193 protein-coding genes, 1 tRNA gene and 2 pseudogenes (1 of these 196 cut by a window edge) are annotated in these 230,686 nt (G+C 45.1%); 96 read left to right on the top strand and 100 right to left on the bottom strand.

Going from position 1 to position 230,686, the window contains the following annotated elements; translation table 11 throughout:
* On the bottom strand, positions 1-474 hold the 5' portion of the coding sequence (locus tag BLV62_RS11170; RefSeq protein ID WP_089761610.1) for a helix-turn-helix domain-containing protein. The gene continues 462 nt to the left of window position 1, outside the view; only the first 474 of its 936 coding nucleotides appear in the window; it begins with the start codon at positions 472-474; its stop codon lies off the left edge, out of view.
* Between the two features lie 134 nt (positions 475-608).
* Between BLV62_RS11170 and BLV62_RS11165 the strand changes: the two genes are divergently transcribed.
* The gene (locus tag BLV62_RS11165; RefSeq protein ID WP_139170110.1) at positions 609-1,238 is read left to right on the top strand and encodes a hypothetical protein; all 630 of its coding nucleotides are present in this window, start codon (positions 609-611) and stop codon (positions 1,236-1,238) included.
* A gap of 106 nt (positions 1,239-1,344) precedes the next feature.
* Here BLV62_RS11165 and BLV62_RS11160 read toward each other — a convergent pair whose 3' ends face one another.
* A complete protein-coding gene (locus BLV62_RS11160) occupies positions 1,345-6,120 on the bottom strand; it encodes a RecQ family ATP-dependent DNA helicase (RefSeq protein WP_089761606.1) in 4,776 nt (1,591 codons plus the stop codon).
* A gap of 240 nt (positions 6,121-6,360) precedes the next feature.
* Positions 6,361-6,786, bottom strand: coding sequence for an acyl-CoA thioesterase (locus BLV62_RS11155; RefSeq protein ID WP_089761604.1), 426 nt, complete (start codon positions 6,784-6,786; stop codon positions 6,361-6,363).
* Between the two features lie 260 nt (positions 6,787-7,046).
* Between BLV62_RS11155 and BLV62_RS11150 the strand changes: the two genes are divergently transcribed.
* The 6 genes from BLV62_RS11150 (at position 7,047) to BLV62_RS11125 (ending at position 15,701) form a co-directional block, all read left to right on the top strand.
* Positions 7,047-7,844, top strand: a complete 798-nt coding sequence (locus BLV62_RS11150) for an immunity 22 family protein (protein WP_089761602.1) — start codon at positions 7,047-7,049, stop codon at positions 7,842-7,844.
* A 173-nt stretch (positions 7,845-8,017) separates the two neighbouring features.
* Positions 8,018-9,658, top strand: coding sequence for a peptide MFS transporter (locus BLV62_RS11145; protein WP_089761600.1), 1,641 nt, complete (start codon positions 8,018-8,020; stop codon positions 9,656-9,658).
* A gap of 240 nt (positions 9,659-9,898) precedes the next feature.
* Positions 9,899-13,072 carry a SusC/RagA family TonB-linked outer membrane protein gene (locus BLV62_RS11140; protein WP_089761598.1) on the top strand — a complete coding sequence of 1,058 codons (3,174 nt, stop codon included), beginning with the start codon at positions 9,899-9,901 and terminating at the stop codon, positions 13,070-13,072.
* A gap of 11 nt (positions 13,073-13,083) precedes the next feature.
* Entirely contained in the window at positions 13,084-14,517 is a 1,434-nt protein-coding gene (locus BLV62_RS11135) for a SusD/RagB family nutrient-binding outer membrane lipoprotein (RefSeq protein WP_089761596.1), read from the top strand.
* A 183-nt stretch (positions 14,518-14,700) separates the two neighbouring features.
* Positions 14,701-15,288, top strand: coding sequence for a TetR/AcrR family transcriptional regulator (locus BLV62_RS11130; RefSeq protein WP_089761595.1), 588 nt, complete (start codon positions 14,701-14,703; stop codon positions 15,286-15,288).
* A 53-nt stretch (positions 15,289-15,341) separates the two neighbouring features.
* Positions 15,342-15,701, top strand: a complete 360-nt coding sequence (locus tag BLV62_RS11125) for a VOC family protein (RefSeq protein WP_089761593.1) — start codon at positions 15,342-15,344, stop codon at positions 15,699-15,701.
* 56 nt (positions 15,702-15,757) lie between these two features.
* Here the strand turns inward: BLV62_RS11125 and BLV62_RS11120 are convergent, their stop codons facing one another.
* Positions 15,758-16,819: an NADH:flavin oxidoreductase gene (locus BLV62_RS11120; protein ID WP_089761592.1), complete on the bottom strand. Its 1,062-nt coding sequence runs from the start codon at positions 16,817-16,819 to the stop codon at positions 15,758-15,760.
* Between the two features lie 117 nt (positions 16,820-16,936).
* On the opposite strand from BLV62_RS11120, the gene BLV62_RS11115 reads away from it, so the two are divergent.
* Entirely contained in the window at positions 16,937-17,269 is a 333-nt protein-coding gene (locus BLV62_RS11115) for a winged helix-turn-helix transcriptional regulator (RefSeq protein WP_089761591.1), read from the top strand.
* Here the strand turns inward: BLV62_RS11115 and BLV62_RS11110 are convergent.
* Positions 17,247-18,713, bottom strand: a complete 1,467-nt coding sequence (locus tag BLV62_RS11110; RefSeq protein ID WP_089761589.1) for an MFS transporter — start codon at positions 18,711-18,713, stop codon at positions 17,247-17,249. The genes BLV62_RS11115 and BLV62_RS11110 overlap by 23 nt on opposite strands.
* A gap of 200 nt (positions 18,714-18,913) precedes the next feature.
* Here BLV62_RS11110 and BLV62_RS11105 point away from each other — a divergent pair, with 200 nt between their 5' ends.
* The gene (locus BLV62_RS11105) at positions 18,914-19,120 is read left to right on the top strand and encodes a hypothetical protein (RefSeq protein ID WP_089761587.1); all 207 of its coding nucleotides are present in this window, start codon (positions 18,914-18,916) and stop codon (positions 19,118-19,120) included.
* Between the two features lie 274 nt (positions 19,121-19,394).
* Here BLV62_RS11105 and BLV62_RS11100 read toward each other — a convergent pair whose 3' ends face one another.
* Complete coding sequence (locus BLV62_RS11100; protein WP_089761585.1) at positions 19,395-20,069, bottom strand: YceI family protein; 675 nt, start codon at positions 20,067-20,069, stop codon at positions 19,395-19,397.
* A gap of 212 nt (positions 20,070-20,281) precedes the next feature.
* Here BLV62_RS11100 and BLV62_RS11095 point away from each other — a divergent pair, with 212 nt between their 5' ends.
* Positions 20,282-21,460 carry a TlpA disulfide reductase family protein gene (locus tag BLV62_RS11095; RefSeq protein WP_089761583.1) on the top strand — a complete coding sequence of 393 codons (1,179 nt, stop codon included), beginning with the start codon at positions 20,282-20,284 and terminating at the stop codon, positions 21,458-21,460.
* A gap of 2 nt (positions 21,461-21,462) precedes the next feature.
* Here BLV62_RS11095 and BLV62_RS28970 read toward each other — a convergent pair.
* Together BLV62_RS28970 and BLV62_RS11085 are read right to left on the bottom strand one after the other, a co-directional pair.
* Positions 21,463-21,561 (bottom strand): annotated as a pseudogene (locus tag BLV62_RS28970) (BBE domain-containing protein); the annotation flags it as partial.
* A gap of 12 nt (positions 21,562-21,573) precedes the next feature.
* Positions 21,574-22,101 (bottom strand): hypothetical protein, encoded by a 528-nt coding sequence (locus BLV62_RS11085; protein ID WP_211117708.1) that lies wholly within the window; start codon positions 22,099-22,101, stop codon positions 21,574-21,576.
* A 144-nt stretch (positions 22,102-22,245) separates the two neighbouring features.
* Between BLV62_RS11085 and BLV62_RS11080 the strand changes: the two genes are divergently transcribed.
* Positions 22,246-22,962 carry a dienelactone hydrolase family protein gene (locus tag BLV62_RS11080; protein WP_211118325.1) on the top strand — a complete coding sequence of 239 codons (717 nt, stop codon included), beginning with the start codon at positions 22,246-22,248 and terminating at the stop codon, positions 22,960-22,962.
* A 55-nt stretch (positions 22,963-23,017) separates the two neighbouring features.
* On the opposite strand, the gene BLV62_RS11075 is transcribed toward BLV62_RS11080, so the two are convergent.
* The gene (locus BLV62_RS11075) at positions 23,018-24,424 is read right to left on the bottom strand and encodes an alpha-L-fucosidase (protein ID WP_089761672.1); all 1,407 of its coding nucleotides are present in this window, start codon (positions 24,422-24,424) and stop codon (positions 23,018-23,020) included.
* 158 nt (positions 24,425-24,582) lie between these two features.
* Between BLV62_RS11075 and BLV62_RS11070 the strand changes: the two genes are divergently transcribed.
* Positions 24,583-26,004, top strand: coding sequence for a sensor histidine kinase (locus tag BLV62_RS11070; RefSeq protein ID WP_089761579.1), 1,422 nt, complete (start codon positions 24,583-24,585; stop codon positions 26,002-26,004).
* Positions 26,004-26,714, top strand: a complete 711-nt coding sequence (locus BLV62_RS11065; RefSeq protein WP_089761577.1) for a response regulator transcription factor — start codon at positions 26,004-26,006, stop codon at positions 26,712-26,714. Before BLV62_RS11070 ends, BLV62_RS11065 begins: the two co-directional genes overlap by 1 nt.
* 147 nt (positions 26,715-26,861) lie before the next feature.
* Here the strand turns inward: BLV62_RS11065 and BLV62_RS11060 are convergent, their stop codons facing one another.
* Entirely contained in the window at positions 26,862-29,018 is a 2,157-nt protein-coding gene (locus BLV62_RS11060) for a TonB-dependent receptor (protein ID WP_089761575.1), read from the bottom strand.
* A gap of 293 nt (positions 29,019-29,311) precedes the next feature.
* Here BLV62_RS11060 and BLV62_RS11055 point away from each other — a divergent pair, with 293 nt between their 5' ends.
* A complete protein-coding gene (locus BLV62_RS11055) occupies positions 29,312-29,896 on the top strand; it encodes a hypothetical protein (RefSeq protein WP_089761573.1) in 585 nt (194 codons plus the stop codon).
* A gap of 93 nt (positions 29,897-29,989) precedes the next feature.
* Positions 29,990-30,460: a DUF1572 domain-containing protein gene (locus tag BLV62_RS11050; protein WP_089761571.1), complete on the top strand. Its 471-nt coding sequence runs from the start codon at positions 29,990-29,992 to the stop codon at positions 30,458-30,460.
* A 64-nt stretch (positions 30,461-30,524) separates the two neighbouring features.
* Here the strand turns inward: BLV62_RS11050 and BLV62_RS11045 are convergent, their stop codons facing one another.
* Positions 30,525-31,124 (bottom strand): RNA polymerase sigma-70 factor, encoded by a 600-nt coding sequence (locus BLV62_RS11045; RefSeq protein ID WP_089761569.1) that lies wholly within the window; start codon positions 31,122-31,124, stop codon positions 30,525-30,527.
* A 469-nt stretch (positions 31,125-31,593) separates the two neighbouring features.
* Here BLV62_RS11045 and BLV62_RS11040 point away from each other — a divergent pair, with 469 nt between their 5' ends.
* The 4 genes from BLV62_RS11040 (at position 31,594) to BLV62_RS11025 (ending at position 40,441) form a co-directional block, all read left to right on the top strand.
* Positions 31,594-32,820: a FecR family protein gene (locus BLV62_RS11040; RefSeq protein ID WP_168927803.1), complete on the top strand. Its 1,227-nt coding sequence runs from the start codon at positions 31,594-31,596 to the stop codon at positions 32,818-32,820.
* A gap of 20 nt (positions 32,821-32,840) precedes the next feature.
* The gene (locus BLV62_RS11035) at positions 32,841-36,230 is read left to right on the top strand and encodes a SusC/RagA family TonB-linked outer membrane protein (protein WP_089761565.1); all 3,390 of its coding nucleotides are present in this window, start codon (positions 32,841-32,843) and stop codon (positions 36,228-36,230) included.
* Positions 36,231-36,253: 23 nt separating this feature from the next.
* Positions 36,254-37,774 carry a RagB/SusD family nutrient uptake outer membrane protein gene (locus tag BLV62_RS11030; RefSeq protein WP_089761563.1) on the top strand — a complete coding sequence of 507 codons (1,521 nt, stop codon included), beginning with the start codon at positions 36,254-36,256 and terminating at the stop codon, positions 37,772-37,774.
* 171 nt (positions 37,775-37,945) lie between these two features.
* Positions 37,946-40,441 (top strand): phosphocholine-specific phospholipase C, encoded by a 2,496-nt coding sequence (locus tag BLV62_RS11025; protein WP_089761670.1) that lies wholly within the window; start codon positions 37,946-37,948, stop codon positions 40,439-40,441.
* Between the two features lie 121 nt (positions 40,442-40,562).
* On the opposite strand, the gene BLV62_RS11020 is transcribed toward BLV62_RS11025, so the two are convergent.
* The 6 genes from BLV62_RS11020 to BLV62_RS10995 form a co-directional block, all read right to left on the bottom strand.
* Positions 40,563-42,152, bottom strand: a complete 1,590-nt coding sequence (locus BLV62_RS11020) for a RagB/SusD family nutrient uptake outer membrane protein (protein WP_089761668.1) — start codon at positions 42,150-42,152, stop codon at positions 40,563-40,565.
* A gap of 11 nt (positions 42,153-42,163) precedes the next feature.
* Positions 42,164-45,220, bottom strand: coding sequence for a SusC/RagA family TonB-linked outer membrane protein (locus BLV62_RS11015; RefSeq protein ID WP_089761561.1), 3,057 nt, complete (start codon positions 45,218-45,220; stop codon positions 42,164-42,166).
* A gap of 35 nt (positions 45,221-45,255) precedes the next feature.
* Complete coding sequence (locus BLV62_RS11010) at positions 45,256-46,185, bottom strand: glycerophosphodiester phosphodiesterase family protein (RefSeq protein ID WP_089761560.1); 930 nt, start codon at positions 46,183-46,185, stop codon at positions 45,256-45,258.
* A gap of 168 nt (positions 46,186-46,353) precedes the next feature.
* Complete coding sequence (locus BLV62_RS11005; protein WP_089761558.1) at positions 46,354-47,094, bottom strand: MIP/aquaporin family protein; 741 nt, start codon at positions 47,092-47,094, stop codon at positions 46,354-46,356.
* A 23-nt stretch (positions 47,095-47,117) separates the two neighbouring features.
* On the bottom strand, positions 47,118-48,611 hold the full coding sequence (gene glpK, locus BLV62_RS11000; protein ID WP_089761556.1) for a glycerol kinase GlpK: 1,494 nt from the start codon (positions 48,609-48,611) through the stop codon (positions 47,118-47,120).
* Between the two features lie 81 nt (positions 48,612-48,692).
* Positions 48,693-50,291, bottom strand: a complete 1,599-nt coding sequence (locus BLV62_RS10995) for a glycerol-3-phosphate dehydrogenase/oxidase (protein ID WP_089761554.1) — start codon at positions 50,289-50,291, stop codon at positions 48,693-48,695.
* 392 nt (positions 50,292-50,683) lie between these two features.
* On the opposite strand from BLV62_RS10995, the gene BLV62_RS10990 reads away from it, so the two are divergent.
* Together BLV62_RS10990 and BLV62_RS10985 are read left to right on the top strand one after the other, a co-directional pair.
* On the top strand, positions 50,684-51,460 hold the full coding sequence (locus BLV62_RS10990) for a DeoR/GlpR family DNA-binding transcription regulator (protein WP_307381815.1): 777 nt from the start codon (positions 50,684-50,686) through the stop codon (positions 51,458-51,460).
* 50 nt (positions 51,461-51,510) lie between these two features.
* Positions 51,511-51,972, top strand: a complete 462-nt coding sequence (locus tag BLV62_RS10985) for a hypothetical protein (RefSeq protein WP_139170108.1) — start codon at positions 51,511-51,513, stop codon at positions 51,970-51,972.
* Positions 51,973-52,063: 91 nt separating this feature from the next.
* Here the strand turns inward: BLV62_RS10985 and BLV62_RS10980 are convergent, their stop codons facing one another.
* From BLV62_RS10980 to BLV62_RS10950, 7 genes are all read right to left on the bottom strand, one after another.
* The gene (locus BLV62_RS10980) at positions 52,064-52,909 is read right to left on the bottom strand and encodes a zinc-binding metallopeptidase (protein ID WP_089761549.1); all 846 of its coding nucleotides are present in this window, start codon (positions 52,907-52,909) and stop codon (positions 52,064-52,066) included.
* A 19-nt stretch (positions 52,910-52,928) separates the two neighbouring features.
* Positions 52,929-54,401, bottom strand: a complete 1,473-nt coding sequence (locus tag BLV62_RS10975) for a RagB/SusD family nutrient uptake outer membrane protein (RefSeq protein WP_089761547.1) — start codon at positions 54,399-54,401, stop codon at positions 52,929-52,931.
* A gap of 10 nt (positions 54,402-54,411) precedes the next feature.
* Complete coding sequence (locus BLV62_RS10970; protein ID WP_089761545.1) at positions 54,412-57,972, bottom strand: SusC/RagA family TonB-linked outer membrane protein; 3,561 nt, start codon at positions 57,970-57,972, stop codon at positions 54,412-54,414.
* A gap of 57 nt (positions 57,973-58,029) precedes the next feature.
* Complete coding sequence (locus tag BLV62_RS10965; protein ID WP_089761543.1) at positions 58,030-59,163, bottom strand: FecR family protein; 1,134 nt, start codon at positions 59,161-59,163, stop codon at positions 58,030-58,032.
* A gap of 52 nt (positions 59,164-59,215) precedes the next feature.
* The gene (locus tag BLV62_RS10960; RefSeq protein WP_089761541.1) at positions 59,216-59,764 is read right to left on the bottom strand and encodes an RNA polymerase sigma-70 factor; all 549 of its coding nucleotides are present in this window, start codon (positions 59,762-59,764) and stop codon (positions 59,216-59,218) included.
* A 147-nt stretch (positions 59,765-59,911) separates the two neighbouring features.
* Positions 59,912-61,312, bottom strand: a complete 1,401-nt coding sequence (locus BLV62_RS10955) for a peroxiredoxin family protein (RefSeq protein ID WP_139170106.1) — start codon at positions 61,310-61,312, stop codon at positions 59,912-59,914.
* Between the two features lie 157 nt (positions 61,313-61,469).
* Complete coding sequence (locus BLV62_RS10950; protein WP_089761537.1) at positions 61,470-61,871, bottom strand: DUF5856 family protein; 402 nt, start codon at positions 61,869-61,871, stop codon at positions 61,470-61,472.
* A gap of 14 nt (positions 61,872-61,885) precedes the next feature.
* Here BLV62_RS10950 and BLV62_RS10945 point away from each other — a divergent pair, with 14 nt between their 5' ends.
* A complete protein-coding gene (locus tag BLV62_RS10945) occupies positions 61,886-62,752 on the top strand; it encodes a phytanoyl-CoA dioxygenase family protein (RefSeq protein WP_225889562.1) in 867 nt (288 codons plus the stop codon).
* Positions 62,753-62,772: 20 nt separating this feature from the next.
* Here the strand turns inward: BLV62_RS10945 and BLV62_RS10940 are convergent, their stop codons facing one another.
* A complete protein-coding gene (locus BLV62_RS10940) occupies positions 62,773-64,185 on the bottom strand; it encodes an arabinose isomerase (RefSeq protein WP_089761535.1) in 1,413 nt (470 codons plus the stop codon).
* Between the two features lie 123 nt (positions 64,186-64,308).
* On the opposite strand from BLV62_RS10940, the gene BLV62_RS10935 reads away from it, so the two are divergent.
* The gene (locus BLV62_RS10935) at positions 64,309-65,193 is read left to right on the top strand and encodes an AraC family transcriptional regulator (protein WP_168927802.1); all 885 of its coding nucleotides are present in this window, start codon (positions 64,309-64,311) and stop codon (positions 65,191-65,193) included.
* 57 nt (positions 65,194-65,250) lie between these two features.
* Here BLV62_RS10935 and BLV62_RS10930 read toward each other — a convergent pair whose 3' ends face one another.
* Positions 65,251-65,658 (bottom strand): VOC family protein, encoded by a 408-nt coding sequence (locus tag BLV62_RS10930; protein ID WP_089761531.1) that lies wholly within the window; start codon positions 65,656-65,658, stop codon positions 65,251-65,253.
* 10 nt (positions 65,659-65,668) lie between these two features.
* Positions 65,669-66,076, bottom strand: coding sequence for a DoxX family protein (locus tag BLV62_RS10925; protein ID WP_089761665.1), 408 nt, complete (start codon positions 66,074-66,076; stop codon positions 65,669-65,671).
* Between the two features lie 117 nt (positions 66,077-66,193).
* Here BLV62_RS10925 and BLV62_RS10920 point away from each other — a divergent pair, with 117 nt between their 5' ends.
* The 3 genes from BLV62_RS10920 to BLV62_RS10910 all read left to right on the top strand — a co-directional run bounded on the left by BLV62_RS10920 (position 66,194) and on the right by BLV62_RS10910 (position 69,915).
* On the top strand, positions 66,194-68,092 hold the full coding sequence (locus BLV62_RS10920; RefSeq protein ID WP_089761529.1) for an AAA domain-containing protein: 1,899 nt from the start codon (positions 66,194-66,196) through the stop codon (positions 68,090-68,092).
* An 11-nt stretch (positions 68,093-68,103) separates the two neighbouring features.
* Complete coding sequence (locus tag BLV62_RS10915) at positions 68,104-68,739, top strand: LysE family translocator (RefSeq protein ID WP_089761527.1); 636 nt, start codon at positions 68,104-68,106, stop codon at positions 68,737-68,739.
* A 75-nt stretch (positions 68,740-68,814) separates the two neighbouring features.
* Entirely contained in the window at positions 68,815-69,915 is a 1,101-nt protein-coding gene (locus tag BLV62_RS10910; RefSeq protein ID WP_089761525.1) for a T9SS type B sorting domain-containing protein, read from the top strand.
* A gap of 4 nt (positions 69,916-69,919) precedes the next feature.
* Here BLV62_RS10910 and BLV62_RS10905 read toward each other — a convergent pair whose 3' ends face one another.
* Positions 69,920-70,657 (bottom strand): sensor histidine kinase, encoded by a 738-nt coding sequence (locus BLV62_RS10905; protein WP_089761524.1) that lies wholly within the window; start codon positions 70,655-70,657, stop codon positions 69,920-69,922.
* Between the two features lie 391 nt (positions 70,658-71,048).
* On the opposite strand from BLV62_RS10905, the gene BLV62_RS10900 reads away from it, so the two are divergent.
* The 23 genes from BLV62_RS10900 to BLV62_RS10790 all read left to right on the top strand — a co-directional run bounded on the left by BLV62_RS10900 (position 71,049) and on the right by BLV62_RS10790 (position 97,101).
* Entirely contained in the window at positions 71,049-71,771 is a 723-nt protein-coding gene (locus tag BLV62_RS10900; protein WP_089761522.1) for a response regulator, read from the top strand.
* Positions 71,772-71,895: 124 nt separating this feature from the next.
* A complete protein-coding gene (locus BLV62_RS10895; RefSeq protein WP_089761521.1) occupies positions 71,896-72,702 on the top strand; it encodes a polysaccharide biosynthesis/export family protein in 807 nt (268 codons plus the stop codon).
* Positions 72,703-72,705: 3 nt separating this feature from the next.
* Entirely contained in the window at positions 72,706-75,063 is a 2,358-nt protein-coding gene (locus BLV62_RS10890) for a GumC family protein (RefSeq protein ID WP_089761519.1), read from the top strand.
* 107 nt (positions 75,064-75,170) lie between these two features.
* A complete protein-coding gene (locus tag BLV62_RS10885; RefSeq protein WP_089761517.1) occupies positions 75,171-75,677 on the top strand; it encodes a transcription termination/antitermination NusG family protein in 507 nt (168 codons plus the stop codon).
* A gap of 18 nt (positions 75,678-75,695) precedes the next feature.
* Complete coding sequence (locus tag BLV62_RS10880; protein WP_089761515.1) at positions 75,696-76,718, top strand: mannose-1-phosphate guanylyltransferase; 1,023 nt, start codon at positions 75,696-75,698, stop codon at positions 76,716-76,718.
* Positions 76,719-76,734: 16 nt separating this feature from the next.
* On the top strand, positions 76,735-77,679 hold the full coding sequence (gene fcl / locus BLV62_RS10875) for a GDP-L-fucose synthase (RefSeq protein ID WP_089761514.1): 945 nt from the start codon (positions 76,735-76,737) through the stop codon (positions 77,677-77,679).
* Between the two features lie 10 nt (positions 77,680-77,689).
* The gene (locus tag BLV62_RS10870) at positions 77,690-79,033 is read left to right on the top strand and encodes a UDP-glucose dehydrogenase family protein (RefSeq protein ID WP_089761512.1); all 1,344 of its coding nucleotides are present in this window, start codon (positions 77,690-77,692) and stop codon (positions 79,031-79,033) included.
* A 51-nt stretch (positions 79,034-79,084) separates the two neighbouring features.
* Positions 79,085-80,182: a GDP-mannose 4,6-dehydratase gene (gene gmd, locus BLV62_RS10865; RefSeq protein ID WP_089761510.1), complete on the top strand. Its 1,098-nt coding sequence runs from the start codon at positions 79,085-79,087 to the stop codon at positions 80,180-80,182.
* Between the two features lie 10 nt (positions 80,183-80,192).
* Entirely contained in the window at positions 80,193-81,746 is a 1,554-nt protein-coding gene (locus tag BLV62_RS10860; protein WP_139170103.1) for a lipopolysaccharide biosynthesis protein, read from the top strand.
* 1 nt (position 81,747) lies between these two features.
* Entirely contained in the window at positions 81,748-82,911 is a 1,164-nt protein-coding gene (locus BLV62_RS10855; RefSeq protein ID WP_089761506.1) for a glycosyltransferase family 4 protein, read from the top strand.
* Positions 82,895-84,160: an O-antigen ligase family protein gene (locus BLV62_RS10850; RefSeq protein WP_089761504.1), complete on the top strand. Its 1,266-nt coding sequence runs from the start codon at positions 82,895-82,897 to the stop codon at positions 84,158-84,160. Before BLV62_RS10855 ends, BLV62_RS10850 begins: the two co-directional genes overlap by 17 nt.
* 18 nt (positions 84,161-84,178) lie before the next feature.
* Complete coding sequence (locus BLV62_RS10845) at positions 84,179-85,324, top strand: glycosyltransferase family 4 protein (RefSeq protein WP_089761502.1); 1,146 nt, start codon at positions 84,179-84,181, stop codon at positions 85,322-85,324.
* An 11-nt stretch (positions 85,325-85,335) separates the two neighbouring features.
* Positions 85,336-86,262, top strand: coding sequence for a polysaccharide pyruvyl transferase family protein (locus BLV62_RS10840; RefSeq protein WP_089761500.1), 927 nt, complete (start codon positions 85,336-85,338; stop codon positions 86,260-86,262).
* A 2-nt stretch (positions 86,263-86,264) separates the two neighbouring features.
* Complete coding sequence (locus BLV62_RS10835) at positions 86,265-87,623, top strand: hypothetical protein (protein WP_089761499.1); 1,359 nt, start codon at positions 86,265-86,267, stop codon at positions 87,621-87,623.
* Positions 87,620-88,696, top strand: coding sequence for a glycosyltransferase (locus BLV62_RS10830; protein WP_089761497.1), 1,077 nt, complete (start codon positions 87,620-87,622; stop codon positions 88,694-88,696). The genes BLV62_RS10835 and BLV62_RS10830 overlap by 4 nt, the downstream gene beginning before the upstream one ends.
* Before the next feature lie 10 nt (positions 88,697-88,706).
* The gene (locus BLV62_RS10825; RefSeq protein WP_089761496.1) at positions 88,707-89,837 is read left to right on the top strand and encodes an XrtY-associated glycosyltransferase XYAG1; all 1,131 of its coding nucleotides are present in this window, start codon (positions 88,707-88,709) and stop codon (positions 89,835-89,837) included.
* Positions 89,838-90,743 (top strand): glycosyltransferase family 2 protein, encoded by a 906-nt coding sequence (locus BLV62_RS10820; RefSeq protein WP_089761494.1) that lies wholly within the window; start codon positions 89,838-89,840, stop codon positions 90,741-90,743.
* Positions 90,744-90,749: 6 nt separating this feature from the next.
* Complete coding sequence (locus tag BLV62_RS10815) at positions 90,750-91,331, top strand: WcaF family extracellular polysaccharide biosynthesis acetyltransferase (RefSeq protein WP_089761493.1); 582 nt, start codon at positions 90,750-90,752, stop codon at positions 91,329-91,331.
* Positions 91,328-92,767: a capsule assembly Wzi family protein gene (locus tag BLV62_RS10810; RefSeq protein ID WP_089761491.1), complete on the top strand. Its 1,440-nt coding sequence runs from the start codon at positions 91,328-91,330 to the stop codon at positions 92,765-92,767. Before BLV62_RS10815 ends, BLV62_RS10810 begins: the two co-directional genes overlap by 4 nt.
* An 11-nt stretch (positions 92,768-92,778) precedes the next feature.
* Positions 92,779-94,002 (top strand): WcaI family glycosyltransferase, encoded by a 1,224-nt coding sequence (locus tag BLV62_RS10805; protein WP_089761489.1) that lies wholly within the window; start codon positions 92,779-92,781, stop codon positions 94,000-94,002.
* 27 nt (positions 94,003-94,029) lie between these two features.
* Complete coding sequence (locus BLV62_RS10800) at positions 94,030-95,415, top strand: undecaprenyl-phosphate glucose phosphotransferase (protein ID WP_089761488.1); 1,386 nt, start codon at positions 94,030-94,032, stop codon at positions 95,413-95,415.
* Positions 95,416-95,548: 133 nt separating this feature from the next.
* A tRNA-Leu gene (locus BLV62_RS10795) sits at positions 95,549-95,632 on the top strand.
* Positions 95,633-95,997: 365 nt separating this feature from the next.
* On the top strand, positions 95,998-97,101 hold the full coding sequence (locus BLV62_RS10790; protein ID WP_089761486.1) for a site-specific integrase: 1,104 nt from the start codon (positions 95,998-96,000) through the stop codon (positions 97,099-97,101).
* Here BLV62_RS10790 and BLV62_RS10785 read toward each other — a convergent pair.
* From BLV62_RS10785 to BLV62_RS10760, 6 genes are all read right to left on the bottom strand, one after another.
* Positions 97,078-97,329 (bottom strand): hypothetical protein, encoded by a 252-nt coding sequence (locus tag BLV62_RS10785; RefSeq protein WP_089761484.1) that lies wholly within the window; start codon positions 97,327-97,329, stop codon positions 97,078-97,080. The two genes, BLV62_RS10790 and BLV62_RS10785, sit on opposite strands and share 24 nt — an antisense overlap.
* A 365-nt stretch (positions 97,330-97,694) precedes the next feature.
* The gene (locus tag BLV62_RS10780) at positions 97,695-98,480 is read right to left on the bottom strand and encodes a DUF3560 domain-containing protein (protein WP_089761482.1); all 786 of its coding nucleotides are present in this window, start codon (positions 98,478-98,480) and stop codon (positions 97,695-97,697) included.
* Positions 98,481-98,562: 82 nt separating this feature from the next.
* Positions 98,563-98,871, bottom strand: a complete 309-nt coding sequence (locus BLV62_RS10775) for a J domain-containing protein (protein ID WP_089761481.1) — start codon at positions 98,869-98,871, stop codon at positions 98,563-98,565.
* 222 nt (positions 98,872-99,093) lie between these two features.
* A complete protein-coding gene (locus BLV62_RS10770) occupies positions 99,094-99,435 on the bottom strand; it encodes a phosphoadenosine phosphosulfate reductase domain-containing protein (RefSeq protein ID WP_089761479.1) in 342 nt (113 codons plus the stop codon).
* Positions 99,436-99,511: 76 nt separating this feature from the next.
* The gene (locus tag BLV62_RS10765; protein WP_089761477.1) at positions 99,512-100,024 is read right to left on the bottom strand and encodes a hypothetical protein; all 513 of its coding nucleotides are present in this window, start codon (positions 100,022-100,024) and stop codon (positions 99,512-99,514) included.
* A gap of 502 nt (positions 100,025-100,526) precedes the next feature.
* The gene (locus BLV62_RS10760) at positions 100,527-101,240 is read right to left on the bottom strand and encodes a Crp/Fnr family transcriptional regulator (RefSeq protein WP_089761475.1); all 714 of its coding nucleotides are present in this window, start codon (positions 101,238-101,240) and stop codon (positions 100,527-100,529) included.
* A gap of 95 nt (positions 101,241-101,335) precedes the next feature.
* Between BLV62_RS10760 and BLV62_RS10755 the strand changes: the two genes are divergently transcribed.
* The 7 genes from BLV62_RS10755 to BLV62_RS10725 all read left to right on the top strand — a co-directional run bounded on the left by BLV62_RS10755 (position 101,336) and on the right by BLV62_RS10725 (position 106,974).
* Entirely contained in the window at positions 101,336-101,740 is a 405-nt protein-coding gene (locus tag BLV62_RS10755) for a biotin/lipoyl attachment domain-containing protein (protein ID WP_089761473.1), read from the top strand.
* Between the two features lie 42 nt (positions 101,741-101,782).
* Positions 101,783-102,346, top strand: a complete 564-nt coding sequence (locus BLV62_RS10750) for a methyltransferase domain-containing protein (RefSeq protein WP_225889561.1) — start codon at positions 101,783-101,785, stop codon at positions 102,344-102,346.
* Positions 102,343-103,026: a carbonic anhydrase gene (locus BLV62_RS10745; protein ID WP_089761469.1), complete on the top strand. Its 684-nt coding sequence runs from the start codon at positions 102,343-102,345 to the stop codon at positions 103,024-103,026. The genes BLV62_RS10750 and BLV62_RS10745 overlap by 4 nt, the downstream gene beginning before the upstream one ends.
* Positions 103,027-103,082: 56 nt before the next feature.
* Positions 103,083-103,307, top strand: coding sequence for a hypothetical protein (locus tag BLV62_RS10740; protein ID WP_139170100.1), 225 nt, complete (start codon positions 103,083-103,085; stop codon positions 103,305-103,307).
* A gap of 17 nt (positions 103,308-103,324) precedes the next feature.
* Positions 103,325-103,768: a DUF983 domain-containing protein gene (locus BLV62_RS10735; RefSeq protein WP_139170097.1), complete on the top strand. Its 444-nt coding sequence runs from the start codon at positions 103,325-103,327 to the stop codon at positions 103,766-103,768.
* 54 nt (positions 103,769-103,822) lie between these two features.
* The gene (locus tag BLV62_RS10730; protein ID WP_089761465.1) at positions 103,823-105,493 is read left to right on the top strand and encodes a SulP family inorganic anion transporter; all 1,671 of its coding nucleotides are present in this window, start codon (positions 103,823-103,825) and stop codon (positions 105,491-105,493) included.
* A gap of 239 nt (positions 105,494-105,732) precedes the next feature.
* The gene (locus tag BLV62_RS10725) at positions 105,733-106,974 is read left to right on the top strand and encodes an aminotransferase class I/II-fold pyridoxal phosphate-dependent enzyme (RefSeq protein WP_089761464.1); all 1,242 of its coding nucleotides are present in this window, start codon (positions 105,733-105,735) and stop codon (positions 106,972-106,974) included.
* A 287-nt stretch (positions 106,975-107,261) separates the two neighbouring features.
* Here BLV62_RS10725 and gcvP read toward each other — a convergent pair whose 3' ends face one another.
* The 6 genes and pseudogenes from gcvP to BLV62_RS10695 form a co-directional block, all read right to left on the bottom strand.
* Positions 107,262-110,135, bottom strand: coding sequence for an aminomethyl-transferring glycine dehydrogenase (gene gcvP / locus BLV62_RS10720; protein ID WP_089761462.1), 2,874 nt, complete (start codon positions 110,133-110,135; stop codon positions 107,262-107,264).
* Positions 110,136-110,161: 26 nt separating this feature from the next.
* Positions 110,162-111,253 (bottom strand): glycine cleavage system aminomethyltransferase GcvT, encoded by a 1,092-nt coding sequence (gcvT, locus tag BLV62_RS10715; protein ID WP_089761460.1) that lies wholly within the window; start codon positions 111,251-111,253, stop codon positions 110,162-110,164.
* 60 nt (positions 111,254-111,313) lie between these two features.
* Positions 111,314-111,688, bottom strand: coding sequence for a glycine cleavage system protein GcvH (gene gcvH, locus BLV62_RS10710; RefSeq protein ID WP_089761459.1), 375 nt, complete (start codon positions 111,686-111,688; stop codon positions 111,314-111,316).
* A gap of 32 nt (positions 111,689-111,720) precedes the next feature.
* Positions 111,721-113,311, bottom strand: a pseudogene (pckA, locus tag BLV62_RS28805) (phosphoenolpyruvate carboxykinase (ATP)).
* A 128-nt stretch (positions 113,312-113,439) separates the two neighbouring features.
* Entirely contained in the window at positions 113,440-114,054 is a 615-nt protein-coding gene (locus BLV62_RS10700; RefSeq protein ID WP_089761457.1) for a methyltransferase domain-containing protein, read from the bottom strand.
* 2 nt (positions 114,055-114,056) lie between these two features.
* Positions 114,057-114,458, bottom strand: a complete 402-nt coding sequence (locus BLV62_RS10695; protein ID WP_139170094.1) for a glycine cleavage system protein H — start codon at positions 114,456-114,458, stop codon at positions 114,057-114,059.
* Between the two features lie 97 nt (positions 114,459-114,555).
* On the opposite strand from BLV62_RS10695, the gene BLV62_RS10690 reads away from it, so the two are divergent.
* Entirely contained in the window at positions 114,556-115,263 is a 708-nt protein-coding gene (locus BLV62_RS10690; RefSeq protein ID WP_089761454.1) for a Crp/Fnr family transcriptional regulator, read from the top strand.
* 95 nt (positions 115,264-115,358) lie between these two features.
* On the opposite strand, the gene BLV62_RS28965 is transcribed toward BLV62_RS10690, so the two are convergent.
* The 14 genes from BLV62_RS28965 to BLV62_RS10620 all read right to left on the bottom strand — a co-directional run bounded on the left by BLV62_RS28965 (position 115,359) and on the right by BLV62_RS10620 (position 129,886).
* On the bottom strand, positions 115,359-115,448 hold the full coding sequence (locus BLV62_RS28965) for a hypothetical protein (RefSeq protein WP_211117713.1): 90 nt from the start codon (positions 115,446-115,448) through the stop codon (positions 115,359-115,361).
* A gap of 91 nt (positions 115,449-115,539) precedes the next feature.
* On the bottom strand, positions 115,540-116,292 hold the full coding sequence (locus BLV62_RS10685) for a YoaK family protein (RefSeq protein ID WP_089761452.1): 753 nt from the start codon (positions 116,290-116,292) through the stop codon (positions 115,540-115,542).
* Positions 116,293-116,350: 58 nt separating this feature from the next.
* Positions 116,351-116,623, bottom strand: coding sequence for a hypothetical protein (locus BLV62_RS10680; protein WP_089761450.1), 273 nt, complete (start codon positions 116,621-116,623; stop codon positions 116,351-116,353).
* Between the two features lie 27 nt (positions 116,624-116,650).
* Positions 116,651-117,247, bottom strand: coding sequence for a class I SAM-dependent methyltransferase (locus BLV62_RS10675; protein WP_089761448.1), 597 nt, complete (start codon positions 117,245-117,247; stop codon positions 116,651-116,653).
* Positions 117,248-117,600: 353 nt separating this feature from the next.
* Complete coding sequence (locus tag BLV62_RS10670; RefSeq protein WP_139170091.1) at positions 117,601-118,347, bottom strand: argonaute/piwi family protein; 747 nt, start codon at positions 118,345-118,347, stop codon at positions 117,601-117,603.
* A 146-nt stretch (positions 118,348-118,493) separates the two neighbouring features.
* Positions 118,494-118,814: a hypothetical protein gene (locus BLV62_RS10665; RefSeq protein ID WP_089761445.1), complete on the bottom strand. Its 321-nt coding sequence runs from the start codon at positions 118,812-118,814 to the stop codon at positions 118,494-118,496.
* A 107-nt stretch (positions 118,815-118,921) separates the two neighbouring features.
* A complete protein-coding gene (locus BLV62_RS10660; protein ID WP_089761443.1) occupies positions 118,922-120,481 on the bottom strand; it encodes an SIR2 family protein in 1,560 nt (519 codons plus the stop codon).
* A gap of 1,104 nt (positions 120,482-121,585) precedes the next feature.
* A complete protein-coding gene (locus BLV62_RS10650; RefSeq protein WP_139170088.1) occupies positions 121,586-122,641 on the bottom strand; it encodes a hypothetical protein in 1,056 nt (351 codons plus the stop codon).
* Positions 122,642-122,698: 57 nt separating this feature from the next.
* Complete coding sequence (locus BLV62_RS10645) at positions 122,699-123,814, bottom strand: CARDB domain-containing protein (protein WP_089761439.1); 1,116 nt, start codon at positions 123,812-123,814, stop codon at positions 122,699-122,701.
* Positions 123,815-123,962: 148 nt separating this feature from the next.
* Positions 123,963-124,280: a hypothetical protein gene (locus BLV62_RS10640; protein WP_089761438.1), complete on the bottom strand. Its 318-nt coding sequence runs from the start codon at positions 124,278-124,280 to the stop codon at positions 123,963-123,965.
* Between the two features lie 105 nt (positions 124,281-124,385).
* Positions 124,386-124,955: a hypothetical protein gene (locus tag BLV62_RS10635; protein ID WP_089761436.1), complete on the bottom strand. Its 570-nt coding sequence runs from the start codon at positions 124,953-124,955 to the stop codon at positions 124,386-124,388.
* 73 nt (positions 124,956-125,028) lie between these two features.
* Positions 125,029-126,342: a hypothetical protein gene (locus BLV62_RS10630; protein WP_089761434.1), complete on the bottom strand. Its 1,314-nt coding sequence runs from the start codon at positions 126,340-126,342 to the stop codon at positions 125,029-125,031.
* Positions 126,343-126,353: 11 nt separating this feature from the next.
* Complete coding sequence (locus BLV62_RS10625) at positions 126,354-128,549, bottom strand: tetratricopeptide repeat protein (RefSeq protein ID WP_089761432.1); 2,196 nt, start codon at positions 128,547-128,549, stop codon at positions 126,354-126,356.
* 83 nt (positions 128,550-128,632) lie between these two features.
* Entirely contained in the window at positions 128,633-129,886 is a 1,254-nt protein-coding gene (locus BLV62_RS10620) for a hypothetical protein (protein WP_139170085.1), read from the bottom strand.
* A gap of 193 nt (positions 129,887-130,079) precedes the next feature.
* Here BLV62_RS10620 and BLV62_RS10615 point away from each other — a divergent pair, with 193 nt between their 5' ends.
* Positions 130,080-132,026 carry a tetratricopeptide repeat-containing sensor histidine kinase gene (locus tag BLV62_RS10615; protein ID WP_089761429.1) on the top strand — a complete coding sequence of 649 codons (1,947 nt, stop codon included), beginning with the start codon at positions 130,080-130,082 and terminating at the stop codon, positions 132,024-132,026.
* A gap of 9 nt (positions 132,027-132,035) precedes the next feature.
* Positions 132,036-132,650 (top strand): response regulator, encoded by a 615-nt coding sequence (locus tag BLV62_RS10610; RefSeq protein WP_089761427.1) that lies wholly within the window; start codon positions 132,036-132,038, stop codon positions 132,648-132,650.
* Between the two features lie 29 nt (positions 132,651-132,679).
* On the opposite strand, the gene BLV62_RS10605 is transcribed toward BLV62_RS10610, so the two are convergent.
* From BLV62_RS10605 to BLV62_RS10590, 4 genes are all read right to left on the bottom strand, one after another.
* Positions 132,680-133,237 (bottom strand): hypothetical protein, encoded by a 558-nt coding sequence (locus BLV62_RS10605; protein WP_089761426.1) that lies wholly within the window; start codon positions 133,235-133,237, stop codon positions 132,680-132,682.
* Between the two features lie 115 nt (positions 133,238-133,352).
* Positions 133,353-134,726, bottom strand: a complete 1,374-nt coding sequence (locus tag BLV62_RS10600) for an aspartate kinase (RefSeq protein WP_089761424.1) — start codon at positions 134,724-134,726, stop codon at positions 133,353-133,355.
* A gap of 93 nt (positions 134,727-134,819) precedes the next feature.
* Positions 134,820-135,608: a DUF4382 domain-containing protein gene (locus tag BLV62_RS10595; RefSeq protein WP_089761423.1), complete on the bottom strand. Its 789-nt coding sequence runs from the start codon at positions 135,606-135,608 to the stop codon at positions 134,820-134,822.
* Between the two features lie 217 nt (positions 135,609-135,825).
* Positions 135,826-137,022 (bottom strand): winged helix-turn-helix domain-containing protein, encoded by a 1,197-nt coding sequence (locus BLV62_RS10590; protein WP_089761421.1) that lies wholly within the window; start codon positions 137,020-137,022, stop codon positions 135,826-135,828.
* 306 nt (positions 137,023-137,328) lie between these two features.
* Between BLV62_RS10590 and BLV62_RS10585 the strand changes: the two genes are divergently transcribed.
* Positions 137,329-137,709 (top strand): LytR/AlgR family response regulator transcription factor, encoded by a 381-nt coding sequence (locus tag BLV62_RS10585; RefSeq protein WP_168927801.1) that lies wholly within the window; start codon positions 137,329-137,331, stop codon positions 137,707-137,709.
* Between the two features lie 287 nt (positions 137,710-137,996).
* On the opposite strand, the gene BLV62_RS10580 is transcribed toward BLV62_RS10585, so the two are convergent.
* The 3 genes from BLV62_RS10580 to BLV62_RS10570 form a co-directional block, all read right to left on the bottom strand.
* Positions 137,997-138,725, bottom strand: a complete 729-nt coding sequence (locus tag BLV62_RS10580) for a hypothetical protein (protein ID WP_089761418.1) — start codon at positions 138,723-138,725, stop codon at positions 137,997-137,999.
* Positions 138,726-139,074: 349 nt separating this feature from the next.
* Positions 139,075-139,341, bottom strand: coding sequence for a hypothetical protein (locus BLV62_RS28090; RefSeq protein WP_139170082.1), 267 nt, complete (start codon positions 139,339-139,341; stop codon positions 139,075-139,077).
* A gap of 178 nt (positions 139,342-139,519) precedes the next feature.
* Entirely contained in the window at positions 139,520-139,903 is a 384-nt protein-coding gene (locus tag BLV62_RS10570; protein WP_089761415.1) for a winged helix-turn-helix transcriptional regulator, read from the bottom strand.
* 104 nt (positions 139,904-140,007) lie between these two features.
* Here BLV62_RS10570 and BLV62_RS10565 point away from each other — a divergent pair, with 104 nt between their 5' ends.
* On the top strand, positions 140,008-140,610 hold the full coding sequence (locus tag BLV62_RS10565; protein ID WP_089761413.1) for an FMN-dependent NADH-azoreductase: 603 nt from the start codon (positions 140,008-140,010) through the stop codon (positions 140,608-140,610).
* A gap of 25 nt (positions 140,611-140,635) precedes the next feature.
* On the opposite strand, the gene BLV62_RS10560 is transcribed toward BLV62_RS10565, so the two are convergent.
* Positions 140,636-142,156 carry a serine hydrolase domain-containing protein gene (locus BLV62_RS10560; RefSeq protein WP_089761412.1) on the bottom strand — a complete coding sequence of 507 codons (1,521 nt, stop codon included), beginning with the start codon at positions 142,154-142,156 and terminating at the stop codon, positions 140,636-140,638.
* Between the two features lie 135 nt (positions 142,157-142,291).
* Between BLV62_RS10560 and BLV62_RS10555 the strand changes: the two genes are divergently transcribed.
* From BLV62_RS10555 to BLV62_RS10535, 5 genes are all read left to right on the top strand, one after another.
* Complete coding sequence (locus BLV62_RS10555) at positions 142,292-142,882, top strand: TetR/AcrR family transcriptional regulator (protein WP_089761410.1); 591 nt, start codon at positions 142,292-142,294, stop codon at positions 142,880-142,882.
* Positions 142,883-143,053: 171 nt separating this feature from the next.
* A complete protein-coding gene (locus BLV62_RS10550; RefSeq protein ID WP_089761408.1) occupies positions 143,054-143,512 on the top strand; it encodes a hypothetical protein in 459 nt (152 codons plus the stop codon).
* Positions 143,513-143,515: 3 nt separating this feature from the next.
* Positions 143,516-143,818 (top strand): DUF3817 domain-containing protein, encoded by a 303-nt coding sequence (locus BLV62_RS10545; RefSeq protein ID WP_089761406.1) that lies wholly within the window; start codon positions 143,516-143,518, stop codon positions 143,816-143,818.
* Positions 143,815-144,180 carry a rhodanese-like domain-containing protein gene (locus tag BLV62_RS10540; protein WP_089761404.1) on the top strand — a complete coding sequence of 122 codons (366 nt, stop codon included), beginning with the start codon at positions 143,815-143,817 and terminating at the stop codon, positions 144,178-144,180. The genes BLV62_RS10545 and BLV62_RS10540 overlap by 4 nt, the downstream gene beginning before the upstream one ends.
* A gap of 174 nt (positions 144,181-144,354) precedes the next feature.
* A complete protein-coding gene (locus BLV62_RS10535) occupies positions 144,355-146,154 on the top strand; it encodes a hypothetical protein (RefSeq protein WP_089761402.1) in 1,800 nt (599 codons plus the stop codon).
* A gap of 77 nt (positions 146,155-146,231) precedes the next feature.
* Here the strand turns inward: BLV62_RS10535 and BLV62_RS10530 are convergent, their stop codons facing one another.
* The 4 genes from BLV62_RS10530 to BLV62_RS10515 all read right to left on the bottom strand — a co-directional run bounded on the left by BLV62_RS10530 (position 146,232) and on the right by BLV62_RS10515 (position 153,648).
* Positions 146,232-147,671, bottom strand: a complete 1,440-nt coding sequence (locus BLV62_RS10530; protein WP_089761401.1) for a RagB/SusD family nutrient uptake outer membrane protein — start codon at positions 147,669-147,671, stop codon at positions 146,232-146,234.
* Between the two features lie 12 nt (positions 147,672-147,683).
* Positions 147,684-150,785 carry a SusC/RagA family TonB-linked outer membrane protein gene (locus tag BLV62_RS10525; RefSeq protein WP_168927800.1) on the bottom strand — a complete coding sequence of 1,034 codons (3,102 nt, stop codon included), beginning with the start codon at positions 150,783-150,785 and terminating at the stop codon, positions 147,684-147,686.
* 571 nt (positions 150,786-151,356) lie between these two features.
* Entirely contained in the window at positions 151,357-152,817 is a 1,461-nt protein-coding gene (locus tag BLV62_RS10520) for a S41 family peptidase (protein WP_089761397.1), read from the bottom strand.
* Between the two features lie 66 nt (positions 152,818-152,883).
* A complete protein-coding gene (locus BLV62_RS10515; RefSeq protein ID WP_139170079.1) occupies positions 152,884-153,648 on the bottom strand; it encodes an AraC family ligand binding domain-containing protein in 765 nt (254 codons plus the stop codon).
* Between the two features lie 115 nt (positions 153,649-153,763).
* Here BLV62_RS10515 and BLV62_RS10510 point away from each other — a divergent pair, with 115 nt between their 5' ends.
* Positions 153,764-154,279 (top strand): hypothetical protein, encoded by a 516-nt coding sequence (locus tag BLV62_RS10510; RefSeq protein WP_089761394.1) that lies wholly within the window; start codon positions 153,764-153,766, stop codon positions 154,277-154,279.
* A 77-nt stretch (positions 154,280-154,356) separates the two neighbouring features.
* Here BLV62_RS10510 and BLV62_RS28295 read toward each other — a convergent pair whose 3' ends face one another.
* The 9 genes from BLV62_RS28295 to BLV62_RS10470 form a co-directional block, all read right to left on the bottom strand.
* Positions 154,357-154,500, bottom strand: coding sequence for a hypothetical protein (locus tag BLV62_RS28295; protein ID WP_168927799.1), 144 nt, complete (start codon positions 154,498-154,500; stop codon positions 154,357-154,359).
* Between the two features lie 117 nt (positions 154,501-154,617).
* Positions 154,618-155,478, bottom strand: coding sequence for a helix-turn-helix domain-containing protein (locus BLV62_RS10505; RefSeq protein WP_168927798.1), 861 nt, complete (start codon positions 155,476-155,478; stop codon positions 154,618-154,620).
* A 19-nt stretch (positions 155,479-155,497) separates the two neighbouring features.
* A complete protein-coding gene (locus tag BLV62_RS10500) occupies positions 155,498-156,421 on the bottom strand; it encodes a transporter (RefSeq protein ID WP_089761390.1) in 924 nt (307 codons plus the stop codon).
* Between the two features lie 6 nt (positions 156,422-156,427).
* The gene (locus BLV62_RS10495) at positions 156,428-157,465 is read right to left on the bottom strand and encodes a cytochrome-c peroxidase (protein WP_089761388.1); all 1,038 of its coding nucleotides are present in this window, start codon (positions 157,463-157,465) and stop codon (positions 156,428-156,430) included.
* An 8-nt stretch (positions 157,466-157,473) separates the two neighbouring features.
* A complete protein-coding gene (locus tag BLV62_RS10490; protein ID WP_225889560.1) occupies positions 157,474-158,283 on the bottom strand; it encodes an MbnP family protein in 810 nt (269 codons plus the stop codon).
* A gap of 219 nt (positions 158,284-158,502) precedes the next feature.
* Positions 158,503-158,880, bottom strand: a complete 378-nt coding sequence (locus BLV62_RS10485; RefSeq protein WP_139170076.1) for a hypothetical protein — start codon at positions 158,878-158,880, stop codon at positions 158,503-158,505.
* A gap of 155 nt (positions 158,881-159,035) precedes the next feature.
* Positions 159,036-161,729: a GH116 family glycosyl-hydrolase gene (locus tag BLV62_RS10480; protein WP_089761383.1), complete on the bottom strand. Its 2,694-nt coding sequence runs from the start codon at positions 161,727-161,729 to the stop codon at positions 159,036-159,038.
* Positions 161,730-161,856: 127 nt separating this feature from the next.
* Positions 161,857-163,479: a serine hydrolase gene (locus BLV62_RS10475; RefSeq protein WP_089761382.1), complete on the bottom strand. Its 1,623-nt coding sequence runs from the start codon at positions 163,477-163,479 to the stop codon at positions 161,857-161,859.
* Between the two features lie 5 nt (positions 163,480-163,484).
* A complete protein-coding gene (locus BLV62_RS10470) occupies positions 163,485-163,823 on the bottom strand; it encodes a hypothetical protein (RefSeq protein ID WP_089761380.1) in 339 nt (112 codons plus the stop codon).
* A 151-nt stretch (positions 163,824-163,974) separates the two neighbouring features.
* On the opposite strand from BLV62_RS10470, the gene BLV62_RS10465 reads away from it, so the two are divergent.
* From BLV62_RS10465 to BLV62_RS10455, 3 genes are all read left to right on the top strand, one after another.
* Positions 163,975-165,546 (top strand): IS1182 family transposase, encoded by a 1,572-nt coding sequence (locus tag BLV62_RS10465; protein WP_089761378.1) that lies wholly within the window; start codon positions 163,975-163,977, stop codon positions 165,544-165,546.
* Between the two features lie 147 nt (positions 165,547-165,693).
* Positions 165,694-166,278, top strand: a complete 585-nt coding sequence (locus tag BLV62_RS10460) for an RNA polymerase sigma factor (protein ID WP_089761376.1) — start codon at positions 165,694-165,696, stop codon at positions 166,276-166,278.
* Positions 166,275-166,598 carry a hypothetical protein gene (locus BLV62_RS10455; RefSeq protein WP_089761374.1) on the top strand — a complete coding sequence of 108 codons (324 nt, stop codon included), beginning with the start codon at positions 166,275-166,277 and terminating at the stop codon, positions 166,596-166,598. Before BLV62_RS10460 ends, BLV62_RS10455 begins: the two co-directional genes overlap by 4 nt.
* A 552-nt stretch (positions 166,599-167,150) precedes the next feature.
* Here the strand turns inward: BLV62_RS10455 and BLV62_RS10450 are convergent.
* Positions 167,151-168,842: a sodium:solute symporter family transporter gene (locus BLV62_RS10450; protein WP_089761372.1), complete on the bottom strand. Its 1,692-nt coding sequence runs from the start codon at positions 168,840-168,842 to the stop codon at positions 167,151-167,153.
* A gap of 98 nt (positions 168,843-168,940) precedes the next feature.
* On the bottom strand, positions 168,941-169,810 hold the full coding sequence (locus BLV62_RS10445) for an inositol oxygenase family protein (protein WP_089761371.1): 870 nt from the start codon (positions 169,808-169,810) through the stop codon (positions 168,941-168,943).
* A gap of 125 nt (positions 169,811-169,935) precedes the next feature.
* On the opposite strand from BLV62_RS10445, the gene BLV62_RS10440 reads away from it, so the two are divergent.
* On the top strand, positions 169,936-170,946 hold the full coding sequence (locus tag BLV62_RS10440; protein ID WP_089761369.1) for a LacI family DNA-binding transcriptional regulator: 1,011 nt from the start codon (positions 169,936-169,938) through the stop codon (positions 170,944-170,946).
* A 72-nt stretch (positions 170,947-171,018) separates the two neighbouring features.
* On the opposite strand, the gene BLV62_RS10435 is transcribed toward BLV62_RS10440, so the two are convergent.
* The 8 genes from BLV62_RS10435 to BLV62_RS10400 are packed head-to-tail and all read right to left on the bottom strand — an operon-like array spanning position 171,019 to position 184,865.
* Positions 171,019-172,641, bottom strand: a complete 1,623-nt coding sequence (locus tag BLV62_RS10435; protein WP_089761367.1) for an IPT/TIG domain-containing protein — start codon at positions 172,639-172,641, stop codon at positions 171,019-171,021.
* A 20-nt stretch (positions 172,642-172,661) separates the two neighbouring features.
* Entirely contained in the window at positions 172,662-173,357 is a 696-nt protein-coding gene (locus BLV62_RS10430) for a fasciclin domain-containing protein (protein ID WP_168927797.1), read from the bottom strand.
* 17 nt (positions 173,358-173,374) lie between these two features.
* A complete protein-coding gene (locus BLV62_RS10425; protein ID WP_089761363.1) occupies positions 173,375-174,859 on the bottom strand; it encodes a RagB/SusD family nutrient uptake outer membrane protein in 1,485 nt (494 codons plus the stop codon).
* A gap of 21 nt (positions 174,860-174,880) precedes the next feature.
* Positions 174,881-178,111: a SusC/RagA family TonB-linked outer membrane protein gene (locus BLV62_RS10420; protein ID WP_089761362.1), complete on the bottom strand. Its 3,231-nt coding sequence runs from the start codon at positions 178,109-178,111 to the stop codon at positions 174,881-174,883.
* A 37-nt stretch (positions 178,112-178,148) separates the two neighbouring features.
* The gene (locus BLV62_RS10415) at positions 178,149-179,195 is read right to left on the bottom strand and encodes a DUF5007 domain-containing protein (protein ID WP_089761360.1); all 1,047 of its coding nucleotides are present in this window, start codon (positions 179,193-179,195) and stop codon (positions 178,149-178,151) included.
* A gap of 10 nt (positions 179,196-179,205) precedes the next feature.
* Positions 179,206-180,348 carry a carbohydrate-binding protein gene (locus BLV62_RS10410; protein WP_089761359.1) on the bottom strand — a complete coding sequence of 381 codons (1,143 nt, stop codon included), beginning with the start codon at positions 180,346-180,348 and terminating at the stop codon, positions 179,206-179,208.
* Between the two features lie 9 nt (positions 180,349-180,357).
* Positions 180,358-181,845 carry a RagB/SusD family nutrient uptake outer membrane protein gene (locus BLV62_RS10405; protein ID WP_168927796.1) on the bottom strand — a complete coding sequence of 496 codons (1,488 nt, stop codon included), beginning with the start codon at positions 181,843-181,845 and terminating at the stop codon, positions 180,358-180,360.
* A gap of 17 nt (positions 181,846-181,862) precedes the next feature.
* A complete protein-coding gene (locus BLV62_RS10400; protein ID WP_089761356.1) occupies positions 181,863-184,865 on the bottom strand; it encodes a SusC/RagA family TonB-linked outer membrane protein in 3,003 nt (1,000 codons plus the stop codon).
* Positions 184,866-186,034: 1,169 nt separating this feature from the next.
* Between BLV62_RS10400 and BLV62_RS10395 the strand changes: the two genes are divergently transcribed.
* Positions 186,035-186,757, top strand: a complete 723-nt coding sequence (locus tag BLV62_RS10395; RefSeq protein ID WP_089761354.1) for a hypothetical protein — start codon at positions 186,035-186,037, stop codon at positions 186,755-186,757.
* Here the strand turns inward: BLV62_RS10395 and BLV62_RS10390 are convergent, their stop codons facing one another.
* Positions 186,758-187,741, bottom strand: coding sequence for a LuxE/PaaK family acyltransferase (locus BLV62_RS10390; RefSeq protein WP_139170073.1), 984 nt, complete (start codon positions 187,739-187,741; stop codon positions 186,758-186,760).
* Positions 187,742-187,889: 148 nt separating this feature from the next.
* Here BLV62_RS10390 and BLV62_RS10385 point away from each other — a divergent pair, with 148 nt between their 5' ends.
* The 4 genes from BLV62_RS10385 to BLV62_RS10370 all read left to right on the top strand — a co-directional run bounded on the left by BLV62_RS10385 (position 187,890) and on the right by BLV62_RS10370 (position 192,213).
* A complete protein-coding gene (locus tag BLV62_RS10385) occupies positions 187,890-188,351 on the top strand; it encodes a hypothetical protein (protein WP_089761352.1) in 462 nt (153 codons plus the stop codon).
* A gap of 97 nt (positions 188,352-188,448) precedes the next feature.
* Positions 188,449-189,987, top strand: coding sequence for an acyl-CoA carboxylase subunit beta (locus BLV62_RS10380; protein ID WP_089761350.1), 1,539 nt, complete (start codon positions 188,449-188,451; stop codon positions 189,985-189,987).
* Between the two features lie 221 nt (positions 189,988-190,208).
* Positions 190,209-191,048, top strand: coding sequence for a UbiA family prenyltransferase (locus BLV62_RS10375; protein WP_139170070.1), 840 nt, complete (start codon positions 190,209-190,211; stop codon positions 191,046-191,048).
* A gap of 64 nt (positions 191,049-191,112) precedes the next feature.
* Positions 191,113-192,213, top strand: a complete 1,101-nt coding sequence (locus tag BLV62_RS10370) for a M42 family metallopeptidase (protein ID WP_089761347.1) — start codon at positions 191,113-191,115, stop codon at positions 192,211-192,213.
* Between the two features lie 210 nt (positions 192,214-192,423).
* Here the strand turns inward: BLV62_RS10370 and BLV62_RS10365 are convergent, their stop codons facing one another.
* The 4 genes from BLV62_RS10365 to ytxJ form a co-directional block, all read right to left on the bottom strand.
* Positions 192,424-193,239, bottom strand: a complete 816-nt coding sequence (locus tag BLV62_RS10365; RefSeq protein WP_089761345.1) for an HAD-IIA family hydrolase — start codon at positions 193,237-193,239, stop codon at positions 192,424-192,426.
* Positions 193,240-193,611: 372 nt separating this feature from the next.
* Positions 193,612-194,037 carry a type II 3-dehydroquinate dehydratase gene (gene aroQ, locus BLV62_RS10360; protein WP_089761344.1) on the bottom strand — a complete coding sequence of 142 codons (426 nt, stop codon included), beginning with the start codon at positions 194,035-194,037 and terminating at the stop codon, positions 193,612-193,614.
* Between the two features lie 32 nt (positions 194,038-194,069).
* Complete coding sequence (locus BLV62_RS10355; RefSeq protein ID WP_089761342.1) at positions 194,070-194,648, bottom strand: UbiX family flavin prenyltransferase; 579 nt, start codon at positions 194,646-194,648, stop codon at positions 194,070-194,072.
* A 194-nt stretch (positions 194,649-194,842) separates the two neighbouring features.
* A complete protein-coding gene (gene ytxJ, locus BLV62_RS10350; RefSeq protein WP_089761340.1) occupies positions 194,843-195,175 on the bottom strand; it encodes a bacillithiol system redox-active protein YtxJ in 333 nt (110 codons plus the stop codon).
* Between the two features lie 339 nt (positions 195,176-195,514).
* Between ytxJ and BLV62_RS10345 the strand changes: the two genes are divergently transcribed.
* From BLV62_RS10345 to BLV62_RS10305, 9 genes are all read left to right on the top strand, one after another.
* The gene (locus BLV62_RS10345; protein ID WP_225889559.1) at positions 195,515-196,915 is read left to right on the top strand and encodes a UDP-N-acetylmuramate--L-alanine ligase; all 1,401 of its coding nucleotides are present in this window, start codon (positions 195,515-195,517) and stop codon (positions 196,913-196,915) included.
* Between the two features lie 7 nt (positions 196,916-196,922).
* Positions 196,923-197,696, top strand: coding sequence for a 3'-5' exonuclease (locus BLV62_RS10340; protein ID WP_089761339.1), 774 nt, complete (start codon positions 196,923-196,925; stop codon positions 197,694-197,696).
* Between the two features lie 71 nt (positions 197,697-197,767).
* On the top strand, positions 197,768-198,508 hold the full coding sequence (locus BLV62_RS10335) for a polyprenol monophosphomannose synthase (RefSeq protein ID WP_089761337.1): 741 nt from the start codon (positions 197,768-197,770) through the stop codon (positions 198,506-198,508).
* Positions 198,509-198,702: 194 nt separating this feature from the next.
* Positions 198,703-199,593: a DMT family transporter gene (locus tag BLV62_RS10330; protein WP_089761335.1), complete on the top strand. Its 891-nt coding sequence runs from the start codon at positions 198,703-198,705 to the stop codon at positions 199,591-199,593.
* A 62-nt stretch (positions 199,594-199,655) separates the two neighbouring features.
* Positions 199,656-202,511, top strand: coding sequence for a S9 family peptidase (locus tag BLV62_RS10325; protein WP_168927795.1), 2,856 nt, complete (start codon positions 199,656-199,658; stop codon positions 202,509-202,511).
* Positions 202,512-202,766: 255 nt separating this feature from the next.
* Positions 202,767-203,603 (top strand): DUF6597 domain-containing transcriptional factor, encoded by an 837-nt coding sequence (locus BLV62_RS10320; RefSeq protein ID WP_089761333.1) that lies wholly within the window; start codon positions 202,767-202,769, stop codon positions 203,601-203,603.
* A 39-nt stretch (positions 203,604-203,642) separates the two neighbouring features.
* A complete protein-coding gene (locus BLV62_RS10315; protein ID WP_089761331.1) occupies positions 203,643-204,092 on the top strand; it encodes a GNAT family N-acetyltransferase in 450 nt (149 codons plus the stop codon).
* A gap of 46 nt (positions 204,093-204,138) precedes the next feature.
* On the top strand, positions 204,139-204,642 hold the full coding sequence (locus tag BLV62_RS10310) for a cupin domain-containing protein (protein ID WP_089761329.1): 504 nt from the start codon (positions 204,139-204,141) through the stop codon (positions 204,640-204,642).
* A gap of 40 nt (positions 204,643-204,682) precedes the next feature.
* Entirely contained in the window at positions 204,683-205,300 is a 618-nt protein-coding gene (locus tag BLV62_RS10305) for a DUF4230 domain-containing protein (protein ID WP_089761328.1), read from the top strand.
* On the opposite strand, the gene BLV62_RS10300 is transcribed toward BLV62_RS10305, so the two are convergent.
* Entirely contained in the window at positions 205,297-206,016 is a 720-nt protein-coding gene (locus BLV62_RS10300) for a hypothetical protein (RefSeq protein WP_089761326.1), read from the bottom strand. The two genes, BLV62_RS10305 and BLV62_RS10300, sit on opposite strands and share 4 nt — an antisense overlap.
* 248 nt (positions 206,017-206,264) lie before the next feature.
* On the opposite strand from BLV62_RS10300, the gene BLV62_RS10295 reads away from it, so the two are divergent.
* Entirely contained in the window at positions 206,265-206,582 is a 318-nt protein-coding gene (locus BLV62_RS10295) for an RNA recognition motif domain-containing protein (protein ID WP_089761324.1), read from the top strand.
* Between the two features lie 90 nt (positions 206,583-206,672).
* Here the strand turns inward: BLV62_RS10295 and BLV62_RS10290 are convergent, their stop codons facing one another.
* From BLV62_RS10290 to BLV62_RS10270, 5 genes are all read right to left on the bottom strand, one after another.
* Complete coding sequence (locus BLV62_RS10290) at positions 206,673-207,761, bottom strand: pyocin knob domain-containing protein (RefSeq protein ID WP_089761322.1); 1,089 nt, start codon at positions 207,759-207,761, stop codon at positions 206,673-206,675.
* Positions 207,762-207,915: 154 nt separating this feature from the next.
* Complete coding sequence (locus tag BLV62_RS10285; RefSeq protein ID WP_089761320.1) at positions 207,916-209,247, bottom strand: dihydrolipoamide acetyltransferase family protein; 1,332 nt, start codon at positions 209,245-209,247, stop codon at positions 207,916-207,918.
* Positions 209,248-209,307: 60 nt separating this feature from the next.
* On the bottom strand, positions 209,308-210,555 hold the full coding sequence (locus tag BLV62_RS10280) for a CinA family nicotinamide mononucleotide deamidase-related protein (RefSeq protein WP_225889558.1): 1,248 nt from the start codon (positions 210,553-210,555) through the stop codon (positions 209,308-209,310).
* A 29-nt stretch (positions 210,556-210,584) separates the two neighbouring features.
* Entirely contained in the window at positions 210,585-211,010 is a 426-nt protein-coding gene (locus BLV62_RS10275; protein WP_089761318.1) for an acyl-CoA thioesterase, read from the bottom strand.
* A gap of 42 nt (positions 211,011-211,052) precedes the next feature.
* Positions 211,053-211,460: a DoxX family protein gene (locus BLV62_RS10270; RefSeq protein ID WP_089761656.1), complete on the bottom strand. Its 408-nt coding sequence runs from the start codon at positions 211,458-211,460 to the stop codon at positions 211,053-211,055.
* Positions 211,461-211,704: 244 nt separating this feature from the next.
* Here BLV62_RS10270 and BLV62_RS10265 point away from each other — a divergent pair, with 244 nt between their 5' ends.
* The 3 genes from BLV62_RS10265 to BLV62_RS10255 all read left to right on the top strand — a co-directional run bounded on the left by BLV62_RS10265 (position 211,705) and on the right by BLV62_RS10255 (position 217,544).
* Positions 211,705-214,782, top strand: coding sequence for a tetratricopeptide repeat protein (locus BLV62_RS10265; RefSeq protein WP_089761317.1), 3,078 nt, complete (start codon positions 211,705-211,707; stop codon positions 214,780-214,782).
* A gap of 43 nt (positions 214,783-214,825) precedes the next feature.
* Positions 214,826-216,475, top strand: coding sequence for a TonB-dependent receptor (locus BLV62_RS10260; RefSeq protein WP_089761315.1), 1,650 nt, complete (start codon positions 214,826-214,828; stop codon positions 216,473-216,475).
* A gap of 130 nt (positions 216,476-216,605) precedes the next feature.
* Entirely contained in the window at positions 216,606-217,544 is a 939-nt protein-coding gene (locus BLV62_RS10255) for an HU domain-containing protein (protein ID WP_139170068.1), read from the top strand.
* On the opposite strand, the gene BLV62_RS10250 is transcribed toward BLV62_RS10255, so the two are convergent.
* A complete protein-coding gene (locus BLV62_RS10250; protein WP_089761655.1) occupies positions 217,545-218,447 on the bottom strand; it encodes an SDR family oxidoreductase in 903 nt (300 codons plus the stop codon).
* 108 nt (positions 218,448-218,555) lie between these two features.
* Positions 218,556-220,682, bottom strand: a complete 2,127-nt coding sequence (locus BLV62_RS10245) for a prolyl oligopeptidase family serine peptidase (protein ID WP_089761311.1) — start codon at positions 220,680-220,682, stop codon at positions 218,556-218,558.
* 147 nt (positions 220,683-220,829) lie between these two features.
* Between BLV62_RS10245 and pfkA the strand changes: the two genes are divergently transcribed.
* Positions 220,830-221,801 (top strand): 6-phosphofructokinase, encoded by a 972-nt coding sequence (gene pfkA, locus BLV62_RS10240; RefSeq protein ID WP_258522421.1) that lies wholly within the window; start codon positions 220,830-220,832, stop codon positions 221,799-221,801.
* An 11-nt stretch (positions 221,802-221,812) separates the two neighbouring features.
* The gene (gene pyk / locus BLV62_RS10235; RefSeq protein ID WP_089761308.1) at positions 221,813-223,300 is read left to right on the top strand and encodes a pyruvate kinase; all 1,488 of its coding nucleotides are present in this window, start codon (positions 221,813-221,815) and stop codon (positions 223,298-223,300) included.
* A gap of 67 nt (positions 223,301-223,367) precedes the next feature.
* Here the strand turns inward: pyk and BLV62_RS10230 are convergent, their stop codons facing one another.
* The gene (locus BLV62_RS10230) at positions 223,368-224,534 is read right to left on the bottom strand and encodes an MFS transporter (RefSeq protein WP_089761306.1); all 1,167 of its coding nucleotides are present in this window, start codon (positions 224,532-224,534) and stop codon (positions 223,368-223,370) included.
* A gap of 127 nt (positions 224,535-224,661) precedes the next feature.
* Here BLV62_RS10230 and BLV62_RS10225 point away from each other — a divergent pair, with 127 nt between their 5' ends.
* The 5 genes from BLV62_RS10225 to BLV62_RS10210 all read left to right on the top strand — a co-directional run bounded on the left by BLV62_RS10225 (position 224,662) and on the right by BLV62_RS10210 (position 230,264).
* On the top strand, positions 224,662-226,017 hold the full coding sequence (locus BLV62_RS10225; RefSeq protein WP_089761304.1) for an NAD-dependent succinate-semialdehyde dehydrogenase: 1,356 nt from the start codon (positions 224,662-224,664) through the stop codon (positions 226,015-226,017).
* Positions 226,018-226,132: 115 nt separating this feature from the next.
* Complete coding sequence (coaA, locus tag BLV62_RS10220) at positions 226,133-227,089, top strand: type I pantothenate kinase (RefSeq protein ID WP_089761302.1); 957 nt, start codon at positions 226,133-226,135, stop codon at positions 227,087-227,089.
* A gap of 288 nt (positions 227,090-227,377) precedes the next feature.
* Positions 227,378-228,010 carry a phage integrase SAM-like domain and Arm DNA-binding domain-containing protein gene (locus BLV62_RS28800; RefSeq protein ID WP_225889557.1) on the top strand — a complete coding sequence of 211 codons (633 nt, stop codon included), beginning with the start codon at positions 227,378-227,380 and terminating at the stop codon, positions 228,008-228,010.
* Between the two features lie 11 nt (positions 228,011-228,021).
* Positions 228,022-228,357: a tyrosine-type recombinase/integrase gene (locus BLV62_RS28795; protein ID WP_258522420.1), complete on the top strand. Its 336-nt coding sequence runs from the start codon at positions 228,022-228,024 to the stop codon at positions 228,355-228,357.
* Between the two features lie 116 nt (positions 228,358-228,473).
* Positions 228,474-230,264 (top strand): DUF262 domain-containing protein, encoded by a 1,791-nt coding sequence (locus BLV62_RS10210; RefSeq protein ID WP_089761300.1) that lies wholly within the window; start codon positions 228,474-228,476, stop codon positions 230,262-230,264.
* Positions 230,265-230,334: 70 nt separating this feature from the next.
* Here the strand turns inward: BLV62_RS10210 and BLV62_RS10205 are convergent, their stop codons facing one another.
* Complete coding sequence (locus tag BLV62_RS10205) at positions 230,335-230,586, bottom strand: helix-turn-helix domain-containing protein (RefSeq protein WP_089761654.1); 252 nt, start codon at positions 230,584-230,586, stop codon at positions 230,335-230,337.
* Between the last annotated feature and the right edge of the window lie 100 nt (positions 230,587-230,686).

Raw genomic sequence — 230,686 nt, 5'->3', positions numbered from 1 at the left:
TCCTGCTACCTCTGTAATTTCAGCAACGTCCAGTTGTATGAACAGCTGTCCTTCAATATTAAAAAAGGGAAATTCATCCTGGAAGCTGTCGGGTGCGATCAGTTCTTCCATAAACGTATCTTCAAACAAAGCATAGTAACCGAAAGTGCCGGGTTGAATATTGCATTTCGTGAATACCTGGCCAGGGTAGGTAAAGCTGATGGTACCGGGGCGATGCCTGAATTCTTCCACGCCCAGGATTACGTCCACTCCGCCGCTGAGGGTGATGCTCATACGATAGAAGTTGGATTTCAACGGGCCTACTCCCGCAACCAGTCCTTCGCTGGAATACAGCTCAAATCCCCTGATCCGGTGACCCGCCGGCAGGTTGTTGTAGCCGAAAGTAGAAGTATCGTTTTTATCCCGGTGCAGGTGGCGGAAATCGCCCAGCGTATATTCCGGTATCTTTCCCTGGGTTAATGTACGTTTTGCCATACAGTATAAAGATACGATCCTTGCACCTTTCCTGCAAAGCGATCACCTGGCGCGGGCGCTGAAACATAATTCACCAACCGTTTTGCAGGTGACCGTATTTTTGTGCATTTTTGCCAGGCAGTAAACCCAGCATCATGCAATTCAATAAACGACCGGCGCCGGATCTATATAAGCCATATGCATTCGAAGGCAACCCCGCATATTTTAAAAACCTGCACGAGGTAGAATGGCGTGGCCAGTTGCGGTCATCTACCGGCGGCGCCCAATTCAGGATCAGGTATTACGGTGAGTTGTATACCTGGCAGGTAAAGCAGAAACCGGCCCACCTGGAAGCGCATTACCGCAACTACGGCAGGCATTTCAATGGCCTGATAGCCGCAACCAATGAGGCCCCGGAGCTGGTATACGCTGAAGATGCCGTTACAGGTGAAAGGATCTTATTATTTGACTACTCTCTTCATGGTTACGACAACCTGTTTTGCAATGAATGGGATTTCAGCAAAATACCCCAACGCCAGGCCGATAAAATATACAGGGATGCCGCAGGAAACGAGGTTTTTGAAGTGGTAGTATGTACTTTCAACAACATCGACTATGAAGATGAAGATGAGCACTTCCTGGGTCCCGAAGGTAAAGCAACGTTACTTAACGGCAGCAAAGTGGATATAAGTTTCCTTCAGCGCAACGGCTTCGACGGTATTTCAATATTGTTGTATGATAAAGATGGAGAAAAGGTGATGGTACATCAGCGGGAATTGGCGTAAGGATGTATGGCTGTTGTGCGGTTTAACTTCCTGATAACGCGTGCAGCTGCCTGTTAAAAACAGGCAATTTATTGTACTTATAATAATGAAATTTATTTTCTAAAGCTTACTTATTTCTCTCCAATAACAACTCAGGTAATAAAATAAGGAACATTTCTTCCTCCTTCTTCCAATAGACCATAAAATTCACCCTTGCATGTTTGAGAGTGTATCCTTTGCTATACAATTCTGCTAATCGTTCCCGGCATTTATTTGAAAAACGCAATACCTGCCGGCCGCCCGGAACCCGGCAGCCGCCGTCGCATATCTCCAGTTCATCTCCGCTTACCAATGCTGAAAGCGCCCGTTGTTCAGAAATAAAAAAATCGAGGTGCACATCTTTATAGGTTAAATTCCATACAACTTCCGGGGGCGAAAGGTAGGATCGGTCATCATCGCAAAATAACGGCGAGCCTGCGGTAATTCCATTAAAAACATCGCTATTTGTATGAATGCTCAGAAAACGCCGCGACCTGGTTAGTCCAACGAACAACTGGCGTCGTACGTCTTCTGTCACTGTCCTGATGCCATCTACCAGCAGGAAGGTATTATCGAATTCTTTGCCTTTAGCTTTGTGGATAGTCGACACGAGGATCAACTCTCCTTCTTTATAAAAATCGCCCAGTGCAGATTCTTTCAGGAATACCTCCAGGTCTGACCGGTATTTCTCGCGCGGATGGGCCATCTCAAAACTCCGGATCACTGACAGGCATATCTCGCAATGCATGCTTCGGCCATAATGCTCTACCAATGCCTGCTTGGCAGTTACCCAGGCTACTTCAGAAATGGTATAATCCGTTCCTGCTTCCGGCAGGCAGCTCATAAAGAAGCGGATCTCCGCCAGGTTGGGCAAACCGAATCCTTCGTTTTCCTGGATCAGGCGGGCAGGCATGTTATTTTTCAGTAAAAGTCCGGTAACCTGCATGGCTTCCTCGTTGGTGCTGGTAAGCACGCAGGTGGTGCCGCTCAGACCAGCCGTCAGTATATCATTAACCAGGGGCACAATCAGATCCTGGTCTTTATACCTGGTAATGCGAAGCACCCCTTCATCCTGGCTGTGCGCTTTCAAATCATGTTTTTTAAGCCGGTCTTTCATTGTTCCTGCAAAGGCATTGGCAAATGCCACCAGGTTACTGCGGCTGCGGTAATTATCAAGCAACTCATATTTTGCAGCGCCTGGCCTTTCGCCCAACTGCTTCATGTACCGGGGGCTGGAACCCCGGAAAGCATATATATTCTGGTCATCATCCCCTACGGCGATCACGCGCATATCTTCGTTCCGTTCCAGCAAAGCCTCTATCAGCGCAAACTCGTCCTTATCCATATCCTGTGCTTCATCTATTACCAATACAGCTTTGGTAATCCGGCTTGCCTCCACTTCCCCGCTTTTTATTTTCTCTACAGTCTCAGAAATAACCTGCCCGGCTTTTTCAAGCGTACCTACTTTACCCAGCAGGTCGAAACAGTAAGAATGAAAAGTTTTGATCTCTATAAACCTTGCAGCGCCGTAGAGCAAGGTTGTGAGCCGTTGTTTGAATTCTGTAGCCGCAGCCCGGGAAAACGTCACCATCAGCAGTTGATCGTGCTTGACGTCTTCCATTAAAACCAGGGACGCCAGTTTGTGCACCAGTAATTTCGTTTTGCCGCTGCCCGGCCCCGCGGCTACTACAATACAGGAAGACTTGCTGTCATCCAGTATTTCAAGCTGCGCAGGCGAAAGTGTTCCGATCAGCTGACGGTACCTGGCAGGAGTCAGGCTTCGTTTTATCTCCTCCTGCCGGCTGCCTTTGAAATAATTCTGCAGGAAGGAAGCATAATTCATATTGAAATAGTCTTCCACGAACTGTTGAGCGCCGGTGGGATCTTCCATCATCCGGCGGGCATATTCTCCAACAATATGTATCTGCTGCCGCTTGCCCTCATAAAACTGGTTCAGCTTCTTATAATCGTCTTGCTTATAGCGTTGCCTGTTATCTTTCAACCGTTCGATGCTAAGCCGGTTATAGAGCACCAGGAAGCCCCCCTCTATTTTAAGAGATTCGATCCTCGACAGGTAAAACAACACGTTTTCGATATCCTGTACAGATAACGCTGCGGCAAAGAGGTTTGACTGATTGTAAGCAGTTTTCAATTCATGAACTGAGAATTCTACCGGCAACTCCTCCCCTGTTACAGGTTGGGTCAATGTTGCTGCGGCCTTTTCGAACAGGTACCGGACAATAAATACTGACAGGTCATATTGCTGATCCAGTTTCTGCATCAGCATTTCACGAGGCAGCATACATTGCACAAGGAACTGGTGTCCCTGATGTCCTTGCACCTGCCTTTTAACCCAACCGCGTATAGACCATAGATTGAGCAATGTTTTGATCCTCCCCGGCCCAACTTCTTCAACGCCTGCTGCCGTCGCCTCCTCGCTCAGTTTTTTCATGTGAAAAAGCTGCTCTTCTTCACTAAATAAAGGCAGGAGGAATTTTTCGAGTGCGGCATATGATTCGACTATGGACAATGACCGGTTCTTATTTTCGCGGTTGCGTATAAACACCGTCAGGTCTTTGAAATCGGCCAGTATCTTTTCTTCACGCAACAGGTTTACCACCCGTATCACATCTTCTTTTTTTATCCCCAGGCGGTCCGACAGGTAGTCTATACGTGATTCGGCTTCCTCGCTATTACTGCTTTGCCGGCGTTTGCTGGAAAAAAGGTTGCGCAATATGCGGGCGGCCCATTCTCTTTCCTTGTCATTAAACCTTGAGGAACTGTTTACCTGTTCGATGGCTTCCTGTGCTGACCGCAACATGAGGCTGTTAGCAAACACCCGTGGCATGTTCTGTTTTCGCTCCAGGTACCCGGCTGTTTCCAGCGCCGCTACTCCGGTGAGCACCCGCGTCTCAGCGTCGCGTACATTTTCATCCCATCCTGCTTTGCGCGCAAGTTCCAATGGAGAAGTAAAAACAGTTGGCCTGTAGTTAGTAAGCTCCTTTATAGCCTTCCATAGCTGGCCAATTTCACGCAGATGCAGTTTGGTCTGGTTCAGCATTATAAAATGTTTATCCAGGTCGCCCTCCGAGAACAACACATGACATTCGGCCATCAGGTTTTCGTCGCGGCCTGCTCTTCCTGCTTCCTGCACATAATTCTCAAGGGAATCAGAGATCTCGTAGTGGATAACCATTTCCACATCCTTTTTATCGACGCCCATCCCGAATGCAGAGGTAGCGACCATCACTTTTACCTGGCCGTTCATAAACGCATCCTGGTTCGCGATCTTTTCCCGCTGTTCCATCTGGCCATGATAGTTTAAGGCAGGGATATTGTCTTTCCTCAACCGCTCTGCAAGCTGGGCGGTTGTTTTAGTCCTGGACGCATACACAATGGTGGAACATTGTTTATCCATTATCAGGTTGCGAAGCAACTGGTATTTTTCATTCTCTCCTTCTTCATACCATACTTTGAAATGCAGGTTCTTTCTGCCGCTGCCTGCACGGAACAACTGCAGGTCCAACCCCAGTTTTTCTTTAAAATAGTTACGGATATCGGCTATTACATTCTGTTTAGCGGTAGCGGTAAAGCAGGAAACAGGGATCGGCTCTTCCATGCCTTTCAGCTCTTGCAGCCGGCGGATGAAATTGCCGATGTAGAGATAGTCGACCCGGAAATCCTGTCCCCATGCCGAAAAACAATGTGCTTCATCAATTACGAAACGATCTATTTTCCGGCCCAGCAACAACCGCTCAATGGTTTTTGAACGCAGCGATTCAGGCGATATATACAGCATCGAGGCGCTGCCATCTTCTACCCGTTCAAATGATTTAGCCCTTTCTACCGGGTCCAGCAACCCATTGATCGTAACTGCGTCTGTAATGCTATTCTTTTCAAGATTATCTACCTGGTCTTTCATCAGCGACTGCAGGGGCGATATTATAACTGTCAGTCCCTTCACGCTTTCGCCTGCCATCAGCGCAGGCAGCTGGAAGGTGATGGACTTGCCTCCGCCTGTGGGGAAAACGGCCAGTAATGAAGCCCTGTTGATTGCTGCCCTTACAGCGTTTTCCTGCAGCGGTACGCCGTCGTACAATCTGAAGGTTTGGTGATGGAAGTGCTGTTGAAGGCCCAGGTGCGGATCAAGCGCCTTATTGCAGTAGGCGCAGCCTTTCAGGCATGGCTGGCCACGCAGCAGGTACATAGTCCTGGCCACAGCAGGAAAATTATATAAGACCCACGGAGGAGTTATCGAATAACGGCTGTTTGCGTGAACAAGCGATAATGTATAGGCCAATTCTACAGGTTGGTCCTTTATCAACTGTTGCAAATCCGCAGCCGAACAAATATTGCCTTCAAATATTTCCTGTATCAACTTATCTACATGCCGGTCGGCGGGGGCGATATAATCAATAAACTGAAAAAAGGCGGCAAATTCTTCCCTGTTCTTCAACAGGTGATAGAATACCTGCTGCAAATTTTTGTCAAGGCCTTGAAACGCATGTATCTCATCGTAGAACAGATCCTTTGCCTTGATTGCATCCGTCAACGGGTTATTCACTTCTCCATCTTTCAGTTTCTCATCTTTTAATAAATGGTGATAAGGCTTCGCAGGGAACAAGAGGGGCGACCAGTATAAAGTATCTATTATAGCAGCGTTGCCTACCGCTGTTCGGATATACCGGAGATCGTGCCTGTAAATGTTATGTCCTGCCACGTAGCGGGCATCCTGTATAAAATGGGCAAACTCCGTTAATGAGCCTGCATGAAACTTCGCACCATTGTCTTTAATGGCTCCAATGTCGGTTACCTTGCGGGTAGCGGGATTTACTTCGGTATCGATGAATACGATTGATCTCATGGAGTGGTCTGATACAATGGTTATGCTTCTGCTGCGGTGATGCAAAGGTTTGCAACCAGTACTATCCAAATATAATAAAAAAACAGATAGTGTACCTATTCCCTAATCCCCTTATAACCATCTCTCTTTAAAAATCACTCCCGAAAATCATCCATCTAAAAGTTAAGGCAATCGTAGCGCTTACATCCCGAAGAGCCGCCTTTATCAGCAAAGCGGCCCTTCGGGGAAACAGCATGTTGATTAAAGATCCGCTCCTTCCAATACCGGAGCGTCAACTGTTTTCTCTATCATTTCTGCCGGCAGGTAAGGCCTTCCGCCGGTAGCGGGTACACAGGTACCTGTAAACACCGCCTTTGTCATTACCTTGCCGTTTAAGATGATAGATTGTTTGAAATATATTTTTGGCTGCCCCGCAGGATCTTTATACAAAGTGCAGGTTACTTTGAATTGATCTCCCTTTTTCAACGATCTCAAAAACTGGATCTTGTAGCCGGATAATACCATATGAACGCCTTTCTTCGCCTGGTCTTCAAAATCGAATACTAATACCTCGCGGATATAATCATGACGGCAGTATTCCATATAAAATGGGTAATATAACCCATCCATGATCTGCTGCACATCTATGTGTTCGTCTTTAACAGTGTATTCTTTTGTGTATTCCATTTTTTGTTGTGGTTGTAAGTAAACTGTAATAATCTGGCACAATATTAATTCCTGCAACTGCTAAGACCAAATAAATTGAAAATTAACCGGTTTTGGATTGAGGGTTGCCGGACAAACCTGTAACAGCGGTGCACCTAACGGGAAAGGATATGTTGAGCCGGCTTGCGAATGCCTGTTACTGAATTTTTAAGGCAACCAGCTTTTCAGGCCCTTGTTTTGAATTATCTTTAAATTGAAGAAGCATCATAAAAAACAATATCATGAGTAAATTCCATATCTGGGCAGGCAACTTTAAATCTAAAAAATCTTTCCGGCAATACCTGGATCAGAAATCCTATCTGAAAGCCTGGGATGTATACAACAACGAACCTCCTACCGGTAACGAAGAGGAGGATGCGGAACCAGACCCGGCATTGCGATGCGACTTCTGCAAGGAAGTGAACCTGGATACCTATGACGAAGATTTCATGATCATCAAATACTACAGCAAAGCGGTTGATATCGATACCATCGCCGAAGATACCCTTACGGATGCTGACGAGCTCAAAAAACTATGGAAAAAACATAAACTGAAAGATGTTAATGCGGTAATTGTGTATGAAGATGATGACCTGAGTACAAAAAGCGCCGCTAAATCCACAGGGCTGAAATACCTGGGGAAAGTAACCAACACTTCGGAGAGCGAAGACGAAACAGGCGTACACTACCTGTGGGTAGGAGAAAAAGAAACCTTATCTAAAAAATTCATCAAACATATTGCTGATGAAGAAAAGTTGCTGGAATTACTTATAAAGGAAATGAGGATTGAAGATGAAGAAGAAGCAGATATCAACTTCTATTATAACCCTAAAAAAGAAAAGCTGGATGAAATGCTGATCAACCAGGTAGAAGATTATAATATAGCTGAAAAAATGATCCTGAAAGCAGACGAAATGAAAGTGACCACTACAGCCAACTGCATTCTCGACATCAGTATGGATGCCAGCGTTCTAATCGATGAAACCAGAATTGCCGCTGCTTTAGGGATGAAATATATAGGCCGGTTCACCGCTAAGTGAACTGGTTAACGCGTTATTCGATATGCCGGTATGGGCAATGAAGCTAAAATTTTTATTTGTACGGCATCCCCGGTTACTATCTTTCCCTTATTTTCGCTGTTTGGCAGACTGCAAAAAAACCGCCTGCCGCCGATACTGTAGCGTAGCCTATACAACAAAAGACCTGAACTGACATGTTAGAAAATCGTAAACATCCTGTAGCATTGCCATTTCTTTTTCTTTCTGAAATGTGGGAAAGATTTGGATTTTATCTCATTCTCGGCATCTTCCAGTTATACCTTACAGATACAGCCAGGGGAGGCTGGGGAATGGACAGGGCCACAGCGGCCGATATCTTTGGCACCTTCATCGCTTTTGTATACCTGACGCCTTTTCTTGGGGGCCTGATCGCCGATCGCAAACTGGGTTACAGTAAATCTATTATCATCGGCGGCATATTGATGGGTATAGGATATATAGGCCTGGCAGTTCATAACCTTACCGTCTTTTACCTGTCGCTGGCCCTGATCTGTATCGGGAATGGTTTCTTTAAGCCTAATATTTCAACCCTGCTGGGTAATGTATACAACGATGATAAATACAGGAGCCGTAAAGATATCGGGTATAATATCTTTTATATGGGTATTAACATCGGCGCGCTTATCTGTAATTTCTTTGCAGCTTTTTTACGGAATTCCATCGGCTGGGGCGCAGCCTTTATTGCGGCCGGTATAGGCATGTTCCTGGGAGTGATCATTTTTGCAATAGGACTAAAACATTATAAACATGCAGACGTACGCAAGCCCGAACAGGAAGGAGATATGCCATTGAGCAGGATCTTTTCGGTTGTATTTCTCCCGGCTATAATAGTAGGAGTAGGCGCCTGGTTCATCCCCGGCAATGTTTTCGGCTCCGATTCTACAGACGCATTCATCTTTGCCTGCATCCCGGTGCTGTTCTTCTTTGTATCCCTGCTGGTTAAAGCCAACGCGAACGACCGCAAGCCCATATCCGCGCTGCTGGCTATTTTCGCGGTATCCATCGTTTTCTGGGCGGTGTTCAAACAGAATGGAACGGCGCTGACCACCTGGGCGCAGTATTATACCGACAGGGAAATTCCCGCCGCCATCGAACAACCGGCCAAAAGCCTGTACCTCGTGGAAACCGTCCAAAACAAACCCGATTCTGTGACCGCCTACGACAGCGAATTTCGTGTAATAAGGGATGCAGCAGGCAAGCCGGAGAAGGTATGGGGAAAAGTACCTTATTTCCAGAACCTCTCGCCCGACCAGATGCCGGCAGAAGGCAGCAGCATCAGTTTATTTAATACAGAATTGTTCCAGTCTATCAATCCATTTTTTGTACTCACCCTTACCCCGCTGCTGGTTGCATTTTTTGCATTGCTGCGGAAGCGGAACAGGGAACCTTCTACCCCATCGAAAATAGCCTGGGGGCTGCTGATATCGGCTATCTCCACGCTTACAATGGTAGGCGCAGTGTATGTATGCAGCAATGGCGCAATAAAAGCATCGCCATGGTGGCTGATTGGCTGTTATGGCATTATTACAGTAGGAGAATTATTCCTCAGTCCTATGGGCTTGTCGCTGGTCTCTAAACTCAGTCCTGCGCGTATTACCTCGCTGATGATGGGAGGCTGGTTCCTGGCTACTTCTATCGGTAATAAACTCTCCGGTATCCTGGCTACGTTGTGGGATAACTACGACAATAAAGCCAACTATTTCCTGGTGAATTTCCTGTTGCTGGGAAGCGCCGCCGCCGTGATCTTTTTGATGCTACGCTGGCTGAACAGGATATTTAAAGCGTATGTGAAGTAAGACGATCCCTCTGTCGTCAAACCCGCTGTCCACTTTTTAAAAAAATTTATCTATTTAGTCTATAAGACTTGTAGATTAAATATTTCATCTTAAATTTGCACCGATATCAACGGAAATTATGTAGCTATAATTTATTGCCAAAATCAACGGGAGCGAATCGGATAAACCATGCGCACAAGCGTCGGATAAACCATGCCTAATAAGCGGAGATTTACGCCCACACAAAATTAGAGATCAAGTATGAACTACTTTAGAAGGCTGTTATGCCTGCTGCCAGGGTTACTCTGGTTGCAGCAAAGTATTGCCCAGGAAGTACGGGTAAGCGGAGTGGTTACTTCCCGTGCAGACGCCCAGCGCGTGCCAGGCGCTATTGTACGGGTGAAGGGAACCAACATCGGTACGCAGACCGACCCCGATGGAAAATACAGTATTAATGCACACGAAAAGGATACGCTGCAGGTAACCTCGCTGGGCTTCGAACCTACCTTTGTTGTAGTTGGAAGCAATCGCGTGATCAATATCTTCCTGGATAACAGCAACCGCAAACTGGATGAAGTGGTAGTAACGGCGCTGGGAATTTCGAGGGAGAAAAAATCGCTCGGCTATGCCGTACAGGAACTGAAATCAAAAGATATATCAGAAGCCAAGGAAACCAACCTGGTGAATGCGCTGGCAGGTAAAATTGCCGGCGTGCAGGTCACCAACAGCCAGGGAAACCTGGGATCTTCCCGTATAGTGATCCGCGGAGAAACTTCCATCGCGGGAAATAACCAGCCGCTCTTCGTGCTGGACGGAGTACCGGTAGATAACAGCCAGCTGGGAGTTGGTACAGGCCGGGATTTTGCCAACGCCATATCCGATCTGAACCCCGACGATATTGCTGCCATCAGCGTACTGAAAGGACCTAACGCGGCAGCGTTGTACGGCTCCCGTGCTTCCGGCGGCGTTATCGTTATCAAAACCAAAACAGGTAAAGATACTAAAGGCGGTATGGGCGTAACCGTTAACTCGGGCGTGACCATGGATAAACTGCTGATCCTCCCGGATTTCCAGAACTCTTACGGCCAGGGAACCGGCGGACAATTCTCCTATAAAGACGGGAAAGGCGGCGGTTTGAACGACGGAGTGGACGAAAGCTGGGGTCCTAAAATGGACGGACGTCTTATCCCCCAGTTCTTCTCCAATGGCGAAGCAGTGCCATTTGTTCCTCATCCCAACAACGTGAAAGATTTTTATGTAACCGGCTACACCATGAACAACGGCTTGTCTGTTGGCGGTACTTCCGAAAAGATCGATTACCGTTTCTCTTACAACAATACCAAGCAACAAGGTATCCTGCCCAACACCGGCATCAGCAGGAATACTTTTGCGGCAAGCAATACATTCCGTCTTACGCCTAAACTTACCCTCAGTACTTACGCCAACTATGTACGCAGCGCAGCAGACAACCTGCCGGGGGTAGATGGCAGACGCGGAAACAGTGTTACCCTCCAGTTTATATGGTTTGGCCGCCAGGTTGATGTTGAAAAACTGAAGAACTATAAAAATCCCGATGGTACCGATTTCAACTGGAACCACAGCTACTACAGCAACCCTTACTGGATCCAGAATGAGAACACAGTGGGCCTGCAACGCAACCGTTTCCTGGGAAATGCACGGTTATCGTACGAGATCAATTCCTGGTTAACCGCTGCCTTCCGCATCGGCACCGACTATTACCAGGATCGTCGTAAATACCGCGTAGCCTATTACACCAACGGTACTCCGTTTGGTTCGTATACCGAAGATGCTTATGCGGTAAGTGAAACCAACGGTGAATTCACGCTGAATGCCAAAAAGAAACTGGGCAGCGATTTCGATATCGATGTACTGGCCGGAGGAAACCTCCGCACCAATCAATATGAACAAAACTACCAGCAGGCGCCGCGGCTGGCTATAAAAGGCGTGTATACGCTGAATAACTCACGCGACCCGCTGGTGTCTTACAATATCCTGAACAGGCAGAAAGTATACAGTGGTTTCGCCTCTGCCCAGGTAGGGTTCCGCAACTATGCGTTCCTGAACCTGACGGCGCGTAACGACTGGTCTTCTACCCTGCCGGTGTCTTACTTCTACCCTTCTGTAAACGCCAGCCTGGTGCTGTCGGAAGCGCTGCATATCCAGGGCGATGCGCTTTCCCTGCTGAAAGTCCGCGGCGGTTGGGCGCAGGTAGGTAAAGATACCGACCCTTACCAGCAGGTGAACACTTACCCGTTCAATACTCCTTTCGGCTCACAGCCATTGATGACAGTATCAGACAAGTACCTCAATAAAAACATCAAACCCGAGATCACCACTTCTACAGAAGTAGGTATAGAAGCAGGTTTCTTCCATAACAGGGCAAGAGTGGATGTAACCTATTACAATACGCTTAGCCGCAACCAGATCCTGTTAGCCGATGTAAGCGCGAGCACCGGTTACCTGAAAAAACTGCTGAACAGCGGCGAGTTGAAAAACCACGGTATCGAAGTGCAGTTAGGCGGTACCCCGTACATCTCCCGTTCCGGTTTCCGCTGGGATGTAAATGTGAACTATGCAAGGAATGTGAGCGAAGTATTATCGCTGGATGCTGATGGATTCCTGAACAACTACGTATTGGGCAGTTCAGGTAACATACAGGTGATCGCTACCAAAGGTCAGCGCTACGGCGCCTTGTTTGGCGGCGCATATGCCCGCGACAGCGAAGGCCATATCCTGGTAAATGCGAGCGGTCGCCCGCAGATCGATCCGAATAAAAAAGTATTGGGCTATTTCACACCAAAATGGACAGGAAGCATCAACAACAGCCTTTCTTTCAAAGGCTTCAGCCTGGGCTTCCTGATAGATACCAAACAGGGAGGTTCTATCTGGTCGGGCACCAACTCAACCGGTATGGGAACCGGCGTATTAGCAGCCACTATGCCTGGAAGAGATGCTGAAAACGGCGGCTTGCCTTACTATTACGACGGTACGAAAAACGTGCAGCTGCCGTCTCACGATGCTACCGCACCTAACGGCGCAGTGGTGAAACACGACGGTATCATCTTCGATGGCTATACCGCCGATGGCAAGAAGAATACAGCTATCCTCTCGGCGCAGGACTACTATAAAGCAGTATACAGCAGCAGTTTGAATGAAAGCGCCGTTTACGATGCTTCATTCATCAAACTGAGGGAAATAAAGATCGGTTATATGCTCCCGCAGTCGCTGGTGCAGAAATGGGGATTGCAGGCGGTGAATATCGCATTGGTAGGAAGGAACCTTGGTTACCTGAGCAAACATACTCCGAACATCGACCCTGAAACTGCTTTCAACACGGGCAACGGGCAAGGACTTGAAACGCTGCAGATCCCTACTACCCGCAGTTTTGGATTTAACCTGAATGTATCATTTTAATCTGGACGAACATGAAAAAGTGGTTAATACCTTTTTATATACTTGTGGCAGCAGTGATCTTCACCGGTTGCCGTAAAGAACTGGACCGCATCAATATCAATCCCAACGAACCTACTGTGCCTGAGCCGGAATACCTGCTGGCCAACGGTATCAAATCCAATGTTGATACTTACTGGGGTTCTGATGCAACCATGGAAACAAGCCTCTTATATGTACAATACTGGGCGAAGATCCAATACCCGGACCCTGACCGTTATATCCCGGCCAGCACGAATATCCAGAATGTATGGAATAATTTCTATGCACAGGGGATCACCGACTTCACTACGCTCATACAGCTTGGCGACAGCCTGAAACAACCGGGATACAAAGCTACGGGCATCATCATGCGTTCCTGGATCTTCCAGGTGCTGACAGACCTGTATGGCGATATTCCTTACACCCAGGCGGGAAAGATCGAAACTTACCTGACCCCGAAATACGACAGCCAGAAAGTGGTTTACAATGGTTTGCTGGCCGAGTTGAAGGAGGCAGTAGCAATTATTGATGCCAATCCTACTGCTTCAGTGGCAGGCGACTCGCTCCTTTTAGGCAATATGCAGGGCTGGAAGAAATTCGCTAACGGGTTGCGTTCCCGTATCGCGTTACGTATAGCCGATCGCGATGCCATTACCGCTAAAAAAGTATTTGATGAACTGGCAGCGGAAGGAAATATTTTCTTTAAAGAAGGAGACAGAGACGCCCGTTTGAATTACCTTACCTCGCCCAGCCAGAACCCTGTAGGAAAGAACCGCGAAACCCGTAACGATTACCGCATCAGTAAAACGGTGATAGATTACCTGCAGGCATACAACGATCCCCGTTTGCCTGTGTATGCAGCCAAACCGGCAGATGGCGGGCCTTACCTGGGCGTAACCAATGGCTTGACCGCCGATTCGGCTTCCCGCCTGGGCTTCTCCAAAACATCCGATGTGGGGTCAGTGTTTACCGTATCACAGGCGCCGGCGCCGCTCTTTACTTACCCTGAGCAATTGTTCATTCTTGCTGAAGCAGCGCAAAGAGGGCTCTATAACGGCGATGCAGCAGAATTATATAAAGCCGCTATCCGCGCTTCCTTCAAGCAGTATGGCATTACCGGCAACCCGGTAGATGATTACCTGAACCAGGGCAGCGTGAAATACGATCCGGCAAACTATAAGAAATTGATAGGCGAGCAGAAATGGCTTGCGCTTTTCAGTGAAGGTATTGAAGCCTTTACAGAATGGAGGCGACTGGATTATCCGCAGCTGAAACCGGCTTATACCGGCGTGTTATCCGGGAAGATCCCTGTGCGTTTTACTTATCCATCCAGCGAGCAGGCTTTGAATGGAGTGAATTATAAGGCCGCAGTAGCCCGGCAGGGAGCGGATCTGCTGACAACGAAGGTTTGGTTTGATGTGTATTAAGAAGAGATAGATTTGATTTTACAGGAAGCGCCGCATCCGGATGGATGCGGCGCTTTTGTTTTGATAACGGTGAGGGGAAGCGGAAAAATATTCGTCTGTCAAAGCAAGACCGTCGATCAAATGCGCACATCTTCCCTGAAAAATTATTTTTTAATCGAATGATCATTTCATTATATTTGCACCATGAGACCGAAAGACGAAAATAAAGAACTCGACATCCGCCGGCAAGCCGTTGAAATGATCGTAAAAACAGGCTTCGATGGACTTAGCATGCAAAAGCTGGCTAAGAAAGTGGGTATTTCGCCGTCGACCATTTACGTCTATTTCGAAAGCCGGGAAGACCTTCTGAATAAACTGTACCTCGAAATACAGAACAGGTTTGAAAAAGACGCCCTGGATAATTTCTCCGCCGACCTGAGTTTCGAGGAAGGATTGTGGCTGCAATGGAAGAACCGGTTGAGGAATATGATCAAAGCGCCGATGGATTACCAGTTCTACGAACAATTCAGGACTTCTCCCCTTATCAATCACCAGGCTATCAAACCTGTTATTTTCAGGAAAGTGATGAACGATTTTGTGGCGAATGCCGTAAAGAAAAAAGAAATTAAGGACCTGCCGCTGGAAGTATTCTGGGCAATGGCGTATGGCCCTTTTTATACACTGGTGAAGTTCCATCTCGACCAGGCGAATATAGCGGGGAAACCATTTTCGTTGACTGAACAAAAGCTGAAGCAGGCATTTGACCTTGTGATATCTGCGCTGAAGCGATAAATTTTTTTTACCAAATAATCGAATGATTATTCGATTATTATAAAACAAAACATATGACAATTAATCACTTAAATCTCGTCGTACCTGATGTCAGTAAAGCGGCGACATTCTTTGAAACCTATTTCAATTTCCATTGCGATATCGTGAAGGGAGATAACCAGATAGCGGTTCTAACCAACAAAGAGAAATTCAGTCTTGTTATTATGGGAAGCAAAACGGGAGATATCAACTATCCTGCTGCCTTTCATACCGGTTTTATATTAGATAGTCCTGAAGCCGTAGATGCGCTTCATAAAAAGCTGGCCGACGGTAACATCAGCGTGCCTGAGGTACCAAAGAAAATCAGGAACAGCTATGGTTTTTATTTCTATTTCGATAACCTGTTTATCGAAGTGGGGCATTATTTAAATTAATGTGATGTTGCAGTATAAAAAGAAGCCTGCAGGCGGGGCGCCTACAGGCTTTATATTTAATACAGGACTTGCATGCTGGCGGCAGAGAAATCTGCCAGCTCTCCTGTTTTTCCTTCTTTGATCTTTTTCACCCACTGGTGATCGCTCAACAGCGCACGGCCTACAGCAACCAGGTCGAAATCTTCCCTATCTAATCTTCTCAGCAATTCGGACAGGTCATCTTTTTGTGACCCTTCTCCTTTAAATGCAGAAAGGAAGTCGCCTTTCAGTCCAACAGATCCAACGGTGATCGTAGGTTGCCCGGTGATCTTCTTGGCCCAGCCGGCAAAGTTCAGGTCAGAACCCTCGAACTCAGGTTCCCAGAAGCGGCGTTGCGAACAGTGGAAGATATCTACACCGGCTTCTTTCAGCGGCAACAGCCAGCCTTCCATTTCAGCGGGGGTCAATGCCATTTTTGCTGTATAGTCCTGGCCTTTCCATTGTGAGAGACGAAGAATGATAGTGAAGTCGTCGCCTACCGCGGCTCTCATTGCCTTGATAACATCTGCTGCGAACTTAGTTCTCGCATTCAGGGTTTTACCTCCGTATTCATCCGTACGGGTATTGGTCACGTCCCAGAAAAACTGGTCTATCAGGTAACCGTGTGCGCCGTGGATTTCCAGGGCGTCGAAGCCCAGGTCTTTCGCTGATTTTGCCGATGCGGCAAATGCAGCAATGGTAGCCTCAATATCTGCAAGGGTCATTTTAGAGGGGCTCTCCATTGGTTCCGCAGGGTAGTTTTCGCTCATCCGGGAATCTCCCACATGCCATATTTGTGGCGCCATTTTACCACCCTGTCGATGCACTTCATCAATTACTTTCTTCCATTCTCTCAACGCCGCTTCCCCATAGAAATTAGGAATATCTTTCAGGTTCTTGGAGGCAGGCCTTTCTATCACCGTACCTTCGGAGAGGATCAATCCTACTTCTGAAGCAGCCCTTCTGCTATAATAATCAACCACTTCCTGGGTTGGTACGCCATCCGGGGATTTTGCCCTGGTCATAGGCGCCATTACAATTCTATTCTTAAGTGTCAGGTTTTTGTAAGTGAACGGAGTAAACAATCTGTCGGCACTCATAATTTCAATTTTTATATTTGTTACACAAAGTAACTAATAATAGTTCAGTTTTGTAACAATAAATAAAAAATAGTGGTAACTTAGCTGTAACAACTAATAGTAACCAGGAGGTAACCAATGAAAAATGAAACAGCAGAGCATAGCTGCCCGCTCACTAAAGCTATGGCTAACATCGGCAATAAGTGGAAGCCAATAATTGTATGCGTAATGCACGAACGCAACCTGCGTTTCGGTGAAATTGCCGCCCGCATTCCCGTGATCTCAAGGAAAGTGCTGACAGACCAGTTGAAAGAAATGGAGCTGGATGGTTTATTGACCCGGCAGGAGTTTAAAGAGATTCCTCCGCGGGTAGAGTACGGACTGACAGAAAAAGGTAAGGCTCTCTTGCCTATCCTGAAATTGCTGCAGGAATGGGAAACAAAATTTATCAACCAGGTTTCCGTCGTATAATAAATCCCTTGAACTGATCGTGTAGGTTGATCAGGTTGCCTATGAGGAAAGCGTCTTTCAGGTTACCACGAATACTGGTTCGCATGATACGAACAACTGTATTCCTGTTCACCTCGCCCTTTTCCTGTACTATAAAGAGAAGCTCCAGTGAAAGCAGCGTTAGTATGGCGCTGATGAGGAACAGGAAATTCCACTGGTGAAGGTCTAACAAATGCAGCACCTTGTTATAATGCGGTCCGGCGAAAGTAGCATCAATGGTGACGCGCCTGGATTCGAAATAGTCGGCTATATAACCGCCGCACAACGGTGCGATCGCCGAAAACACAGCGCTGATTATATTTCTCGAGGTAAGATATACCACCGCATCCATAGAAGGCGCCAGTTTCAATCCTATATTCGTTGTTGAGAGCGTAATTCCCGCATTGGCGATACCTGTTACTATATGTATCAACACCAGCAACGCCAGGTTTGCATATAAACTGGAATAGATCCCTACAAAGCACCAGCATAATAACGTCAATACATACATAGGGCCGCTGATGGCGAGAATTGTTTTGTTGCTGTACCTGTCAGCAAACACTCCCCATACCCGGAAGGTGAAAACACCGGTAAGCTGGCTGATCATCAGCAATACCGTGATGTAGGAAAGGGATAATCCCATTCCTTTCATCATAAATACGGTAAAGAAAGGTGTGGCAATATTCACCGCAAATACCCAGGCAGAACTGAACCAAAGCAGGCGTAAGAAATTCTGGTCGCGGAACGGCTTCTGCAGGAGTTTGAAGAGATTGTCTTTCTTCGCTTCCATGGCCGGCTCCGGCGCACCCGCCAGGATAAAAGCGCCCACGATCCCTGCTATCCCTGCAAGCACAAACATCCAGTAATATGCCGTGAGTTCCTGGTTCGGGGAACGTTGACGGATATAGTCGATCCCGAAAGCAGCCGCAAGGCTGAGCACCACATTCAGCGCCTGTGTATAACTGCTTCTGCGGGCGAAGTATACGCCCATCTGCGCTTCCGGAATAAGGTCTTTCATCCAGGCGTTCCAGCTTGGACCAGCCAGCGATCCGAAGAAGTAAAACAGTGAAAGGAAGATCAGGAGAAAATGAATGTTACCGGCCCGGGGCCAGATGAGTGGAATAAGTCCAATCAATAAAAGCGGGATACGCGCCAGCAGGTTGCAGTATACAGCAACGGCCCGGCGATTGTTTGTTCGCCGGACCAGCCATACAGATATCAACTGGAAAACATTGGTAAACGTAGGTAATGCCGCCAACAAACCTATCTGCAGGTTATTGGCTCCCATCAATAAGGCCATTGCTACAAGGAAGGCGCCACCGGTAAGAGTGATCATCATTTCAGCAGCCAGGCCATCGCCTATCACCAGCCGCATCCCTCGTTTTACCGCCGCTTCAGATAAGGTTTTTTCAGGAGTAAGCAGCATAAGAACGAATTTTCAGGCTTGTCGTGTACCCGTTTGCGGCAATGATAGTGCCATTAGATAACGATGTCTGACATAGCAGCTGATGTCTTTGTTGCTTTGGGTATCGCCAATATTAGCCAGCACTTACTATATTAATAGAAAAGCTCTGGAAGATATGTCTCATATTTAAATTACCTATCTTTATTTTAAAATTATTGGGAATGAAAGAGTTTAAGTTAGATCGTACAGCATTTAAAGCCCAAACGTTTGCAGAAGCCGATGCGGAGAATGTCTTTGACAAAAATGTATCTTACACTGAACGTTTACGCCAGGCTTATTATCTCATCGCTCAAGCCTATGGTTTTTCGATGACAGATCAACCGAAATTGGACAGGAAATATTTTAAAAGCAGGAAATTAAATCCGTAACGGCCGTCATAAGGATTTGGATGACATTGAAAAGTTAACCTTAAACCAGAAAAGCTGAGCCTCTCCCCCGCATATCAACCTGCCAATACGCATCCAGGTATGGCGATAAGGAAGAATGAGGTTGCTGCTCCGTATATCTCATAACGTTAGCCTTTACGGTTATAAAAATACTAAAGAATTTCAACCCCGCAGATAATGACAAAAGCCCGTCTCTACAGGGCAGAGACGGGCTTTTGTTTAAGCAGGTATCTTTTGGATACGAGATAAGATGCAATTACTTCTTTGCAGCTTTCAGGCTGAATCCAATTTCAACATCTTTGCTGATTAACCAATCTTCCGGGCTACCATCAGTTTTGTAGCTGATACCCCAGGCAGATCTGTCGATCACGAATTTTGCGTTGGCAACAACATCATTTCCGTTAACCGCAATTTGCGCAGGGAAAGTAATGTTCAGGGTGCTGTCTTTCAGGGTCAGGTTACCGCTGATCAGGTTAGTAGCACCTGGCAACAAACTTTTTTGTTTAGTACTGTCGAATGGAGCAACACCAGTGATCACGAACTTTGCTGTAGGATATTTCGCTACATCAAAGAAGTCAGCACTTTTCAGGTGACCATCCAGGTCAGTGGATTTTTTGTCTTTCTCCGTAACAGATGCAGGGTCTGTAGTCAGCGAGTTCATGTTAACGTCGAAGCTTCCGCCGGTAACTGCACCATTGTCAACTGTCAGACTTCCATCAGTAACTTTGATAACACCAAAACGGGGGGCAAATCCGCCTTTGTGAGTTGCGCGCCACTGTACAGTTGTAGTTGTTGTGTCAATAGCGAAGGCTGCACCTGTTGTGGCAGCTACTTCCTGTTTTGCTTCAGTTTTAGCCTGGTCGGTAGAAGCGCCGCCGCCGCAGGCCGCGAGAGCGAGGAGCATTGCAAATGCTGGTACTGTGTGTTTCATGAATTTGGTAATTTACTATATAATAGTTTGGCAAAACTAAGGGATTAATGACTAATGTAGATACAACATATCGAAATACATCAATCTTTTAACAATTTGATTACAATTGTACCGCCTGCTCACCGGAAAACAGCTAATCTCATCTAGCCCGACATTTATCGTTGTCTTAACATTGTTTCGAATAAATTCACTATCCCAAACCGCCATCAAATATGCGAATCCCATTCCTTGTAATTACCATGTCGCTGCTGGGCCTTTGCGCCCGGGGCCAGCAAACCTTCACCATCCGCGGCCAGATAACTCAACTGCCCGACGGGGAAGTGATAGGCCTCCTCCAGGATCACGGCACTATCATGACCCTGGCACACAAAGACACCATTCGTAATGGTAGTTTTACCTTCAGCGATACCTGTTCCGTTCCCACCCGCTATATGATCACAGGAGTGGGCGATAAATTCCCGCCCATGACCCGCGCCATCTGGGTAAGTCCTGGCAGCACGGTCAGGATTACCGGTAAAGACTACCTGTTCAAAACCTGGGAAATAAAAAGCCCGGTTCCTCTACAGCAGGAAGCCGACAGGTACATCTTCGCCTCCCGCAAGGCCTGGGATGCCATGCAAAGGTCTGATATGGAGCAGGAAGCCCTCTCTGTCAAAGCCCGGCAGGCAACAGAAGAGGAAAAGAAACTGCTCCGCAAAACACGCGATTCCCTGAGAGATGTTTATAATGAAGAATATGCGAAAGTGCAGCAAACTAACATGACATTGTTGCAAAAGTTGCCTGTAACAGATTCCTGGATCGAAATACTGGCCGGATTTGCTTTGGACATTAAACTGGACCCCAAAAACCGTTACCGTAATCAAACCCTGGAACTTTATAAACGGCTTAGTCCCCAACAACAGCAAAGCAGGAACGGTGTGCTGATCAAAAATAGCCTCTTTCCTCCTCCCGTTGTTAAAACCGGCGAACCTATGGCAGATACGGTGCTGGCAGATGCATCCAACAACATGCACCGTTTATCCGAATACCAGGGCAAATACCTCTTGCTGGATTTCTGGAGCGTAGGTTGTGGTCCCTGTATCATGGCAATGCCCGAGCTCAGATCGTTATCCGACAGCCTGGCCAATCAACTGACCGTGATCAGCATCAACATGGATAGCGACAAAGAGATATGGCAGAAGATATCTAAAAACGAAAATATCAATTGGGTGAACCTGAACGATAAATATGGCATGGGCGGGTTAGCCGCCAGGTATGGCGTTACAGGTATTCCTCATTATGTAATAGTGTCTCCCGACGGGAAGATGATAGATGCCTGGACGGGATATGAACAGGGAATATTTACAAAGAAAGTAGGACCGTTCCTGCAAACAACTCCCGCTGGTAAGTAACGCTACTCTGCTACCCGGATCGACATCGCATGGTTGAAAATATTCAGCGGGTCCCATTTGGCTTTTACCTGTTGAAGTCGGAGGTCATTCTCTTTATAAAAAAACGCCGGCCATTATTTAAAATTGCCGTCGTTCCACAGCGCCGCCACTTTTTCCTCATCTGTCAGCCAGCCTGGTTTATGGTCCCTGCTTCGCTGCGGTCCGAATATTTTCTGGTAGTTATATGTTTTGAAGTTCAGCTTTAAAAGCTCATGGTAGTAATCGACCAGGTATATACGAAAATTTTCTTCAAAGGTTTGTTCTTCCCAGCCGGCTTCCGGCTGCCGGTAACTTCCCATTCGCCGGATCACTTCCGTGAGCTCAATTTTAGAAAAATCGTTCACCTGTTTCGGGGCTGGCAGGCTGATCCTGAAAGCAAGTACTTCCGCTCCTTCTTCCTCCCACCATTCCCAGAGATTATAGGTTGATATATCCTTCCCTGTTAGCTGTTGCAGCCTTTCAGTTAATTTGGTATATTCACTTCTGTCTTCATCATCATTGGTAGAGAGATAGGCATCATAATCCATGATGCATTGCAACACTTTAGGATAACGGAATTCAGCAACGTGTATCTGCGGTTCTATTTCTTTCCTTAATTTCATAGTATGTAACAAATGTTAAGTTATTATGGCCAATGCCCGAACTGCTAACTCAATATCCTAATTTAAGTAAAAGAAAACGTATAATTCGTTTCAAATTATTCACAACCTTATTATAACAGCAACAATATGTACAAATTACTTCTTATGACGGCTTTACTTGGCGGCCTCGCCGCTTCTGCCCAAAACCTGAAGCCTGTAAGCTACGCCGATGGCAGCCAGAAGCTCAACGGGCTGGTAACATCCAATACAGGCAAAAAACTGCCGGGCGTTTTGATCCTCCCCGCCTGGAAAGGGATCGACGATGAAGCGAAAGATGCTGCCATTGCACTCGAAAAAGAAGGATATATCGCTTTTGTAGCGGATATATACGGGGAAGGAAATATACCCGCCGACAACGGCGCTGCAGCTAAACTCTCCAGCCAGTACAAGCAGGATTACAAAGCATACCAGCAACGCATTGCAGCCGCCCTGGAACAATTGAAGAAAGCCGGCGCCGAAAAAGTTGTGGTAATAGGATATTGCTTCGGCGGATCCGGAGCGCTGGAAGCCGCCAGGGGACAACTTCCGGTGAAAGGCGTGGTATCTATCCACGGCGGACTTGCAAAAGCGGCCGACAGGCCCAATGGCCCGCTGAATATGGCTATGCTGATAGAAAACCCGGCAGATGACGCCAGCGTAAAACCTGAAGATCTTACTAACCTGGTAAAGGAAATGAACGAAGGAAAAGCCGACTGGCAGATCATCACTTATGCGCACAGCAAGCATACTTTCACCAATCCTACTTCTCCTGATTACAATGAAGTAATGGCAAAAAGAGCATGGCAACACACGCTGATGTTCCTGGAAGAAATACTGAAGTAAAAAAGAGAGCCTGCCAGGAAGCTGGCAGGCCGTTCTCTTAAGATGAATTTAGTTATTATCTGCGTTCATTATATACTCCCACTTCCTGTATCACCACTTGCTCTTTTCCTGGCGTGATCTCCAATTTCAGGCGTTCGGCCCATACCCTGTCGAAGCGGAAGATCTTCACCCTGCCGGAGGTATTTTTCTGCTCAGCAGGTATCTTTTTCCATTCCCCATTTGCAAAGTATTGCAATATATACTTCGCACCCGCATTTCTTCCTTCTGTTATAACCACCATGTTAATACCTTTGGCCCTTCCGAAATCCAGCTCATACCAGGGCTCTTTTACCGTGTAGTTAGATACCCAAGCAGAACCGAAGTTATCGTCGTTCGCCAGGTCCATGATATTCATGTCATCTCCCCAGCTACTGTTGCTCTTAACATGTTTAGCCAGGTTGCTGGAAATGATGGGCGCATCATGAGCCGGGATCTGCGCAAATTTTACCGGAGCCTTGTAAATAGTTCCTATCTTTTTTAATGCCTCCAATGCATTGTCGTCTATCAACCCATCGCTGTTAGGCGCTACATTCAGGATGAAGTTGCAATACGCATTATTGTAAGGAATAACGAATTTATTCACCAGTTCATTTACATCCTTTACAGGAGTGGTTGGAAAACCTGTTTTCCAGAACCAGTTCTGTTGCAATGGCAAACATGCCAGGGCAGGCAGTTTGTTATGTTCTTTGGAAATGAACTGGCCCGCACCCTGTTCATAGGATTTAATGTCTGTATAGAAAAGTGCATCGCTCGGGTACTTCGCAGCGTTAAGATCCATCAACAGGCAGTTCGGTTGCAGTTTTTTAACCAGGTTGTAAATATCCTCGAACGGTACATCATCGTACGAAATACGCGACCATGGCGCATCCCAACCGTCAATGATCAGCGCCGTGATCTCCCCGTAATTGGTCAGCAATTCTGTTAACTGGTCCTTTATCATTTTGATATGCTCAGGCGTTATCTGGTTAGGCCTGATGCCATGATGAGTATCAAGAATGGAATAATATAACATTACTTTCAGTCCATGCCGGCGAAATGCATCCGCGTATTCTTTCACCACATCCCTTCCAAAAGGCGTGTGCATTACGTTATAGTCGGTTGTTTTCGTATTCCATATAGGGAATCCGCTATGGTGTTTAGTAGTGAGGCAACCATAGGTCATATTGGCCGATTTCGCGGCTTTAGCCCACTGGTCTGCATCAAATTTGGGAGATTTGAAAAGCGACAGCGGCGCATTCGGATCAGACCAATCCTGGTCCATAAAGGTTGGCATACCGTAGTGGATAAACATACCAAAGCCCAGGTTCACAAACTCCTGCTGCAGATCCGGCAAAGACCTGCCTTTAGCTGATTGCGCCTGCGTGTTCACCTGCCATATGGCTATACAAAACAGCAGCAGCAGGACAGCTTTTTTTCTAATCATTACTTTTTCCATTATTGGATTTTGATTTATAGTGTACAAATCTACTTTCTTCCCTGTTTGCCTTCGGCTAACAGAAGCATAATGAATACCTAACGAAAGCTTAACGGCAGTAAAAGTTGAAGGAAATCCTTTACTTTTATAAGCTATGACCCGGAGCGATGATCAGTAAAAATTATAAGATAGCCGTTATCCTTTCATTCGTGATACTGGTGTTTGTTCATTTAATACTAATTTACAACACCTTTACACTGAAAGACCGCGATTATAATATTAGTGAAAGAGGACTGCTGGAAGCGGAATATGGCAAAAGCATTCCTGATGATAAAGTATATAGCGGCGGCGGTATTATTATCGACTCTATTCTCCGGCATTACATGCCGGCCCTTAAAGCAGCCTGGTATACAAACCCGGCAGACTTTAATGAACTTAGCGGCAAAGTATCGCTCGCGCTTTGTGAGCGGCTCAGATCCGGAAGTACGATGGACAGTGTTTTTCACAGCATCGTGCAGCGAAACAAGCTCGACACCAATATCCGGTACCTGTTAACGGTGCAGCGCATTGAATTGAATTTCCACAGGGATTCCGGCAACATCTGGCTGTACGACAGCAGGCAACAGCAAGGCAATATCCCGGCGGCTTACTCCACACCTTTTGGTTTTATCGTAGACGGGCAACTGGAACATCCGCAACAGGAAAATATGGTTACCAGCGTGGCGGTAAGCGGAATGCTGGATTACAGCTACCGCATCACGTTCGACCTGTTTGCCGACCGGCCTAACCGTTTATTCCGCGTCGCATTGCAGATGCTCCCGACTTTTATACTGGCGCTGATATGTATCGCGGTAATGGTATCCATCAATTACTATACTGCCAGGAATTGGATGAAGCAGAAGAAAGATGCAGAAATGAAAACGGACTTTATCCATAGCATCAAACATGAATTCAACACGCCTATATCAACCATCCTGGTTGCCGGGAAGAGCCTGAGAGACGCAGATGTACAAAAAGATAAAGACAGGATCAGCGCATTGGCCGACATCCTGGAACGGCAGGCCCGCAGGCTGCAATCGCATGTCAACCAATTGCTGGATGTTTCGATGATAAAAGAAAAACTGGAACTGGAAGCAACAGAACTGAACTATTTCATAATGGTATTGGTTAATGATTATTCGCTGAAGCTCTCTGAAAATGAAAAACTTACTTTTGATCCGGCCCCTGTAGAACTGTTCGCAGATATAGACAGGTTTGCCTTTACTACCATGCTCACGAACCTGTTGGATAATGCCTTCAGGCATAACAGCAAAGCCCAGAAACGTACATCGGTTGCCATAGCGGTAAAAGGATCCGAAATAGTGATCAGCGTACAGGATAATGGCAATGGCATAGATAATGAGATGAAACAGCATATCTTTGAAAAATTCCGCCGGGGTACAAATAAACAAGGGTTAGGCTTAGGGCTTTACTATGTAAAAGAATGTACAGCAGCTCATGGCTGGAAGATCACAGTAACATCAGCAACAGAACAGGGAAGCGAGTTTGCCATACATATTCCCAAACCTGAACTTAAATCTTTTAGTTAATGTTAGCGACCTATGATATTGTTTTAGTGGAAGATGATGTTGACCTGGGGAATGTAGTATCTGAGTACCTGAAACTAAAGACTTTCAATTTGCGCTGGTTCACCACTGCCGCTGAAACGCTCAACTTCTTTGCAACGCATACGAAGGCGGTGAAATTATTTATTATAGATGTGGGCTTGCCGGATAGCAACGGGTTTGAGCTTGCCCAACAGATCGGTAAGCAAAATCCGGGGCAGGTATTCCTGTTCCTGACGGCCAGGAATGAGAAGCAAGATCGTTTACAAGGGCTTGGCCTGGGCGCCATCGACTATATCGGGAAACCCTTTGAGATCGAAGAACTGGTGCTAAGGGCGAATAACATCATATCAAGGATTTCCGAACATCCAACAAAACCGGTAGCAATTCCTGAATCCTCTATCCTGATAGGAGACATCACTTATCTCAAAAACCAGCTTTGCGTTATACTTCCCGGTAATGTGCAAAAGATGCTCACCCTGCGCGAGTCGGAATTGCTGGAATACTTATACAGGCAGGCCAATTCTGTGGTCCGCAAAAACGAGATCCTCCTGCAACTCTGGGGAGCCGACGATTATTTCAATGGCAAAAGTCTTGAAGTCTTTATTTCACGGCTTCGCCGGATGTTCAAGGTTTCCAGGCGGGTGTCTATCGAAAATGTGTATAAGGTTGGATATATGCTGAAGGTCAGTTAAGTTATTGTTCTTTTCGCTGGGCAAATAGCCAGTCGAAAAAAGGCCGGATATAAATCCAGCCTCTTACTTTTACTACCATGCTTTTGCGATGGAATAAGGAGCATATTTGCTCCAATTCTTTCCGACAAAAGTATTTTATATGCAAGATCAGTAAGTCACAGCAATACCCAGGTTAAATGAAGCGCCTCTTCCCTTCGCATAAAAGCCAGGTTGCATAAACCATTGGGAGCGGGCAGGGAAATAATCTTCATTGAACAGGTTTTCTATACCCAGCGTAAACATAGTTTTAGGATTCAATTTATAGCTGGCGTTCAGGTTGAACAAGTTATATGCTTTCACTGCACCCTCGTTTCCGTTATACACGCCTTTTGAGTTTTTTGCGAACCTGTCGCGACCCTGTACACCCAAATACTGCAACCTTACTTCCAGGTCTTTAACCGGGCGATAGGTAACCGCGCCTGTAACTTTTGGCGGCGCAATTCTGCGGCCATTCAGGTACACGTTATAACTGCCGCCGGTTTTGGCAGTGTCGGCCTTCCCTTCCAGGTAGCTGTAGGAAGCGCTCAGGTCTAAGTTCTTTGTTGCGGCATAGGAAAGCGCTGCTTCGAAACCGTAGATCCTTTCAGGCGTACGGCTAACATTGAATAAGCCGGTAGCAGGATCAAAGATCATATCTGCACCCAGTTTGCTTGTGCTGATAAAACCGCTTAATTCGAAACGCAAACCTTTGTATTCGTTTACAAAACCAAGTTCGTAATTGTTAACCAGCACCGCTTCCGTGTTTATCTTCTTAATATCATTCACTTTAGAATCACGCAATGCCAGACCAACGTCCGATACCGAAAAGCCCTGCGAGAAGCTGAAATAAGGCATGAACAACGGGTTCCTGTTGTAGCGGATACCCGCATTAAAAAGCGTTGCTGTATAATCCAGTTTGCCGCCTTTTACATCAATAGCCGGGGTGATGGTGCTGCCATCGGTATTGGTTAAACGAAGCGTGGTATAATCTTTTACTTTAACGCCAACTTTTTCCACGCGGATACCTGCTTTCAGGATCAGGTCATTCCACAAAGCAAACTGTGTTTCAGCAAAAGGCGCCACGTTCAGCATATTCATTTCAGGCACCCAGATCCGGCCGTCCACTAATGGTTGAGAGGTAATATCGTTCAGGAGGTCGGCCCCATAAGAAAGGTTGCCTGTAAAACTGCCACTATTCAGTAACGGTGAATTCAGCATTAACCGGAGGCCCTTTTTCTTGTCGAGCGTATGAGATTGCCCGTCGCCACCTTCGAAGCGGCCGAAGGAAACATAGAAGATATCGTCGCGCGACTCGTAGTACGCATCCGCTGCCAGGGATGTTCCGCCCACCAGGCTATCGGCCTGGTAAACCAGGTGAACGTTATGGTTGCCTTTGGAGCCTGTAGGAACTCCCGACATTTTACCCAGGATGCCGGTAGCGGCAATGCCTTTGCTGATATCGCCGTTTACCAGCGTATAATTGCTGTTTTGCTGGCTGCGGAAATAGTTGTACATCAACTGGAGTTTCTGGCGGCTGTTGATATGGTACCCTACTTTGGCAAAACCGTTCCAGGTTTCTGTTTCGCCAAGGCTGTAGTTAGGACCTACCAGTTTGCCCTTTGCATCTTTATACTCGCCTGTTTGTTCGTATACGCCACTCGCCATGTATTCCCATTTTCCTGCCCGGCCTTGCAGCATCTGGCTAAACCGGCCGCCTACACTGTTTTTGAGGCCAACCAGCCCGCCTGTCATATTAACGGAAGTTCTGCCGCTAATAGGTTTATCGCCTTTAGGGCTGGCGGTAATATAGTTGATCAATCCCCCGGTTGCGCCGTTGCCATAAATGGCAGTCGCTCCTTTCAGCACTTCCACTCTTTCAAGCACGGCGGGGTCTATAGACCGCAGGTCTACCTCCCCGTTCCGCAGGGGGGAAGACTGGGGGATACCATCTATCATGATCAGTACAGACCGGCCCCTGAGCCCTTGCCCTACATTGCTGTTGGTTTGCGCTCCAGGCGCCATGCCTGGTACTTCCCTGGCCAGGATGTCTGTTACGTCGGTTGTTACCGCCATATCATTCTCCAGCATCTTTTTGGTAACTACGGTTACGGAAGAAGGAACATTGTCTAAAGTGACGGGCCTCCTGCTGGCAGAAACTACTACCTCGCCAAGGTGTTTCCTGGAAAGGGTGTCTTTTTGCCGGCCGGCTTTATCCTGTGCCGCAATATGATGAAATGGCCATGCAGCCAGTAATAGTAATGGGAATGTACCTAAAGGTCTGTACATATTCGGTAAGCGGTTGATCTGTTATAAAAAGCGGACAATAGTAAATCCGCGCAAAGTTAAAGGCGGTGATCCCCCTGGGCTTACGCAATCGGGAATTTTTCTTTTACTAATATTTTTCCTTTTTCGATGCGGATATATGGCAGCCGGCGCACTTGAAATGATTACTGCAATGTTTTTCCCTTCTCCTTCCGCTCATAAGCCGCCAGGAATAAGGGCTTGAGTTTTTTTAACATTTATAACGATTGCGCTGCATCTCCTTTTTTTTACATTCATATCATCATCAATCTATATTCATGAAACAGATCTTCGTTATAGCATACCTGTTAGGAAACACCCTGCTGTCTGACGCCCAGACTACCTTATACCAGGCTTCCGATAAATTCAACAGGTATTATATTGAACTGCAGCCGGATCAGGCCAGGATCTATAAAATTGCCAGGTACCTCGATAAAGCAGGAACCGGCTACCTGATGCAGGATGAAGACACGCTGACCAAACAGGCCGATGGAAGTTACACTGGTCATAGATCCGCTATCCGGCCTGGAAAAGACATGGGTACAATGACCTTCAATCCATCCAGGAAAAGCGGGTATAAACTGGAGACGCCAAAAACAGCCGATGTTAACTACATCCTGAACAACGCTTATTACCTGGACCAATATTTTGATATGAGCAGGGAGCTGCAAACCCAATACCCATCTACCGGGCATAGCTTCCGCAGCGGTTTTGCACAGTGGGATGCCATACCTGATAAGAACATGGAGCACCAAAAGTTCAGGACACTCGCCGACCGGCAAATAAAAGCAATGAAAGACAGCCTTCTGCAATATGAGCAAAAGGCTATCGATGATCAGCGATCAATTATTGAAAAACATTAAAACCATCGACTGCGGAACCTGCAAAGGAAGTTACTGGCAAAAGATTAGGAGGTATGCGGTTTATGGTTTATATTTTGACATCAAAGCAGTACTATGACACTTATTCCACATCTTGCCAAACACTTTAAAGATGTACATTTCGGCGGCAACTGGACCAGCGTGAACCTCCGCGATACCTTGTCTGATATCACCTTTGAAGAAGCGACTGCGAGGGTGCAGGATCTTAATACCATTGCGGTATTGGTTTTCCATATCAACTACTATGTAGGAGCCATTACCAGGGTGCTGCAGGGAAAGCCCCTGACAGCCAGTGATAAGTTCAGCTTCGACCTCCCTCCTCTTCACTCCGAAGAAGAATGGAAAGCGCTGGTAGACAAAGTGCTTGCAGAAGCGGAAATATTGGGAAAGGAAATTGAATTACTGGAAGAAAGACAGCTTTATGAAAATTTCACAGATGCGAAATATGGCAATTACCTGCGGAATCTAATGGGAGTAACAGAGCATACGCATTACCACCTCGGCCAGATATCCATCCTTAAAAAACTTATCAGGAATAAAAAATAATGGCTGCATCAAAAGTAGACTAATCCTCTGTTTACTTTTGATGCAGGTTTCCAACTGCGCTGCATTACCGCTGCACCACTGAACGACCGATAGCGCAAAAGGCGAAGAACAGCAACAGTTGCTGATCCGAGAATTTGAGCCGGAGCTGCGCCAGCGCCCTTGCCCGCTGTTCTTTCACTGTAAAGATGGAAATGCCCAGTTTTTCCGCCACTTCTTCATTTTTCAGGCCTTCAAAAAAAAGCATCCTGAACACCTGTTGCCTTTTCTCCGGCAGGCGGGCAATCTCTTCATATATGGCATGCAGTAATTCTGTTTGTATCATTTTTTGCAGCACCATGCCATCATCTACCTGTTTATCCAGGTATTCCATTTCCTTCTGGAAAGTACCTACCACTTTAGAATGTCGTAAAGTATTCAGGCAGGCGTTGCGGGTAGTCAGGTACAGGAATTTTTTCACGCCTTTGGCGAATTCAAAATCTCCGTGTTTCGACCATAATTTGTAAAAGCTTTCTTTTACCACATCCTCTGATTCAGGTATGTCGTTCAGCAGCTTATCAGCGAAATAGACTAATGGTTTGTAATACGTTCTAAAAAAAGCCATATATGCATCGGCATCCCCACGTCTAAATGCCGGCATTATATCATCCAGCTCATGACTCTCCATTGTTAGCAGGTTTAGTGGCAGTAAAAACTGCCTCGCAAGCGGGCTAAGCTAAATAATATTCCTGATTCCTGCAACCGGATATCAACTAACGGTTATTTTTTGATTTTTTTTCCTCTTCCCGGTAGTTCGATCTAATTCGCAAGGTGTTTTAATGGGAATTACGAAACATCTTTAACCAGGAATTATGTTATTCAATTCTCTAACGTGGTTCCCTGTCGGGAACCGGGGCTGGCCCCTGCTTTTCTATGATAGTAATTATAAAAATGTGAGATATCGTCGTATTTTGCAGCCCGAAAAATAAGTGCTCCATCAACCATGCCAGTCAGGCAGTGAACTGAAACACCGGAATCGCATTTATCTACAGGCTGCAGCAGCCATTTTCACATTGCTTACTATCTGACCCGGATCTCTGCATCACATGCAGGCCAAACCCGCTTTGAGTGAACAATATATGCCAAATGAACAGGATATGACATCAACAGACGAACAGGACTTTCGGGACATGGAACAGATCGCAGATCTGTTATTGCGTCGTTTACAGGAAACTCTTTCTGCCGAAGAAGAAGCGTTTTTAGACAAATGGCTGTCCGAGCAATCGCCCGCCAGCAGGGAGTTCTACACCCAGGCAACCACCTGGCCGGTAATAGAGCAGGAATTGCAGCGCTTCAACGCCATAGACGATGCAACAGCTGGGATTATGATGCAGGAATGGCTGAAAGTAAAACAACCGGCAAGAAGGGTCCTGTGGCCGTACTGGGCTGCTGCTGCAGCGGTTATCCTGTTTATAGGCGCCGGCATCTGGTACATGAACCGCCCGGCAGGCGATCAGCCTCCTGCTATGCCGATGGCCGAAAGGTACAGAAACGAGATATTGCCGGGAGGCGATAAGGCGCTCCTGCAACTGGCCGATGGCAGCACTATTGTATTGGATAGTACAAAGAGCGGCAGCCTTGCTTTACAGGGCAACACCCGGATCCTGAAAAACGACCAGGGAGAGATCGTGTACAAAGCGGGGCGGGATGTTCAACCGGTATATAATAAGATCAGTACTCCCCGCGGCGGGCAATATACCATCACCCTGCCCGATGGCACCCGGGTATGGCTGAACGCTTCTACCACCTTGCGGTATCCCACTGCCTTTACAGGTAATGAAAGGATAGTGGAACTTTCGGGGGAAGCTTACTTCGAGGTAGCGCAGGACGCCAACCGTCATTTCCGTGTACAAACCAATACCAGCGGGCATCAGCCGCTGAACATAACTGTCCTGGGCACCAGCTTTAACGTACAGGCATATACCGACGAACCGGCCCAGACCACTACCCTGCTCACAGGTAAAGTAAGCGTAGGCGCCGGCAGCCAGGCCGTAGTATTGCAGCCAGGCAGGAAAGCCGTACTGGATAAAACCGCTGCCGGTTTCAACGTGCAGGCTGCCGATACAGCCGCCGCGCTGGCATGGAAAGAAGGATTTATTTATATGCAGGATGCAGACCTGGCGGAGATCATGCGCCAGATATCGAGATGGTATGACGTAGACATTGTTTTTGAAGGCAATGTAACCAAACAGTTCGACGGGAAAATTCCCCGGGATACCAAACTCACAACAGTCCTGAAAGCATTGGAATCAACGGGCTGGGTTCAATTTAAAGTTGTTGGAAAAACAGTTACTGTTTATCCAACCGACCAAACAACTAATTAAAATAAGAAACTGCTATCAACATGAATCAACCAAAATATGGGACGCGTCTCTATCGGCGTATCGGGAAAGCTGTGTTCGGCCTTTTACTCATGAATGGCCTGCAACTTCCCGCAAATGCACAGTTGGTAAATCTTTCAGTCTCTAACCAACCTTTAACAAAGGTTTGTAAAGAAATAGAAAAACAAACAGGGTATTACTTCATCTATGCCAACGACCTGAAAGATAAATCGTACCCGGTAAGCGTGAATATAAAGAACCAACCGGTTAAAGAAGCCCTGGCAAAAGTATTCCAGGGTTCTCCTTATGCTTATGAAGTAAATGATAAACTGGTTTCTGTCAACACCGCCCGCCCAACAACTAAAAACAACAAGGCTGAAACAGCGGAACCTACAGATACGCTGACCGTTACCGGGCAGATCTTCGACGGCAAAGGAAGAGGACCGCTCGAAAACGCTTCTGTAACAACCAGTATCACCAAACGGTCGGCCATGACAGATCCCATGGGCCGGTTTAAGCTTAAAGGAGTGAAACAGGGAGAACTGATACAGGTAACCTACATAGGTTATCAACAGAATAAAACCCTGATCACCGACCAGCGGGAATATTTCATGTCATTAACGCCCGCCACCAACGAACTGGATAACGTAGTGGTAAAAGCTTATGGTAAAACAACCCAGCGATACAATACCGGCAGCATTGTCACCATCTCAGGGAAGGAAATAGAGAACCAACCTACCATGAACCCGCTGCTCGCCTTGCAGGGACGAGTGCCCGGACTGGTTATCACACCTACAGACGGCAATCCCGCGGCTCCCGTTAAAATTGAGATCCGGGGAAGAAATACGCTCAATCCCAATATGACGGGAGAGCCTTTATACGTGATCGACGGTATTCCTTACAATGTCACGAATGCAGGGCCGCAAGCCCCCAGGCAGGACATGAGCATTGTGTCTTCCGGTCTTGACCAGGCCGGGATCACCGCAGGTTTTACCAATGGCATCAGTCCTCTCTATGGAATGAATGTTAACGATATTGCCTCCATTTCTGTTTTAAAAGATGCTGATGCTACCGCCATCTACGGAAGCCGGGGGGCCAATGGCGTGATCATCATCAAAACGAAAAGGGGTGAAGGCGGCCGTCCACAGATCAATGTGAATTTGTCGAGAGGCCAGAAAAGCATTACCCGGCATTATGATTTTCTAAAGACCCAGGATTACCTGGCGCTCAGGCGGGAAGCATTTGCCAACGATGGGATTACTCCCAGCAACATCCTCACAGATATTGGTTTTGCACCTGACCTCACCCTATGGGATACCACCAGGTATGTAGACTGGCAGAAAGAACTCTGGGGGCATTCTGCCGCTGCAACTTCCGCAAACGCCAGCATCTCAGGCGGTTCGGGAACAACCAACTACCGGCTCAGCGGCGGTTACAACAGGCAAAATGATATTGCCGGGAGGAATAGCAGCAACCAGTCAGGTAATGTAAGCATCAGTTTAGACAACTCTTTTTTCATGAATAAACTGAAGATAAGTTTTGAAGGAACACTCACAGGTACGTCGCTTGATAAGACAGGTATGTATCCGTCTTCGCTGGTAACGCTGCCTCCCAATGCGCCTTCCCTTATCAATCCTGATGGTACCGGCAACTTTGCGGCGTACAGGGCTGCAGGTTATAAAATTCCTCCTTTCACCAGTTTTTTCAATACCCTTAGTTCCAAAGGTAACAGCGTACGGGGCAGCGCTACCATTACCTACAATATAGCCAGCGGTTTGAATTTTACGGGAAGAGTAGGCATGACGAAAGATATCAATAACAGCATTTCAAAAATCCCCATCAAAGGCCAGGATCCATTTGCGGCTCCCAACACTCCTGTGACCGGTAAAACCAACTTTGGATATAGCCGGTTAAACAGCATGATCATAGAACCGCAATTAAGCTATTCGAAAAATATAAAGAACAACCCCATACAGGCTATAGTCGGATTTACTTATCAGACCAACAAAACCGCTTCCACCAATGTAAATGCCGATGGATATACCTCCGATGATTTCATGGGTTCCATGGCCTATGCAACAAATGTAAAGGCAAAGGATTATTTCGCTGAGTATAAGTATGCGGGCATCTTTGGAGGCCTTACCTATACTGTGAACGATCGTTATGTCGTTTCGCTGAACGGAAGAAGAGATGGCAGCAGCCGTTTCGGACCCGGTAAAGAATATGGCAATTTCGGCTCCGTTGGTGCGAGCTGGTTAGCCAGTGAAGAAGCTTTTGCAAAGAAGATTCTACCGGCATTTGTCAGCTTCCTGAAATTCCAGGGCAGCTTCGGCCTGACGGGCGATGATGCGGTAGGCGAATACCAATACCTGCCTCAATGGGGCAATGAGCTGGATCTGCCGGATTACAACGGGGTTACTTCCGTTTACCCGCTGTTAATGGCGAACAGCGACTACCACTGGCAAAGCACCAAGAAATTCCAGGTATCAGCAGAACTGGGCTTATTTGAAGATCGCATCAACCTGAATGGCGCCTATTATTTAAACCGTTGCGATAATCAACTGATCAGCTTTCCTACAGGCTCTTTTACCGGCTACACCAGCTATACGGCCAACTCGCCGGCCAATGTTCAGAACTCCGGCTGGGAGATCAGCGCATCAGGCCAGGTTGTTAAAACCAAAGACTTCCGCTGGAACCTTTCTGTAAATATCTCCAGGAATTCCAACAAACTTATCTCCTATCCTTTCTTTGAATATTCGCCATTCTATGGCATCTATGCAATAGGCCAGTCGCTCAGCGCCCAGTTCAAGTATAAATACCTGGGAATAGATCCGCAAACCGGCAAGCCCAGGTATGAAGATCATAACAAAGACGGAAAGATCGATTACGATTATACCAAACCTGCAGGTACAGGCAAAGACGACAGGATTTCGATAGTAGACGCTACACCTAAATTATCGGGCGGTCTGACCACTTCCTTTTCTTATAAGAACTGGAGTTTATATACCACCTTCAGCTATAAGCGTTACAACCAGATGAACAACCTGACAGATAATCTCGGGGCGATGAGAAACTATTCGTACACCCAACTGGAAGGCCACTGGCGATATCCAGGCCAGGACGCCACAGCCCCAAGAGCTACGGTCTTGCCGCTCCCCGACAGTCACTTCGCCGACTCGGATGCACTGTACGATATGATCAATGTATTCAGGTTAACCAATGCATCTGTCGGCTGGACAGCGCCTAACAGCTGGGCCAGCGCCGTAAAAATGCAACGATTGAATATTTCCATCAATGCAGATAACCTGCTGCTGATCACCAACTATAAAGGGATTGATCCTGATCTGAATGTAAGGAACGGGGGCAATCCGCCAACCCGTACGGTAACGGTTACACTGGGTGCAACCTTCTAACATTAATACAGAAAAATTAGCTTATGTCATTTTATCATTCATATAAAAGATCTGTTGCAACGCTGCTGGTAGCAGGCAGCTTTATTGCGCTGGCCGGCTGTAAGAAAATGATAGCGATAGACGCGCCTATCAACTCCACCGGTAACGAAACTACCTTTAAAACCGATGCCGGCGCCACTTCTGCACTGATGTCTGTTTATGCAAAGCTGATGCAGAATACAGATATGACCTGGAGCAATGGCGGGATGACCGTTTACTCAGGTTTATTATCTGATGAACTGAAGCCTGTATTGCTGATGACCGGCGATCCCAACTACCAGTATTACAGTACCCGTATCACTGTAGATAACGGGATATCCGACCTTTTCTGGGCGGATATGTATAAAACCATATTCTTTGCCAATTCTGTAATGGAAGGCGCCGCCGCCTCTACAGGCGAGCATTTCACCGACAGCGTACGAACGCTCATTGCAGGTGAAACAAGGGCGGCACGAGCCTTTTGTTATTATTACCTGGTAAATATGTTTGGAGATGTGCCAATGCCTTTGACAAGCGATATAACAAAGATATCGCGGCTTAAACGCAGCTCTGTTGCTGAAGTGAAAGAACAGATCATCTCCGACCTGTCTGCAGCTGCAGACCTGTTGCCCAATAACTATTCAGCATCCGGAGGCGAAAAATTAAGGATCAATAAACTGGTTGCAACTGCGCTGCTTTCACGAGCTTACCTCTTCAATGAAAAATGGGGAGAAGCTATTGCCAGCGCCGATAAGGTGATTAATAGCGGGCAATACAGTCTTGCAACCCTCGATAATACCTTTAAACCAAATAGCTCTGAAGCTATCTGGCAGTTGAAGATGACGGTAAAACCAGCCCAACAGGTATTGTTTGAGCCGGAAGCCATCTGCGCCAATGCCAGGTCCCAATACCTGCCTCCCGAAGCGCTGGAGCCATTATTCAGCGACCCCGAATTATACGGCCAGGTCGTAAGCGTTTACTTTTTAGGCGCCTATGTTTGCGCTCCATCGCTGATCGAATCTTTTGAGCCTGGCGACCAGCGCAAACTAAAGTGGCTGGACAGCCTGGCAACGCCTCCGGCTGCCCCGTATTACAGCAAGCCTTATTATTTCAGCGTAAAACACGAAAAATTTACAGATCCTGGAGCCAGCATCCCTGCGCCTCCTTACTATAATGTAATCCGGCTGGCGGAATTATACCTGATACGCGCCGAAGCCAAAGCGCAACTGGGAGATATCAACGGCGCAGCAGCGGATCTGAATATGATCCGCAAACGGGCAGGGCTGCCTAACACTACCGCCAATACGAAAACGGCCATGCTGGCAGCCATACAACACGAACGGCAAACAGAAATGTTCTGCGAATGGGGCGCCAGGTTCATTGACCTGAAACGTTATAATAAAGCAACAGAAGTGTTAGGGAAACTGGATTATAAACAACCATGGTCTCCTGACTACCTCTTGCTCCCTATCCCGAAAGCAGACCTGATCTCCAATTCCGCCCTTACTCAAAACCCGGGCTACTGATAATCTTCGCCATACGAATTGCCTCGCCGGGTAATTCGTATGGCTGCTGTTTGTTACCTCAATATTAAGTTTGAATTATCCCCTGCCGTCCATCACAAAAAGAACAGGCTTCCCTTTTTACTTTACTATCTTAAAGCCACCACACTTATTGCAGCTTATTTTATTTACACCATGGATACAAGAAGAGAATTTCTTAAGAAATCAGCATTACTATCCGGAGCAGTGAGCATATCAAGTATTTTGCCTCCGTCTATTCAAAAAGCACTCGCTATCAACCCAGCGCCAGGCAGTACCTTCCTGGATGCAGAACACATTGTTATTCTCATGCAGGAGAACAGGTCGTTTGATCACTGCTTTGGCTCCCTGCAAGGCGTTCGGGGGTTCAACGACCCCAGGGCTGTTCGCCTTCCCAACGGCAACCCGGTATGGTGCCAGACCGACCAGGAAGGAAAAACATATTCGCCTTTCCGGCTCGATATTAAAGACTCCCGTATTGCCTGGATGGGCGACCTGCCTCACTCCCGTCCCAGCCAGGTAGATGCATGGAACAGAGGAAAATATGACCAGTGGCTGATCGCGAAGCGTTCAGGGCATAAGGAATATTCCCATATGCCGCTGACGCTGGGCTACTACACCCGGGAAGACATTCCTTTCAACTACGCCCTGGCGGATGCGTTCACGGTATGCGACCAGAACTTCAGCGCCGCCATGACCAGCACCACTCCCAACCGCTCCTTTTTCTGGACGGGTAAGATCATGCACGAAGAAAAAGGCGATATGAAAGCGCATATCAGGAATGATGATTACAGCTACGGAAAACTTAGCTGGACCACCTTCCCTGAACTGTTACAAAAAAATAATATCAGCTGGAAATTCTACCAGAACGATCTCAGTTGCGGAGGTGGATTTAAAGGAGAAGAAAGATCATGGCTGGCGAATTTCGGTTGCAACCTGCTGGAATTCTTTGCCGCATACAATGTGAAATTCTCTGATCGTAACGTAAAAAGCCTGCTTAACCAGGTGGAGACTTTACCGGGCGAGATCAATAAACTGCAGGAAGCAAGCCCTTCTTCAGAGGAAGCCGCGCAGAAGATCAAAGCGGATATCGCGAAAAAACAGGAAGTACTGGACCATGCCACTGCAGAACTAAAAAAATGGAACAAGGAATGTTTTGACAAACTGACGCTTGAGCAAAAAGAACTTTATCACCGCGCTTTTGTGATCAACAGCGGAGATCCAAATTTCAGGACCATCACCAACCTGAAATATAAAGATGGCAACGAAGAAAGGGAATTGACAGTTCCGGCGGGCGATCTCTTCTACCAGTTCCGTAAAGATGTTAATGAAGGAAAACTGCCTACCGTTTCCTGGTTTGCCGGCCCCCAGAACTTCTCGGATCACCCCAGCGCTCCCTGGTATGGCGCCTGGTATGTTTCAGAGATCATCGATATCCTTACGAAGAATGAAGAAGTATGGAAGAAAACCATCTTCATTCTGACCTACGATGAAAACGACGGATACTATGACCACGTTGTTCCGTTCTCCATCTGCGACAGCAAAAAACCGGAAACAGGGAAAGTGTCGCAAGGTATAGATACGGAAATTGAACAGGTCAGACTGGATGCGGAACTAAGGCAGGGCGTACCTCCCAAGCAAGCCAGGGAAGCGCCTGTAGGACTGGGATACAGGATACCGATGGTGATAGCCTCGCCATGGAGCCGAGGCGGAAAAGTATGTTCCGAAGTTTTTGATCATACTTCTACCCTTCAGTTCCTGGAAACATTCCTGAACCGCAAGTTTAAGAAGAACATTCATATCGATAACATCAGCGAGTGGCGAAGAACTATCTGCGGGGACCTGACTTCTGCTTTCAGTCCATATACCACAGCAGAAGATAAACTCCCGTTCCTGGACCAGCATAAAACAGTAGAAACCATCTACAATGCAAAGTTCAAAGCGCTGCCCGGCGGCTACAAAGCTTTATCAGACAACGATATCAAAGCCATTCACGACAAAGGGCTTGGATTACAGGAGAAAGGAACACGTACTGCGTGCCCCCTTCCTTATGAACTCTATGCCGATCTGAAAGTAAACGGCAATACAGCCCAGGTGCAAATGAAAGCAGGCAACAAACTGTTTGGCAAATCATCTGCCGGTTCTCCATTCACCGTTTACTCGCCCCGGTCTTTCGATGGAGAAACATGCAGGCATTGGTCTTTTGCCGTAAAACCAGGCGATACGCTCACTTACGACTGGCAGATCGATAGTTTCGCGGATAACAAATATGACCTGCACCTGCATGGGCCAAACGGTTTCTTCAGGGCATTTGCCGGCCATGCCAATGATCCTGCACTGGAAGTAAGCGCAGCTCCCGAGATCAGCGGCAACAAAGCTACCGGCAACATTGTAGTTGTTTTATCTAACAAAAGCAGCCAGGGACTCACCGTTCAGATCAGCGATAACGCTTACGGCAACACGCAGATCAACAGGTCGCTGTCTCCCAATAGCAAAGTAGCGGTAGTATTGCCGTTAAGTAAAAGCAGCGGATGGTACGACTTCAGTGTTGGCATCAAAGATTCAACAACCTACCTGAGACGCTATGCGGGGAAAGTGGAAACCGGCAAACCGGGTATCACAGATCCTTTCATGGGTGGAGTAATAGCCTGAGAATAAAGTTGGTTATAGATAGGAAAAGGACCTGGCAGGTTGCCGGGTCCTTTTTTTATGGGATAAAAAAATGGCCAGGAAGTAAACACTCCCTGGCCTTCGCACTCTTTATTAACCACAACTAGTAATTAGGGTTCTGTTGCAGATTCGGATTCAGGTCCTTTTCCGTTTGCGGAATTGGCCACAGGTAATCGCGATTTGCTTTGAACACTCTCTTTTCTATAAATGAACCGTCATATTTCTGGATATCTGCATTCATCACTGTTTCTGCAATCTTCCACCTGCGTATATCATTGTAGTACAGTCCTTCGCCTGCCAGCTCTACGCGGCGTTCGTGGCGGATCTCTTCGCGCATTGCTTCCTTGCTAAGCCCGGTAGGGATATGAGGCATGCCAACACGGTCGCGGATCATATCAAGCGCTGCATACACGGTAGCGTCAGGGCCTGCGGCTTCATTCTGCGCTTCTGCATACATCAGTAATATATCAGCATACCGGAGTACGATGAAGTTGATCTCCGATTGCCCGTCTTTCAAATCTGATTTATCTTTTGGCGGCGCTTCCTTATCATACAAACTGAACTTCTTCATACCATAACCGGTGATCGCAAAGCGTTTTGCATCTATCACCGCTCCGCGGTACATATCGCCGGGGTAAGTGAAAGTTGCATTCAGTCGTGGATCACGGCCTTCATAAGGTTTAGCCGGATCATAACCGGAAGCCGGGTTGGAGATAGGCAAACCTGTTTCTTTCATGTAATAGGTCTTTGCCAGGTCCAGCAACGGCGCGTTGGTGTTATACTGGGTGCAGATCAGGTCGAAAGAACTACCCTGGTTTGGAAACTTGTATTGCACATCGAAGATCACTTCCTTGTTATTCTCATTTTGTTGCAGGAAGAGGCCCCTGTAGTCGCCAAACAAACCATAACCGGTACCGCCAAGGTCCATCACTGCTTTGGCAGCAGCAGCGGCGGCAGCCCATTTGGCCGGATCTTTGGCCGTATTGAACAGATCGCTGGCCTCGTACAACAATACCCTGGCTTTCAGGGCCATAGCAGCGCCTTTGGTTGCACGTCCAACATCTGCACCTGTAAATTTCACAGGCAATATGTTAGCAGCACTGTCCAGGTCTGTCAATACCTGTTTAATCACCTCTTCCCTGCTGTTCCTTGGCAGATCGGCCTGGGTAGCCGAGTTAGGAGAGGCTAAGATCACTGGCACGCCACCATAGTAAGTAGCGAGCGTGAAATAATACAATCCCCTCAGGAACATGGCTTCTCCTTTCATCCTTCTTACCAGGCTGGCATCCATTCCCGGCACTCCATCTACCTTCTCTAAAAATGTATTACAGCGGCCAATACCCATATAAGCATCTTTATAACGGGTAGTGATAATTCCGGCGGTGCTGGCGTTATGCGCACCGCTTGCTACGGTATTGAAACTTAAACCATCGGTTTGGTTGTAGGCGTTAGGGGATAAAGTTTCGTCCCATAAGGCAGTGGCGTTGTTGGAGCCTTTTCCTCCATAGATGCCATTGTTGCGAAGTACGCTGTAACAACCTACCAGGCCTGCATTTGCCGCTTCCGGCGTACGCCAGAAAGTTTCTTCAGTATAACGGTCGTGAGGCACGGTATCTAACAGGCTTTTATTACATCCTGTTGCGAGGTAGCCGGCACAGGCCAGTAATACGTATATCTTTTTTATATTTTTCATGATCATTGCAATTAGAAGGTTACGTTAATACCGCCATTGAAAGTTTTCAGCATCGGATAAGTATACAGATCGGTTTGATCCATTATGGATTCAGGATCAAATTCCTTGAACGGAGAGAAGGTCAGCAGGTTTTCACCGTTGATGAACACACTTACTTTCTTGATCTTTGCCTTATCCAGCCATCTTTGCGGCAGTGCATAGGCCAGTTGGATATTACGCATACGCAGGTAAGAAACATCCCTTAACCAGAAGGTAGAACGCTGGAAGTTATCTACGTTTCCTGTGCTGGTTGTAACGATTGGCAATTTAGCATCCGGATTTTCAGGAGTCCAGGCATCCGTTAACCAGTTCTTGGTAGCGTTGGCGCCGTTGTTGAACGGGAAGATCAGGTTAGCAACAGGTAATGCTTTAATACCGCCAACACCCTGGAATGCAGTGTTCAGGGAAAGACCTTTGTAGTTAACGGTAAACCCGAAAGCATAGTTCCATTTCGGCGTCTGGGATGAGATGTTGACCAATACACGGTCATCGCCGTTAATAATTCCATCTCCATTCTGATCTTTATATTTGATATATCCCGGCTTGGTCTTTGGTCCCTGGTAAGCCCAGTTCTTCACTTCATCTGCTGTCTGGAACAATCCTTCTGCCTGCAGAATATAGAACGAGTTGATAGGAGAACCTTCTTTCAATATAGTACCATCTGAATTGTACACTATTTCACCGTCAAGGGATGTGATCTCATTGTAGTTATAAGAAACGTTTCCATAAACATTCAATCCAACATCGCCAAACTGGTCTGAATACTGGGCGGTGAACTCAACACCCCTGTTCAGCATACTACCTACGTTCTTCTGCGTACCGCTTAAACCACCTACCTGCGAAGGCAGGGCTTTCGGACGAAGCATACCTGTGGTTTTCCGGTTGTAAACGTCGAGGCTCAAAGCCACACGGCTTTTCAGCAAATTGATATCAGCGCCGATATTGGCTGAAGTAGTTCTTTCCCAACGCAATCTCGGATCTGCATCCGCCAGCATAGCAGCGCCCGGAACCTGCGTACCGCCAAAGCTATAATCTTCTCCCAATCTTACTGTTCTCATATAGCTGTACAACGGAACGCTCTGGTTACCCATAGAGCCATAAGAACCGCGTAATTTCAGTAACGAAATAAAGTTGCTGCGGAAGAAAGATTCCTTATCTATACGCCATCCCAGTTCTGCCGACGGGAAACTCATCCAGCGGGTAGCTGGGCTCAGACGGCTGGAACCATCAGAACGTAAAGTAGCCTGGAAGAGATAACGGCCATCGTAATCGTAATTGACACGGCCAAAGTAAGATTCCAGCACATCGCGGGTCAGATTACCGGAAGTCGAATTCCAGGTATTACCTGCGTCAAAGGCGTCTAATGATCCATCGAGGTAGCCATAGAAACTGGTAGCCCATGATTCCGGAGATGCATTATAGTAGGATGCGCCTATCATAGCCGAGAGGTTATGTTTACCGAAAGAGCGGGCCCAATCCAATGTATTGAAGAATGTAATATTCAGATCGTTGTAATCTGTTTTAGCAGCCCTTGGCGCCGTTGCCGGGCTATTCCAGTTAATAGGAGCGCCGGTTTTGGGATTGAATGTTTGCATACGCGGAGTAAAACCACTCAGCAAACCATCATATTTATCCACACCAAACTTTGCAGAATATTTAAGATCGAACGGCAGTTTATATTCCAGGAAAACGGTACTTAAAAAACGTTGTACAACTTTCGTTTGCAGGCCGTTGAAAGCCAGCATGCGGGGGTTTTCCCAGTTGTTGCGTCCTGCGGTCCGGAGCCATGAGTTACCGTAGCGGCCATCCTGTAATGTATCGCTCAGGATAGGCAGGGCCCGGGCCAGGTATGTCCAGGTATCAGTATAAAACGGTTGCGTATAATTGCGATAATAACCGTCCAGGGTAGCGCCAACTTTTAAACGTTTGGTGATATCTGCAGAAACATTAACACCCAGGGAATATTTTTTTTCATGGTTGCCGGGTCCGAACAGGATACCATCCCTGTCGAGATAGCCCAGGGATAAACGGTACTGGTATTTTTCGCCGCTTCCGGAAACGCTCAGGTCATGCTTCTTCAATACGCCATCCTTCAACGCAATTTTGTACCAGTTATTGGCAGGGTAAGTGAAAGGATCTTTAGACATCCCATTCTTGTATTCTTCGATATCCGCTGCCGAATACTCAACCGCTTTACCTTCGTTGAGCAGGGCCTGGTTCTTCAGGTTCATGTAGGCGATAGGATCATCGATGATATCAGGAAGATAGGTAGCGCGCTGACGGCCGTAGTTGAAACCATAGTCGACGCGGGCTTGTCCTTTACCTTTTTTAGTGGTCACCATAATTACGCCATTCGCACCTTTTGAACCATAGATGGCTGCGGCAGCGTCTTTCAGTACGGTTACACTTTCGATATCGTTCGGGTTCAGTTCATCCATAGAATATTCGATCCCGTCTACCAATACCATCGGGCTGGCGCCGGAGGCGCTGGTTGTTCCGATACCGCGGATACGGATGGTACTTCTGTCGACACCCGGCTGGCTGTTGCTCAGGTTAACAGAAAGACCCGGTACGCCGTGCAATGCGTTACTGACGTTAGTAATAGGCTGACCTGCTTTGTCTTTCATGTCAACCGTGCTGATAGCGCCGGTTACGGATACTTTCTTCTGGGTACCATAACCTACTACCACTACGTCGTTCAGTTTCTGGATGTCTTCTACCAGTGCAATGATCATTGGTTTGGAAGCATCGGCTTTCACTTCTTTAGGCAGGTAACCGATGAAAGTCAATTTCAGCGTGGCGCCGGCGGGAGCGTCCAGTTTAAATTTACCATCCACGTCGGTGCTGGTACCTTTGGAGGTTCCCACCACCTGGATACTTACACCAATAACAGGAGCGCCTGATTCGGATACCACCTTACCTGTTATGGGAACGTTTTGTGCGTACAGAGATAGTTGCCCCAAAGTGGCCGTGAGGCAAAGCAATAACGTGGCGGCCTGTTTGCACAGGCGCAGATACAAAGATTTCATTTAGCTAATTTTAGATTACTGGTAAGCGGTTTTGGTTAAAGCCCAGCTTCATGGAACTTGTTTGGATAATCACTGATGATGCCATCCACACCCATACTGCGCAGCTTCTTCATTTCATCAACCGTTTGTACAGTCCACGGCACAATGGTAATATGCCTGTCGTGGCATTTCTTTACCAGTTCAGGTGTAACCATTTCATAGGCCGGGTTGTAGAAATACGGTGTAAATCCAAGCTGTTCCAGGTGTTGCTCAAAAGTGTGTTTCTTATCTGATGTCAGGAAGCCCAGTTTGATAGATGGATATTTACGGTGCATTACCTGTAAAGGCCGCGGATCAAAAGACTGCACATACAACCTGTTGCCCAGTTGTTTCAATTGTTTCACTGCCATCATCCTTTCTATGTATTCTTCCGGTGCAGGTTGTTCTTTACCATCTGTTTTTTCAGAAGATTTGATCTCCAGCAGGTAGTACGCAGGCGGCAGATGATGTTGTTTCGTATATGCTTCCACGGAGTCTATCATTTCAGACAGAAGCGGAGCATAACTGCGCATGCGTTGCTGTTCAGGAAATGCAGGATAAGGCTTTTCACCGATGATGAATGAGCGGATATCGCTGTAGTTCATCTGGTAGAAAGTATACTTCGACCTTTCCGCAGGCGGAATATTCTTTCCATCAGGCATGGTGGTGTACGACGGGGTGAAGGACGCATCGTGGTAGACCATTACCTGTCCGTCTTTGGTGATGTGGATATCAAATTCGATGGTGTTGGCTCCCACTTCCAACCCTTTGTACATTGCCGGGATAGTGTTTTCCGGCATCAGGCCGCGGGTACCGCGGTGCCCTACTTTGAAGACGGTAGGATCTGCGGCGGTTTGCCGGGCAGACCTGGTAGTTTTACAAGCTGTAAATGCAGTGCAGGCAGCCAGTGCCACTACGGCTAATGACAGTTGTTTTTTTGTTCGCATGGTAGTGATAGTGTGTTTCCGTTTGCAGCCTATAGCGTCATTGTTCCAGCGCCACAGGCAATTATCTGTTAATCCGTTTCCGTTGTAATAGCGTCATAGTTTCCGGCTATTAACAAAATGCATGGTTTCCGTTTATGGGACCAGCAGGTTGTTGACTGGTCCCCGCTTTTATTTTTGAATTGCCAGGTACAATACTGCAGCCAGCACAGCTCCGCAGATGGGACCAATCACAGGTACCCAGGCATAGCTCCAATCGCTGTGCGACTTATGTTTCATTGGCAGGATCTGGTGCATGATCCTTGGCCCCAGGTCTCTTGCCGGGTTGATCGCATAGCCGGTTGTACCGCCTAATGCCAACCCGATCACCCATACGAGGAAGGCGGCAGGAATAGCGCCCAGCGCCCCCATCCCTATCGGTTGTTTGGTGCCGCTCTCCGCTATCATAGAAGGATCGGCAAAATAGAAGATGGTGAACAGCAACACGAAGGTTCCAGTAACTTCACAGATGAAGTTGCGGGCAATATTTCGTATAGCCGGTTCCGTGCAAAAGGCGGCGCGTTGCGCAGCGCCATCTTCTGTCAGATCGAAATGATCTTTATAGTTTAGCCATACCAGGGAAGTGCCGAGCATGGCGCCCGCCAGTTGAGCGAGTATATAGAAAGGTACATCTGCCCATGGTAGCTTATGCGCCACCGCCATGGCGATGGTAACAGCAGGGTTTATATGGCCTCCGCTGAACGAGCCGGAGATCACCACGCCAACATACACGGCTAAGGCCCAGGCGGTAGTGATCACGATCCATCCGCTGTTATTACCTTTCGTTTTATTAAGTACTACGTTGGCCACTACCCCGTTACCGAGGAGTACCAGCATCATTGTACCGAGGAATTCTGCTAAAAAAGGAGACATGGAAAAATCAGTTTTAAAATGAATTAAAGTTGAGCCCAGGTTTTAGCTGTGGCAATAGCCCTGTTCCAGCCGTCAATCCATTGTTTACGCTGATCGGCAGAGCCATCCGGCGTAAAGCATTTTTCCATATTCCACTGACTGCGGATCTCTTCCAGGTTTTCCCAGTATCCGACTGCCAGGCCGGCCAGGTAGGCAGCGCCCAATGCAGTGGTTTCGGTTATACCCGGGCGTACTACTTTTGTTTGCAGTACATCTGCCTGGAATTGCATCAGCAGGTTATTGCTTGTTGCACCGCCGTCTACTCTTAATTCTTTTATACTAAGTCCGGCATCCGCTTCCATTGCTTTCAGTACGTCCATAGTCTGGTAAGCGATGCTTTCCAGCGCTGCGCGGGCAATATGGCCGGCGTTTGTACCGCGGGTCATACCTACCAGCGTACCGCGGGCATGCTGATCCCAATGCGGGGCGCCTAAACCAGCGAAAGCCGGTACCAGGTATACGCCGTCGTTCTGCGGAACGGAGGCCGCCAGCGCTTCCACTTCTGAAGAAGAGCGGATAATGCCAAGGCCGTCCCTCAGCCATTGCACAATAGCGCCTGCGATGAAAATACTTCCTTCCAGGGCGTAGTTGATCTCGCCGTTCACTTTCCAGGCAACGGTTGTGAGCAGGTTGTTTTTGCTGATGATAGGTTCCTGGCCGATGTTCATCAACATAAAACACCCGGTGCCATAAGTGTTCTTTACCATTCCCGGGGCGGTGCACATCTGCCCGAATAAAGCAGCATGCTGATCTCCGGCTATTCCAGCAACCGGTATCTGGGCGGCAAAAACGCCGGGAGCTGTATAGCCTGATATGGCGCTGGATTCGTTCACTACAGGCAATATGCTGGCAGGAATATCGAGTAACGCGAGCAGTTCTTCGTCCCATTGCTGCGTATGTATGTTGAACAGCATGGTGCGGGAAGCGTTAGTGATATCGGTTGCATGTACTTCGCCATGTGTCAGATTCCAGGTAAGCCAGCTATCTACGGTCCCAAATGCAAGTTTGCCTTGTTGAGCCTTTTTCCTGGCGCCTTCTACATGATCGAGTATCCATTTTATTTTGGTGCCGGAGAAATAGGCGTCGATCACTAATCCTGTTTTCTCGCGGACCATTGTTTCTTTTCCTTCAGCTTTCAGTTGATCACAGAATTTGGCGGTGCGGCGGTCCTGCCATACGATAGCGTTGTAAACAGGTTTACCTGTTTCACGGTCCCAAACAATTGTTGTTTCGCGCTGGTTGGTGATGCCGATGGCGGCGATATTACCCCCTTCCAGCCCGGCTTTGGCCATGGCTTCGGTGGCCACGCCGATCTGGCTGCTCCAGATCTCGGTTGGGTCATGCTCGACCCATCCTGGTTGAGGAAATATCTGGGTAAATTCTTTTTGCGCCACAGAAACCGGTGTCCCTGCCTTATCGAAGATAATTGCACGGGAACTGGTTGTTCCCTGGTCCAGCGCCATTACGTACTTGTTCATATTTTTCTATTTCGTGGATATTACTAGTCGCAGCTTTTTAAAAGCGCGTATATTGGTTATTTCAGCGATCATTGTTCCTGCTTAGGCGCTAAGCGGCATTTGCCGGCGTTTGTTTTCATTATTCAGCAAATAGTGGCCGGCCATTTTGGTAAATGCTTCCACCTGTTGCTGCTGCCATGCGGCGTCTTTTCCGTTCACTGTAGCCATCAGTGCTGCAACGGCGGGCGCCATTTCAATTGCGGCTGCAGCATCAAGGAACAAAGCCCTTAATCTTCTTGCCAATACATCCTCTACTGTGACAGCCATTTCATTTTGCACCGCCCATATTACCTGGGCTTTAACATAAGGTAACGCCGGATGCAATTTAGCACCCATTGCCGGATTACGAACAATATAAGATTCTATTTCGGCGGCATCACTTCCATAAACATCGAACGGTGCGGGCGCCGGTTTTTGCTGGTAGCCATGGATGCGGAGCGTCCTGGTAGTGCAGTTAACAGGCAACAATCCTCCTTTTTTGATGGCCATATCCACTACGTCTTCCGCCATTTTACGGAAGGTAGTCCATTTTCCGCCTGTAATGGTGATCAGGCCGGAATCCGCAACAAGGATCTTATGGCTCCTGGAGATCTCCTTGGTGCTGCCGGTGTTTTTCTGTGGCGCCGCCAGGGGACGCAGGCCGGCAAATACGCTTAACACGTCTTTACGTTGAGGCGCCCGGGTAAGGTATGCCCCGGCAGTGTTCAGGATAAAGTTGATCTCTTCTTCCAGCGCAACGGGTTCCAGGCTATGCTGGTCCAGCGGCGTATCTGTAGTTCCAAGCAACACTTTATTATGCCATGGTACGGCAAAAAGTACGCGCCCGTCGGATGTTTTAGGGATCATAACAGCGCTGCTGCTGTTAAGGAAAGAAGCATCCAGCACCAGGTGTACGCCCTGGCTGGGCCTAACCATATTAGGCGCCGATGGATTATCCATCTGCAATACTTCATCTACAAATACGCCGGTGGCATTGATCACTGTTTTACCCTGCAATTGATATTGTTCACCGGTCTCAAGATCTTCTGCAATAACGCCGCTCACTTTGCCGCCTGTTTTCTGCAATGCTTTCACTTTGCAATAGTTCAGGAGTACGGCGCCGTTTTCAGCGGCTGTTTGTGCGATGTTCACTGCCAGGCGGGCATCATCAAATTGCCCGTCGTGGTATACAATACCTCCTTTTAGTCCTTTTTCCCGGATATTAGGCAAGCGCCTGAGCACTTCCTGTTTTCCTATGTGCATGGACTTTCCCAGGCTGAGTTTACCGGATAAGAGATCATAGATCTTTAAGCCGATCGTATAAAAAGGGCCATCCCACCAACGGTACTGGGGAATGACGAATTGTTGATTATGTGCCAGGTGAGGCGCATTGGCCAGCAACAGGCCTCTTTCGTATAACGCTTCCCGTACTAATGCCACGTCGCCCTGCGCCAGGTACCTGACTCCCCCATGCACTAACTTGGTGCTCCTGCTGGAGGTACCTTTGGCAAAATCGGCTTGTTCTAACAGGACAGTTTTAAATCCTCTTTTGGCTGCATCCATTGCTACTCCTAACCCGGTGGCTCCGCCACCGATAATGATCATGTCCCAGCTTTTTGATACTGATTGCCTGACCTGTTGTATAGATTCGATTCTCTTCATTTGATTGCGCGATTCACTTTTGTTTGATTTCGGTTGTTTAATTTTTATTGAGATAAGTAATAAAAAGAAACAATTCGAAACCAAAATAGAAAATAAAATGAAAAGCCAAAAAAATTTTGGATGATAGGTAAACAAATTTTTCCTCCAAATATTTTCTTCTTGATTACAAGTGATTAATATAGATTAATATTAGATTATATAATCAGATGCGGTTTCATTTCCTTTCCTTCTGAATCGTTATGGTTACATTTGATGCGTTAATAAATTACTAAATTAGCCTCGTATAGGTTAAAACGAAACTATTTAGTTGATATTTGTAAGCAAATGGTTTCGGGTGCAAACTTGGGAAAAAAAGAAGAACCGGTGATAGTTTTATAAGTTAATTTTACGTTATGTCTATGATCAATATCGCTGAACGTCATAAGTATATACTTGATAAGTTACATGAGAAAGGATATGTGAATGTATTGGACCTGTGTAAAGATTTGGATGTTTCCGGGGTAACAATTCGAAAGGATTTGAAATTGCTGGAAGATAAGGCCTTACTCTTCCGCTCGCATGGCGGGGCCACTATCAACAACCCTTATACGAACGACAAACCGGTTAATGAAAAAGCGAATATCCGCAAAGAAGAGAAGTCAGGGATCGGCCATGCCGGCGCTGCACTCATAGCCCCCAACGACGCCATCATCATTGCCTCCGGCACAACCGTTCATAATCTCGCTAAACATATACAGCCACGCGGACACCTTACTGTGATCACCAGCGCCCTGAACGTAGCATTAGAATTACTCCGCCATCCCGATATTGAAGTGATCCAGTTGGGCGGACATCTCCGCAACAGCTCTTCTTCCGTAACCGGACCCTATGCAGAAAGGATCTTACAGGATTTCTCCTGCAGCAAACTATTCCTGGGCGTTGACGGCATCGACCTGGAGTTCGGACTCACCACCACGAATATACTGGAAGCCCACCTTAACCAGAAAATGATCAACACAGTACAGAAAACCATCGTACTGGCCGATTCTTCCAAATTCGGCAAACGCGGTTTTGGCAGGATCTGCGGCCTGGAAGACATCGACGAAATCATTACCGACAGCGGAGTACCCCAACATATCGTCAAACAACTGGAAGATATGGGCGTGAAGGTGACAGTTGTCCAGGCTTAAAATTTAACCGGATAAGCGTTATCTTGCATTTCATTAACCGCCTGTATCCTATGAAAAAACAGTTGCCTATTTTTTTAATGCAGCTCTCAGCTGCTTTCTTCCTTTTATCATCCTGTGTTAAAGAAGTGCCTGCCGATTACCCGCTAAGCCTGAACCCGGGGCCCGATTTTACCGTACCCGATCCCGCCAACAGCGCCAAATACGAATTCATATCTGTGAACGGCGCCTGTTCGGATGCCGTCGTAGAAGGCGCTTATACCGTTGGTAAAGCGGCAGACGCCACGAACTTTATTCGTGTAACCGTTTATGTTACCAGGACCGGCGCCTGGACCATGAAAACACCGGTTGTAAACGGGGTTAGTTTTGCGGGCCAGGGAACATTCAACGATACAGGGCTGCAACCTGTGAAGTTGCTGGCCAGCGGCACTCCCGTGCGGGCGCAGACTTACAACACAACCATGACAGCCGCCAACGGCAACTGCAGCACGACTTTCACCTGCGAACAGCCATAAGCAGATTATATAATGAGGGTCTCTACAGACGTAGAGACCCTGGAACATCGAGTGGTTTGTTATTGGAACGTGTCTGGCTTATGAGAAAAAATTATTTGGGATGAACATTGCCAATGGCCTGCAGATCAATATTACAGGAGTCTTTAAAATAGTTCACTGCTATATTGTATTTCTTCTTTATCAATCCATTTTTATCTACCCCCGGAGCAAAATACAGGGACTGCATCTCTTCGAAGGTATGCGTTGTAATAGTTTTGATATAGCAACCCAGATCAACCACCGGATTTAAGGACATATCCTCTTCCAGCAACCCTACCGCATAAAAATCCGTAACTCCCCATACATTGGTAGGCGTTAGTTTCCTGAATGCTTCCGGTACGCGTATACGCCCATTTAATATGGCATGGGTCATATAATAACGGTGCATGTTCCCGGTACAGGTATTCAGGTAATCGTTGCCTTTTGTTAACAGGTCGTTGTTCACAAATCCAAGGGTAAAAGATTTGTCGGTAGCCCGGCAGGAAGCATCTTCATAAAAAAACTTCTGCAACTCCGGTTTATAGATAAACAAGCCGGAAGAAAGCATGATCACAAAAGGCATTGTTGTTTTCCTGAACGCTTCAGGATAGTGTTTCAGGCAATGCTCCTTGAAAACGCTGATTGCCCGGCCAACAGCTTCAGGCGTTCCCTGGAGAGCCGAATCTACTGACCCTGCGTCAAAACCTGATTTAAATTCTGCTTGTGTGAACTTATACAGGATATAACTTCCGTATTCTTTGTAAAAAGCCATAATAGTATCGTCGTATGGCTGGTTTCCCTGCGGGATCTTATACAGATTTGCGGGCATGACCGGCTGAAGGGCAGGTTCTCTTTTGCACCCTGCAAATGCAAGGATACCCAAAAGCAGTACGATGAACGATTTATAAAAAGCTGACATGGTAATTGGTTTAAGTGAATCAATCCGGTTTACGCTGACCTGTGATCTGCGGGTTCTGGGTAAGGCTCTCGTTGAATAACAGCACTTCCTGCGGTATGGGTAGTACATATTGCGGGTCGCGCCTCTTCAGCGTATAGATCTCTGTTTTATCAGGCGCCGGGGCAAACTTGTGTTTTATTTCAGGCATGCCGTACCTCCTGAGGTCCATCCAGCGATGCGCTTCTTCGAAACACAGTTCTCTTCTACGTTCCAGCCGGCACTTATACAGCATATCATCGCCCGTTGTCACTTCCCAGGGTTGATAAGTACCCGCCTGATACCGCTTTTCTCTTAATTTATTCAGATCATCTAACGCCAGTTGCGCTTTTGCAAGATCTCCGCCCAGCCTGAACTGTTGTATAGCCGCTTCCGCCCTGTTCAGGTACGCTTCAGAGCTTCTCCAGGCAGTAGGAATGCTCCACGTTTCATTGACCACTTTACCCAGCGAATAGTCCGGAGGAAATATCATCCTCAGGAATTCAGGGTTTTCATAGAAATACCTTTGCGACCTGAGATCGTTCACTTCGTAGATTTTAGCCAGGTCCTGCGATACGCTGATCACACGGCTCATACCATCTATATTCACATCGTTATTGGTTCCATACGCCCAGATAGCTTCATTGGTCCTGGCCATGAGCAGGTCGTCGGTAAAGGTGTTGAGGTCCATCAGTTCGGGATGCTGCCGGATCACTATTGTTGCATGTTCTTCTGCTTTTTTCCAGTTCTCCATGTACAGGTAGATACGGCTGGCCAGCAAGTGTGCCGCTACGCTGTTCATGATCTTCGGATTCACCCCGTGTTTTTCCTTTTCCAGTAAATACACGGCGCTGTCAATGTCATTCGTCACCCTGTCGTATACTTCCTTTACCGTATTCCTTGTGAGCCCTTTTTCAACAAGGTTTACATCGAGTTTCAGCGGTACGCCGGGCAATTTATCAGGCGTAGTCGTAGAATCATTGTACGGCAGCGCATAAAGATTCACCAGCATAAAATAATAATAGGCCCTCAGTGCATAAGCTTGCCCTTTATACCAGTCCTTCTCCCACTTTTCGCCTATAGCTCCATCAACATATTGCAATGCAAGGTTGGCTCCCATTATCAGGGTATAATAGGTCTTCCAGGAGTTGAAGTCCGGCTGCATAACACTGCCAAGGACCTTGCATTGTTCCTGGTAATCGGATTGCCATTGAAACGCAGGATAGTCGTAGTATAAGATATCCATCCCACTGAACTGGTAGGCGCCGTAATTATAATATTGTACGTCATCTGAGAATAACTGTACCTGTGGCTGAAATCTTGTCTGCATCCCGGGGTATCCCTCCTGCGCCAGCAGGTCTCCAAATTCGCTTACTTTGGTAGGTATTACTTCATTCATTGACTTTTCGGCCAGGAACTTTTTACAGGAAGAAAAAATACCTGCGAACATTATAATTAATAATAAATATCGGTTCATTTCACTTGCTTTAAAAAGTTACAGAAATACTGCCTGTATACTCAGGAACAACGGGCAATGCAGTAGATCCAACACCATCGATTTCAGGGTCTTGTCCCTTTAGTTTCCTGGCTTTTATTTTGAACGGGTTCCTTACTCCCGCGCCCAGTTGCAGCCCTTTCAGTTTTAATTGCTTCACAACAGATTGAGGCACCATGTATCCGAGGTTGATTACATTGCATCTCAGGAAACTGCCGTCGGCTACCATTAAATCCCCGAAATCAAATAAATCGTACCTGTTAATCCTCACAGCCGCGCCAGAGGCATTGGCCATAGGCACTTCGATAGTTCCTTGGCTAAAAAGATCTACAGCCGCAGGTATCTTAGTGTATAGCTCATCTCCCGGTTTCCGCCACCTATCCAGCATTTCCCGGCTCATATTCCCCATGGTGCTTGGATAACGGTTGTTGCCATATTGGTATAAACCATTCATTCTTTTCTTATTCCCTACTGCATAATAAAAGTCGCTGGACAACGACAGGTTCCGGTACCTGAAAGTAAAAGAGAATGTGCCGGTGAGCTTTGGCAGTACCTGGCCTGAATACACCAGGAAATTTTCCGGAGAAGAGATCTTATCATTCATATTCGTTACAGTAGGCAGTCCCGTTTGCGGATCCGGCCCCCCGTACCTGTAAGAATAGAAGCCATCAACAGCCCGTCCGTTCACTTTTGCGGTCCCGTTCAGGTAATCGTTGTATGTATTTAAATAGCCGGTGTCCCTTACGTTGTTGATATTCCAGTTATTCATAAAGGTCAGGGACAGGCTTATATTTTTCCGTTGGATCGGGATCAGGGTTAATTGAAGTTCGTAACCCGAGTTATCCATTACTCCATTATTAGTCAGGTTAGTGCTTACCCCGTTTTCATATGGAATATTATGCGCAACGATCAGATCACGGCCTTTCTTCCTGTACGTATTAAAATCAATGTTCACTTTGTTATTGAAAACAGAAACATTCACCCCCAGGTTGTATTGCTGCGTTTTTTCCCAGCGCAGATCGGGGTATGGCAGGCTTTTAAGAACAATGCCCGGCCTGTTAAAGATATTCGCTTCGTTAATATTGGTGCTGTAACTCGCAATCAGCGATGGACCCACCTGGTTTACCACGTTTCCCTGGGTACCATAGGAGGCGTTGACAAATAAAGCGTCGATCAACTTACTTTCTTTCAGCCATTCTTCACTTTTCGCATCCCATCTGAATCCCACGCTGTAGTTAGGCAGGAACTTCTGGTTGGAATATTGGCCAAACCTGTTGGAACCGTCGGATCTGACGGTAGCGCTAAGCGTATAACGGTTATCGTAGTTGTAGCCCCCGGAAAGATATACACCCACAGAATTGGTGATCATATCAGTTATATTGGTAGCCAGGAGCCGCGTATTACCAAGGTCGCTGGAATAAAATTTCATTCCCCTGTCTGGAAAAAAGCCGCTGCGTTGCATTGCCAAACCTTTATTCACTGCCGAATTGATCTCTGTTCCCAGGTCTACATATACTCTGTCGAGCATATTCCTGACATTGGTACTGAAATTAAAACTGTTACGGGTAGAATAACTGAACATATTGGTATATGCTGTAGCTCCAAGCCCCCCGATCGGAATAGTCGATTGATTCAATACTTCCTGCGGATAGGTTTCTCCATAATTATACCCCCTGATATTTGCGATGTATGAACTTCTTTCCGTAGCATAGTTATAGAGGTTTATATGATTGACTCCCACGCTGCTTTGGTTATTGAAACTGAAACCTCTCCCTATATCATAGCGACCCTGTACCTGCACCGAGAACGAATATCCCCCGTTCTCGTTATATGTATTATCCAGTTCATTGAAAATATTGAATTTAATAGGCCCTGCTCCGTATCTTTTAGGAATATCCGTTGCGTTGGCGATCTCGTAGAAATCATCCTTTGCTACTGTTCTGCTGGTTTTTAAGGCATAATCCAGCGGGCTGACAGTCCCGTTGTAGTAACCCCGTTTTTTAGTGTAGCTTCCCAGGATGTTAATTCCCAAGGTGACGCGTTTACCAATAGCAGTGTTGATATTGGTACTGGTAGAAAATTGTTTGTTCCTGTCCAGCTTGGCTACGCCCTGGTCCTGTAAAAAGCCGAAAGAAGTATAATAAGTTGTATTTCCTACACCGCCACTCACGGAGATGTTATGCGAGGTGCTGACAGCATTCTGGAAGAGGAGCTGAAACCAGTCAGTATTACGGCTGGAAACTTCCGTTACCTTCTGTTTAAAATACTCTTCTGTGATTTCATGCCTGAAAAGTTTGCGGACCAGCGCTTCATACGAATCTGCATACAGGAAACCGTTGGCGCTTACCGGTTTTCCGTCTTCCACCATTTGCTGGGAAAACAACATCCGCTCCGCTGAGTTCATCAGCTGAAGATCGCCGTAACCGGGGCGGCGGCTGAATCTAGTCCAGGTATTATATGTAACATTTGCCGGTCCGGCCTTCCCTCTTTTCGTGGTAACAACTATAACGCCATTGGCTGCACGAACTCCATAAATGGAAGTGGCAGCGGCATCGCGCAAAAAAGTGATGCTTTCTATATCATAGGGATTCAGTCCTGCAATGGCGTTTCCCATCAGTGAATAGTTGCCGTTCGATAAGCCGTTCAGGCTTTCAGCGCTGATATCAACAGGATCAGTCCTGATCATCCCGTCTATTACCCAGAGGGGGGAAGCATTACCAACGAAGGTGCTTGTACCGCGCATGCGGATGGTAGGCCGCGCGTTTACACTGCCGGAATTATTCACTACCATTAGGCCCGGTATTTTACCCTGCAACATCTTATCCACTGTTGGCACTCCCGGCTGCATAATATCTGCCGCCTTGATCTTATAGGTTGCGCCGGTTGCCAGGCGCGGATCAATTTTCTGGTAACCGTTCACCAATACTTCCTGCACCTGTATCGGTGCAGTTTCCATCTGCACTTTTAACATTTCAGGCATGGTGTTCACTTTCATGGTCACTGCTTTCATTCCCATGAGGGAGAACCTGAGCGATTCGCCTTCTTCTATCACCATGGAAAAAAGCCCGTTATCGGTGGTCACGGTCCCTGTTTTGGTTCTTTCGGCCTGGATACTTACACCCGGAAGACCGTTGCCATCCGGGCCTGTTACCTGGCCACGAACGGGGAAGCCGATCTTCTCTACTGTTTTTTGTTGCGTCGGGGTAACCGGGTAGATCACGATACCGCCCATATCTTCCACAAAATCCAGCTTCTTCGCATCCAGGATAGTTTTCAGTATGCGTTCCAGCGTTTCTGATTTTACGTCAATGGTCACCGGTGGTTGCCTTCTTACCTCGTCGGCATTGTAGGTGAACCTGACGTTGGAAAGCGCGCGGATATCCTTTAGTACAAGCGCCAATGGTTTGTTGGTCGCTTTATAGGTGATCCGTTTATCCAGTGCAGGACTTACCTGGCTATAGGCAGTTTCGCCTGTAACCATAAGCAGGAGCAGGAACAACAGGACACGAAAGCGCCTGGCCCCACAACAGAGCAAATTGCTGGTTTGTTTCATCTGTCAATCATTTACAAAGTGGCTACAGTTAGCTGTAGATGCCCGTTTTGGTTGATTTTACTTTTTATCTATAATTACTGTTCTATTTTCTACTCTAAAGACAATCTTATTTGTAGTCCGGCTCAATTTATCCAGGACTACCTGTAATGAAGCTGGTCTTGGTATTTCTATAGTAAACTGCAGGTCCATAAGGTCTGCCGATTTAAACTTAAAATTATAGTCATAATCCCGGGCCAGGCTATTGGTGATCGCTTTTAAGGAAGCGTCTTCAAAATAGATAACGCCGTCTTTCCAGGCGGTGAACAGATGCGTATCTACCTGTTGTACCTGCTGATCGCCCCCGGAACTGTTATACTGCATTTGTTCTCCGGGTTTCAGCGTTACCGCTTTCCCTGCGGCGGCAACTTTAACTTTTCCGTTCACCAACGTGGTATAGATAATACGATCATAGGTATTGACATTGAACTCTGTTCCCAGCACCGTGATCTCTACACCGGCGGCATTGACAACGAACGGCTTTGCTGCATCGGGAGCCACGGTAAGATAAGCTTCCCCGGAGATCTCTATAGTCCTGGTACCTGAAGTGAACGCCTGCGGGAATACCATTTTCGATTCGGCATTCAGCGTTACAATGGTGCCATCAACCAATTGCACGGGCACCTGGCGCCCCCTGGGCACCTCCAGGGTATCCATTCCTGAACCGGGCGATGATTGGTCCAGCGCTTTGTAGACCACTTTTTTCCCTGAAGCCTGGATATGAGCCCCTCCGGCCTGCACATCCACAACACTGTCGGCCAGTCTTATACTTTTCCCGTTCGCCATTTTTATTTCAGGGAATTGTTCAGGCAGTGCGTTGGCTATTGTAGCCTGCTTTTTAGGATGGAACAACAGTTGTTTGCCCATCCAACCTGCAAAGATCAGTATTGCTACAGCAGCTGCTATTTTCAGGTATCTCCGGTAACCGACCACTTTAGGCTCCTGCCTGATGGCCTGTTGGAACCTTGTCCATCCTTCATCCGCAGGAAACAGACCGGCTGCATCTTTATTTTTTAAGCGCATACGGATCTCGTCAGCCATCTGCAACAGCTGCTTTTCTTCTTCCGTGAGGGTATTGGCCTCTCCCCCGGCTGCTTTACTTTCCAGGAGAGCTAACAGTTTGTCCCAATCAATATTTTTCTCAGAATGTTCCATTCAATTGTTAGTATGTAGACAACGTAATGTTTAAAAAGGGTGAAGGGAAAGATCAGGATTTTGATAAAAAATATAAGAATATCACAAACCTGACGATCCATTCACATTCTTTCCTCAGGAACTGGTAGGCCAGTTTGATCTGGGTTTTAACTGTATTGACGGAAATTCCCAGCTGGCTGGCTATATCTTTATACTTTAATTCGTCCCTGTTGCTCATTAAAAAAATACGCTGCCTTTGTTCAGGCAAACGGGAAATAGCCGCCCACAGGGCAGCTTCTTTATTTTCTTCAGGTTGATACTGGTCGTCGGGTAGTTGATCTGCGCTTGCTTCTATAATAGCTGTTGAATCGAAGGCTATCCTGCCGGCGCGTTTGATGTAGTTCAGCGCTGCATTTCTTACCGCCCTGGTCGAATAGCTATTAAAATTCAGGATAGAAAGTTCATCCCGCTTCTTCCAGCAATAAAGAAAAAAATCCTGTACAATATCTTTGGCTGCCTCCTCATTGTCCACTACATAATAAGCTGTTGCACAAAGATGGGAATAATGCGATCTGAAAAGCTCCTCAAAATCTTCCGACCTATTTGTTTTTGGTTGATGCATAGGCCATTTGTGCTTCCGTTAAATTTCAGACACAAAATAGCTGAATAATTCAATTTTCTTCAAATTTTCCGCTAAATGCTGTTACTATTTTTAAAGAACATTAATCAAATTTATCATAGATGAATTTTTAGAGAAAAAAGAAAGATGTTACCGGGTAGCGGTTACCGCGGCAGGAAATCTTTCGTTATAGCACCTGGTAATCTCTTCAACCACTTCATCTCCCAGGGCAATAGATAAGGAGCTGTTTAAAAACTTCCCATTTTCATCGATCAATATATACCGCGGCACTCCCGTCAGCTTATATTGCTCCCTGATCTTCGTAGTTTCAGCCAAAGCGGTGTTCATCAGCAAATTGTCAGGCCCCGTGATCTGGAATTTTTCGGAAAGCTGTTTCCATAGTTCCGCCTCCCCTATATCATCCATGGAAACCGTCAGGAAAACAATGCCCGGCTTACCGGCGAACTGCTCTTTTATTTCCCTGTACCTGGGCAATTTTGCTTTGCAGTAGGTACACCAGGTTGCCCAGAAATCGATCACTACCAGCTTACCCCGGAAATCCGACAATCTTACATTTCTTCCTTCACTGTTAATCGTGAAATTATAGGCCACACGGCCTTTATCCAACGTTGAATAGCTTTTATAGAGTTCCGCTATTGCTTTTTTTGTTGAAGATGCAGGCAATTTTTGTAACATCACCGGAATTAATTTCCTGATGTTCCCCGAAAAGTAGTTAGCCCTTAGTTCTCCCTGGACCCACGACATGCAGGCTACCTGCTTCAACTCATTACTTCCGGCTGTCGTCAAAAGTTTTTCATAGTCCTGCAATATTCCTGAACCCTCTTTCAGCGCTAATCCCATTCTCCAGCACTGCACTACCGACATCAGTTCTCCCTTGTTCCCGATACCGGAAATGACCGGGTCCTGTATCCTGAATTTCCCAAAATAGCGTTTTACAAACACACTGTCGCCCGCCGCCGCAGGATGCAGCGACAGGTAATCTGCCATAAATTTCAAATGCCTGGTAGCAGCATAGGTCTGCAACATATCCCTTTCTGCCGGTAAAAGCGCCGTTCCTGCCAATAACTTGCCTATTTGCTGTTCCCGGTCGGCCAACCGGTTTAATACGTCATTCAACGCAAGGCTGTCTGGCACTCTCCCCAGCAGGGAGTCAATTTTAAAGGGCAACAACTGCTTCGCGGGGTTCTGAACCTCGCTCACCACGTAAAACCCTCCGGCCGGGACAGACTGGTATTTAAGTTTTACGGTTAACTGCTCTCCTGCCGTTACCAGCAACGCTTTGTCGGCAATCCAGACCACTTGTGTAAGTGCAGGCAGTTCATACCGCTTTACTTCTACAGGCTGGGTTATCGGCCACATTTCCATCTTATCATAATACTCATCATTCCCCTTATAGAAACTTACGCGAATAGGATACATATTATTATCACGCCTGGAGATCTGAAGTTCGATCCTAGCAGGCTTGCCTCCCGCCTGCACGGCCAGGGAAGAAGAGATCAGTAAGAACAGCAATAATATACGTAGTCTCATACCCGAATTAGGTTTTCTTTTTAATCCAGGCAACCGGTTGGCAGATTAGGGTGAAGGGGAGAAAAAATTTTTTTACAGAAAGGGGGGGAGAAAATATCGCAAAACGTGGAATTACCAGGGCAGTTAAAACAAATTAGCCGCCCTGGTTAAAATAATTTTAACTTAATCTTTTCAGCCTGTATAAAAGTTGTTTGATGGCTTCCTGGTATTCGTCGATAATAGACTGTGTAAATTTTTCCTTGAACATGTCCCTGCATTCATCAACGTGTTCATAGAAACCTTCGATGTAGCCTATGTGATCTTTCGGCGCGCGGGTTTCGGGGATAACGATGTTCATATCGCCCATTGTCGCCATTGTAGTTTCCACCAGGCGGTCTGTAGCTTTTACCAGGTCTTCTATCGCTTCGTCCAGCGCTATATGCGCCGCATAGCTTCCTTTACCTGTTATATTCCAGTGGATAAGTTTAAGACTGTTATTGAATGCAAACATGTCTCCAAACACCTGAGAAACTTGCGCCGATTGGGTCTTAGTCTGGTCTTTTACTGCAGTTGAACTCATAGTTTAAAGTTTTAATGTTAAAAAATAAGGAGGCCGTTTCACGTACTTCTTACTACAATTACCCTGTTCATCAAATAGCGGACCAGCCAAATGGCATTCAAATGCCTTCCGGCCAGATGTTGCAAATCAGGCCGGCCCGTTGTACCTTGGCGCTCAATAATTTCGCTATGTACGAAACGTATAAGCAAGCCCTGGCCGAAGATGGATTTGTGGTAATAGATGATGTTTTTTCTGAAGAAGAGGTGAATGATATCCTTCAACATATCGGACAGGCAGATACCAATAACCCGTTATTCCGTAAAACAACCGACCTGTTTGCCATTCGCCGGTTCCTGCATGCTGTGCCTGAAGTTAAGTCTGCTTTATTCACGCCTGCACTGAAAGGAATAATCCGGGAACTTTTCGGGAAAGATTATTTCCTCGTAAAAGCCATCTATTTCGATAAACCCGGGAATTCGAACTGGTTTGTTGCCTGGCACCAGGATCTCACTATCTCGGTGGATAAAAAAACAGAACTGGATAATTACGGTCCATGGACGGTAAAGCCAGACCAGTATGCCGTGCAGCCGCCACTGGCGCTGCTGGAAAACATCTACACTATCCGCATACACCTTGATGATACTACCGCAGGAAACGGCGCCCTGAAAGTGATTCCAGGCTCTCATAAAAAGAGGATCGTACGACCCGAAAGCATCAACCTGGAATCAACTCCCGAACAAAGCTGCAGCGTAAAAAAAGGCGGCGTAATGATCATGCAGCCGCTATTGCTGCATGCTTCCTCGAGGAGCACGAACGACCGGAATCGCCGGGTTGTACACCTGGAATTCAGCGATCAGCAACTGCCGGGAGAACTTAACTGGGCAGAACAACTGTACTTTTAATTACAAGACGACTTCTTCTGTCAAGAAACCCTTATCACATCAATATTCAATAAACTTCCCAGTTTCTGCAATTTGCCTGCAATATGCCCGGTGCCGATGGCGCAATGGTGTGCAGGCCCTTCGGCGCACCAGTTGTTTACAAAAGTTTTTATGGGCATAGGGAATTTATACCTGCCGTTAGTATTTCCTATTTGTAAAATAGGACCGGGCACCGATTCCGCTTCCGCTACCAGCAGCTTCAAACCTTTGCCGGGATTCTCTACCACCGACATCAGGGTAACGGGACCATACTTTACTTTCATTTCAACAGATAGCCCTTTTCCTGGTTTGCCATGATAAACGCCCAAAGGTTTCAGGATGGGTTTTCCTTCGGCAATAGACAAATGCCCTGGGCCATCGTGCCCCATGAGGATGATCTCTTCATTGAAATCCAGCCCGTAGAATTCTGTGAACGATCCTCCCGCCCCGAAAAGGTCCATTATTTTCATTGCCTGAATGTTCTTCACTTCATATTCACCTGCAACCGGTACATTACGGGAAGTAAGCATGGAGTTGCCCGTGATAACCGAAGAGATAATATCTTCATACGCATTGTCGGGCATGCCTTCGTAATAGTAACAGATAGAGCCGAGTTGATGCCGGGCAACAAGTTTATCCATCGCCACAGCCGTATGCGCGGCCCTGTCCAGCTCTGCTTCGGGACATTCGTCCAATACATAAAATGCTTCGGCGATCTCTAAACGCTTCGCTGCAATTTCACTGGCGGATACTTCTTTTCTCAGTTCGTCGAGTTCGCACATTTCCAGGTGCTGAACGAAACCGCCGAAGGTAGCGCATTGCAAAGTGAGATCAGAATAAATATCGAGCATCCCGTTATAGTAATGTCCGAGTACTCCCAACCGGTTATGCTGCATTTGTACTGCTACCCTGGTAGCTGCGATCCAGTCCATGATCTCTTCCCATGCCTCTTCGTCATCCAGCGTTCCGGTGACCTGGTGAAATTTTATACCTGCCCTGTTAAAAACATTGGCGATTTCAGGTACGGCGCAGGCCTGGCAATTGGCCAGCCACTCGCCTGTCATCACTCCCCTGTCGCCCAGTTTATTGAACCAGTCGTAATCTATTGCTTTGATCGGCTGCAGGTTCAGGATAATCACCGGCGGAGACCCGGCTTTTTGCACTACGGGCAAAACGGTAGCAGACAAGGCATAGGTAGAAACATAGAGAAAGATCACGCTTACATCTTCTTTGCGGAAGAGGTCTGCCGCCGCCCATGCGCCTTCAATAGAATCTATAAGCCCGGCATTCACCAAAGTGATCTCAGCGCCAAGCCGGCCGGCGATCTGTTGCTGGTAGCCTTCCAGCCTTTCTTTCAAACCCTTAAACTGGGGCCAGTAGGTAGATAATCCTATCCCGAATAAACCTGCTTTCATAGAAAATATTTGAGGATTAAAAATAGCGCCGGCTACAGGTACGCTATTACAATCTGTGACCTATTAAGTATGGTTTCTGATACCGGGCTTTGGCCTGACTTTAAAAACCATTATCTTTTTGCTATGAATCTGCCGGCTATAAAATATCTCACCGTCAACGAACAGGATCCGGGATGGGGTTTGATCACTACAACAGTAGGGTTGCAAAAGATCCTGCCGCTGCAGGCTTACCCGTCTAAAGATCATCCATCGCCTTACTGGTTTTATCCCGAAACAGGCAGGATATTGCAGGAGTTCCAGCTGATCTATATCACAGAAGGGAAAGGTACATTCAGGGTAAAAAGCAAACCTGCCATTACGGTAAGTGCAGGCCAGATCATCATGTTGTTCCCCGGCGAATGGCATACCTATTCGCCCGCGGCAGAGGGATGGACCACCTATTGGGTAGGTTTCAAAGGTCGTTTTGCGGAACAGCTGGTACAGCAACAGTTCTTCAGGAAAGCAGACGCCATACACCAGGTAGGATACCAGGAAAAAATGGTTGCATTGTTCCAGGATATTATCCAGCATGCCTATGAAGAAAAGCCGGGATACCAGCCGCTGATATCTTCCACTGTTATACAGTTGCTGGGATTGCTGCATTATACCATTCAAAACAACCAGTTCACCGACCCTGAAATTGTAACAAAAATTGCCAGGGCAAAAACAATGATGCAGGAGCATCCGGGTGGAGAAATACCGCCGGAAGAACTGGCGCAAGCGCTGAACATCAGCTATTCCTGGTTCCGGAAAATGTTCCGGAAATATACAGGACTGGCGCCGGCGCAATACCAGCACCAGCTGAAAATGCAGAAAGCCAGGGAATGGCTGGCCAATACAGATAAGCCGGTTAAAGAGATCGCTTACATACTCAATTTCGATTCTCCAAACTATTTCAATAACAGCTTTAAACAGAGCACAGGCATTACTCCCGCCAGGTTCAGGAAACTATGGAGGTCGGGCGCTTAAAATAAACAGCCGGCTCCTGCGGGGAGCCGGCTGTTTATTTTAAGCGGCAGAGTAAAATTACTGTCCTTGTATGGCGCTTGGGTCCATATACACGATCTCCCATTTATGGCCGTCCGGATCGTTGAATGTACGGTTGTACATAAATCCGTAATCCTGTGCGGGGCGTGGTTCGGTTGCTCCTGCTTTCAGCGCTTTATCCAACATGGCATCTACTTCTTCCCTGCTGTTGGCAGTCAGGGCCAGGATCACTTCATTGACCTTTGAAGTATCTGCTATTTCCTGGTCAGTAAAGCTTTTAAAATAATCGTTTTGCAATAGCATTGCATAGATAGTGTCCGAAATTACCAGGCAACCCGCTTTTTCATCTGTGAACTGGGGATTGAAAGAATAGCCGAGGCTGGTGAAGAAACCGATACTGCGCTGCAGATCTTTAACAGGCAGGTTGACGAAAATACTTGTTGCCATATTGATAATATTAATTTTTAACCAGTGGAAAAACAGACCTGATAGCCGGTATGCGGAGGTATAAGGCAACCCATAACAGGATACCCATTACAACAGGGAAATAAAAAGGAACGTTCATGCGATACATTACAGCCACTGCACCCCCGAGGTAACAGCAAAGCAATACGGCGCCCAGAACAGCAGTTCTTGGAATGGCGTAAAGAATGGTAGGCGCCAGTAAGATAAAGCCTAAGCCCTGCACATGTTCTGCGGGCCAGCCCAGTTGAGTGGAACCTTGAACGGAAGGCGCTGCCAAAGCTATTTTCATAACAGCATCTACCAGCAGAAATAAAATACAAAGGCCTGAAAGTATCCAGCCTGTTATTGCAGCTCCTTTAGAAGGATTTTTTCTTGATAAATAAATGTTAGGTGTTTCCATGATGTTAGTGTTTTTTGACAATACAAACTTACGCCGGCCCGCCAGCATTGCTGGTGGGAAAACACGACAATCTATACGGGCGGTTGCGACAAGTTCAGAACATCTTACCTTTGCCCCATGGATTATTTCAAAAAGCAGCTGGAATTACTGAAAACGGAACGGGCAGCAGACCGGCAATCATACCAGGAGATGACGGCCAATACCACTATTGCAGAGAAAAGGGCAAATGGCCTTACCTGGTACCCTATTGCTATTAAAGGGTCGGAAATGGGCAGAGGCGATTACCTGATAGTAGAAGTAGAACGGACCACGCATACAGATATTCCTCACCAACTAAGGTTTGGCTCCAGCGCTGTGCTGTTTTCCAACCATGATGCACAGCACCACCGGCTTGAAGGAACTATTTCCTATCAAAGCGGAAACCGGCTGAAAATAACCCTGCCAACAGACGAGTTACCGGAATGGGCCAGCAATGGCAAACTGGGTATAGACCTACTGTTTGACGAAAATAGTTATGAAGAGATGCAGCAGGCCCTGAAACAGGCTGCTACGCTATACGAAAAAACGCCGCTGATCCAGATCCTCACGGGCGACAGGAAACCAACATCTGAAACGCTGGCTGTTCCTTATGTGAATAACCGGTTGAACATTTCGCAACAGGCGGCGGTAAATAACATTTTATCGGCCAACGACCTGGCCATTGTACATGGCCCGCCGGGTACAGGGAAAACGACGACCCTTGTACAGGCCATCAAAGCTATCTGGCAGCAGACGGAGAAACAAATACTGGTAGTAGCCCCCAGCAATACGGCTGTTGACCTGCTGAGCGAAAAGCTCTCCGACGAAGGATTGAATGTATTGAGAGTAGGTAATCCTGCCAGGGTATCGGAGCGTTTAATGTCGCTGACGCTCGACGCCCGGGTAGCTGCGCATACAGACCTGAAAGAACTTAAAAGGCTGAGGAAACAGGCCAATGAGTTCAGGGATATGGCGCATAAGTACAAACGTAATTTCGGGAAAGCGGAACGGGAGCAGCGCAAGGCGTTATTTGCAGAGGCCCGCAAGATCATGGAACAGGTAAGCAACTCTGAACAATATATCATGAAGGATGTGATCTCCAAAGCGCAGGTGATCACAGCTACGCTGGTAGGCGCTAATCATTATACGGTAAGGGAGCTGGAGTATCATACTGTTGTTATAGATGAAGCGGGGCAGGCCCTGGAACCAGCCTGCTGGATCCCCATCCTGAAAGCGCAAAAAGTGATATTGGCAGGCGATCATCAGCAGTTGCCCCCAACCATTAAATCGGAGGAAGCGGCGAGGAACGGGCTGGCCACTACCCTGCTGGAGAAAAATGTATTGCACCATCCCGAAACAGTTACTTTGCTGGAAGAACAATACAGGATGCACGAAACCATTATGGGTTATTCGGCAAAGGTCTTCTATGAAAACAAATTGAAAGCGCATCAGTCGGTAGCGCAGCAATTGCTTTTTGATGCAGATGTTCCCCTGTCGTTTATTGATACCGCCGGCTGCGGGTTTGAAGAAAAGCTGGATGGAACCAGCACCAGCAACCCGGAGGAAGCCGCCTTTTTAATCAAACATCTTACCCAACTGGCAATTTCCCTCGGGGTACAATATAAGGCAAAGGATTTTCCTTCTATTGCCGTAATTTCGCCATATAAGCAACAGGTGATCACGTTGAAAGAGCTGCTGGAACATGCCCCTGAACTGCAGCCATACAGGGATAAGATCGCCGTTAATACAATCGACAGCTTCCAGGGCCAGGAAAGAGATGTAGTATATATCAGCCTTACACGAAGCAACACCGATAACAAGATCGGTTTCCTGTCAGACATCCGCCGTATGAACGTTGCTATGACCAGGGCCAGGAAAAAGCTGATCGTGATCGGCGATAGCAGTACGTTATCGGCTTTCGATTTCTATGCAGGATTTATCAGTTATGCCGAAGAACAACAGGCTTATTTAAGCGCCTGGGAATTTATGGATATATAAATCAATTTTCTATGCTGCCGTTTCAACAACTAGTTTTATTCGCCCTTTCTGCCCTGCTAATGGTATTGATACCAGGCCCGAATATGATCTACCTGATCTCCCGTTCTGTTACGCAGGGCCGCAAAGCGGGGCTGATCTCACTGGCCGGAGTGATAACAGGTTTTGTGTTTCATATCACCCTGGTTTCTTTCGGGCTTACGGCGGTATTAATGGCAGTACCTTACGCCTATACGATCCTTAAAGCCGCAGGTAGTCTATACCTGTTATACCTGGCCTGGCAAACCATTAAACCCGGAAGTAAAAGCCCGTTTGCGGGCAATGCCAGGCTGGCCCCTGATAGTAACGTGAAGCTATATACAGTAGGATTATTCACGAACATGCTTAACCCTAAAGTAGCGGTGTTTTATCTTTCGTTGTTCCCGCAGTTCATACACCCGGAGTATGGTTCAGTGCTTACCCAGAGCTTCCTGTTAGGGTTTACGCAAATATGCGTGAGCTGTACCGTGAATTTCCTCATCATCATTTTTGCAGCCAGCGTAACACAATGGCTTGGCGCAAATCCAAAGTGGGTAAAGGTTCAGAAGTGGATAATGGCGGGAGTGTTTGGAGGACTGGCAGTAAAAATGGCGTTGGATAAGGGGAAATGACCTCCAACAAACTACTATTTTAAGTATATGCTGTCATGCCTGTAACCGGTAATTTTACGACAGCAAACCAAATGAATGTTTTCCCGACCTGGTACTTTACATGCAACGTTGTGCTGCTGGTTCCTGTTAATGATGACTATCCGGCTGGAAGCACAGCGAATAGTCCTGGGTAACCCCTCTATGGAAGGCGAGCCGGGAAAAGGGATCATACCCTCTCCCTGGTTCATAGCAGGAGGCACGCCGGATACACAGCCAGGTATATTTGACGTAAAACAGCAACCGTCGGCAGGCCGCAGCTATATTGGCATGCACAGTGGCAAGGGATTCCTGGAAGGTACCGGCCAGGCATTGCAACAACCACTGAAGCCACACACTACCTACGTACTGAGTTTTGACCTCGCATTTACTGCCTATTATCTTTATCCTGCCTGTTACGGCAACCTGGCTATTTATGGAGGCAATGCGCCGGGCGACACTGCCGCCCTTTTATGGACATCAGGCAATTTTACACATACAGATTGGAAACGGTACCATGCCGTATTCCGCGCCATGCAGGCATGGCGCTATATCTCGTTCTGGGCCTACCCTGCAACGCCATGTAACAAAAGCAGTTTCGGCATTGCATTGCTGATAGATAATTTATCTGCCATTGACGAATTAATACCGCCGGTTGTAACGGCTACTGTAAAACCATGCAGTTGCGGAGAAGTTACAGATGGCAGTATAACATTGCACGTTACAGGCGGAGCGCCTCCTTTTCAATTTCAGCTGGATAATGGCATGTGGCAAACAGACAGTGTTTTTAATGGCCTGGTAGCCGGGCCTCATAACGGGAAAATCAAAGATAGCCACGAGTTCAGCGCCACTGTAGATACCGTAGTGGCTTCTCCCTGGAAGAATTGCCTGGTAGTATTTCCAAATGCATTCAGCCCGAACAACGATGGCCAGAATGATATTTTCCGTCCAAAAGTTTATGATGCCATACACGACTACCGGTTACAGGTATACGACAGGTGGGGTAAGCTGGTGTTTTCCAGCCAGGCGCCCGGATCGGGATGGGATGGAAATGTCAGGGGTGTTCGGGCTGACGTGCAGTCTTACGTGTACATATGCACATATACCGATAGCCGGCAGGAACAGCATATGCTGAAAGGAAGCGTGTTTTTGTTGTATTGAAGTATTAAGAAGCAACATCAGATGCATAAGGGAACGTAAGCGTAAAAACGGTGCCTGTCGCGTCGCTATGTACCGTTATGATACCGTTGTTGGCAGTAACAAAACGTTTTACAATAGCAAGGCCCAGACCGGCGCCTTCCCTGTCGCCAACATTTCCGGCACGAAAGAAAGGCGTGAACAAAAAACGTATATGCTCTTCCGGTATGCCGATACCCTTATCTTTTACCCTGATGCAAAGCTCTTGTTTCCGGTAAGACAAACTAAGCAAAGGCGCTTGTTCCTGAGAATATTTAAATGCGTTCCCTATAAGGTTGACAAGGATACCCGTCAACTGGCTTTGATCCACATAAATATCGCGACGCCTCCCCGTAATTTTTATCCTCAGCTGCCGTTTGTCTGGCCGCTGCTGGAAATACCGCTGTCTTATCATTTTGGCAAAGGCCGATACATCCGTCATCTCAGGCTTTGTATCCGGGTTTCCGGCTGCCATACTTCCACTGATAAGGATGTCTTCTAGCATATTATTCAGCGTAGTTATTTCTTCCTTAATACGGGACAGATTTCGCTGGTAAAACGGTAACATTAATTCATCCAGTTGCATTTTTGTTTCCAGCAACTCTATCGAAGAAGAAATGGCGGTGATGGGCGTTTTAATTTCGTGCATGGCCATTGAAATATATTCAGATCGCATCTCTGTTAATGACCGTTCCCTGACGACATGGCTGATGATGGGTTCCCGCATACGATGGATTTTCAGTTGATAGAATAAGGTTTATTTCGAAGGATATGGTTAGCAGGTTACATTTTTTCTGTTCACAATATACGCAGTCCCGTTGTAAAAAATCACATATAAATAAATATAATTCAATTGCATTTTCTTTTTAAAACTTTTCTAATCAATAACTTAAAACAAAAAAACATTTATTACATTATTCAAAATATAATATCAAAATAAAACATTAAATTATTTACTATTTAATTCAATTACACATGAGCTCACTTTAAATATGTGTAACTAACGCACTTACAATCATTTTTAACTCTGCCGCTAACATCCTATCAATTTTACCCTTATCTTTATTATCAGATTATTTTATTGTACCATATCAACCAAAAAACCTCCCCCTCTTATTATGATTAACATTGGGATCATTGAAGACAACCACTTCTTATTAAACAACTACCGCGAATTTCTTGAGGATTTCCAGGAATGTAATGTAGTATTTGCATGCAAAACCATTGAAGAATTCATGGCATTACCGACAACGTATCCTGACCTGAAAGTCGTGCTACTCGACATCACATTACCAGGCATATCTGGCATAGACGGTATTGCAGAAGTAAAGCAACGCTACCCTGATACCAAGGTGGTTGTATTATCCGGGCACGACAGCAAGCAATATGTTATTGAATCTATTAAACGGGGAGCCAGCGGATACATTATTAAAACAAGCCGGCTGAGCGATATCTATCAATCGATCATCGACACTGTGCAGAGCGGCGCCACCTTATCACCTAAAGCGGCACATATGCTGATCAGCCACTTAAACGAAAACCCGCTTGAAAGTGTGAAAGATAAACTTACCCGCAGGGAATATGAATTGGTTCAATTGCTGAAACAAGGCTACTCATATAAGGAAATGGCAGAAAAACTGTTCGTTACCGTGTTTACAATCAACCAACATCTAAAAAAGGTATATCAGAAGCTGAACGTTTCATCTAAATCTGAATTGATCTCAAAAATTTGGTCAAATAATTTATCACGTCTCCTGTTTTTGGTATCCCTCTCCGAAAATATTTTATATTTTTCTTTTAATGATATGTTGCAGGATTTTGCAGCCAGTTTACTTTTATAAGTAGCAAGACCAGTAAGTTGAATGCAATTTGTACTGTAGTTAGTAATTGATTCCGGGTCCTAACTGAAGTAATATTGTATGGAGAGAAAAGAAGCGTGCGAGTGATGATTTTAAATGCCATACGATGATATTGAAAACCTGCTTAACCTGGATAGGATTGGGATTAGTATGTTTGAATTGTTTGTTCACTTCCTGCACATCAACCAAAAATGCTGTTTACTTCAGCGACGTAAAAGACACAGTGCTATCACCGGTTGATGGCAATTTTGAACCCAGGATACAAAAGAATGATATACTGCAGATCAATGTAAGCAGTCTTAACCCGGAGGATGTCATCATTTATAACGTATCCAACATGACATCAGCGTCGGGCGCCGGAGGAGCTAATGCAGGAGCAGGCGCTATGCTGGGAGGTTTCCTGGTGAATGAGCAGGGATATATTCAATACCCCGTATTAGGCCCCATTAAAGTAACAGGGCTTACAAAAAAAGCGCTCACCGATTACCTGCACGATCAACTCATAGAACGCAAGCTGCTGGTAGATCCTGTGGTAAGCATCCGTTTCCTGAATTATCGCGTCACGATATTGGGAGAAGTCAGCAAACCAACTGTAGTGAATGTCACCAACGAGAAAATATCAGTACTGGAAGCGCTGGGAATGGCAGGCGATATAACGGTGTTCGGCAAACGAAACAACATCCTCCTGATACGGGAAGTGGATGGCGAACGGATCATCCGCCGGCTGGACCTGAATGATAAAAAGATCCTCAATTCTCCTTATTATTTCCTCCAATCAAATGATATAATTTATGTGGAACCCAACAAATCAAAGATAGCGACGGCTGACCGGTCCCGGCAAATACTGCCTATTGTGCTCAGCAGCTTGTCCTTACTTGTCATTATCCTGGATCGTTTAGTTATTAATAATTAGCATATGCAAAAGGTGAAGGTAAATGGAAATAAAATCCAGACCGGCGAAACGCCACAGAGCCTGCTAACGTTTATCCGTTCGCACTACCTGCCTTACTGGCCACTGTTTGCAACAGCCATTGCAGCCGCACTCGCATGCGCTTTCCTGTATCTCCGTTACGCAACGCCTCTCTATAAAATATCTGCCGTATTGCTGGTACAGGAAGCCTCTAACGGACTTGCCGCCAGCGACATGCTGCAATCGCTCGACCTCATGGGCGGCAGCAAAACGATCATGGAAAATGAAATTGAAATATTAAAATCACGTACCCTAACTAAATCGGTTATACGAAATCTTAACTTATACGGCGAAGTCATAGAAAACGGGAAAATAAGAGACGTAGTACGGTATAAAGACAGTCCACTGAAATTCGTTTTCCTGGAACCCGACGCCATACAACCGGCAACGGCCGGCAACTGGCCTTTTACCTACAATGCGGTCACAAGACTGGTAACGATCGATGGTAAACAATACCCAGTAGGCGACACCGTGCAAACCAGGTGGGGAAAACTGTTGATACAACGGCAAAACAAACATATGGATACTGCTGCCAGTTATTCCTTGCACCTGATGACAGAAAAACAATGGATGCAACTGATACTGGGAACCATGAAAGTGATGCCTGCCGCCAAAGCCGGTAGCGTGGTAGACCTGGAGTATACCGACGCCGCGCCGGACCGGGGCGAAGACATCGTCAACGAACTCATCAGGGTTTACAACAAAGCAGCAGTAGAAGATAAAAACCGGACCTCCGCCAATACCATGAGCTTTGTTGAAGAGCGGTTGCGAATTGTCAGCGCAGAACTGGGACAGGCAGAAACGCAGGTAGAACATTTTAAAAGGGCAGAAGGAATTGTGGACATCGGGGAACAAAGCAAATTGTTCCTGGCCAGTGTACAGGAAAATGACCGGAAAATGAGCGAAGCCAATATGCAACTCTCCGTACTGGACGCCATCGAAAAATATGTTACAAGTCAAAACCCTGCGGGCAACATTGTACCAGGTACGATCGGCCTCACGGATGCAGTACTATTGGAGCTGGTCACAAAACTATCCGAAACAGAACTGCAACTGGAACGCCTGCGGAAAACAACCGGCGAAAACAGCCCATTGCTGGCGAGCCTCAACCGGCAGGTCGAACGCCTTAAGCCTGCCATCATGGAAAATATCGGGAGCTTGCGAGCTAACCTCCAGGCGGGGCTAACAAGGCTGCAGGCCGAGAACAACCGCAACATGGGCATTATCCGCAGCGTACCGGGAAAAGAAAAAGCATTGCTGGAAGTAAGTCGCCAGCAGGCCATTAAAAATAACATTTACACCTTCCTGCTAGAGAAACGGGAAGAAACCGCCCTTGCTTACGCCGCCGCGGTATCGGACAGCCGGATAGTAGATGCTGCCGAATCGGCCGCCTATCCTTTCAGCCCGCAAAAACCAATGGTACTCGGCTTCTCCGTATTAACCGCCATAGCGCTGGTAGCGGGATTTGTATCACTGAAAGATATGATGAACAGGGAAGTGATGTTCAGGGCGGATATCGAAAAGGCAACCATCGCACCGATCGCAGCTGAGATCATTTATCACGACAGTAAAGACCCCGTGGTGATGAGCAATAACAGCAGAACGGCCATAGCGGAACAGTTCCGGGCATTGAGAACGTCTTTATCCTATATAGGCTTAAACGGCGACCGCAAAACATTAATGATCACCTCCTCTATCTCCGGCGAAGGCAAAAGCTTTATTTCTGTGAACCTGGCAATGAGCCTTTCGCTGGCCGGTAAAAAAGTTGCCCTGATGGAATTTGATCTGCGGAAACCGATGATCAGTAAAATGCTGAACATGCGCGCTGTTCCCGGCATCAGCAACTACCTTGTTGGCAAAGCATCGTTACCCGATATCCTGCAGAAGGTAGATAACAACGAATGTTTATACCTGCTGCCTGCCGGTATCATGCCTCCTAATCCCAGCGAACTTATTCTCAACGGGCAACTGGAGCACCTCCTGAATGAGCTGAAAGAACGTTTCGACTACATCATCATCGATTCAGCTCCCGTAGGCCTGGTAACAGACGCCCGGCTGATTGCGCCCTTCTGCGACGCTACCCTGTATGTGGTGCGTCACCAGCGTACGCCCAAACACTACCTGAAACTGGTGGAAGAGCTGTACCAGAACCGGGAACTGGGAAAACTGAATATTGTCTTTAACGGGATAAAACGACAAGGTGTGGCCGGTTACGGTTATGGATCCGGGTATGGCGATATAAACGGCTACGGCTACACGGAGACAACGCAAAAAAAAGGTTTGTTCAAACGAACTGCTAAATAAAATAGAAAAATCAGGTCGCCTCATTTCATATAACACTGGGAGAATTACGCCCAGCCTGCCCTTATAATTTCCACACGAACTATCCGATCACCTTAAAAACGGCTCTTATGTTTAATGCTCAACCATTAGCCTGGTATGCGGTTTATACCAGGGCTAAATGCGAAAAAAAAGTAGCTGACTTGTTCACCCGTAAAAAAGTTGAACACTATTACCCGGTTAAACAATTAATACGCGCCCGCAAGATGGTAGAGTCACCACTCTTCCCTTCTTATGTGTTCGTCCGCATCCCCGAAAGCAGGACCTGGGTAGTACGTGAAACGGAAAACGTGGTAAACTTCGTGTACTGGCTGGAACAACCTGCCATTATACCCGATCACGAAATTTCACTGATAAAGCATTTCCTGCGCAACTATGAAGACGTATCGGTAGAAAGATTTCCCATTAATGCCGGCAGCGACAGAACAGATTCTTCCCGTGGCAAGATCATACAACTCGCCAGCAACCGGGTAAAAGTGGAATTAAGCAGCCTCGGTTGCATGCTCGTAGCAAAAGTACCGTCAAGAGAAATAGCAGTGATCAGCGGAAGCATAACAGTAAACGGACATCATTATTGAATCTAACAAATTAACCTTATGATGCAGCATATTATTCTGTGCGGAGGCTCCGGCACCCGGCTATGGCCCTTATCAAACCAGCAAACGCCCAAACAGATGCTAACTTTGTTCGACGGTTACAGCCTTCTTCAACTGGCTTTCCGGCGAAACCGTTTTGCCTGCAACAAGGTAATGGCCATTGTAAATGAACAACAGGCGGCAATGGTTAAAGAACAACTGGAACAGGCCGGCGCTTCCGATCCTGTTTGCCTGGCAGAGCCGGTAGGACGCAATACCGCCGCCGCCATTGCGTTGGCCGCTTTTGCAACAGATCCTGAAACCATCCTGCTGATCACACCTGCCGACCATCTTATCGGCACGCCGGATAAATATGCCATGGCTATAGAGACCGCCGGGATACTGGCTGCAGGAAATTATGTTGTCACTATCGGGCTGGTACCCACTTATCCCGAAACAGGGTTTGGCTACATCAGCTATTCCGGGCACGACGTACTCCGGTTCGTTGAAAAGCCCGACCGCGTAGTGGCGGAAGCGATGCTCGCCGCCGGGGGCTTCCTGTGGAACAGCGGCATTTTCTGCTGTAAAGCAGGCATAATACTTCGTGAACTGCAGCAACATGCACCCGCCATTTATGAGGCTGCCGCCGTTGCCGCTGCAGAATGGAAAAACACCGGCGTTTTAAGCCGGGAAACCATGGAAGCCATCCCGTCAGATAGTATTGACTACGCCGTACTGGAAAAAAGCAATATCGTAAAAGTGGTACCCACCCAAATGGACTGGAGCGATGTAGGCAGCTACGAAGCGCTGGCAGACGCGCTTTCAAGGCACTATCAGTATTGCAATCACCAGGCCGTCTTTATCGAAAGCGATCCGCATAAGAATATCGTGATCGGGAAAGATAAACTGGTAGCCCTGGTGGGAGTAGACAATATGGTAGTGGTTAATACCGACAGCGCCCTCCTGATCATGAAACGCGGCAATGGCCAGGATATCAGGCAACTGCATCAATGGGTCAGGGAAAACCGGCCGGAACTCCTGTAAACATTAACTGAAGCATATGAAAGCAAATGATCCTATCTATATAGCCGGTCACCGTGGCATGGTGGGCGGCGCCATCAAACGAAAACTGGAAACTTTAGGTTATCAGAACATTATTACACGCAGCTCGGGGAGCCTGGACCTGCGCAAACAGGAAGAAGTAGATGCCTTTTTCGCAGCCGAAAAACCCGCCTATGTATTCCTGGCTGCTGCCAAAGTAGGCGGTATTCACGCCAATAACACCTACAGGGCCGAGTTCCTGTACGACAATCTCATGATCGCCTCCAATGTAATACATGCCGCCTGGAAACATGGGGTCACCAAACTGCAATTCCTGGGCAGTTCATGCATTTATCCCCGTATGGCGCCGCAACCGATCAAAGAGAGCTTCTTACTGACAGGATCGCTGGAACAGACCAATGAACCCTACGCCATCGCCAAGATCGCCGGTATCAAATTATGCGAAGCATACCGCGACCAGTACGGCTGCAACTTTATCAGCGTGATGCCTACCAATCTTTTCGGCATAGGCGATAATTACCATCCGGAGAATGCGCACGTACTGCCGGCATTGATCCGGCGGTTCCACGAGGCGAAGGTAAATAACCGCCCTTCGGTAACAGTATGGGGAACGGGAACGCCCAAACGGGAATTCCTGTTTGCCGACGACCTGGCAGATGCCTGCGTATACCTGATGCAGCATTACAATGAGAAAGAACCGGTAAACATCGGCAAAGGCGAAGATCTCACCATCCGGCAACTGGCAGAATATATCAAGGAAGTGGTTTGCTACGAAGGCGAATTGATATTTGATACCAGCAAACCGGATGGAACGCCCCGCAAGCTGATGGATGTATCCAGGCTGCACCAGTTGGGGTGGAAGCATTCCATCAGCCTGAAAGAAGGACTGGTAATGGCATACAGGGATTTCCTGCAACAGGATCAATTCAAATTACAATCATAATAGCAGTTGTATGAAAATAGTAATCGTTGGTACCGGGTATGTTGGGTTAGTAACGGGAGCCTGCCTGGCAGAAGTAGGAACAGAGGTGGTGTGCGTTGATGTGAATACCGCCAAGATCGAGCGTTTGCAAAACGACGTGCTGCCTATTTACGAACCTGGCTTGCTGGAAATCGTAAAACGCAACCGGCAGGATGGCCGCCTGTTTTTCACAACCGACCTGGCCTCGGCCTTGCCCGGTGCAGAAGTGGTGTTCATTGCTGTAGGAACTCCCCCGGGAGAAGATGGCAGCGCAGATCTGCAATACGTCTTGCAGGTAGCCAGCCAGATAGGACAGCTTATGGAGCATTACCTCGTGATCGTTACCAAAAGCACCGTGCCTGTTGGTACCGCCGCACAGGTGAACAGGGCGGTGAAAAACAGCCTGGATGCCCGGCAAAGGATCCTGGACTATGATGTAGCCTCTAATCCTGAATTCCTGAAGGAAGGCGCCGCAGTGAACGACTTTATGAAACCGGATCGTATTGTCGTTGGCGTTAATACCGCCAAAGCCCGGCAAACACTTGAACAGTTATATCACCCCTTCCTGTTAAACGGGCACCCGATCCTGTTCATGGATATTGCATCGGCAGAGATGACCAAATATGCGGCCAATGCCATGCTCGCCACGAGGATATCCTACATGAACGACATCGCTAACCTATGCGGACTGGTAGGCGCCGACATTAACCAGGTAAGAAAAGGCATTGGCAGCGATCCCAGGATAGGCAAACACTTTCTTTACCCCGGTATCGGCTATGGCGGTTCCTGTTTTCCGAAAGATGTAAAAGCGCTCATGCAAACAGGCCGGGAATATGGCTACCAGCTCCGGATTCTGGATGCGGTGGAAGCTGTAAATGAAGATCAGAAAAAACTATTGTTCGGGAAAGTGCTCCGGCATTTTGATGGCGATATCCGTAATAAAAAATTCGCGGTCTGGGGACTTTCATTCAAGCCCAATACAGACGACATGCGCGAAGCGCCATCGCTGGTGCTGATAGACAGCCTGCTGGAAGCCGGCGCCATTGTAAGCGTATACGACCCGGTAGCTATGGAGGAGGCACACGGTTACCTGGGCAACAGTGTCACCTACGCAGAAGATATGTATAACGCAGCCGAAAATGCCGTAGCGGTATTGCTGGCAACAGAGTGGAACACCTTCAGGATGCCGGACTGGCAACGGCTGCGAAGCCTTATGCAATCGCCGCTGCTGTTCGACGGCCGCAACATCTACGATAATGTACAACTTACTCAACTCGGATTTACTTATTACGGCATTGGCAAAACGACTGATACAGTTAACGCGCTGATACAGTGACCGGTTTTAAATCCTGCAACCATTATTTCTATCACCATTAAATAATATTATATGAAAGTAGCCCTGATAACAGGTATTACCGGCCAGGATGGAGCTTACCTGGCAGAACTGCTGCTGGAAAAAGGATATATGGTACACGGTGTCAAACGTCGTGCTTCCCTGATCAATACCGAGCGCATTGACCATTTGTACCAGGATATGCACAGCGAGAATATACGCTTTCGCCTGCACTATGGTGATATGACAGACAGCACCAACCTGATCCGCATCATCCAGGAAACGCAGCCCGACGAAATTTATAACCTGGCAGCCATGAGCCACGTCAGGGTGAGCTTCGACACGCCGGAATATACGGCCAATGCCGACGGTATCGGTACCCTGCGGTTGCTGGAAGCATTACGTATACTGAAGATGGAGAAAAAGACCCGTATCTACCAGGCCAGCACCTCGGAGCTATACGGTCTTGTCCAGGAAGTGCCGCAACGCGAAACTACTCCTTTCTATCCCCGCAGCCCCTATGCAGTAGCGAAGCTATATGCTTACTGGATCACGGTTAACTACCGGGAGGCTTATGGGATGTATGCCTGCAATGGCATCCTGTTTAATCATGAAAGCCCCCTGCGGGGCGAAACATTTGTGACCCGCAAGATCACCAGGGGCGCCGCCGCCATCGCACTCGGGCTACAGGATAAGCTGTACCTGGGAAACCTGGATGCGCAGCGGGACTGGGGGCATGCCAAAGATTACGTGGAAGCAATGTGGCGTATCCTGCAACAGGAGCAGCCAGACGATTATGTAATCGCTACCGGCATCACTACCACCGTTCGGGAATTTGTTCGAATGGCTTTCGAGGAACTGGGCATCACCGTCACCTTCCAGGGAAATGGCGTCGAAGAAACAGGCATTGTCACCGCCTGCTCAAATGAAGCGTATTCGTTGCCGTTAGGAAAAGAAGTAGTCGCTATTGATCCGCGTTACTTCCGCCCTACCGAAGTGGATCTGCTCATCGGCGACCCTACCAAATCGAAAACAGTACTGGGCTGGGAACCAGCTTACGACCTGCCGGCATTGGTGAGGGAGATGATGGCCAGCGACATAGAATTATTTGCAAAGAAAGAAGTAACACAACTGGAACACTTAATCGGGTAAACAAACGGTCATGCAGGTAGCAAACAAGGTGATATTAAATACAGGCGCACTTTATGGGCGAATGCTCATTACCATTTTCATCTCGCTGTTCGCCACCAGGCTGGTGCTGAATATGCTGGGAGCGGCCGACTACGGGTTATTCAATCTCGTAAGCGGTGTGATTGCCATGTTATCATTCCTGAACATCGCTATGACCATCAGCACGCAACGGTATATGTCGTTCCATCTGGGTACCAAAGACAGCCACAAATTAAAGCTGGTGTTCAATGCCAGCGTATTGCTGCACCTGGTACTCGGACTGGCTATGGTACTGCTGTTCGAAGTATCCGGCAGCTACCTGTTCGATCATGTATTGAATTACCCGGCAGACCGTACTATGGCTGCAAAGTTGATTTTCCAGTTTATGATAGTCAGCGCCTTCTTTACTATCATATCTGTGCCCTATGATGCTACGCTGATAGCACAGGAAAACATGGTAATGGTAGCTATACTGGGCGTTGTTGAATCGCTGGGCAAATTGCTGATAGCCGTAGTCCTGCAATATACCGGTTACGATAAACTGATCGTATACGGTGGGCTCATGGCGCTGCTCACAGTGTTAATACTGCTGTTCAAGCAAGTGTATTGCTCCATGAAATACGAGGAAAGCAGGATCGGCATCCGGCGGTATTTCGACCGGCAATTATTGAAGGAAATGTTTGCCTATGCAGGATGGAATATGTTTGGCGCCGGCAGTGTAGTTGCCCGCAACCAGGGATTGGCATTACTGCTGAATGTATTCTTCGGAACTATTGTAAATGCAGCCTATGGCATCGCTAACCAGGTAAACGCCCAGTTAAGCTATTTCTCGGTAACGATGTTAAGGGCATTGAACCCGCAGATCATAAAAAGCGAAGGCAGTGGCGACCGGGCACGTATGCTCCGTCTTTCCATGATCGCAAGCAAGTTTTCCTTTTTCCTATTGAGCTTCTTTGCTATTCCCATGCTGATAGAAATGCCTTTTGTATTGAAATGCTGGCTCAAACAGGTGCCGGAGCATACAGTAGTGATGTGCCGGTTGGTTGTTATTGCCACGCTTATCAACCAATTGTCTGCCGGCATCCAGGTAGCTGTGCAATCAGTAGGAAAAATAAGGAAATACCAGGTAGTGGTAAGCACAATAGTGCTGTTGAACCTGCCTATCGCGTGGTTGCTGCTAAAAGCAGGATGCGCTTCTTCCACAGTACTTGTCAGCGCCATCGTGGTAGAAGTAGCGAGTGGAATATACCGGGTCGTAGCGGCAAAAAGAATTACAGGCCTGTCTCCCCTCCTGTATATCAAACAGGTGATCATCCGCGCCATCGCGCCGGTACTGTTATCCGCAACGCTGGCATTGGCGCCGCAATGGTTCATGACGGAGGGAGTAATACGATTGGGAGTTACCACGCTGGTAAGCGTCCTGGCAATGATCACCTGGGTGCGGCTGATCGGACTGACACCGGAAGAGATAACCAAAATGGAACAACTATTCAGCCGCGTCTTCTCAAAACTGCAGGCAAGATTGATAGTACTAAAAGCAAACTAATATGCATATACTTTTCTTTACAGATATTTCGCCCTTTCCGCAGAACGGAGGAGAGAGGATCAGGAGCTATTACCTGATCAAGGCCTTGTCGCAGCTTGGATACGAGGTAATTGCAGTAGTGCGGAACGTGGAAAATGTAGACCTGGAATCCCATCATCTCCCTAACGTTACTTTTCTTACTTACGAAACAAAGGAATTTGACCTGCTCACCCGTATAACCGGTAAACAATATTTCCAGCGGTCGCCGGCCGTACTGGAAATCTTCAGGAAGATCTGCCAGGACTATCCCATAGCTGCGGCGTTCCTCGATTACGGTTATGTAGGTCATTACATTTCCTTCTTTAAATCGAGGCATATCCCCGTGATCCTGGGTACGCATAACGCACAACCGATGATCACCTGGCAGTTGCCGTCGGCCAGCCTGCGCGACAGGATCCGCAAGCTGCAATTGTTCAGCATGGAAAAACTGCATGAGCGGCTATACTTCAATAAGGCCGACGCGGTGTTGGTGGTCAGTGATGATGACCACGCCTATCATACCAGGTTCCTGCCTGAAAGGAAAGTATTTACAGTGCCTAATTTCCTTGACCAGCGCGATTATCATCTGTTCGGGAAAAAACAACAACAGGTACTGGTAATGACCGCCAACTTCGGCGTATATATGAATTTTGCGGGTCTGAAATGGTTTATTGAAAACGTGTGGGATAAAGAGCTGGCTGCCAGGTACGACCTGTGGCTGGTAGGACGGGGATCGAAGGAAGCCTTGAAAAGTATTACCGGCAAAGAGGAATACCAGAACATAGTAGCCTTTGGAAAAGTAGACGACGTGAAATGGTATATCTCCGTTGCCAGTGCAGTTATCATCCCTCTCATACACGGCAGCGGCACCCGGTTAAAATGCCTCGAAGCCATGGCCCTCAGAACTCCTATTATCAGTACCAGCAAAGGCGTAGAAGGAGTAAAGAGTAAGCACTTTATAATAGCCGATGAACCATCGGACTTTAAACAATCACTGCTGAATTTCGACAGCGACACAGATAACGGCGCTTTGTTACAGGAGGACTTCCAGCGGGAATACAGCCTGGAAGTGAACAGGCACCGCTTGCAACAGATCATTAACTACGCCGTGCGCGGCAAAATACAAGTATATGCTCACCCGGCTTAAGATAGCATTATATACTTTGCTCAGCGGCGTAAATGTAGCCTTGGTCGGGCAGTTGAAGCTGAACGAAATCATGGTGCTGCTGTCTGCCCCCTTCGTGTTCGACAGGCGCGATCTCAAGGCTTATCCTATGTTCAGGAAAGTCATTGGAGCGCTGACAGCTTTGTTTATCTGCCAGGTGATCACAGACCTGTTTATTGTAAAAACCTCCTCCGAAAATTTCATGCGCGGATGGGCGGCCATTGTCATGTCTATTCTCTCTTTCCTCTTCCTGTTTAAAACTTTGAAAGATGACAGGATTATTTTCTTCTTCCTATGTATGACCCTGATAAAAAATATTATATGGACAGACGAGAATGCCGACACTGACATGTCATATTTCAAATTCAAGATGGTGCCGATCTTATCCTATGGCGTATACATCCTGTCATTCCTGCTATACAGGAACGGCCACTGGAAAGCAGTACTGGCTTTACTCCTGGCGTATAGCCTGCTCTGTTTTGCAAGAGATTCACGGTCAACCGGGATGGTGTTCTTCCTTGGCGCCATTATCATCTACTGTTTTAACAGCGGGATGTACCTCACGCGGGATCGCCTCCTGGTGTTTGGCATAGCAGGATTATTAGTATTCCAGTTTGCATATGTAAGTTATGTTAATGCAGTATTGAACCACGAGCTGGGCGGAGAACATGCGTCTGAACAACTGGAACGGCTGGACAACCCGTACAATCCGCTGGAATTGCTTATGACAGGCCGTGGAGAAACTTTTGCCGCACTGGCGGCGATCAGCGATGCTCCCTGGTTTGGCCACGGTTCCTGGGCAAAGGATGATAACCTGAAATACTACCGTATCCTCTTGCTGTACCAGAACGAGGAGATGAATGAACAACTGGCTACATCTACCGATCACCTGATCCCCAGCCACTCCATTTTACTTGGGGCCTGGGTAAACTGCGGGCTGGGTGGGTTTATTGCCGTACTGCTGGTATTTATCTTTTTACTGAAAATGGGATTCTACCTGGTGGCCAGGGCGTCGGACACCGCGCTCTACCCGGTGCTCGTGTTGATGACCATCGGCGTGATCTGGACCTTCCTGTTTTCGCCGATCCAACAGCTGCGGTTCAACGTACCGGCAATTGGCGCTATCCTGTTGCGGGCCTACTACGAGTGCTTGCCGGTACCCGACGAAACAGTTCCAGAAGAGGATACACATGAAATAACGGGCATCATTGCCCCGGAAGCAGAAATATAAAACGAAAAAACAACAGCTATGAAAATATGCTTCATCACGCTGGGCGATATTAAGTTCATTGCCACCATGAAACGGGCCATCGGAATGGCTAACCCTCTCCTGTCGCTGGGCTGGGAAGTTGCGATCATTGCGCAGGACAGCGAAGAGAACAGGAAACGTATAGCCATGGAGTGCAGCGACGCAGTAAAGGTTTTTTACTATCCCGAAGGCACTGCTGCCGAAGAGGTGCAGACTAAAACTGCGCTGGTAAATGAAATAGCCCCGGATTACATTCTTTTTTGCTCTTTCAGCTTCCGTAACCGCATTTTAAAAAACAAACTTAAACATAAACCAAAGATACTCATCGAGCATTCAGAACTGCCCTCAGGCATCCCGGATAACAGGGGGCTACGCAAATATGCAATGCTGGCGCTGGAGTACTGGTCGGTATGCTACGCCGACGGGTTATTATGCGCAAGCAGGTATCTCTGTAAAACATATGCCAAAAGAGCTGCACAACTTTTCCGCAGGCAGCTCCCGGTCCTTTATTCTCCTTATGCCTTCAACAACGAAGTGGTGGAATCGCCGCGTACCCGTTACCAGGAAATAAAAGACGCATATGCCTCCAAAAAGCTGCTCATCTATATGGGTACGCTTACCCGCAACTATGGCCTGTTTACCATGTTAGAGGCAATGGATATGATCAGCAAAGAACGGTCCGACGTACACCTTTTACTGTTAGGGCGTGGACGGCACCAGGAAGAGGCTAAAGCTTTTGTGAATGAAAAGGGATTGACGAACCAGGTACAGTTCCTCGGCTATACGCCCGAAGAAGACCTGAGCTCTTATTTTTCCGCAGCAGACGCATTTATATCTCCCCTGAATGATACCGTCCAGGACTGGGCCCGATGTCCAAGCAAGATCTATATGTACATCCCTTTTGAAAAACCGGTGTTCACCTGCCGGATCGGGGAACCGGCAGAGATATTCGGAAAAGAGGGATACTATTTTGACAACCGGCATCCGGCATCGCTGGCTGCACTGATCAACCAACTGGCATCCGGCGGTTTGAAAGCTCCCGGGGTCGACAGGCTTGCCCATAGCTGGGAAAAACGGGCTGTTGACTTTACCGGCTGGATCAACAGTAACTATACAGACAAAGTATTAAGTATTGCTAACCTGTAAATGAAAACAAGGTGAATTACGTTTATTATAAAGATCCTAAAGGCAATTTTGGCGATGACCTCAACGGATGGTTGTGGCCCAGGTTGTTTGGTGAAGGGAAGGAAAAAGATCCGGATGTATTCCTGGGTATTGGCTCTATTTTGTTCAACGACTCCCCTTTATTCCGCGACCTGAAGACGCAGCGCAAGATCGTGTTTGGCACCGGGGTACGGCCTGTACATAAGATCTTCCGGCTGGACAGCAGCTGGGATATCCGTTTCCTCCGGGGGCCGTTATCTGCCTACGCTTTTAACAACCAGTTCCCATATATCGCCGATGCAGCGTATGCGATCCGTCTGCTCCCCGATCTCGACAGGTTCCTGCATATGCCGAAGAAGTATAAGGTAAGCGTGATCCCTTATTTTAAATCCGTACCGTTCTTCGACTGGGAGCACATCTGCTCCCGGTTAGGGTTCAATTATATTTCACCGCGCGCCGAAAAAGGAGTGGAACATACGCTGGAAGAGATTGCGGCATCAAAATATGTTATTGCCGAAGCTATGCACGGCGCTATTCTCGCCGATGCGCTGAGAGTGCCCTGGCACAGGTTCCTGTTGTCGACGCCGCATACAGAAGGCAGCGGCGTATCGGAATTCAAGTGGATGGACTGGCAGGCGGCTATTCATCTTTATAATATCAATGCAACGCCTGTAAAACTGTACCGGAAGTCGTTCCTGCACCAGAAAATAAAGTCGCTCTCCCGCAATCGCATCAGTGCCGAGTTCCTGGTACCTGAGCTGGTAAAAACTGAGTTGATGAAAACGCTGGAAGATGTGATGGAATTTTACCTGTCGGAAGATGAAGTTGTCAGGCGTATAGATAATAAGATCTATGACGAAACAGAGTTGTTGAGAAGAGAGCAGCGCATAGATAGTACCTCATTTATTACAACACATTAGTTATGCAAAAAGAATTTGTTTTATCACCAGGAGAAGGTCATTTCTTTTTCGGGTTCCATGACCTGGTAGCATGGAATTTTACAGGCAATAAACTGTTGGCCTTACAGGCGCCGGATATAACAGCGCCTCCTGATCCGCGTATCGCATGCGGTATTGGCTATTTCGATGCGGCACAGCAATTCCGCGCGCTGGGTAAAACGTATGCATATAACTATCCCCAGGGGGCGCGGCAGCAGTGGATTGGTGAAACAGATACTTTTATTGTGAATGACCGGGTGGGAGAAAAATGGGGCTCCCGGATCTATGATGCAGATAACGATAAATGCGTAGCTACGTTACCGTTGCCTGCACATGTGATCACGGATAAGGGTGTAGCTTTTGGGTTAGACTACGCCCGGTTATTCCGCGTAGGTGGATATGGTTATACCGGACTTCCAGACAAACAGGCGCATATCCATGCGCCTGCGGATTCCGGCATTACAGTACATAATATTTACACCGGCGAACAATCGCTGTTGCTCTCAGTAGCCGCAGTGGCCAATTACCGGATGAACCCTTCGCTGGGCCAGCATCATTACATCACTCATCTCCTGCTTAACCCGTCACAGAACCGGTTGGCATTTCTGCACCGCTATAAATTGAAAGACGGCGGAGAAACCACGCGGCTGATGACAATTGGCACAGATGGCAGCGGGCTCGCATGCCTGGCCACCGGGTTCCTCAGTCATTTCGACTGGAAAGACGACAGGCATATTGCCATCTGGGGCAGAACAGGCAGCGGTATCGAAAAACTGCGCGGTTCACTGCTGTATAAAATGATGCCGGCAGGACTGATAGCCAACGGTAAAAAAGTACTGAAAAAATTATTGTATACCCGCGAAAAAGGAGCTAAAGCCGTGGCGCCATTTAACTGGCTGTTGCTGGAAGATACGGACAACGCGGTACCCGCTATGCTGGCAAAAGATATTATAACGGAAGACGGCCATCCGATGTTTTGCCCGGCCAACCGTGACTGGATGATCTGCGACACCTATCCGGACCAGCATGGCATCCGTACGCTCTTCCTTTTCCAGTACAGTACGCAGAAGAAAACGACATTAGGAACCTACCGCATGATCGATACGAAACCAGACCTCCAACTGGCCGATCGTTTACTGGAGGGAGTAGACGAGGGTGTATTGAAAGCGTTCTCACTGGAGCAGATGGCATTCACCAGGAGTGGATTGCACTGCGATCTGCATCCCCGCTGGAAACGCGATGGAAGCCTGGTAGCCTTCGATTCTATTCACGAAGGCCACCGGATGATCTATGGATACGATGTAAGCAGTATTGTTCACGCTAATAAAAAAGTGCCCGTATGATAGCAATCGTGCAGCCATTGGTACCGCATTACAGGGAACATTTCTTCAATCGCCTGCGCGAACAGGCGCCGTTTGAACTGTATTGTTACAATGGAGCGGAGGCCATGCAAAAACAAAACCTCTCTGCCGGCCGCACTCCCGCTAAACCATTGCCGGCCTTGAGTATTGGGCCTTTTGTACTTTACAACCCGCTGCGCCTTTTTAAATCAGACTATAAGGTATTGGTGCTGATGCTCAACTTCGCACATATATCTACCTGGATAATCCTGCTGCTGAAACCTTTCCTGAAACAAAAGGTGATCCTTTGGGGACATGGGATTTCTGTGAAAAGGTATATCCGGGAAGAACAACAGCCCAGCCGCCTGCTGAAATGGATGATGCAACTGGCAGACGCCACCTGGTTCTATACTTCCCGCGAAATGGAGTTATGGCAACAGGTTATCCCTGCATTGAATGCAGTATCCCTGAACAATACTATTTCAGAAGTAGAACAGATCCTACAACAACCGGTTCCTGACAAGATGTTGTTGCGAAAAAAATATGGTATCCGTACAAAAAGGGTATTGATCTACTGCGCACGGTTCAATGAACCAGGAAGGCGCATCGATCTTCTTTTACAGGTTATCGCGGCAACCGACCCGACAGAATACGGCTTTATCATTATCGGCGCAGGAAAATACAAACCCGATTTCAGCGCCTATCCGCACGTGAGCGACTTTGGCGCCGTGTACGACCCGGCGGTGAAACAGGAATTATTCGGCCTTGCAGACCTTTATTTCCAACCAGGATGGGTGGGCCTGTCGGCCGTGGAAGCCATGGCCTACGGCAAGCCGGTATGCACTTTCAAACGCAGCGAAGCAGTATTGCAATGCGTGGAATACAGTTACATTAAAGATGGCCATAACGGGCTGATATTTGAGAACATGGAGCAATGCCTGCATGCGCTGGATACAATTTCCGATGATGCGATCAGCGACATGGGTCAACAGGCCAGGCGCTTTGTAAAAGAGAACCTGACTATGACAAACATGGTGGGCAATGCCTCGCATTCGCTGCATGCTATGATCCGATAATACTCATTTTATGAAGATACTTTTCATCGTTCCATCTTATAAGCCTGCATTTGTATATGGCGGACCAATTGTGGTAATTGCCCGCCTGGCAGAACAGTTAACGCAGATGGGACATATTGTTGAGGTATATACTACTACCGCCAACGGCGGAAAGGAGCTGGAGGTGGCAGCCAACAGCACCATCATGGTGGATGGTGTAAAGGTAACTTACTTCAAACGGATCACCGGCGACCATACGCACGTGTCGCCCGCTTTATGGAAAGCGGTTTGGAAAAATGCACAACAGTTTGATAAAATACATATCCACTCATGGTGGAACTTCCTGGTGATCGGCGCCTCATTTATATGCAAGTGGAAAAAACTGAAACCCTTGCTTTCGCCGCACGGCATGTTCTGCGACTATGTATTCACTTCCAGGAATAACCGCAGCAAACAACTGCTGCATAATGTAATGGGCAAACGGCTGTTGCGCAATACTTACCTCCATGTTTCCTCGGAAATGGAATGGAAGGAATGCCAGCAGGTAAATAAGGGATGGGAAGGAGGCCAGGTATTTAACCTGGTGGAGCTGCCCGAGGGCAGTTATAAACGAAAAGATAACAGTGCATTCACCATCAGTTTTTTGTCGCGCGTCGACCCCAAGAAAGGATTGGATCTCCTGATACGGGCGCTTTCGGGAGTATCATTCCCCTATCGCCTGCAGATTGCCGGCACGGGCGATGAAAAATATATCCTGGAGCTGAAAGAATTAATTGCACAATTGGATATGGAAGAGAAAGTAGACTGGGTAGGCTGGAAAGGCAGCGAGGAAAAATTTCATTTTCTTGCCGCTACCGACCTTTTTGCCCTTACCTCCCGCAATGAGAATTTTGCGATCGTGGTCATAGAAGCCCTATATGCCGGCACCCCGGTATTGATCAGCGACCAGGTAGGATTGGCGGGCTATGTAAAGGACCATAACATGGGTTGGATCACGCCGATAGACAGTATAGAAACGATCACCCGTCAACTGGAAGAAGCCTTTAAAGATAAATCACGGCGGCAATACATTACCCGCCACGCCCCCGGGCAGATCCGGGATGATTTTAATGATGCCAGGCTGGCATCTTCATATGTTCAATTATACGAAAAATGTAACTAGATGGAATTGGCTGTAGTGATACTAACCTATAATGAATCATTGCACCTGGCGCGATGTTTACGTAGCCTGAAGCAGATAGCAACTGCTATTTACGTGGTAGATGCTTTCTCTACCGACGATACGGCAGCCATCGCAGAAAGCTATGGAGCAAAGGTCTTTCAGCGTAAATGGGTCAATTATGCCGACCAGTTTCAATGGGCGTTAGACCATGCGGGCATCACAGCCCCCTGGGTCATGCGCATGGATGCAGATGAATACCTGGAACCAGGGTTGGTACGGGAGATAAACGAACGCCTGGATACTATACCGGAAGATATAACCGGGATATATATACGCAGGAAGGTATTATTTAAAGGAAAATGGATCCGGTATGGCGGCTTTTACCCGCATACGCTTCTCAGGATCTGGCGCAACGGAATAGGCAGTATTGAACAACGCTGGATGGACGAGCATATCGTATTGTCTGGCGGCCATACCCTGCGGTTCGACGAACACATCGTGGACGATAACCTTAACTCTATTCACTGGTGGGTAAATAAACATAACAACTATGCTATCCGGGAAATGGTGGATCTGCTGAATATCCGTTATGGTTTCTGGCAAACAGACGACCGCCTGTTAAGAGCGCGGGGCTCGCAGGCCCGTCGCAAACGGTTCCTTAAGGAAAGAGTGTATGCAGCACTCTCACCGGGCGCCAGAGCTTCCATGTATTTCCTTTTCCGTTATGTGCTGCGTTGCGGGTTCCTTGACGGCTACAAAGGATTCCTGTTCCATTTCATGCAGGGATACTGGTATCGTTTGCTCGTAGACGTTAACGTACAGGAATTTCAACAAAAGCTGAAAGGCGGAGAAAGCAAGGAAGATATTATGGCGCTGCTGAAACAGGATTATAACATTCATATCTGATATCGTATGGCAACCAATCTCGCAGCTTTTAACACCGGTAATTATTATGCCGGCCCCAAATGGAAAGTGCTGGCCTGGTACTTCTGCAATTATTATGTGCTCAATAGCGCATTCCCCTGGCCATATGCGATGAAAAGTGCGCTGTTACGGCTGTTTGGCGCCAGGGTAGGTAAAGGCCTGGTTATAAAAACAAAGGTCCGCATCAAGTACCCCTGGCGGTTAACCATTGGCGATCATTGCTGGCTGGGAGAAGGTGTTTGGATAGATAACCTGGCGGATGTAACCCTGGGCGATCATGTATGCATTTCACAGGGCGCGCTGCTGCTGACCGGCAACCACGATTACAAACAACCGGACTTCCCTTACAGGCTTGGAAATATTCATATAGAAAACGGGGCCTGGATAGGCGCAATGGCGGTGGTATGCGCCGGCGTGACGTGCGGATCGCACAGTGTGCTCACGGTGGGCAGTATGGCGTCGAAAGACCTTGAGCCCTGGCAGATCTATTCCGGCAACCCGGCGGTAGTGGTACGTAAACGGGAAATGGCAACACACCCGCTCACCCTTCTAAACATGGCGGCTATATGAAAAAAAGTGCTGTACTGTTATTGTTCATATGCATGTGGCTACGGCTGCAGGGGCAACATTGGCTGACGGATTCGCTTGAAGTACATGCCGGCGCCATTGGCACGGTAGCTACAAAAAACTATATGCCATTGTGGATGGTATCAAAACGGTTTGGCACCATCAGCGACCGGAAAGGAGATGTCTCTGCACATCTTGGCTTCAGCAAGCAATATATATGGCAGGAGCGTTTTTACCTGAAGCTGGGGCTGGATGTGTATAACAATAACCAATTTACTAGCACCTTCATTGAACAGGGATTTGTAAAAGCGGGATATAAGAACTGGGAAATACGCGCAGGGCGGTACGAAGAGATCACCGGGGAAGCAGATCCCCTGCTGAGCAGCGGTTCGCTTGGGATCAGCGGCAATGCCCTGCCCATCCCGAAGGTAGGGCTGGCAGTAACCAGGTATACCAATGTACCCTGGACAAACGGATGGTTGCAGTTCAAGGGATTGATCAGCCACGGCTGGATGGGAAAAGACCAGTTCATTAAAAATGCCTGGTTGCATGAAAAAAACTTCTATCTCCGGATCGGGAAAAACAAGCTTAAACTATTTGGAGGCATACAGCATTATGCGGTATGGGGCGGCAGCCGCAAGGACCTTCCGGCTATCACCCGCAACTGGCAGGGGTTTATGGATGTATTGCTTGTAAAAACAAAAGACGACGGTACTGTAGGCAACACGAACATACAACCCAACCGGCCAGGCGATCATCGCGGTATTATTGAAGCGGGAATCGACTGGGAAAATGAGCTGCTCGCGCTGCGCCTGTTCAACCAGACGCCTTTTGAATCCGGCCAGGGCATCGATATCCGGAATATAGACCGGCTGCTTGGCATTACGTTTACCAATAAAAAGGCTGGTAGCTGGCTAAGTAAAATAACAGTAGAATTTCTTTATACAAAGCAGTCAAATGATTTTTACCTGCAACGTCTCAGGGAAAGTTATTATAACAACGGCGTGTACCTGACCGGGTGGGATTATCATGAACGTATAATCGGAACTCCACTGTTCACAGACCGTTACAGGGGGCAGCACTACTTTCCCGGGATAAAGCCACTGGACTGGGACCTGCCCAAAGATTCCCTTCGCGGGAAAGGCGGCAATATCATCAATAACCGCGTAGTGGGTGGTCATATCGGCCTCCTGTATCGCCTGGCGGGAAAACTATCCGGCAGAACGCTCATCACCTTTACACAGAACTATGGCACTTATACCAATCCAGCGCTGTTCACGCCGCCAAAGCGGCAATGGTATACGCTGGAGGAACTGCAATACCAACTGCCGGGGAAAGGCGTATTGCTCACTGCCTCCCTGGCTGTGGATCAGGGGCAACTGACCAACAACGTCGGGTTTATGCTGGGTATTCTGTGGAACTGGAAAAGCAAGATCTAAATATAACGTATATGAGTAAACGAGTATTACTGATAGGCGGTAACTTTTCTCCGGAGCCAACAGGCATCGGAAAATACAACGGTGAGATGATTAGCTGGCTGGCAGACAACGGCTACGACTGTACGGTCATCACTACCTATCCTTACTATCCGCAATGGAAGGTTCAGCCGCCTTATGACCGGGCGCGGAACTGGTTTAAGAAAGAAGTGGACGGGAATATTACAATATACAGGTGCCCGCAATATGTGCCGGCCAATCCTTCCGGCAAGAAGCGGATGTTGCAGGATATGTCTTTCGCCGCATCCACATTCTTTAAAATAATGCAACTGGCGTTTGGCCAAAAATTCGATATCGTGATAACAGTAGCTCCGCCATTTCACCTGGGCCTGCTGGCAACCTTATACAAAAAGTTACGGGGCGCCACGTTCGTATACCATGTGCAGGACCTGCAGATAGAAGCGGCGCGGGATTTAGCGATGATCCGATCTAAACGCCTTATCAATATGCTGTTGAGGATAGAGCGGCTCATCCTGCGGAATGCGGATCATGTAAGCAGTATAGCCGACGGCATGATCCGTAAAATAGGCGATAAAACAGGCAGGGAGGTCCTTCTTTTCCCTAACTGGGTGGACGTATCAAAATTTCATCCGTTAACAGATAAAGCGGCATTGAAAGAAGCATTTGGCTTTGCGGCAACCGATAAGATCGTTTTGTATTCAGGAGCGATCGGCGAAAAGCAGGGACTGGAATCATTGCTGCATGCAGCCGCTGCATGGAAGCACGAGCCGGGTATCCGGTTCCTTATCTGTGGTTCAGGCCCGTATAAAGCCAGGTTGGAGCAAATGGCCGAACAACTGCAACTGGAGAATACCACTTTCCTGCCGTTGCAGCCTGCAAGTCAGTTCAATCAATTCCTGAATATGGCAGATGTACACCTGGTGATCCAGAAGTCGCATGCCAGCGACCTGGTGATGCCTTCCAAGCTCACCACTATCCTGGCGGTAGGAGGCATTGCGCTTATCACTGCCAATCCCGGCACTGGTTTGCATGAACTGGTGAGCCGGCATAATATGGGGATACTGGTAGATGCCGATAACCAGGAAGCTTTGCAAACCGGCATTGCCAGGGCCATATCGCAAAACACGACAGATATTGCGAGAAATGCCCGCAATTATGCAGCAACCCATCTTTCTATTTCGGCTGTAATGACGCGCTTTAAAGAACAGGTAGCGTAGCTATTATTGATCAACCATCTCTTTTTTATGTTGAACCGGTATCTTAAGATTTGCAGTATCCAGTTGATTGTGCTGGATTTTATTTCTCTGAATGTCCTTTTTTACCTTACCAGCTCCTGGTTGCAGCGGTACGACCGCATGCAGGACATCAACGTTGATATTTTCCTTGCAGCGTCCAACCTCTCCTGGATGGTAGCCCTATATACTACAGGCATATATTTCCTGAGCCAGCAATTATCGTTTGACCGCATTGCACGGAAAACAGTGCAGAGCGTTCTCCTCTACTTGTTGTTGTTATTGCTGTTCCTGTTCTTTTCCAAACAATTATATTCCCGCCTGTTCATCCTTATGTACTGCACAGGTTTTATCCTGATGGTGATATTAGGTCGCTGGATCTTTTACCGTGTCACCAGCCATATCATGCATCGCAGGGGAGTAGAAAAGAAAGTGGTGATCCTGGGGTATAATGAGCTGTCGAAAGAACTGGCGAGCAAGCTGCTGGAAGATAACAGCAATCTAAAATTTGAAGGATATTTCGAGGAGCAAAACAATGTACATGAGCTCTCCTATTACCCGGTGATCGGCAACCTGGCGGCCTGTGTGCCGTATGCGCAGGCTAATAACATCCGGGAGATCTACTCTACTTTATCTCCCGAAAAATTCCCTTACTTATACACACTCGCAAGGGAAGCAGAATTAAACCTCATCCACTTCCGGTTTGTACCAGACTTTAAGTTGTTTGTAAACCGCCAGATCTTTATAGACTATTTCAACAACATTCCCATCATATCATTGCGCGCCGAACCGCTGGATGATATTGCCAACCGTATACGCAAACGGGTGTTCGATATTGTGTTCAGCAGCCTGGTGATCATCTTTATTCTCACCTGGCTGATCCCTTTGCTGGCGTTACTTATCAGGCTGGAGTCGGCTGGCCCCATATTTTTTATCCAATACCGGACCGGCCGCAATAACCAGAATTTCCCCTGTTTAAAATTACGCAGCATGTACGTAAACAAGGACGCCGACTCCCGCCAGGCAACGCGCAACGACAGCCGCTTTACACGCATAGGTCGCATACTCCGTAAAACCAACCTGGACGAGATGCCGCAATTCCTCAACGTCTGGATGGGACATATGTCGATAGTTGGGCCACGCCCGCATATGCTGCGACATACCGAAGAGTATTCCCGCGCTATCCAGCAGTATATGATCCGTCATTTCCTCAAACCCGGTATCACAGGATGGGCGCAGGTTAGCGGCTTACGGGGCGAGATCACGGACGAAGCGCACCTTCGCAAAAGAATTGAACACGATATCTGGTATATGGAAAACTGGTCGATATACCTGGATCTGCGTATTATATTCCTAACGATCCGGAATACGATCAAAGGAGAGGAAAATGCATTTTGAATGACGGTCACCTTACGCGTGTTTTTGCTTGTATGATGCGGCGCTGAAGGGTTGACAAACTGGCCTGTATAAAGAAAATATAGAAAAAAATTTGGAAGAATAGAATGCTTGCTTATCTTTGCGCTCCCTGAATGCCCAGATGGCGAAATTGGTAGACGCACTGTGTTCAGGTCGCAGCGCCTGCAAGGGTGTGCTGGTTCGAATCCAGTTCTGGGCACACAAAAGGGTTGTAAGTCATTGATTTACAACCCTTTTTATTTGTGTCAATGTCGGTTTTCCACGCTTTTCCACGCTTTCTCCCACTATTTCCGACACATTTTTGACACACCAAATGACACACCAATTTCATTTGCTATTATCAGCACCCACCCGTCAATATCAGGGTAAAAAGCGCCAATTTTTCATCTTTAAAAAAAGTACTGTCACCTTCAGGCAAGTTGGCATACGTACACGTGTGTACGAAAAAAAATCTTTTTTGTACTTCTTCCCGCATTCTCCCCTTTCCGGTTTTCAGGCTACAATCCAGGCTGGTCCGGTATGTTCCTTGTGCCTTATTGTTATCACCTTTAAAAATTGTGCGGTATGAATTTCTTGAAGCGAAAGAATAAGAAGGGGAATAAAATTATCTTCTATTACGACTATGGCCGTAAAAAAGGACAACGGCCAACTACAGGTATCTTTATCTACACTAAGCCCAAAAATCAGACAGAGAAGAATCATAACAAGCAGTCATTGTCTTTAATTGAGCTTAAAAAAAGCCAGCTGACTATCGAAAAGCAGGCGGTTGGTACAGCCTTTATCCCCCAACATAAATTCAAGGCCAATTTTTTGGACTATTATACCGATTATGTAAAGCAGCATCAAAGAAAGGGCAATCGCCACCTGCAAAACAGCCTTACTCAGTTCAAGGCATTCATGGGAAAGGATTTTGTGGCGCCAATAGAAATTTCAGAGAATCTCTGTAAAAGATTCAGGCGATACTTGTTGGATAAATATACAGGAGAAACTCCTTCCGATTACTATTCCCGCTTCAAATGGGTGTTGGCAGCAGCAACTGTAGACGGCTACTATCTACAGAATCCAACTGAAAAGGTAAGTGCAAAATCTAACCCAAGTACTAAACTGAAGGAATTTCTGGAGGTGGAGGAATACCTGGACCTGATAAAGACACCATGTCTGAATGCAGAAGTTCAGGAAGCCTTCATTTTCTGTTGCTATACAGGATTACGCTGGGTAGACGTGTTTACTTTGAGTTGGGAGCAATTAAACCGTTCGGTCCTTACGACACGTATCATTCAGGCAAAAACTGGCCTGCCCGTTACCCTCACTTTACATCCCATAGCAAAACTGATTTTAGAAAAACGGAAAAGGCTGCTGGATAACCGGGATAACAAAAAGGCATTAGTATTCCGATTACCGTCGGCTGATGGGGCCAATAAGATTTTGCTGCAATGGATAAAGGCCACAGCCATCAATAAGCACATCACCTGGTCATGCGCTCGTTTAAGTTTTAGCATCCTCCTACAGGATAAACTGGTAGATGATGCAACAGTAGCCTATTTACTCGGTCATGCAACAACCGAACAGGTACGAAAAACATACAAGCGCCACCGGCCAAAGGACCAAACAACTACCATAAGTAATTTGCCCAGTCCGGAACTATTACCTTATTTTCTTAATATTTAGTTTGGCAGCAGCGGCTATTAAGGGTGAGGGCTCACCAGACATCATAACATGCAGCTCCTCCCTTTTAAAATAGCCGCTGCTATTTTTTGCAATTCCGAATTCTTCACATCTCCTGGAAAACTGGGTTCTGCCGAGATTCGTATAAATAAGCGCTTCCTCAACTTTCAGAAAGGGTTTAAAACAAAGTGCGATGGCCCGCATTATTATTAATTCATCCTTACTTACCATTCTACAACGTTTTATACTACAAATGTCCAATGAAAAAGAAAGTTTTTTTACATCAGGGCTTACAGATGTGAAAAGGAATCTGGTAAGGCAATGATCTACTTTCTATTTTAATCAATCGTATATATACCTGGCATTTTTGCAGTTGATGAGAGGGGAAAGCACACAGAAACAGTCGAAGCCTGTTTTTTTAGCTATTGCCGCTTTCTTTGCTTCTTTCTTTGGGGGGCCACCAAAGAAAGAAGGGATGAGCAACAGGATACAGATGAAAGTCGCCCGCAGTAGGTTATTTGCTACTTTGAATCTACAAACTTCGTCTGAATGATGTATTCAGCAAGCGCCATTGCCGACGCTTGCTGAATATTTGATCATTCTGGATTATAACTTTCTATAAAGGCATCAGCCGCGTAAATACCGGCATTGTTCAGTTGTCGCTGCCAGGCCATTTCCTCGTAACAAAAATTAAAGCCATACTGACGCCGTAGTTTCGTTCTCACTTCCTTATTGGGTTTGGCAGGAAAAACTAACTGAATCCTGTTTGCTTCTACGTTTTCCACAATTCGCACCCCTTTTTCTGTTCTTTCTGTCGTTGTCTTTTGCGTCAATATTTCCAGGCTGGCAATACGTTTCCGGGTGTTATTGATAACGCTGTTATTATTTGTCAATTTATAGTCAGGGAATCCTTTCCGGCCGATCCAATCGGGGGTATTAAGTTTCTCCCACATAGCGTCCGTAGCTTTAGGGATTTTTAAAAACGCCGCTTTATCATTTTTTCGGATGGCCTTATTTGCTGATTTCATAAATTCCTGTAAGGCAGTCAAATCATTCAGTTTTTGGTGAAGCAGTTCCAGGGCATCAGGATTGTCAGATGAAATAGTATGGTTTTTCTCAATGTTTTTTGCCTTATCCTCATAGTATATTGCTTTATCGCTTGCTTCATAGCTTTTGCGCATATTATTATCAATTTTTTTTTGTTCACGCCGATGCCGTTTTTCTGAGTGATGACCTACCAGAATCGGTTGACCAGGAGGTATAAAAATTGATATATGTTTTGCAGCATTATAAAAGCTATCTGAGGCACGCTCGTTCTTTTCAGCTTGTGCTTTGGCAAACGCAATACGATTTTGTCTGCGCTGATGATAATTATATTTCATACAGTAAATTTTAAAAGTGAGGGAAATAGGCTGCCAGAAATTCCAGCAGCCTGAAAACAGAAACGATATTGTTTAAAGTGAACTAATGAGAGAGCATAGAAAACGCCGCTATGATTTTTTTGCTCATTTCCTCCGCCTCTTCACTGCGGTGCTGGTTTTTATCTGGATGCCATTCTTTAATTAACTGCCGGTATGCTTTCTTAATTTCTGCCTGGGTGGCGCCGGGTGATATCTGCAAAATATTGTAAGGTGTTTCCTGCTGTCTGCTTAAAATGGATTCGGCTTCTTCCTTACTCATCCGCTGATTAAACGCCTTTTTCCACTGTTTCGCGTTTCCGTATCCATCGCGGGTATCGTAGGTTTTATAACCGTCCAGAAATGATTTAGCCATGTCTTTACTGATTTATAATATTGACTTCAAACGGTTGTTTCATCCAAAAGGAATTGATATCACTTTTTGCGCACGGTATCATTGTAACAAGAGGATAGATAATCCGTTGCCGGTTAGCAGATTCCCAATTAATCCGTTTAGGTTCATCATGTCGGATACCTATGGCAGTTGTATATCGCTTCCATCCTATACTTCGGGCGTAGGCTTTTATAGCATAAGCCTTCAATTCCCGTGAGCACTTAGGGGCACCCATATTCGGGATACCATGCTTTTTATAAAGGATTCAAAAGGCTCGCCATTTCTGCTGGCATTTTCAAAAGAAACGACACGGGCAGATACACCTTTTCCTTTCTGATAATTGGCAACACTTTCGATCCAGACCAAGTTAAAGTCAAAATGCTTATCACATTGCTGAATAAATTCAAGCGTTTCTTCACGTTCTTTACCTGTATTAGCAAACACCACCGGCATTTCAAATTCATCCTGCATGTTGGTGAGAAGCCAATGCGTCATAAATGCACTGGTACGCCCACCTGAAAAACTTATCAACAACCTCTTTCTCATACAACAATTTTTCACACGTTTACACCAGCATTGGCTGCGCCAATGGAGTTTTTGAAGCCATTTTGGCGAGAATAAGCTATTTACGTGGTCGCTTTATCCTGGCCGCACCTTTCTCTTTCATCGTTTTTGATCGCTTGAACTTTTTTTCAAAGAGACGTTGATTATTTTTTTCCACTTTGTCTTCAAAACCCTGGGGAGAGGGAATAAATTCATCGGTCAATGGTTGACCGGCAAGGAGCTTACAAAACCGATCATACGCCTGGTCCAGGGTAGGGAGTTTGGAAAGTTGTTTAGAAAAATCTTCGGATAATTCAATAGTTTGGCCGTTGGCTCCCCGCAGATGCCGGAAAAAGTAAACCGACATGCTTTGCAAGAAGAAGATATCTTTTGTATTAAGGCGGTAGAAATTTAGATCAACGGCTAAAGTATCCTTTGTTCCCATTTGGGGATTAGGAAACTCTTTAATCGCATGGGCCAGAACGTACGTTTCTCCCAGTTTGTCGTTTTCTTCGATCAGGGCAGTTATCTTCTTATCTATACCTAACTCGTTCAATTCCGCTGCTAAGGACGTATATTTATTCTGTGGCATAGGGAAATATTAGCAGTGAATAGATTTTTTGTTTAATGGTTTACCTTTGGAAAAGGAGGCTACCCAATTATATGCGAGGACTTTCCAGTTTTTCACTGGGGCTTTATTTTCCAACATCCAGTTATGAGAGGTATAATATAGATAGAATGCTTCGGCATACATGGGACGTAGACCGAGTATAGTAAAATATACCGTTACGCTAGTTAAATCAGGGGGCGTAAAACTTGTTTTTGACTTGACCATACACTGAGTATTTTATACGGTCAAAGGTGGTGTAACAACCATGCGATATTTTACACCAGGGCTGTTATATGTAAAGAAATGTCCCTGTTGTTAATTAGCAATGCTTTTTGAGAGCGCAATGTTTTTGCTGGACACCAGTGAAATAATCGAAGTAGCTCGGATACCTCAGTACATAATTCTATGTAAGTAGAAAAATGGAGTTGACTATGGGAGAATCTGCTTTATCGGGCTTTATAATAAAATAGATTATATCCTTTATTTAAACGTTGCCATATCCGGAAATTTTAATCAGTTGTTTAATCTCTTTTATACATATTTTCCTGCCCTTGGCTGTAATAATACCGGCAGCTTTAAATTCGGTTAAAAACCGAACGATATTTTCATTTCCGGTGCCGACAATATTGGCTAAATCGGTACGTGAAAGGTTGATCATAATATCTTCACCCTCTTTTGTCTCCGCTTTAAATTTTTCGCGCAAAACAATTAAGGTGATAGCCAATCTTTCCTTTACGGAACGTTGTGCAAAAACAGAGATACTATTTGTTAGTACCGCAAATTCATGGCTCAGTACTTTAAGCAGCCGGCGTGGCAACTCAATGGATTTGCCTAAAACTTTTAAAAAATCATCTTTAGGAATGAATGAAATAACACTCTCTTCAAGAGTGGCAGCAGAATCCGGATATCGTTCATCAGCTAAAATAGCGTGGTAACCAATTAATTCGCCTGTGTTTGCTACATAAATTATTTGTTCCCGCCCAGACTGATCTACCTGATATTTTTTAATCTTACCTTTTTTAATAAAATAAATACCAGCTGCTACTGCTCCTTCTCTAAAAATGATTTCCCCTTTGCCATAACGTTGCTCCTGCATATAAGAATATAGATCGGCGAATTCGTTTCCTGGCAAATCATTTAAAATCGACTGAGTTTTAAAATTCCATTTGTCAATAGGAAATAGACCTGTTAAACTCATAAATATGTTATATAAGCGATAAAAAGTGACTTTTTTCAATTTTTAAATTGAAAAGTATCAGTTAAATCAAACTGAATCAAAGGTACCTTTGCATTATGAAAATATCAACAATTTCTCGCCCCAGGATCAATTTTACTTCTAATCATGAGTGGATCGATTTTAACGGCTCAGTTGGGTTTGTCGGTGTTTCTATGTACAGGCTGAAAGGAATTAAGAATATTAATAATATTAAGTGGCTCAATCCGAAGGGTATTATTGATCAAGGGAGCATTATTGCTGAAATCCATACATCTGACGAAATTATCCCTATACTTGCTCCTATTCATTGTAAATACCTTGGACAGAATCAGAAACTATCCGGAAATCTAAACCTTATTCTGGAAAGCCCGCAAGACAAGGGATGGATATTTTTTGTCACCCCCTTAAAATTTTATAGCCAGGAGCCTCTTTTGTCACCAGAAAATTATCAAAAGTTAATTCAGGGTAAGGTAACTCATTAATTATTGGTTATGGGAAAGGTTCTTCTTAAATCTGCAAGGTTCATGACTGATGCAACATTTGACTGGCTATATCCTGAAAGGATACAGCAATTGTCAAAGCGGCATTGGACACCGGTAAGAGTGGCAAAAAAAGCTGCCAGCTTTCTTGCCGCGGAAAATGGTAAAAGCATACTTGACATCGGCAGCGGTGTTGGAAAGTTTTCACTTATTGGTGCTCATTACTTTCCTGAAGCTACATTTTTTGGAATTGAACAAAGAAGCGAGCTACATCATTACGCGTTGGCAGCAAAGGAGTTTACCAGGATAGAAAATGCGGAGTTTATGCATGGAAATTTCACCCAAATCGATTTTGCTCAGTTTGACCACTTTTATTTTTATAATGCTTTCTTTGAAAATATCGACTCCAAAGATAGAATAGATCACTTGATCGAGTACTCTACCAGTTTGTACCACTATTATTCACGATACTTATATAAAGAATTAAATGACAGGCCGCGTGGAACCAGATTGGTGACTTACCACAGCCTGGAAGATGAAGTTCCACCTAGTTATCAAATTGTAGAAGCCTCCAGGGATTTTCTATTAAAAATGTGGGTTAAGAAATGATAAAGATCCGCCGGCAAATGTTGATCGGGATAGCTTTTGTGTCTATTGCTATTAGAGCTCTTACAGCCTGTAATGGACACCAATTAAATCAGGACAGTCAACCCTTGACCGCTACATTCGCTTGGAATACCCTGAAGGATGGAAATAAGCGATTCGTACACCACCATCAAATCCATCCGGATGTTACGCAGCAACGAATAACTGAAGTTGCACAACAGCAGCATCCCTTTGCAATTATAGTTAGTTGTTCAGATTCAAGAGTGTCTCCTGAACTTATATTTGATCAAGGGCTGGGCGATCTATTTGTTATTCGATCTGCAGGTAATTTACTTAGTGCTATAGAAATGGGTAGTATTGAATATGGAGTGAAACATTTGAGTATTCCATTGGTAATAATAATAGGACATGAGCGGTGCGGGGCTATCGAAGCATTTACAAAGCATGAAGTAGCAAATGGATACCTCAAATCTATATTAGATACGCTAAATAATGAACCGGAAATAAAAGCAGTTGTTGATAACTCAAATTATGTTGAAGCCTGTGTAAAGGCTAATGTTAGGCACATGTGTCATATGGTAGTTTTAGATACCAGTCTCGCCAAAAGATTACAGAGCAATGAATTAAAGGTTTTAGGAGCGGTTTATAATTTGGAAAGCGGTGAAGTTGAGTTCTTACAATAAAAACATTACTTATGACTATAAACGAATATGTCTCTATTATAATTAAACAAATTCAGATGGCAAAAGATGATGTTGAAATTGAGGAGGTCATTCAAATTGCCATTTCTAATATGACAGCGAAGAAAATAAATGGCTTTCTAGTTCAGCGATGCATGGACAAGTTGAAAACCGCGATAGAAGAACTAATGGCTCTTACACACAAAGATGATCTGAGAGGTCGCTATCAATTCGCTCTTAAAATTATTCAAAGTAAAATAGTTAGACAGGTAATCGAAGACTAGGCGAAAAAATAGAAAAAATGAAAAAATCAAATTTTATTTTAAGTATTTTAAAGAATAAATGTCCCCGTTGCAGGAAAGGGAAGTTATTCAAGAACGATAATCCATACGATTTAAAAAAGGTGCTGGACATGCATGACAACTGCCCTGTATGTGGTCAGCGGACAGAACTCGAAATAGGATTTTGGTATGGAACAGGGTACGTAAGTTATGTATTGGCAGTTATGTTTTCCGTTTTTAATTTAATTTGGTATTGGCTGATATTTGGTATAACATGGAGAGATAATAGTATTTTTCATTGGCTAATTGTCAATGGCATTATACTTACACTCTCAATGCCATTGCTGATGCGACTTTCCAGAACTTTATACTTAACCTTTTATGTAGGTCATGATCCCGAAGCCGAAAATCTAATGAATCGAAGGAAAGTTGAGAAAAATATACAAAAAATACCATCTTCATAAATTGCTTGTTCACGAACTACCGATAGTGGCAAAACTATGTTTTAAGTATTTCTTATGTTTACTCCTAAATTACTCGAAACATTAAAAGGATATACACGCATTCAATTTGTTAGGGATTTACTCGCAGGATTGATTGTCGGTATTGTAGCATTGCCACTTGCAATTGCCTTTGCGATTGCATCCGGCGTATCGCCGGAAAAAGGACTTTACACTGCTGTTATAGCAGGGTTCATTATTTCAGCTTTTGGAGGAAGTAAGGTGCAAATAGGTGGTCCTACAGGCGCCTTTATTATAATAGTTTATGGTATAGTACAGCAGCACGGTGTCAGCGGCCTCATTATCGCCACCTTTATGGCTGGAGTTATCCTGATTATAATGGGGATAGCACGACTCGGATCTGTAATAAAATTTATACCACATCCTCTCATAGTAGGTTTTACGAGCGGTATCGCACTAGTAATATTCTCATCACAGATAAAAGACTTCTTTGGATTAGAAATAACATCATTGCCATCGGATTTTATTAAAAAATGGATCGTATATGGGCAAAAGATTTCTTCCATCAACTATTATTCCCTGGCTATTGCTGTTTTCACAACACTTGTTGTTTTTCTTTGGCCTAGAGTTACTCACAGGGTTCCGGGGTCATTGGTGGCAATCATTCTATCGACGTTAATCGCTACATTCTTTCATTTACCGATTGACACCATAGGGAGCAGATTTGGAAGAATTCCCACTTCGCTACCACTGCCATCTCTTCCCAATCTTGATTTTGATACAATAAAGCTATTGATACAACCTGCTTTTACTATCGCATTGCTTGGAGGGATTGAATCACTGTTATCAGCTGTTGTTGCCGATGGAATGATTGGAGGGAAGCATAAAAGTAATATGGAGTTAGTTGCGCAAGGGATTGCCAATATTTTTTCGTCCCTTTTTGGAGGTATTCCAGCCACCGGCGCAATTGCAAGAACCGCCACCAATATTAAGAATGGCGGCCGTACACCCGTAGCCGGAATAATTCACTCACTAACATTATTGTTGATTATAATGTTTGCTGGCAAATGGGCTGCGCTTATCCCTATGGCAACATTGGCAGGCATTCTGGTAGTAGTAACCTATAATATGAGTGAGTGGGAAAATTTTGTTTCTATAGCTAAAGGCTCGAAAAATGATGCCGCTGTTCTTATTGTCACATTCCTTTTAACAGTAATAATCGATCTGACAGTAGCGATAGAAATTGGTATGGTACTTTCAATGTTTCTATTTATGAGAAAAATGGCGCAATTCAGTAACGTTAGTGTAATATCGAAACAATTTAATGGTAACAAAGCGAATAATGATCCTTTAGCAGTATCTAATTTCATAATACCGCACGGGGTTGAGGTGTTTGAAATAACAGGCCCTCTTTTTTTCGGTGCAGCATATAAATTCAAGGACGCCATTAGAATAATAGAAGCTGCTCCACAGGTATTAATTATCAGAATGAGAAATGTACCTATTATAGATGCTACAGGTATTCAAATAATTAAAGAAGTAAGTAAGGACATGAAACATCAAGGAACAAAATTGATTTTGTCTGAGGTGCTTACAAAAGAAGTATTCGACGAATTGAGGAAAGCCCGCTTATTATTCAGTATAGGAAAATCGAACGTTGTTGAAACGTTTGCTAAAGCCATAGAAAGAAGTGAAAAAGTGATCCTTGAAAAAAAGGGAATAAATTAACATAAAAAGCTATTATATCAAAAACCAATCATTTTTTTTCTGCGTATCGCATATTTGAAAGTTAGACAAAAATGATATAGTGTCGTGGATGACAGTACTATATCTGATTTGATCAGTAGGAAAAAAGGGGCCCTTTTGAGCCCCTTAATTCAATTGTTCATTTGAAAATGTTGGCAGGATAAAAAACACTGTGAACATATAATAATTATTAACAGGGTATTAATTTAAATGTTGAAAAAATGGATATTTTCGAGAAACTTTTGAAAAACCTTGGACCAATAGGTGAGCATGCTGAACGTGCTCATGGTTATTTTGCTTTCCCAAAACTAGATGGAGAAATTGGTGCTCGCATGAACTTCCGCGGGAAAGAAAAAATTATTTGGAGTTTGAATAACTACCTGGGCCTTGCTAATCACGCCAAAGTGCGTGAAGTAGACGCTTCGGCGGCCAAAGAGTTTGGACTGGCGGCGCCTATGGGGGCACGGATGATGAGTGGTAACACCAACTATCATGAGCAATTGGAAAATGAACTTTCTAGTTTTGTTCAAAAGGAAGCGACCATTTTATTGAACTATGGTTATCAGGGGATATTAAGTGCTGTAGATGCACTTTGCAGCCGTCGTGATATAATTGTATATGATGCAGAATGTCACGCCTGCATTATCGATGGGCTTAGGTTGCATCCTGGATATCGTTATGTCTTTAAACATAATGATATTGGTGATTGTGAAAAACAACTCCGCCGTGCAACAGAAATGTTGAAAAATGTCAGTGGCGGTATATTGTTGATAACGGAAGGCGTTTTCGGAATGGCGGGAGATCAGGGAAAATTAAAAGAAATTGCTGCTCTAAAACAAAAATATGATTTTCGTTTATTAGTCGATGATGCACACGGTTTTGGTACAATGGGAAAAACGGGTGCCGGCACTGGAGAGGAGCAAGGCATACAAGATCAGATAGATTTATATTTTTCAACCTTCGCAAAATCGATGGCATCTATAGGCGCTTTCATGTCCGGTCAGAAAGAGATTGTAAATTTCCTAAGATACAATATGCGTTCTCAAATATTCGCTAAGTCTCTTCCATTGCCTATTGTAATAGGCAATATCACACGCTTAGAGTTATTGCGAACTGAACCAGCTTTGAGGGAGAGACTATGGGAGAATGTCGAAAAACTTCAGCACGGCCTATCAGCGAGAGGGTTTAATATCGGAACAACAAATTCGCCTGTTACTCCTATCTATCTACAAGGTGATATTCCTGAAGCCACAGCTATGTGCCTCGATTTGAGGGAGAATTACAACATCTTCTGCTCTATAGTTGTGTATCCAGTAATTCCTCGTGGGCAAATAATTTATCGGCTAATACCTACTGCAGCACACACAGATGAAGATATTACACTAACCTTAGAGGCTTTTAGTGAGGCAAAACATAAACTTGACTCTTTACAATATAATGTTGCCGAAATTCCACTTGTCTGATTCTACTTACTACCATTACTTACCATTTCAAACAACCAATGTCTACGCACTGTGATAATATCAATTATCACGGTGTGTAGGCATTTCAGTTAAGTAAATAAGATGAAAAATGCATGCACCAGAAAATAGCGAAGAGGAATATAGTGACCGGTGTAATGGCAGGTCGGCATCGAGTTTAATTAACGTTATCTGAAAATGGGGTAATCAGTTGCATTAATTTCTTTCCCGCGCTTCCCTACCATTTCCGGTCATGGCAGAATTTTGCCATATTTAACCGCAGCTTAATTTTAAAGTGTTAACTCTTTTTCTATATAACTTTCAACCGGCGGACACGAACATATCAAATTTCGATCACCGTAAGCATTGTCAATTTTGGCAACCGATGGCCAAAATTTATTCTCACGAATCCAGGATAGTGGGAAAACAGCTTTTTCACGGGAATAGTCATATTTCCAATCAGCATCTGTTACCATTGTAACAGGATGAGGTGAATTTTTGATCACATTTTCCTCCCTACTATATTGCCCCGCTGCGATTTCGTCAATTTCTTTTTTTATGGATATCATAGCTTCGCAAAAGCGATCCAATTCTACTTTACTTTCGCTTTCAGTAGGTTCAACCATTAGCGTATCATGCACAGGAAAGGAAACAGTAGGGGAATGAAAACCATAATCCATAAGCCGTTTTGCTATATCCCCAACTTCTACATTTGCAGATTTTTTGAACGACTGACAATCCAGGATCATTTCATGGGCACAATATCCATTCTTACCTACATACAGGGTAGGAAAGTGCATTTTCAGTTTTGCCTGGATATAATTGGCATTCAGAATTGCCATTTCCGTAGCAGCTTTCAGTCCATTACATCCCAGGAGTTTAATGTATCCATATGAAATAAGTAAAATAAGAGAACTGCCGTATGGTGTCGAAGAAACCGCATGAATACCTGGTGTATGTTCAACATTATTTGAGACGTGGTTAGGTAAGTAGTTAATCAAATGCTTGGCTACGCAAATGGGACCCATTCCCGGTCCACCTCCACCATGAGGAATTGCAAAAGTTTTGTGCAGATTCAAATGGCAAACATCCGCACCAATTTTTCCTGGGCTGGTTAAACCAACTTGTGCATTCATATTGGCCCCATCCATATAGACCAATCCACCATTTTGATGGATTATATTAATAATTTCTACAATTCTTTCTTCATAAACACCATGAGTAGAAGGGTAAGTTACCATAAGACATGATAAATCTGTGCGATGAACCTCTGCCTTTAATTTCAAATCTTCCAGATCAATATTTCCATTTTCGTCACATTTGACAATTACTATTTTCATCCCCGCCATTGCCGCAGAGGCAGGATTAGTGCCATGTGCCGAAGATGGGATTAATGCCACTTTCCTATTGTCGTTGCCGTTGTCCGAATGATAAGCCCTTATCACCATTAAGCCAGTATATTCCCCCTGCGCTCCGGAATTAGGCTGAAAGCTGGTTGCGGCTAAACCTGTAATTTCACAAAGGTATTGATTGAGCTGGCGAATTATCTCTAAATATCCGGCTGCCTGATGCTTTGGTGCAAAAGGATGTAAGTCCGCAAATTCGGGCCAGGTAATAGGCATTAATTCAGCTGCAGCATTTAATTTCATCGTACAGGAGCCCAGTGAAATCATACTATGCACCAGAGACAAGTCTTTGTTCTCCAGCTTTTTTATGTATCGCATCATTTCAGTCTCACTATGATATTTATTGAAAACTGGATGAGCCAAGAACTCAGATGTCCGACATAAATCTGAATTTAAGATTAGTTTAGACGTTAGTAGTTTTGCCTCACTGGCTCCATTAATCAATGTAAACACGCTCAAAATGTCCTCCAGGTCGTTAAAGCTGCAAGTTTCATCAAGCGAAATTGCAACATGAGAGCTATCTACAAAGCGGAAATTCATTCCTTTGTCCTCGGCTCTCTTCACTATATCATTGGCCTTATCAACTTCCACAACAATTGTATCAAAGAAGAGTTTACTTCTTATGCTATAGCCTAGCTTTATTAATTCAGCCGCAAGTGAATAGGCATAATTATGGACCCTTTGAGCGATAGATTTGATACCGTTCGGCCCATGATAGACAGCATACATGCCAGCCATTATTGCCAATAGGGCTTGAGCAGTACAGATATTGGAGGTGGCCCTTTCTCTTTTAATATGTTGTTCACGGGTCTGTAGAGCCATCCGCAGGGCAGGGTTTCCCAATTTGTCTACGGAAACACCAATTATTCTTCCTGGCATATTTCGCTTGTATACATCCCGGCAAGCAAAAAATGCAGCGTGTGGGCCGCCATAACCTAATGGAACACCAAAGCGTTGTGAATTTCCAACCACGCAGTCAGCTCCCCATTCACCAGGTGGAGATAATAACGCAAGAGATAGCAGGTCCGCAGATACACAAATCTGAACTTCGTGTAATTTAGCCTGAGATATGAATGTTGAATAGTCATTTACCTCACCATTTGCATCAGGATAAGGTAGCAGAGCGCCATAATAGGAATCATCTATTATTACCTCATTAAAGTTCCCAATAACAAGTTCGATATTGAACGGTACGGATCTCGTTTTTAATACATCAACTACCTGAGGAAAACACGTAGCAGAAATAAAGAAGCGATTAGCACCACTTTTCTTTTTCGCAGGGCTGCGCATTTCATAAAACATAGACATTGCTTCCGCTGCCGCAGTTGCTTCGTCAAGTAATGACGCATTAGCAATTGGCATAGCAGTCAAATCCATTACCACCGTCTGATAGTTAAGAATTGCTTCCAATCTGCCTTGCGATATTTCAGCCTGATAGGGTGTATAAGCGGTATACCACCCCGGGTTCTCCAAAATATTACGTTGGATAACAGCCGGCACAATTGTATTAGAATATCCCAATCCAATGTAGGAGCGAAAGACTTTATTTTTACCAGCTATGCCTCGCAAGTGCTTTAGATACTCATATTCTGTAAGTCCTTCCTCAATATTCATCGGTTTATCCAAACGTATATTTGCAGGGACAGTTTTTTCTATCAACTCATCTACCGAACCTATGCCTATAACTTTTAACATTTCCTGTATTTCCGCAGGTCTTGGTCCTATATGCCTGTGCGCAAATTCATCTGTAAATATCATATCAATTTTTATAAAATGCCAGAATATTAACTAATTTGAGTTCTAATAAAGGGCAGACGGCAAATTCTTGCCGGACACATTTTATTTCTAATGCTAACAAAAACGGTCGTATTTTCTGTAGCAAAGTCACTATCAATATAGCCTAACCCTACAGCTTTTTTTAAAGTAGGAGATTGCGTTCCAGAAGTCACTTTCCCAATGTGAACACCATTTTCACTATAAATTTTATAGTCATGCCTGGGAATACTCCGATCCAACATTTCAAATCCAACTAGTCGCCGCGAAAGGCCGCCGCTCTTTTGCTCTCTCAAAATTTGATGTGCTGTAAATTCTTTATCGAATTTAGTTATCCAGCCCAAACCGGCTTCAAGAGGGGAGGTCGTATCATCTATGTCATTACCGTATAGACAGTATCCCATTTCCAGCCGCAATGTATCTCTGGCGCCGAGGCCGATTGGCCGTATACCAAATTGCTTACCAGCGTCAAAAATGTGATTCCAAAGAACAGGGGCATCAACAGAAGAAAAATATAACTCGAAACCGCCGGCGCCGGTATAGCCTGTATTAGAGATGATTACATTGGATATGCCGGCTAAAGTATTTATTTGAAAATTGTAATAGGGTATTTCCAATAGATTCACTTTTGTTAGTTTCTGCAAAGTAGCTAATGCCATAGGCCCCTGTACGGCCAATAGTGAAATTTTATCAGATATATTTTCAATTTCCGCATTTACCGTGTTCTTCAACTTAATCCAGGTAAAATCCTTTTCAATGTTTGAAGCGTTTACTACAAGCATATAGGTGTCAATATCCAGCCTATATACCAGCAGGTCATCAACTATGCCACCGTAGTCGTTTGTCAGGCAGGAATATTGTACTTTCCCATCAGTCAATTTAGCGGCATCATTTGTAGTTATTTTTTGAATTAGAGACAACGCTTCCGGTCCTTTAATAATTATTTCGCCCATATGCGAAACGTCAAATACCCCAACGCTTCGCCGTACGGTTTCATGTTCAGCGTTTATCCCCTCATATTGAATAGGCATGTTACAACCAGCAAATTCAGCCATCTTTGCGCCTAATTCACGATGAACTCTTGTCAATGCTGTTTCTTTCATTTTTTGATTTAAAAGGTATTTAGAATTTGTTCGTGTTTTCTTACTTAGAACTGCATTATTTTATTGTACGAGATTCGTATATTGCTCCGCAGAAAGCAAATGGGTTGTATCAATTGGTAAATTTACCTGGACTTTTATAATCCAGCTCCCGTATGGATCTTTGTTTACCAGTTCAGGACTTTTTTCAAGTAGCGTATTAACTTCAATCACTTTCCCCGCTAATGGCATAAATAAATCCGAAACCGTTTTAACCGCTTCCACCGTTCCAAATACTGCTTCATTTTCTACTACTGTATTCAAAGAAGGGATATCAAGAAATACAATATCACCAAGTTCCTTTTGAGCGAAATCAGAAATTCCAATAAATGCGAATTCACCATCTAATTTAATCCATTCATGATCTTTTGTATACAACAAATGTGTTGGGTAATACATGGTTCTATTAAAATTTTAGTTACTAATAATTCCTACTTTGCTAAGACCGGTCCGCCTTTTTCAAATTTGTCTGTAGCAAAATTGCTGTATTGTTCAAAATTCATTTGAAAGGAGGCCGCCAGTTTTACTGCTGCATTATTATAAGCCGCTTTGTCAGCCCAGGCATTCTCGGGGTTCAATAGTCTATTAAATACTCCTGGACAGCTCATTGGTATTTGAATACCAAAAATTCGGTGAGTTTGATAAAATACTTTTTCAAGATCACCATTTAAAGCAGCTGAAACCATTGCTCTTGTGTAGTGCAGGTCAATTCGCTTGCCTTCACCATAACAGCCCCCTGTCCATCCAGTATTCACCAGCCAAACATTTATTCTATCATTTCGTAGTTTTTCGCCGAGCATCTTAGCATAATACATTGGATGTAGTGGTAAAAGGGCTTTCCAAAACATGCAGAGAATGTTGCCTCTGGTTCGATTATTCCTGTTTCAGTGCCGGCTACTTTTGCAGTATAGCCAGAAATAAAGTGATACATCGCCTGATCTATGCTCAGTTTTGAAATTGGCGGCAATACGCCAAAGGCATCTGCTGTAAGGAAGAAAATATTTTTTGGAGTGCCACCTATTGATGGTCTCGCAATATTTTCAATGAAATCTATCGGATAAGCAGCTCTTGTATTTTCAGTTTTGGAAATATCTGAATAATTTACATTCTTTGATCCATCAAAGAATGTGGTATTCTCCAGAAGGGTACCGTATTTTATTGCGTTGTAAATTTGTGGCTCACTTTCTTTTGTAAGATTTACGCACTTTGCATAACACCCCCCTTCAAAATTGAACACCTCCTCTTTACTCCAGCCATGTTCGTCATCTCCAATTAGCTTCCTTCTTGGATCTACCGACAAGGTTGTTTTTCCCGTACCTGATAAACCAAAAAAAATGCTGTATCTCCTTTTTCACCTATATTGGCACTGCAATGCATTGGAAACACATCATTATCTTTCGGCAAAAGATAGTTTAATACGGTAAACACGCCTTTTTTAATCTCACCAGTATAGGCCGATCCACCAATCAAAATAATCTTTTCTCCAAAATTAATGATTGTAAAGTTTGGGGAGTTTGTGCCATCAACTGCTGGATCAGCCTCAAACCCAGGAATACATATTATAGTCCAATCAGCCCTGAAATTTTCCATTTCACTGGTCGTAGGACTAATAAAAAGATTACGCACGAATAAGCTCTGCCACGGAAATTCGGTAATAATATGTAACCCAAATTTGTATTTAGGGGAAGCACAGGCATATACCTCATTTGCAAAAAGTTTCTTCCTGGAAAGATAGCCACTCATTTTCTTGAAAATACGGCTAAAAGACGCTTTAGATATCCTTTGATTAACCTCACCCCACCAAATTGTCTGTTCGGTAACATCGTCACTGACAATGTATTTGTCATTCGGGGACCGGACCGTAAATTTACCTGTATCACACATTAAGGCGCCAGTTTCCGATAAAGTGCCTTGATTTGTTAAAATTGTTTGGCTTATCAAATCAGATACCGATAAATTCCAGGAAATTTGGTCAGCCCTCAAGACGACAACTCCGTTTGAAAATTGTTTTGGTGCTTTCATAATCTTTAGCAAGTTTTTGCTTGTTGTCTGATAGTTTCTTTCATCTATGAAAACAGTTGTAGGCTATATTACTTAATGCTTCAGATTATCAAATGGTGGTTAAATGGAAATTAAATAATTGCAAGATATTACACCTTTACCCAGAATTTCAGCAGGTGATCTATATCTGTACCCACAATGTGATAGCCATTGGGAGCATCTTCTTCGTCGCAGTGATAGGTCGCCAACTTTGTGCCAGCCGGCATTTTTTCAAGTTGTTGATAAAGATATCTATGGTATTGATTATAAAGGTTCCTTGAATAGGTGAGCTTATCGTCTATTTTATATGTTCCAGGAAGGTTTTCATAAAAGGAATTAAAGAAATAAAAATGATCGTATTGAGTAAAGTCAACCTCCATCATATTCCCGTGCATAAAAGTTATATTATCTAATCCTACCATTTCTTTTGCGATGGTAGCGTAGCGAATTAAATCAATTCGTTGTTCAATACCATAAAAGAATGAATTAGGGTTGTAATATGCTCCCGCTAGACAGAATTTTCCAGGGCCGCTTCCAATATCCAAAATTTTCACCCCTGGATCTGCCGCAAGGAATTTTGACGCACTGGCAACAACCTTTAGTGGAGTCCAGTGCTTTTGGGCTAGTGCCTGAATGTAAAGCGGATAGAGATGGTGAAAATTATAGTCGGATGCGAACCATTTACCGATATGACCAGGCAATGAGGGAGATGTTGTTAATGGCATTGTTATAGTTTCCGGTTTAAAGTTGATAAGTATCGACTGGCAGACATTAAATTTCCTCTCTCGTAGGGCTGACTTGGTGAAATCTGGGCAATCCAGCTGTAGGCGCCTGTCGAGCTTAAAAGAATATTAAAGTCATCAGTCAATAACGCATTACTTATATTGACAATCTTTCCATCCACTGGCATATTTATGCGAATCTCTCCTCCGTCAAAGCGTAGTAATGCAATTAAATCGCCCTGTTTCTTAAATCCAGAGGTTTCTTCAAATAAGATTTCGTTAATTTTGTTACAGGCGGTCAGCTTGTAACTGTATACCCCTACATAGGCCACGGAGCCTTGGAAATTAATCCATTCATGGTCCGCTGTGTAATAGAAATCTTTCTTAATGGGAATTACTGCATCCATTTTGCAAAGGTATTCACTAATTGCTTTTTTTGCAGTAAACTTTATCAATCAAAAAAGTAATTTATTTCAATTTTTTGAACATTAATTTTCAGAGAGTATGAGCATTAAAGGTATCTTTCCGATAGATAAATGGGATTTCAAAAGTGAATCAATACTCAATGACCTGCCTGAAGATGTTTATGCGCTACTTGTTGCACATAAGAGTGAACAAACCTATAAAAAGAATGACACATTATTTAAAGAGGGAACTTTCCCGTCAGGTATATTTTTCATAATTAAAGGCAAAGTCAAAAAATATAAGGTTGATCCTGAAGGGAAGGAACATATTATTTACCTTGCCGGTGCAGGACAACTTATAGGGTATCACGCAATTCTGGCGGATGATAGGTACCCTGATTCTGCGGCGGTATTAGAAGACAGTGTAATCGCTTTTATCCCCAAGGAGGATTTTATTAGGGCCCTTGATTATTCTCCGGCCCTAAATTATAGATTACTTAAAACTTTAAGCCATGAATTTGCCGTTCTGGCTAATAGCCTGACCGTGTTTGCGAAGAAAACGGTAAAAGAGCGATTGGCCCTTCAACTAATTGTAATTCGTGAAAAGTATAAAGTTAACTATGTAGAAGGTATGCCTATTGATATAAATATTAGCAGGGAGGATCTGGCTAGCCTCGTTGGTACTGCCAGGGAAAATGTAGTGAGAGTATTAACAGAGTTCAAAACTGATGGAATCCTGGAGACTAAGGGTAGAAAAATTATTATAAAAGATGTCAATATGCTTATTAAAATTGCCAATCACAAATAAACTTTTGGCTTTTCAAATATAATCATTGAATACCCATTCACCCTTCATATGTAGAGGGGTGAACAGGTAAATTTCAATGTATATTAAACGGCAGATCAACCTCTTTTCAAAAAGCATGTTTTAAGAATCAATTTTGTTTTCTCAATTCGTACTTCAACTTCTTCTTCATCTTCAGTGAGGCGAATATTTTTATAGCCATTCCTTTCTCAGAACAATTGACGTTCCCTTAACCGGCAAACTTTTAATCAATTACAGAATCCCCTTGAATTTTATGTGTTATCTAGGTTCTAAGCTATTTTTTCTTTCCCGTATTTTGATCCGGTGAACCATTTTTGAAAATCGAATACGAAATGCATCGTAAAACATAGCAATGACAAGGATGGCGGCGGGGATATAAAAAGAAAAATATTTTAATTTAAGAAAGCTATATCCTCCAACAATACAACCAGTGAGAAAGAAAAATATGATCACCAGCCGCAAAATAATTTTCTTCTTAATGCTACCAGTACTATTAGGAGATGTTGAAATCAAAGTATAAAGATCAATCCCCAAGTCAGTAAACATGCCTGTTAGATGAGTAGTTCTAACTACATATCCTGAAATCGTTGAAACTAAAGCATTTTGCATACCCATTGCAAAAAGAAGGCTTCCGGCAAAATATTCCGTTTTTATAATTGATCGATCAAATGTGTATCCGAAACTACCTACTAACGCAAGGATAGTAATTTCACTTATTATGGGAATTGCATAGCCCAATCTTTTATTCTGGCCTATTTTTCCGGTACAAAAACTAGAAAAGAATGCCCCAGCCAGAAAAAGCAGCAACCATAAAGCCACCATCCGTGCTGATCTCAAATCACCCGTTACCAATTTCTGAGCCAGTAGCGCGGCATGTCCGGTTACATTGGTAGTTAACACTGAAAACGCAAATAGTCCGGTAGCATTCACTATTCCCGCCGTAAAGCATAGAAGAACCGCCAGCCGCAAATTATGTCTATAATTCCTTTTCCTACCTATATGACGAAGCATATGTTATTCTCCTTGTGCAATTGAGATATTTATTGTTACGATGAGAAATATAAACAACTTATCCTTGTACTAATTCATTTGCAGAATATTTCCGTGAGTAAATTAACGCATAGCGAAAACATGCCCATTGAGTGCTGTTCCAATCGAGAGGAGACAATTCTTCTATCCAGAGTTGTAATTGTGAAATAAAAGTTTTTTGCATTCCTGTGTATCCTGCATGTTTAATACCATTGATTGCAGTTGAAATAATGCTCTCTACCTGCTCATTATTTTGTGCCATTTTTAATTTTTCAATCACCGATGACAAATAATTATCCTTATCTACGTTCATTATTCAAATTTTAATTTCCAGCTATGCCTATCTCTTTATCCACATTTTTAATAGGAAGTCCACTGTTGCATCAACTAATTGATAACTAGGAGGGACTTCATCTTCTAGGCTGTGAAATGTTACTAACCTGGTGCCACTTGGTTTATTCTCCAAACATTTAAACATGTAACGAGAATAATAATTGTATAAACTAGTTGAGTATTCCACTTCCTGGTCTATCTGGCCCTCTTCGACCAGGTTCTCAAAAAAAGAGTTGTAAAAATAAAAGTGATCATATTCATCAAAATCAACCTGTGTAAAATTGCAATTAGCGAAATCCACATTGCTGGCATGTGTCAACTCTTTCGCTGCCTCGGCAAAGTGAAAGAGCTCCTTTCGTTGCTCTACGCCTGAAAATGTTGCTTCGGGGAAGAAATGTCCTCCTATCAGGCAAAATTTACCTACACCACTTCCAATGTCCAAAATCTTTTTTCCAGTTCCATTAGATAAGAACTTAGCAGATTTTTTTGCTACTTCCATAGGTGTCCAATGCCGTCTTGACAATTGCTGTATCCTCTCAGGGTATAACCAATCAAAAGCCGCATCATTGGCATACCAAGTGGCCTTTGATGTAATATTGTCCATAGTTGATTTGATATAAATTTTGAGAAAACCGAATGTTACCACGAGAGGAAAAAGTAGGTTAGATACTTATATTTAAAAAATCATCACTTAGCTCTTTTCAAGCAACAAATATCCATGTAAAATATACCATCAATCAAATTTGATAAATTACTAGATAAATGAAAACTTTATTATCTGGGTCGCATTCAATAATATGGGGCAAAGGTAAACTATAAGAATTCTCTTTTAGTTGATACTTTTCAATAAAAAAGTTGAAAAAAATCACTTTTCAATTATTACGGTAATCGTAATGAGAAAAAAAACAGGGTTGAGGTATTACAAAATGATTGGAAACATACAGAGACCTTAAAAGACTAAATGAACAAACGGTAATCATAAGATTTTCCAGAAAAACGTGATAGCATAGAGCCAATCCTGGCAATATCATTTGACGATTGGATTGTCGCTGGCAGCTTTGAATATAAGCTGGCCGAATTCCAATTCATCTTCGACAAACTCAGAATTTCTGTTGCAATTGTCTCCAACGAAGATGGCCCATAATGCTTTTTTATAACCAGGGGGGCTGGTATGCCTCGCCCTCCCATGAAATCTTTGCCACCTTGGCTCTTTATTGAAGGTGTTGTACCGTGTGTATAAAGCAAACCGGTATATGAATTTATTTCAATACAGATACCCCTTGCAACTGGGTACAAATCTATCTCTAACTTATCTTGTTTTCTCAATGAATTAATAAATCGAAGGTCATCCTCAATATTAATTTCGATCAAGTCCACTACTGGAATATTTCTTAATCCATCTAAAATCCCAGTCTTTTCTTCTTCAGTAAAAAAAGTCCTTTTATGGATAACCACTCTTTTGGGCGGTTCATTTGTCGCTTCAACAAATAGTTGTGCAGTAGATATCCCGAATTGATAAGCATCATTATATGAAAGGTGCGGTCTTTTATTCCTGAAAATAGGTTTGTCAACCTTTGCCAGTCGATAACGTAACCCTTCACCTCTGGAGTTATAAATGTGACTACATCCCATTATAATATGGCTTTGGTCTTCGGTTGAATCGATACTATATCCAATACCGGCGAATGCAGTTGTCTTATCCAAATTTTTTAATACCCAAGGGGTCCTCATAGTCTTTGTATAGAATGAAAGAGATAGCCACCAATGTATTCGGTTCGCCTGCGAAGAATTATCAATTGTATCCTCTTCAATAAACTGAGTCGTTATACCTTTTTGAATCGCAAATGCTTTTAGTGATCATGTAAATCAAAAATCTCCAGATCATTGTGATAATTTCGATATCCAGCCCATTCCGTGGGAATACAAATAATAATCAAGTTGCCATCCAAAATGGATGTAATTCGAGTAATGGCGTTTTTTATCTGTTCTGCAATATGGAGTGCATTTTTCTCAACACTAAGCCTCGGATCTACTTCAACATGTTGCCACCTTATATCTGTTGTCGCAGGAATATCTAGTGCTATACCATATGCGGCAGAATATCCAGGAAAATCTATAGAATAGTTTTCTCTTTGATTCGTAACAGGTATCCTTCCATGTTGCAGATTCAAAAAACTGGAAAATTTTTGACTATGTGATGATGGGCAAATGACACCAACAATGGTTTGCCTGCTAAGTCCTGCTGTACTTAGAGAAAAATCATACGGCTTATTTTGTACTAATCCACGAAGTGGGTGAAAATCTGCGATTCATTTATTCCATCTTGAGAAGAAAACAGGAGAGCAGGTTCATCGAACTGCTTAGCCGAAAATTTATAATACTTCTGATTATCTGGTAGACTTTCCTGACCGGACGATTTTTGAACCTTCGCAAATAATGGGGTCGCCTGGAGGGTAAAGTTAAATCTACTACCGGAGTTATTGGGAAATTCTAATGTTATAGCATTGCATTCAGCAAAAATCAATGTTCTCCATTGCTCGAAAGCGGTATTGAATTGGCCATTATACATCCTGTCTAATACTTCTTTTGAGATACTCTTTCTTACCTCTTTCTCAATCAATTCGCCGTCTGAACGAATAATTGAAATAGTAGGCTTCACCAACAGGAATAGGCTTTCATCATCTTTCACGATATTTAAAAAAATAGCTTGATATATTTTGTATTCTATTCCTCCTAAAGATTTCGTCTGAATAGGCTTATTATCCCAGATTTTATTTCTACCATCAGATGAAAAATTCAATTTATTGCAAATGGCTATAGTTAAGGCAGCAGTAATTATGTGTTTTATAGCGCCTTCCTCGATTTTCAACTCTTCCTGATCAATAGGCACACGGGTTATAACTCCCTGAATATTACCAGAGAAAATACTACTAATATCATCCAACGTGCCTAATGCCATAACTTTTCCTTTAAGCGGGGCTGCAACCACATTCCTCTCTGAGGTTAATTCCCTTATCTTTGACCAAGCCCCCTTTTGTCGTGCTATCTCGCATTGGAATTGGAACAGTTCTAATGGAATTGTAAGCGGTAGCAAATTGCTTTTGATCACAGCATCAATCCGGTTTATTTTCAATTGAAAAGGAGTGAACTCATTATTTAACGAATCAACTCTCTTAAAATGGGGCTCGGCTTCAGTATAATTTTCACCTGAGAGGCAGAACTTGCCCAATCTCATCATTAAATCATCAAAACCATTAGTGGCAATATAGTATGCCTCCCTATTCGCCTTTCTTGCTGCCTCTAATAGTGCAGCAACGGCAGCATTGGGTTGGGCGCCATATCCGCACCAGTATAGCCTACTAGCTGCTGATTGCGAATATGCTTCCATTAAAGCATCCATAATCGATTGATCATTCCCACTAAAACCAACAACAATTAGATGGGAGCCCGATATGTCTTCTGTTAATTTCCTTCTAAGCACTTCATCCTGAGCCTGTAGCTCTGCTTCTGTATTTTTGAGCAGATCATACCGATAATCCCCGTGTAAAGCATTGAGCACTAATTCTCCTTCTGCGGCTATTCGTTCGGTACGATGTGTAGAGTCCAAGCCAATCTCAATGGGCGTTATATTATAAGACGCAGCAGCTTTTGCCGGAAGGTGGTCAAAATTCGTTGTCCAAATCTGCCGAATAATCCTCTCTCTGGCAAGTAAGCACAGAAGGTGATACCCAGCTGATGGCTTTGCATCCTTAGATATATTTTGAAAAAAGCTCTTTCTAGTGCTGGGTATTGGAAAGGCTTCATTAGCATAGTATGTATATTCCTCTCTGGCATCCATTCCAGGGTATTTACCCTGATTATCTAGCCAATTCTGTATTTTGATGCGAGAGGCTTCTGAGCTTCCATCTGGGAAGATCTTTTCTAACCCGGGGTTGGCGCTAATAAATATTTGTCATTTCCACTCCCATACACAATCATATGCTGATTTCACGCCAGATGATATTGATGCACCAGCGCCAATAAAGATTGAATGCGAAGAAGTTTTATTCACGCCTACAGCACGAACAAACTGAGTAACGTCAAGATATATATTCGGATTATCCATAATTTAAATTCGTTATGTAAGGACCTTAGTTCTGTCTATTTATATTCTTCCAAAGGGATATTGCATGTCATTAGGGAATGATTCTAATGTGATCACGACGCCGGCAGTTGCTATGGCTTTTATCCTGGGGTTAAAAATCGGTCATGAACATACTGTTGAAGTTTCTGTACCTCTTGGTGAATCCATAGTGTATAAGATTTTGCAACAACACAGACAAAAAATATACTTTGTGAGTTTTTCTTAAATACCATTGTGGAAATTAAAAAAAGCAATTTGGGAATGTGCTAATCTAATTTCTTTTTACGATACAATCAAAATTTGTCAATACACATTATAAAATAGCATAATAATATATCGAATTGCGCCAGTATTTCAACTCTGAGATTCAGTGTACGATATCCTTTTTGTCACACAATATTTTGAGTAATTTTCTGCTAAAGCCGATTGAGCGGATCTTGACACAAGAATCGGAATCTCGATATTTTATGTTTATACCAAACGTATGGTAAATTCCACTTTTTTATTAAATTTGTCCCGATAGGGAGAAAAAGTGCGAAAACGTTTAAAAGCGGTGTTCTTTCATATCACGACACAATTATGACACACCTTACTTGTAAGATATTGAAAACCAGACTGTAAAGAATCCAGTTCTGGGCACGAAAATGGACAAACCGAAGTAAATTTCGGTTTGTCCATTTTTATTTTGGATGAAATCCTTACCCAGTTTGTATATTAGCTTTTTACAGGCTACTGCGTTCCCCATATCTTCCAGCAAGTAACGAATAGATGGCATTAACCCAGCCCCATTTCATTCCGCCTTTGAAGCAGTGGAATTAGTTACCTTATTTCAAAACCGGTTTTAAAGTCTGGCGGATTATCAATAAGTGATTCTCCGGTTTGCCGCCATGTATAGGAAAACCTATTTTGCTCAGAATAAGTGCCGTCTCTTTCAGTATTTTTGTTCGGGTTAAGGATCAGGCTATATTCATTTGACCCGGAATAATATTTTATTTCAAAACTGTAACTCGTTTTCTCCAGTTTATAATCTGATGCCCTTATCCTGCCTCCCCATAGTTTATTACTATTATCCCTCTTGCTCCACCATTCGCCTCTGCCTTCCTTAGGAATAATGGTAAGCTGGTTTCCCCGGACAACATAAGTTCCGCTTTCATAAGCAAACAGTATTTCTTTCATAAGTGCCGACCAATTTTTTAAGCGGAAAATATAGGTGCCGTCCTCTTTAAATAAATATTCCCGTCTGAAATAGCCGGCTGTATATTGCGGAAATCCATTAGCATAACCACTCGTTTCTAAATGATTATCACACCACAAACCTATGATTGAAGACTTCCCCGCTTTACCTGCCGGAACAGCTCCTGTATTGCCGGTTTTATTTTGTTCCAACCTTGCAAGTTCCAATGAACTGATAAATGCTGCTAAGTCGTTTTGATATTGCTTTGTATTGGTCATCAATACAACGCTTGCTGTTTGCCCGTTGCTGGTGGCAGTTAATAAAGTAGCCGCACCTATCTTTCCTTCATCAATATAGTTGGCGCTACCCGAGATCACATCCCATCCGTTATCGTTTACGGGTAGCTCCATTGTTGGCCCGCCATTTACCTGCACGGCGCCTTTTACCAGTTTATTCCAATCATTACTGAAATTTTCATTGGCTGATACAGTAGAAGCAGTTGCTTTCATAATAATAGCAATGGCATATGCCCCCGTTTTTTGGTCAGTAACCGAAAGCTGCAATCCTCCTTCATTTTGTTGTTGCTGCCAGCCTTTGGGAGTTATAAAAGAAACCACATCAAAGGTTTGTTTCTGTGAAAGGCTTGTATAACTCATTATCAATAACAGGATACACAGCGAAATACTTTTTATTGATCTCATCTTTTTACGTTCATCTTTCCTGAAAAAAATGTTGGTCGGGCAAAAGAATAAATATGCCTATTGAAGAAGATAGTTATAACCACTTTTGTTATTATCACCGTTGCCATCAGTAAAACCGTTGCCGGTTATTACAATATTGAATCTGTAAAGTACATTTTTGGGTAAGGTAGAGAAATTGACGCCTCCGGCAACCCGGGCATCCCAGAAAAGTTCCTTTACACTCCCTGGAGCAAACGGGATTTCTCCTGCATCCAAAGCGCCTCCACCGATAGCCTGCCCGCAACAGGCGGTTTCCAGGAAAGTACTTGGGTCATTGTCTGTGTCTTCAACCCTGCTTTGTATTAATAGCGAAGCTGTTTGGGGGATGGGTGTTTCGCCAATATTTTTCAGGGTATAGTAAATTCTGACAAAAGATGTGTCGGCCGGACTTTTCGTTACACTTGTAACAGTAATGGCTACATCTGCCGGGGCCGGTGGAGGCGGTGGGATGTTGAACGGCGATTGCATCGAATTATTTGAATAATTCAACTCAGAGAATTGCTGACCAACCCATGTTTCAGAAGGCATGCCAATATTTGTCTTCATTCCATTTACGCAGAGCTCAAATGTGTATACATTACCCACAACAATGCCGGCAGTGCTGAATGTATTTTTACTGCTTATAGATTCCCCGGGATTAAGCAATTGGTTAGCTTCAGTTGAAATGGTTGTTGTTGCACCCCCTCCGGAAGCATTGCCGTTTATATAGCTCTGTACCGATAACAAACCTTTTTTCACTGCAGCAGTGCCGGTGTTTTTCAGTGTATAATTTACGAAATAGGTATTACCGGTATTGGGAGAAAAACTGACATTGGTAATAATGATGTCAGGGAGGGCGGCTGGCGTAGTAGTGGGATTAGTTGTAGTTGCAGGCTGCGCAGGTTGCCCGGCCGTTTGCGTTGAAGTGGATGCAGGTGTGTAAATCATGCCTGTTGCCGTTTGCTTTGCAGGAGCCATTTGAATATTTGTGACTGGCGCAGTTGTCGTTTGCTGAGATGCCGGCTCAATGACCTTCCCTTTTATATTGGAATTAACAACCGGCTTAGCCAGCCGGATTGAATCAATTTTTCTTATTTGTGCGCCGCTATCCATTGCACCTGCAATAAACAACAGGAAGAAAAATATCCTTTTCATTTTCCATGATTTTTATTTAGTAAAAGTAGATGGAAGGGGCTGACGGGTCAATCGTTAAAAAAGACGATTCTTCAGATGACAACGATGTTCCTGTCGTTAGAAACGTTTAACCTGCCAGTTCAAATCTGAATGTCGTATTTCGTTGTATTCAATTTGCCGGAACCGGCTCATGAGGTTTCAACGCAGCACTGTCGGTAACAGGAAGCACAGATGGTCCAGGATCAACAGGCTTCTTCCTCTTCTTTTTGAAAAGGTTTCTTATCTTGTCCTCAGCCTTCCCTATTGCCTTATCCGTTACATCGTCCGAAGTTTTGCTCACGGCTTTGTCCACCACTTTATCAGCAGCCCTGTCAGTTGAGCTATTGACAGCCGTAATGGTTTTCGTTTTCAGCTTAGGCAACAACTGAGCATGCACCATGGTGCCAGCAAATAGCATCGTAAATAATATGAAAACTGTTTTTTTCATTTGTTGAATGTATTAGTAATTATAAAATAACACCTTCGATTTCATCAATGTAGTATCCCGCAGATGAGATAACTTTTCAATTAAAAAAGTGCGGGGAACCGAAACTCAGAAACTGGTCCATGCAGCTCCTGTTAGCAGGTCCCAGCCGCTTTTATCTGTAGACCTTATCTTTCCATCGGGGCCAAAGTTGATGGTGATCCAGCCTATTCTGTTTGCTTTCAGTTTTATTTTGCTGGTATTGCTTGCAAGATCATCTGTACATCTTTCGACAATTGCATTCTCAAGAATTATTTGTCGCGTTAATGTGGGCAAATTATTCCCTACCCTGCTGGTTACCGAAATATCCATTCTTGATATCGGAAATACTTGCAATGATTGCGTGGCGATCTTTCCCGGGGCAATATTAACTGCAGCGACGGAAGGTTTTATAGTCGCGCCACCTGCAGGCTTGGTAATAAGGGGTTGTTGCGACTCCGTTTTTATCATATTTCTGAAAGACGTAACACAGGCGCTTGTAGGCACCTCAATTTCCAAGGAAGCTGTATTATCTACCCCGCCGGAAAAGTTCACAATGATCAGTTGGTCTTCGTATCCCTTCATTACAGATGTCCCTTTTATACGGCTTCCATCGCCTTTAATTACTTTTCCATAAATGGTTGTTGTTTGCACAGTCATGGTCATTGCCATTAACATTAATAAAAACGGTAAAATGATTTTTTTCATTTGATTCATACTGGGGTGTATTAAATTATTCAATCATTTTTCTCAGGGCGTTCATATCAAACTTTTTATCAAAATTGTTCAGCAAGCTCTCACTCCATTGCTTGTCTTTAGAAACTTCATATTTGAACTGCACTTCAAATAATATTGGCTTTATGGCATCGCCGGTACTTATGCTCCAATAGGCGGGGTTAAATACATACAGTGCGTAAATATTCTCTGATTCTTTATCATAAAATTTACCTGTTTCCTTTAGGCGGTCATTGGCCTCTTTTGTTTTGTTATCTCCTGACACTATTGCCGGTTGCTGCAGCCATTTTTCATTTTGTGTAGTCAGCAGCTCTTTCAATTTTGCTTTTCTTGCCTCATATATTTCAGCATAAGCTACTTTATGAGCTTGCCAGGATTTTCTTTTTTGGTTTGCAAAGTCACTATTGTCTTTTGCGTTCTTTTTTAACAGGTCATCTAAAGTATAAGCAAAATTTGCTTTCTCTACTTCCAGGTATTCCAACATATCCTGCAAGTATTGTTTGCGCGAAACAGGTATGAACAATGGAATACCGGGCCTGGTAATAAGATAATGCCTGTCGATACACTGATATGATTTTTCGTTATGCTGATCATACCTGCTCCCCATTTCCCATTTTTCCACATAGCCATCGCCGTTGTTTACTTTCAGAAAGTCGGAATGGTAGTCTTTGTAATTATCGGAGCGTCCTTGCAAAACGGAACGTTCAGAAAAGTATTTTGAAACGTTTACCGGCTTATTGCTGCGATCTTTTTCATAATCGGGTCCAAGTTTCGCGTCGGCAGGAAAATCATAGGTCCAGTAGAGCGTGCCGGGCGTTTTATTGAAAATCAGGCTGCCGGTACCAACTGATATGGAGCCGTTATAGAAAGAAGGATTCACATTAACCCTGAGCACAGACCGGAATTCACTTACCTCCTTTACCACATGCTGTTGTACATGGCAAACCATCTGATACAGGCCTAACTGATAGCCGTACCTTTTATGATCATACCCACTGAAGAGATCATTTCCAGATCTGCTATAGCTTACCCGCATTACGCAGCCGGTTGCCTGAAAGTTTTTCCTGGAGCTTTCTTCCAATTGTTCTATTTTATTGAGAACAGGCAGCATCTTCGCTTCATCGGCAATAGTAAACCCGGTAGTGCTTCCATAGATCGTTTTTCCATATTTCGATTGGGAATGGTTGTAATACAGCGCAGGCATATTTTGCACGTCATTTTCGCTGCAGGGCGTTTGATTGATGATAACGGTTTGGGCTTCTCCTGCTACGACTGAAAGGCAAAAAAAGAAAACTAAGATCGCATTTTTCATTTCTGGTATTTTTAATTTCTCAAGAAGCTGCTTCCAAAGCTTGTAAAACCAGGGCCGGAAGAATTGAACCCGCCATTCACACTTACCGTTACCGAACCTATATCTACTGAAGCGCCGCCGCCATAGGGGCCGCTTATGCCGGCGCCGGCCGAACCCTGTACTATCAGATCAACCGGGTTCATATTGCCATCAAATTGTATGGTAGTTTCTACGGAAGCGCCGATTTTCGCACCCAGGTTCCTGGTGATCTCAAATTCCTTGTCTTTACCGGCTTTGGCAGAGAGGCTATGACCCGTGGTTTCCCAGGTTACGGGATCAATGCTCCGGTTATAGGTAAACTCACCGGCTTTAAGATCGGCATATATGGTAAAGCCTTCGCAATTCATTTTGCCGGCAACCACTTTGGCATCAAACCCGAAATCCACTTCGCAATGTTCTCTTTCCCATTCCTGTATTTTGCCTTTCGTCTTATAGTCTTGTTTCAAATAATCGCCGCAGGGTTTAGATAGTCCCCCATCCACATAAACAGGGAAAAGAGAACGGAAGCTATTCAGGTTGTTGAGATAGCTGACATAAGCTGCATAATTTACCGCCGTTGGGTCTTGAATGGATTGCAAGGCAATGGTGTTCCAAAAAAGATACTCCTGCAAGCGCTGGTTCATCAGGCCTTCCATATTGCGGATATACAGGTTATTGATCTCGGCAGATTTTTTCAGCCAGGCATTCTGTTTTTCGGTTTTTAACCGGCAAAGTTCTTTTTCTATTTCCACAGCCCGTATGTTGGCAGCGCCTTTGCCTTCGCCATCGTCCAGTTTACTTTTTTCATTTACCAGGACAGCTATCTTATTATCGTAGTCCGTTTTCAGTGCCTGCCTCAATTCATTTTCCCTTTGCAACCTGTTTGCGGTTTCCTTTTTCATACGGCTGACGTATGAAACACTGTATTGAGGGTTATCAATGGCGTTGAGCATAAAAGCTGCATGGGCTACAAACGGATAGCTAAGCCCTGCTTTCATATCCCGCACCATTTTTGCGGCGCCTGGTTTACCCACGTTCTCAGAGATCTGTTTTACCTGGGCCATTCGCTTATTCATATTTTCCATCATTTGCTTTTCGGCATCTTTCTCCAGATCTTTAGGTGCTTTTCCGGCGGCATTTATGGTAGCATCCAGGTCTAAGAAAAATTTATTGATATCGGGATAGGCAGATACCGCGGCCTCATAACTGTCTGGGATATCCGGCACAACAAATCGTTTGGTAATGCTGTGGTCTTTATAATATTGTTTGAAATTGTTACGTATGGATGTATACATGGCCGACTTATCTGCATTGGGCGATACCTGTTGCAAAAGGTTCATATTTTGTGTGGTGGCGCCGCCATGTGCAATAGCTTTTTCCAAATATCCGGCGCACAAGGCGCTATTACCTTGTTTCTGCGCTATAAGCGCTAATGAGCGATATGCTTCTGCGTTGGCAGAGTCTTGTTCCGTTGCGGCCATTAAAAGCGGCTTTGCTTTTTCCACATTCCCAAGGCTCAGCCATGCCTGACCTGCATTATTGGCGACAGTGCCGCTGTTGGGCAATAATTTTTGCGCATACAGCAATAGAGGCAGCGACTTATGCGCATAGCCGGAAATAGTGAGCAGGCTGCCCAGGTTGTTGAGCGACACCATATCACCGGCATTGGTAATGCAGGCATTCAATAAAAGATAAAGCGCTTTATCCAGTTCATTGTTTGCCCAAAATACCATGGCGTATTTCCCGGTTCTTTCACCTTTATTCAACAGGTTTTTAACTGCATTCCTGCTTTCCGGCTTTATTAGTTTATCTGCTTCAGCAAAAATGGGAGACAGGTAAGCCATAAGTTGCTCCTTGTTTTTTGGGGGATCTGCAATTTTCAACACAGACATTTTATCAGGAATAATATCAGGGTCGGTATTGCGTTGCATGATAGCTGTGTTACCTTTGGCATTGTAGTCAAGTCCCTGCTGTGCGTTCTGCATAGCTTTGGTAGCCCCCATCTTTCCCATCATTTCATCAAAATTCTTCCTGGCTTCGGGACTCATGGCAGCCTTTATAGAATCCAATTGCTTTTGGGCTGCGGCCATTTTTTTCCTGTCGGCTTCATATTGTTCTTTGGAAGGCTTTTGCGCCGATGCCAATGCCGAAATAATGATGTATCCTACGAGAAACAATGTCTTTTTCATTGTGGGGTATTTTTTGATAAAAATAGCCCGGGGAACGGGCTATACTTATCGTTAAAAAAGATGATTTTTTCCTGAAGGCAGTCTTAATTCCGGGGTGCAAAGGTCTTATTCAGGCGGTAGAACAGGTTATTGTTTATTATTAGCCCGCTGTTAGTGCCGGCCGGGTCTGCGTCCAGAACCGGTATAAAGGCCACTTGTAATTTTCGCCCTGTTTGGGTAGTAAGGACCAGGGAGTAATTCACGATTTCGTAGGTGCCTTTCCCAATTACAAAATCATCGCCGAACGTGAGGTTACTGAATGTAATACCTTCATTGATATACGTCCCGTCTTTTTTAAAGAAAATAACAGGTCGCCTGTTAGGGTCCGTCTGTTTTGAAATAATATCTGTTTTCCCGTTATAATACGATAGTTCAGGCGAGTAAGCCCCTTCAAAACGCAAGCCATCTACCTGCTTCACTTTTATATAAACAGATGATGTACTGTTAGGATATCGGCTCATCGAGGTGGAGTTGATCTTGTATAATTCCATATTGCCGTATTTGTTGTTGACGAGAACCAGCTTGTTTCCTTTATCGGTAACGCGCCCCCAGCTATCTGCCTCCTTGCTGTTTTGCGGCGTCACGGCATTCAACCCTATTTCGGGCATATAGTAAAGACTTCTGCCATCCGGAGAGAGTACCACAACTTTGAATTGCTTCTCAGCGAGGTTTCCGGTTGCCGCATAACAATGACACATCCAAACATCATATTTGATGTTTGCCGAGATAGTGGCGGAGGTTGCGGAAGCGTTGCTATTTGTTACTTGTCTTTTTGTGTCTTGCCCGGCTGCGTGTTGGCTTATATCTTTTGCTATATCCGCCTTTGCAATAAAATCTTCTATCTCCTTTTTGTAGGCGTCTGAATTGGAAAGAATGATCAGGTTCTGCATTTTATTTTCTCCCAGAAAAGTAATTTGTAAAGCAAGGGTTGCTACGCCGTTGTCGTTGTACCTGGCATTTCCCAGTAAAAAACGCCAGCCCTTTATTCTGGCCTCTGGTTGCAGTGTGGCGGCAGCCGTGATCTTAAAAGGCTTTTGCAACAGGTTTTCCCAGCAAAAATCAAAGCATTGCCTGGCGTTACCTTTTGCGTCCATTAAATTGTAGACAAAAAAACTGCAATAGGCGCCGGTGCTTTTATCTTCTTTATAGTATGTAAGCACATTGTCGTTTTTTATTAACTTATAACCTTCGGGTACAGTATAGTTAATAACGCCAAAACTGCTGTATTGCGCCGTACAAAGCATTGTGGAAATAAGTAGTGCGAAGGATATCAGTGATCTGTACATTAGTGACTTCATTGATGGTAATATTTATTTTTTTGGGGATCGGCGCCTGTTATAAATGTTTTGTAAAATTGAAATAGAGAGCAAACCTGTACAATCATTAAAAAAGATGATTTTTCTATGGCAGGCAGAAAAATCATTAAAAAGAATGAGGGGAAAAACATACCTTCAACGGTAATTTGCAACATAATATCCCCATTTCTCCAAAATGATCAAAAAGCTACTGATACTAATTATTTGCCTGGCTGGCATCGCAGCTTCGGCATATTCTCAGGATGGAAATAAAAAAGACAGCTTGCTGAAGGTGTTGGCCACTGCAAAAGAAGATACTGGGAAAGTGGCCACATATATTGAAATTGGGAACCTTTATGAATTGGATGATTTTCATGCGGCCGGATCATACTATTTGAAAGCCTATCAACTTAGCAAAAGGTTGAATTACAAACGCGGGGAATTAAAATCCATTTCGAACTACACTTATCTTTTGAATGTCAATAGCCAATTTGATAGTTCGCTACTTCTCAATAAACAGGCTATTCAAATAGCTAAGTCATTAAACGATAATACGGCCCTTGCAAAAGCATGGGCAAATACAGGGAATACTTTTCAATACATGGATGAATATGATAGCGCCGTGTATTGTTACGAAGTTTCTATTAAACTTTTTGAGTCATCGGGCGATAAAGTAACGATAGCCAAAATACAGGATGTGCTTCAAAATGCTTATATGAAAATAGGCCAAAACGATAAGGCGTTGAAATATGGGAAGTCTGCTGTTAATATCTTACGCACCTCTAACGACCTATCCTCATTAGGGCAGGCGATATTAAATACGGCAAATAGTTTTCAGTCAGCCGGGCAAGCTGATTCAGCATTGGCCTACTACAATGAAGCGTTGGATATTTCCCATAAAATAAATCATAAAAGACTGGAGGCAATTAGTTTATTGGATATTGGCAATATTCATTTTCATCAGTATAATGCGGATAGTATGAAGGCGTACTATCAAAAATCGCTAACGATCTTTAAGCAATTAGATGATTTTGAAGGAGAATCTAATGCACTGAGAGGCATAGCTCATGCTTACCTGCTAAAAAAAGATTTTATTGCGGCGAAAAAAAATATCGAAAAGGCGCTGGCGATTTCAGATAGTCTTGAATTGCTCTCTGAAAAATATGAGAACCTGAAAAGCCTATCAAGTGTTTTATATGCTATGCATGATATTGCGGAGGCCGAGCGTTGTTTGGATAGCGCTCAGATAATCGAAAATAAATTCAGAGGCGATGAGATTCAAAAGAAAACTTTAAGCATTGAAAAAAGATTTGAAACTGAAAAAAAAGAAGACCGGATCAAACTACAGCAAATACAAATAAAAAAGAAAACGACCTTTATTTATTTTTTAGTGGCAGGAGCAATAGCGCTGTTGGTGATCCTCCTTTTATCTTACCGGAATTACTACAATCGCAAGAAATTGCAGCAGGCAAAAATTGATGAGCTGGAGGCGGAGAAGCAGCTCACTGCCACAGAAGCTGTGCTGAAAGGTGAAGAGCAGGAACGCACCCGCCTGGCCAAAGACCTGCATGATGGGCTGGGGGGAATGCTCAGTGGTATAAAGCATTCATTAAACAATATGAAAGAAAATCTGATCATGACGCCTGAAAATGCGCAGGCTTTCGAAAGAAGCATCGATATGCTTGATAGCAGCATTAAAGAAATGCGACGTGTTGCACACAATATGATGCCCGAAATGCTGTTGAAATACGGGTTAGACACTGCCTTAAAAGAATTTTGCAATGACATTACCCGCAGCGGGGCCATACATACGCATTACCAATCACTGGGCCTGACCAATAACATGCTCGATCAAACTATATCCGTTACTGTGTACCGCATTGTACAGGAACTGGTAAATAATGCCATTAAACATGCTGCAGCTAAAAATATTCTGGTACAGGTGCATCAATCAGTGACAGAAAAATTGCTGACCATTACGGTAGAAGATGATGGCAAAGGGTTTGACCCGGCGATCCTGCAACAATCGACGGGCATGGGCTGGAAAAATATTCAAAACCGGGTCGACTTTCTAAAAGGAAAATTAGATATTAAGTCTTCACCGGAAAATGGTACATCTGCTTTAATTGAGATCGCTATTTAACTTTTTCGCATGAAAACAGGAGTATTTATAGTGGATGATCATTACATGGTGATAGAGGGCATTCGTTCCTTATTGCAAAATGAAAAGGATATCGAGTGGCTGGGGCATGCCATGAACGTGGCATCCTGCCATGCTTTTTTAAAACAACAGCTACCAGACATCATACTGATGGATGTGAACCTGCCTGACCTGAGCGGCATAGAGCTCTGCAAAGAGGTTAGGCAGCTTTTCCCTTCTGTTTTTGTGCTTGGGTTAAGCACATTCAACCAGCGGCCTGTTATTCAAAATATGATAGACAATGGCGCTTCCGGCTATATATTAAAAAATGCGACAAAAGAGGAGTTACTGGACGCGATAGGTACGGTCATGAAGGGAAAAAGTTTTTTGAGCTTTGATGCTGCGCTTTCAATGAAAGATCCAATCGATAAAGCTCCCCTGATCACCCGCCGTGAAAAGGAAATATTGCAACTGATAGCCGAAGGGCTTACCAACGCCGAGATCGGGGAAAAACTCTTCATCAGCATCCCCACTGTGAACACCCATCGCAAAAGCCTCCTGGAAAAGTTTGGCGCAAAAAATACCGCAGCGTTGATCAGTAAGGCAAGCAAAAGTGGTATCCTGTAAGGGCACCAAGGTATGGGAAACATCCCCCACTATCTCCCTGCACGCAAAACAAACCTCGGATGCTCAAAATAATCAAACCCCAGGCCTCCCCTTCTGATCTCAATCTCTACACTGTCAACATCCTCAACGGCCATCCCATTATTCAATGTCAACTTCCGGGTAGCGCCATCCTTTTTGATTTTCACCCAGTAATATTTCCTGTACCGGCTATAGCTGTCGCCCCGCGATATTACCGGTAATGTTTCTTTTACAACTGTTTTACCTGCAAACAGGTAGTTTGTAGAAAGCAGCAGTGCAGGCGGTATCCATGATACCAGGAGCAGCATAGTTCCAATATGTAAGACGCGGGAGTCGATACCGTCAAACAGGCGGGTGAGCCAGGTGCGGCATTTGCGGGCTGCCCACCAGGCAAGCGGTATACCGGCGAGTAAAAACAACAGTAAGGGCCATACCAGGGGTAGAAGGGTAGATTCGCAGAACAACCATTGCAACACATGCAGCAGTATAAAAAAGAGTGCGACCACGACGAACCAGATCCCTTTCAGGATTTCTTTCAAACTAACTTTCTTCTTCTTTTCTGCCGGCATAGACAATTGATATTCGTCATCTGAAAACAGCTTATTTACTTTTTCTGATAAACCGCAGATCGTTCAAAAGCGAAGCAAGCCAGTTAAGACTTGCTTCTTCTCAATAATAATATTGTTACCCCACTGCTTTGTTCAGTGCAACAATAGCCGCCTTAAAATGCTCTCTTGCAATCACAAACTGGAAATTGACTTTTCTCAAAGCCACTCCAAAACTTAAGATGTTAATATCTGCCTGCGCCAGCGCGGCTGTAGCCCTGGCTAACAACCCCGGTTGGTCCATGTTAGAGCCCAGCAGGCAAACCATTGCAATAGGCTCAACTGTTACGTGTTCGTATTTTTCTTTCAGGTCGCTCAATAACTGCGGATTCAAATCGCTTTCCCAGATAACAATACTGATGCTGTTGGCGCTGGTTGCCTTAAATGTATAGCTGATACCATAACGGGCAAATACCTGCATAATATCGAGATCGCTTCCTACTGCGCCTACCATCAACGGATCATAGATATCAATGAGCAGTTGCTGATCCGAACCGGTAATAACCTCTACTCTTTTCTGTTCGGAAACATAGTTTTTAGTGATCAGCGTTCCCGGATGTTCCGGTTCAAAGGTATTCTTGATACGGAGATTGATACCCGCTATCTCCAGCGGTTTTGCAGCTTTAGGATGGATCGCTTCCATTCCCACATCGGCCAGTTGATCAGCGATATCGTAGTTGGTATACCCAACAGGCTTTACATTCTCCACTCCTACCAACGCAGGATCGGCAGTCGATAAATGATATTCCTTGTGTATAATAGCCTCTTCAGGTTGAAGCAGTTCTGATATCCTGCTGAAAGTAACCTCAGAATAACCCCGGTCAAATTCTCTCATGATGCCCTCCGTTCCTTTTACATACCCGGTAGCGATGCACAGGCAGGTTTTAAGATCGATGGCTGAAAATATGTCTTTAATACGTTCGTCGATCGTCAGTGAGCGCCCGTCATCCAACCCGCTCAGGTCTGCCAGTGCTACATTAAGCGCCTTGTTGCGCAGGATGTTCGTCAGTACAAGTGCCGAATGGCTTTCACCTACCGAAGCCAGGATCTCCCGCACTGCCAGCAGGATGCCTTCATTGAGATACCCCGAGGCCAGCATTGTGTTGGCGCTATCCAGATAGGTGAGCACCCGGCCGATAATAGCATCAGTAGCTTCATCGGCATAGGCTACATCCAGCCCGAGCGGCTCATAGGAAGCGTTCAGTTGTTTAAGATGAAGCCTGACAGATTCCAGCGCTTTATGGTAGTCATTTCCTGTTGCAAACTGGTGATAAGCGCCAGGGGCTTTTGTTTTCTTGTTCTCCAGCAACAGGTTCGTAACGCCGGAAAAGGCAGAAACAACGAAAACCCGGTTGTATAAGCCATCGCCTGAACGGCCATAATAAATAATATTCTCAATTACGTCTTTTAACGCACTCATGGAAGTGCCGCCGATTTTTTCAACTGTTAGCATGCTGCGAAGCTATATAATTTACGATTGTGATACAATAGAGCGCAAAAAAGGCAGCCTCAAAAGAAGCTGCCTTTCCCTTTCAATGATTTTCACTTAGTGGAGCGTTACAGTTCCGATAGTCGAAACCTGGCCCACGGTCACATTCACATTAGTAAGCAAAGTATCTTTCAGGATACCGTTGCCGGCAACAGCAACATTGTAAGCGCCTGCATTCAGTCCGGCTACCAGGAATGCGCCGGTAGCGTCAGGAATGGCGGCAGCAACAGTGTCGGTGTTCTGAATTACAAATACCCCTTTGGAAGATAAAGGAGGCAGGATGATACCTTTAATAGAACCGCTTGTAGCCTGGGTATAACTGCGGATCACCGGTTTCAGGATATACTTGCCATTACCGGTAGTAACGATCGAACGGTTAGCATCGAAATCCAGCCAGAGGCGGTAGTCGATACCGGCGGTAAGATTGGCCTGTACATTCAGTTTTAAACCGGATTGCTGCGCAGATGGCGTTTCCAGAGGATAAGTAGCGCCATCTACTACTACGCTGTTGTTGGGGCCAAGCACCAGGCGGATCTGTGAAATTTTTCCTGCGGGAATATCATAGGAAGCAAGCAATGTGTCGACCCCATTGCGGAAATCAAGCAGGTTGTAAACACCTGGCCGCAGCAGATGGAGCGACTGCCAACCATTGTCAGCGTCGGTAGTGCTGTTTACCATTACATCCTGGATGTCGATATACACTTTGTCGTAATGTGCAGGAGCATCGGTCAGGTAAACGCTGAATTTGGAAGTGCCGGAAGTGCTGTCATCGTTCTTGGTGCAGGCACTAAACAGTATAACAGTTGTGGATAATGCTGCAAGACCAGCCATGATTTGGTTTTTCATTGTGCTTCAGTTAGTTATTTTAACACAAATTTAACAAGACATGTGTCAAATTATATTATCTCAATAAACAATACATAAAAAACCGGTTAACATGGCATTTAATATTAAATTAAAAGCATATAAGTAGTGAAACTTAATTGGAAGGCTTATTCATAACTAAAATTTAGTAAACAAAACTTACAAACCTAACTGGCGACGGCCCAAATATAATCGATGCCTACAGGCCAGCCAACCCTTTCGAAATCGCTTTCAGATAGGCTTTATGGTTAGATTTCGTAAAAACAATTTCCCTGCACTGGTTAAACCGTGCAAATGCCTTTAAAGATTGCACCAACTTCTCAATAACACTGGCATCAAGCTTAACATCCTCAAAATGGAGATTATGAACGATCAGCACTTTTTGCTTACGGTCGGCCTTCGCATCCATCCTCGCTATAAAAGTATCCCCTGCCAGTACGGGCAACGAAAAATACCCATACTTGCGTTTGGGCGCAGGCACAAAACATTCTATCTGGTAATCAAAATTGAAAAAATCTTTTAGCCGGTGCCTGAAAACATTCAGGATATCGAATGGCGAAAGGATGAAAACATCGTTGGATAGTTTGATGTTGGTTTTCTGATCCGGCAACATATATAACGGGCCTTTGACCCCTTCCACACTAACCAGTTTCAACTGCCCCGCCTTCACCATTTTCTCCAACTCCTGCTTAACAAGATTGCCTTTTACACGCCGGGCGCGCCAGGCTATCTCCCTGGCACCGGAAATGCCAAGCGCTCCAAGGGTACGGCGAATAACAAAACGGGCGTATTCTTCTGGCGTAGGCATGGTCTGATCTGTATCGCCGGGTACCAGGTTCAATGGCAGATCATATACCTTCTGGAAATTTTTAGTGCGACTGATCAACAGCTCTCCTTCAAGATACAATCTTTCCAACGCTATCTTTGCAGGCCGCCAATCCCACCACCCGGTGCTGGCATCTACCCGGTCGTTTTCAAAATCTCCTACCTTCACTGCCCCGTCGCGTTCTACACGGTCCATGATCTGCTTCCTTAGCCTGGTTTCAGCCTGGGAAGCCGATTCATATTGCGCTTTAAAAGCCTCCTTAACAGGTAAGGAAAACCGGAAATCCTTCATCGGAAGAAAACCGGCGTCCGAAGTAAAATATTCATAGACCTGGCCATCGTCGCACAACTCAGTTAACCAGGCAAGCTGGTAATCAGGAATCCGCGCCGCCATCACATGATGATGTGCGCGTTCTACTACATAATTTGTATCCAGTTGCACGAACCCTAAATGGTCGATCACCTGGTAAACCGCCGCTATTCCTTTCCCGAACTGCGCTTTGCGGGCGAGTCCCGCTGCCTCAAGGATGACCTTCCGCGCCTGCTGCTTTGTAAGATTAATGGCTTCCATTTTACTAAAATAAGTTAAAAGTATAGAATTATTTTTCGTCCTTCTTCAGGCCTTTTTCGTGTAAAAAACAAATTATTAACCCCGGCATCCGCTAGGTTTACGCAAAAAATGTTGATATGAAAAAAATCTGCCTGCCCTTTTTTTGTATGTTTTGCTTTACCTCTTCACAGGCACAGATCTCCCTGCTGGATAGCCTGTACAATATTGCGCAAAAAAACTCCATTTACTCTGCAGATGCAGATTGGAAGGTTCTAAAAGCAAAAGGCTACCAGCAACTGGCTCCCTCCGGGCAAGACAGCGTTGCAATTGTACTCCCTAATTCAAAAACTGCAGGCGCCTCCTGCCCTTCCGGCCACCGACCACTTTTTTGTAAAATCAGGTATCCGGGGCGGAGTTGTGAAGATCAACACGGATGATATTATCCTGGTAGAAGGCGCTAAAAACTATATTCATATTTATCATGGCGCTGAAAAAACAATAACGCTGATGAATATGAAAGATATTGAAGCCGTATTGCCATCCCGCTCTTTCCTGAGGGTGCATAGATCAAGCATTATCGCCACCCGGCATATAGTAAGCATGGAAGGCGATCTTGTTATCCTGACGCACGGGCTGAAAGCGGTGGCAGGACCCAGCTATAAAGATGCGTTGCTGGCCTGGGTGCAGGGTAATTTGCTGAACGGGTGAGCGCTTTACCAATTTTCTCTGCCCTGATATACTTTCCTGAAAATTTAAGCTATGTTTACAGTGAATATATCCTGACTATTCAGAAGTTTTAGGCGCCTATTTTTCTATACTTTTCCAATGCGAATCGGTCAATAATGCGAACTCGTTCACACAGTTTTTTTGATAGTAACCAATCTAAGTGATCGATTTTTTTCTATTTCCCACTGCAAAATTTTCAAACAAGTTTCAAATACTTGCATGTAGAAGCAAAATTTCCGAAAATTAACTTTAGATGAGCGGACGTCTCGTCAGCTTGTGTACAGCGTCAACCATTTATACAAATATAGTTTTCCAGTTGATAAATATGGCGGAATATCAAATATGTACCGTCCATCAAGTATGATATAGGCGCTAAGCGGGATACCTGCAGCGGTTACGTCGAGTTGAATATTACCGCCAATTACGCCAGAACCTCTTGTGTTACCCAGCGTCGGATCTGGCACAATTATCACACTTTTTGAAACAACGGTTCCTGGTCCAGAATAAACAACCTCCTGATTTGACAAGTACTGCCCTGCAAGTACTTGTGTCGTACTTCCGACCTCGCGAGTAACGACTACTCGCAAGGTAAAAACTACGTTTGCTGTCACGGGAAGTAACATCATGATATTTTCGGTTGCCTGAATTCCAGTCATTAGAAAAATAAATTCACCTTGATTATAATCCGTAAAATCAACAGACTCAGTACGCGCATTCAATGGCGGGTTGGAATGATGAACATCTCTGATTGAATCCTTATTAACAACTGTGCTATTTAGAAGAAAATTGAAAAAACAATAAGCTTCCTTAAACGTCTTAAAGTCCGACGAATCTATATTTCGAGTAGGTTTTTCCGGAATGTTAGTGTGCAATAATGTTTCTAATTTAGCCTTGTATTCTAACTCTGATAAATCCTCTACATCGGGTTTCACATTATCATTTTTTTTGCAGCCGAATAAGATCAAACATAAGATTAGCAATTTGGAAGTTGTTTTCATAATCTATTATTTTGTTTGGTTGAATACCTTCCCAAAAATAGCCGCGAATTGGGCCTGAATATTCGAGATTGATTTATAAGATTCTTAATAATTATAAGGAAAACTAAAGGGTCAAACTATGGCGCAGCTAACAAATTCTATTATTAGTTCGATCTATAGGTTACAAACCTTAAGATATAACTTTAAAGTAAAAGTTAAAGAAGAAATAACACCTAGATAAATTCACTAAACCATACAGTAATACAAACAATACTTCAATTGATAAAAAGACTGTTGGATATAGTATACTATTACATTACCTAAATTAATTAGCTTTTCTTAGAAAATGTTTACCTTTCCCGTAAGGTTATTATAAAAGATTTTTAATGAATGCTACCATCGGTTGTTCATTGCCCGCCATCCTGATTCGTATATTTCCCTGCGGGCTTTCTACGAAATTGAAATGGCATATAATTTCAATCCTGATACCGCTTTGGCAAAGTTTCAACGCTTTCCCAAACATCAGCAAAACTCCAACCTGGGTAAGAAACTGCTTGAGATGATAGAGATAAGTCAACGGACCAATATAGGAAGGATTCAATGCGGAAGCAGCAAAGCTATATGGGATTAAAGCCATTCCATCCAATTTCCTTGTTGATCCCAAAGGTGTAATAGTCGGAAGAAACCTGCGGGGAGAGGAGTTACAGGCAAAACTGGAAACTTTACTGAAATAATGCTGGCCTGAAATCAATTCCGCCAGTTGAAAATTTAGCTCACTTTAGACGGTTTGCAGGCTGTTAGCTTGCAAACCGTTTTTATTCAACCTCCTTCTCCATAATCTTTACTCCCTTCCCTGTGATCCGCTTTTTATGCTTTAATCCCCAATCGCCCAATACCGTAATTATCTGCTTCAGCGACCTAGTGTATTCTGTTGGCAGGTATTCTACCACAACCGGCGTCTGGTCTGCCTTTACAACTCTTTTCACCAGGCCGTTCAACTCCAGGGATTTCAGTTCTGCTGATAATACCCTTGCGGAAATTCCTTTAATGGTCCGCTGCAATTCGTTAAAACGATGATAACCTGTTAACAAGGCAATAAGGATGCGGAGCTTCCACTTGCCGCCGAGCACATATATGGCATCTTCCACTGCCGACAGTTGAGCCGCACATTTCGCCGCTTTTACTTCATGTTTTTCCATGTGTCTATGCTGATTAATTACCTAAAGGTTAGCACTAACCTTTAGTTTACTACTAACCTTTTATTAGCGAATGTACCTAATTTTGAGTCATCAAACAGCAAACCATGAAAAGAATATTGCACATTATTTCAAGTCCAAGAACGGCCAGCTCGGCCAGCCGGAAATTAGGAAATGCTATTGTAGAGAGATTAAAAGAGAAACATCCGGGCAGTATTGTTACCGTACGGGACCTGGGTAAAAACCCGTTGCCGCATCTCGACGAATCTCACATTATTTCCTTTTACACGCCTGCAGAGAACAGGACTGCCGAACAGGTGGAAACTATCAGGTACTCCGAAGAAGCGGTGAAAGAATTGCTGGACGCTGATACCCTGGTGATAGAAGCGCCTATGTACAATTTCACCATCACCTCTAACCTGAAGGCGTATTTCGACCACATTACCAGGGCAGGGATAACATTTAAGCCAAGAGGACAGGGACTGCTGCCTGAAGGGTTGCTGAACAACAAGGAAGCCTATATCGCAACCAGTTCAGGAGGCGTTTATTCGGAAGGCGAATTGAAAGGCTACGATTTCGCAGAACCGTATGTACGATCTTTTCTTTCTGTGATAGGCATCAGGGTAGCCGGCGTGTTCAGGGCCGAAGGACAGTCGCTGTTTGGACCCGAAGCAGCGCTGGAAACCGGTTTCAAGAGCATCGCGGTTTGAATGTAAAGGTGCATTAAATGCAGCTTTACATGATCCCCATTTTTTTCATCGCTTTTATTCCATCTTCACTGGTTGGGTTTAAGTCCAGCGACTTCCGGTACATCCTTATCGCGTCAGCCTTGCGGCCTGCTTCCAGCAGCGCTTCACCGTAGCTGTCGTAAGTATTGAAGTTTGCCGGCTCAATAAAAGTGTTCAGTTTAAAAGTTTCCAAAGACCACTGTTTATGCTCCGGAGCATTAGACTGGTAAAGGAAATCGTACCCCAGGAAATTCAATTCCCTGCTGCTGAAATAATAGTGAGTAGTATCACCCATATAGATATGCAGCATGCAGGCGGCATGATCCGCCCCTTCTGTCATCAGCGCCTTCGCGTAGGCCCGGACGGCCGATTGTTTTATTGATACAGGAATAGCGGCCTGCCCGTTCAGCATATACAAACAGGAGGTTACATTATCCCCAAATGTACTGGTACCATTGGTATAAGCAACAATTACCTGTTTGCTACGGAGGTTATGATAATAGAAGGTAGCCAATCCAAACTTATAGCCGCCGTGCCCTACTCCTTTTCCATAGCCGGGCATGTCGAATATTTCCCATCCTAATCCATACTGCCCTGCTCCATCTCCCCGCATGGTATCCATGTGTTCCTGGTATTCTTTGCCATTATTCAGTTTCACCGGCCTGATCGCTTCTTCCACAGAGGAAAGTGTAAGCAGTTTGCCGCTGAAGAAAGCGTTGTCGAACCTCAACATATCATCCACTGTTGTAATAAGGTTTGATGAACCCAGGCTGCCGCTGTTATTGTATTCTGTATACCTGTAACGTTTTAATTTATCAGCCTGCAAATAAGCGGTATCATAAAAAGTTGGCCTTACCTGCTGCACAACTCTCAAACTATCGGCAGGCCCGCCAACTGCAGCAATGTAACTGTTACGCATACCCGCCGGTCTGAAAATATTTTTCTCCATATAACGGGGCAAATCAATCCCCGACACTTTTTCCACAATCATAGCCAGCAGGTTGTAATTGGTATTGCAATAACGGAATTCATCTCCCGGCTTGAAATAAAGCCCTTTCTTCCACTGGTTGAGCAAAGGAAGTATGGCATCGTTGGTGATAACAGAATCAGGATATTGTTTCACTACCTCTTCATACAACTCCAGGTTCGGCAAGCCGGAAGTATGCGTAAGCAGGTGATACAAAGTAACGCCCGAAAAAGGGAAACCAGGCAGGTGTTTCTTCACTTCATCATCCAGCTTTAATTTCCCTTTATCTCTTAACTGCAAGATAGCAGTGGAAGTAAATATTTTGGAAATGGAAGCCAGGTTGAAACGCGATTGCCCTGTATTTCTTTGCGCTGTGGCGTAATTGGCATAGCCACCGGAAAAAGAATATACCTTATGCCCGTTCTCCGCCAGCGCAATATTGCCGTCGTACAGCTGGTGAGTTGCAAGGGTATCAAAATACTTTTTAAAGGCAAGCTCCCGGTCCTGCGCCGCAGCGCCAATAAAGCCCAGGCAGGTAACCAGGATAATAGCTGATCGCATAATCTTCCAATTAGTTGAGGCGCCAATACTATAACATTTCAACGGCCAGCGATCACCCCTGGGATGAACAGTATCGATCCTGTGACGAAATGTCGCTTTTTTCGTTTCTTTGCAGGATCAAGCGGTATCATTTTTATGAAAAAGGCAGAGGCTACAAGACTCAACATCTTACAAAAAGCATTTGAACTGATCTATGTTAAAGGTTACCAAACCACGAGCATAGATGAGATACTGGCTACTACCCAGGTTACAAAAGGCGCTTTCTATTACCATTTCAAAAACAAGGATGAAATGGGGCTCGCCATTATCGACGAGCTGCTGAAACCCTCTTTCGACGCTACTTTCATTCAGCCGCTGGAAAAAGAAAAAAATACCACGAAAGCCCTGTACGATATGATGTATGAGCTCCTGATGAAAAATGATTTCCTGAAAGTAGAATACGGATGCCCTGCTTCCAACTTCACACAGGAAATGGCCCCCTGGAATAAGGCGTTCACCAAAGCCCTGAATAACCTTTCAGAACAGTGGAAACAGGCGATCATCAAAGCCGTGGAAACGGGGAAGAAGAACGGTATGGTAAACGCTAAGACCGACGGCGAACAGGTGGCGGTTTTCATCATGTCGGGCTACTGGGGTATCCGGAACCTGGGCAAACTCAAGAACAGCAAATCTGTTTACCAGGTTTACCTGAAACAATTGAAAAACTACCTGGAAACATTGCGATAAATTTTTTTGACAAAAAACATACTAGTTAGTATGTTTTTTTCTATACCTTTACCGCGACAAAAAATTCACAGAGATGGATATGCATTTTACGCCAACCGGCGCCCCGGGCGCTGCGGGAGATATTTTGCTTTTTATGGCCGGCAGAGGAAATAACAAAAAACGTTTTGTAACATGTACCAGTCGCTAACTTTTCTTCATTCTACTCTTCGCTGGCTGGTATTAATAAGTTTGCTTATCGCCATCTACAGGGCAGGTAAAGGTTATTTCAGGAATGCCGTTTTTACCAAAAGCGATAATGCAATAAGGCACTGGACGGCTACCATAGCGCATATCCAGCTCCTGGCAGGCATGGCGCTCTATTCGCAAAGCCCGGTCATCAAGTATTTCTGGAAGAACTTCAGCACCGCAAAAGAAACGTTCGACCTGTTGTTTTTTGGGTTGATACATAGCCTGTTGATGTTCACCGCCATTATCGTTATTACCATCGGTTCGGCTATGGCTAAACGAAAAGCGACCGGCCGGGAACGGTTTAAGACCATGCTTACCTGGTATGCCATTGCTTTACTTATCATCTTCCTGGCCATACCGTGGCCGTTTTCACCTTTTGCTAACAGACCTTATTTCAGATAATTTATGAAATCGTTATTTACCACGCCCATCGGGCGACTGCGCATCATCAGCTACCTGGAAGGTATTTCGCTTCTTATACTTTTATTCATTGCAGTGCCTTTGAAGTATGCATCCGGTTTACCGGGTCTGACAAAATTAATGGGCCCCATTCACGGCCTGTTATTCCTTCTTTTCATATTCAATACCATCAGCGTGGGTGTAGAGTATAAATGGAAGTTTAAAGACACTACCTGGAAAGTGATCCTTGCCTGCTTTATTCCTTTTGGTACTTTTTATATAGATAAAAAAATATTGAGTAAGATATGAAAAGATGGATGATCATTGCCGGCCTGCTGCTCCTGGTATATATCGGGTACCGGGTTTACAGGTTCTATACTTTAGACAAAGGACTCGACAAACTGGTAACAGAAGGAGCGATCATACTGGATGTAAGAACAGCATCCGAATTCAAGACGGGGCATATAGAAGGGGCGGTCAACATTTCATTGGGTGAGATCCGCCAGCGGTATGTTGAACTGGATACTTCCAAAACCTATATAACCGTTTGTTCCCACGGCCTACGTAGCGTAAAGGCAGAAAAGCTGTTAAAAGAAAGAGGGTTTAAAAAAGTCTATAATGGCGGAGCATGGAGCGATTTCCAGGCATACCTCAGCAACCATAAAAAATAACTTAGTAGTACTACTTAGAAATCTACGTGTTTTCCCTCTTAAATTTTTTCCGTAGCGATAAAACTAAACAGCTACTTATTTTTGCGATGTTGTTTGCAATAACCCTGCAAAATGACACTGGCAGCTAAACTGTAGCAGCTGCCAGCATGCTTTTAATCCCAAAATAAATAACACATGTCAAGTAATGTTTTAGTACCCGGTCAGGCATTGTACCGCGGTCAAAGCCTCTATTCCAACGACGGAAGGGCTTCTTTTATCATGCAGCACGACGGCAACGCCGTATTATATCTTTTTGATGGCCGCTCGCCCTGGGGCAGCTCTTCCGATGGCACGGATGCAACACATATCGTGATGCAGGAAGACGGCAACCTGGTAGTGTATAACGAAGGAGGACATCCCTACTGGGATTCCGGCACCTGGGGAAATCCCGGCGCCTACTTCATCCTCCAGGATGATGGCAACGGCGTAGTATACAATAACCAGGGGCAATGGCTGTGGGATACCGCTACCGACCTGTTGAAACCTCTTCCTTCCTATAACCAGGGAGGCGGCAACCGCCTGTACGCCGAACAGGGGCTGGGCCACGAAACACAACTGGTATCGCCAAGAGGCAGGTATAACCTCACTTTCCAGGCAGACGGCAACCTGGTACTTTACTCCAACGACCGCCGTGTTCTTTGGAGTCCTAACACTTACAACAAGGGATGCCGCTTTGCAAAAATGCAGCAGGACGGCAACTTCGTGATCTACGATAACTACGCCAACCCTAAATGGGCTTCCAATACTGCCGGCAACCCCGGCGCATACCTGGAACTGCAGGATGGAGGCAATCTATGTCTCTTCAGGGCAGATGGACACCTGCTCTGGAGCACCAAAACCCAGGAACTGGAATACCTGGATAATGATACCATCCGTTTCACCAGGGAAGTGCCATACGATGGCGATATCTTTGGCGGAGGTTTCAGCGCCAACATCGTTATCACCATGCACAGGGATGGCCGTGTGAAGTTTGTAACTACCGCCAGGAAAAGTGGCATACAGGATTATAAGTTCGGAATCAGCGCTATCATAGGCGGTCATACTATGAAACTGGCCTACCAGAAATCAGGTTCCGTTGCCGGCAGCTATTTCGGAACAAAGTATAAAACCTACGAGGAAGAACATCAATATCCTGCTGTTGCAGCATACTTCGACGACTTCAAAGACAACGCCATTCTCCAGACGGCCACACAATATAAAGGCACCATACAGAGTTATGCAGAAGGATTGATAAAATTTATCATCAACATGAATGTTGGTACCATACTGGGACCTTTCATGCCTGTACTGGTTGTAGGAACAGAATTAATTTCCCTCTTCTCTACCGGCAGTCTTATACCCGGAGCCAGGGTCATTAACGGCATGTTATGGCTTCGCGGACCGGAAGGCATTATGTACGCGGTAATTGCCGGTACGCTGGCCGACCTGGGATCTAACACCCGGGATATTACCCAGGCAGAATATGACTACGCCAACAATCATGTATTCAAAGGAAAACTGCCGCCAAAAGACATTATCAAGATCAGCGACTCTTCAGGTATGGGCGGCGCAAAATTCGTATTCCCCGATGCAGATGGACGGATCATTATGAACATGGGTAAGAATCTTTACCAGAACCCATTGTCCAGCGCGGCGCTGTTCATGCACGAAATGACCCATGTGGCTCAATGCCATGCCTGGGGCCATCTTACCTACTCCAACAAAACATCCTGGATACAGGTGAAACAGTTCCTGGAAGGCGGCCAGTATCATTACGACCAAAGCCTGCCTGATCATATACCGTTCACTGATTACAATCCTGAGCAACAGGCTGAGATCGTACAGGACTGGGTAACATTACTGATCAGCAAGGGAATGGATGAGAACCATCCGGATGTTATAGGTTCCAGGGCTTACAGGTTTATTGCGAATAACGTAAGGTTGGGCCATTATTAACAGTTCTTCATAAAAAACCAATTCCTCCCTGCAAAACAGGGAGGAATTGGCATAGTAAGACAAAAAAAATAAAAATATTAATACCCCGGGTTAGGCGTCACACTTGGATTAGCCGCGATTTCCAGTTCAGGGATCGGAAGCTGGCGGCGGTCGTCCGTCACTTTCACAGTTTCATAGAACGAATATGCTTTGGCCCCCATGTTCTGGCGGGTAAAATCCACATTTAACCTTTTCAGGTCGAAGAACCTCAATCCTTCAAACGCTAATTCCTTCCGCCGTTCTGTAAGGATGATATTCAGCAACGCAGTACCTGTCTGGTTATAAGCCGCCAGGGAAGGATCTCTTTTTTGTGCTACCATATTGAGATACAGTCTTGCATTCCCTTCATCATTTAACCGGTAGTATGATTCGGCCAATGTCAGCAATACTTCTGCATATCTCAGCAACTTGATCTCATCACGATCTGCATTGGAAGTGTTCTGGTACTTGTTGATATAGTTCACGTTGTTGGCGCCCCTGTCTGCCTGCACAATCAGGTCGCGGCGCATATCGGTGGCTGAATAAAGCGCATAGGTATCATCCGTTACAAGAACATCTCCCAGGTTGGCGCGGGAATACAACCAGTCGATACCTTCAACACCGTTATTGGCGGAAGCGGAGTTGTTCAGTTCAAAGATGGTTTCCAGTTTATCTGTACGGGCGGCATTCGATCCCCAATAAGTATTAAACGCAGCCTGGTTGGCAGCAAGCGAATATCCTCCTTTTTCAACAACCAGCAGGGCGGCATCTTTAGCTTTTGCATAGTCGCCGCGGTAGAGATACGCCCTTGCCTGGATAGCTTTTACCGCATACCTGGAAATAAAATTGGTATTAGCCGCATGAATAGCAGTAGTTGTTTCAGGCATGATGGCGAATGCCTTATCCAGGTCGGAAATGATCTGGTCGTAAACCGCCGAAACCTTCGACCTTGCAGGTTTGATCAGTGCGCCGCCGATGTTGGTAGGCACAGTAACTACAGGAACGCCGTCGGCATCAGGATATACCGTTGCAGGTTTGGCATAGAAGTTCACCAGGTTCAGGTATAATAAAGCCCGCAAGGCGTAAGCTTCTCCTTTCAGTTGATTTACGTTGGCAGTTTCAGGCAAAGTGGAAGCCAGGATGCGGTTGGCCTGCAGGATGGCGTAATAGCTCTGCGACCACATCTGCAGGTTCTCGGCATTGTTGCCAACCCAGGTGTAGTTATTCCACATCAGAAGACGGCCGGAGTTGGAAACGCTCATATAGGTATTATCTGCCAGCAGATCGCCCCATACCAGCGCATTACGGCCAAAGAGGAAATAGTTGTCGAGTATCCGGTAAGTTCCTGCCAATGCTTCTGCCATGTTGCTTTCCGTAAGTATGGCGCTTTGTACAGAAACCCCTACAGAAGGTTCTTCATTCAGAAAATCTTTACCGCATGATGTGGCCATTGCAGCCGCCAGCAGCAGACCGGATATATATGCTTTTGTTCTTTTCATGAGTCGCAGTTTTTAGAATCCAACATTAAGACCTACAGTATATGTCCTGAATTGCAGCATACCCTGGTTATCGTAACCGGAATAGTTGACTTCCGGATCAAATGGCAGACGGTTATCGTAGGTCCAGGTATGCAGGTTTGTGGCGCGTCCATACAGGTAAAGTTTATTAATGCCCAGTTGGCGAACCAGCCCTATGTTCTTGAAGTCGTACCCTACTGTGATATTCTTCAACCGTATATGATCTCCTTTGTACAGGCGGTAAGTGCTGACAGAGTTATCAGATTTCGTTGTGTATTTAGGTACATAAGTTTGCTGCCCCGGCGTGGTCCAACGATTATCATAGATGTATTTATACTTGTTGTAGATATAGTTGGAACCGTTGGTGAAATACACGTCGGAAGCGCTGTAAACCCAGTAGCCCAGGTTATAGGTAAAGTCTACAGAGAGGCTGATGCCTTTGTAGGAGAAGGTGTTGTTAAAGCCGCCAGTATATTTAGGAAGGGATTGACGATCCAATACTACAAATTGTGCATCCGCATACTTATTTGTTTTGGAAGCATGCGTTCCATCCACATAGTATAACGGATCACCGTTTTCAGGATCTACACCTGCGTACTCCTTCATGTAATAAGTGTTAAAGCTATACCCTTCTTTCAGGTAGAATTGCCCGTTCTGAACAGGCGTATTGTCTGGCAGCTTCGTGATGGCGTTGCGGTTCATCGCCAGGTTAAAGTTGGTATACCAGTTAAAATCTTTATACCTCACTACATCCCCTTTCACTGTAAACTCCCAGCCTTTATTCACCATTGCGCCGATGTTCTGGCTTACAGCAGAAAAACCGGTGGTATAGGAAGTAGGGATAGAGCGGATCAAGCCATCTATATTATTGCGGTAATAATCTACTGTCAGCATAAAACGATCTTCGGCAAAACCGATATCGATACCGGCGTCAAACTTTTTGGCTGTTTCCCAGCGCAGATCAATGTTCCCGATAGCGTTGTACTGTTGCCCGTTCAATCCTGCATAGCCGTAAGCGGCGCCGTAGCTGGCCTGTGGCACCCATGCATAGTTGCTCAGGTTGGCGTTGCCGGTAGTACCATAAGAAGAACGGAGTTTCAGGAACGACATAATATGTTGTTTCCGGAAGAAGGCTTCTTCGTGCACGTTCCAGGTGCCGCCAACAGAGAAGAAGTTGGCGTATTTGTTATTGGATGCAAAACGGGAAGAACCGTCACGGCGTACAGAAGTATTGATGGCAAATTTGTTGCGGTAGTTTACATCCGCCAATCCATATACTGTTACGAAAGAATAATTGCTGTATTGGCCATAGGTGCCAAGCGGGTTGGCGGCATTGGTCAATGCCGTCAGGCTTTCATGAGCCGCTGGGAATCCGCCCCCATCTGCAGCCAGCAGGTATTCCTTGGAGCGTTGCGCTTCGTAACCGACAGCAGCGTTCACGTAAAAGTTGTCGACGCCCGCAATATCATAACGGTAATCGAGTTGGTTACGGGATAGCCAGTTGAAATATCTTACATAGTAGTTTTTGCTTCGTCCGTTCAATCCGGCGTATTCTCCCATTATTGCATTGAAGAAGGAAGTTTCTTCCAGGGTGTTGTAGTCGGCGCTGAAGTAGGAAGTATAGTTCAGTTTATCCCATATGTTCCACTTCAGTTTCACGTTACCGAGTACACGTGTTTCTGAAAGGTACTTTTTATCGTTTGCCGCTATCCATAAAGGATTATAGATACCGGGGAAATTGGTGTCGCCTTTTGTTTTGTTGTTGATGGTACCGTCGTCGTTATATGCCAGCTGGAAAGGACGCAATGCGCGGGCAGCCCAGGTTGGGTTGGAAGAGTATTGTGTGCTGGCGGGCGTATTTTGCCCCACATTCGACACATTGATCCCTGCGCTGAGCACCATGCGTTTATTCAACTGGTGATCGAAGTTAAAAAGGCCGGAGAACCTTTTCAGATCAGCGCCGATGGTAGTGGCTTCCTGGTTGAAATAACCGGCAGATCCGAAGATCTTTGTTTTATCTGTACCGCCGTTGAAGCTCACATTGTATTGTTGTTGAGTGCCGGTACGGGTGATAAGGTCGTACCAGTCGTTGGATTTCCCGCTGTTAATACCATAAGATTCGGCGATCGCATCTACCTGCGCAGGAGTGGAACCGCCGTTCAGCAAACCTTCGCGCAACAGTTCCGCGTACTGGGCGCCGTTGAGGGGTTTGCCTGCATCAGGAGGCGGGAGCTGGCTGGAAACGCCGGTTTCCGCATCGACCCGTACCTGGGTTCTGCCGGCTTTACCACGTTTGGTAGTGATAATAATTACGCCGGCGCTTCCCCTGGAACCGTATAACGCAGTAGCAGCGGCATCTTTCAGTACATCAATGCTTTCAATGTCATTCTGGTTCAATCCTGAAAGCGCATTGGCAGTAGTGGTGTTATAGCCTAACTGCCCCGAGTTTACGATCATGCCGTCTATGACGATGAGCGGGCTGGAAGAGAGGGATAAAGAACCCAGGCCGCGGATACGGATATCCACATTGGCGCCGGGTTGGCCGCTGGTTAAAGGCGCTGTAAGACCAGCTACCTGCCCCTGTAATGTTTGCGCGAAGTTCGCGTATGGCTTGTTTTCCAATACGCGTCCGCCAACGGTGCTGATAGAGCTGGTACTGGCGGCTACTGTGGTGACGCGGTAGCCATCTTTCACCACTACTTCGTTCAGTGTTTTTACATCCTGCTTCAAGGTAACGTTGATCACGTTTTTGTCGGCAGGCCGTTCAAGCGTTTCATACCCTATCATTTTAAATACCAGTTTAGCGCCATCCGGTACCTGGTTGAAATGATAACGTCCCTGTTCATCTGTTATAACAGCTTGCGTAGTGCCGGCAACGGCTACTACTACGCCAGGCATTGGATTACCTGCTGCGTCTTTTACAATGCCGCTTACGCTCATTACGGTATAGGAGAGCGGCGATCCGGAATACATGACACCTGCGCGGGCAATGGCGGTTGGCAGGGCGAGGGCGCCGGCCATTACCGAGCATACTGCGGCCATTTTCGCAAGTCTGGAAATGCGAAGGCCATTCTCAATATGAATTCTGTAATCCATACGTTTAGTACAATAGAAGATGAAGAAATATTGATTTTGATTGATGGCATAAACGCCCATTAATGGGCATTAATAAAAGGCACTGCGAAAGCGCTTGAATTGTTCAATTTTAAGCCATAGGCACTTATTTATATGTGATTCAAAAAGTTACCCCAATAAATTCCCTGCCCGTTTTACAACCGGCTTTTCAAAAAGCAGCATTTAAAAAATGTACGGATGCCCTTATAGTTTTTCAGTTAGTCCGATGGAATTACGCTGATTTTGGTTTTGCTATTATGTAAACAAATATATCTATTTTATGTAAACACTAAAACTTTTCTTTAAAATTATTTTTAGCACTCGATAAATAATATAATATATTGATTTTCAATATTAATATTGGACCAGTAAGGAAAATGTCTATAGACCAGGTAGATAAATGTATACAAAAACAGGATTTAGGCTATTAAGGAAAGCGAGCTTTTTTGTGTACAAATTAGGGCGGCGCCCGCCGAAACAATGATTAGGGCACATGACTATTACCAGGGTTAACAGCAAGCCTTATGGCTTTATTTTTATCTTTAACAACAGGCTATTTCTTCTTCCTGATCAATTCCTTCGCCAACTCCATCTCCCTGTCAATTCCGTTCAACACATCTTCAATTGTTGGCTCTACAGGATAGTCAGGCATTATTCCATCACCCCATTTTTCATCCCGCAACTTCCTTACATCCTGCCTGAGATCCACAATAGAAAACGTAAGTAAAAGCCCTGTATGAGGCAAACGATAGGTAACAGGCGTATGGCCGGTATGGCCGTAATAGCCGCCCAGCGTTTCCTGCCCGATTACTACCGGGCGTTTATCACTTTTTACCATGCTTGCAAACAACGAGCCCGCGGATGCGACGAACGGACTAACCAATAAATAGACCTGCCCTTTGAACGCCTTTTGGTTCGGGCGCCATTTTTTATTGAAACGCTTGTTCAGGTAATACTTACCGTTCCTCTCAATATTATTCTCTTCCTTCAATGTCTTCTCCAGGTCCTTTATTTCATCTTCCTCTTCTTCTACATAATACTCCTTCAATGGCACGGTGTTAAAAAGGGTAAAGGCAACCGTGTTTTCCCTGAACCTGCGCCTGGTCAGGTAAGAATATAATAACAGGTCGTTTGGATCATTGCCTCCCCCATTCTCCCGTACATCTACTATAAGATCAGGAACATTTTGCTCTTGAAGTACGGTAAAAACCGAATCAAGGAACTTTGCATATTGCTTATGCCCTTCACTTTCAGGCCCGCCTACCGCAAAGGTGTTTATAGTCAGCACTCCTGTTTTTATATCGTCCAGGTACCGGAACATGTAATCTTCTTTTCCTTTCTTTTCCTGTTCTGTAATGAAACGTTGCCTGTAGTTTTTAATATATTCCTTGTAGGCTACGGCAGCAAGCGTTTCGTTCCGAAGCAGCCCGTTATCTTTGATCACCACCAGGAAAGAATCCTGTTCTCCATATGCCCTGTAAATATAAGCAGGCGTCCAGTTGGTTTTCAGGAAGGCATATTTTCCGGTTTCATTATGCCCGTCGGTGCTTACATACCTCGATACCGCTTTCGCAAATTCAGGCGCCGCTACTCCGTTTACTGAAACAATTTCTTTCCCTAAAGGGATATTTCCCAAAGCCATACCGGTATAAAGTTTCCCGCTTAAATACCTTAATGGCAATGGGAAAAATATCTTCTTCCTGTTTAACACGCTATCCACCGCATCCGGGTAATCCAGCTGGTTATGACAGCTTCCTGTAAAATCAACTATCTTCCACACAATATTGTAAAAGTCCCTGTATCCTGTCTGATCATTGATCTGCAGCCTGCCCGCCGCAAAAGCGCTATCCACCTCCTGTTTGGAGTGATATTTATATAATCCCGCATTGGCCTGTTCAAAAACGGATTGAAAAACGCTGAAATCCTCCAGGAGGGAAGATTTACTCAATTGTTGGGCGGCAGCAATATAACCGGGAAACAGCAACGCCAGTAGCACGCCGGGAAACACCTTCATTTAACTGTTATTTACCGGCCAAAGGTAAACGACCTGCCGGTACCCGGCTTGTATAATATTGGTATTTTATCGCTGCTGTTTTTTAAAGTCGTTAGGCGAAACGCCTACATACTTTTTAAAGGTATGAGAGAAGTGAGGCAGATCAGCAAACTGGTAATTATAGGCGAGTCCCGTGAGATCTGTAGTCCGGGTGATCTGTTCCTTGGCGGCAAAAACCTTTCTCATCAGCACATAGTTCATAGGCGTCAATCCTGTAACCGCCTTAAATTTCTTAACAAACCCGTACTTATTAAGCATAGCAATTTTTGCCAGCGCTTCCAGTTCTATTTTATCGTCCAGGTGTTGCTCTATGTAACCGATGATCTCAGAAAACTGTCCTTCCCTGAAAGCGGCATATTGCAAGGTATCCGCCTTCCTGCTATGATGATACAATTGTTGCAGGAATGACCTGAGGATCGCGTCATCGTTCGTTAAAGTCTCCGATCTCAGTTGCCGGATCAATGCTGCAAAGAGGTTATTCAGCTGCATATCCCGCACCTGCCGGTTATCGAACAAGCCGGCTTCTCCCTTCAGCAGGTATTTTACCAGGTCATTGGAAATATAGATGGTATCAAAGTTCACCACGGCATCCTTGTCTACCATCGGGTTGGCATGCAGTTCACAGGGATTGGTAATGGAAATGCTTCCCGCTTCGGTGTAAACGGACCTGTCTTCCAGTTCAATATTTTCAACGCCTTTCCTGATCAGGGAGATACAAAACGTTTCATGGAAATGTTTTGGAAAGCCCTGGCGCTGGTTTTGAACGGAGATGTATGAAAGGTCGTTTTGCATAGGATGAAGGTAGTGAAATACTTCTAATTTATCGAGTATATAAGGCAATTTGTACAGGAGGTTCAAAGATTATAAATTGCTGCGTATTAACTGGATAAAAGTACTTTAAACCCGAATGAGAAGTTTTATAAAAACCCAAATACCTATATTAATTTCCGCTTTAGCCCTGGTAACAATATCAAACTATTCTTCCAGCAGCCAGGTACGACAACAAGGATTTAAAGTCACCATACCGCATGACGTCTTTTACGATGCCAAAACCGGCTGGGGTGAAGTATATTCCTTTAAACCGATCACGATAGAATATCAGCCTGCACAGCAACTGATCATCTTCAGCAGGTTAAAGGTTCCTGACAGCCTTCATATCACAGATATAACGAAAGAAGAGCTGGCAGCGCTTCCGCAAAAAATAGGGAATTTTCAACTGCTGGGCGAATTTGAAGACTATAACCTGCCCCCGGATTTTCTATTTCTCTATTATGTTGATCCGAAGACCCATGATGTATTAGAACTCGGAAGAAGGATCAAAGATGCCCAGGGCGGAAAAAGATACTGGAGAGCACTTCTTTTCATGCAAGACAGTATCAACTACCTGAAAAACATCCAGCCATATCAGGATATAAAAAAATAATCCTGGTCCCGGGAACATGCGGAGATGATACAGCGACTAATACTGCATCATCTCCGCTCTTCATATTTTTCCGGGCCTCAGAACCATTTCAGCAACTGCAACAGGTGATCATACTGCAATATCGCCATCAGTAATATCACCAATGCGAGAATGATCTTTACCATCAACCGGCTCCTGTTCAATTGCTTTGCATTTTTATTTATCACTTCTGTTGTTTCCATAACAATTCAGTTTAAATTTAATTTAATCACTTTGGGCGCAGGCACTACTTTAATTACGTTACCTGTTCGTACCTGTACGCGAATGGTGCTTATATTTTTTATTTTAGACATAGTCTGCTAACGCGTTTTCCGGAAATTCTCGGGTGTCACCCCGGTATTCTTCTTAAAGAAGGTAATAAAGTAAGATACGCTTTCAAACTCCAGCTTCCGGGCGATATCCGCTACCGGCAGTACTGTATAATGCAGCATCCGCTGGGCTTCCAGGGTAACCCTTCTTCTTACCAGTTCCCCGCTCGAAAAACCTTCGTACTTCCTGCAAAGCTTATTCAGGTAATTGGTTGTTACATTCAGCATCCCTGCATAGAACGAAGGCGCTTTCTGTGTTACAAAATGTTCTTCCAGCAGCAATTTAAACTGTTTCACTTTCTCTTCCTGGGTATTTTTCTTTGCCGGCATGAAACCGGTATCGAATTCCCGGTCTAACCGGCAAAGGAGAATATTCAGGAAAGATCTCAAAACACTTTCCACTCCTTTGCCCTGTTCCCGGAACTCGTCCTGCATACACGCCAGCAGGAGTTTCCACTCCCCGGCTTTGAGGTTATCCAGGCGTATATCACAGCCATACTCTTTACCCAGGAATGAAAAGCTGGAAAGCATATTGTTGTTATAGCGGATAGAAAAGAAATCTTCAGTAAAGCAGACTATCTTTCCAACCGCAGCACCATTGCTTTCCAGGCTGAATATACTGCCTGGTTTAATGCAAATAACCTTTGGATGTTCGAGCCGGATAACAGCGCCGTCAACAATCGCCGCTCCCTGTGCCCGTTCTACGAACAGCAATATGTAAAACTTACGCCTGTTCGGTAGTTCCAGGAAACGGTATTTTTCCGGCAACTGCTTCAGATCATCCATCCAGAAGTATTCATTTGCCCCCTCAAATACGGTGATCGGCAAAAGAGTTATTTCCTCTGTTTTCATACTTATGTTTAACCAACTATCAGAACAGGTAGGTAACATGCACCATTGCCCTGTTCCCGGCTTTAATACGCATATCCGCCAGCTGCTGGGAAACGGCAGGCTGAAAATTAGCGCCTGCTGAAATATTTCCTATAGTAGCTTCCATACCAATGGTAGCCATCAGCGAGTAGCCGCCAGAAATATCTACCTTATACTTTTTTGTTTCCCTGTCTTTTGCTGCTGTTTCATAAAGCACACCGGCATTTGGAGCAATGGTTAGTTTTTCTTTCAACCTTATTTTGTAATACGCCAAGAGGTTAGCCGTGAATTTATTGCCATACTGGTAATCGTACCTGTTATTGGTGTTGATCTTATAGCTCACATTGGCGTTTAATCCCACGTCCATCAACCTGACGTCGTACATCGCGTTCAGGGTAAAATCTGTGCTGGCGGTTCCCAACTGGAAGTTATTGGGCGCGTCTTCATTCTCTTTATGCTCCGCTGGTTCGTACCTTCCGGTAGGCAGCTTTATGCCGGCGCCCAGCCAGAGCGATTGTACCAGCAGTTTACTACCTGCGGTCTGCTGCTTGTCCAGCAACTGGTAATAGCCAACTGCCGCAATATCTCCCACCCCGCTTCGGTGCATGGAAACGCCCTGGTTTTCCCGGCTGTTGAAATTCAGGGGTACAAAACCGATCACCCTGAAGCGCCTGCCGATATTCCATCCGCCCCATAACTCGGCCGTCTGGTAGGTTTCCGCGGTGGTCAGATAAGAACGTGAGCCGCCGGGGCCGAGGTGAGAGGTAAGGGTTTTATACTGGTATCGCAAACCCACAAATCTTTTTTTGAAGTCAGGAAGAATACCAATGTAATAGCTTCCCACTCCGCAGCCGCAAATATCGCAGGCTCTCAGGTCGTACGCCCCTGCAATCAGCAATATGCTAATAAGGAATATCTTTCTCATGTTTCTTTATTGTGCTTCCTGTGAAAACTTCTTTTCAGTAATGAACTTTTTATCATTCAACGTATTGAGGAAAGCCAGCAGCTCCTGTTGCTCGGAAACGGTCAGCGCAATGCCTCTCTTCCCGTTGCTTTTCAACAGGGGATCCAACGTTGGCATATCCTGCACTTCTGAAGTATAGTGCGTCAATACTCCATTGAGTGTATAAAACCTGCCGTCGTGCATATAAGGCGCAGTATATGCCAGGTTGCGAAGGCTGGGTACCTTGAACCTGTACATATCGTCGGGGTTCAGCGTAATAGCATACCTGCCCTGGTCGTTGTTGGGCCCTATCCCTATCCCGTTATTCCTGAAGGAATGATCTGTGAACAACGGCGCTGTATGACAGGCATTGCAATGTTGCAGAAACAGTTCATAACCCTTCTTTTCGTCGGCCAGGAAACTGGCCTGGCCCCGCATTACGCTGTCGTATTTTGATTCGTTGCTCACTACCATGATCATAAACTGCGACATCGCTTTCATCATGGTAGCGGTAGTAATCCCTTCGTTGCCAAAGGCCTTTCTGAACAGTTCAGGATAGGGAGCTGTATTCTTCAGCTTCTCCAATACGTTACTCATTTTTTCATCCATCTCCACGAAATTGGTAATGGGCGCAACAGGTTGCAGATCGAGGTCAAAGATGCCGCCATCCCACATCAGCGTGGGGCTCCAGGCCAGGTTCATAATAGGCGGAGCATTACGGCTGCCCAGCCGGTCGTCGATCCCATGGCTGATGTCATGCCCGTGATGCGTGAATGCGGATGTCTGCAAATGACAAGACCCGCACGAAATAGTGTTGTTCCGCGAAAGCCTTGGCTCGTAGAACAGCTTTCTCCCGAGCTCGAAACCCGCTTTGGTCACCGGGTTGCCGGCTATGTTGTATGCCGGCGCAGGAAACCCGGCAGGCTGCACAAAGCCCTCAAAAGCAGGTTCCTGTCTTTCATCTTTACCACATGACCACAACAGGAAAACAAGCAGGCAGGCGATCAACAGGCTCACTTTTTTCATATCCTGCTTTAGTTTTCTGTATGATCGTGATAAAACATCTGCGCATAGTTGGCCGCTATCTTCGTGCTGAAATCAGAGAACATAACAGTAGGATATTTTGCGATGCTTACATTGGTAGCGCCGTTGAACATCTTTAAGATGTCTACCATCAGGTGTACATTGGCTTCCCTGCCGGCCCTCACTTTGGCCACGCCCGCCTTCGTGAGGTCTATGGTAACGGATTTGATGTTATTGATAGTTGGGGCGCTGTAACCGCCAAAGCCGCCTATATGATAACGGAACTTACGCCTGCCGCTGGGATCGGCCGGCGCCAGGTCGGATGTCCCTTCCATTTTAAAGAAGATATATCCCATATTCCATTCCCAGTACATTCCTTCATCCATCCCTCCCGATGGGTCCAACACTCCTGTTCTTTTACTTACATCCATTACACTGCTAAGACTATCTACTCCCAGGATAAAGGTCAGGGAAGCATATTCCCCTTCCGGCACCCGCACTTTAACAAACTGCGAAGCGGCATCCGCCTCCGATACAAGGAAATAACTGCTGTCTTTAGGCACTGTATATTCCACTCCCTGTACATTCTTTACTTTAATATTGGTGATATAGTATTTAAGCAGATCAACCTTAAACTGCTCTCCCAGCGCGTTCGTGTATACGCCGGTGCCCAACTGGAGGTTGCGCTCCCCGGCAATATTATCGAACTGGATGGAGAGGGTCGACTTCACGGAATCATCGCCGGACGGATTCACTTTTTCATCTTTGGAACAACCGGTTGCGAGTAATGCCGCTAAGAAAATTTGTATATAGTATCTCATGATGTTCATTATTATGTTGCTGTTTGAATGACAACAGGAAGGAGCCAGGTTTTTAAGTTATATCTGCAGTTCGGGCAATAAGACGCCCTTACCTGCAGTACATGCAGATTTTTTATTGCAAACCGGATGATATATCCTTTCTTCAGAAAGGCATGTAAATAGCGCTACATCTGCACGTTTACGTGCAACGTATCAACAAAAGATTAAAATGGAAGCTTTTTACACAGTAGGAGGGTGAAAAACAGAAGAAGGCTGATCAATCGGGCAGCCTATAGACAGAGGGTATTGATGCCGTATACCAGGCAATGACAAAACCGGCTGCAGCAGCGTATTTACAACGATCCGCTCACAAAACAGTTCGGATTTATTTTCAAGTTTACGTTCCGGATTTTCCTGGTCTTTGCGTTCCTCTTCTTTCAGCTTTTTGGCAAGATGGCATTTACCATTACAATGCAACTGGGGCTTATCCCTGTTCACACAAAGGTTTTTGGAGATATAATCCTGGTTGATAAAGAAGTCGAGCATCACAACATAACGACCCGATAGCTGGCAAAGCCAGACTACCAGTAATAACATTGTTATGAGTCGTTTTTGCATGCTAACCAGCTTATAAAATTTGCACGAAGGTAGAATTTAAATGCTAATTCCGTTACTTCATTACTACTGAACAGATTGACAGCGCAAATTTATAAACTAAATCACAGAGGCGGCAACACAAAACCGGACAATAGTTTAGATAAAAGGTTTTAAGATCAGGTTGTTGATTCGATGGTCAGCGTTTCGTTGGCAGCCACCCGGATAGTAGCGGGGAAAGATATATGCAACTGGTCTTCCTGCTGTTTCCAGGAAACATCCAGCGTTTTATTTCCTATCCTAACCTTATTCTTCTTCAATGCTCCTGTTCCTCTTACATCCAGGGTAAGCTTATTAAGTTTTAACGATCCGTATTTTACTGTAATGCTATGTGTGGATCTTTCTTTCGTGAGATGTTGTGAAAACGTGCCCCAGCCCTCTGCCGAGGTGAATGGCGCACGAAAATCGCGGGCGCCGAATGCCGGTTTGAATTTCATTTCTCCTTTAGGGCCATGGTATTCATAACCGCAGGCGGTAATAAACGTCCCATAGCTGGCCATTGCGCGGGCATAGTGATCGCTGCATTCAATTTCGTTGAATGGGTTTCGTTTGGCTCCGTGGTACCGGTCGTGTATGGCCCGGGTAAGGATCAGCGCTTCGTCTGTCATTCCTTCCGCCATCATATGGCTGGCTACCTGGTGCTCGAACCCCGACATGCACTCGTGGAAATATCCCAACTGCCAGGTCACATCCTCGCCGTAGGGTTTAGCTTCGTTATGAGGGTTGGTGTTCATGATCATGCCGGCTTCGCCTTCCAGGGCATAAGGCCTGCCGCCATGATGCGTCCTGATATAAGGCCCTACATCTGTTGTGAAATTATATTTCCACAGTGCGCGGAGTGCTGAAAGGGTCTGTTCTTTATTCCACAATCTTCCGAGGCCAACCTGCCAGGCCCAGCTCTGGCCATACACCTGGTCGATATGGCAGGTATTGTAACTGCCCAGTTTCCGGCGGCCCTGCACCGGGTCGGGACGATGAATGAAATATTCGCCGTTGAACAGGTGTGCAGACATATTGGCCCCGCCCTTTTCAACATATTCCCTGCACTTGCCGGCAAATGCGCTGTCGTTCATTTCTTCGGCCATCAGTTGTGCCGCTTTTGCCGCGGCAATGCAAAGTCCTACGATCCATGCAATTTCACCTTCCCATACCGCATCCAGGGTGTTTTCCATTGGCGTATCCGTCATGCCGTCGTTATTCTTATCCTGCGCCAGCATGAATAACACTGCCTGTTTTATCCGGGGCCAGTTGGCGGTTAAAAAATTATTATCGCCGCTCATTAAGTGTTCGCGGTAGATGCGCAAAATGGCGCCGGCCTGGCCGTCTATAGCCGGCCTGTTCTCGTATTCCGCCCTGAAAATAATTCCCCCGTTCTGTTCCATAGCGATGCCAAGGTCGGTACGCTGGCGGGTATCCCGCTCCAGCGATGGAAAGATCCTACCAGCCGCCTGGGCATATTGCCAAACGTGGGTACAGGTGCCTTCGCAGGTGTTCACGCCTTCCCAACCCCAGAAGCGCCCGGATTTAAAGCGATAGGTATTGGCGGTAGCAAGAGAACCGATATTCAGGAAAGTCCTTTCCAGGAACCAGTAGGGCAAAGTGGAGTTGTAAAACGTTTCCCGCCATTGCAGCGTTGCACCCCAGAGTTCCCTGAAATGCCGGCGTATGTAGATCGCTACTTCACCTGCATGCTGAAACCTGCTGCCGTAGTAATATCCTTCTTCTGCATCTTTTATCTTAGCAACTTTTTTAAGCGGATGGTTGAAATGCCAGCTTAGTACATACTGTACCTGTACTTCCTTTCCGCCCTGGACTGTTGAAGGTGCGGTACTGACAGCTGCTACCAGCTTTTCATCAGCTGGTTTATCGGCCGTTGATTGGCCGGCAGCAAATACTCCTTCCCTAACCGGCCATACGTCTGCATTGGTATTAAGCCGTACATTATCGCTGATGCAGGCAATGCAGGTAGTGCCGTCGTCGGGATAGTTACCCTTACCTGCAGCGGCGTATTGAAAAGACGAGAGAATGCCTGATTCAGTCGCCATGCCAGTGTTGCGTTTGAAGCCTTCAGACGGTTTTCCGGTGAGCTTACGGGCGCCGTTTTCCAGCCAGCCGCAAATACTTAGTTCCAGCGGCTGCGCGGTTATATTCCGTGTACTGATATCAAACACAGTTGCCGGCAAAGCGCTGTTATCGGCATCCAGGGGAATAAATATCCCGCCGGCGCGCATAGTCACTTCAACGGGCATACGCGGATCACGGAACCTGATAGTAGCAGTAGGATAAGTGGCTTCAAACGTTACCTGCTCCCAGTCTTCTTCCCTCAATTCTTTTAACCAGGTTTGGTTCCCCTGCTTAACCAGGATAGCAAAACCCTGTTCCAGTACCCGTTTATTAGCGGCTATTGCAGGTTCCAGGTAACTGGCCCCATCCCTGTTCCGGATCTCCCTTTCCGAGTTGCCATCATGCCACCAAACGGATTTTGGATCAACTCCTTCCCTCTCATCGTTATAGATGCTCCAAAGCCACAGCCTTCCATCCCCTCCCAGGTATACGGTACCGGCGTGTAAGCCCCCGGCAGGCATGCCTATGTATTTAAGTTCATTCTGTTGCCTGGTATAGGTAGTTGGTTTTCCTCTTTCATAAAGGGACCGCACCCATGCCGGGTCTATTGATTTATTGGCTGGGATATTATGTTCAGGATTGATGACGCCATGATAAGGTTGTTTGCCGAACCCTAAACGCGGGAGCTGCAATGTTAGCATGCCGGCGGCCGCCAGGCCGGATTGACGCAGGAACTGTCTTCTTTTCATCTGTTCACTTTTCGTTATTGTAATAACGCGGATAGCACCTCAAGTTATGGAATTCCTTTATTTTATTCTACCAGCGTCAAATTACCAGCAGGATTAGTGAAAATATCACCAGGTATGTTGAAGATATCTATCGCTTTACTGCCATAGATTCGCCATTCTGCACCTTTGTTACACCGGTTATCTTCCCTTTTTCATCTTCCTTAAACCAAAGTTCAGCATCAAGGAACTTCGCTGCAAACCTGTTATTTCCCAAAGGAAGTATAAGCTGCTTTATTTGCCTCGGGCCTTCCCCTTTTCCGTATAACTGGTTTCCCTCCCTAAAGATCTGCAGACTGAAGTCGGGCGAAAACTGGTACCAACCCAGGTACCGGTCCAACTCTGCTGCTGATAGCCGGATAGTTTTAACGGCAGGTACAACTTCCGGGCTCCTGGAATATTCGATTGTCTTTTCCGGTCCTTCTGCCTGCAACGCGATTATTTTACCGGAAGGATCATGTATGAAGGAAAAAGTTTCGAGACTGTTCCTGAGAAAGAATTTATCTTTTGCATATGGAAAAAGTTGCTCTTTGCTTCCGCCTTTGGAATAAATATACAGCGTGCTGTCTAACAACTGAACTATCCTTTTACCATAACTCCCGGATTCGTAAACTGCCTGGTAGCTTTGCAGGCTCTCCGGCTGCATTTTAAGGGGGATCTCCGGGTAAGGCTTGCCAAGCGCTATAGCAGCCAGCCTTGTTCCTGCATCTTCGGGGTTATAATATTCACAATTGGTTAGTACGATAACGCAAACGGCTTGTTTGGGAAGCCATGTCATAAAAGCGCTGAAACCGTTTATCAGTCCATCATGCCTGATGCTTTTATTTCCCCGGATACTGCCTGTTGCCCACCCAAACCCATAGTTGGTAAGCGAACCATCTGCAAGTCGATGGGAAGAAACAGCCTTCTCCAGGCTGGCGGCGCTGATAACCTTATACTGCATTAAAGCCGTTATCCAGGTAAAAAGGTCACCGGCTGTAGACACAATGGAACCGGCTGCATAAGGCTGCGTCATACTCAGGTAAGGGGCGTTTTCAAACTTGTCGTATATCCCATACCGGTACCCGGCCACTTTGTTGGGGATGATAGCTGCGGCGGTTTCTATGCTGGTGTGGTGCATGCCCAGCGGCTTAAAAAACACGCTATCCATGTAGCGGGCGTAAGACTGACCGCTGATCTGTTCTATGAGGTAGCCGAGTAGCACGTAATTATTGTTATTGTAAATAAAACGGGTACCTGGTTTAAAATCCAGTGTGTCGTTCCTGAAAACATCTACCAGTTCCCTTGGAGTGAAATCTTTCTTCCGGAGCTCCGCATTCCAATATCCCCTGCTCAGGCTTATACCGGATGTATGGGTTAGCAAATGCAGTATGGTAATGCTGTCGTAAGCGGCCGGAAAATCCTTAAAATACTTGGTCAGGCGGTCATCAAGGGATAATTTCCCCTCCTCTGCCAGTTTAAGGATAGCGCAGGCGGTGAACTGCTTGGTGAGAGATCCTATCCGGAACCGCGAATCCGGTTTTATATTCACTCCCAATTCCATATTCGCTACTCCGTAGGCTTTCTGAAAGATAATCTTCCCGTTTTTTGCGACGAGTGCAACGGCGCCGGGAGCGCCGGGATGGAAACGCGCCCGCATTACCTGGTCGTAAGACTGCGCAGAAACAGCGCTAATTATTATGAGTAAAAGGAATGATAATGTATAGCGGGGCATAATTGTTATGGTTTGACTTTCTTTTGAAATACCAGGTAAGCGATAATGAGGCTGGCGCCTGTAAATGCTGCAATGGAAGGGAGGAATATCAAAGCAGTTCCCACCTCAGGGAACCAATAACAGAACAGGCTGCCTCCAATAATTCCCAGGGCCACCCCAATACATACTATACCTAATAAAAGGAGGAACGGAAGGATAGTGAAATGCCTGCTGAAAAAGTCGGCGGGCAATCCTTTCTCTAATATCATCATCCTCTCTTTATGCCTTGTACTAAAATAGTAATAACAGATACTAAATACTGTAAGCGCAACGGCGATCAGTACGGCAGCAGAAGTTATTTGCATTGTTTATTGATTTAATTATTTGTGAGTATATTGATGGGGCTGACCAAAAAGGTTGGCTTGAAGAAATTAGGGCTGATCTTAAAAAAGGTCGGCCCTTTTCTTTGCAGAAAAGGGGCCGATTAGTATTTTTAATTACCACATTAAAAATACTATGGCCAAAGCTACTACTAAACAGGTATTCAAACAATACATTCCCACACAAAATCTTTTGCTGCCTCCTGATCTGGGCGAACTTATTGATAAACATCATCTTGTACGTATTATAAATGATGTAGTTGAGAAGATGGATCTTAGCAGGATCATTGAGAGTTATCAGGGAGGAGGTACTAGTGCCTATCATCCATGTATGATGATAAAAGTGTTGTTGTATGCGTATGCCGTTAAAATATATACGGGTCGTCGCATAGCCAAGGCTCTACGGCAAGATGTTACATTCATGTGGCTGGCAGCCTATAATCGCCCGGACTTTCGCACTATTAACAATTTTCGTAGTGGTATACTCAAGGATACCATCGAAGAGCTATTCAAGGAGATGCTGGATTTTCTGTTGACACAGGGATATATCAGATTTGAGCATTATTTCTGTGATGGATCTACATTTGAAGCTGATGCTAACAGGCATAAAATGGTCTGGAAGAAGAACGCAAAACGGTATCAGGCGGCTACAGAACAAAAATGCAGGGAGCTGTTTAAACAGATCGATCAACTAAATGAGACTGAGCAACTCCAGTATGGGAACAAGGATCTTGAAGAATTGGGAGCAGATAAACAGCCTGTTACCAAAGCACAAATCTCAGCACAAACCAATAAGCTGGAAAAAGTGATAGAAGCCACCACATCTAAACGCCTAAAGCGCAAGGCAGCCACATTAAAGAAAAAGCTTTGCTTGCACCAGAATCAAATAGATAAATATGAACGTCAGCAACAGATTAGTGAGAGCCGTAGTGGTTATAGTGTAACAGACGAGGATGCCACAGCAATGAAAATGAAGAATGGTGAAGTCCTGCCAGGCTATAATGTACTTATTGGTAGCGAAGATCAGTTTATTACAGGCTATAGCGTGCATCAGAAAAATAATGATGGAGCCTGTTTTAAAGATCATCTTCATCAATTTGAACAGCATGGAGGTCACCAGCCTGCTGCAATCATAGCAGATAGCATATTTGGTACGCAGGAAAACTATGAGTTAATGGAGGATAAAGAGATTGCCGCATATGTAAAATTTCCTCTTTACCATAAAGAACAAAGCCGTAAATATGTTGAAAATCCCTTCCGTAAAGAGAACTTCATCTATCATGAAGCCGACGATATCTACATCTGTCCTTATAACAAAGTACTTCGTTTTCGCTATGTCAAAACAGATCGTAGTAAAAATGGGTATATAAGCTTTAATCGGTTATATGAATGTGAGAACTGCCAGGGCTGTCCTTTTATTAAAGATTGCAAAGGTACATCAGCATCTAATCGCACAATAAAAGTCAATCAAGCTCTTGACCACTATAAACAACAAGCTCGTAATAATCTAAAAAGTGATGAAGGGAATGTCTTGAAGCGAAAACGGAGTATAGAAGTAGAGACCTGTTTCGGTGACATCAAAAAAAATCAGGGATTTAGACGATTCCATTTACGAGGCAAACAAAAAGTAAAGGCTGAATTTGGCTTGATAGCCCTTGCCCATAATTTGCGGAAAATACACATCAAAAACGTCCAATCGGCCACTTAAACACAGATTTGACCCTGCAATGGTTTATTTTACAACTTTGAGGCTCCTTACTCTTATTTATTTCTCAGATTAATCAAAAAATCGATACAAAAAATTGGGCCGACCTAAAAGCCATTGTTGGACTTTTTGGTCAGCCCCATATTCTGAATGATATTTAAAAAAGCATACAGGCAGGAAGATGAATGGCTCGCTAAAGCCAGGCAGGGCGATCAACGCTCCATTAAACAGCTCGTATCTCACTATTCTTCTTTCGCCTATACCATTGCCTTTGGTGTTGTTGGGAATCATGAAGAAGCGGAAGAAATAGTGCAGGATGCTTTTCTGAAAGCATTCAACGCGTTATCCGGTTTTAAACAATCTTCCAGGTTTTCGACCTGGCTCTATAAGATCGTTTATCGTACTGCCCTTAATAAGCTGCAGGCAATAGGCAGGGAACAGAGGAAAGAATCTCTCAACGACACATTGTACGAGATTGCGGATAATACCCAGGCATGGGACAGCATTCAGAAAAGTGAAAGGGAAAAATATGTACAACAGGCCCTGAACCAGTTGCAGGCCACAGATAAGCTCCTGGTGCAATTACATTATATTGCAGAGAAGAGCATCGCTGAAATATGCGAGATCACAGGGCACAAAAGATCGGCTGTTAAGATGCGATTGTTACGCAGCAGGAAACAACTGGAACAGGCATTAAAAACCATGCTTAACAAGGAAATCAGTGAATTATTATGAGGAATGACCAGTTTAAAAATATATTGAAGGAGAACGGCGTGATATCGCCATCCCCCCTGTTTGCAGAAAAACTGGCAACCACGGTGGTCAACAGCTGCCCTCCTGCCGCTAAAAAAGCTCCCAGGTTAACCTTGGGCACTTTTACCGTTTTTGCATTGGTTGCTCTCAATATCATCGTGCTGTGCGTACTGGGCGCAACGCAACTCAACCTGGTTGTCTTTATTACATTATTGCTGTTTTGTACAAGCATCCTGCTTGCTGGCTGGTTCTGCACCAAACTGCTTAAACGGAACATTAACGAGGCATTGGTTAACACCTAAGAATATCTGCTCACCTGACATCCTATTGCAGCCATCCTGGCTATCTTTAACTACAGACCCAAAGGCCTGTTACATCAATTCATTTACCCGAATACCTTGTAATATGCCAGTACAATTATTGTTATATATTCCGTTATGCTACGCCTTCCTCCATGGCCTTATTGGCTTTAGCCTCTACATAACCCATCGCAGTACCAATTACTACCTTCCTGATCCCTACCAACATAATATCGTTCAGCTATTGCTGCTGTTAATTGCCGGCATCGGCAGTGGGTTTATAATATCGATTTCCTGACCCTTTAGAAAATACCCATAAATAGCTATTTTTTCAATTATCGCCGCAGCGTTCCTTTGCAAAGGGAATCTTCGTTATTTATTAACATCCTGTTGTCATATACCTAAAGGTATAATTGGCCCCAGAAATCAGAGCTGCTTACCGCAGCTCTTTTTTTCGCACCAAAATCACCTGGAACCAAAAGCGGATGTTAATAAGCCGGGAAACCTACTTATTAACATCCGCTTCAATCAAAATCTTTCTACCACATCCGGCAATTACCAGAATTTAACGTACAATGCCGAAAGCAATAGCACGATTGCGGCAATGAGTATAACTGAGGAAGGCGAAAGCCTGAACATGCCCCGGTCCAGCACAAAAGCTTTTGGACTGACCCTCGGACCGGCCAGGCTAATTGCCACCATTACAATGACGGTGGTCAGGAAAGACCAACCAAGGCTTATAAAGAATGGTATTTCATATTCTCCGTGCGCATTAGGGAATGCACTGTAAAGGATGGTTTCAGGCCCCATCAGTTTAACAGCTGCCTGGTTAAAGAAAACCGAAGCTGCAAAGCCAACTATAATGCCTGCAACCGCCGCGGCGCCGCTGGTGCGTTTCCAGAACATCCCCAGGATGAAAGTGGCAAAAACGCCAGGGCTGATAAAGCTGGAATATTTTTGCACAAATGTGTACCCGCCTGCCCCGCCAATATCGAGCAGGTCGTTCCATGTAAAAAGTACTCCTATAACAATTGCTGCAACAATGGTAAGTCGTCCTACCCAGACCAGTTGTTTTTCATCGGCTTTCGTATGGAGGTATTTTTTATAGATATCCAATGTGAAGATGGTGGATATACTGTTGGATTTACCGGCCAGCGAAGCGACGATGGCAGCAGTAAGCGCCGCAATGGCCAACCCTTTTAATCCGGCCGGCAACAGGGTAAGGATCGCTGCATAAGCGCCGTCTTTATGCCCTCCTTCCAGCTGCGGCAAATGCCCGTGCTGGTAAAGGACATAAGCCACGATACCCGGCAGCATTACGATAACAGGCATCAGTATTTTCAGTAAGCCGGCAAAGAGGATACCCGTTCTGGCAGTTGGCAGATCGGCCCCCAATGCACGTTGCGTGATATACTGGTTGCAACCCCAGTAATTCAGGTTGCTGATCCACTGCCCGGCGATGTACATTCCAAATCCCGGCAGGATCAGGTATTTATTGATATACTCCTGTGAGGCGCCCGCCTCCGGCTTTTTCAGCATCATATGGAAATGATCCGGGGCTTCTTTCATCAGGATGTTAAATCCTGCCACAATATCTTTCCCGAAACCAAATTTTTCACTTACCACTGTCAATGCCATGCAGGTGGTAGCCAACCCGCCTATGATCAGCACCCCTACCTGGATCACATCTGTATATCCTATTACCTTCATTCCGCCGAGGGTAATGATCACGGCAAAGATGGCCAGTGCGATCATCACCTCATGAAAATAGGCGCCTCCGAGCAATCCGTTAATAGCCAAGGCGCCCAGGTAAAGAATAGAAGTTAGGTTAACAAACACATATAAAAACAACCAGAATACGGACATTATCAGCGCTACCGTTTCGTTATAGCGCATTTTAAGGAACTGGGGCATTGTATAGATCTTGTTACGGATATATACAGGCATGAGAAAAACCGCCACAATGATCAGCGCCGCAGCGCCTAACCACTCATACACGCTCACTGCCATGCCCACAAAAAAGCCATCCCCGCTCATCCCTATAAACTGTTCAGCAGAAATATTTGAAGCGATGATCGAGGCGCCTATTGCCCACCAGGTGAGAGAACCCTCTGCAAGAAAGAAATTTTTTGATTCGCTGGTCGCCCCCTTCTGTTTCTTCCTGTAGATCCAATAACCATAACCGGCAACGATAATAAAGTATAATGCAAAGACGAGGAAGTCTTTAAAAACAAGTTGATGTTTCATAAGTGGAATTATCGGAACAGCCAAAGGAAGTAAAGACCTTCTCGACAAGTGCTGATGCAGTACTTATCAGGAAGGTCTTTGTATTACATTGTTCCCCGTCAGAATTTTAATGTAGAAGGCAGATATTTCGCTACCAGGTCCTCGTAGTAAGGTCTTAAAACCTTCCAGTCCGGAGGTGTCGGACTTTTAGAGTAAAGATCGTAAGGGTTAAACAAGTCAACCCATTTAAACATTTCCACATCATGATCATCCATGAGGTGAGTATATGCATGTTCTCTATGTTGAGGGTAGAAGGAGTGATAACGAAGCATGTAAAGCGCCGGTTCCGGCAGGTATGGCTTCATTATCTGGTAAATATATTCATCATGTCCCCAGCTCATATGCACGTTGCGCAAACCGCAGTTCGGTTCATAAACGCCATATTTTGTATTATAATCAGGGTTGTTGATGTCCGGGTTGTTTTTGAAGTACTCGGCATACACAATCTTGTCTGAAAATGCGCAGCCTACAGGGAAGGTATCACCTACTACTGCCCATTGTGGCTCTCCGAACAGGCAAAGCACCTTTCCCATGTCATGGAATAAGCCTGTCAGTACCATCCAGTCGGGATGCCCGTCGGCCCTGATCGCCTCTGAAGTTTGCAGGAGATGCTGGAACTGGTCCAGGTCGGTATCAGGGTCGGAATCATCGACCAATTGATTAAGGAAATCGAAAGCTTCCCAAACCGACATTTCTTTTTTATTGAAAGAAAGGAATTCTTTTTCTTTCTCTCTCACAAATGCATAACATTGGTAAGTATGGTTCAGTCGATAGAATTCGCGGACGGTATCTCTTGGCGGTGCATCATAATTGCGGAATTCTTCTTTTGATTTCTGCGCATTGATACTCGCGGGATCTGGATAACGCTGTAGCAAGTCATCTTCCCATTGGTCCAACGACGTTAGCGGAGTTGCATTGGGTTTATCCATGGCGTAAAAGTTTTATTAGTTCGTGGAAATCAGAGATAAATCAAAGATTTACTTCTAATTTGCAACCTTTTCAAAAAACTTCCATATAAAAGAATAACTTTATTTACTTAACCGATTAAGTAACTATGGAGAATGTTACTATCAGAATGTTGGCGGAAAAACTGCAATTATCCACGGCTACCATTTCCAAAGCGTTAAACAACAGCCATGAGATCAGCGAAGAAACGAGGAAGAGAGTGCAGGAACTTGCTAAGGAACTGAACTATGTACCTAATCCGTATGCCAGTAGTTTAAGGAAGAAATCCAGCAAAACAATTGCTGTAGTGATACCGGAAGTAGCTGATAGCTTTTTTGCGGAAGCTATCAATGGTATTGAGGCGGTAGCCAAAGAAAAAGGCTATCATGTACTGATCTACCTGACACATGAGAACAGCCAGCAGGAACAGGCGATCCTGAACGATTTCCAGAGCGGCAGGGTAGATGGCATATTGATCTCTGTTACTATGGAGACTGCGGCCTCAGAACACGGGCTTGCCCATTTATCCAAAGAACTGCCCATCGTGTTTTTCGACAGGGTTTGTGAAGAATTGCCCACTGCCAGGGTTACAACGAACGATAAGGAAGCCGCCTTTATAGCTACCCGGCATCTCATAGAACGCGGATGCAGGAACATCGGGCTGCTGGCCGCCTCCCAACAGCTGTCTATCATCCGCCAGCGGATCAGCGGGTACGAAAAAGCGTTGAAGGAAGCAGGCCTCCCACTGTCTCCGAATGCCGTCACCTACTATACGAACGACACAGTCGGCAACTATAAAAAAGTATGTGAAACTCTCCGGCAACACCGCTTCGACGGGATCATTGCCACTACTGAGAAGCTGGCTACTTCTGTTTATGAAGCCTGCGAAACCCTGGGTATCCGGATGCCGGACGAACTGAAAGTAGTGGGATTCTCCAATTTATCGACTGCCCGTTTCCTGCAACCCTCGCTGACAACTGTAGCCCAACCGGCATTTGAAATGGGAAAAACCGCGGCCACACTGTTGTTCAGATCACTGAAAAACAATCACTTTCCTTTGGCACACCAGCAGGTAGAAATACCCAGCCAGTTAGTGATCAGGCAATCGACAGCTGTTTAAGAACTTTTATATAATGAAAAAAGGTGATGACCATTACGGCCATCACCTTTTTGTTTATTGCTGCTTTTCAAACTATTGATATTTGATCTTCACCAGGCGTTGAACCGGGCGGAAGTCGTAGTTGGTGAAACCGCCCACTACAAAGAGGGCTTTCTCCCCTTCTACCGGTATTATCTTCGTTATAGGGGTACTGTTACCTGTATATAACGAAAGGGCGCCATTGGAGTTATAGGTCGGATGTATGCTGCCATTCGGATTCAGTACCATCACGTTATTACGATAATACCCGTTGAACCTTGAAAAGAACCCGGATACAATGATCTCTCCGCCCGGCATCAGGTCTGCGCGTACGAGATACTCATCTGTTCCGGTTCCCACGTTAAATGTGGCATCAACGCTTCCATCAGGATTTAATCGTACAATATGAGGCGCTTTAACCCCTGCAAATGTATTGAATCCTCCTACGGCTATGATTTTACCGTCGGGTTGCAGGGTAAGACTATTGATATTGAGATCGGGGCCACTACCTGGATTAAAGGTCGGGTCAAGGGAGCCGTCAGGATTTAACCTGGCTATTTTGCTAACTGCCTGGTCATTATACTTGGTAAAAGAGCCTGCTATCAGGATCTTGCCATCCGGGAGCAGTTTTGCGCTGCCAATATATCCATTTGGTCCTGTTTTCCCCCTATGGTTTACCAGGTCATAGTTGAATGTGCTATCGATAGACCCATCTCCTTTCAATTGAATAATCTGGTTCACCCGGATAGAATCCAGATGTATAGAATCTCTTCCCTCGTAGTTGATCAGCTGAAAGTTTGGTTGCACATAGAAATCGAAGCCGCCTGTTAATATGATCCTGCTACTGGCGAGATCGCTGCCTTCTTTCACAAGGATATTGGTAACGGCGCCGGATACGCCTCCTTTAAAAATGGAAGTGTTATACTCGGTTTTTGTTACTGCATTAATCACTTTATCTGATACTACGCCACCTGTAGAATTATAAACAGCGGCAATACCGTTGCAATAGCCTACGCCTCCATAACTGCTAAAGCCGCCGGCTACCAGGTAGTAGGGCGTGTTTTTCAGGGCATAAGCGCCATACACAGCACTATTACTACCGTTCTCCATTCCATTAGCAAAGCTTTCATCCCATTTACCATCTTTGTTAATTCTCACCACCCGCTTCATCCCCTTCTGGTTATTGTCAGTCGAGCCATAACGGTCAAAATCTCCTACTGCCAGGTATTTGTCGCCTCCCAGTGGTATAATGTCGTAAATGGGCCCATTAGCGGCTAGAGAATTACCAGGGAAGGTAGAATCCATCTCAAACACTCCCTTTACCCTAAAGAAAGGGCCGTAGTAATATTCCTGTCCTACCTGCGCAGTAACGTTTCCTGTTGCGGCAAAAGACGGTACTTTTATTTTGGCCGTTGTATCGGTCAGCTCAACAATTTCCGCTTTTACGTTATTGAATAAAAAGCTGAGTTTATCTTTATTCTTTAAAAAATTCCGCCCCCCGATTTCAACAACATCCCCTACATTACCGGCAACCGGGTTAATTCCATTCTTTTTAAGCGTGATGGCAGGTTGTACCTGTTCAGCATAGGGATTAGCTCCGGACGGCTTGTATGCATCCTTCGTACAGGCGCTTATCATACCTGCCAGAACTGCAACTGAGAATATATATTTTTTCATACTTAGCTCGTTAATTGAAGTTATTCATTTAATAACGCCTGTTGAACCACTCTGACAAAATCACCTCTAAACCCGAAGGTTGTCCGGAATTTCAAGACATGCAGCACCCCATTCGTCGGCTGGATATCTGAGGTCATTACCATAGAAGACGGATTGTTCAGGAAGTTCGTCGGATCAAATCCTATATCGGTAACCCTGATTGTACGTGCACCCACAGCTTCCACGCCACCATAGTTGTCATATATCAACCCGATATTAAGGATATATCCACCTACCGTAACATAGTTGATACCAGGATAGGCATAGATATTATTTGGATCTATCCGTGCAAACTGCTTGGCAAGGTGTTTTCCTTCCAGGATATATCTTTCCAGGAATGTTTTCCATACTGAGGCCGGCACATCTGCCAATTGTATGCTGTCCTCGTAATTGTAATAGCGGGATTGATTCAACATATTCATGGCGTCCACCACGCTCTGATCTGTAGGACAGAAAAAAGTTACATCCCCTTTCTCTATCGTATCTTTCAGACCGGCTTTTTCGATAATATAGGTGATCGTATCAAAAAGATCCTTGTTATTCTGCAGGAACTGGAACATGGTTCCGTTATACTTCGGATTAGCAAGTCCTCCATCTTTATAGTATTCCTTTTTACATGAAGTAAAGAGTGTTCCTGCGATCAACAACATGCCAATAAAAGGCAACAACTTTCTCATAGTAATTTTTTTTACAGTTATTGGATCCAATATTGGTTTCTGGTAAGTAATGGATTGGATGCAACAGAAGACTGGGAAATAGGATAGGTCCATGCTCCCCTGTTAAACTGTTCTTCTGTCAGCGGATTTTCAGTGATGTTAGCATCAAACACTCTCCGGGTTCTTACCAGGTCGTACCACAGGTGTCCTTCTCCCATCATTTCTTTTTCTCTTTCAAAGAATACGGCATTCTGCAAAGGTTGTCCTCCTCCGCCGGTGTAAGATCTTGCGCCAGCCCTTGCACGAACCATGTTCAGCAACCTGATTGCTTCCGCATTATTTGTTCCCAGGTAGGAAAGCGCTTCTGCTCTCAGCAGCAGCACATCTGCATACCGGAAGAAAATATAGTTGGCGTCAAAGTCGCGTTCATCGTGGTTGGTAACCGCAGAAAACTTCAGGAACATAGGGAAACGGGCCAGGGCGTTTTCAGAATATGGGTCTTCGAACCATAATGTGAGCCGTTTATCATCTTCTCCCCTTGGAAACATCCTTTCCATATGTTTCCTCATTGGGGTGATCTCAGAACCCAGACCGCCATCTACATAACTTTTCAGGTATGGTTCATGGAGCGTCCACTGGCAGATAAGGGAATGCGATTTCTGATCGCCATAGTTGTTGTCCATAGACAGTTCGAAGATCCCTTCTTCTGAACGTCCTTTAAAAATGGATTTGAAGGTTTCTTTTTCATAAGGCAGGAGTTTATACTGGTTCAGGTCCATCAGGTCCTTGATCAGCTTATCGCATGCCATATAATGCGCTTTTTCATTGGCTTTATCAAAACCTGCAGCCCACATGTGGATATGAGCCAGCAGCGCCAACGCTCCGCCCTGGGTTGCTCTCACCGCCCTGTTGGAAGGGTCTTCGTAGTTCAGCGGCAGATCATTGATAATGGGCTCTACATCTTTTGCAATAACATCCAGTACAGTCAGCATCGCTTCCCGTTTGTGCATGGTGATATCGTAGGGATCCAGTTGCAGGGGAACATCTCCATATAACCGGCACATATAGTAATAAATAAATCCACGGAGGAATTTAGCTTCTGCTATATATTGCTTCCGCAGCGTCTGTGAAAATTCAGCGTCCGGCACCCCTGGTACACGGTCGATGATCAGGTTAGCTGCAGCGATTGACTGGTAAAATGGGCGCCAGTCCTGCGGAATATCGGCGTTATCGCCGTTACCTGTTTCCAACAGCTTGTTGGTACCAATGGCCCTTAGATTGTTCTTATCGAACCAGTTCCAGTTTCCAGCTCTGAAATCACCGGTGTTATACATTACACCGGATTTAAAACGGTCGAGCAGGATACCGTAGGCCCCGGTCATCGCTTTTTCAACGTCTCCCCTGGTTTTCCAAAAATCGTTTCCTGAAAGTACATTCAGCGGTTTTACCTGCAAGAACTTCTTACAGCCACTAAAACCGATTCCCACACAGATCAATAAACCTATTATATACCATTTTTTCATGGGTAATAATTTTAAACATCATTAAAATTGAGCGCCAATACCAATTGTATAACTCCTGTTATTTGGATAGCCATTAATATCATCCCTTCCCAATGTTGTAACAGTTTCCGGGTTTGGACCAGAATAAGGTGAGAACATGGCTACGTTATATGCAGTAAAGTATGCTCTTAAGAAACGGAGTTTTAATTTCTTCATGAAATTAAAGTCCCTGAACTGGTACGCAAGCGTGATCTGGTTGATCTTGAAATAAGATCCGTCTTCCATAAACACGGTTTGATCCAGCCTGTTAGGTACAACAGCGGCGTCGTGCACAAAAGAACCAACCAACGCGGGGTATTTGGATGTATAACCAACTCCTTTCCAGTAGTCAAGTGTCGTGTAATCGTATATGTTAATAGGATTTCCATTAACGGATGTCTGATCAGCATACCTTAAGCGATCGATACGTGCAGCGAGGGCATTGTTTAAGATATCGCGCTTCACCAGGTAAGATGCGTTGACATTGAGGGAGAAATTCTGGTAGCTGAGCGTAGTGTTCAAACCACCGGTCACCAACGGATCAGGGTTACCTGTAATAATGTAGTCTGCCGCTCCCAACGCATAGTCACCGTTCAGGTCAGCCCAGATCGGGTCGCCTGCCTGGAAAAACTGTGTTCCTGTACCGGAAAATGCTTTATAGCGTACACCCCTGATAGGGTCAACAGGTACATCTGAAGTTTTGGCGTAAACACCTTTTGTATCATACAGGAAGTTGCTCAATGGGTTTCTTCCCACTTTCAGAGCAACAGACTGGTAAGTTACATCATCAATGTTCAGGAAGAATTGTGAACCGCCAGGTAACTCAGTCAGTATGCCTTTATTGAGCGCGCCGTTAATGCTGAATGTCCAGTTGAATCCTTTCGGATTTGAGCTGACGATAGGGCGGGTAGTGATAGACAACTCATGTCCGTAGTTCACCATCGCTCCTCCATTCACCTGCATTTTATTAAAGCCGGTTGTGCTGGAAAGCAGTTGATCACGTACCAGGTTGAAGGTATGTTTATAGTAAGTATCGTAGATGATGCTAATACGTCCTTTGAACAAACCCAGATCCAGACCGAAGTTCACCTGTGAAGATTTTTCCGGCTGCATATCAGGGTTGGCTACCATGTCGAAGTTTGGAATGATAGGCAATCCATTGTTATAAGGTTTGTCTCCTATCTGGTAAATACCCAGTGAATTCAGGATAGTGGCGCTCGGGCGGCTGTTATAACCATAGGTCAAACGTGCGGCTCCATATTCCAGCCACGACCAGCGGCTCATCAGGTTCTCTTTGTTGAAGTTCCAGCGGAAACCTACTGAAGGGTTTTGCGTATAAGGATTATTTACACCGGCAGCGGAGTTACCATCCAAACGGTACGCAAGATCAAGTACATACTTGGTTCTGAAGTTATAGGAAAGGAAACCCGCCCAGCTGGCAGCATGGTAAACATAAGATACAGGGGTACCATTTACATTGATACCATTTGCATCATTCCATACGTTACCGGGATAGAAACGTGGTGAATACCCTCTCGGACCCCAGTAGAAATCACTTGGTCCGTTACGGACATCCCTGACGTGCTGGTTATCGGTTTTAATATTGATCTCACTAAATACACTGGCGTAAATATTGTGTCCTTTCTCGATATCCTTCTTGTTTGAATTATAAGTATAGTTCACGCCGTTACGGGTATTCAACTCATCGTGTCTTCCAACAAAACCATACAACTGGGTCTGGTTGTTGTTGGTGAATGCCATGTTGAAACGGTCGCGGGTATCAGTATAATAGTCGTATGAAGTAGTGGAAACGAGTCTGAAGCTAGGCAGGAACTCGTAATCCATATCTATAAATGCACGGATGTTAAGGGTGTTGTTATCATCAATATTATTTTGATAACCATCCAACTGCGGATTACCGATAAAAGTAGACGGACCCGGTAATAATGAAGAGGTAAAGGAACTTCCTGCGCCATTACCAGTTAAGCCTCCGCCGTTACCGCGTTGTTTTTGTCCAAGGGCGCTGAACAATTGAGCGCCTATACGCAGTTTCTTCGTTGGCTGCATATTCAACTGTGTATTCAGGCTGTATTTATTGAAACCAGTATTCTTAATAATACCCTGGTTCATCTGGTAAGCGAAGTTTGCCTTATAGTTCAGCTTAGGGTCACCACCGCTAACCTGGAGGTTGTTATTGGAGTTGATAGTGGTCTGATAAAACAACGCCTGCCAGTTGGTAGAGTTATTATAGAAAGAGTTCAGGCTGTCTGTCAGCATCTGCGTATTGTTCAGGATTGAACGGGCGTCCTGGAGGTCTTTTGCCGCAGCATAAATCGTCCTGATACGGAAGTCACGTTCTGCACTTCCCCCGATCGTCTTATGTAGAGGTGGAGGAGTATTCATAAAGATGCTGCTGTTCAGGTCGATGATCGGCGTTGGTGAATTACCTCTTTTAGTTGTTACCACGATAACGCCATTGGCGCCCCTGGAACCATATAATGCGGTAGCCTGGGCGTCTTTCATAACCTCGATAGATTGTACGTCTTCCGGCGGGATCAGGGCCAGCGGACCAGTAGCCGCACCTGGTTGCAACATGGATTGGGAAATACCGCCATCAAAATCCACCGGTACGTTATCAATTACCAGCAGCGGGTTATTGGTGGCAAGATAAGCCTGGTCGCCTTTTCCGCTAACTGCCAACTGGGAAATACCCCTGATGGAAAGCGTACCGCGGAATCCCGGAGCACCAGTGTTATTCTGGATGTTCATACCGGCAACTTTACCCTGGAGCAACTCCTGGATATTTCCTACAGGCGCATCCTGCAACGCTTTACCGTCGATCACTGCTACAGAGCCGGATACTGTTTCCTTAGTACGTTTCTGGTAACCTACTACGATGGCTTCTTTCAACGACTTGTTCTCTGCGTCCATCGTAACGTTTAATGTTATGTTATTAGGATTCAGCTTTACCGTTTCCACCCGGTAGCCGATATACCTGAACTGCACAGATTTATCCGCCGCAGTGGTGAATGAAAACCTACCATTGGCGTCTGTTACACCCAACCCTTTATTGTTTTTTGTATCTACTATTGTAACTCCCGGAATCCCTTCCTTCGTTGCCGCATCCACAACCCTACCTTTGAAAGTTATTGCCTGTTGGGCTATAACCGGCTGGCTGATTCCTATCATCACAAGAAACAGGGATAACAGTATATGTATGTACCGTTTGTTCATGGCACGAAATTTTTAATGTTTGTGAAATCAGTTACGGTTAATCGTTTTCGAACCGTGGATTCTTGCTAAACTTGACTATAATATCCCAGCCCCCCTGTTTGAACAAGGCAAATGAAAAGCGTATTCCTCCAAAGGTGCGTGAACCGGAATAACGGCGTTCATACGTCAGGGAAATTTCCGCACGTTCGCCCTGCATATCTGCCAACACCGGGTATGGGTTGGTCCTGTCGTAAGTCACCACCGTGCTATCCTCAGAAAAGCGGCGATTAAACCCGAATTGTACATTCAGGTTAGCTGACTGACTGTAGTATCTGATACTATCCCATTTTGTAGCATTAAACCTGCTGAAGCTTATCGGCAATGAGTCCTTGTCGTAGATCTTTATTGAAAAGGTATTGGTAGGAGATTGTTTCCAGACGTAATAGATCCGGACATCTGTATTCTTGATGTCAATGTTCTGCTGATCCTTTACACCTGAAAGGGATGGATGCTGGTATGCCGGCACGGTCTGCCCATCTATGTTTTCGGTATTCCGCTCCCCGGTATCGTCATTGAAATACCATGGTTCATACGGCCTTGGACGTTTAACGTTTAATTTAAATTTCTGGAAGGTCTTCTGTCCAGCAGCATTTTTGGCTATTACATCAAAAATATATGTTCCAGGCTTGATATTGGTAGTATCTGAAGGCCAGAAAATGATATCTCCGGAAGTTGACCTGATATCAAATGAGGGCCGTTTTACAGAGAAGCGTTTTGCCTGGATCTCGTCCACCGACTTTTCTGTTCCTGAATAATAATCCTTCCATTGCAATACATCTACCTGTCCTGTTAATTCCGGAGCCGGTGTACCATCCGAATGGGTCATATTGGTAAGAGATATCTCCATTGGCTGGGTCGAATAATCGGAATTGAAAATGCCATAGAAGACATTCGTACGGTCCGGGTACACTGTATACTGGTCCTGGCTGAAATTACAGTTATTACTGAAATAAGGCTTCTCTCCAGGTAACCATTTTTTATAGCAACTGCTGGCCAATACAGAAATGGCACCGATCATCAATATGCTGTATACTTTCTTGTTCATTGCTAATTTTTTAGAGTTTTGTGAAGATCAACCTGTGAAGGTTTAAGTTAGCCCGCTTGATCTGAACATACAGCAGGTGCTTTCCTTCTGGTAATGTACAGGTGCCGAAATTTGATCTCCAGGTTTGCCAGCCGCCGGTTGAAGGAGTAGGAATGTCTTCAGACACCCGCTGGTTATCATCTACTGTCAGGTAAATAATACCGTCGCCTCCCCCTGCTGTCCTGATTTCCACCTTATAATCACCCGCTTCTTTGATCGTCACTGTATATCTTAACCAGTCGCCGTCGCTTGTCCAACCTACGTTATATAAACCGCCCGGGCTAACCTGCGTATCGCCGGTCGAACAGGTTTCTGTTCCAGGTCCATCCTGCCTGTAAGCCTTATTGCCATTAGAGTTGGAAACCCTGTAGGCGATGCCGGTAGGCCCTTCGTCGTAGTCTGCCGCGTTAACAATACCCGGTATTTCCAGCGGATACCCTAAGTAAGGTCCTTGTGCCGGTTCCAGTGATTTAGGATAAGCCATTCCGGCCAATGAAGTGAATCCAAATACGTGGCGTTCCTCCAGGATGTGTACAATCCCATTCTTAGTTTTGATGTCCACGTTCTGTGTATATGCCTGGCTCCAGTCGCGGGTAAAGCGGGATTCGTTCTTGTCGCTGTATTGCAGTACCGTGGTACCGGCGCCTACTACCCCCGATGCGTTGGTTCTTACTGTTTTACCGTTCATCTCCCTTCCGTACAATGAAACCAGGTTGCTGCCATCTGCATATCTTAAAGAATCAGCAGTTACATTTCCTCTCAGGATATATCGTCTCAGTAAGCTGTCCCATACTTTTACAGGCACGCTGTCGAGGGTCCAGTTATTATTATCACCCAATCGCTGCCTGGTGTAGTTCAGGTTACGGATGGCCGCCTGGATGCTATTATCCTGGGGTACAAAAAAGGTTACATTCTCGCTTTTCAAGGTATCTGCCAGGTTCGCCCTGTCAATTAATAATAACAATGTATCGTATAGGCCTCCCTGTTGCTTCAGGAAGTCGTAAGTACTTACATCAGTTGCTGAAAGCGGCTTGGCATTACGGAAATCCTGCATGCCTTTTTTACATGCGAAGAGTCCTGTTAGCGCCAGCATTAGTATTAATACTTTTTTCATGGCAATGATTTAATTTTTCCAGAAGCTATTTTGAACCAATGCCTTGTTATTATTCAAAGCATTTTGAGAAATTGGCCACAATGCGGCTCCTTTGTTAACATCTTCCTGGGTGAGGCGGGTTTGCTGAGGTATTTTCTTGAAATGTACAAGGTCGTACCAGTACCAGCCTTCTCCTATCAGTTCCCTGCGGCGTTCCAGGAAGATCGCATCCAACAGGTCCTGTCCCTGAGTATCTGTTTTAATATTCCTTAGTGACCGTGCATTCCGTACTGCATTCAAATCGTTCTGCGCCTCACTTGTCATATTCAGTCTCGCTTTCGCTTCTGCACGCAGCAGGAAGAGTTCTTCATAGCGGAAGATGACAATAGCGGATGCATAGAGGCTGAGCGGGTTGGTAGCCACTGCGCTGTTCAGTTGTTTTACTTTATAGAACATCGGGTATACATCGTCCATTTTCGTGAACCAGTAATCCGGGCGTTGCTCATGTATCTCGTTGTAAATTTTGAGGATGGTATCCTTGGACACATATATCTCAGATTCTCTTTTCTGGATATATGGTTCCCTGAGGGTCCAGTCTTCCAACTGACCGGTAGTTGAAATTTCTGCGTGGTCAAAGTTCATATCCACCTGGAAGATATTGCCACTGTTACGGCCGCGGAAGGTACCATCCAGCTGGGCAATATATTGGGCGGTTTCGAACTTATAATTGCTCTGTGAAGCAATATTCACTACACGATCAGCATACAGCAGCGCGTTTGGATAATCTTCTTTCCAGGCATAGATATGCGCAAGCAGCGTATAACACATACCTTTTGTAATAGCAATGGAACGGTGGTGGTCTTCACCCTGCCCGCGGTACTGGCCCGGCGCTTCAGGACTATTGCCATCATACCTGAATGGCAGCCCGTCTACAGCCAGCAAAGCCTGTTCAGCTGCAAAATCCAGCACTTTTTTCCAGTCTTCACGGGGAATTGCCTTAGCAACGCCATCTGCGGGTTTAATTACCAAAGGAACATCTCCCCATATCCTTACCATATAGTAGTATAAGAAGGCGCGGATAAAAATAGCTTGTGAACGGTCACAATTCATTTCAACCTGCGAGTAGCGGTAATCACGGCCTGGCACTAAAGGCAGTTTTTCTATCGCGAGGTTACACTGTGCAATGGCGGCATAAAACCGGCGCCAGTCGCGCCATTCATCCATCGTAGTAAAACTGGCGTTAAGGTTGCTTTCCGAAACGGCTCTCAGGTCCTCTCTTCTTGTTACTGCAAAATCGCCTCCTCTTAATTCTCCATACACCCAGTGAGCATTTTCATTGGCTAATGCAGCTCTCATTAAACCATAGCATGCAGATAACCCTGCACGTGCATCGTTCTTGTTCTGCCACATATTCTCTTCAGTCACTGCCCGATGGGAGGTTACATCGAGCATTTTCTTACAAGAAGGCGTACCCACTGCCAACACTGTCAACAGTGCGGCAACAGCAATATTTCTCATAATCTTGTTTTTTAACATCAGAATTGAAAGTTAAATCCAACGGAAAAGCTGCGAGGAGCAGCCCAGTTATAGTAGCCCTCATCATAGCCGAAATAGCTTACGGCTTCAGGATCTCCTCCTTTATAAGGAGAAATGGTCAGCAGGTTGTTGCCTGTTGCATAGATCCTGACATTTTCCACGTTCCTTTGCTGCATCCATTTGCTATGCAATGTATAAGCTACGGTCAGTGAACGCAGTTTTACATAGTTGCCGTTTTCCAGGAACAATGTCTGGTTGGGCTGGAATGCATTGATAGGACTCCACGGATTGTACATAGGGATCTTGCTGTAATCGCCTTCCACTTTAGACCACCAGGAAATCTCCTTGATGCCTTTAGGATCGTTGGCCGCTTCCCTGTTTACAAAGTCAAAACGGTTAGCTAATGCTTCGTTGATGATCTTGCGGCCAAATGCATAAGCGAACAAGGCATTCAACTCCCAATTTTTGTAACGGACATTATTGCTGAAACCGCCTGTCGCTGCAGGAGATACGCGACCAGAAAAAATACGGTCGTCGTCATTGATATTGTAATCTCCGTTCAGGTCTCTCCATTTCGGGTCGCCTTTTTTGAGTTCTACACCCTGGTAGCTAAGACGTTTGCCGTTTTTAGGATTCACCGGTATTTCATTATCTGCATTGTAAATGCCATCGTTCACCAATAACCAGTAGGTGTCAGTAGGCTCGCCTACTACATAACGGTGCCCGCCCGTCCTCAATTCTGTGAGCCCGTCAGGTAAGGCTATCAGTTTATTTTTATTGGTATAAACACTCAGTCCTGTTGTCCACTGAACATCTTTATTTTTGATAACATCCGCGTCTATGCTGAACTCGTAGCCGTAGTTCTTGATGCTCATGCCGTTTTTAATGATACCTGTATAGCCTTCTTCTTCCATCGTAGGGATACGTACTACGAGGTTGCGGTCAACTTTTGAATAAACATCCAGGGATGCTCTAACCCTGTCATGGAATAATCCGATGTCGATGCCCCCATTAACCTGATCAACATACTGCCAGGAAGTGCCGGGAACTACATACCCGGTTCCGAAACCGGCATTCAGGATAGGGAAACCGTTATAGGTAGCCATGTTTGGCGTACCATTCCAACCGGCATCTACGTTGTAGATAGCGCCGCCTTTATAATACTCATCCATCATCAGGCGACCTACTTTTCCATAGCTTGCGCGGAGGTTCAGGTTGCTCAGCCAGTTAGACTCGATGAGGAAGTTTTCGTTAGATATCTTCCATGCACCGGAAACGGTTGGAGAGATCAGCCAGCGGTTGCTTTCGTTGAGGTAGGATGTACCATCCCTTCTTACATAGAAGGAGAGGAAGTATTTCTTATTATAGTTATACCCGATGTTCGCGTAGAAAGAAGCGAGACGTGATTCTGTAAAATCCTTGGTATTGAAAGTTAAACGGAAGTTAGAGAACCTGCCGGTATGGGCGCCGTCGTCGCCCGGTGCGTAGATCTTTACATAATCGCTGGACCCTTTGTAGGCCTTACCATAGTCGTAACGCCATTTATCCCACTGGTTGTATTGGCCCAGGGTTACTTCCAGGTTATGCCTGTTTTTGAATGAATTCGTATAGCGTAAAGAGTTATCCAGGATCATTCCCCTGTTCAGACCATCGAAGTTGGAAACAAAGCTGTTTCCTTCACCAAGGGTTGTAGGAACGAAATAATCGCGGAAATTCTGGTTATAGTCGATGGCAAAACGGGTATTCCATTGCCAGTGATCATCAAGGATGTATTTCAGGTTAGCAATGATCCTCGCAGAGCTGTTCCTGTTTTTATTCACCGTGTTCTGAAGGTCAGTATAGTACTGGCTCAAATACTCTTTATTTGGCGACAAAGGAGCTTCGTAGTTGAACAGGTAGTCTTCATCCCCTGCCCTGTCGCGCAGGAATTCATTACGTTTCCTGTTGGTAGTAGCGGCCGAAACGTGAGTAGTGAAGATGAGTCCTTTCAGCGGCTGCAGGTTGATACCAAAGTTTACATTGTAGCGATTGAAACCGGTTTTATCATAAACGCCCTGTTGAGAAGCCTGCCCGATGCTGAAACGGAAGTTAGACAAAGGAGTACCTCCCGTAACGGAAGCCTGTATCCCATCGGAGAAGCCATTTCTGAAAAACAGGTCGTCCCAGTTAGCGGGACCGAAATATCTTGTTTGGCTGGAGTCGGCCAGGTATTTGGGAAAACTGCGCCATTGGTTATCGTCTGCATACATGCGGTAGAATGGCAAACGGAAGTCGCTTTCATATCTACCGTTGATCACATCTACTGTTGGCTTGATAGACAGGCCGGCGTAGGCATTTACCGCAACTCTCATCCTGCCGGGGCGGGGACCCTTGGTAGTGATATTGATCACGCCATTGGCGGCATTGGGGCCGTATTTGGCGCTGGCGGCGAAGTCCTTTAATACTTCGATGCTTTCTATATCATTCACATCCAGGAAACCTAACAGGTTTGTTTCTGTTCCGTTCCTGTTATAATCGAAGCGTTGGATGTCGTAGGCGAAGGCGTGGTCCATGATCAAAGGAACGCCATCGACTACATAGGTGGGCTGAATGTAGAAGATGTCTTTGTTACCCATTAAAAGAGAAGAAGTACCGCGGATTACAACGCTGTTCCTTTTTCCCGGTTCAGCGGAAGGAGTGCGAACATCCACGCCGGTAACGCGTCCGATCAGCATTTGATCTACCGTGATATAAGGCAGTTTGGTAACTTCCTTCATATCCACCGCAGAAACAGCGCCGTTAGGACTCCGATTCAGGAATAATTCGTTGTTGGGAATATATCCCACTGAATCGCGTTTGTTTGCTTTTACCCTGGATAACAGAATAGAATCCCTGTTAGAATTTTTATCTGCATCCTTGCTTTTATAGAGTGTTCCGCTTTGACCCAAAGCCTGTGAACACACAATAGAGAATGCTGCAAATAAATAAACTCTCCTGGGAAGGAAAAAGTAAATGTATTTCATACTTGCAATAGTTTAGGAATGAGAATCCCTGGCCGTAAAAATGGTATTACAGCAGCAACTTGATTTTTAAGTAACTAAGTGAGGCACGACAATCCCTTCCTGTATCCGGAACAAATTGCCAGATTACAGCTAAACGTCATGGAAGAATAGCAGCATAGGTAATCCCCTAAAAGGCAGGATATAACCTTTTGACTATAAAATTCATAACGCGCCGGAGAATATTAGGGGCAACGCGTGTCCCTAAATGGTAGTGGTGAATGTAAAACCATGTACAACTGATTAATTGAACGTGAAATTTTGTTTTAAATGAATGCTGGTTTTCAACACTGAAAGTACTATGGCACATAATGCCCATCTGTTCAGGGGCTCACTGTCTGTCCATAAATACTATCATTAAATCTTACTATCAAATGCTCTTTAAATTCTGGTTGTTTTATTAACGCTACATTTCAAATGTAATTAGCTAAATGGATTTTTCATAGTTTTTCATGAATTATTTTTAAAAAAAATTTTCCCCCGAAACGCCCGGTGGTTTGAATTTTCCTTTTTAGCTGATCAATGTCGCCATCGACCGATTAGAAATGTTTTTTTCTGCAGTTTCATTACGCAGAAATTTAAGGGTGCTTTTTACACTAATCTGCCTTACAATAAAAATGCTGCAACCCTTTGCTGCAAATAATTCCAGGAGTTCAGAACATTAACAAAATTTTAATTGCAGCTGGCAGGCCGATTGACGGCTAATTCGCCCGTTGTCTCACCTAAAAAACTTTTTAAATTTTCTTTTTATCAAAAAGACAAATTATATTACCATTTTTCGTCTTCTTATCATGACCCTCTTTTTCGCTATTTTTCATTATAATTCTACTTTTACCCCGCAAAGGCAAGGTCAGTTTTTTAATATATCCATAAGCGTTAGCTGCATAAATACGCCTTATCAAAGCAGCAGTAATTCCTTTAGGCGTTCGGGAAAGGATCAGAGGCGGGGCTTTCTTATTGCCCGGCCCCTGGTTGCGTTTAAGAATCTTTAACGCTGAATGGCATAGAGATTGTCTGTTGACTTCCAGGTAACTCCAGGTTTCTCCCCGGAGCCATTTGACCGGTAAAATCAGTATTGCTCATTTTATACTATTTTTGAGCCGTACCAATGAAATAAGATATAATATTGGCCCATGAAAAATGAAATGTCGCCAGTCACGTCCGTATACTTTGTCACCCTGCTGAAAGCGTATTTACGTGGAACTAAGACAAGAAATGAGATCATAGATGAGTTGCAACAAGTTGCGCCTTTATCAGTTGATCAGACCAGCGATGTAGAAGTTAGTCGCCTGTTATTCCAGACAGCTAGCCAGTTGAATAAGGATTTTTACCAGGAAATAGTCGCAGAGGTAAACCACGCAAACGATACCGCTCCAACCAGGGAGGGAGTTATTCACCAGTTGCAGGCGTTGCTGAACAATGAGATCAGCACTACTGCCCTGTATGAATGGGCAACCTGGCATAACACGCCGGCGGCAGACGATGAATACGTCTTTTTTAATGATATTGCTGTGGATTATTTCTGTACCCAGTTAATGCCGGCAGTAAAAGGGCAGTTGTCTGTTCCCCAGTACGAGCATATACTGCACATTTTCCAGACCACCCCACCCAATGGCCTGCGCGATAAGGTAGCCCTGGTATTGTTACCGGAGCAGGAAAAACAGCGGTTCCTGTTCTACCTGGGTGATTATATCCAGGGACATTCTACCAACGAACAGCTGGATGTATACCTGTTGCATAAGTTCGGGATGGACCATCAGTCGTTCCCTTATATGGGAGAACTTTCGGCTATTATGCATGCACCGGCAAAATTACCGGCCTTATTAAGGATGGCGGCAATGAACCCGCCCTACTAATTAACTGACCATCAGGCTACAGCCCCGGAGCGCCGAGTTATCCAACCGGCCCAGTACTTCAAACCGGCCATCGGCATGCAATTTCCCGATATCGTCCGTTGCAATAAAGGCGCTGGAATAGATATTAGCCAGGTCTATCACATTGATCACCCCTGCCCCCTTGCCTTCCGTCAGCTGAAAAGGATCGTTTTCGTCCCGCAGCAAGATTTTCATCCAGGCAGGCGTTTCAAATAAACCATTTCCTTTTGAATAAGCCTGGGACAGCAGTTCCGTCATCCCGTATTCAGAATGTATCGCACCGGCGCCTAGCCTTTCCTTTAAATAATCGTGTACTTCTTCCCGGGTCCATTCCTCTCTTCTTCCTTTCATCCCGCCCGTTTCCATCACAATAGTATGACGGAGGGATAGCTGGTACTTTTCCGCGAAATCAAGCAACCCGAATGTTACGCCTATCAGCAGGGTTTTCTGTTTCCTGGCTTCCAGTTCCAGCAAGCGCTGTTGCAATGCCTCATGTTCATACAGGTAAAACCCGCTTTCGGGGCGGTTGCTGCGTACGACCAGTTCCTGGACCATCCGTACCAGGGAAGAATGCTGCCTTTCGAGGTAGGAAGGCAGAAGGCCCAGGATCACGAAATCCTCAACGGGGCCATACATTTCTTCGAAGGCTGTCATAAAACTACGGGTATAGATATCCGATTCCTTCACGTAATGCCGGCTGTTAACAGTCTGAGTGGTTCCGCTGCTCTCAAAGATCAGCTCCGGCTCAAATGTGCCGCATACTACTTTATGGGATTTGAAGAACTGGATAGGTAAAAAAGGGATCTGCAAAAGACTGCGTACCCGTGCCGGTGATATATTGATTGCATCCACATATGCCTTATAGATAGCATTTTCCTGGTACTGATACTGGAATACCTCTAAGGCCACTTCTTCCAGGCTGTCTGCCCGGACAGAAAATACTCGTTCTGCCAACGCCATGCTCATGTAAAATCGGTCTTGATCCCTGCAAAGGTAGGGAGAAGAATAAATCTCCCCGTTTTCAGTAACAAATGTTTAAAAAAAACGTTTTGATAAGGAAGAATAGAGATGAATGAATATTTGTATATTTCCTAAATTAATGTAGGTTTGTTTTATGAAGAAACTGCTCCTTTTGTTATTCCTGTCGTCTGGCGTCCTGTTGGCTTGTAAAAAGGATAAAACTGGTACTAAGCCCGAGATTTCGTTCCTCCGTTACAGTTTGCCGGACATCGACAGTGCGACTGAAAGACTGGATGTGGTACTGCGGGTAAAAGATGGGGACGGGGATATTGAAAATTCTATCAACTGGCAGATCATATTCCTGCAGCCGCCGCCTACAGGCCCTGTGGATAAATATACAGAATTTAAAATGCCTGAAATTGGAGCCAACAGGGGTAACAGCGTTAATGCAGAAGTGACCATGCGCCTGATCTCCAGCGATTTTAAATTATGGAATGAAGATAAAGGGGCCGCTCCCGACAGTTTATGGTTCAAGGTATTTGTACTCGACAATGCAGGTAATTCCAGCGATACCATCCTCACACCCAAGATCAGCATTATTAAATCAAGACGTTAATAACTGTTAAATATCTTATTCAACAAAAAGCAAAGGGCAACCGCCTTTTGCTTTTTGTTTTACCTTACCTTTACTTATTCCGCTTATATATTTGCATATGGATAAAATAGAAGAATTACAGTCGAAAATATCCGAGGCAATGCTGGGTGGAGGCGAAGCACGTATCGCCTCTCAGCATAAGAAAGGTAAACTTACTGCCCGGGAAAGGTTACAACTGTTGATGGATGAAGGTTCTTTCGAGGAACTGGATATGCTGGTCACTAACCGGAACAGGGGCATGACCACCGACCAGGAACAATTCCTCGGGGATGGCGTGGTAACCGGTTACGGAACTATCAATGGCAGACTGGTCTACGTTTTTTCCCAGGACTTTACGGTTTACGGAGGCAGTTTGTCTGAACCTCATGCCCGTAAGATCTGCAAGATCATGGACCTGGCCATGGAAAACGGGGCGCCGCTGATAGGGCTGAACGACAGCGGAGGCGCCAGGATCCAGGAAGGAGTAGTAAGCCTGGGAGGCTATGCAGATATTTTCTATCGCAATACCAGGGCTTCAGGAGTGATCCCGCAGATCTCCGCTATTATGGGCCCATGCGCCGGCGGAGCCGTTTACTCGCCTGCGATCACCGACTTCATTCTCATGGTTGAGCAAACTTCCTATATGTTTGTAACCGGCCCTAACGTGGTTAAAACGGTAACCCATGAAGAAGTGACCTCCGAAGAACTGGGAGGAGCGCAAACCCATGCCAGCAAGAGCGGAGTAACCCACTTTGCCTGCGCCAATGAAATAGAATGCATTCAATACCTGAAACAATTACTGAGCTATATCCCGCAAAACTGCGAAGAAACCGCCCCGGTATACCCGTATACCCCCGGCAACGAAGTAAGGGAAGTTCTCAATACCCTCATCCCGGCTAATCCGAACCAGCCATATGATATGAAAGAGGTTATTGAAGCTATTGTAGACGCAGAAAGTTTCTTTGAAGTACATAAAAACTTCGCCGAAAACATGATAGTGGGCTTTGCCCGCATCGCCGGCCGCAGCATTGGCATCGTTGCCAACCAGCCGGCTCACCTGGCCGGGGTGCTCGACATCCATGCATCCGTTAAAGGAGCCAGGTTCACCCGCTTCTGCGATGCCTTCAACATCCCGTTGCTGGTATTGGTAGATGTACCGGGTTTCCTGCCCGGTACCGACCAGGAATGGAATGGTATCATTACCAACGGGGCCAAACTGCTGTTTGCCCTTAGCGAAGCTACCGTTCCAAAATTAACGGTAACCACCCGCAAAGCATACGGCGGCGCTTACTGCGTAATGAACTCCAAACATATCGGCGCCGACATGAACTACGCCTTCCCGCAGGCCGAGATCGCCGTAATGGGAGCCAAAGGAGCCGTAGAGATCATTTACAAAAAAGAGATCGATGCCGCCCCTGATCCGGAAGCGAGGATGAACGAACTGGTAGCCGACTATACAGAGCGCTTCTCGAACCCTTACCTGGCCGCAGAAAAAGGATATATCGACGAGGTGATCAAACCGGACCAGACCCGTGTAAAACTCATCAAAGCCTTCAAAATGCTTGAAAACAAAGTAGTAACCATGCCCCGGAAGAAGCACGGCAACATCCCTTTGTAATTCCACGCGGGTTTCACGCAAAGAAGCTAAGGAGCAAAGAAGCATAAGATATTGTTTTAAGGAAAAAGCAAAGGAGTTGAAGATTGTGTTATATAACATTATCTTCAACTCCTTTGCTTTCTTAAAATTCGCTTCGGTCAAACTTCTTATGCTTCTTTGCTCCTTAGCTTCTTTGCGTGAAACCACTTTGCGTGATTCCTCGAAATTTATACTTTTGTTGTATGGTAAGGAGTTTGTTCAATTTCTTTTTGTTCTCGTCTGTTTACATTTCGTTGTGCGCAGTGATGATGATATGGCAGACAAACCAGTTGCTGGACCTGGAATATGATCAAACTACGTTTTACCTCTTCGTTTTCTTTTCTACTATTTGCAGTTATAATTTTCACTGGTACCTTACCCCCAATACTTATTCAGGCTCTGAAAGGCTGCACTGGGGCGACCGGCACCGGAATATGATGCTGGTGTTTTTCGTGATCGGGATGCTGGGCGCCATTTACTTTTTCTGGCAGCTAAGAGCTCACTGGCTAGCTGTAAGCGGCAGCGTAGTACTTACCTTCCTCTATTCCGCACCCAAAATCCCCCATCCCACTTTCCGGTGGCTCAGCAAAATAGCCATTGGGAAAACCCTGTTCCTGACAGGGGTATGGACCTATGTTACCACCCTGCTGCCGGCGCTGGTAGCTAACACGCCCTTCAGGGAATCTGTGGTGCTGCTGGTTGTACACCGCTTTGCGCTGATCTATGCGATTTGTATACTGTTCGATTACCGGGACCTGGAATCCGACAAAAAAGAAGGGATACGTACGCTGATCACGTACCTGGATGAGCCGATGCTGAACAAACTGTATTACTTCTCCCTGTTGCTGGCGGCGATATTCGCCGGTTTGATGGGGCCGTTCATTTCGTTCCCGGCAGTCATCACCCTGATGATACCGGTACTGATCACCGCCCTCCTTACCCGCAAGGCCCAGCACAGCCATGCCGATTACCTCTATTACTTCGTGCTGGACGGGCTTATGGCCCTTTCTGCCGTTATCCATTTCCTCATCCTGCTGGCATAGCAGGCATCGGCACACAACGCTATTTTTCCTTACATTTGTCCGATCACTATTATAGAATGTAATTATGTCTAAAAAACAAAAATCCATACTCAATAAGGAATCGCTGGCATTCCTGGCTAATTACCTGAATAACCCATCTCCTACCGGGTTTGAAAAAGAAGGACAAAAACTCTGGCTGAAATACCTGACGCCGTATATCGACGAACATTTTGTTGATGCATATGGTTCAGTGGTAGGGGTGATCAATCCCAAAGCCCCGTTTAAAGTAGTAATAGAAGCCCATGCCGACGAGATCTCCTGGTTTGTGAATTATATCTCTCCCGAAGGCTTAATATATGTGATCCGCAACGGGGGCTCCGATCAGCAGATCGCGCCGTCAAAAAGGGTGAATATCCATACAGAAAAAGGCGTGGTAAAAGCCGTATTTGGCTGGCCAGCCATCCACACCCGTATCAGGAGCGGCGATGGTAAAGAACCGCAACCAAAAGTGGAGAACATTTTCCTTGACTGCGGCGCACGCTCCCGAAAAGAAGTAGAAGACCTGGGCATCCACGTTGGATGCGTATGTACTTTCGAAGACGGTTTCGAAGTGCTGAACTATGATTATTATATCTGCCGGGCTATCGACAACCGCATCGGCGGCTTCATGATCGCTGAAGTAGCGCGACTCCTGAAAGAGAACAAACAGCAGTTGCCTTTCGGCCTTTATATAGTTAACGCGGTACAGGAAGAAGTAGGATTAAGAGGCGCCGAAATGATCGCCAAACGTATCAAACCGGATGTAGCGATCATTACAGACGTGACCCACGATACTACCACCCCGATGATCAACAAGAACATAGAAGGCGAGATCAGGTGCGGCGGCGGACCAAGCATTACTTATGGCCCTGCTGTTCACAACATCCTCCGCGATCTGATCATCAAAACAGCAAAGAAAAACGATATCCCTCACCAACTGCATGCTGTTAGCCGCAGCACAGGAACAGATACGGATGCATTTGCATACAGCAACGACGGAACACCGTCTGCACTCATCAGTCTTCCGCTCCGCTACATGCACACCACCGTAGAAATGGTGAAGAAAGATGATATCGAAAATACCATCCAACTGATCTACCAAACCCTGCTGAACATCACTCCTAAAACAAATTTCAAATATTTGTAGTGGTTTCACGCGGGTTTCACGCAAAGTGGCATAAGAAGCAAAGAGCGCAAAGATTTTTTGGACCGAAGCGAATTTTAAGAAGCAAAGGAGGGGAGATTATGTTATATAACAAATAACATAATCTCCCCTCCTTTGCTTTCTTATTTTTCTTAAAACAAAAATCTTTGCGCTCTTTGCTTCTTATGCCACTTTGCGTGAAACCATGTGAAATCACCAGACGTCGGCGGTTACCTGGGCGCCTATCACCTGGTTGAATAGTTCTTCGTCGAGCAGGTCGTGGATGGATTGGATAATAAAGTCAGGGGAATAACCAAAATGTGAGAGGTCTTCTCTCTTTGTAACACCGGTGAGCGTAAGTACGGTAGTAAAGCCCATAGAGCCTGCGCCTAGTATATCTGTTCCCATTGTATCGCCGATCATCACCGTTTCGTCTGTTGTTAACTGTAACGCTTTCCTGGCCATTCTCATCATAATAGGGCTAGGTTTTCCCACGCTGAAAGCCTTGATGCCTGTAGCGCATTCCAGCATCGCAACCAGGGCGCCGCAGCCTACCCTGTATTTACCTTCGCCCATCGGGCAGTTAGGATCCAGGTTGGTAGCAATCAGTTTAGATCCTCTCATGATCATGTTGATCGCTTTGTCTACAGATTCCAGCATAATAGTTCTGCCCTCGCCTATGATCACGTAATCCGGTTGATCGTCTACTATTGAGTATCCTGCGTTGTAGAGTTCTGTAAGCAATCCGCCTTCTCCGATTACATAAGCAGTACCATGTTCCTTTTTTGAAGCCAGGTACCTGGCTGTTGCCATTGCGCAGGTAAAGATGTCGGTATCATTAACCCGGAAGCCCATTTTATTCAGCTTATAGCAAACATCCCTGCTGGTCCGCTGACTGTTGTTGGTGAGGAACAGGAAAGGCAACCCTTTTTCTTTAAGTCCATTGATAAATTCGACAGCGCCGGGAATTGGTTCGCTTCCTTTGTAAATAACGCCGTCCATGTCGATAAGAAATCCTTTTTTCTTCATAGCAATTGATGTTGGTTAATAAGAATTAAAAAGCTTAAAGCATGGAAAGCATAAAGGACTTCATGGAAAGAATAAAGGCGGGAACCGCTTAAACGGTGTAATTGCTCGGGTAATGAACAACGTCCTAAAGATAATACTAAAAATCGAAATTTTCACGGAGATTTCACGCAAAGGCGCAAAGGGGGCAAAGAACGCAAAGAATTTTGGATCGAAGCGGATTTTAAGAGGCAAAGAGAGAGAATAATATAGCGAATAATATATTATAGTTAAATAACACAATCTTCCCTCACTTTGCTCTCTTATTTTCCTTAAAAAAAATTCTTTGCGTTCTTTGCCCCCTTTGCGTCTTCGCGTGAAACCTACGCGTGAAATCTACGCTTTGTTCAGCAGGAAGTACTCTACTCCCAGGTGGTAGCCTTTCAGGCCCAGGCCATAGATGCCGCCCACGCATTTGGGCGCGATGAGGGAGGTATGCCTGAACTCTTCCCTCGCATATACGTTGCTGATATGGATTTCCAGTACGGGTGTTTTAATACCGGCGATGGCATCACGGATGGCCACGGAGGTATGTGTATAGGCGCCGGCGTTCAGCAGGATGCCATCATAGGAAAAACCTACTTCATGCAGGTAATTCACCAGTTCTCCTTCTACATTGTTCTGGTAATAGGAAAATTGTATATCAGGGAACTGTGCTTCCAGTTGTTTAAAATAATTTTCGAACGATTCACTTCCGTATATACCTGTTTCGCGCTTGCCCAGCAAGTTAAGGTTTGGGCCGTTGATAATAGCGATTTGCATGACTGTCTGTGGTTGAATAAGGCACTAAGTTACTAATCCTCGTTCTTGTTTTCACTCCCCCACCTGTAGGTTTTTTGTTCAATACCTGCCAGGTCTATGATGCGGTCTACCACTGTTGCAGCCATTTCTTCGAGGTTTTTAGGGAGGCTGTAGAAAGACGGAGTGGCAGGACAAATGATCCCTCCTGCGGCCGTAACGGCTTCCATGTTTTTAATGTGGATAAGATGATAGGGCGTTTCCCTTACCACGCAGATCAGTTTGCGGCGTTCTTTTAATACTACATCTGCGGCGCGGGTGATCAGGTCGTTGGAGATGCCGGTGGCGATCCTGCCCAGCGTTCCCATCGAACACGGGCATATGATCATGGTATTGAACCTCCCGGATCCTGATGCAAAAGGCGCCATGAAATCCTGTTGCTTATAAAAGCGGAAAGGCAGATCCTTATATCCCTGGTCCTGTAATTCTGTTTCCCAGACTGTTTTGGCATTTTCTGTCATTACAACAGCTACTTCCTCCAACTGGTCAGCAGCTGCATGCAGCTTCTGTAGCAATTGACGGGCATAGATGGAGCCGCTTGCCCCGGTTACTGCCACTACTATACGATGGTTCATTGGCTATGCTATTGTTCACTGGCAAAGCTAGCCTATTCTGAGCGTTTTGGTTCAGAAAACTATAGTAACTATAAAAGAGAGAAGAAGATAACCAGCCCTGGGGCTGATGGCAGCAAAAGGGGAAGGACTTAAAATCCCGCACAAGGTCTTTTAAACTTTATGCCCTGGTAGCGGAACAGGCAGACCCGCAGGACTTAAAATCCCGCGTGCGCCACTATTTCATCCATGACGATACCTGTATGGCTCTCGTTGTAAATGCATTCTCCGTTCCGGATAACAAGTACCTGCGGCGATTCATGAGGCACCCGGTACATTTCTTCGATCTTATTGGATACAGACCTGTAAGCAATGAGATCAAGGTAATAAAACGTTAACCCTGCGGGCGCAGTCGCCCTGTCTAACCTCCCTTTCGCCATAGAACTGATAGAACAGCGGGTGCTGTGTTTAAAAATTACTACCGGCGCTTCAGCGGATGCTGAATTGATCTCCGACAATTGCTCCTCACTGGTTAACGTTTTCCAATTCATTTAACATGTTTTGTGATGTTCGACCGTCGTCTTCGCCATTCCTCTCATCGGACAACCCAATTTCTGATGGCTGGCGCAAGACGTTAATAAAGCTGCAAAGATACAGATCATACCTAAGTAGCCCAAGATTCTGATATAAGATTGCATACCGGTTGTTTTAAATAATTTGATAACTAAAACGAATTTTCAGCAGAAATTATGATACGACAACTTTTTTAATCGTCTTTTGTGATGTTATTTTGCAAATATAGAAATTACATTAAAAAAAACAACAATGTAATTTCAGATTAACAGATTTATGAATTTACGAAATTATTAAATCTGTAAGTCATTCTGTTCATGAAACGCATCGGTGGCTATATGACAAAAGTACATTTTATTGCTATTGGCGGCAGCGTAATGCACCAATTGGCCATTGCATTAAAGAACAAAGGATACCTGGTAACAGGCAGCGACGATGAGATCTTCGAGCCGGCTTTGTCAAATCTCCGCCAGGCAGGTATTTTGCCCGCCGCTATGGGATGGGATGCAGGAAAGATCACCGCAGATACAGACGCTATCATCCTGGGAATGCATGCCCGGGAAGACAATCCCGAACTCATCAAAGCGAGGGAACTGGGGCTTAAGATCTATTCGTTCCCTGAATATATTTACCAGGAAAGCCGCGAAAAAACAAGGGTAGCAATAGGCGGAAGCCACGGTAAAACCACTACCACTGCCATGATCATGCACGTTTTACAACAGAATAAACGGGATTTTGACTACCTGGTAGGCGCCAAGCTGGAAGGTTTTGCACAATCAGTGAACATTACCAACGCTCCCATTATTGTTTGTGAAGCCGACGAATACCCGGCCTCTGTAATAGAAAAAAGGCCGAAATTCCATTTTCTTCACCCGCAGATCGCCGTGCTTACCGGCATAGCCTGGGATCATATCAACGTATTTCCAACTTACGAAATATATGAAACGCAGTTTGCCATCTTTATCCGCGATATGCAGGCAGGCGCGGTGCTGATCTATAATAACAACGACCCGGCCCTGGTAAAAGTGGTAGAGGCTAATGGACAGCATTTACAACTGATCCCATACGCTATTCCAGAACATCATATAGAGAACGGCGTTACTACCGTTACATTCGGCAACCATTCGGCCAGCCTGAAGGTTTTCGGAGATCATAACCTGCTTAATATGCACGCCGCACGCCTGGTATGCAACCAGCTGGGCATCAGCGATGCAGATTTCCTGTCGGCTATTTCCAGCTTCAAAGGCGCAGCCAAACGACTGGAACTGGTTGCAGCCAACGATCATTGCGCTATCTACAGGGATTTTGCCCATGCGCCTTCCAAAGTGAAAGCAACCATGGAAGCTACCCAGCAGCAATTTCCCGGCAGAAAGCTCATTGCAGTACTGGAACTGCATACCTACAGCAGCCTGAATGCCGATTTTTTGGATCAGTATTACAGCGCGCTGGACCCGGCAACTATTGCCGCTGTTTATTACAGCAAACACGCCCTGGAAATAAAACGTATGCCTGACCTTTCGCCCGAACTGATAGCACAGCGTTTCGGACGGAATGATCTGCATATCTTTAACAGCAGGGAAAAACTTGAAAATTTCCTGCAGGGACAATCATACCAGGATACCAACCTATTGCTCATGAGCTCCGGCACATACGATGGATTGGATTTTCCTAAACTGGCAGCATTATTACCATTAAACAATCAGCACACAACTAAATAGATTATAAATGCCTTCTTTGCTCCTCAAAAGGCCTCTGGCCGTGATCGACCTGGAAACTACCGGCACAAACGTGGCGACGGATCGTATTATAGAAATTGCAATTATTAAAGTCTTCCCAGACAAAACCACCCAGTCGAAAGTGCGGCGCATTAACCCGGGAATGCCTATTCCAGCCGGTTCTTCAGCTATTCATGGCATCAGGGATGAGGACGTAAAAGATGCTCCTTTATTCAAGCAGGTAGCGCATGAACTGAAACAGTTCATGGACAACTGCGACCTGGCAGGTTACAACTCCAACAGGTTTGATATTCCTTTGCTGGTAGAAGAATTCCTGCGGGCAGATGTGAATTTTGACGTCAGCAAACGTAAGTTCGTTGACGTACAGCGCATTTTCCACCTCATGGAAAAACGCACGCTCGCTGCCGCCTATAAGTTCTACTGCGACAAACAGCTGGAAAATGCACACAGTGCAGAAGCCGACGCCATGGCCACCTACGAGATACTGGAAGCCCAGCTGGCCCGCTACGAGCACTTGCAGGAGGATATTGACTCACTTGCTACGTTCACCAAAGAAGAAGATTATATAGATTTTGCCCGCCGCCTTGTCATGCAGGGAGGACAGGAAGTATTTAACTTCGGCAAGTATAAAGGACGCCCGGTCAGAGAGGTATTGAAAGCAGAACCTCAGTATTATGATTGGATGATGAAAGCCGACTTCCCGCTTAATACCAAGCAAAAGTTGACTGAAATTTTCCATAATATGATGTTAAAAAAAATGTAATGTTTAACCGGAACATCCTATCTTGCAGCGGAATTGAATTATTTTCGCAGTCCAAAAATATCATCTCCTAATTGGAAAAGCTTGTCATCATTCCCACCTACAATGAGAAGGATAATATCCGGAACATCATTGATGCTGTACTTTCACTGAAAGAGAACTTTCATATACTTATAGTAGATGACGGCTCTCCGGACGGTACAGGTAATATTGTTAAGGAATTGCAGCAACAGCATCCTGGGGAACTTTTCCTGGAAGAAAGGTCAGGAAAACAAGGTTTGGGAACAGCGTATATTCATGGGTTCAAATGGGCGCTGGCACGCGGTTACCGGTATATTTTCGAAATGGATGCCGATTTCTCACATAACCCTAAAGATCTTACCCGGCTGTATCATGCCTGCGCTAATGAAGGAGCGGATGTAGCGGTAGGTTCCAGGTATGTAAAAGGCGGTAAAACTGAAAACTGGCCGTGGGACAGGGCCGTATTATCTTACGGCGCCTCGATCTATGTAGGTATGATCACATGGATGCCGGTTAAAGATCCAACAGCCGGTTTCGTTTGTTACAGCAACCGGGTACTGGAAGCCATTAACCTGGACCAGATCCAGTTTGTTGGCTATGCTTTCCAGATCGAAATGAAATTCACTGCCTGGAAACTTGGGTTCCGCATCAAGGAAGTGCCTATTACGTTTAAGGACCGGAAAGAAGGATATTCGAAAATGAGTAAAGGCATTGTAAAAGAAGGCATTTTAGGAGTGCTGAAGATACAATGGCAAAGCCTTTTCAGAAATTATAAAAGACGGGTTACGAATTAGTTTCACGCAAAGAAGCAAAGTAAGCAAAGAGGCATAAGATATTGTTTTAAGGAAAATAAGAAAGCAAAGGAGTTGAAGATTATGTTATAACACAATCTTCAACTCCTTTGCCTTCTTAAAATCCGCTCTGGTCAAAAACTTCTTATGCTTCTTTGCTTACTTTGCTTCTTTGCGTGAAACCCAAAATTGGTTCAATGAGAAAAGCATTTCTCCAGCTTCATCTATCTGTGTTCCTGGCTGGATTTACGGGTATACTTGGCAAATTGATTACGCTGAACGAGGGCTTGCTGGTTTGGTATCGTTTGTTGATCACTTCCATTAGTTTATTTATCCTGTTCCGGGTGCAGGGTAGTTTCAAAAAACTTCCGTGGAAAGATATTTTGCCGATTGGCAGTACCGGCGTTGTAGTAGCGCTGCACTGGCTGTTCTTTTATGGCAGTATCAAGTATGCCAATGTTTCCATTGGGGTGATATGCTTTTCACTTACCAGTCTTTTTACCGCGATCTTCGACCCGCTGATCAACCGGCGGAGATTTGATGTGGCGGAGATGCTTCTTAGCCTGCTTACACTGTTCGGCATTTTGCTGATCTTTCATTTCGACAGCCAATACCGAACAGGGATCATACTGGGGATCATTTCATCAATGTTTGCCGCTTTGTTCACCGTTTTTAATAAACGCCTGATAAAGCGGTTCGATACCTATACTATCACTTTTTACGAACTTTCTACCGGCTTCGTGGTGCTGACTGTGCTGATGCCGCTGTATATCTGGTATTTCCCTGTGGCTTCGCTGACGCCGGGCGCCAGGGATATCATTTACCTCTTCATACTTTCCTGGTTCTGTACCATACTGATGTACCTTCTCAGTATGAGCGCCCTGAAAAAGATATCGCCTTTTACTGTTAACCTGTGCTTTAACCTGGAGCCGGTTTACAGCATCATACTGGCATTCATCCTGTTTGATGAAAGCAAAATGCTGAATGGCGCCTTCTATGCGGGTCTGGGCTGCATTATACTATCGGTTTGCCTGCAGATGTTCAGGGTGTCGAGGGGGCATGGTCTCCAGGCGGGCGCCGGGCACTGATCTTTTTCCATTGCTGTAAAATTGGTACCCGGGAAATGTCAATTTCCTTATTTTGCAGTATTATGAGAAAAGTACTGTTAGGGGCGGCATTGATAGGAACAAGCCTGCTTTCCTATGCACAACAACAACCTGCAAAAAAACCATTGGACCACAGCGTTTACGACGGCTGGCAAAGTATCGGTACCAAAGTGATCAGCCCAAACGGCCAGTTTGCGGCTTACGTTATTACACCACAGGAAGGAGATGCCGACCTGGTTATCCATGATCTTAAAACCGGTCAGGCGTTGACTATCCCCCGGGGAAACAGTCCTTACATTTCCGCCGACTCCCGCTACCTTGTCTGCAGTGTTAAACCACTGTTCAGGGATGTCAGGCAAGCAAAGATCAAAAAGAAGAAAGCTGCGGAAATGCCTAAAGATTCCCTGGCTATCGTGGCATTAGGGCAAAACACTGCCCCGCTGAAATTTGCATCAGTAAAGTCTTTTAAAATTCCTGAAAATGCTGTGGGCAACATCCCGGTGGTTGCCTGGCTGCAGGAGATCCCGGCAAATGATTCTGCCAAAAACAAAACACATAAACCGGCGGCTACAGACAGCGACAGAGATGACGACGATAAAGCCGGCGGCGCTTCCGCCGAAAGCGGTATGCTGATCATCAGGCAGCTTATTTCCGGCCGCCAGGATACGATCAGAAATGCCAGCGAATATGTTTTCAATAAAGAAGGACAATACCTGCTGGTAGAAACAATCGCCAATAAAAAAGATAGTCTTTCCAAAACAAGCGTCCTGCGCTGGAATGTGGCAAAAAATACTGCCGATATCCTCAGCACCGGGATGAGCGACTATAAACAACTTGCATTGGCTAAAAACGGGGAACAGGCTGCATTCGTTGCCACCAGCGATTCTGCAAAGGCGCTGCAGCAATTCTATAAACTTTACTACTTCGATTCAAAATTCGATAGCGCAAAAGTAGTGGCCGACAGGAACACCAACGGCATACCCGCCCGTTGGACCATCAATCCCAACAGCAGCCTTAATTTCAGCAACAACGGCAAACGCCTTTTCTTTGGCACCTCTCCTATTCTGCCGGTCAAGGATACCAACATTGTTGAATTTGAAGTAGCGAAAGTGGATATCTGGAACTACCAGGACGATTACCTGCAACCGATGCAGCTTAAAAATGCAGACCGCGAGTTAAAGAGAAGCTATGCAGCCGTTTATCATATTCCTGCAAACAAAGTGATACAGCTGGGCGACCAGGACGCTGAAAACGTGATCACAACCAATGAAGACAGTCCTTACGCCCTGGGTTATTCCGATAAAGGTGAAAGGATCGCTTTGCAGTGGACAGGCCGTACACTGAAAACAGCTTACCTGATCAATGTAAATGATGGCTCCCGTAAAAAGATCAAAGAGAAACTGAATGGCTATTTTTCTCTTTCTCCTTTCGGCAAATACATTGTGTGGTACGACCTGGATAACAAACATTACTTCACCTATAACAACACTACCGGCGCTACCCTGAATATCAGCGAAAAGATACCGTACAAGATGTATGATGAAGAAGATGATCACCCGGATGTTCCTGAAGCCTACGGCATTGCGGCCTGGTTGCAGAACGACGATAAGATCTTCCTTTACGACCGGTATGATATCTGGGCTGTAGATCCTGATGGCAAAACTGCTCCCGTGAATTACACTGACGGAACCGGAAGAAAAGAAAAGATCACTTTCAGGTATGTGCAACTTGACAAAGAACACAGGTACCTGCCCTATAGCGGCAATATAATCCTCAGCGCCTACCAGGAACCTACCAAGTACAATGGTTTCTACCAGTATGCCGCACCAAGGAAAGATGGTAAGAAAGGAACCCTGAAGCAGCTGGTACTAGGCCCATGGTCGTTTGCCGATCTGCAGAAAGCAAAACTCGGGCAGGTATATATCTTCAACAAAGGCAGGTACGAGATCTCACCGGATGTTTACAGCACAACGGGCGACTTCGTTCAGGCCACACAGTTAAGTCATACCAATCCGCAGCAAAAAGATTACAACTGGGGAACAGCCGAATTGTATAAATGGAAAACCTTTACCGGTAAAGCGGCGGAAGGCATCCTGTACAAACCGGAAGATTTTGACAGCACCAAAAAATATCCTGTCATTTTCTATTTCTATGAGAAATTAACAGACGGTTTATATAACTACCAGGCGCCTGCGCCTACCCCATCGCGCCTGAACATTTCTTTCTTCGTAAGTCGCGGTTACCTGGTGTTTGCGCCCGACATTACTTACGAGAACGGCTATCCCGGCAAAAGCGCTTACGACTACATTGTGAGTGCAGCAGAAGACCTGGCAAAACGCCAGTGGGTAGATGGCCGGCATATGGGAATACAAGGCCAGAGCTGGGGAGGATACCAGGTAGCATACCTGGTTACCCAAACCAACCTGTTTGCGGCTGCATGGGCAGGAGCGCCTGTGGCGAATATGACCAGCGCCTACGGCGGCATCAGGTGGGAAAGCGGTATGAACCGCCAGTTCCAGTATGAGCATTCTCAAAGCCGCATTGGCGCTACGCTTTGGGATAAACCTGAGCTATATATAGAAAACTCGCCGTTGTTCAACCTGCCAAAAGTAACCACCCCGCTGGCCATCATGGCTAACGATGCTGATGGCGCAGTACCATGGTACCAGGGAATTGAACTGTTTACAGGTTTGCGCAGGCTGGGCAAGCAGGTATGGATGTTAAACTATAATAACGAAGCCCATAACCTGATGCTGCGCCAGAACAGGAAAGATATTCAACGCAGGGAACAACAATTCTTCGATCACCTCCTGAAAGGAGAACCAGCACCACAGTGGATGGTAACCGGCGTGCCGGCCACCGAGAAAGGCATCAACTGGGGCTGGGACCTCGTGAAGTAGTTTCACGCAAAGAAGCTAAGGAGCAAAGAAGCATAAGATATTATTTTAAGGAAAATAAGAAAGCAAAGGAGTTGAAGATTGTGTTATATAACATAATTTTCAACTCCTTTGCTTTCTTAAAATTCGCTTCGGTCAAAAAATCTCTTATGCTTCTTTGCTCCTTAGCTTCTTTGCGTGAAACACCCCCGGTTTGGAGATATGATATATTTAACATATATTTACAATATGTGATCCTATAATGCCAATTTATTACCTATGAACTTCCATATTTACCATCCTGCAGATGCGCTCAGACCATTTGTAAAACAGTACTACTATTGGGAAGATAATACCCGCGGTACTATCCAGATCCCTCAAAACCTGTTTGCGCTGGGCGATCAATATCTAATCCTGATGCTAGAGGGGAAAGGCGAAGTGAAACCGGCCACGCATAAAGCTTTTACGTTAACGGGAAATGCCATACTGGGGCATCTGACCTGCGCCTGCCAGTTCCAGGTAGAAGGACCGGTCAAAGTGGCTGTGGTACAGTTGAACCCATACGGATGCTTCCGTTTATTAGGTTTGCAGGCCGATAGTTTTACCAACTATTACAGGAACCTGGATACCCTGAACAGCGGGTTATGGACGGAGACTGCCAATGCGTTAAGGGAGATGAAGGATATGAAGGAAGTGGAAACGATCCTTGACAAGGCATGTATCACTACCATGGAATCTCAATGCTGCAGCATGAGAACGGCCGATGATATGGCAGACTATATGTTGATCAGGCAGGGAAATGTAAGCCTGCAAGAGTTGTCGGAAAGATACCAGTTATCGAAACCCACGCTGGAACGTATATTCACGGCGGTTATTGGCCTCCCTCCTTTATTATACGCCCGGATGATCCGGTATAAAACTGCGTTAAGGGCTTTGCGGCAGCTGAACCTGCCCGAATGGCAATTGCCGGTAGCGGCTACGGCCTATTATAACCAGGCGATGTTCATCGAAGATTATTTACAGTTCAATCATCAAACACCTTCTTATTTTACTCCATCTACAGCCACTATTGCACAAATGCCGGCCGAACACCAGCAGGTAGCGGTTGCCAGTTAAAATATTTTTGCATTACTTTACCCGGGTAAACAAACAGTAATGCAAACGGAAACAGTTTATAACGGTGAATATAGTATTACTACAGATCAGTCGAAATTTGATCTGGAAGTGATACACCATTACCTGGCGTACGATTCGTATTGGGCGCAGAATATTCCTATGGAAACCGTGAAGAAAATGATAGCGAATTCGCTATGCTTCGGAGTATTATACCAGGACAAACAAATAGGGTTTGCCCGTACGATCACAGATAAAGCGGTTTTTGCCTACCTCGCTGATGTATTCATCCTCCCGGAACACAGGGGGCGTGGATTGTCGAAATGGTTAATGCAAACAATTATTTCCCATCCAGATCTGCAGGGTTTAAGGCGTATTTTACTGGTTACATCAGATGCGCATGGATTGTATGAAAAATTCGGTTTCGAACTGATAAAGAACCCGGATAAGTTCATGCACATTCATAACCCGGATGTGTATACGAAGCAGTAATGAATGTTCAGCTTTTTTTGTTATTTTATAGATATAAATTCCCCATATGCAATCTAATGCTGCCTTCTGGCGTGAACAATTGAAATTAACTCCCCATGTGGAAGGAGGCGCCTTCCGTGAAACTTACAGGTCTGATTGGATGCTGGATATGTCGACACTTCCTGCCGGCATGGCTGGTAACCGAAATGCATCTACCTGTATCTATTTCCTGCTGGAATACGGAGAATTCTCAGCTTTCCACCGGATAGCGGCAGATGAGATCTGGCATTTTTATGACGGGCAGACCCTCACGATTTATGAAATTGAACCGGGTGGCGAATTAAAGGTACACCGGCTGGGAAGGGATGTGGTAAATGGGGAAGCGTTGCAGGTAGTGATCAGGGCCGGTAATTGGTTTGCTTCCAGGGTGGAAGTTCCCGGCGGCTTTGCGCTTGTTGGCTGTACAGTGGCCCCGGGATTTGATTTTGCCGATTTTGAGCTGGCAGAAAAAGCATCTTTGCAGGCTGCATACCCCGATCATGCAGCGCTGATAGAAAGCCTGACCAACTAACGTCGGCAGCTATACGAAAAGCTTTTTGTACATTTAGTATATGAAAAAGATTATCTATATCGTTCTCCTGTTGGGCATAGGCCTGTTGATCTTCTGGCTGGGCAAACGCTCCGGTACTAGAATTGTAAGCCAGGAAGTGATATCCAACAGCCTTATCGTGAAAGAGATTGCAGAACTGGCTTCACTGGATGTTCAGGGTAATGCAAGTATTAAAAGGAGCAATATTGAAAATAGCGGCAACTGGACAGATAATCTTAAAAAAACATTCCTTGAAAATACGGTGTGGATCACTATTCCATACCAGGCAAAGTATGGAGTGAATATAGATGATCAGCATTTTAAAGTGTCTGTGAATGACAAAAAGATCGTTATAGAACTGCCTGCGCCCAGGTTGTTAAGTTATGAATTGAAGATAGACAAAATGGAGACTTCCAACAGGAAAGGGTGGTTCCTGTTCCAGGACGATGAAACATATACAGATGTGCAAAAGTCGCTGTACCGTACCAGCAGGCAGCAACTGGAAAACAATCCCACCTATATTCAACAGTCCAAAGACAGGATACGCAAGGTTATGGAACAGTATTACGCCCCTTTCCTGAAGGATCATACGCTGGAGATCAGGTATGTAGGAGAAAGTAAAGCTCCTGTCCTGGATTAAGCCGCTTCTTCCGCTATATACTTAACCAGGCTTCTTTTGGCAATAGGCAACAGCGTTTCATCAACCGGCATTACCAGTGGCGTTTCCACGCAATAGACAGCCGGGTTCGGCAGTTCCTTCTTTTCTTTTATCAATAAGGATTTGACATGATTGATGGTATATACCAGGTCCTTTTTATAGGACGACAGGTAAGCCGTGTGAATTCCCCTGTACTTCTCGTCGTGCCGCTCGAAGATCGTTAAGCGATACGAATACACTAAAATCTGCCTGTAGCTGCCGTCGCAAAGCAGCAGATAGCCTTCCTTACTTTCCAGCGGAACCAGGCCAACAGGATAGATGGTCAGCTGTGCGGCTACCATTTCGTACAATGAAGTACCATCTTTAATGGTATTATTCATTTCCTGGATAGAGTATTGGATAATATCTTCCAGTTCCGCCATCAGCTCGTCATCTGCTATCATTTGTTCGTATAGCAGTTCCAGTTTCTGGATATTGACGGCGGTCAACTTTTTCGGGAACTGTTGTTGAAGAAATTGTTTGTTGTCCCTGAATGCAATCAGGTTGTTGTAATGAAAGATAATGTCCGAAAGCTGAGGGTACAGCTTGCTTTGGTTAAAATACCGGTTGATGTCTTGCAGATAGGCCAGCAGTGTGTATTTCTTCAGTTCAAAATCTATGTAGCCATCTGCAAACCAGGTCTCACTTAATACTCCCATGGCAAAATAATTTAATGGATCACTACTTTAATTTACGAAAAAATTGGGATTTGAATCAGCGTTCCGGAAAAATGAACTGTTATCTTTTGTTAATGATTGCTTATTAAAAGTGCCTGAAACAGAGAACTTTGCCAGATATTTTGACCAAAACGGAGAATAAAACCAAAAATATTTGAGACCCCACTTTTTTATGAAGTTAATTTCATAACTTCAGTATATTATTTTTCATTTTTTTAATTTCAGTTATCATGAACATTTACGTAGCCAACCTTCATTATAGGTTGAACGATGAAGATCTGCATCAGATTTTCAGCGATTTTGGAGTGGTTACCTCCGCAAAGGTTATTAAAGACCACGAAACTGGCCGTTCACGCGGTTTTGGCTTTGTGGAAATGCCTAATCAAGAAGAAGGAGCTAAGGCTATGGATAGTTTGAACGGCAGCGAGATCGAAGGCAAGCAATTAACGGTTAACGAAGCTAGACCTAAACAACCGAATAATAATTTCAAAGGGGGCGGTGGTAACCGTGGCGGCGGAGGATATGGTTCCCGCGACCGTCGTTATTAATTTTTGACCCCATTATTCGGCACCAAGGAACTACAAGAAAAGGTTGTCTCAATGTTATGTTGAGGCAACCTTTTTTCTTTTGCCATTATTTTACTTTCCTGAAGGCTCTGCAAGCAGCTGTTCTACTGCCTTCAACCGTTTCTCCAGCATCTCATTTCTGCTCCTCTCCCGGTCAATTTCTTTCTTCTGCTCAATGATATACAAGGTCAGCTCCTCTACTTTCTTCAACAGTCCTGCCTGTTGCTCGCCAATATCCAGGCCATGAGTTAAAACCGAATCTGCTGAAGGTATTCCCGGCAGATGTTTATTCTCCCTGATAAATTTTTCAACAGAAGGAAGAGAAGGCAAACTGTAACTATCATCAAAAACATAATCAGGCCATTCTGTTTGTGAAACCTTGATACGCCTGGCTTTAATGTTGCCGTTAACATTCAGCTGCTTTTGGCTCGCGGTGGTTCCCACTGTCAGATCGCCCGACAACACTCCGCCGGTTAAGGCCAGGTAATCAGCGGGGTTAAAGTTGCCGGAGTCCCAGATGGTACGCCATTCGGTTTCCCAGTTGTTGGCTACTTTACGTTTGGTATACAGGCTGCCGCTGTTTGTACCCATAGCAATAATTCCTTCGTAAGTACGATCCGTGGTTAAAGGACCCAGGTAAAAATAGGCTGCGTAGTTATTATTCGGTACGCCGTTGGCCGGCCTGAACTGCCCGTTGAAATACACTCCCGGTGCGGTATAGTTATATGTATGCACATCGCCAAACAGCGTATTGGCATACCGGAACATGCTGGCTGCATGCAACCCATCGAGCATATCGGCATTCAGCCCGGAATTGGGTCCCATATTGCCGCTTCGCCAAATGGTTTCTGTAGTACCATTATTCATGTAAACCAACTGGTTTGCGCCGATATTGAGCGCATAAGAAGGAGTGGCCGACAAGTCAGGATACCACGTGATCTGCCCTACTGACTTATTATTGGCTATCGCAACCTGGCTTTTCTTGCCACTGGCGTCAACCAACCGTTTGATCGCCAGGTACCTGAAAAAATCTGCTCCGGGGTCGACTTCCAGGTTGTTTGTTGTGGAGTTGCCGTTGTTGGTTACTGTTTGCAGGTCCTGGGCATAGGAAATACCGGCAATCATAAATGCCAGTACAAATAGGAATACATGTTTTTTCATATCTAAAATGGATTAACCGAATTAAAAACAATGAGGTTGTATAGGTGACAAATTTTTAAAGCAGTGTAAGAATAATAAAAAAACGGAGATCATGTAAATACATTATCTCCGTTCTTCTTAATAAAAGCTTTGCGCCTCTATGGGCAACAATATGCTAGAATGATTTTTTCGGATCAAAGTTTTCCAGTTCCTGGGCTACTGCTGTCAGGAAGGTAGCTCCTAATGATCCATCAACGATCCGGTGATCGTACGACATAGAGAGGTACATCATATGGCGGATACCAATTGTATCGCCGTCCGGCGTTTCTATTACAACAGGGCGTTTCTTGATTGCGCCTACTGCGAGGATAGCTACCTGTGGCTGGTTAATGATAGGCGTTCCCATCAGGCTGCCGAAGGTACCTACGTTGGTTAAGGTAAAGGTGCCGCTCTGCGTATCTTCCGGTTTAAGCTTATTCTGACGGGCTGCATTAGCCAGGTGATTCACCTGTTTGGTGATTCCTACCAGGTTCAGTACATCCGCGTTTTTAATAACCGGCACTATCAGGTTGCCGCTTGGTAAAGCGGTAGCCATGCCTATATTGATATCTTTCTTGATAATGATCTTATCTCCGTCCAGTGAGCAGTTGATCAGCGGGAAACGTTTGATGCATTTGACAATAGCTTCGATAAAGAGCGGGGTGAATGTCAGTTTTTCACCTTCCCTTTTTTCGAATTCGCCTTTTACCCGTTCCCTCCATTTCACCATGTTGGTGACATCTGCTTCAGCAAAGCTGGTCACATGCGGACTTGTCTGTTTGCTCATCACCATGTGATTGGCGATCAGTTTGCGCATGCGGTCCATTTCCACGATTTCCACGTTGCCGCTGTAAGTAGGGCTGGAAACGGTGGTTGTTACGACCGGCTGAACAGCAGGCGCCGGTGCAGCTTCCCTTGCGGGTGTTACATCCGGGATGATCTTACCTTCCTTGCGATCCGCAACATATTGCAGGATATCTTTTTTAGTTACCCGGCCGTCGTTTCCGCTGCCTGGTATCTTTTCAAGATCGGCAAAGCTGACGCCTTCCTGCTGTGCGATGGTAAGAACAAGCGGAGAATAGAATTTTGGTCCGCTGCCTGCGGCAGCAGCGGCATGGTGTTGCTCCGCTGCGGGTGCAGATGCCGGAGCTGGCGCGTTAGTTTGTTCTGGTGTGGAAACAGCGGGAGCCGCTGGTTGTGACGGAGCCGTGGACGCTCCTTCTTCTGCATTGGTACGGATACGGGCAATAACGGTACCTACAGGTACAACGTCATTCTCGTTGAAGAGCACTTCGGTGATCTCTCCTTCCGCATTCGAAGGGACTTCGCTATCCACCTTGTCGGTAGCAATTTCAAGAACGGTTTCATCCACTTTTACGTGGTCTCCCGCCTTTTTATGCCAGCGCAGGATGGTTGCTTCCATGATGCTCTCCCCCATTTTGGGCATTACCAATTCTACAATTGCCATAAGATTGAATTTAGCATTTATGCTTTAGTGCTGGGCAAAAATAAGGGAATTTCCCAATTCCTACTGAAGGATGAGCTTTCTCAGCTCATTCAACGCGTAAACCGCAGCCATATTAGTATTCCGCTCGCGGTCGTAGCGGAGCTGGTGCTTTTTTGTAACAATGGTATCAGCGTTGGCCACTGCTATCCACACGGTTCCTACCGGCTTTTCGGCAGATCCGCCATCCGGCCCCATGATCCCTGTAACGGCAACCGCGTAATCTGTTTGCAATGTATTGAGCGCTCCTTTCACCATTTCGATAGCCGTTTCTTCGCTCACCGCCCCGTAAGCCTGTATGGTAGCGGGATTCACTCCAAGGAGTTTTATTTTCGTCTCGTTGGCATAGGCAACCACGCTGCCTTTATAATAAGCGGAGCTGCCGGGAATAGCTGTGATCTGGCTGCTGATAAGACCGCCAGTACAGCTTTCGGCGGTACCTGCGGTTTTACCTTTTTCCAGCAACAGCTGTCCAACTACCTGGGCAATAGGGATATCCTGGTCTGTTACCATGATATCCGCGACCAGGTTCTTCAAATCATGGAACAAGGCACTCATCTCAGCCGCCACTTCCAGCTTTTCTGCTCCGAATGCCGATAATCTCAGCTTCAGCAAACTATAGCTCGGCAGGTATGCCAGGCTGAAATGAGCCGGCAATGCAGCTTCGAAGCCAACAAGGCGTTCTGCCACAAACGATTCCCCCATCCCTGAAGTAACGATGGTCTGGTGTATCACAGCGGGAGTTTTGAAATGCGTTTCAAGCCTGGGCAATACATAACTGCTCATGATACCCTGCATTTCATATGGTACGCCGGGCATCGACACATAGATCACTCCATCCTTCTCGAACCACATAGCGGGAGCTGTGCCCCATTTATTCTGGATAATAGTAGCAGATTCCGGTACCATGCTTTGCTCAATATTCCTGTCGAGCATCGGCAAACCGCGGCTCTCAAAAATATGCAGCACGTTATTCAGCGCTTCCTCGTTCCTTACCAAACGGGTATTGAAGTATTCGCATAAGGTAGGCTTGGTAATATCATCGGCTGTGGGGCCCAGGCCGCCGGTGATCAGCACGATCTGGGAAACGGACGATTCCTTTTCCAGGGCCGACAGGATATCTTCCCTTTTGTCGCCGATCGCTAATCTCCTGTGTACCCAGATCCCCATATCATTCAGTCGCTGGGCCATCCAGGCAGAATTGGTATCGATAGTCTGACCTATCAGCAATTCATCCCCTATCGTGATAATGCTGGTTAATATCTTTTCCACTGGCGTAGTTTTTTGCAGTTATCAAACAATCATGATGCCGCATCTTCCCTGAAAAAAGGTTGCAATCTCTTTTTTAATTCTTCCGGCAACCCTGCCTTCTGTTTTGTTTTGACATCAATAAACACCAGGGTAGTTACGCCTACATTCAGCAACTCCCCTTTTTCGTTATATAACTCACTGTGAAACTGTATTTTGGAACTCTTTGGAAGCTCTTTCAATATGGTTTTCACCGTAATAAGATCATCGTAATAGGCGGGGCGTAAATATTTTATATTCAATTCTGCCACCGGCATGATCACACCCTGTTCTTCCAGTTCTTTATAGGAAAAACCCAGCTCACGGATCGCTTCTGCCCTTCCCACTTCAAAATACAACCCATAGTTTCCGTAATAAAGATATCCCATCTGGTCTGTTTCTCCATACCTGACCCGGATGGTTGTAGTACTAATGAACATTGTTGTGCGGTTGTTTAAACTCCAAACGTTAACAAGAAAATTTTACTTGCCCACGGCGCCATCTATAGAAAACTTGCCCGGACCTACGAAAAGAATTGTTACAAATGCTGCCAGGAACATGATAGGCAACTCTCTTTCGTCCAGCGGTTTAGTGCCGTGAATAACAAAGGTAATTACGCTCATACAAATTATCAGCGGGATGCTGGCAAGACGCGTCAGCATTCCCAAAACAATGAAAACAGCGCAAAAAACCTCCGCAAATACTGTCAAACCTAAAGAAATTTTAGATCCTACGCCCAATGGATCTGAAAAAGAATGCATTTTGGCAGAAAAATTGATCAGCTTTGGCCATCCGTGTAAAAATATCAGTCCGCCGAAGACTATACGAACAATCAACATGGAAAAACTTACAGCGCCATTTGAATACCCGGTGGAAAAGAGTTTTCTCATATTAGACAAGGTTTTTTGTGCTTTAAGGGCTTTTTTTTCGCAAGATAAAGGAATAGCATATGCCTGACCGTTGGAGTTATCCACATTGTTAGAAACAGGTCTGGAAAAGAAGGAGGATAACATATATATTTGACACCGGAGTTTCCGCAAATCGACAAACGAGGGCAAGATGTTTTGTGATCCGAGGAAATATTTATGCCAAAGATCCGTTTAAAACGAATATTCAAGAAATAACAGCTATAGCATGCAATTCATAAGAAAAGTTATTGTTCCAGGTCAACTGTATTTTTCTGTACTGGTATTTGCTGGTGCGGGACTGGCAACTATCCCCGCTGCCCAGGCACAGCAAACACGCGTATATACAGATCCGGAAAAAGTATTTAAAGACGCCCAGCAACATTTCCAACAGGAAAAGTATGCAGTGGCCATGCAACTTTTCAAACAAACCATCGAAAAGATCGATTACTGGCACGAATCGAACCGCGATCTTGTTAAAACAGATGCATACTATTATTACACCATCTGCGCATTGAAGCTGCAACAGGGAGATGCCGAGCAGGAAGCGCTGACATTCCTTAAAACAGCCAATAATAAAGCAAGGGAAGAACTGGTGAGCTATCAACTCGCTAAATACTACTTCCGCCAGAATAAACTCAAAGAGGCTATCCCGCTTTACGAAAAAGCCAATATTGAGAACCTCTCCAACTCCGAAATTGCAGAAGCCAAATTCGAACTGGCCTACTGCTATTTCAATATGAAAGAGTTCCAGAAAGCGCTGCCACTGTTTTCTTCCATCAAAGACATCCCCGGCAAGTATAACATCCCCGCTAACTACTACTATGGCTTCATCGCCTATTACAACCACCAGTATGCAGATGCGCTGAACAGCTTCCAGAAAGTGGTCAGCGAACCTAAATACAGCAAAGTAGTTCCTTACTATATCGCCGAGATATATTACTTCCAGGGAAAAACAGACCAGCTGATCTCCTACACCGAACCGCTGATCAGGGAAGGCGGACAGTATTACGAAGCAGAACTGAAACAATTGCTTGGTAAAGCGTATTTCGAGAAAAAAGATTATACCAGAGCCCTGCCCCTGTTGCAGGACTTCCAGGATAATGCAGAAGAAGTGAGGAAGGAAGACATCTACCAGCTGTCTTACGCTTATTACCAGACAAAGAATTACTCAAAAGCGATCAACGGGTTCAAACAACTGAGCAGCTCCAAAGACTCGCTGGGTCAGAATTCTATGTACCTGCTGGGCGACTGTTACCTGAAAACCGGCCAGAAAGCCAACGCCCGCAACGCCTTTGCTTTTTGCTCCAACAACAGCTCAAATGCACAGCAACAGGAAATTTCCAGGTTTAACTACGGCAAGCTCTCTTACGAACTTGGCTACCCGGATGCTGCGCTCACTGAGCTGACACAGTTTGTAAAGCTCTACCCTAATTCGCCTTATCATACCGAAGCCAGGGAAATATTAGTGAACCTGTTCCTGAACAGCAACAACTATAAAGACGGGCTGGCAACCATCGAATCCATCGACGATAAAAGTCCGGCGGTGTTGAAAGCCTACCAGAAAGTTGCCTATGGCCGCGCCACACAACTGATCAATGATCAGCAACTGGCAGAAGCAGACAGGCTGCTGGATATCGCGATCAATAATCCTTACGATCAACAGATCAAAACGCTGGCTCATTTCTGGAAAGCGGAAATTGCATTACGCCAGAACAAAACAGACCAGGCCATCACTAACCTGAACGCCTACCTGAATGGCGGCGCTCCGGCTTCCGGCGAGGCCAACCAGCAAACTGCCAGCTATAACCTGGGATACAGCCTGTTAAAGCAGGACAAGTACAGCGAGGCCCTGCCTCATTTTGAAACCGCCCAGCGCACCAGCGGCCCCAATGCCGCAAAAATCGCTACAGATGCAGCACTAAGATCTGCAGACTGTTACTATATGCTGAGGCAATTCCCTAAGGCGCTGGCCCTCTACGATCGTGTCATCAGCAATAATGAGCCGGGTTCCGACTATGCTACCTACCAGAAAGCGGTGATATTGGGCCTGCAGGGAAAACAGGGAGAGAAGTTAGCGTTGCTGAAACAACTGGGTAATCAATATCCGACTTCCAACTTCGGCAACGAAACAGATATCGAGATCGCTAATACTTATCTTTCCCAGGAAAAATATACAGAAGCCATTCCGTTCCTTGAAAAGGTACTGCAAAAGCAACCTAACGGTTCCAATGCTCCAAGAGCCTTGCTGAAACTGGGGTTGAGCTATTACAATAAAGATAATGAGAGCAAAGCGCTGTCTTATTACCGCCAGGTGGTTGAAAAATTCCCCGGTTCGCCGGAAGCCAACGAGGCATTGCAAAGCATGAAAACGATCTATGTAAGCCAGGGCAAAACCGACGATTACCTCGCTTTCCTGAAAGCAAGCGGCAGGAACGTTTCAGCATCAGCTGAAGATTCTATCACCTATGCGGCGGCTGAAGCGCGTTTTACCAGCAATGACTGCAACGGCGCCATCGCAGGTTTCAACAATTACATCCAGAAATATCCTAACGGCCAGTTTATCCTGCCGGCTTATTTCTACAAAGCAGAATGCTCCTATAACAACAAAGATTATACGAATGCGCTGCCGGCATATGAATTCGTTCTGTCAAAAAATGCCAGCATTTACGCCGAACGTTCTGCATTGCAGGCTGCCAACATCAATTTTTACCAGGTTAAAAATTATGAGAAGGCAAGAAATTACTACCTGCAGTTGCAAGACCTTGCAACCAGCAAAGAAAACAGCCTGAGTGCAACCAAAGGTTTGCTCAGAAGTACTTACCAGTTAAAACGCTGGGATGAAGTAGCCAACTATTCAGAAATGTTGCTGGCTGCCAACAACCTCAGTACCGACGACCAGATCATCGCGCATTTCTATAGAGGTAAAGCCTTCCAGAACAGTAAAGACTATGCCGCAGCCATCGGCGAGTTTAAAACTGTTGCTGGTATGACCAAGTCAGAAACCGGTGCAGAAGCACGTTACAATATTGCTGATTCTTACCTGCAGCAAAATGAACTGGATGCCGCCGAAAAAGCCGGGTTTGATGTGATCAAGAATACGCCGTCTTACGAATACTGGGTTGCAAAATCCTATATCCTGCTGGGAGATGTGTACGCGCGGCAGCAAGACTTCTTCAATGCCAAAGCAACCTTTGAAAGTATAGTGACCAATTGTACTATTCCTGAATTAAAACAGGAAGCCAAAGACAAATTAGCAAAGGCCGAAGCAGATGAAAAGGCAGCAGGTAAAAAACCTAAGAAATAAAGGAACAGGTATTCTGAATCTTGAAAACTAAGCGCAATTGAGCATGAACACTCTTAAAATAAATCAGCAAAAAACATTCTTCCTGGCGGCTATAGCTGCAGCCAGCCTGTTGCCGGGAAGCAAGGCCAACGCACAGGAAACACTGAAACAGGAAACGATCGATATCATTTCCACCAACCAGCCTAAACTGCGCGATGCCTATAAATTGAACCTGACAGCATCTTTACCGTCTGTTGATACCAGCAGACCCGTGTTAAAATACCAGATACCTGCCCTGAACCTGAATTTCATGTACCAGGCCACGCCGTTAAAGCCACTGGCGCTGGGAAGGGATTCGCTCGGCAACCTGCAGAACAACTTTGTGAAACTGGGTTACGGAAACCTGCAAACACCTTATGTACAGGCAGGATTCGGAAGCGGCAGGCACGAAAACTACAACTATGGCCTGTATGTGAACTATACCGGCTCCAAAGACCAGGACCTGGAAGACAAGAAGTATTCTAACCTAAACGTCCTTGCCTCCGGAACTTACCTGACAGAAAAGCTGAAATTCGATGCCAGCCTGGGATACGACAGGAATACCGTGCATTATTATGGATACAACCACGATACTGCCAGCTTTAAAACCAGTGACCTGGCACAGACATTCAACCAGGTTACAGCAGCAGTAGGCGTAGAAAACCGCCCGCAGAACGACTGGGCATTTACGTTTAAACCTGATGTTAAGTTCATCCTGTTCAACGATTCTTACAAACGCACAGAAAATACATTCCAGTTCAAGATCCCCATCCGCAAACAGGTATTTGAAGATATTTATGTAGGAGCAGAAGGCGTGTTCGATCTTTCTACCTATAAGGTCGACAATGGCAAGGCTATCAACAACAACATTGTAGCCATCCATCCGGCTGTTGACATCATAAAACCGGGTTTTGTGTTGCATGCAGGAGTAAACCCAACCTGGTCTAACGGCCAGTTCAAATTGCTGCCCGACATCGTGAACGAGTCGCACCTGATCAAAAAGAAACTGATCTTAAGCAGCGGATGGATCTCCTATTTCGAGAAAAATTCCTATAGGAACCTGGCGAATAAAAATCCCTTCCTGGCAGGACTGGCAGACGATATGCTGAATACGAGGGTAGAAGAAAAATATACCGGTATCAAAGGTACGCTTGGCAGTCATTTCAACTACAACACCAAATTTGCAGCCGTTACCTGGTACGATCAGCCCCTGTTCATCAACGATACGCTGGATTCCAAAAGGTTTATCACTGTTAACGAAACAATGCTGAGAGCGTTCCAGCTGCATGCGGAAATCGGTTATATAGAAGAAGAGAAATTCCAGGTACGCGTGAGTTTCGACTGGTATAATTATAACAAGCAGGAGAAGGAAGTGAAACCATGGCACCTGGCTCCGTTCCAGGGCGACCTGTTTGCGCAGTATACTATCGGCAGGAAATTCCATCTGAAGGCGGATCTTTTCGCCCTGAGCGGATCATATTATTTACTGCCTAACAAAGATTTTGATAAAACGAGCAGCGCCTGGGATCTGAATGCCGGCGCTTCCTATGACATAGGCAAAAACTTTGGATTGTGGGTGAATGCAAACAATATCTTCAACTCCCATTACCAACGTTATTATCTCTATCCAACTTATGGATTTAATATTGTGGGTGGTGTGATGATTAAGTTTTAACTTTGTAACCCAACAGGTTAGCCCGAATGGCTCGGGCAGATTAGCGAAAATGTAAGTGGTCTATGCCTCATATATCTTCGCTAATCTTTTTTAGTCCTGTGGGTTTATTCTTCACTAAAAAAGTAAGGCTTTGATACTGTTGCAATACATCCAGGAAGTGTTATTTAAGCAGCGTGTTTGTGTAGTACCTCATTTAGGCACGTTTATGATCCAGCACTTCCCGGCGTTTTATAATACGAATACCCAAACGCTGACCCCTCCCCGTGATCAGATCATGTTCACCCAACACTGGCAGGATGATGGCGCCTGTGTAGAATGGATCGCCCTGAAAGAAAATCTTGTACCGGCTGTTGCCCAACGGAAGCTGGAAAAATATATAGAAGAGTTAAAAGAAGAGCTTAAATCAGCGACGCCGCTTTCCATACCTGGCGTAGGTAAATTATTGGGCGATTTTGCCGGCAATGTTCATTTTTACCCCGAAGAGCTGCCAGCAGAATTCGATTCTTTGGATATTGCCCCTATCGAAAGGGAAAGTGAGAAACCTTTTGCCCCAGCTTCGTCTATTGATCATACTCCTCCTCCAACAGTTGATAAAACTGCCCTGGAACCAATTATGACGGAAGAAGTGGAAAATGACCTGGAGTTAGTAGAAGAAGAAAGCGGGTTCAAATGGTGGTGGGCTGCTGTTCCGGCTATCATCATTATCGGGGGCCTGGCTGCCTGGTATTATGTAACTTACCAGTATAAGCCTGTAGCTACAACGGAAACAACGATAGAAGATACCCCGGCGCAACAACAGGTAGCCGCTGCTGATACTACGGCACAAACACCGGCAGATACGGTGCAGGCGCCTGCCAGGTACCTTGCCGTTATTAAAACATTTGACGATAGCGCCAAAGCGGCCAGCTACCAGGCTAAGCAAAAAGCCTGGGGATACCCTATGGTGTTATATAAACGGGATAGTTTATACGTTACTGCAATAGAACTGTTGCCCGACGCCGATACCACACATGTACTGGATTCGCTCAGGAAACATTTCCTGACTCCTGTACACCTGGATAAACAATGATCAGGATTTCATTTCGGCGGCTATGATCTCCAGTCCTTCTGCGAAAGTATGAGGTTTATAACCCAGTTCATTAGCGGCTTTGCTGATCACCAGTCCTGTTCTGGCAGGACGTGCAGCTGGCTGGGCCAGGGTTTTGGAGCTTATTTTTTCTACCAGGGAAGTGTCCAGATTAAAGAATGCAGCTATCTGAACTGCCATATCGTAGGGGGTCAGTGTTTCTTCTCCTGAGATATTGAATACTCCTGTAGTTTTTTTATCAGCGATCAACAAACATCCTTTTGCGAGGTCCTGGCATAAAGTGGGAGTACGCCACTGATCATCCACTACTTTTATTTTCTTGCCTTCCTGCAGGTTATTTTTTACCCAGCTGATCATGTTGCTGCGTTTAGGATCGTGTACAACGCCATAAACCAGCACCGTACGTACGATGGCCCATTGCAGTTTACTGTTCATGACCAGGCGTTCGGCGGCAGCTTTACTGGTGCCGTAATAATTGATGGGATTTACCAGGGCGTCTTCTGTATAAGGTCCCTGCAGGCCGTCGAATACGAAATCGGTAGATAAAAAGATGAAGAAGGCGTTGCAGCTTTCGGCCGCGTGAACGAGGTAGCGTGTAGCCCCTACGTTAGTATCCCAGCAGGCGTCCTTATTCTTTTCACATTCATCGACCTGCGACATAGCCCCGCTGTGAATGATCACATCCGGTTTGTGCTTGTCTACCAGTTGGTTAACGCTGCTGGCATTCCTGAGGTTAGCTTCTTCATATATGTAATTGCCCTTATGGGGAAAACGATTTGCTCCTCTGCCGGTGGCGATCACTTCGTACTGCCCATCTTGCAGAAAAAGCGGGATCAGATGCTGTCCCAATAATCCGTTACTGCCTGTTATAAGTACCTTCTTCATATAAAACGCTATCTCTAAAGATAAGAAAAAAATAAGGGGATTCATGGACAAAAGGTTTTTTTTAGTTGGCGCCCTTTGTCCATGCTCCCCTATCTGCTTTTGGGCGCATTATTTCACCTTCATACCAAGGTTGTACATGGTGAATGCCCAGGTATCAGCAACTTCTTCTATCTTCTTGCTGGTTGGCTTGCCTGCGCCATGGCCGGCCTGCGACTCGATCCTGATCAGTACCGGGTTTGGACCCGCATTATCTGCCTGCAGCGTTGCTGCAAATTTGAACGAATGTGCAGGAACAACCCTGTCGTCATGATCGGCAGTGGTGACCATGGTAGCAGGATAGGCAGTACCGGGTTTTAAATTATGGAGAGGAGAGTATTTCAGCAGGTATTTAAACTGCTCTGCGTCATCACTGCTTCCATATTCCGTTGCCCATGCCCAGCCAATGGTGAATTTCTGGAATCTCAACATATCCATCACTCCTACTGCCGGCAAGGCCACTTTAAAGAGTTCAGGGCGTTGGGTCATGCAGGCGCCTACCAGCAGGCCGCCATTAGAACCGCCCTGGATGGCGATCCTCGTCGGGTTGGTATATTTGGCAGATATGAGGTATTCGGCCGCTCCTATAAAGTCGTCGAATACATTCTGTTTCTTTTCCATCATTCCCGCTTTATGCCAGGCTTCTCCATATTCGCTGCCTCCGCGCAGGGATACTACAGCGTATATCCCTCCCTGTTCCATAAAGTAAAGGTTGGATACGCTGAAAGCCGGTGTAATGGCAATATTGAATCCGCCGTAGCCATATAACAGCACCGGGTTATCCCCATTTAAACGGATACCTTTTTTATATGACAGGAAAACAGGCACCCGGGTACCATCTTTACTTGTAAAGAATACCTGTTTTGTTTCGAATTTGGAAGGGTCGAATTTTACAGCCGCCTTGTCATACACGGTCGACTGGCCTGTTTTAATATCATATTTATATACCGTGGTAGGCGTTACAAAAGATGTAAAGGTGTAGAAGAATTCATTTTCATCTTTTTTGGAGCCAAAGCCACTGGCCGAACCAATGCCCGGCAGTCGCAGCTCATGTTCCAGCTTTCCTTTGTAATCATATTGATACACTTTCGAGGAAGCATCGGCCAGGTATGACAAAAAGAGTTTACCGCCCCCGGTTCCTACCCCTTCCAATGCTTCTTTCTTTTCAGGAACCAGCACTTTCCAGTTAGCTTCCTCAGGATGTTTCGGGTCAATGGCCACTATCTTATAATTAGGGGCATTGTGGTTGGTGCGAACAAGGAGTGTAGACCCGTCGTTGTCTATTACATCCGGTTCGTACTCGAAGCCTTTGATCAGCAGGGCAAAATCTTTTTGGTTGGGATCTTCCATATCACGGTACCAGATCTCGCGGCCGGAAGTTCCTTCTGTAAGGCCCAGGACCAGGAAACGTTCGTCTTCCGTTACGCTGATACCTCCCATACGGAGAGGATGTGCATCATCTTTATATACCAGTACATCTTTTTCCTGCGGGTCGCCAACCTGGTGATAGTAAACTTTCTGGAATTCGTTTTTCCTGGAAAGCTTGCTTTTTTCTTCAGGTTTGTCGTACCTGGAATAATAAAATCCATTTCCTCTCCAGGAAAGGCCGCTGAATTTGATCCAATCCAACTTATCCGGCAATAATTGTTTGGTTGCAACGTCCATTACGTATCCTTCCTGCCAGTCGGAGCCGGCTTTGGCGACCAGGTAAGCGAAATATTTCCCGTCTTTGGAGAAAGACATGGCTCCCAGGGCTACTGTACCGTCGGCCGATAGCTTATTTGGATCCAGGAATACTTCCGGGGTACCGTTCAGCGTGGCAGAGCGGTAGAGAACAGACTGGTTCTGGAGTCCATCGTTCTTAAAAAAATAATAATAGTCGCCGTGTTTGGATGGGGCGCCATTTTTAGGATAATTCCACAGTTCTTCCAGTCTTTTTTTGATCTGGGCGCGGAACGGAATTTTAGAGAGGTATTCCTGGGTAACTTTATTCTGAGCGATCACCCATTCTTTGGTAGCTTCGCTGTTATCGTCTTCCAGCCAGCGATAAGGGTCTGCGATCGCAGTTCCGTGATAATTATCTACGGTATCCACTTTTTTGGTTTCGGGATACACTATAGGCTGTTGTTGAGCGAATGCTTGTCCTCCTATCAGGCTCATACTCATAAAGATCCACCTCCTATTAATTAATTTTAACATGCATAATATTTTTTAAAAAATTTCCCTACTTTGTTTGATGGAAATTGAAAGTTTGGGTTATTTCATCAGATAATAGTTAGAAAACAATTGCAAAATGTTATTTTTGTGCGCCTTTAAGATATTTTTTTAGCAATTTATATGAAAAAAATGAAGAACATTGCAGTCCTTACATCAGGAGGAGATGCTCCTGGCATGAACGCCGCAGTTCGTGCTGTTGTAAGAACGGGCATTTATCATCAGCTCAATGTGTTTGGCATTATGTACGGCTATCGGGGGATGTTAAAGAACGAGATCTTTCCGATGGAATCCAAATCAGTAGCCAACATCATTCAGCGCGGAGGCACCATATTGAAGACCGCCCGGTGCAAAGAGTTCTATGAATATGAAGGGCGAAAATTAGCTTATGAGAACCTGAAAAAACACAACATTGACGGTGTGGTGGTGATCGGAGGGGATGGTTCGTTCAATGGTGCACAGAAATTCAGCCAGGAATTTGACATTCCTTGTATAGGCTTGCCTGGGACTATTGACAAGGACATTGCAGGAACGGATTACACGATCGGATTTGATACAGCAGTGAATACTGCGATCGAAGCGATTGACAAGATCCGCGACACTGCAGATGCACATGACCGCCTGTTTGTAATTGAGGTAATGGGCCGCGACGCCGGTTACATCGCATTACACAGCGGCATTGCCACCGGAGCAGAGCACATTTTGATGCCTGAGCGTAAAACAGAATTAAACGAAATCGTTGAAGAACTTCAAGCCAACGAACGTCGCAAAAAATTAGTAAACCTCATCGTAGTGGCGGAAGGCGACGAAAATGGCGGCGCTAACGAAGTTGGACGTATTATTAAAGAAAGATGCCCGCAACTGGATACAAGGGTATGTATCCTTGGTCACATCCAAAGAGGCGGCGCTCCATCCTGCACTGATCGCATTTTAGCCAGCCGAATGGGCTATGCCGCTGTAGATGCTCTCCTCGAAGGTATTCACAACGTAATGATCGGCGTGGTTAACGACAAAATCCATTACACTCCTCTTGATAAAGCTGTTAAAGCTAAACAAGAAATTGACCCCGAGTGGTTTAAGATTGTTAAAATTCTTGCGAGTTAAAAATTAGACTTATGAGTACAAAGGATCTATCGAAATATTATCACAAGCAGATGGACAACGCTGCTGGCAGAGAGCATTCATCCCACAAAACAAAGATTGTGGCAACTGTTGGACCAGCATGTGATACCTATGAAGGACTACTGGCATTGGTAAAAGCCGGTGTTAACGTATTCCGCCTCAACTTTTCTCACGGATCACACGAAGACAAACTCCGTATTATTGAATACATCCGTCAGATCAATAAAACCGAACCTTATAACGTAGCTATTCTGGCCGATCTTCAAGGCCCTAAACTCCGTGTAGGTGAAATCGAAAATAATGCACTCCCTCTGAAAAGAGGCGATATACTGACCTTTGTTAATCAGAAATTAGTAGGGAACATGGAAAGGATCTATGTTTCTTACCCGGATCTGTACAAAGACCTGAGACCAGGACAAAAAATCCTGCTGGATGATGGTAAAATTGAAACAGTAGTAAGAGAGATCACCGACAATGGCGAAATCAAAGCTGAAGTAACTTTACCAGGAGTACTGTCTTCCAAAAAAGGCTTTAACCTCCCGGATACTAAAATATCCCTCCCTGCCCTGACAGAAAAAGATATTACAGACCTGGAATTCATTATCGACCAGGAATGCGACTGGGTTGCCCTTTCCTTTGTTCGTAGCGTAAAAGACCTGACAGATCTACGTAAACGTTTACAGGCCCGCAACTCAAAAATGAAGGTGATCTCTAAAATTGAGAAACCTGAAGCTATTCAAAACCTGAAAGAAATCATCTGGGAAAGCGATGGCGTAATGATTGCCCGTGGAGACCTCGGGGTAGAATTACCTGTTGAACAGATCCCGATGATCCAGAAAGATATTATCCGTAAATGTATTCACCGTGCGAAACCTGTGATTGTGGCAACACAAATGATGGAAAGCATGATCGATCGTACCCGTCCTAACCGTAGCGAAATCACTGACGTAGCTAACGCGGTACTGGAAGGCGCCGATGCAGTAATGCTGAGCGGTGAAACAGCAACCGGTCAATTCCCTGAGCTGGTTATTCAAACTATGAACAAGATCATCCAGGAAGTTGAAAAAGAAGCGATCATCTACAATCGTAACCTGATCCCTCACCGTCACTCTCCTACCTTCCTGAGCGATGCATTGTGCTACAACGCTTGTAAGATAGCGGAAGACCTGGATGCCGATGCATTAATTGGTATGACCCAAAGCGGTTACACCGGTTTCATGCTCAGTAGTTATCGTCCACGCAGCCCATTATATGTATTTACCAAAGAAAGAACCCTGGTAAACCAACTTAGCCTGAGCTGGGGCGTTCGCGCTTTCTATTATGAAGAAGAAGAAAGCCTCGACGATATCATCTTCGACCAAATCAGCATTCTTAAAGAAAGAGGCTTTATCAAGCCAGGAGATGTTTGTGTTAACACAGGCAGCACTCCGGTGAAAGATCATCTGCCTACCAATACTTTAAAGATCACAAAGGTAGATTAATCTGATCCTTACCATTTTATCATAACAAAGGGCTGACGCAGGTCAGCCCTTTTTATTAACATTGTTGCTACGCTGCAACCGGTTTTTTATAAGTACTCAGGTAAATTACCAGCGCCATCGTGATCAACGCCAGCCCGGCAATACAAACGCCCGTCCACTGATCAACCGACCAAACCCATAGCCCGATACCTGAACCCAGGGATGTTCCAATAAAGCTCGCCGTCATGAAAACGGTGTTCAACCTGTTACGGGCTTCCGGCATCATAGTGTAGATCCTTGTCTGGTTAGACACGTGAATACCCTGCAACCCAAGGTCAATGGCAATAATACCCACTATAATCCCAATGATATTTGCCCTGAAAATATAGAACAGGATATAACCGGCGAATAAGAAGATGATCCCGTAACCGATCGCAATGCGCGGATTCTTTTTGTCGGCCACCCTGCCGATCAGTGGCGCGCCCAACGCTCCTGCCGCTGCTGCCAGTCCCATTAACCCGATTTGCTCGCTGGTATAATGAAAAGGCGCATCCGACAGCAAAAACACAACCGTTGTCCAAAACATACCAAACATGGCGAAGCAACAGGCGTTGATGGCGGAAGCTTCCCTCAGCATCGGCTGTTCTTTGATCAAAGTGATGAGAGATCCCATCAGGTCGGAATAACTGCCCTGGAAATTAGGTTTGCTGGATGGAAATGATACGGTCATGATGCCGGCCAGCAAGCCGCTGATCCCTGCTGCAATCCAGAACATTGCTCTCCAGCCAAGATGATGGCCAACCACGCCGCTCAGGGTGCGTGACAAAAGGATGCCAACCAGTAATCCGCTCATAATGGTACCTATAACCCTTCCCCGGCTGGCCGGATCGGATAAATGAGCCGCCATCGGAAGGATCAGCTGAGGAACAACGGAAGTAAAACCGATCAGCAGACCAGTAAATTTCAGCATGGCCATATTTTTTGCCAGCGCCGCCCCTACCAGGGAAATGGCTGCCGCGAGGGTCATCCCGATGATCTGCTTTTTACGTTCCAGCTTGTCGCCTAACGGTACACAAAACAGGAGGCCCAAAGCATAACCTACCTGAGTAAAAAAGGTAACCTGACCTGCATTACTTTCTGATACACGAAATTCCTGGCTGATCAGCACGGTTAAAGGCTGGCTGTAATAAATGTTAGCCACGATCAAACCCGTACAGAGAGCCATAATAATAATATTCCATCTACTGAGCCCCATACAATTAGGTGATTTAGGAGGGCAAAGATAGTGATTAGGTACCGGAGTTGGCTTTAATCAGAAAACGGTAAATTTGTAATCCGATGATGACTATTCACTAACAGCGCAAGCTAAAAAGCCCACAGTCATGTTTACAAGCATTAATCCATTTACACAGGAGACCATCGCGGTATACACAGCGCATACCCCACAGGAAACAGAGCAGAAACTGGAATTAGGTTACCGGGCATATCGTCAGCAATTGCAGATCCCTTTAACGCAACGAAGAGAATGGATGATGCAGATAGCAGAATCCTTAAGAAAAGATGTAGATGAGCATGCAGCCTTAATTACCAGTGAAATGGGTAAACCGCTCAGGGAATCGCGGGCCGAGGTATTAAAATGTGCGACAACAGCAGAATACTATGCAGAGAACATTGAATCTATGCTGGCTCCCAGGCCGATAAAGTCTGACGCTTATAAAAGTTATGTATCATATGAACCGAAAGGGATCATCCTTGCCATTATGCCCTGGAACTTCCCTTACTGGCAGGTTTTCAGGTTTGCGATTCCCAATATCCTGGCAGGAAATACAGGATTATTGAAACATGCCAGCAACGTAAGCGGCTGCGCATTGGCTATAGAGAAATTATTCATGGAAAGCGGTTTCCCTGAAGGAAGTTTCCAATCGTTGCTCGTATCCTCGAAAGACCTGGAACCGGTGTTTGCTGATTCGAGGGTACAGGGCGTTACCCTTACCGGAAGTACGCCTGCCGGCAGAAGTGTTGCCGCCCTGGCAGGAAAATATATTAAGAAAACTGTATTGGAGCTGGGCGGAAGCGATCCATTCATTGTCCTGAAGGATGCAGACCTGGAAGCAGCAGCTAAAACCGCTGTACAAGGTCGTATGCAAAATGCCGGGCAGTCGTGTATCGCCGCCAAGCGCTGGATCGTTGAAAAAGAGGTTGCGCCTGCGTTTACAGCTGAAGTTAAGCGGATCATCGAAGGATTAAAACAGGGCGATCCTACCGACGAAGCGACCAATATCGGTCCTATGGCGCGGTTAGACCTGGCAGAAGAACTGGCCAGCCAACTCCAGGCCAGCATTAGCGAGGGCGCAGAAGTACTTGTGGGCGGTTATCACGAAGGTTGTAACTTTGCTCCTACCCTGTTAAGGAATGTAACCGTTTCTACCACTGCCTTTAAAGAAGAAACATTTGGCCCTATAGCGGTGATTGTTGAAGCTGACAATGAAGACGCAGCAATTGCGCTGGCCAATGAAACGAATTTCGGGCTGGGCGCCGCTTTGTGGACCAGCGACCTGGACAAAGCTGCCAGGCTGGCGAAACAAATAGAAAGCGGTAATGTGTTTATTAACGCAATGGTGAGATCTGACGCCCGTTTACCGTTTGGGGGAATTAAAGAATCAGGATATGGCAGGGAATTGTCGCTGGAAGGCACCCATGAATTCCTGAATATAAAGACCGTTTATATACAACAATAATATTTGCGGATGTTTAATGTTGGAATTTTGCCGACATATACGGAAATTGAGGCACTTTTTTAGAAAAGTTGCCTGGTTACAACATTAAACATCCGTAAATAACTAAACACGCAGAATGACCACTTCTCTGAAACGCGAACGCTACACTCCCTATATCACTTTCACCCGTAAGGAATGGGCTGAAAGAAGCGGCGACGCCATGCTGCAACTGCACGACTATGATCTGGAGCCATTACATGGGATGAATGAACCGCTTACTAAAGAAGAAATTCAACAGGTTTATCTTCCACTGGCTCAATTGCTGAATTTATATGTAACATCTTCGCAGCAGCTTCACAATGCTACCAGTAAATTTCTCAGCAGTCATGAGAGCAAAGTGCCATATATTATCGGTATCGCCGGAAGCGTGGCTGTAGGAAAAAGTACTACTGCCAGGGTATTGCAGCGACTCCTGCAGGGATGGTCTAATCATCCGAAAGTAGACCTGGTAACGACAGATGGATTTCTTTACCCGAACAAGGTATTGGAAGCCAACAACCTGATGAACAGGAAAGGGTTCCCGGAAAGTTATGATATTAAAAGGCTGATACATTTTTTAGCGGATGTTAAATCCGGTAAAGAAAAAGTAGCGGCGCCGTTATACTCGCACCTGGAATACGATGTGCTGCCAGGACAATTACAGTGGATTGAACGGCCTGATATTGTTATAGTTGAAGGAGTTAACGTTTTGCAGGTAAGGCCCAGGCAGCAGCAAAAAGATCCGGCCGTATATGTCTCCGATTTCTTTGATTTCAGTATCTATGTAGATGCTGCGGAGAAAGACATTCGTAAATGGTATATTTCCCGATTTGAAACCCTGCGGAAAACGGCTTTCCAAAGCCCGGATTCATTCTTTCACCGATATGCCCATCTTTCAGATACTGCGACAGTTGAATTAGCTACGCAGATCTGGGAGGATATCAACAAACCTAACCTGGAACAAAACATTGCACCTACTAAGTTCCGTTCAAGCCTGATCCTGGAAAAAGGACATCATCATTTTGTACAGTCTATCCAGTTAAGGAAAATATAAGTGTTGTAGGACCAACGGTTATTTAAAATAAATTTTCAGTAAAAATACATCAAAGATTAATAACAGGTAAAACGATTGTAAATAAAGGCTTTACAATCGTTTTTGATTTTTTGGTAATGATGTAAAAAGCAGAAAAAAGCGAGGTTAGGCAAAAGTAAGGTTACTAAAACGTTACTTTTAAATATTCGAAACAATCGATATAAAACACTGTATTTCAGCTTTCTGCATAGTTTTTCATATTGTTCAGTAGCTCACATAGGTTTAATTTTATCATTAAGAATTGTGAGTATGGAAACGACAAAAAAATCAACGTTTAAGGTTCTTTTCTACCTTAAAAAGAATGCCCCGAAGAAGAACGGGAAAGTTACGGTTATGTGCAGAATTACCATAAACGGTAATCAGTCTGCATTCAGTACCAAGCTGGATATTTCTGCATCAAATTGGGATTTGAAGTACGGCAGGGTTTTAGGAAAAAGCCGAGAAGCCCAAGATGTGAACGGCAAGCTTGATAAAATCCGTTTGGGCATTGAGGAATGCTATTCCAAAATTCTGAAGAACGAGGGGGCTGTAAACAGTACTAAACTTAAAAATGCCTTCCTCGGTATGGAAAGCGGAGAAATGACCTTTTTCAAGTTCTATGAACAGTTTCTTTCCGACTATGAGAAAAAGGTCAATAGCGGGCTTCGGGTAAATGGAACACGAAGTAAGTATAAAACACTATTAGGACATCTTCGCAATTTTGTACTTACAAAATACGGTTACTCCGATGTGTCTTTTAACGACCTTACTCCTGATTTTGTACAGTACTTTGATTACTACCTACGTGATGACCAAAGCTTGACACATAACACGATTTGGCTGTATATGATTGGCTTTACCACACTTTGCCGATTGGCAATGAGCAGAAAGCATCTTGCTTAGATATTCCCAAAATGATTATTGAGAAATATGCAGGATTATCAAAGGACGACAAGATATTTCCCGTACCATCAAACACCGTCTGCAATGATAGCTTGAAACGAATATCACAACAGATTGAATGCCTGAAAGAAAAGAAAGTAACCTTTCATTTGGCACGCCATACCTTTGCCACTTTGTTTTTGAGCGAGGGTGTTCCGTTGGAAAGTTTGAGCAAAATGTTAGGACATAAAAACATTGCTACTACTCAGATTTACGCCAAGATACTTAATGAGAAAGTCGGAAAAGATATGCAAAAAGTATCGCACAAGTTTAAGGGTTTGGAACGCTCTTTTGTGGCTCAACTCTAAAGCCAATAAAGTGATTAAAAAAAGCCAATACCGTTTTTGTATTGGTTTTTTTGTACTTTAGCTTCTTCAAAAATATGAATTTTACGAACCTCAATCTATTGAAATCTAAATAAAAAATGAGTAATAGCACAAATAATATCCAAATACAGTTTAATTATTTGGATGTGGAGAATTGTTTTAAAAATTTTTATGTCGTTCCTGATTATCAAAGAGAGTACGTCTGGACAGAAGTACAAATCAATCAACTTTTAGATGACATTTACGAAGAATTTGATTTTAATCCTAATAAAGAATATTTTATAGGAAGTACAGTTGTTTTTAAAAATAATGATGGCTTTTACGAATTGATTGATGGACAACAAAGAACAACTTCTATCTTCTTAATAATTTGCGCTTTTAAGAAAATTTATCGAGAACGAGAAATCGATACAGACACAATTGAGAGAATGATTAAAGACAAAACAGTCAATGCATTAGGAGATAGTGTTGATTGCTATAAACTCGAACTGCAATATAAAGACAGTTCAAATATTCTTTCAAAAATTGCTAATAATTTAGAAAGACCTGAAAATTTAACAGGTTCAGCAGAAAGACTTTATAATGCGTATGAAAATGTAATCTCATTTCTAAAAAACAGATTTAAGGAAGATGAAGACCCAGTAAAGCTAAAAAAGTTCTTTGTTTATATTTTTAGAAAACTGAAATTTATCCAAATTGAAACACCAGAAATAAACGACGCTTTAAAAATATTTGAAACAATTAATGAAAGAGGAGTTGGATTAAATCCTATGGATTTATTGAAAAACCTTTTATTCAGGCAAGTTAATAGAAATGATTTCAATTCATTAAAAGATAAATGGAAAACGCTGATTAAGCTTTTGGAAAAGAATAATGAAAAACCTTTGCGTTTTCTTCGTTATTTCATAATGTCCAATTATAAGGTAAATAATCAGCGAGGAGAAGAAATTATCCGAGAGGAGGAAATTTATAAATGGTTTATAAGACCTGAAAATGTTGCTCAATGCAACTATGAAAAAGAGCCTTTTGAGTTTGTTGAACTTCTTTTGGAAAATGCAACTTGTTATATTAATTTCTTTAAAGGACTAAACAAGGACGGTAGTAAAAATGTCTATTTAGACAATATTTCCAAACTTGGAGGAGGAGCTTTTAAACAACATTTGATATTGCTTTTAGCGGGAAGAAATTTACCACAAGATTTGTTTAATCATTTTGCAAAGCAGATAGAAACTTTGGTTTTTTATTACTTCATTACAAAAGAGCCAACAAAAGAGTTTGAAAGAAACTTTTCAAAATGGGCTAAATCTGTATTAAGAATTAAAAGCAGGGAAGAATTGAATAATTTCGTAAAAGAAAATATTCAACCTGTAATCACATCGAAAGAAAACGAATACAAATTATACTTTACAGAAACTCGTCAGAATAACCTGCAACAATACAGAATTAGATATATTTTAGCAAAAATTGCACAATATTTAGACCAAGAAAGATTAGGCTCGTACATTCCACAAGTTTTAGATAACTATATTACCAAAGGAGTTGAAATTGAGCATATTTTACCTTTTAATCCAACAGAAAGTCTTCGTAATGAAATTGGCGAGGAATACGATGATTTAAAAATCAGATTAGGAAATTTGACTTTGCTTGAAAAAACGATGAATATTGTGGTTGGTAACGACTTCTTTTCAAAAAAAGTTATTGAATATTCTAAATCGCCATTTTATATTTCCAAATCAATAGCAGGATTAGATACGATTGGAATAAATTCATCTGTTACAAGGTTAAATCTAAAATTAAGGTCTTACGAATATTGGAATAAAGAAACGATAATTGATAGACAAAATTTGTTATACGAACTTTCAAAAGATATTTGGAAAATAGAGATATAGACCTTTTATAAAACACCACAGCCCACCGCTTTAAGCAGTGGGCTGTTTTTTAGGGTATTCTTTCAATCGGCTAACGCTGATAGTTATCTTCCAACACCTTGCAAATATCGCTTTCACGAAAAAGGATTTTCCGTTCGAGCTTGATAAAAGGTATCAGTCCGTCATTCCTGTACTGTTGCAACGTCCGTTTGCTGATATGCAACATCTCGCAAACCTGTTCGTCTGACAGGTAGATTTCCCCTTTTAAGAGTGGATGAAAATATTCCCTGATATACAGCAGTTCATTTTTGATGCCTACCACAGCTTCGAGCAAAGCAAGCATATCCTTGTCTATAACGGAGGTCAATGGGCCAGTTAATTCGGTTTTATTTGCCAATTATTTCGGAGGTCACTGGGCCAAAAAATCTCCTGAATTTCGGAGG

This window comes from Chitinophaga terrae (ex Kim and Jung 2007), from assembly GCF_900107795.1.
Classification (GTDB): domain Bacteria; phylum Bacteroidota; class Bacteroidia; order Chitinophagales; family Chitinophagaceae; genus Chitinophaga; species Chitinophaga terrae.
This window is presented reverse-complemented; position numbering and strand designations above follow the sequence as displayed.

Coding starts and splice junctions, on each gene's coding strand:
- BLV62_RS11165 (WP_139170110.1), top strand. CDS start 609: ATGCAATTCAATAAACGACCGGCGCCGGATCTATATAAGCCATATGCA.
- BLV62_RS11160 (WP_089761606.1), bottom strand. CDS start 6,120: ATGAGATCAATCGTATTCATCGATACCGAAGTAAATCCCGCTACCCGC.
- BLV62_RS11155 (WP_089761604.1), bottom strand. CDS start 6,786: ATGGAATACACAAAAGAATACACTGTTAAAGACGAACACATAGATGTG.
- BLV62_RS11150 (WP_089761602.1), top strand. CDS start 7,047: ATGAGTAAATTCCATATCTGGGCAGGCAACTTTAAATCTAAAAAATCT.
- BLV62_RS11145 (WP_089761600.1), top strand. CDS start 8,018: ATGTTAGAAAATCGTAAACATCCTGTAGCATTGCCATTTCTTTTTCTT.
- BLV62_RS11140 (WP_089761598.1), top strand. CDS start 9,899: ATGAACTACTTTAGAAGGCTGTTATGCCTGCTGCCAGGGTTACTCTGG.
- BLV62_RS11135 (WP_089761596.1), top strand. CDS start 13,084: ATGAAAAAGTGGTTAATACCTTTTTATATACTTGTGGCAGCAGTGATC.
- BLV62_RS11130 (WP_089761595.1), top strand. CDS start 14,701: ATGAGACCGAAAGACGAAAATAAAGAACTCGACATCCGCCGGCAAGCC.
- BLV62_RS11125 (WP_089761593.1), top strand. CDS start 15,342: ATGACAATTAATCACTTAAATCTCGTCGTACCTGATGTCAGTAAAGCG.
- BLV62_RS11120 (WP_089761592.1), bottom strand. CDS start 16,819: ATGAGTGCCGACAGATTGTTTACTCCGTTCACTTACAAAAACCTGACA.
- BLV62_RS11115 (WP_089761591.1), top strand. CDS start 16,937: ATGAAAAATGAAACAGCAGAGCATAGCTGCCCGCTCACTAAAGCTATG.
- BLV62_RS11110 (WP_089761589.1), bottom strand. CDS start 18,713: ATGCTGCTTACTCCTGAAAAAACCTTATCTGAAGCGGCGGTAAAACGA.
- BLV62_RS11105 (WP_089761587.1), top strand. CDS start 18,914: ATGAAAGAGTTTAAGTTAGATCGTACAGCATTTAAAGCCCAAACGTTT.
- BLV62_RS11100 (WP_089761585.1), bottom strand. CDS start 20,069: ATGAAACACACAGTACCAGCATTTGCAATGCTCCTCGCTCTCGCGGCC.
- BLV62_RS11095 (WP_089761583.1), top strand. CDS start 20,282: ATGCGAATCCCATTCCTTGTAATTACCATGTCGCTGCTGGGCCTTTGC.
- BLV62_RS11085 (WP_211117708.1), bottom strand. CDS start 22,101: ATGAAATTAAGGAAAGAAATAGAACCGCAGATACACGTTGCTGAATTC.
- BLV62_RS11080 (WP_211118325.1), top strand. CDS start 22,246: ATGACGGCTTTACTTGGCGGCCTCGCCGCTTCTGCCCAAAACCTGAAG.
- BLV62_RS11075 (WP_089761672.1), bottom strand. CDS start 24,424: ATGATTAGAAAAAAAGCTGTCCTGCTGCTGCTGTTTTGTATAGCCATA.
- BLV62_RS11070 (WP_089761579.1), top strand. CDS start 24,583: ATGATCAGTAAAAATTATAAGATAGCCGTTATCCTTTCATTCGTGATA.
- BLV62_RS11065 (WP_089761577.1), top strand. CDS start 26,004: ATGTTAGCGACCTATGATATTGTTTTAGTGGAAGATGATGTTGACCTG.
- BLV62_RS11060 (WP_089761575.1), bottom strand. CDS start 29,018: ATGTACAGACCTTTAGGTACATTCCCATTACTATTACTGGCTGCATGG.
- BLV62_RS11055 (WP_089761573.1), top strand. CDS start 29,312: ATGAAACAGATCTTCGTTATAGCATACCTGTTAGGAAACACCCTGCTG.
- BLV62_RS11050 (WP_089761571.1), top strand. CDS start 29,990: ATGACACTTATTCCACATCTTGCCAAACACTTTAAAGATGTACATTTC.
- BLV62_RS11045 (WP_089761569.1), bottom strand. CDS start 31,124: ATGGAGAGTCATGAGCTGGATGATATAATGCCGGCATTTAGACGTGGG.
- BLV62_RS11040 (WP_168927803.1), top strand. CDS start 31,594: ATGACATCAACAGACGAACAGGACTTTCGGGACATGGAACAGATCGCA.
- BLV62_RS11035 (WP_089761565.1), top strand. CDS start 32,841: ATGAATCAACCAAAATATGGGACGCGTCTCTATCGGCGTATCGGGAAA.
- BLV62_RS11030 (WP_089761563.1), top strand. CDS start 36,254: ATGTCATTTTATCATTCATATAAAAGATCTGTTGCAACGCTGCTGGTA.
- BLV62_RS11025 (WP_089761670.1), top strand. CDS start 37,946: ATGGATACAAGAAGAGAATTTCTTAAGAAATCAGCATTACTATCCGGA.
- BLV62_RS11020 (WP_089761668.1), bottom strand. CDS start 42,152: ATGAAAAATATAAAAAAGATATACGTATTACTGGCCTGTGCCGGCTAC.
- BLV62_RS11015 (WP_089761561.1), bottom strand. CDS start 45,220: ATGAAATCTTTGTATCTGCGCCTGTGCAAACAGGCCGCCACGTTATTG.
- BLV62_RS11010 (WP_089761560.1), bottom strand. CDS start 46,185: ATGCGAACAAAAAAACAACTGTCATTAGCCGTAGTGGCACTGGCTGCC.
- BLV62_RS11005 (WP_089761558.1), bottom strand. CDS start 47,094: ATGTCTCCTTTTTTAGCAGAATTCCTCGGTACAATGATGCTGGTACTC.
- glpK (WP_089761556.1), bottom strand. CDS start 48,611: ATGAACAAGTACGTAATGGCGCTGGACCAGGGAACAACCAGTTCCCGT.
- BLV62_RS10995 (WP_089761554.1), bottom strand. CDS start 50,291: ATGAAGAGAATCGAATCTATACAACAGGTCAGGCAATCAGTATCAAAA.
- BLV62_RS10990 (WP_307381815.1), top strand. CDS start 50,684: ATGTCTATGATCAATATCGCTGAACGTCATAAGTATATACTTGATAAG.
- BLV62_RS10985 (WP_139170108.1), top strand. CDS start 51,511: ATGAAAAAACAGTTGCCTATTTTTTTAATGCAGCTCTCAGCTGCTTTC.
- BLV62_RS10980 (WP_089761549.1), bottom strand. CDS start 52,909: ATGTCAGCTTTTTATAAATCGTTCATCGTACTGCTTTTGGGTATCCTT.
- BLV62_RS10975 (WP_089761547.1), bottom strand. CDS start 54,401: ATGAACCGATATTTATTATTAATTATAATGTTCGCAGGTATTTTTTCT.
- BLV62_RS10970 (WP_089761545.1), bottom strand. CDS start 57,972: ATGAAACAAACCAGCAATTTGCTCTGTTGTGGGGCCAGGCGCTTTCGT.
- BLV62_RS10965 (WP_089761543.1), bottom strand. CDS start 59,163: ATGGAACATTCTGAGAAAAATATTGATTGGGACAAACTGTTAGCTCTC.
- BLV62_RS10960 (WP_089761541.1), bottom strand. CDS start 59,764: ATGCATCAACCAAAAACAAATAGGTCGGAAGATTTTGAGGAGCTTTTC.
- BLV62_RS10955 (WP_139170106.1), bottom strand. CDS start 61,312: ATGAGACTACGTATATTATTGCTGTTCTTACTGATCTCTTCTTCCCTG.
- BLV62_RS10950 (WP_089761537.1), bottom strand. CDS start 61,871: ATGAGTTCAACTGCAGTAAAAGACCAGACTAAGACCCAATCGGCGCAA.
- BLV62_RS10945 (WP_225889562.1), top strand. CDS start 61,886: ATGTTAAAAAATAAGGAGGCCGTTTCACGTACTTCTTACTACAATTAC.
- BLV62_RS10940 (WP_089761535.1), bottom strand. CDS start 64,185: ATGAAAGCAGGTTTATTCGGGATAGGATTATCTACCTACTGGCCCCAG.
- BLV62_RS10935 (WP_168927802.1), top strand. CDS start 64,309: ATGAATCTGCCGGCTATAAAATATCTCACCGTCAACGAACAGGATCCG.
- BLV62_RS10930 (WP_089761531.1), bottom strand. CDS start 65,658: ATGGCAACAAGTATTTTCGTCAACCTGCCTGTTAAAGATCTGCAGCGC.
- BLV62_RS10925 (WP_089761665.1), bottom strand. CDS start 66,076: ATGGAAACACCTAACATTTATTTATCAAGAAAAAATCCTTCTAAAGGA.
- BLV62_RS10920 (WP_089761529.1), top strand. CDS start 66,194: ATGGATTATTTCAAAAAGCAGCTGGAATTACTGAAAACGGAACGGGCA.
- BLV62_RS10915 (WP_089761527.1), top strand. CDS start 68,104: ATGCTGCCGTTTCAACAACTAGTTTTATTCGCCCTTTCTGCCCTGCTA.
- BLV62_RS10910 (WP_089761525.1), top strand. CDS start 68,815: ATGTTTTCCCGACCTGGTACTTTACATGCAACGTTGTGCTGCTGGTTC.
- BLV62_RS10905 (WP_089761524.1), bottom strand. CDS start 70,657: ATGCGGGAACCCATCATCAGCCATGTCGTCAGGGAACGGTCATTAACA.
- BLV62_RS10900 (WP_089761522.1), top strand. CDS start 71,049: ATGATTAACATTGGGATCATTGAAGACAACCACTTCTTATTAAACAAC.
- BLV62_RS10895 (WP_089761521.1), top strand. CDS start 71,896: ATGATATTGAAAACCTGCTTAACCTGGATAGGATTGGGATTAGTATGT.
- BLV62_RS10890 (WP_089761519.1), top strand. CDS start 72,706: ATGCAAAAGGTGAAGGTAAATGGAAATAAAATCCAGACCGGCGAAACG.
- BLV62_RS10885 (WP_089761517.1), top strand. CDS start 75,171: ATGTTTAATGCTCAACCATTAGCCTGGTATGCGGTTTATACCAGGGCT.
- BLV62_RS10880 (WP_089761515.1), top strand. CDS start 75,696: ATGATGCAGCATATTATTCTGTGCGGAGGCTCCGGCACCCGGCTATGG.
- fcl (WP_089761514.1), top strand. CDS start 76,735: ATGAAAGCAAATGATCCTATCTATATAGCCGGTCACCGTGGCATGGTG.
- BLV62_RS10870 (WP_089761512.1), top strand. CDS start 77,690: ATGAAAATAGTAATCGTTGGTACCGGGTATGTTGGGTTAGTAACGGGA.
- gmd (WP_089761510.1), top strand. CDS start 79,085: ATGAAAGTAGCCCTGATAACAGGTATTACCGGCCAGGATGGAGCTTAC.
- BLV62_RS10860 (WP_139170103.1), top strand. CDS start 80,193: ATGCAGGTAGCAAACAAGGTGATATTAAATACAGGCGCACTTTATGGG.
- BLV62_RS10855 (WP_089761506.1), top strand. CDS start 81,748: ATGCATATACTTTTCTTTACAGATATTTCGCCCTTTCCGCAGAACGGA.
- BLV62_RS10850 (WP_089761504.1), top strand. CDS start 82,895: ATGCTCACCCGGCTTAAGATAGCATTATATACTTTGCTCAGCGGCGTA.
- BLV62_RS10845 (WP_089761502.1), top strand. CDS start 84,179: ATGAAAATATGCTTCATCACGCTGGGCGATATTAAGTTCATTGCCACC.
- BLV62_RS10835 (WP_089761499.1), top strand. CDS start 86,265: ATGCAAAAAGAATTTGTTTTATCACCAGGAGAAGGTCATTTCTTTTTC.
- BLV62_RS10830 (WP_089761497.1), top strand. CDS start 87,620: ATGATAGCAATCGTGCAGCCATTGGTACCGCATTACAGGGAACATTTC.
- BLV62_RS10825 (WP_089761496.1), top strand. CDS start 88,707: ATGAAGATACTTTTCATCGTTCCATCTTATAAGCCTGCATTTGTATAT.
- BLV62_RS10820 (WP_089761494.1), top strand. CDS start 89,838: ATGGAATTGGCTGTAGTGATACTAACCTATAATGAATCATTGCACCTG.
- BLV62_RS10815 (WP_089761493.1), top strand. CDS start 90,750: ATGGCAACCAATCTCGCAGCTTTTAACACCGGTAATTATTATGCCGGC.
- BLV62_RS10810 (WP_089761491.1), top strand. CDS start 91,328: ATGAAAAAAAGTGCTGTACTGTTATTGTTCATATGCATGTGGCTACGG.
- BLV62_RS10805 (WP_089761489.1), top strand. CDS start 92,779: ATGAGTAAACGAGTATTACTGATAGGCGGTAACTTTTCTCCGGAGCCA.
- BLV62_RS10800 (WP_089761488.1), top strand. CDS start 94,030: ATGTTGAACCGGTATCTTAAGATTTGCAGTATCCAGTTGATTGTGCTG.
- BLV62_RS10790 (WP_089761486.1), top strand. CDS start 95,998: ATGAATTTCTTGAAGCGAAAGAATAAGAAGGGGAATAAAATTATCTTC.
- BLV62_RS10785 (WP_089761484.1), bottom strand. CDS start 97,329: ATGGTAAGTAAGGATGAATTAATAATAATGCGGGCCATCGCACTTTGT.
- BLV62_RS10780 (WP_089761482.1), bottom strand. CDS start 98,480: ATGAAATATAATTATCATCAGCGCAGACAAAATCGTATTGCGTTTGCC.
- BLV62_RS10775 (WP_089761481.1), bottom strand. CDS start 98,871: ATGGCTAAATCATTTCTGGACGGTTATAAAACCTACGATACCCGCGAT.
- BLV62_RS10770 (WP_089761479.1), bottom strand. CDS start 99,435: ATGAGAAAGAGGTTGTTGATAAGTTTTTCAGGTGGGCGTACCAGTGCA.
- BLV62_RS10765 (WP_089761477.1), bottom strand. CDS start 100,024: ATGCCACAGAATAAATATACGTCCTTAGCAGCGGAATTGAACGAGTTA.
- BLV62_RS10760 (WP_089761475.1), bottom strand. CDS start 101,240: ATGAGTTTAACAGGTCTATTTCCTATTGACAAATGGAATTTTAAAACT.
- BLV62_RS10755 (WP_089761473.1), top strand. CDS start 101,336: ATGAAAATATCAACAATTTCTCGCCCCAGGATCAATTTTACTTCTAAT.
- BLV62_RS10750 (WP_225889561.1), top strand. CDS start 101,783: ATGACTGATGCAACATTTGACTGGCTATATCCTGAAAGGATACAGCAA.
- BLV62_RS10745 (WP_089761469.1), top strand. CDS start 102,343: ATGATAAAGATCCGCCGGCAAATGTTGATCGGGATAGCTTTTGTGTCT.
- BLV62_RS10740 (WP_139170100.1), top strand. CDS start 103,083: ATGGCAAAAGATGATGTTGAAATTGAGGAGGTCATTCAAATTGCCATT.
- BLV62_RS10735 (WP_139170097.1), top strand. CDS start 103,325: ATGAAAAAATCAAATTTTATTTTAAGTATTTTAAAGAATAAATGTCCC.
- BLV62_RS10730 (WP_089761465.1), top strand. CDS start 103,823: ATGTTTACTCCTAAATTACTCGAAACATTAAAAGGATATACACGCATT.
- BLV62_RS10725 (WP_089761464.1), top strand. CDS start 105,733: ATGGATATTTTCGAGAAACTTTTGAAAAACCTTGGACCAATAGGTGAG.
- gcvP (WP_089761462.1), bottom strand. CDS start 110,135: ATGATATTTACAGATGAATTTGCGCACAGGCATATAGGACCAAGACCT.
- gcvT (WP_089761460.1), bottom strand. CDS start 111,253: ATGAAAGAAACAGCATTGACAAGAGTTCATCGTGAATTAGGCGCAAAG.
- gcvH (WP_089761459.1), bottom strand. CDS start 111,688: ATGTATTACCCAACACATTTGTTGTATACAAAAGATCATGAATGGATT.
- BLV62_RS10700 (WP_089761457.1), bottom strand. CDS start 114,054: ATGCCATTAACAACATCTCCCTCATTGCCTGGTCATATCGGTAAATGG.
- BLV62_RS10695 (WP_139170094.1), bottom strand. CDS start 114,458: ATGGATGCAGTAATTCCCATTAAGAAAGATTTCTATTACACAGCGGAC.
- BLV62_RS10690 (WP_089761454.1), top strand. CDS start 114,556: ATGAGCATTAAAGGTATCTTTCCGATAGATAAATGGGATTTCAAAAGT.
- BLV62_RS10685 (WP_089761452.1), bottom strand. CDS start 116,292: ATGCTTCGTCATATAGGTAGGAAAAGGAATTATAGACATAATTTGCGG.
- BLV62_RS10680 (WP_089761450.1), bottom strand. CDS start 116,623: ATGAACGTAGATAAGGATAATTATTTGTCATCGGTGATTGAAAAATTA.
- BLV62_RS10675 (WP_089761448.1), bottom strand. CDS start 117,247: ATGGACAATATTACATCAAAGGCCACTTGGTATGCCAATGATGCGGCT.
- BLV62_RS10660 (WP_089761443.1), bottom strand. CDS start 120,481: ATGGATGCCAGAGAGGAATATACATACTATGCTAATGAAGCCTTTCCA.
- BLV62_RS10650 (WP_139170088.1), bottom strand. CDS start 122,641: ATGAGATCAATAAAAAGTATTTCGCTGTGTATCCTGTTATTGATAATG.
- BLV62_RS10645 (WP_089761439.1), bottom strand. CDS start 123,814: ATGAAAAGGATATTTTTCTTCCTGTTGTTTATTGCAGGTGCAATGGAT.
- BLV62_RS10640 (WP_089761438.1), bottom strand. CDS start 124,280: ATGAAAAAAACAGTTTTCATATTATTTACGATGCTATTTGCTGGCACC.
- BLV62_RS10635 (WP_089761436.1), bottom strand. CDS start 124,955: ATGACTGTGCAAACAACAACCATTTATGGAAAAGTAATTAAAGGCGAT.
- BLV62_RS10630 (WP_089761434.1), bottom strand. CDS start 126,342: ATGAAAAATGCGATCTTAGTTTTCTTTTTTTGCCTTTCAGTCGTAGCA.
- BLV62_RS10625 (WP_089761432.1), bottom strand. CDS start 128,549: ATGAAAAAGACATTGTTTCTCGTAGGATACATCATTATTTCGGCATTG.
- BLV62_RS10620 (WP_139170085.1), bottom strand. CDS start 129,886: ATGAAGTCACTAATGTACAGATCACTGATATCCTTCGCACTACTTATT.
- BLV62_RS10615 (WP_089761429.1), top strand. CDS start 130,080: ATGATCAAAAAGCTACTGATACTAATTATTTGCCTGGCTGGCATCGCA.
- BLV62_RS10610 (WP_089761427.1), top strand. CDS start 132,036: ATGAAAACAGGAGTATTTATAGTGGATGATCATTACATGGTGATAGAG.
- BLV62_RS10605 (WP_089761426.1), bottom strand. CDS start 133,237: ATGCCGGCAGAAAAGAAGAAGAAAGTTAGTTTGAAAGAAATCCTGAAA.
- BLV62_RS10600 (WP_089761424.1), bottom strand. CDS start 134,726: ATGCTAACAGTTGAAAAAATCGGCGGCACTTCCATGAGTGCGTTAAAA.
- BLV62_RS10595 (WP_089761423.1), bottom strand. CDS start 135,608: ATGAAAAACCAAATCATGGCTGGTCTTGCAGCATTATCCACAACTGTT.
- BLV62_RS10590 (WP_089761421.1), bottom strand. CDS start 137,022: ATGGAAGCCATTAATCTTACAAAGCAGCAGGCGCGGAAGGTCATCCTT.
- BLV62_RS10580 (WP_089761418.1), bottom strand. CDS start 138,725: ATGAAAACAACTTCCAAATTGCTAATCTTATGTTTGATCTTATTCGGC.
- BLV62_RS28090 (WP_139170082.1), bottom strand. CDS start 139,341: ATGGCTTTAATCCCATATAGCTTTGCTGCTTCCGCATTGAATCCTTCC.
- BLV62_RS10570 (WP_089761415.1), bottom strand. CDS start 139,903: ATGGAAAAACATGAAGTAAAAGCGGCGAAATGTGCGGCTCAACTGTCG.
- BLV62_RS10565 (WP_089761413.1), top strand. CDS start 140,008: ATGAAAAGAATATTGCACATTATTTCAAGTCCAAGAACGGCCAGCTCG.
- BLV62_RS10560 (WP_089761412.1), bottom strand. CDS start 142,156: ATGCGATCAGCTATTATCCTGGTTACCTGCCTGGGCTTTATTGGCGCT.
- BLV62_RS10555 (WP_089761410.1), top strand. CDS start 142,292: ATGAAAAAGGCAGAGGCTACAAGACTCAACATCTTACAAAAAGCATTT.
- BLV62_RS10550 (WP_089761408.1), top strand. CDS start 143,054: ATGTACCAGTCGCTAACTTTTCTTCATTCTACTCTTCGCTGGCTGGTA.
- BLV62_RS10545 (WP_089761406.1), top strand. CDS start 143,516: ATGAAATCGTTATTTACCACGCCCATCGGGCGACTGCGCATCATCAGC.
- BLV62_RS10540 (WP_089761404.1), top strand. CDS start 143,815: ATGAAAAGATGGATGATCATTGCCGGCCTGCTGCTCCTGGTATATATC.
- BLV62_RS10535 (WP_089761402.1), top strand. CDS start 144,355: ATGTCAAGTAATGTTTTAGTACCCGGTCAGGCATTGTACCGCGGTCAA.
- BLV62_RS10530 (WP_089761401.1), bottom strand. CDS start 147,671: ATGAAAAGAACAAAAGCATATATATCCGGTCTGCTGCTGGCGGCTGCA.
- BLV62_RS10525 (WP_168927800.1), bottom strand. CDS start 150,785: ATGGATTACAGAATTCATATTGAGAATGGCCTTCGCATTTCCAGACTT.
- BLV62_RS10520 (WP_089761397.1), bottom strand. CDS start 152,817: ATGAAGGTGTTTCCCGGCGTGCTACTGGCGTTGCTGTTTCCCGGTTAT.
- BLV62_RS10515 (WP_139170079.1), bottom strand. CDS start 153,648: ATGCAAAACGACCTTTCATACATCTCCGTTCAAAACCAGCGCCAGGGC.
- BLV62_RS10510 (WP_089761394.1), top strand. CDS start 153,764: ATGAGAAGTTTTATAAAAACCCAAATACCTATATTAATTTCCGCTTTA.
- BLV62_RS28295 (WP_168927799.1), bottom strand. CDS start 154,500: ATGGAAACAACAGAAGTGATAAATAAAAATGCAAAGCAATTGAACAGG.
- BLV62_RS10505 (WP_168927798.1), bottom strand. CDS start 155,478: ATGAAAACAGAGGAAATAACTCTTTTGCCGATCACCGTATTTGAGGGG.
- BLV62_RS10500 (WP_089761390.1), bottom strand. CDS start 156,421: ATGAGAAAGATATTCCTTATTAGCATATTGCTGATTGCAGGGGCGTAC.
- BLV62_RS10495 (WP_089761388.1), bottom strand. CDS start 157,465: ATGAAAAAAGTGAGCCTGTTGATCGCCTGCCTGCTTGTTTTCCTGTTG.
- BLV62_RS10490 (WP_225889560.1), bottom strand. CDS start 158,283: ATGAGATACTATATACAAATTTTCTTAGCGGCATTACTCGCAACCGGT.
- BLV62_RS10485 (WP_139170076.1), bottom strand. CDS start 158,880: ATGCAAAAACGACTCATAACAATGTTATTACTGGTAGTCTGGCTTTGC.
- BLV62_RS10480 (WP_089761383.1), bottom strand. CDS start 161,729: ATGAAAAGAAGACAGTTCCTGCGTCAATCCGGCCTGGCGGCCGCCGGC.
- BLV62_RS10475 (WP_089761382.1), bottom strand. CDS start 163,479: ATGCCCCGCTATACATTATCATTCCTTTTACTCATAATAATTAGCGCT.
- BLV62_RS10470 (WP_089761380.1), bottom strand. CDS start 163,823: ATGCAAATAACTTCTGCTGCCGTACTGATCGCCGTTGCGCTTACAGTA.
- BLV62_RS10465 (WP_089761378.1), top strand. CDS start 163,975: ATGGCCAAAGCTACTACTAAACAGGTATTCAAACAATACATTCCCACA.
- BLV62_RS10460 (WP_089761376.1), top strand. CDS start 165,694: ATGATATTTAAAAAAGCATACAGGCAGGAAGATGAATGGCTCGCTAAA.
- BLV62_RS10455 (WP_089761374.1), top strand. CDS start 166,275: ATGAGGAATGACCAGTTTAAAAATATATTGAAGGAGAACGGCGTGATA.
- BLV62_RS10450 (WP_089761372.1), bottom strand. CDS start 168,842: ATGAAACATCAACTTGTTTTTAAAGACTTCCTCGTCTTTGCATTATAC.
- BLV62_RS10445 (WP_089761371.1), bottom strand. CDS start 169,810: ATGGATAAACCCAATGCAACTCCGCTAACGTCGTTGGACCAATGGGAA.
- BLV62_RS10440 (WP_089761369.1), top strand. CDS start 169,936: ATGGAGAATGTTACTATCAGAATGTTGGCGGAAAAACTGCAATTATCC.
- BLV62_RS10435 (WP_089761367.1), bottom strand. CDS start 172,641: ATGAAAAAATATATATTCTCAGTTGCAGTTCTGGCAGGTATGATAAGC.
- BLV62_RS10430 (WP_168927797.1), bottom strand. CDS start 173,357: ATGAGAAAGTTGTTGCCTTTTATTGGCATGTTGTTGATCGCAGGAACA.
- BLV62_RS10425 (WP_089761363.1), bottom strand. CDS start 174,859: ATGAAAAAATGGTATATAATAGGTTTATTGATCTGTGTGGGAATCGGT.
- BLV62_RS10420 (WP_089761362.1), bottom strand. CDS start 178,111: ATGAACAAACGGTACATACATATACTGTTATCCCTGTTTCTTGTGATG.
- BLV62_RS10415 (WP_089761360.1), bottom strand. CDS start 179,195: ATGAACAAGAAAGTATACAGCATATTGATGATCGGTGCCATTTCTGTA.
- BLV62_RS10410 (WP_089761359.1), bottom strand. CDS start 180,348: ATGAAAAAAGTATTAATACTAATGCTGGCGCTAACAGGACTCTTCGCA.
- BLV62_RS10405 (WP_168927796.1), bottom strand. CDS start 181,845: ATGAGAAATATTGCTGTTGCCGCACTGTTGACAGTGTTGGCAGTGGGT.
- BLV62_RS10400 (WP_089761356.1), bottom strand. CDS start 184,865: ATGAAATACATTTACTTTTTCCTTCCCAGGAGAGTTTATTTATTTGCA.
- BLV62_RS10395 (WP_089761354.1), top strand. CDS start 186,035: ATGAAAAATGAAATGTCGCCAGTCACGTCCGTATACTTTGTCACCCTG.
- BLV62_RS10390 (WP_139170073.1), bottom strand. CDS start 187,741: ATGAGCATGGCGTTGGCAGAACGAGTATTTTCTGTCCGGGCAGACAGC.
- BLV62_RS10385 (WP_089761352.1), top strand. CDS start 187,890: ATGAAGAAACTGCTCCTTTTGTTATTCCTGTCGTCTGGCGTCCTGTTG.
- BLV62_RS10380 (WP_089761350.1), top strand. CDS start 188,449: ATGGATAAAATAGAAGAATTACAGTCGAAAATATCCGAGGCAATGCTG.
- BLV62_RS10375 (WP_139170070.1), top strand. CDS start 190,209: ATGGTAAGGAGTTTGTTCAATTTCTTTTTGTTCTCGTCTGTTTACATT.
- BLV62_RS10370 (WP_089761347.1), top strand. CDS start 191,113: ATGTCTAAAAAACAAAAATCCATACTCAATAAGGAATCGCTGGCATTC.
- BLV62_RS10365 (WP_089761345.1), bottom strand. CDS start 193,239: ATGAAGAAAAAAGGATTTCTTATCGACATGGACGGCGTTATTTACAAA.
- aroQ (WP_089761344.1), bottom strand. CDS start 194,037: ATGCAAATCGCTATTATCAACGGCCCAAACCTTAACTTGCTGGGCAAG.
- BLV62_RS10355 (WP_089761342.1), bottom strand. CDS start 194,648: ATGAACCATCGTATAGTAGTGGCAGTAACCGGGGCAAGCGGCTCCATC.
- ytxJ (WP_089761340.1), bottom strand. CDS start 195,175: ATGAATTGGAAAACGTTAACCAGTGAGGAGCAATTGTCGGAGATCAAT.
- BLV62_RS10345 (WP_225889559.1), top strand. CDS start 195,515: ATGAAACGCATCGGTGGCTATATGACAAAAGTACATTTTATTGCTATT.
- BLV62_RS10340 (WP_089761339.1), top strand. CDS start 196,923: ATGCCTTCTTTGCTCCTCAAAAGGCCTCTGGCCGTGATCGACCTGGAA.
- BLV62_RS10330 (WP_089761335.1), top strand. CDS start 198,703: ATGAGAAAAGCATTTCTCCAGCTTCATCTATCTGTGTTCCTGGCTGGA.
- BLV62_RS10325 (WP_168927795.1), top strand. CDS start 199,656: ATGAGAAAAGTACTGTTAGGGGCGGCATTGATAGGAACAAGCCTGCTT.
- BLV62_RS10320 (WP_089761333.1), top strand. CDS start 202,767: ATGAACTTCCATATTTACCATCCTGCAGATGCGCTCAGACCATTTGTA.
- BLV62_RS10315 (WP_089761331.1), top strand. CDS start 203,643: ATGCAAACGGAAACAGTTTATAACGGTGAATATAGTATTACTACAGAT.
- BLV62_RS10310 (WP_089761329.1), top strand. CDS start 204,139: ATGCAATCTAATGCTGCCTTCTGGCGTGAACAATTGAAATTAACTCCC.
- BLV62_RS10305 (WP_089761328.1), top strand. CDS start 204,683: ATGAAAAAGATTATCTATATCGTTCTCCTGTTGGGCATAGGCCTGTTG.
- BLV62_RS10300 (WP_089761326.1), bottom strand. CDS start 206,016: ATGGGAGTATTAAGTGAGACCTGGTTTGCAGATGGCTACATAGATTTT.
- BLV62_RS10295 (WP_089761324.1), top strand. CDS start 206,265: ATGAACATTTACGTAGCCAACCTTCATTATAGGTTGAACGATGAAGAT.
- BLV62_RS10290 (WP_089761322.1), bottom strand. CDS start 207,761: ATGAAAAAACATGTATTCCTATTTGTACTGGCATTTATGATTGCCGGT.
- BLV62_RS10285 (WP_089761320.1), bottom strand. CDS start 209,247: ATGGCAATTGTAGAATTGGTAATGCCCAAAATGGGGGAGAGCATCATG.
- BLV62_RS10275 (WP_089761318.1), bottom strand. CDS start 211,010: ATGTTCATTAGTACTACAACCATCCGGGTCAGGTATGGAGAAACAGAC.
- BLV62_RS10270 (WP_089761656.1), bottom strand. CDS start 211,460: ATGAGAAAACTCTTTTCCACCGGGTATTCAAATGGCGCTGTAAGTTTT.
- BLV62_RS10265 (WP_089761317.1), top strand. CDS start 211,705: ATGCAATTCATAAGAAAAGTTATTGTTCCAGGTCAACTGTATTTTTCT.
- BLV62_RS10260 (WP_089761315.1), top strand. CDS start 214,826: ATGAACACTCTTAAAATAAATCAGCAAAAAACATTCTTCCTGGCGGCT.
- BLV62_RS10250 (WP_089761655.1), bottom strand. CDS start 218,447: ATGAAGAAGGTACTTATAACAGGCAGTAACGGATTATTGGGACAGCAT.
- BLV62_RS10245 (WP_089761311.1), bottom strand. CDS start 220,682: ATGTTAAAATTAATTAATAGGAGGTGGATCTTTATGAGTATGAGCCTG.
- pfkA (WP_258522421.1), top strand. CDS start 220,830: ATGAAGAACATTGCAGTCCTTACATCAGGAGGAGATGCTCCTGGCATG.
- pyk (WP_089761308.1), top strand. CDS start 221,813: ATGAGTACAAAGGATCTATCGAAATATTATCACAAGCAGATGGACAAC.
- BLV62_RS10230 (WP_089761306.1), bottom strand. CDS start 224,534: ATGGGGCTCAGTAGATGGAATATTATTATTATGGCTCTCTGTACGGGT.
- BLV62_RS10225 (WP_089761304.1), top strand. CDS start 224,662: ATGTTTACAAGCATTAATCCATTTACACAGGAGACCATCGCGGTATAC.
- coaA (WP_089761302.1), top strand. CDS start 226,133: ATGACCACTTCTCTGAAACGCGAACGCTACACTCCCTATATCACTTTC.
- BLV62_RS28800 (WP_225889557.1), top strand. CDS start 227,378: ATGGAAACGACAAAAAAATCAACGTTTAAGGTTCTTTTCTACCTTAAA.
- BLV62_RS28795 (WP_258522420.1), top strand. CDS start 228,022: ATGATTATTGAGAAATATGCAGGATTATCAAAGGACGACAAGATATTT.
- BLV62_RS10210 (WP_089761300.1), top strand. CDS start 228,474: ATGAGTAATAGCACAAATAATATCCAAATACAGTTTAATTATTTGGAT.
- BLV62_RS10205 (WP_089761654.1), bottom strand. CDS start 230,586: ATGCTTGCTTTGCTCGAAGCTGTGGTAGGCATCAAAAATGAACTGCTG.